Genomic DNA, 227,245 nt, shown 5'->3' on the forward strand with positions numbered 1-227,245 from the left:
CTTCAACAGCGTGGAGAACACGGCGCAGGAACCCTTCGCCGCCCCGATCCGCCGGCCCGAGTTCATCGGAGCCCGCGACTTCACACCGGTGAAGTAGGGGCATACGACGGCCAGGTGGGGCGGGACGCGACAGGCGTCCCGCCCCACCTGTCTGTTTCCGCTCACGTGCCCCGCACCGCCTGGGGACCGGCCGGGACGCGGTGCGCCGCGACCAGGTGCGCGCGGAGCCTGACACGCTCGTCCGTCGCCCTCGAGGGGTCGGCCCGCCGGTCGGCCCGCTTCTCGGCGCACACGAGACGGTCGCACTCGGGACACCCGGGCACGGGCTCCGGAGCCCGCAGAGGGAACGAGACGAACGGGTCGCCGTCCTGACGAGCGAGGCGCGGGTCGACTCCGCTCACAGGAGGCGCCCTTCACTCCGGGCGTTGCATCGTGCGTTCTCCGCACGGAGGCGCTCTATGGGCGTCGCCAGCCGTGCACACGCCGGGTCCACCTCCCATTCGGCCCCGCCCCGGACCGGGCGCAGCGACCAGCGGGGGCCCGCGACTCCTCGGAACTCACCCACCCGGTCATCACGGGCGGTGTCCACGACGAGGGTGCCGGGGGCCGGGGGGCGTGGGGCTTCCTGCCCGCCGCGAAGACCATTCGTTCCAGGCACAGAACAACTCCTCTCTGTAGCTGATCCGCTACGGGGAGGCTTCACCGTGCCCTAGGGTCGACATGTCTTCAACTGGTGGAAGTCGAAGGAAGAGTCAGAGGGACGCCGTTGAACCGCAAGGAGCTCGACCCTGACGTTTCGGCATCCGCAGCGTTCGGCGAACGCCTGCGCAGGTCGAGGGACGGACATGGATACACACAAGACGAACTGGCCAGAGCGATGGGGTACTCCGGAACGCACGTCTCGGCTGTCGAAACCAATCGCAAGCCGCCAACTCTTCGCTTCGCGGAGAGGGCCGACAAGGTGCTCGGTACCGGCGAGTCGTTCGGACGGTTGTTCCGTTCCATGCGCAACGGCGCCTTGCTGGAGGGGTTTCCGGAGTATGTCGGGTTCGAGGGCCGGGCGTCGGAGATCCGCCTGTTCGAGATCGGGGTCATCCCTGGCCTCCTTCAGACACCGGCGTACGCATCAGAACTGGCGGACAGTGCCGTCAAGCGCGGGGCCATCACCCCTGAGCAGGCATATGAGCGGGTGCAGATCATCGAGCAGCGGCAGGCGGCCGTGTCCCGCCCCATCGCACCGATGGTGCTCGCAGTGCTGGACGAGAGCTGCATCCGTCGGCCGATCGGCGAACCGGAGGCCTGGGACGTGCAGTTGGCACGACTGATCGAGTTCGCCGAGCTGCCGAACACCGTGCTTCAGATCGCGCCTTACTCCATGGGAGCACGCCGCACGTTCAACCTGCCTCTGTACGTCCTGACGATGCCGGACCGCTCACTCATGTCCTACGCCGAGTCGGCCCAGCGTGGTCAGCTGGAACGCGAAAGCACGTCTGTCCTGCCCATGCTGACGGCCTACCATCAACTACAGGCCGAATCGATGCCTCAGGCGGCATCCGTTGCCATGATCAGCCAGTTGCGAAAGGGCGTTCCGTGACGACCGACACCCCCCGTTGGACCAAGTCCTCCTACAGCGACAACGGCGGCGCCTGCGTCGAGGTGGCCGCCGACCTCGCCGTCCCGCACGGCGTGGTGCCCGTCCGCGACTCCAAGAACCCGGGCGGCCCCGTACTGAACCTGGCCGCCGCCTCCTTCGCCTCCTTCGTGACGGGCGTCAGGGACGGGGCGTTCGGCGCGGTCTGAGGGGCGGGGCCCTCCCCGCCCCTCAGGGATGCATGACGATCTTTCCCACGTGCACCCTGCGAGCGAGTTCCTCCTGCGCCCGAGCGGCCTGGTCCAGAGGGAAGGTCGCGGCGATGACGGGCTGGATCCCGCCGCGACGAGCCAGGTCCATGAGGAGGGCGAAGTGGGTGGGCGTGTGCATCGCGGAGCCGATCACCTGGGCGTTGTGCAGGTAGAGGCGGCGCACGTCGAAGGTCACGCCGTATCCGCCGAGCGCTCCCGCCACGACCCACCGGCCGCCCTCGCGCAGGAGCGGCAGCCCTTCGCTCAGGAGGTCCCCGGCGACGACGTCGAGGGCGACGTCGATGCCTTCCGGGGCGGCGGCGCGGATCTGGCCGGTGATGTCCCGGGCGCGGTCGAGGACTTCGTGTGCGCCCGCTTCGCGCACCGCACCGGCCTTGGCTCCGCTGCTGATCGCGAGCACCCTCGCGCCGCGCGCACGGGCGATCTGGATCAGCGCGATGCCGACGCCGCCTGACGCTCCCGAGACCAGGGCGGTCTCCCCCGCCTTGAGCCGGCCCCGCTCGATCATGCCCAGCGCCGTGCCGTAGGCGGTCGGCAGCGTCGCGAGCTGGTCGTCGGTGAGGGGGGACTCCGTCACGTCGTGCACCTGCTCCGCCGGCGCCGTCACGTACTCGGCGTAGCCACCGTCGCGTTCGCTCCCCATCAGGCCCACCGGGTTCGCGTCCGGCCCTCCGGTGTCGTAGACCGCCGGGTCGACGACCACCCTGCGGCCGACGAGGCCTCCGTCCACGCCGGCGCCGACCGCCACGACCCGGCCCGCCACGTCGGCGCCCTGGATGCGCGGGAAGTCGACCGGGCCCCGCCATCCCGACCGTGCCTCCGGGTCTCCCGGTCGGCCGTAGGCGCCCTCCCGGGTCCACAGGTCGGTGTTGTTCAGCGCCACCGCGCCGACCCGCACCAGCACCTCCCCCGGCTGCGCGAGAGGCACCGCCACGTCCGTCAGCTCAAGAACCTCCGGCCCGCCGTGCCCGGTGATCCGCACCGCGCGCATGGTCTCGGTCCCACCCATCGCTCGACCTCCTCCATTAGGTATACTGATCTGTGAACATCTTCCACGGTACACCGATCAGTGAAGGAGCGCCGCGTGCAGGAAGCACGGCCCATGACGCCGGCCGGCCGGCGCGTCGTGGCGGCTGCCGAAGAGCTCTTCTACGACCGCGGCATCACGGCGGTCGGCGTGGATCTGATCGCCGAGCGCTCGGGGGTGACCAAGCGGACCCTGTACAACCGGTTCGGCTCCAAGGACCATCTGGTGGCGGCCTACCTCACGGAACGCGACCAGCGCTGGCGCTCACTGGTCCGCGCCACCGTCGACGCCTGCGAGGACGTCGTCGAGGCCGTCACCGGCCCCTTCGAGGCGCTGCGGACGTGGAGCGGGACCAACACCCGTGGATGCGCGTTCATCAACGCGCTCGCCGAACTCCCTGACCCGTCGCACCCCGCCCACCGCGTTGCCGCCGCCCAGAAGCTCTGGCTGATGAACCTGTTCGAGGAACTCGCCACCGCGGCGGGCTGCTCGGCTTCCTCCACTCTCGCCACCCAGCTCCTCGTGCTGCACGAGGGCGTTCTCGCCACCCAGCCGCTCCCGGTCGAGACCCTCCGGGACAGCACTGCTCTGGCACGAGCCGCAGTCCGAGCCGCGCTGCCCGCCGCCGGGGCCGCCTCCGCGCCGGGCGCCTGAGCCCGCCCGGCCGCGCAACTCGCTGGACCCCGGCCCGGGTCAGCGGCGACAGTGGCGCCCATGACTTCGCTCGTACAGCACATCACCGTCGACTGCGCCGACGCCTACAAGCTGGCCGGCTTCTGGGCCGAGGTGCTCGGCTCGCCCGTGTCCGACGACGACGCGCCCGGCGATCCCGAGGCTCTCGTGGAGGCACCGGGGGCCGCGTTGCTCTTCGTCACCGTGCCTGAGTCCAAGAGCACCAAGAACCGGGTCCATCTGGACGTCCGTCCCGAGGACCGCACCCGTGACGAGGAGGTCGAGCGGCTGCTCGCCCTCGGCGCCACTCCGGTCGCCGACCACCGCAAGCCGGACGGCCGGGGCTGGGTGACGCTGGCCGACCCCGAGGGCAACGAGTTCTGCGTGGAGTGCGGCGCGCGGGAACGCGCCGCGCTGACCGGTGCCAGGCTGCCCGTCACCGCCGACGACGTCACGACGGCGGTACGGCTCGCGGTGGACACCCTCGCCACGTCCCCGGCGGACGACTGGCGGATACCGGCGGGGACGCTGGAGTGGGACTGCTGGGAGACCGTGGAGCACCTGAGCGACGACCTCTTCGCGTACGCCGTCCAGCTGGGCGGGCGCACGCCCCCGCAGGACCGCGAGGTGCCGTACCGGTACGCGTCCGCACGTGAGGGCGGTCCGGCGAACTCGGTATTCGCCGACCCGGAGGCGGGAACCGCCGGGCTGCTCCGGACACTGGAGGCGAGCGGCGCCCTTTTGACGGCGATGGTGCGGACGAGCCCCTCGGACGTGCGCTCCCACCACGTGTACGGACTCTCCGACCCGGAGGGTTTCGCCGCGATGGGCATCGTCGAGACCCTGGTGCACACCCACGACGTCGCCGTCGGGCTGTCGCTCCCCTGGACCCCGCCCGGGGACCTCTGCGACCGCGTGCTGGCACGGCTCTTCCCCGACGCCCCGGACGACGACGACCGGTGGACCGTGCTGCTGTGGTGCACCGGCCGCGCCGGCCTGCCGGGCCGCGGCCGTGTGACGTCGTGGAAGTGGCACGGTGCGCCGCTGGACCGGTGACCCACAGGCGAGCCCCCTGAGCTGCGCGCCGGCGACGGATACCGGCCAGGACGTGGCCGGTTGCCACGGTCCGCGGGAGCCTGCCGGGGATGAGCCGGTAGCGTCGCGGCCATGGAGCAGCAGACGCGCACCCCGCTCACCGATCAGGCACCCGCGGACCCGGCGGCCACCGACGACATGCTGGCCACACAGCCCATCGGGTACTGGAGCGGGCTGGCCCACACGGCCGTCACGCGCCGTCTGCGGGACGCCATGGCCAGGATCGACGTCACGCAGCCGCAGTACTGGGTGCTCAACCGGGTGCACGGCGGGGCCGCGGGACCCACCCGCGAGGAGGTCGTCGCACAGCTCGGCCCCCTCGCCGACGGACCGCGGGACATCTCCCGGGTCGTCGACCAGCTGCTCCACCGGGGCTGGCTCGGCCAGGACGGGCAGCGGCTGCGCCTCACGGACGACGGGGAGGCCGCCCGGGTGCGGCTGCGCGAGCTGGTGACCGGTCTCCGCGCCGAGGTCCACCGGGGGATCAGCGACGCGGAGTACGTGGCCGCGCTGAAGGTGCTCCGGACGATGGTGGCCAACGTCGAGGGCCCGCGCACCGTCTGACGCCTCCCACCGCCGGCCGGTCCCGCCGGTCCGGGCCGCCGCGGGCGTCCCGGACCGGCGGAGCCGCCTACCTGTGCGAGAACCAGGCTGCCGCCGGGAGCAGCCTGCCGTTGTAGTCGAAGACGGCCTGGTTCTCCCATGCGTTGCCCGAGGACGGGTCGGCCGGGTCCCAGCCGCTGCCCTTCACGGCGGTCCAGGCGGGCTCCCAGTACACGGCGCCCAGCCCTCGGCCGTTCGGGACGGCCTCGACGACGTTCATGACGTCCCGCAGGTTCGCCGCCTGGCCGGCGGGGGTCGCCGGGTAGCCGCTCACCAGCTGGCCGGCGGTGGCCACGTTGTTCTCCAGGCCGTCGTCGTCGGCGAGTGTGTGGGCGTAGGCCGTCTCGGCGACCAGCACCGGCTTCCCGTAGCGGGCGGCGGCGTCGTCGAGATTGGTCTGGAGCTCGGACAGCGAGCCGTGCCAGTAGCCGTAGTAGGAGAGCGCGATGACGTCGAACGGCACCTTGTGCGCCACGGCGTTGTCGAACCACCAGCGGGTGCCGGCGTTGTCACCGCCCTCGGCGAGGTGCAGGACCACCTTCGTGCCGGAGGACACCGCCTTGGCCGCGTTCGCTCCGGAGGTCAGGAGGCCGGCCAGCTGGGACCAGTTGTCGGTGGATCCCTCGGGCCAGAGCATCCCGGCGTTGGTCTCGTTGCCGATCTGCACCATGTCGGCCGTGGTCCCCTGGGCCTTCAGGGCGTTCAGCACGTCGTAGGTGTGGTTGTGGACGTCGGTCCGCAGCCGGCTGTAGCTGTGTCCCGCCCATGCGGCGGGCTTGATCTGCTTGCCCGGGTCGGCCCAGGCGTCGGAGTAGTGGAAGTCGACGAGGGTCTTCATGCCGAGGGCCTTGGCGCGCCTGGCCATGGCCAGGACGTGGGCCTTGTCGTTGTACCCGTCGGCCGGGTTCACCCAGACCTTGAGGCGTACGTAGTTCATCCCGGAGTTCCGGAGGATGCTCATGGCGTCCCCGGCCCTGCCGCCCGCGTCGCGGTAGGCCGCGCCGTACGCCTCGTTCTTCGGGAGGGTGGAGAGGTCACCTCCCTTCACGCTCAGCCCGGTGCCTCCCCGGCCGAAGGTGAGGTCGTCGAAGTTGGCCCACTCCCCCGCGTGCGCGTCGGAGTTGAGGCTGATGGTGCAGGAACCGCCGGTCACCTCGACCGAGGTGACGAGGCGGATCCAGTCGCCGTCCGCGGTCGGCGGCAGGTCGGTACGCTGCTCGGCCGAGCCGCAGTTCCGCAGGGCGATGTAGGCGGAGTTCTGGCCTCCGCCGGAGCGGACCCAGGCGCTGAGCGTGTACCTGCCGTCGGCGAGGCCGCTCAGGTACTGGTAGGTCTCGACCTTGTACGCCGAGGCCGACCAGTGGCTGAGCCGGGTGCTGCCGCCGTGGCCCCCCGCCTCGGTGAAGGAGGCGGCGTCCTGCCCCCCGGCCGAGTAGGTCGACCAGCCGGTGGCACCCGACTCGAAGCCGGTGTTGACGGGGGCGGTGGCCGCGTGCGCGGCCTGCGCGGGGAGCGCGGCGAGGACGAGGCCCGAGAGTGCGGCCACCGCCCCGGCCGCCTTCGCGCGGGTGTGCGTCGTTCCGTACATCGTCGATGTCCCTTCGACAGTTGTGCGGCTCACGGATGGGCGCCTCAGCCGTCGAGCCGTACGACGCGGACCTCGCCCGCCGGAACGGCGAGCTCGTCCACGGCCGGCTCGCCGGTGAGGAGTTCGGTGCCGGGGGCGTCCAGCGCCACTCCGGCCTCGGTGTCGCTGTGGTTGATCGCGAACAGGTAGGTGCCGCCTCCGCCGGTGCGGCGCACCACCTCGACGTCGTGCGGCAGGCCGGTGCGCGCCTCGACGCCCGCGTCGGTCGCGGCGCGGTCCAGGACGGCGTCCAGGTCCGGGCCGGAGAGCCGGGTGGAGATGTACCAGGCTGTGCCCTCGCCGAGCCGGTTGCGGGTGACGGCGGGGCGGCCTGCCGGGAGGCCGTCGGCGTACGACCAGACGGTCTCCGCGCCGCGCGGGACCACCACGTCCGACCAGAGGTCACCGGTCAGCTCCGGGCCCTCGGGAGCACCTTCGGGGGTGATCAGGCGGACCTTCCCGCCCACCGGGAGCGGGGCGAACTCCTCGATCGTGAGGCCGAGTACGTCCCGGAGGGCACCGGGGTAGGGCCCGGGGTGCACCGCGTCGTCGGTGTCGACGATGCCGGAGAAGTACGAGACGACGAGGGTGCCGCCGTCCTCGACGTACCGGCGCAGGTTGCGGCCGGTCTCCTCGGTGGCCAGGTAGAGGGCGGGCACGACGACCAGGGGGTAGCCGGAGAGGTCGGCGTCCGGGTGGGCGAAGTCCACGGTGAGGTGGCGGTCGTACAGCGAGGCGTAGAAGGTGTCGGCCCGCTCCCGGGCGTCGTGCTCCTCGCTCGGGCGCCACTCCAGGCCCTGTGCCCACCAGGACTGCCAGTCCCAGAGCATCGCCACGTCTGCCACGGTCCGGGTGCCCCGGATGCCCTCCAGCAGGCCGAGCCCGGCTCCGAGCGCGCTCACCTCGCGCCAGATCCGCGAGTCGGTTCCCGCCTGCGGGACCATCGCGGAGTGGAACTTCTCGGCGCCGCGCCGGGACTGCCGCCACTGGAAGAACATGGCGCCCTCGGAGCCCCGGGCGACGTGGGCGAGGCTGTTGCGGGCCATCTCGCCGGGTTGCTTGGCGGGGTTGTGGGGCTGCCAGTTGACGCCGCTGGTGGAGTGTTCCAGGAGCAGCCAGGGCGCGCCGCCCGCGACCGAGCGGGTGAGGTCGGCGGCCATGGCGAGGTTGACGTGGGTGCGGCGGCCGTCGGTGATCAGGTAGTGGTCGTTGGAGACGATGTCGACCTCGCGGCCCCAGGCCCAGTAGTCGACGGATGCGCACTGGCTGAGGGCGGTCATGAAGTTCGTGGTGACCGGGACGCCGGGGGCGAGCCGGTGCAGGATGTCGCGTTCGGCGGTGAAGTTCTCCCGCATGGTGGCGTCGGCGAAACGGGCGTAGTCCAGCTGCTGGGCGGGGTTACCGACGGTCGGGGCGGTGCGGGGCGGGTCGATGTCCTCCAGGCTCCGGTAGCGCTGGCCCCAGAAGGCGGTGCCCCAGGCCTCGTTGACCGCGTCGGCCGAACCGTGCCGGTCCGCGAGCCAGCGGCGGAAGTGCGCGCCGCAGCCGTCGCAGTAGCAGGCGCTGACCGGGACGCCGTACTCGTTGTGGACGTGCCACATCGCGAGGGCGGGGTGCTTCGCGTAGCGGCGGGCGAGCTGCTCGGTGATGCTCGCCGCCGCCGCGCGGTAGGCGGGCGAGCTGTGGCAGATGGCGCCGCGTGCCCCGAAGGCGTAGCGGACCCCGTCGCGGCTGACCGGCAGCGCTTCGGGGTGGGCGCGGTAGAACCAGGCGGGTGGCACGACGGTGGGTGTGCCGAGGTCGGCGCGGATGCCGTTGACGTGCAGCAGGTCCAGGAGGCGGTCGAGCCAGCCGAAGTCGTAGGTGCCCGGCTCGGGTTCCAGCAGCGCCCAGGAGAAGATCCCGACGCTGACCATGGTCACGCCGGCCTCGCGCATCAGGCGGACGTCCTCGTGCCAGACCTCCTCGGGCCACTGCTCGGGGTTGTAGTCCCCGCCGAAGGCCAGCTTGTGCAGGCCGACCGGATAGGCAGTGGATTCTGAGTGCGGCATGGACAGCTCCTGGCTCTTCGGGACAACTTCTGGGAACGTGCACACACGCTCTCGGCGGCGCAGGGTCAACATAACCGCACAGCAACAACCATTGACAAGTGTCGGTTTCGTTTCTCTACTGTGAACGCTCACAGCGCCATACCGGCCAGTCCGCCGATGCGTCTGCTCGTCTCGTCAGGGGAGAAACCATGAAATACCGCACCGTCGCGGTGACCACCGCCGCCGCACTCGCCGCCGGCGCCCTGCTCTCGGGCTGCGGCTCGGACGACGGGGGCGACGAGCCGGCAGCCTCCGGTCCGGCTTCCCTGACCTACTGGGCGTGGGCGCCCGGACTGGACAAGGTCGCGGACATCTGGAACAAGGGCCCGGGCAAGGAGGCCGGCATCACCGTCACGGTGAAGAAGCAGGCCTCGGGTGACGACCTGGTCACCAAGATCATCACGGCGGCGAAGGCGCACAAGGCCCCCGACCTGGTCCAGGCCGAGTACCAGGCGCTCCCCACCCTCGTCTCCAACGACGTGCTCGCCGACATATCCGAGGAGGCGGGTGACGCCGAGGGCGAGTTCGCCGAGGGGATCTGGCAGCAGGCGACGCTCGGTTCGGACGCCCTGTACGCGCTGCCGCAGGACTCGGGCCCGCTGATGTTCTACTACCGCAAGGACCTCTTCGAGCAGTACGGCCTGACCGTGCCCACCACCTGGGACGAGTTCGCCGAGACCGCACGCGCGCTGAAGAAGAAGGCGCCGGACAAGGCCCTCACCACCTTCTCGTCCAACGACTCGGGCCTCTTCGCGGGCCTCGCCCAGCAGGCGGGCGCGAAGTGGTGGACCACCGGCGGCGACAAGTGGAAGGTGGCGATCGACGACCCGGCGACGCAGAAGGTCGCCGACTTCTGGGGCGGACTGGTCAAGGAGGGCGCCGTCGACAACCAGCCGATGTACACCCCGGCCTGGAACAAGGCGCTCAACACGGGCAAGCAGGCCGCCTGGGTCAGCGCCGTCTGGGCGCCGGGCACCCTGACCACTGCCGCACCCGGGACCAAGGGCAAGTGGGCCATGGCGCCGCTCCCCCAGTGGAAGGCCGGTGACAACGTCACCGGAAGCTGGGGCGGTTCCTCCACCGCCGTCACCAACGACTCCAAGAACAAGAAGGCCGCCGCCACCTTCGCGAAGTGGCTGAACACGGACCCCGCCGCACTCGCCGCACTGGTGAAGGAGAGCGGTATCTACCCCGCCGCGACGTCCGCCCAGACCGGCGGCGCCCTGGCGAAGGCTCCGGACTACTTCTCCAACCAGCCCGGCTTCTACACCGAGGCCGCGAGAATCGCCCAGGGCACCGCTCCCGCCGCCTGGGGCCCGAACGTCAACGTCGCGTACAGCGCCTTCAAGGACAACTTCGCCGCCGCCGCGAAGAACAAGTCGGACTTCGGGTCCGCGCTGACCGCCATGCAGGACGCCACCGTCGCGGACCTGAAGAAGCAGGGCTTCGGGGTCTCGGAGTGACACGCGCATCCCGCGGCAAGGCGTACGGGGTCAAGAGCGCCCCGTACGTCTTCCTGATCCCCGCCACCCTGCTCTTCCTGCTCTTCTTCGCCCTGCCCATCGGCTACGCCGTGTACCTCAGCTTCCGCAGGACCGAGGTCAAGGGGCTGGGCCTCGGCAAGGGCGCGCGGGAGGAGATCTGGGCCGGCCTCGCCAACTACACGGACGCGCTCTCCGACTCCGAGCTGCTGCACGGGGCGCTGCGCATCCTGGGCTACGGCGCGATCGTCGTCCCGGTGATGCTCGGTCTCGCCCTGCTCTTCGCCCTGCTGCTGGACACGGACGGGCTTCGCACGCGCGGCTTCAGCAGGCTGGCGATCTTCCTGCCGTACGCGATCCCGGGCGTCATCGCCGCACTGATGTGGGGCTTCCTGTACCTGCCCGACGTCAGCCCCCTCCTGTACGTGCTCGACGCGGTGGGACTCCCGCAGCCCGACCTGCTGGACGGCGGGCCGCTGTACCTCTCCCTGGCCAACATCGCGGTGTGGGGAGGCACGGGCTTCAACATGATCGTGATCTACACGTCGCTGCGGGCGATCCCCGCCGAGATCTTCGAGGCCGCGCGGCTCGACGGCTGCTCGCAGCTGCAGATCGCGCTGCGGATCAAGATCCCGATGGTGGCGCCGTCGCTGATCCTGACCTTCTTCTTCTCGATCATCGCGACGCTCCAGGTCTTCAGCGAGCCCACCACGCTGAAACCGCTGACCAACTCGCTCTCCACCACCTGGAGTCCGCTGATGAAGGTCTACCAGGACGCCTTCGTCAACAACGACGTCCATGCGGCGGCCGCCCAGGCGGTCATCATCGCCCTCGCCACCCTCGGCCTGTCCTTCGGCTTCCTCAAGGCGGCCAACTCCCGTACGAAGCAGGGAGACTCCTGATGAGCACCCAGCCCCTCGCCGCACCCGGCCGCCGGCGGCCGCCGCTGGTCCCGACCGCCGCGCTCCTTCTCGGCGCCGTCTACTGCCTGCTGCCCGTCGCCTGGGTCCTGGTCGCGTCGACGAAGTCCGGCAGCGAGCTGTTCTCCACCTTCACCTTCCTGCCGGGCTCCGGCTTCACCGACAACGTCACCGACCTCACGGCGTACCGCGACGGGGTGTACTGGAGGTGGATGGCCAACTCGGCGTTCTACGCGGGGGCGGGCGCCCTGCTGTCCACCGCGGTGTCCGCGGTCTCGGGGTACGCGCTGGCCGTGTACCGCTTCCGCGGGAAGGAGACCGTCTTCAACATCCTGCTCGCCGGGGTGCTGATGCCTCCGGTGATCCTCGCCGTACCGCAGTACCTGCTGCTGGCCGAGGTGGACATGACCGACTCCTACCTCTCGGTACTGCTGCCGCTGATCCTCTCCCCGTACGGCGTCTACCTGGCCCGGATCTACGCGGCCGCCGCCGTCCCCGCCGACGTGATCGAGGCGGGGCGCATGGACGGCGGCGGCGAGTGGCGGATCTTCCGGACCATCGCGCTGCCGATGATGCTGCCGGGGCTGGTGACGGTGTTCCTGTTCCAGTTCGTGGCGGTCTGGAACAACTTCCTGCTGCCCTACATCATGCTCGGCGACGACGAGAAGTTCCCGGTCACGCTGGGCCTCTACACACTGCTCCAGCAGGGTTCGAACACCCCGGCGCTCTACACGCTGGTCATCACCGGCGCGCTGCTGGCGATCATCCCGCTGATCGCCCTGTTCCTCGCGATCCAGCGGTTCTGGAGCCTCGACCTGCTCTCCGGCGCCGTAAAGTCCTGACTGCTCCTCGACAGGGCGTCCTTTCATGAAAGATCAAGCACCATGAGCCGCACAGAACAGAACGGCGCGGGACGCCGCAGGCCGCCGACGATCCACGACGTCGCCCGGGAGGCCGGGGTCTCCCGGGGCACGGTCTCCCGGGTGCTGAACGGCGGTCACAACGTGAGCTCCGCCGCGCTCGACGCGGTCCAGTCCGCCATCCGCCGTACCGGCTACACCGTGAACCGGCACGCCCGGTCCCTGATCACCGGACGCTCCGACTCGGTGGCGTTCCTGCTGACCGAGCCCCAGGAACGCTTCTTCGAGGACCCGAACTTCAACGTGCTGCTGCGCGGCTGCACCACCGCGCTCGCGGCGCACGACATCCCGCTGCTGCTGATGATCGCGGGCACGGAGGCGGAACGCCGGCGCAACATGCGTTACATCGCCGGGCACGTGGACGGGGTGCTGCTGGTCTCCAGCCACTCCGGCGACCCGGTCGCCGCCCAGCTGCACGAGGCCGGTGTTCCGCTGGTGGCCTGCGGGAAGCCGCTCGGGCAGGGGTCACGGGTCAGCTATGTGGCGGCGGACGACCGCAACGGCGCGCGGGACATGGTGCGTTACCTCCACGAGTCGGGGCGCCGCCGGATCGCCACGGTCACCGGCCCGCTGGACACCCCGGGCGGCGTGGACCGGCTGGCCGGTTACCGCGAGACGCTCACCGAGTGCGGGCTGCCCGTCGACGAGACCCTGATCGTGCCGGGCGACTACAGCCGGGCGGGCGGTGCGGCGGCGGCCGCGCTGCTGCTGGAGCGGGCACCCGACGTGGACGCGGTGTTCGTCGCGTCGGACCTGATGGCGCAGGGCGTCCTGAGCACGCTGGAGCAGGCGGGACGGCAGGTGCCGCGGGACATCGCGGTCGGTGGTTTCGACGACTCGCCCGCGGCACTCGCCGGGCGCCCCGAGCTGACGACGGTCCGCCAGCCGTGGGACCGGATCAGCGCCGAGATGGTGCGCGTGCTGCTGGCGCAGATCGGCGGGGAGGACCCCGCCGCGGTCATCCTCCCCACGGAGCTGGTGCGCCGGGGTTCGGCCTAGACCTCCGCGACACGGCGTGCGGCGGCACCCTGGCGGGCGGGGCACCGCCGCACGTCGTGGGGGGTCAGGCGGTCAGCGCCGCGAGCTCCGCGTCGGCGCGCTCGGTGACCAGGGTGAGGACGCGGCCGGCGGCTGCCAGGTCCTCGGCCGGTATGCCGCCCCAGATGCGGGCGGAGACGGGGGCGGTCTCGGCGGCGACGGCGGCGAGCAGCTCGCGCCCGGCAGCCGTGGGGCGCAGGCAGGCGCCGTCCTCGACGAGCAGCCGCCTGGCCAGCAGCTCGTCCAGGGTGACGCGGATCCCCGCCGGATCGGCCTTGAGGTGGCCCCTGACCTGGGCGATGAGTTGGTCCGCCGTCTGCGGGGCCTCGGCGGTGGCTGCGGCGCGCAGGGTGATCTGCTGCTGGAAGGTGGCGCCGTGCCGGGCCAGGGCGTGCTCCAGGACGCCGCGGGCGGCGTAGTGGGCCAGGCCGAGCACGCGGGCGTCGGCGACGGGTCCGGCGGTGGACGCGGTGGTGGACTCGGTGGTGGTCATGGCGTTGTCCCCTGTGTGCTCTCGTCGTGCGGTACGGATGGAGCGAGAGGTGCGTCGAGCAGGGTCCTCAGCTCGTCGGTGAACGTGCGCGTCCGGGGGGCGTCGAGGCCACCGAGCGGTTCCAGCAACTGCTGGTGCAGCTCCTGGACCACCGTGATCGCCTGCCGTGTGACGACCTCGCCCCGCTCGGTCAGGGCGAGCTGCACGGCACGCGGGTCACGGGGATCGCGCGTCCGCCCGATCAGGCCGGCCGTCTCCAGGGCGCGCGCCAGCTTCGAGACGTACAGCGCCTCCAGGCCGGTGTGGTCGGCGAGGCGCCGCTGACTGGGTCGTTCTCCCGCGCGCTGCATGCCGTACAGCGAGGCGACCAGCGCGTACTGGGCGTGGGTGAGCCCCAGCGGGGCCAGCGCGCGGTCGACCGCGACGCGCCACTTGTTGGCGAGCCGCCACACCAGGAAGCCCGGCGTGGGACCGGGAGGACGCGGACCGTTGCTCATGGGAAACAGAGTACATGGCTACTATGTCCATGGCTACTGTTTTTCTCCCGGCCCGAACGGCCCACCACCCCGCCCCTGCGGGACGCGCCTTCAGACCGCCAGGGCCGGATAGTCGGTGTAACCCTTCGCGCCACCACCGAAGAAGGTGGACGGGTCCGGGGTGTTGAAGGGCCCGCCGGCCTTCAGCCGGGCCGGGAGATCGGGGTTGGCGAGGAACAGCGCGCCGTAGGCGATGATGTCGGCGATGCCGTCGTCGATCACCGTGTGGTGCCCGGGACCGGTCGGCCCCTCGGAGAACACGTTGATGACGAGGGTCCCGGTGAACTGCTTGCGCAGAGCGAGCGTCAACTCGCGGGTCCCGGCCTGTTCCAGCACGTGCAGGTAGGCGAGCCCGAGCGGCTCCAGTTCCGCGACGAGCGCGGTGTAGACGGCGTCCGGCTCGGGCTCCTCGATGCCGTTGTAGGGGTTCCCGGGCGAGATGCGCAACGCGGTGCGCTCGGCGCCGATCTCGGCCACGACCGCCTTGACCACCTCCACGGCGAAGCGGATGCGGGCCTCGTCGGAGCCACCCCACTCGTCGGTGCGCAGATTGGTATTGGGCGCCAGGAACTGCTGGATCAGGTAACCGTTGGCACCGTGCAGCTCGACTCCGTCGAATCCGGCCTCGACCGCGTTGCGGGAGGCCGTGACGAAGTCGGCGATCGTCGCACGGATCTCGGCATCGGTGAGCTCGTGCGGCTCCACGAAGTCCCTGGGCCCGACGTGGGTGTGGACCTGACCGGGCGCCGCGACCGGGGAGGGCGCCACCGGAGTGAGCCCGTCCGGCAGCAGGACGGGGTGGCCGATCCTGCCCGCGTGCATGATCTGGGCGAAGATCCGGCCGCCCGCCGCGTGTACGGAGTCGGTGACCTTGCGCCAGGAGGCGACCTGCTCGGCGCTGTGCAGGCCGGGGGTGGACGGATACCCCTGGCCGACCACGGAGGGCTGGATCCCCTCGGTGATGATCAGCCCCGCCGAGGCGCGCTGGGTGTAGTACTCGACGGTGAGGTCCGTGGCCGTGCCGCCCGCACCGGCCCGGCTGCGGGTCATCGGAGCGAGGGCGATGCGGTTGGAGAGCTGCGTACCGGAGAGGTCGACGGGATCGAACGCGGTGGTCATGTAAGCCTCCGAGGCCATTTATGTGGTCGGCCAAGTAACCGACCGTCGTCACTGTAACCCATTAATTGGCCGACCAAGGTAAAGTTCACGAGGACGTCACGAACCCCGGTTCCGACCGGCCCGCGCCATCGCACCGAGGAGTCCCGATGAAGGCCGACAGCACCGCCCCCGCCGATGCCGCCTGCGTCGGCGGGCCGCCGAGCGCGGCCCTCGGCGGCCCCGTCAGCCACGCCGTCTCCCGAGTCGCCAGGCTGCACAGGATCACGGCCGGCCGACTCCTCAGGGGGCTGGGGCTCTACCCGGGCCAGGAGTTCCTGATGATGCACCTCTGGGACACCGGAGCGGTCCGCCAGGCCGAACTGATCAGGGCCATGGACCTCGACCCGTCCACCGTCACCAAGATGCTCCAGCGTCTCGAACAGGCCGGTCACGTGCGCCGTCGCCCCGACCCGGACGACCGGCGGGCCGTCCTGGTCGAGGCGACGGAGCAGAGCTGCGCACTCCACACCCAGGTGCGTGCCGCATGGGCGGACCTGGAGGAACACACCCTCGTGGGGCTGGGCCCGGCCGAGCGCGCGGAGCTGACCCGGCTGCTCGCCAAGGTGGAGGAGAACCTCTGCCAGGAAAGCGTGGACTGCCCCACGCGATAACCGGGGCCCCGGCTCAGCCGGACAGCACGTCCAGGGCGCGGTCGACGTCCGCCTCGGTGTTGTACAGGTGGAAGGCCGCCCTCAGATTGCCCGCTCGGGCGGAGACCATCACCCCGGCCGACGCCAGGTCGGGTTCCCGGCCGCCCAGGCCGGGTACGGCGACGATCGCGGAGGTGCCGGGCACCGCCTCGTGCCCGATCGACGCCAGCCCTTCCCGGAACCGGGCCGCGAGCGCCGTGGCACGGGCGTACACGGCGTCCACCCCCACCTCGGCCAGCAGACCCAGGGACCGCTCGGCGCCGTGATAGGCGAGGAAGGCGATCGGCTGGTCGAAACGGCGGGCGTCGGCGGCGAGCTTCTCGACCGGCCCGTACGTGCTGCTCCAGGGGTCCTCGGCCGCCACCCAGCCCGCGTAGAGCGTGGGCAGGGTCTGCTGGGCCTCCTCGGTCACGGTCAGGAAGGACGCGCCCCGGGGACACATGAGGAACTTGTACCCGCCGGTGACGGTGTAGTCGTACGCTCCTGCATCCAGCGGCAGCCATCCGGCCGACTGGCTGGCGTCGAGCATCGTCCGGGCCCCGTGCGTGGCCGCGGCCGCCCGGACCGCGTCCAGACCGGCGACCCGGCCGTCGGCGGACTGGACGGCCGAGAAGGCGACGAGCGCGGTCTCCGGCCGTACGGAGCCGGCCAGTTCGGCCAGCGGGACGTAGCGCATCCTCAGATCGCCGCGTACGGCGAACGGGCTGACGACGGAACTGAACTCACCGGTCGGCGCGAGGACTTCGGCACCCGGCGGGAGGGACGCGGCGACGAGTGCGACATGGGCCGCGACGCAGCCGCCGACAGCCACCCGTGCGGGCGTGACACCGGCGAGCCCGGCGAAGGCCGCACGGCTGGAGTCCACCGCGTCGACGTTTCCCGCCCCGCCCCTGACCCCTGCGGCCCCCTCGTCGGCCAGCGCCTTGACGGCGTCGACGGCACGACGGGGCAGCAGCCCGCAGGTGGAGGTGTTCAGATAGGTGGTCTCGCATGCGAATTCGGTGGCCACGGCCTGGTCGATCGCAGAAGTCTCCATGCGGGACAGCCTGACGGCCGCCCAACCTCACGTCAATCACGTGAGTTTGAGCGGCGCGCCCAAGACGTCCTTATACGCGCTGGTCGGACACTTCAGCCCGGGGCGCTTCGCAGGCACCGTCCGCGTCGCAGGCCGCCGCGTCCCCTCCGACCTGGGTCAGGGCGGAGACCTCGCGGTCCTTCCACGCCTGTTCCAGCGCCTGGGTGAAGACCTCGGCGGGCTGCCCTCCGGAGATGCCGTAGCGCCGGTCGAACACGAAGAACGGCACGGCGTCGGCACCCAGCTCGGCGGCCTCGCGCTCGTCGGCCCGCACGTCTTCGGCGTACGCTCCGGGGTCGGACAGCACCGCACGCGCCTCGTCGCCGTCGAGGCCCGCCTCGACGGCGAGGCCGGCCAGCACCGCGTCGTCGAAGACGGAGCGCTCCTCGGCGAAGTTCGCCCGGTAGACGAGGGTGAGGAGCTCGTCCTGACGTCCGCGCGCCTTGGCGAGGTGGAGCAGCCGGTGGATGTCGAAGGTGCTGCCGTGGTCACGCCCCTCGGTGCGGTAGCCGAGCCCTTCGGCCTGCGCGTTCGCCGCGACGTTGGCCTCCATGCCGCGCGCCTCCTCGACGGTGCGCCCGTACTTCTGTGCCAGCATGTCGACGACCTGCTCGATGTCGCCCTTGGCACGTCCGGGGTCGAGCTCGAACGAGCGGTGGACCACCTCGACCCCGTCACGGTGGGCGAAGCCGGCCAGCGCCTTCTCGAACCGCGCTTTTCCGACATAGCACCACGGGCAGGCGATGTCGCTCCATATCTCGACGCGCATGACTCTTCTGTTCTCCAGCTCTGCTGTGTCCGGGGCGGAGGGAGCCTCCGCCGCCGCTTCAACGTACGGATGGAGCAGCTGATTCCCTGGGCGGGCCGGTTCACCCGGGCTGGGTCCCGGCCGGGACGGCCCGGACGGGGCCCACGGCCGCAGCACGTGGGCGCTGGGGCGTCGTGTCGCTCGTCGGCATGATCAAAGCTGTTCGAGATCCCCACCGGTCGCACATGGAAGGCGCCCCCATGACCCGCACCACCCCGCCACGCCCCCTCGACGTGGAAGCGGTGTCTCCCGCCCTGGCAGCCCGTCGGCGCACGACCACCCGGCTGCACCGACCAGTGGGAGTGTGACGGTGCCTCACGCAACTGGCTGCCGGTCGAGGACCGGGACCACGGCAGTGATCCCCACACGATCAACCCGACCGACGTCCACCTCGGCCGGGGCCTGATGCGTGTGCACAGAGAACGAGGGGGGCGTCGGTCTTATGACGCGATCGGCCCCCGATGTCAGGTCACCGTCACCGTGGTGTCAGCCTTCGCGCCCGGGAGTCCTGGCGCGGGCGCGCGTGGCTGAGCGCCGTACAGGTACGGCGGGCGCCCGTGACGCGTGTTCTCCGTGCGGAACAGCGCAAAGCGCCTACCGTGCTGTTCTGGTGCACGTCGTGGAAGGCGGTAGGGCTGCTCGGCCCGGACGTTATGGACCTTGTTCTCCCAGCCCTTGTACGAGCACGGATAGGACTGTCGCGCCCGTGCGGGACGTCGTGTCGGGCATGAAGCCCTGCCACAGGGCCGGGTGGTGACGCCGACGGCGTCACCGGACTTGTTCCGCGCGTCGGGCACCGGCTCGGGCGTCTTCAGCGGTTCCCGCCGTACCGCTGCTCCGGCGCCGGCCGTCCGAGCGGCACGGCTTTCACCGCGATGGGCCCCGCACCTGCCACGGACGGCGCCGCCGCCCAGCTCAGCCACCGAACACCGAGGGAGTGAGATGCGACCGCCGAAGGTCTTTCACTGGATCATCACGCTGCAAGGGGGCTCTGTCGGCCCGCGCACCTTCGAGGGGACCGTTCTGGTCGAATCCGAGGAGACCCGGCAGGAGATCTACCGTCGCGTGGTGGTCTCGACGAGTGAGGAGAGCGGCATCGACGAGCCTGTGGTGGCCTTCTTCGACCTCGAGTCCAACCAGCTCTGAACCGTCCGCGTCGGCATCGTGCCGTCGCGCGGCAGCGCCCTTCCGGCCGCCGGCCACCTCGCCGCCCACGCAGCTGCGGCCCCGGCGACCCGGAGCTCGGGCTCGCTCGACGCGCGGCGAACAGCCCTGCACGCTCTGCGCGAGGCCCGGAAACTGCTCCTCATCACCGTGCGGGACATCACCGACGCACAGCTCACCGAACGGTCCACCGTGAGTGAGCTGACCCTCGGCGGCATCCTGAACCACCTCGCCCGGGGTGAACGGGTCTGGACGCACATCCTCACCGACACGACCGGCCGGACCCCTGACGGGATGTGGGACATGGAGCAGTACCGGTCACCGGAGGGCGCCACGGTCACCGGCCTCCGCACCGCCTACGAGTCGGCCGCCCGCGCCACGGACGAAGCCGCCGCGGAGGCGGACCCGGACACGGAGGCCCGCCTGCCGGAGACGCCCTGGGAGCCCGGGGCCGTGCACCACTGGCCGGTACGCCGGATCCTTCTGCATCTCCTCCAGGAGACCGCCCAGCACGCCGGGCACGCGGACATCATCCGGGAGTCGATCGACGGCGCGAACAGCACCGCGCGGCGGTCGTAGAGCCGACGGGCGTCCCGGGTGCGCGCGTAGCCTCCGGGGACGGACCTGCGACCGGCGGCGTACGCCGTGTCCATCGGGGGCGGGTGCTGCCGGCTCACGCCGTACGACCGGACGGCGTGACGACCTGGACGCTCCTGGGCGCGGCAGGGTGGAGCACGCGGAGGTCCGGGAGGTCGCGGAGACCTGCCGGTCGTCACTGGCCGACGTCGGCCGCCTGGCGCGCAGTGGGCCCGGAACCCGAGCTGTCGGGTCCGGGCCCACCACGTGGGTGCGCGGTGCTTCAGCTGCCGTCGCGCATGTCTCCGGGGCCGGAGGGCCGGAAGGTGATCCGGTCGAACGCCGCCGAGCAGCCGTCGCCCGTCGGCGACTGCACGAGGAAGCCGATGCGGGCGGCCGCCCGCTGCTCCTCCGTGCCGAGGGTGAACAGCCGGACGAAGGTCCACCGCTCGCCGTCCGCCGAGGCGTGGAAGGCGAAGGCGCCACCGGTGCGGCTGAGCCGCAGCCAGCAGCTGTCCCCCTCCACCACGGCGGAGTTCACGTCGTCGGACTGGCCCCGGGTGACCACCGTGCAGACCGTGGGGCGGTCCGGGGAGAGTTCCAGGCAGAGCTTCGCCCATTCCCGCTCCCCGACGTGGAGGTAGAGGACTCCGGCGTCGAAGGCGGCGGCGAAGCCGACGCGCACCCGGGCGATCAGCTGGAAGTCGCCCTCCGGGGCTGCCCCGAGCAGACGCGGCGCGTCACTCGCGGGCTCCTGGGTGTCACCGCCCGGCGGGACGAAACGGTCCTGCTTCGCACCCGCCGAGCCGGTCAGCACACCGCCCTCGTAGGTCCATCCGCCATCCGGCCCGGAGGCATCCAGGGCGAAGGGGAGCTCCGGGAGCCGCAGCGCCGTCACGCGCGGCGCCCGTCGACCCGGCGCGGGAGGTTCTGCGGGTTGTCCTCGCGGAGCTCCGGCGGCAGCAGCTCCTCGGGCGTCGACTGGTAGCTGACCGGGCGCAGCCAGCGCTCGATCGCGGTGGCGCCGACCGACGTGGAGGTGGAGGTCGTGGCCGGGTAGGGGCCACCGTGGTGCTGGGCGGGGGCGACGGCGACGCCGGTCGGCCAGCCGTTGACCAGGACGCGTCCGGCCACCGGGGTGAGCTCGGCCAGCAGACCGGCGGCGCTGCCGTCGGCCTCCTGCGTGGCGATCTGGAGGGTGGCGGTGAGGTTGCCCGGCAGCCGGGAGAGCACGGCGGTGATCTCGTCGGCGGAGTCGTAGCGCGCGACGACGGTGACCGGCCCGAAGCACTCCTCCAGGAGCGCGTCGTGCGGGCCCTCCTGGACGAGCCGCTGCGCCGGCACGGTGAAGAAGCCCGCGGAGACGGTGTGCTCGCTGCCCGGGCCGGGGGTGACGGGGGCCTCCACGTCCGGAAGTGCGGCCCGTTCGGCCACCCCCTGGACGAAGGCGTCGCGCATCCGGTGGTCGAGCATGACCCCGGCCCCCGTACCGCTCACCGTCTCGGTCAGCGACTTCAGCAGCTGGTCACCGGCCTCGCCCGACGGGGCGAACACGAACCCGGGCTTGGTGCAGAACTGTCCGGCCCCCATGGTCATCGAGCCGCCGAGCCCGGCGCCGATCTGCTCACCGCGCTCGGCGGCCGCAGCCTCGGTGACGACGACGGGGTTGAGCGAACCGAGCTCGCCGTGGAAGGGGATGGGGGTGGGGCGGGCGGCAGCGGCGTCGAAGAGGGCGCGGCCGCCGCGGATCGAGCCGGTGAAGCCGGCGGCGGAGACGAGCGGGTGCTTCACCAGCTCGACACCCGCCTCGAACCCGTGGACCACGGTCAGGACGTCCTCGGGCAGGCCGTGCTGCGCCGCCGCCCTGCGCAGGAGCGAGGCGCAGATCTCGGAGGTCGCCGGGTGGTCGGGGTGCGCCTTGACGACGACCGGACAGCCGGCCGCGAGCGCGCTCGCGGTGTCGCCGCCGGGGACGGAGAAGGCGAGCGGGAAGTTGCTGGCGGCGTAGACGGCGACGACACCGAGCGGGATCTTGTAGCGGCGCAGGTCCGGCCAGGGCGGAGTCCTGCTGCCGTCCTCGTGGTCGATGTGGATGTCGAGGTAGGCACCCTCGTCGACGACCTCGGCGAAGGCCCGCAGCTGGGCTGCCGTGCGGGCGAGTTCGCCGGTCAGGCGGGCGGGGCCGAGCGCGGTCTCCGCGTCGGCCGCCTCGATCACGTGTTCCTGGGCCTCGGCGAGCAGGTCGGCCGCGGTCCGCAGGAACGCGGCGCGCACGGTGCGGTCGGCCAGGGCTCCGCGGACGGCGTGCGCCGCCCGGACCGCACGGTCGACCTCCTCCGCTGTAGCCTCCACCGCGACCTGCTCACGCGGGTTCCCCGTTCGGGGGTCGACGCTCCAGACTGGTGCTGCTGCCACCGTATTTCCTTCCGGTCCACTGCCACACAGGAGAAGTTGTTCGGTATTCTGAACAGCGTTCCTGAACGTGAATACACGGGGAACTCTATTTCCGGGCGCTCGTGGTGGCAAGAAGTCGCAGGGTCGTACAAGAAGGCTGGAAGGGGCATCAGGCATGTCGGTAGGCGAGTCCGGTGGGGCACAGGTCAAGTCCGCTGTACGGACGGTGGAACTCCTCGAATACTTCGCGGGGCGCCCCGGCATGCACTCGCTGGCCGCGGTGCAGGAGGCCGTCGGCTACCCCAAGTCCAGCCTCTACATGCTGCTGCGGACCCTGGTGGAGCTCGGCTGGGTGGAGACCGACGCCACGGGCACGCGGTACGGGATCGGTGTGCGCGCCCTGCTCGTCGGGACCTCGTACATCGACGGTGACGAGGTCGTCGCCGCCGCCCGGCCCACCCTGGACCGGCTCTCCGACGACACCACGGAGACCATCCACCTGGCCCGCCTGGACGGGACGAACGTGGTGTACCTCGCCACCCGGCAGTCCCAGCACTACCTGCGCCCCTTCACCCGCGTCGGCCGCCGGCTGCCCGCGCACTCCACCTCGCTCGGCAAGGCCCTGCTGGCGACCCACAGCGACGAGCAGGTCCGCAAGATGCTCCCCGAGACGCTCCCGGCGCTGACCGAGCACACCCTCACCGACCGCGAGAAGCTGATCGAGGAGCTGCACCTCATCCGCGAGCAGGGTTACGCGGTGGACCGCGAGGAGAACACCCTGGGCCTGCGCTGCTTCGGCGTCGCCATCCCCTACCGCACACCGGCGCGCGACGCGATCAGCTGCTCGGTGCCGGTCGCCCGGCTCACCCCGGCTCACGAGCAGATGGTCAAGGACGCCCTGTTCGACGCCCGCGACCGGCTCACCCTCGCGACCCGCAGGCTCTGAGCTCCAGGGGGCCCCGCCCGGCGGTGCGGAGCACCCCGGGCAGCGCACCTGAGAAACCGGTGAGAAGGAACACGGACGGGAACGTCCCCGGCCGTCCCGTTCGTCCCCCAGTGGGATGAACAAGACGATCAGGCGCGCTTCGGTCTTCTGTCTGCTCATGGTGCTCGCCCTGCTGGTGCGGGCGACCTGGGTGCAGGCCTACGAGGCCCGGGCGCTAGCAGACGACGAACACAACCGGCGGAACACGATCGCGCAGTACGCGCAGCCGCTCGGCGACATCATCGTGGCCGGCTCCCCGGTCACCGGTTCGAAGGAGACGGACGGCGACGACCTGCGGTACAAGCGCACCTACACCCAGGGCGAGCTGTACGCGGCGGTCACCGGCTACAGCTCGCAGGCCTACGGCGCCACCCAGCTGGAGGGCATCTACAGCGATGTCCTCGACGGCACCGACGACCGGCTCAAGGACCCGGCGGATCTGTTCACGGGTGAGCGGACGGCCCCCGGCGACGTGCTGACGACCATCGATCCGGACGTGCAGAAGGCGGCCTTCGAGGCGCTCGGGGACGACCGGGGCGCCGCGGTCGCGATGGATCCGGAGTCCGGGCGGATCCTCGGAATGGTCTCCTCCCCCTCGTACGACCCCTCCGACATCAGCGGGACCGGCGACGGAGACGCCTGGCAGGAGCTCCTCGACGACGAGAGCAAGCCCATGGTGAACCGGGCGCTGCGGCAGCCGCTGCCGCCCGGCTCGACGTTCAAGCTGGTGGTGGCCTCGGCGGCCCTGGAGAACGGACTGTACGGTTCGGTCGACGAACCCACGGACAGCCCTGATCCGTACACCCTGCCGAACACGAGCACGGTCCTTTCCAACGAGAACCCCTCGGCCCCGTGCGAGAACGCCACGTTGCGGACCGCGCTCCAGTACTCGTGCAACAACGTCTTCGCGAAGGTGGCGGCGGATCTCGGCCAGGACAGGCTGAAGGCCATGGCGGACGCGTTCGGATTCGGCACCGAGGACCTGGACGTGCCCGTGCGCGCGTCGCAGAGCGTGTACCCGACCGGTATGGACAAGGCACAGACGGCACTGACCGGCATCGGGCAGTTCGAGGTGACCGCGACCCCGATGCAGATGGCCATGGTCTCGGCCGCCCTGGCCGACGGTGGCGAGCTGTCCTCGCCCCACATGGTCTCGAAGGTGACGGGTGGCGACGGCTCCACACTGGAGGAGTTCCCGGACGGGGAGAGCCGGCGGGTCGTGAAGGAGTCGACGGCCGAGCAGCTGCGCAGCGCCATGGTCACCGTCGTGGAGGAGGGGACCGGGAGCAACGCGAGGATCGACGGTGCCGAGGTGGGCGGCAAGACGGGAACCGCGCAGAACGGCGTGGACAACAGCAACACGCCCTACGCCTGGTTCACCTCGTACGCGCGGGACGACTCCACCGGCAAGCAGGTCGCGGTCGCGGTGGTCGTCGAGGACTCAGGAGCGGCGAGGTCCGAGGTCAGCGGCAACGGGCTGGCCGCGCCGATCGCGCAGAAGATGATGAAGGCGGCGCTCGGGCGCTGACCCGTTCCCCCGCCGGACGGACGCTCCGGTCCGCCGGTACGGACGCCGCGGAGTGATGATCGGCTTACCCACTCCATGGAGTGATCAGGAGCATCACATCTTCACTCTGAGTAATCGGATGGATACCTTGGGCGCACAGGGCCCCGACAGGGCGCCCTTCAGCTCAAGGAGAGATCCGTGGAACGAGAAGCGCGGCACGGTGCGGTCACCCAGCCCGAGTCCAGGGCTCAACTGCACCTCGCGGACTGGCAGGCCGCGGGCCTGGAGGCAGGGAAGTTCTTCCCCGGAACGGAAGCCGGCCGCCGGGACCCGTACGCACCGGACGACGTCCTGAACGCGCAGCCCCCCGAGGACGGCCGGATCGCCAGCGCCGGGAAGGACTTCGCCGCCAAGCTCGACGAGCCCGACTCGCAGCAGGGCTGGCAGAAGCACCCGGTGCGCGCGGGCGAGGCCCTGGACATCACCTGGGCCTACCACGCCCCGCACAAGACCCGCCGGTGGAACTACTTCCTCACCAAGGACGGCTGGGACCCGTCGAAGCCGCTGGCCCGGGCCCAGTTCGACCCGGCACCGATCGCGACGTACCAGAACAGCGGCCAGCCGTACTGGTCGGCGGACGACCTCGTCCCGGCCGACCCGACCGTCCACAGCGTCACCCTTCCCGGGGACCGCCGGGGCTACCACGTGCTCCTGTCGGTGTGGGAGGTGGCGGACACGGCGCAGGCGTTCTACCAGGTCATCGACCTCGACATCGAGTAGGCGCGGGGAGCACTCGGCACCGGCCCTGCGCCCGGTCGTCCTCCGACGGCAGGGCGCAGGGCGCAGGGCACACTCGTCGCCGTCACCCCGGCGGTGCGCGACACGGGCTCCAGCGGCACCCGGCCCGGGGGCCCCGGGCGGCGGGAAGCCCGGATCCGACCGGCCTCCGGCGGGTGCGGACGAGGCCACGTCCGCCGCACGGAAGGCCGCCGGACCTCCGGGAGGCCGGGAGGAGCGGAGGCGGGGCGGGGCGACCCGGAGAAGTCCGGGGAACCGCCGCCTGGCGCACGGGGGTTCAGGTTTTCGCCGCGTTACGCCTTACTGGGAGACGCACGCGTCGAAGCGCTTCCGGGCTACGCATTGGTACGCTCCCGCTCCGCGAACGGATGTGGGAACGTACACAACCCGTTCCAGCGCGCAGTGATCCCAGTGCAGAGAAGAGGTACCCGTGGGCACAGTCGTGGATGATGCTGCTGCCGCCGAGTTCCATGCGTTCTTCGAGGCGCACTACGCCGAACTCGCCCGTCTCGCGCACCTGCTGACGGGGGAGGCGGATGCGGCGGACGACCTGGCCGCCGACGCGCTCATGGCGCTGTGGCACCGCTGGGACCGGGTCAGGGACGCCGACCACCCGGCGGCCTACGCGAGGGGGGTCGTCGCCAACCTGGCCCGTACCCGTATCCGCAGCGCGGTGCGTGAACGCCGGAGAGTCGCGTTGTTCTGGGCACCTCGCGGAGCCGGGGACGGTTACGCGGCGGACGGACCTGACGTGTCGGCCGTGGTGGACGTCCAGGGGGCCCTGCGGCGGCTGCCGTTCCGTAAGCGCGCGTGCGTGGTGCTGCGGCACGCCTTCGACCTGTCCGAACGGGACACCGCTCTGGTTCTCGGGGTCTCGGTGGGTACGGTGAAGAGCCAGACCTCGCGCGGTGTGGCGGAGCTCCAGCGGCTGCTCGGACCCGGGACCCCGGCGGCACAGGTACAGGTGGCGGCTGCCGGGCAGCGCACCGGAGGAAGGCACTGATGGACGAGGACCTGCGGGAGCGGCTGCGCACGGCCGCCGCTTCGCACCGCCCGGACCGGGCCCGGATGCTGGCCCGGATCGAGCGGGGCATGGCGGAGGAGCCGCCGGCCCGCCCCGCGCGCGCCCCACGGACGCCGATGCCGTGGCTGCGGGTCGCCGGCGCGACGGTGGCGGTGTGCGGGGTGCTGGCGGCGGTCGCGTTCGCGGTCACGTCGGCGGGTCAGGCGGAGCCGGCGGCCGGGCAGCGGGTGGCGGCCGAGCCCACCTCCCCCGGCCGGGTGGCCCCGTCCCAGGACCGGGGCGGCGCGCTGCCCGCCGGGAAGGGACCGCTGTGGTCGGACGGTTCACTGAATCCGAACAGCAACGACTACTGGGCGCAGAGCGAAGTGACGGTGAGGACGGACCGGCCGCTGTCCGCGCTCACCGTGGAGCTGCGGATAGCGCTGAACGGCGGGGTGAACACCACCGGCTCCTGGCGTTCCCTCCCGGAGCAGGACTTCGCGGCGTCGGCGCGCGAGGAGGACGGTTTCCTCGTCTACCGCTGGAGCCTCAGGCCCGGACGGAGCGTGCCAGCCGGCACGCACACCTTCGCGGGGCAGTACAACCACGCGGAGGGCGCCCGGGACACCGGGCGGGACGACTACACGGCACGCGGGCTCGTGGGGGGCGAACAGGTCTCCGTGGGCGGTGTCTTCACGGACACGCACTGAGCGCGGGGCGCGTGGGCCGGGCGGCTCCCGGCCGTCCCGGGCCACGGCCGGCAGCGGTACGGACCGGTCCGGCGGAGAAAACATGTCCGGAACACGGCAACCCCCTCCCCGGGTGGTGGCGACTGAAGAGCGCGACACCCCCCCCACCCCCTAGGAAACGGGACCAACGAACATGAGCGTACGAGCGCACAAGCACCGGCGCAGGCCCGGCAGGCGCCGCATGGCCGCCGCCCTGACCGCTGCCCTGGGTCTCACCGGCGCCGCTCTGGCCACCAACGTGATGCTGCAGCCCGCGGGCGCGGCGGCGGCCGCGGTGCCCGCCTGGCCCAGCGCCACCGGCACCCAGGCCGTCCCGAAGACCATCGAGGTCTCGGGGACGTACGACGGATCCCTGAAGCGCTTCCACGGAAGCGGCGACCTCGGCGGAGACGGCCAGGACGAGGGCCAGGACCCCCTCTTCAAGCTGGCCGACGGGGCGACGCTCAAGAACGTCATCCTGGGCTCGCCCGCCGCCGACGGCGTCCACTGCTCCGGCACGTGCACGATCCAGAACGTCTGGTGGGAGGACGTCGGCGAGGACGCCGCGTCCTTCAAGGGCACGTCGACCGGCTCCGTCTACACGGTGTACGGCGGTGGCGCCAGGAAGGCCTCCGACAAGGTCTTCCAGTTCAACGGGGCCGGCAAGCTGGTCATCACGAAGTTCCAGGTCGCCAACTTCGGGAAGCTCGTCCGGTCCTGCGGCAACTGCTCCAAGCAGTACAAGCGGGACATCATCGTGAACGACGTCGACATCACGGCGCCGGGCAAGTCCCTGGTCGGCATCAACACCAACTACGGGGACACGGCCGCGCTGCGTTCGGTGCGGATCCACGGCGACAGCGGCAAGAAGATCAAGCCGTGCGTCCGCTACACCGGCAACAACACGGGCGCCGAGCCGAAGGAGACGGGCAGCGGTCCGGACGGCACGTACTGCCGCTACACCGCGTCGGACCTCAGCTACGACTAGGGACCGGCCGGCACGTCCCGCGTGGTCCGCCCCCCGCCCGTCGTACCGGGCCGGCGGGGCGGACCACGCCGTGCGGAGGAGGACCGCCCGCGGCCGCACGGGCCGAGGCCGAGAAGGCGCCGGGCCTCCGCCCGCGCCCCGGCGGCTGTGGCCGCCCGCGCCCCGGCCGGCCGGGGCCTCCCGGCATGCTCGCCCTCTGCTGCGGCTGTGCCGCTCCCCCGGCCCCGCCCCGCTCCCGCACGGGGGCGGGCTCCGCCCGCGCCCCGGCGACCGCCGGCCGTCAGCCCTGCGCCGCTGCCGGCTCCTCCACCCCCGCGGTGTCCTCGCCACCCCCCGGCTTCGCTGCCGCAATCAGGCGGGCGCCGCGCTGCGCGCACATGTCGAGCACACCGAGCACCGGGGGCACGGCGATGCTGGGCATCAGGTGCGTCAGCAGCACCGTCACACGGTCCGGCAGGTCGTCGTAGTCGCTGAGTAGCTGCGACATCTGCTGGAGGCCGGCGAAGGTGCCCACGAACAGCTCAGCCGTCGCCAGCAGATCGATGTGGCAACGGAGTTCACCGCGCTCCTGCGCCTCCTCGAGGATGGTCAGGTTGGCGTCCCGCCAGGCGCGGAACACGCCGCCGCGGTCGATGTCGGTGGCTTGCTGGTCCAGGCTGAGCCGGACACTGGCACGGACCAGCGGGTCGGTGCGCAGGCGTTCGGCGAAGACCATCCCGGAGTCGACGAGCTCCTGGAGCTTGACGGGCTGCGGTCTCAGCGCGTGTTCCTCGGTCTGCTGCTGCTCGGCGAGGATTATCTGGGCCAGGTCGTCCTTGTTCCTGAAATGGAAGTAGATGGCTCCCTTGGTCGTTCCGGCCGCGGTGGCGATCTCGCCGAGGGTGGTTGCCTCGTAGCCGCGCCGGTCGAAGACGATCGCGGCGGCCTCGATGAGTTTCTGCCGGGTTCGAGCAGCCCGGTCCTGTTTTGTCACGTTCATCCCTCGCTCTGTGCTCCGGAAGCGAGAAAAACGTTAACGTACGAATCTTTCGCCGGGAAGGCGATCCCGCGCCTCCCGGAGGCGCACCTTCCAGCCCGCCTGAAGCATTCACGAACCGTAAGATCGCCTCTAGATCACTTTTGACCTGCGCTTATTCGGTTCCTGGCGATGTGATTCGCGTCACACTTCTAGGCGTTGAAAAGAATATCCTGGGGTACGTAACGTTGCGCCACCAACGTTTCCTTGGGGGGATCGTGCTAGACATCACGAACGCCGGCATCCGGAAGCCCGCTTCCGTGCCCATGCAGTGGGCCCACCGCGAGAGACCGCAGGACGTCGTACCGACGCACTGGAAACGCCTCTCCGAGCACCGTTTCCTCGTCGAAGGCAACTGGCCCGAGGAGCACCCGTTCTTCGCGCCGGTCGGCGGATACCACGATCCGCTGTTACTGGTGGAATCCATGCGTCAGAGCACGATTCTGCTCGGTCATGCCGCTTACGACGTCCCACTCGACACGCAGTACCTGATGCGCTCGCTGGACTTCACCTGCCGGCCCCAGCACCTTCTCGTCGGCTACAAGCCGGGCGTCGAGATCGAGGTCGTCTTCGACGAACTCACCTACCGCGGCCGCATGCTGGCCGGTATGCGTGCCACGGTCACGGTCGCCCGCGACGGCCGGGAGGCCGGCACCGGCGTCAGTCACATCAACCTGATCAGCGCCCGCGCCTACCGCCGTGTGCGGGGCGCCGTCGCACAGCAGCCCGTACCCCGCCAGTACGCACCCGACGTGCCGCCCCAACTCGTGGGCAGGCTGCGCTCCGAGGACGTCCTGCTCCTTCCCACCGGCATCTGGGGCCACTGGATCCTCAAGATCGACACCGGTCACCGCACGCTCTACCAGGGGCCCAAGGACCACGTGCCGGGCATGGTCCTCATCGAGGCCGCCCGCCAGGCCGCCCACGCCACCATCGGCCCCTCCGCCTTCGCGCCCTGGACCGGCGACAACACCTTCCACCGGTACGCGGAGTTCTCCCGGCCGCTGCTCATGGAGGTCACCGACGTGTCCCTGTCAGGCGCCGACTGGACGATGAAGGTCACCGGACACCAGGACGGGGAAGCCGTGTTCACCTCGGTCTTCTCGGCGGGGCAGCCCCGGAGACTGCCTTGATCCTGGTCACCGGTGCCACCGGCACGGTGGGGCGGGAGGTGGCGCGGCAGCTCGCGGCGGACCATGCCGTACGGCTGATGAGCCGCTCCCCCGCGCGCCCCGCCGTGTCCGGCCCCCGGGTGGAGACCGCCGTCGCGGACTTCACCCGGCCCGGCTCGCTGGCACGAGCGCTGAGCGGGGTGCGGGCCGCGTTCCTGGTCACCAGCCATCCGGTCGAGCCCCACGACGAGCGCTTCCTGGAAGCCGCCGCCGCCGCGGGTGTCGGCCACGTGGTCAAGCTGTCGGCCGCGGTCGTCGAGGACGACACCGACGACTTCCTCACCCTGCGCCAGAGGGCCATGGAGGACGAGGTGCGCTCCTGCGGGCTCGCCTGGACCCTGCTGCGCCCGCGGGCGTTCATGTCGAACACGCTGTCCTGGGCCGGCTGCATCGAACGGGACGGCACGGTGGGCGCGTTGTACGGCACCACCTGCAACGCTCCGGTGGACCCGCGTGACGTCGCCCGGGTCGCCGTGCGGGCGCTCACGGAGCGAGGGCACACGGGCCGGACCTACACGCTCGTCGGTCCCGAGAGGCTCAGCGCCCGCGAGCAGGCGCACATCCTCGGCGACGTGCTCGGGCGCCCGCTGCGGTTCACCGAGTGGACGGTCCAGGAGGCGCGCGAGCGCTGGGCACACAGGTACCCGCCCCCCGTGGTCGAGGCGCTCCTGACGCGGGCGGCCCTGCAGGCCGGAGGCGGCAAGACGCTGCGCGGCGACGCGCTCGCCCCGCTGACGGGCCGTGCGGCGGGGACGTTCCGCGGCTGGGCCCACGACCACGCGCACTGCTTCCCCTGCGGGCCGGCGGCCCGCCGCCCGGGAGGCGGGACCCGTTCTCCCGGGCCCGCTCCCCCGTGTGGCGGGCGCTCCCCTGTACTGCGTACGCACCGATATGTTTCCGCGGGCCGGACCGAGCGGCGTCGCACCCTGCGGTGCGACGCCGGCCGGCGTTCCGGCATCACCTCAGGCGGACCGGCAGCTCCCGGTGGCCGTTGGTGATGAAGCTCGGCAGCAGCGGCAGATCCTCACCGGGGCGGGCCAGGCGCAGGTCGGGGTAACGGCCGAAGAGGGCCTTCAGGGCCACGGCCGCCTCCATGCGCGCCAGCGGTGCGCCGATGCAGTGGTGGACGCCGTGGCCGAAGGTGAGGTGCTCGCGGCGGGTGGGCCGGGTGATGTCGAACTCCGCCGCGTCGGGTCCGTGCACCCGCGGATCGCGTCCGGCGCCGGCCAGGGACACCAGGATCGGGTCGCCCTTGGCGATGTCCACGCCGCCGAGTTCCATGTCCTCGACGGCGTAACGCAGCGGGACGTGGAAGCCGGAGGACTCGCAGCGCAGGGTCTCCTCCACCACGTCCTCCCAGGTCGCGCGGCCGGAGCGGACGAGTTCCAGCTGGGCGGGGTTGCTCAGCAGGCGGTGGACCGCGTGATCGAGCAGGTTGACCGTGGTCTCGTAACCGGCCGAGATCATCAGCAGCAGGGTGTCGAGGAGCTCCGGCTGGCTGAGGCCGGTTCCGTTCCGTTCGTCGCGTGCGGCGACGAGGCGGGTGATCAGGTCGTCGCCGGGCGTCTCACGTCTGGCGGCGACGAGCGCGGCCAGTACCCCGTACAGCTCGCGGATGTTCTCCTCGTTCGCCGCCGGTCCGACCGAGGTGAGAAAGGTCAGGCCGATCGTCTCCTGCAGGGGTCCGCGCATCTCCTCGGGAATGCCGAGGAGGTCGCAGACGACCTGGACGGGGAGCGGCACGGCGAACCGGGCACGCAGGTCGACCTCGGTGCCCCGGGGTACCTCGTCGAGGCGGTCGAGGAGCCCCCGTGTGATCTCCTCGACGCGAGGCCGGAGCACGCTGACGTTGCGGGCGGTGAAGGCCTGGGCGACGAGCTTGCGCAGCCGGACGTGGTCCTCACCGTATGCGGTGATCATGCTGCGGACGGAGACCCACAGGGCGAGCGGCCAGTCGGCGGGTATGTCGCCGCGCGTCCAGGCCGGCCAGTGCTGTGCCGCGTCCTTGGAGACCCGTGGGTCGGTCATCAGCCGCTTGAGCAGTTCCGTGCTGGTGACGGACCAGGCCAGGACGCCTCCGGGGAGGGCGACCCGGACCACCGGACCCTGTTCGCGGATGCGGGCGATCTCGTCGTGCGGGTCGGCGCCGGAGGCGTCGAGGGTGATCGGGCAGGTCGTGGTCGCCGTGGTTCGCGTGCTCATGGTTCGGAACCTCTCGGTTCGGGGCTCGACCACGGGCCGGGTGCAGGGGTCCCGTGGCGGGCGCGGGGCGGGGTGGGGCGAAGGGAGGAACGCGGCGGGGCGGGTCGGTCCGCGAGTGCCGCGCGTGGACGTACCGGTCCGCCCGCGATGCAGCGCGGCATCGCGCGGCACCGGCCGGCCGGGGTGGCACTGCTGACGTACTGACGTGCGGCTGACCTCACGGCCGCCCCTCGGAGCACGGGTGTCGCCGCTTCCGCGTGGGTGCGGCGGGGACGGCGCGTACGGGTCGGTACGCGCCGTGCCGGCCCGGACCGTCGCGGTGGCTCGGATCCGGGGTGGGGCGTCGGGTCAGTGACCGGCCGGGGTGATGTCCGGAGCCTGAAGGGCGTTTCGACGAGACGGACACCGCTCCACCGGTGCGTGCGCGCGCCCGCGCCCACGAGGAGCCCGGGGCGGTCGGGAGGCGTCCGGCCGTCGTTCCCCCCGGCCTGGGGGGCGGCGGCCGGTGAGGGCCGCGTGGCTCACCGCGGGTGGGGCGTCTGCCGCTGGACTACGGAAACGGCGGCTCGAGTTCGCCGGATCGCGGAACGTACCTGGAAGAACGTTCTGCGCACCGGTCGTGCGCATGCGTCCGGAACACCCACGGAGCGCGTCTCCACAGAATCTCCACAACCGCAGGATACGCGCGGGTCGTCCCCGAGTTCAACTGTCTCCGTCACCGTCCAACTCCAGTGCGCAGCAAGGGAGTACGGCGCGCCAGAAGCCGGTGAGCACCTCAGGGGACAGCCAGACGCGGTTGTCGCGGGCGAGCAGGGCGAAGCCGGTGGTGGCTCCGACCACGGTGTCGGTGAGCTCGCACAGGGGCAGCGCGCCGATCGGCGCCCCCTCCTCCTCGCCGGCCTGGACGAGGAGCCTCTGGACGCAGCTCTGCCACTCCTGATGGATGCTCAGCCGGGTGCGGCCCGACGTCTCGTAGTTGAGCCGGAAGCCGGCCCGGGACACCACGTCCTGGTGCAGCTGGTGAGCCAACGCGTAGGAGAGGGCGCTCAGTTCGGTCAGGGCGTCGGTCTGCTGGCACTGGGCCCGGCGGGCGACGCGGTAGAGGTTGCGGATGGCCGCCTGCTCCACGGCCCCGGCCAGGTCGGCCTTGTTGCGGAAGTGGAAGTGCAGGGCGCCGGTGGTGACTCCGGCCCCCTCGCTCACCTCACTCAGCTTCGTTCGCTCGTATCCGTGGCGCTCGAACCGCTCGGCCGCCGAGTGGACCAGGGCTCTTCGGGTGCGGACGGAACGCTCCTGCTTACGGGTGCGGCAGACCACGGACGGCGGATGCGCAGTCGAGCACCCCTGCGAAGAGGCCTGCGGCTGGGACGAAGACATGGAGCCATTAAATACCCAGGAGAATCAATTTTCACCAGTGAGTTAACTTCGCTGGCCGATATGCCCCCCTTATCCGCGCGTGTCAACATGCCACCGTAAGCGCACTGCTACCACTACGCACCGCTTCGGCATCACAGAGCGCCTCATAACATCCTTAAACTGGGCATCTCATCTTCTGTGAACCCTTTGACAGAAACATCCTTGCAGGTATTGAATTTGATGCGACGTTGAGTCAAAGCCGAGGATCCGAGGGGGGAAGGGCTATGACCGACCCGGCCGGCCTGCTGGCGCGCGGCCTGCACACGCGGGCGCGCCCCGCAGGGCGAGGAAGTGGCGCGATGCGCACGGTCGACGAACCCCGGGGCTGGAACGTACTGGTCGTCCAGAAGGACCCGGCCGACACCGAACTCCTGGTGCGCGGACTGCAGCGCCACGGACATGCCGTGACCAGCGCGGAGACCGGCGTCGCAGCGTTACGTGCCTACGGCGAGGCGGACCTGGTCCTGCTCGACCTCGAACTGCCCGACCTGGACGGCATCGAGGTGTGCCGGGCCATCCGGCAGTTCGACGACACCCCCGTGATCGCGCTGACCGCGCGGGGCTCGGAGCTCGACCGGGTGCTCGGCCTGCAGGCCGGTGCCGACGACTACATGGTCAAGCCGTACGGATTCCCGGAGCTGATGGCGCGCATGGGCGCGGTGATGCGCCGGGTGCGGCCGCGCCTGCCCCGCCAGGAGGGTCATGTGGTGGCGCACGGCGACCTGCTGCTGGACCGCGAGTCGCGCAGGGTCGCCGTGGCGGGGCGCCGGGTGGAGGTGACCGGCAAGGAGTTCGACCTGCTGTATCTGCTGGCGAGCAACCCCGGCGACGTCATCTCCCGCAGCCGCATCATGCAGGAGGTCTGGGGCGGTTCCTGGTCCCGGCGGACCGTGGACACCCATGTGTGCAACCTGCGCAGCAAGCTCGGCTCCAGCGACTGGATCCTGACCGTGCGCAGTGTCGGGTTCCAGATCGGTCTGGGCTGACCGGGCGCCACCGCCCCGCGGCAGCGGGAAGGCCCCGTTCTCGGATCACGAGAACGGGGCCTTCCGGGCGCCGTGGCCCGCCCGCCGGACGGGGGATGCGGAGGCGGTTCGGGCCGTGGTGCGTCCGGAGCCGGGTGGACGCCCCGGACGGGGCCGGAGCGTCCACCCGGGAAGGCGGGCGTCAGCCGGAGCTGGGGCGCTTCGCGGGGAAGGCGTGCCGCCGGCCGAGGACCACGACGAGCAGTACCGGCACCATCAGGGCCAGGACGCTCCAGGGGAAGGACTTGGGGCCGTGCATGTCGAGCAGGATGCCGCCCACGGCGCCCCCTCCTGCCATGAAGGAGTTCCAGGTGGTGACCAGGAGCGCCTGTCCGCGGTCACCGCCCGCGTCCGTGACGGCGGTCTGGAGCAGCGTAGTGACACCGCCCCAGCCCAGGCCCCACAGGATCATCGCGGCGTAGACGACCCACAGGTCGGCGGCGAGGATCACCAGCATGACCGAGGCGACGATGAACAGGCCGGAGCTGGCGACGGTCAGCATCCTCAGCTTGCGGTCCACCAGGGCGCCGGTGACCCAGATGCTGACCACGGAGGCGATGCCGAAGACCAGCAGTACGGTGTCGCGGGAGTCGCCGTGGTCGTACGTGTCGAGGAAGGTGGCGATGTAGGTGTACAGGATGTTGTGCGCGAGCACGTAGGCCGCGACCACGAACAGGACAGCGGCGACGCCGGGCAGCCGCAGGGCCCTCAGGATCGGCTCGCGGGCGCCGGGCTTCTGGCCGGAGGCGTCCGGGACGGTGGCCCAGATCCAGCCGAGCAGGACCACGGAGACGACCGTGACCAGCCCGAAGGTGAGGCGCCAGCCGAACAGGCCGCCCAGGAAGGTACCGACGGGGATGCCGAGCGAGAGCGCGAGTGGTACGCCCGCCATGGTGATGGCGATGGCCCTGCCCTGGAGGTGCGGCGGCGCCAGCCGGCGTGCGTAGCCGACCAGTTCGGCCCAGACGGCCGCTGCGGCGACACCGGCGATCAGCCGGAATCCCATGGTCAGCGCGTAGCTCGAGGACAGTGCGGTGACCGTGTTGGCGACGGCGAAGGTCGTCACGGAGAGCAGCAGGAGCCTCTTGCGGTTCCAGGTGGCGGTGGTGATGGCCAGCGGGATCGCCGACAGACCGGTCGCGATGGCGTAGATCGTCAGCGCCTGGCCCATGGCCGATTCGCTGACGGACATGTCACGGGCCATCTCGGGAAGCACGCCGGCGGGCAGTGCCTCCGTCAGAATGCCCATGAACGCCGCTGTGGCGAGCGCCAGCAGCGGGGACATGGGCAGCTTGCGCTGCCCGGGTGCCGGGGAGGTGTTGTCCAGCAGTTCTGGTGGGGATGTCGACATGGTTGAATCCTCAAACCCTCACATTGATGTGAATGTCAAGTCGGTCGGGTGGACGGGAAGAAGGGAGGGGCGCATGCGCATCGGGGAACTGTCTGAGCGCACCGGGACCCCGCGGAGGTTGCTCCGCTACTACGAGGAGCAGGGCCTGCTGGTACCGGGCCGGACGCCCAACGGTTACCGCGACTACGCGGAGCGCACGGTGGACCGGGTCCTGCAGATCCGCGGCCTGCTGGAGGCCGGACTGCCGACGCGGGCGATCAAGAAGATCCTGCCGTGCATCAGTGATCCGCGGATGATCCACGTGCCGGACGCCGCGCCGGAGACCATCGATCTCCTGGAGCGGGAGCGGGACCGGATGACCGAGCGCATCCGGTGCCTGACCCGCAACCGGGACGCGATCGCCGGTTACCTGGACGCCGTGCGCGACACGGACGGACGCCGTGACGGCGGAAGGTGCGGGCCCTCGGAGTCGGTCGCGGTCTGAGTTCCGTACCGCACGGTGTTGGCGAGGACCACACCGTGGCTGGTGACGTCGAGGACCAGGCGGTCGCCGTCCTCGACGCGGAACCCGGCGTGGTAGGTGGCCTTGTCGGCGCCGAGGAAGGTGTACGTGACCAGCCCGGCCTGGCGCAGCAGGGGGTACGAGAACAGGTGCTCCGCCATGTCCTCGAACCGGTGGTAGATGGAGTCGGCCCCGCAGGAGAACGGTCCCTCCCACGCCGTGGCGCCGTCCCGCTCGACGACGACCCGGCCCGTGACGTCCTGAGGCGGCTCGTCGAGGAACAGCCAGGGGAGCACCGAGGTCTCGCAGAGCTTGGCGTACGGGGTGTACGCCCAGGGGTTCTTGAGGTGCAGGCCGATGTCGTTCAGGTCGTTGCCGAAGGTGTAACCGGCGTAGTGCGGGGTGCCGTCCTCGGCGTTGACGTACACCAGGACCACCTCGGGCTCCTCGATCAGCCAGACCGGGTCGGCGGGGGTGGTCAGCGGCTCGTCGGACACGCGCAGCCAGGAGCCGAAGCCCTTCATGTAGTAGTTCGGTGCCACGAACTCCTCGTCGGGTTCGGGATCGTGGTCGAACTTGGAGCGGTGCGTTCCCATGAAGCCGTTGACCAGCGCGTTGTTGGTGGCGGTGGGCAGCAGCGGTGGGAGCAGCCTCAGTCCGGGGTCGCCGAGGGTCACCGACACGGTCTCGGCACCGCTCGTGGCGGCGGCGAGCGCGGCTTCGGCCCCGCCCGCGAGGAACGCGGCGCTCAGTTGCCCGTCCTCGACGGCGTGCAGGGTGTGGGGCCGGCCGGCTTCGGGGATTCCGGCTCCCGCGTAGCGGCGTCCTCGGTACTCGGCTTCGAAGAGGATGGACATGATGGAAGGAGCCTCCTGGGAGAGAAGAGAGGGGTCGGTGGTGCGCGGCCGGGCCGGCGGGTGGTTCAGCGAGCGGGCGGGGCGACGTGCACCCCGGTGAGGTCGGTCAGGACTTCGGCGACGCGCTCCAGGGACGCGCTGATCCACGGCAGCCTCAGGGGGTCGGCTGCGCGCAGGGCCCGGGTGCGTTCGGTGTCGCTCTCCCCGTACAGGCCGCTGGTGGCCACCCGGACGCGCAGCGGTCCCGGGGCCTCGCCGAACGCGGAGCCGGGCAGCACGCCGACGCCGTAGCGCTCGCCGAGCGTGGCGGCCAGGCCGTCGCCGTCCTGGATCCCGTGGACCCGGGTGAGGTGGTGCCGTGCGGCCTCGAAGTCGGGGTACAGGTAGCTGGTCGCGCGGACCGGCGCCAGTCCGGCGCCCGCCGCGGTGAACAGCGAGCCCACGGCGCGGACCACCGTCCCGTGCAGTCTGCGGCCGGCGGCGACGTGCGCGACGACCTCGGGCGGTTCGGTGAACGCCCAGGCCGCCGCCGCCTGCACGGGTGCCGCGGTGCTCGACCAGATCTGGCTTGCCACACCGAGCAGCCGCCCCTTGACCCGCTCGCCCAGCGGTCCTTCGGGCAGCCGGGCCACCCCCAGGCGCCAGCCGCCGACCGCCAGGCTCTTGGTGAGTCCGGTGGTGACGACCGTGCGCTCGGGAGCGAACACGGCCGGGGAGACCGCCGGCCGGGCGTCTTCGTGGACCAGGTCGCAGTAGATCTCGTCGGAGACGATCACCAGGTCCAGCTCCCTGGCGACCCCGGCGAGTTCCTCGACCGTGGCGGGCGAGGCGATCGTGCCCGTGGGGTTGTCGGGCAGCGTGACCACCACGCAGCGCGGATCGTGCCCGGCCGCCCGGGCGAGGAGTACCGCCTCCCGGACCCGCCCGGGGTCCGGGACGCCGCCCTCACCCGCCCGGGTGGCGACCGGGACCGGACGCAGTCCGCCCAGCCGGGCCTGGGCCGCGTAGCTGACCCAGCTCGGCACCGGAAGCACGACGTCTCCGCCGACGGCCAGCATCAGCGCGAACAGCAGGGGCTTGCTGCCCGGGCCCGCCACCACCGCGTCCGGGGCCGTGGCCAGGCCGCGCCGCTCCCAGTAGCCGGCGGCCGCGGCGCGCAGCGCCGGGCTCCCGGCGACGGGCCCGTAGGCGTTGCGGTCCGCGGCGAGCGCGAGCCGTTCCGCCAGCTCGGGCAGGACCGGCAGGCCGATCTCCCCACTGGCCAGGGACAGGACCTGTTCACCGGCCAGCCGGCGGCGGATCAGCGCCTCGTCGGCGGCGAGTGTCGGCGACATCGTCACCGGCGCTGGATGAGGCATCCGGGGCTCCAACGGGTAGGAAGGGCGGGGGTGAAGGCAGGCGGGCGGTGAGCTCAGGAGTGGGCGTAGAGCTTTCTGAGCTCGATCTTCCGGACCTTGCCCGTGAGCGTCTTGGGCAGCGTGCCGGTCAGTTCCAGGCGGTCCGGAAGGAACCGGTCGTCCTGGTCGGCCCGGCGGAGGTGGGCACGTATCTCCTCCAGCGTCGGGCGGGCACCGTCGACCGGGATGACGACCGCGAGGATCGGGTCGTCGAGCTGGCCGGTGGGTCCGACGACGGACGCCTCGACCACCTTCGGGTGGCGCGAGATGATCGCCTCCAGCTCCGCTATCGGGACGACGATCCCGTCGCGCAGGATCGTGTCCTTGGAGCGGCCCAGGATCCGGATGCCGCCGCGCCCGTCCTCGCGGGCCACGTCCCCGGTGTCGAACCAGCCGTCGTCGGTGAGATCGGCGTCGAACTGCTCCTGCTGCTTGAAGTAGCCCAGCGCCCGCGACGCGCCCCGCACCCGCAGCCGTCCCACCGAGGCCCGCCGGCTGGGGTCGTGGCACACGTCGATCCGGATCTCCATGGAGTCGATCGGCCGTCCGTGGCTGTGCGCGGCCCAGTCCTGGTTGTAGTCCAGGCGGCTGATGGTGACCGGGCCGAATTCGGACATGCCCCACACCGAGTAGGTGCGGGCGCCGAACGTCTCGCGCAGTTCGTCGACCAGCTCCATCAGCACCGGCGCGGCGCCGGTGACCGTGTGGCGCAGGCTGGAGACGTCGTGCGGGTCGGTGTTCTGGGCATGGGCGACGCCGGACAGCGTGGGCGGCGGCCCGTACAGCAGGGTGGCGCGGTACCGCTCGACCAGGTCGAGCAGGCCGGCGTGGTCGGGGCCGTCCTGGAAGGCGATGGTGCCTCCCAGCATCACTCCGGCGAGCACACCCTGGCCGAAGCCGGAGTAGTGCACCAGCGGGGTGGTGACCGCGACCACCAGGTCGTCGCGGAGCAGGAAGGTGTCGACGTACCCCCGCACACCCGAGTGGACGGTGTTCTGGCTGTGTACCACGCCCTTGGAGAACCCGGTCGTGCCGGAGGTGAAGAGCACCACGAACGGCTCGTCGGGGCGGAGCTGGCGGCCCTCCAGGTCGCCCATGAGCTGCTCCTCCCAGTGCTGGGAGACGAAGTGCTCATGGAAGTCGGCCGTGCCCTCGGGGCCCGGCCCGTCGACGACCACGACGTGCTCCAGGGGCAGTTCCCCTGACAGGTCGCAGATGGTCTCGGCGAGCGGGTAGCCCTCCCACTCCGGGAGCGTGACACACACCCTGGCCTCGGTGAGCGCCAGGCGGTGCCGCAGTTCCTCGGCCTGGCAGACGGGCGCGATGGGGCAGATGACCGCGCCGACCGCCATGCAGGCGAACATCAGCGGGACCATCTCCCAGCGGTTGGGCAGCTGCACGGCGACCACGTCACCGCGCCTGACGCCCAGCTCGAGCAGGCCTCCGGCGAACCGGTCGGCCAGCCGGGACAGCTCGGCGTAGTCCAGCGTGTCGGTGCGGGCCTCGTCCAGGCGGCGGCCCGCGATGGCGAGCTTGCGGGGCCGCCGGCGGGCCTGGGCGCGCAGGTCGTCGAGGAACGTCTCGTCGCGCCACCAGCCACGCCGCCGGTACTCCGCCATCCGGTCCGCGGCCGACGCGTTGGCCAGGAAGGCGGCGGTGGTCGACGTCATCGGGCGAGCTCCTCGCGGCGCGTCCCGAGGAGTTCCGGCAGCGGGTTGCCCGCCGTGGCACCGGCGATGTCGAGCAGGTCGCGGGTGTTCCGGCGGACCCGGTCGCCGACCCAGTCGAAGACCCATGCCCTGCGCGCCTCGGCCTCCAGCTCGAAGGGCACCACGCGGGTGACGGCCAGCGCGGCGGACGCGGCACCGCCGATGTTGGCGATGACGCCGGGCACGAGCGGGATCCCGGCGGCGGCCGCCTTGTCCCGGGCCTCGTCGGACGAGCTGATGTTGCCGCCCTCGACGACCAGGCCGGCGCGCAGGCGGTGGACGTTCTCCGCGTTGAGCGCGTACTTCTGGGCGGCGAGGATGAGCAGGTCTGCCTCGACGTCGAGCCAGGCGTCCGCGTCGGTGCGGACGGTGACGCCGGCGGGCAGCCGGGTACGGTCGATGGCGCCGAACTCGTCGGTGACGGCGATCAGATCGTCCACCGGGAGCCGGTCGGCGCTGAGGGTGCCGGCCACGTCGGCGACGGCGACCACCACGTGGCCCCGCGCCTCCAGATAGCGCCCGACCGCGCGGCCGACCGCGCCGAAGCCCTGGATGACGACCCGGGCGGGCCCGGTGCGCCCGCCGGCCTCCAGTGCGGTGACGGCGGCGACGCCGACGCCGTGGCCGGTGCAGTCGATCAGGGGCTCGTAGTACGTGCGCCAGTCGATCGGCATGTCGGGAGCGCCGGGGCGGAACCGCGGGTCGTACCCGGCCTCCTCGAAGAACACCGCCCGGTCGGCGGGGGTGACGCCCATGTCGATGCCGAGGTGGATGCCGCCGTGCAGCAGCGGCTTGACGGTGCGTCCGAAGGTGCGGAACGTCGTCGCGCGGTCGGAGCCGTCGGCGACGATGCCCGCCTTGGCACCGCCGATGCGCAGGCCGGCGAGGGTGAACTTGACGGTCATGTCACGGGCCAGACCGGCCACTTCCGCCTCGGTGACCCCTGGCGTCATCCGGGTGCCGCCCATGGCGAGGCCGTCGACGAGCGAGTCGACGACGACCCAGCCCTTGATGTCGCCGCCCGCGCCGTTCAGGTGAGTGGTCAGGGCGGGCTCGCGTGCTTCCCAGTCAGTCATGTGTCTTCCCCAATGGTGAGCAAGAAGGTGTGGGTGCGTGGAGCGGTACGGGGTGTGCTCAGCGGAACAGGTCGGTGAATCCGCGCAGGATCTCCCGGCCGTCGGACCGGAACTCCAGGTGCGCCTGGGCGCCCAGGATCCGGCCGTCGTCGGAGCTCAGGAACTCCACCGGGGCGTGCTCGGAGCGCCCGATGGCCCGGAAGCCGGGTGGGGCCTGCTGGAGGTAGAGGGTGTGCCGGTGGAAGACCGTCACCGTCGGCTTGACGTACGTGAACAGCGGTTCCTCCTTGTCGACCCGCACCTCGAAGCCGCCGACGCGCTGCGGCCCCTCGGCCAGGACGCCGCCCTGGGAGACGGCGAGGATCTGCATGCCGCCGCAGATGCCGAAGACGGGGACGCCGGAGCCGAGGACCAGGTCGACGAGCGGCTTGTAGTGCTCCTGGTCGTAGGCGCGGACCTTGGTGCCGCTGAGCACGATCGCCTGGTAGCGGCCGCCCAGGCCGGTGGGGAGGCCGGCCACCGTCACCGGGTCGGTGTCGGAGCCCAGCTCCTCCAGCCGGGCACGCAGTTGCTTGAGCGAGAGCGTCCCGTTGTTGACAACGAGCACGCGGGGTTTCGCCACGTCGGTCTCCTCGGGTTCACGTGATGGCGGTTCCGGCACGGCCGGCGAGCAGCTCGCTGACGGGGGCGCTTCCGATGACGACACGTCCGGCCCCGCCCTCGAGCGCCTCGCCCGCGGCGCGCAGCTTCTTGCGCATGCCGCCGGTGGCGCCCTTGTCGCGGAAGGCCGCCGCGGCGCCCGCGGTGATCTCGCGGACCGGCTCCCCGTCGATCAGCAGATGGGCGACGTCGGTGACCAGGACCAGGTCCCGGGCGCCGACGGCCCCGGCGACGGCGGCGGCCGCCCGGTCGCCGTCGGTGTTGACCTCGCGCCCCTGGGCGTCCCTGGCCAGTGGGGTGACCAGGTAGGCGTGGCCGGGCTGGAGGTTCTTCAGGGCGGAGGGGTCCACGCCGGTGATGGGGCCGACGAGGTTCTCCAGCTCGACGAGCTGTTTGTCCTTCCACCAGAAGCGCTCGCCGGGCCCGGCGGTGACCAGGCCGTCGCTTCCCAGGATCCGCTCGGCTGTGATGCCGCGCGCCTCCAGGCGGCCCAGGACGTCCTCGCCGAGCTCGGCGCTGACGGTCTTGATGTCGGCGATGACCTCGGGTGTGGTCCAGCGGCTCTGGTTGCCGTAGCGGTCGCGCAGGATCGCGGACGGCTCCCGGTAGCGGGGGCCGAGCTTTTTGAGCGGCCTGGACCAGCCGTGCACCAGGACCAGGGGCCGGGTCGCGCTGTGTCCGGCGAGGTCGTCCCACCAGCTGCCGGCCAGGTCCTCCAGGCAGCTGCCGCCGAGCTTGACGACGGTGGGGGCGGTTCTGAGGCCGTCGGTGGTCATGTCGGCATCACCGGCTGCATGGTCAGGCCCGTCTCCTCGGGCAGGCCGAAGCGCCGGTTGAGGGCCTGGACCGCCTGCCCGGAGGCTCCCTTGAGCAGGTTGTCCAGGGCGGACAGGACGACGATCCGGCCGCCCTCGGGGTCGTGCAGGACCGTCACGTCGCAGTAGTTGGAGCCGATGACGGCCTGCGGGTCGGGCACCGGGATCAGCGTCTCGGTGTGGCGCCGCACCCGCACGAACCGGTGGCCCCTGTAGAACCGCGTGTACGCGCGCTGCAGCTCGCGTTCGGTGACCTCCGCGTCGGTGAAGACGTACGCGCTGGTCATCAGGCCGCGCACGTGACCGACGCCGTAGGCGGACATGGACAGCGAGCCCACCTCACCGGGCTTGCTGCGCTCCAGGAAGTCGCTCACCTCCGCCGCGTGCCGGTGCCCGGTGGGCGCGTACGGGGCGATGGCGCCGCTGCGCAGCGGGTGCAGGTCCGGCACCCGCAGGTGCAGCCCGCCACCGCTGGAGCCGCTCTTGCCGTCCACGACGACGGTCTTCAGAGGCAGGCCGAGCCCCAGGGTGAGGGGCGCGAGTCCCAGCGTGAGCGCCGTGGCGTAGCAGCCGGGCACGGAGATCAGCGCGGCGTGCTCCAGGCTCTCGCCGATCAGTTCGGGCACCCCGTACACGAAGCGGTCGGCGAGTTCGGTGGTACGCGGCACCCCGGGGTACCAGCGCCGGTGGAGTTCCGGGGTCCGGATCCGGAACGCCCCGCTGAGGTCGATCACGCAGGCGACGCGGTCGGCGAGCTCGGCGGCCAGCCGGGCCGAGACCGCGGCGGGCGTGGACAGGAACACCACGTCGCAGGTCTCGGCGATGCGGTCGGCGTCCACCGCTTCGACGCTGAGCCCGAGGTCGAGGCGCAGCCCGGGGTGCAGCTGGGCGGGGCGGCGGCCCACGCTGGAGTTGCCGCCCAGGTAGGCGAGTTCGAGCTCCGGGTGCTGGAGCACGAGCCGGATGAGTTCACCGCCGGCGAGTCCGGAGGCTCCGACGATTCCCGCTCGGATCATTCGAGGGTCTCCTGTACGTGGCGGATGACGGCGGACGAGATGTCGGTGTCCGTGGTGGAGGCGACCCCGCGCCAGGCGGGCGCGTGGTTGACCTCGTTGACGAGGTGGCCCGAATCGGTGCGGAACAGGTCCACGCCGTAGATGCCGGGGCCGAGCCGGTCCACGACCGCGTCGACGACCTTGGCCACGTCCGGGTCGTGCGCCAGTGAGCGGCTCCGGTTGCCGAGTGCGGCGTTGCTGCGCCAGTCGGCGCCGGCGCTCTCGAACTCGGCCGCCGCGACGATCTCCCGTCCGACCACCAGGCAGCGCACGGAGCCGCCGCCGAGGTAGGGCTCGAGCAGGCAGGCCTGTTCGAAGGCGTGGCCCAGGTCCTCGACGTAGTCGTACACCGAGTGCGCGAGGTCGGCGTCGCGGACCAGGGTGACCCGTTTGCCCATGCCGCCGTAGACGGGCTTGAGCACGGCGGGGGTGCCGAGGTCGGCCAGCGCCCTGGCGTAGTCCTTGCGGGACAGCACGAGGCGGAAGTCCGTTACGGGGACACCCGCTGCCCGCAGGACCGCCCGCAGGACCAGCTTGTTCTCGCAGGCGTGGATGGCGGCGGCGGTGTTCAGGACGGGGGTGCCGTCCGCCTCGGCGAGGGTGGCGATGAGTCCGCCGCGGGTGTAGCTGCGGCTGCGCACCAGGACGGCGTCGTAGCCGGCGAGCGGGGAGGAGCCGGCGGATCCGAGGCTGAGGTCCTCGTCGTTGACCCAGTCGATGTGCAGACCGGCCGGCTGGGCCGCCCGCATCAGCTGGCGTTCCTCCCACCCGACCCGGTCCGCGACGACAGCGACCTTTCCGCCCATCTCACTGGCCCCAGTCGCGCAGGGTGACCTCGACCATCTCGAGGGTCAGCCTGCCGTCGGCTATGGCCTCCACACGCAGCGTCAGCATGCACTCGGGGCAGGACAGGGTCTCGCCGACGAGCATCGGCGGCAGGGTGAGGCCGGTCTCGCACTCCGGGCAGACGCCGGTCAGGGTGGCGGTGGTCATGGGTGGGCTCCTCTACGGGTACGGGGGGTGGCGGTGCGGCTCGTACGGGCGGTGCGGGGACGGCTCAGACGGACCGGAAATCGACCGCGGCCTTGCGGATCGCGTCACGGTCCAGCAGCGGCGCGCCCCCGGCTTCCTGCCGGGCCACGAGCCAGGGGGTGAAGGCGTCGACGTCGACGACGACTCCGGAGTCGTCGAGCGCCCAGCGCACCAGGGCGCCGGTGAGCCGGGTCCTGACCTTCAGCTCGCGTGTGTTCCCGACGAGTTCGGCGGGGAGCGTCTCGTAGGCCTCGGGGTGGAGCAGTTGGCCGGGCAGCTCGTACGCGAAGGCGTGCGGGGTGGTCGGTCCGGACTGGAAGGCCTCGCCCAGGCCCGCGCCGCGCAGGGCGATGCGGGAGAGCTCGGTCAGGTGGGTCAGGTCGAAGCGCCGGTCGTCGTGGATCACGCGCAGCGCGGTGAGCAGCTCGGCGAGCGGCGCGTTGCCGCCGCGCTCGCCTATGCCGCCGACGGTGGCGGAGATCCAGCGGGCGCCGGCGCGTACCGCGGCCAGGGAGTTGGCCACGGCCATGCCCAGCATGTTGTGCGAGTGGATCTCGATCTCGGAGCCGTCGATGACGGTGAGGTCGGAGATGACCTCTTCCATCCGCCACGGCGAGAGGTACGCCACGGTCTCGGCGAGCCGGAACCGGTCCGCGCCGGCCGCGAAGCCGGCCTCGACGTACGGGACCAGCCGTTCCCTGGGTGTGCGCGCACCGTCCTCGCCGCTGAACGTGACGTGGAAGCCGCGGTCCTTGGCCTGGGATATCGCCGACCGCGCCACCACGTGCAGGAACTTGGCGCTGGGCGAGTCCAGCTTGAGCCTGGCGTGCTGCTCCGAGGTGGGGATGGAGTACATGATGTGGCGCACGCCCAGACGTGCGGCCTCGTCGAGGGCGGTGGCCACCTGATGACGGTCGCGGACGACGACGAGCGTCATGCTGCGTTCGGGGCCGATCGCCTCGTGCGTGGCCTCGATCAGGGCGGCGTCCTTGGAGCCGGGGCCCGAGACCATGCCGACCTCGACGAGGTCGATGCCGGTCCTGACGAGAAGGCGGGCGATCTCGGCCGCGTCGCGGGGGGTGAATTCGACGCCCGCCATGTGCGCGGAGTCGCGCAGGGTCGCGTCGGACAGATGGGGTGGTTCGGGAAGTCTTGCGTCTGCGGGGGTGACTGTCATGGCGCGTTCCTCTCTTTCAGGCTGTTCGGAACGGTGTTGTTGCGGACCGTCCCTGGCGTGATGCTGAATCGGCGGCCACCGGAAACCGTGCGGACGATCTCTCCGGAGCGGCACGCCGTGGAGCGCTGAGAAAATGATGCAAGGGTGCGGTGGGCTGGGGCAATGCACGTCGTGTCAAGTCGCGCCAAGGAACGTCAGGTCAGGTCGGCACCTCTCGAACCTGGTTGACGCAGCGTCGAGTTGAGTGAAACTTCGCGCATTCGTCCGATAATTCGGCGCCCGGGCCGGAGAAGCCCGCCGGCACCCGACTATGGTGACCGCATTCCCGGACCGCCCGTTCTCATGACGCGTAGGCATGGAATTCGTCGCCGACCGGGAATGCCACGTACGTGAATTCAAGGACGTCCTTTTCGAAACCCGTGCACGCCGGGGCCGGAAAGGCCCCGTGAACGAGGGGAGATCCAATGGTTCTCGCACAGCCCGGCCTCCGTACGGACCCGGAGGCGGCCACCGGCCCCGGCGCCGGTCCGCTCGAACGCTCCCGGGAGCTGGCCGGCCGGCTCGCCTGGCCGACCACGGCCGAACGCGACCGTGACCGGACCTGGGACCCCGCACTGTTCACCGCACTGGCACGAGCGGAACCCGGCCCGTCCCTGGCCGGCCCCCTGGTGCCCGCGCCCCTGGGCGGCGGCGGCAGCACCGCGGCCGAGGCACTGGCCCTGCTCGAAGGGCTCGCCGAGGGCTCCCGCGATCCCGGGCTGGCCCTGGCCGTGGCCGTCCACGCGGTGCTGGCCACCGTCCCCCTGCGCGCCCACGGCACGCCGCGCCAGCGCGAGCGCTACCTGCCGCGCATGGCCTCCGGCGAGTGGTTCGGCGCGCTGTCGCTGCGCCAGACGCACGGCGGCGCCGTCGCCCCCGCCGTCACCGCGCGCCCCGCACCCACCGGGCGGGGCGGCTGGCTGCTGACCGGCCGCCTGGACCTGGTGGCCGGCGCGCCCGTCGCCCACCATTTCCTGGTGGTCGCCGCACACCAGGGCGGCGGCCGCACCGCCTTCCTGGTGGACAGGGCCACGCCGGGCCTGCTGGTCGCCGAGGGCGGTCCGGCGGCCATGCACACCTGCCCGTGGGGACAGCTCCTGCTCGACGGCGCCCCCGTGGACGACGGGGCGGTCCTGGGCACGGTCGAGGGCGCCGCGACCGAGGTGGAACCACTGCTCGCGGTTCTGGACTGGGTCTACTGCGGCGCACCCTGGCTCGGCCTCATGCGCGCCCTTGCCCGGGACGCCCTGGAGGCCGCGCGCGGCCGGGAGCTGTTCGGCCGTCCGCTCACCCACGACCAGGCCACCCGTTTCACGCTCGCCGACCTCGCCACCCGGGTCGAACTCGCCGAGGGCCTGTTACGCCGGACCGCCTCCCGGCTCGACGACGGCGGCGCCCTCCCGCTCCAGGAGGCGGCCGCGGCACGGCTGTTCGTCGCCGACGCGGCGGACCGGGTCACCCGGGCGGCGGCCGGCCTGGCCGGTCCGCTCGCCGGGACCGGTGACGGTCTCGCCGAGCGGGCGCACCGCGACGCGCTGTTCCTGTCACGCACCGGCGGCGGCGCGCAGGTGCTGCGCCCGGTCGTCGCTGCCTCCATGCTCGGACTCGGCTGAAGGTGAGGACCATGAACGACCGACCCCGCTCCCCGGAGAGCACACCGGCCTTCCCGGGCATCGCGTCCCGGGCCGCGGCCACCGACGCCGAGGGCCGGATACCGGCCGCGAACTGGGACGAACTGGTCGACAGCGGCTATCTGCGACTGTTCCATCCGGTGGAGGCAGGTGGCTCCGACGCCGGCGCCGACGCGCAGTTCGACGCCATGGAGGCCCTGGCCAGGGCCTGTTCCGGCACGTACTGGTCCGCGACGGTGTCCGCACTGCTGTGCGGCAGTCTCATCGCCACGTACGGAAGCCTCCGCGATCACGAGCGGCTGCTGCGCCCGCTGCTGTCCGGCGAGCGGACGGCGTGCTTCGGCATCGTCGAGCCGACCGCCGGCAGTGACGCGAGCACGTACCGCACCACGGTCCGCCCGTCGGGCCGGCCCGGCGGCGGGTACGTCATCCGGGGCGAGAAGTCCCGTATCACCAACGCCCCGACGGCGGACCTGTCCGTGACCCTGGCCCGCCGGGACAAGGGTCCCGGGGACGACGGCCCCGACTGGTGCCTGGCCTTCGTGAACCTGCGCCAGCCGGGGGTGCAGCGCTACGAGACCCCGCACATGGGCCTGCGCGCGATGCCGTGGGGCGGGCTCGTCCTCTCGGACGCGTACGTTCCCGAGGCGGACGTCGTCCCGGTCCCGTTCCAGGCGCTGTCGGACGGCATGACGTGGGGCTGGCTGCTGGTCTCGATCGCGGCGATCGCGACCGCCGAGGCGGCCCTGACCGCTTCGGTGCGCCACGCCCAGGCGCGGGTTTCCTTCGGACGCGCACTGGCGCACATGGAAGGAGTGCAGGCTCAGCTCGCGGACTCACGCGCACAGTTGGACGCCGCCCGGGTACTCGCGCGCCGGGCCCTGCGTGAGCGCGCCGCGGGCAGCCCGGCGCGGCAGCTGATCGGCATGCTGAAGGTGTACGCCACCGAGCTCGCCGTCGAGATCACCCAGCGGGCGGTGCAGATCCACGGCGCGTTCGGCGTGACCCAGGGCCACGAGGTGGAGCGCCACTACCGGGACGCCCAGATGAACGTCATCGGCGCCTTCGCCTCCAACCGCCTGCGCGAGCAGCTGGCCGAGGGCCTGGGGCTGGGCCCGGCGGTCTACCAGCCGTTCGACTGGCTGGCCCCGACGGGGCTGCGCCACCACCCGGTGGGCCTGGACGGCGGGACGCGCGCGGTGCCCACGGTGGCGTGACGGAGAGCTGAGGGAGCCCCGCGCCGGGAGGCGGCCTCCCGGCGCGGGGCCGCGGCCCGGTCCGCGCCCGTGGGAACGGGCGGCGGGCCGGGCTCCCGCCGGTGGACGGCGGGGAGCGGCCCACGGGCGCCCCCCGGGGTCACGCGTGGGGGTGCCAGTCGCCCAGCCAGCCGGCCGCGGTGTGCGCGCGGGCCTCGGACCTGGTCAGCTGCGGACGGTTGGCGGGCACGGTGACCCGCGCGCCGGGACCGCTGTTGCGGTACTCGGCGAAGCGCTGCTCCTGCCAGGGGAAGCCCGAGGACATGGTGCCGTACGGCGTGACCGCGTCGATGCCGGCGCCGAGGTGGCTGTCCCTGACGGTCAGCATCGGGTGGGCGGTGAGGTCCGAGGACGGCACCCAGGGGCGGGCCAGCTTGTAGTACGCGTCGGGGGCGGTGCTGCTGATCCGGGAGCGCAGGACGAGGTAGCCGTGCGGGTTGGCCCCGGCGGTGCTGGGCGCGAAGACGAAGCCGTACGGCGCCGAGGCCAGGTCGGTGCGCGTCAGGGCGCGGAAGTGGCAGCGGTCGTAGACGGCCGTGGCGCGGCCGAAGACGAAGTCGACGTCCCCCTCCACGTAGCAGTCGCGGTAGTACTGGCGGGCGAAGGCGGTGAGGGCGGGGGTGTCGGCGTACAGGGTGTCCTGGTGCCCGAGGAAGCGGCAGCCGTAGAACGCCGAACGGTCGCCCTGCACCTTGATGGCGACGGCCTGGGTGCCGGTGTACCCGGGGTTGTCGGAGCGCAGCCAGCCGTTGGCGAAGGTCACGTCGTGGGCGGTGAACCCGGCGGCCTGGACGGTGACGGTGGCCGAGCCGCTCGTGCCGTAGGTGCCGGAGCCGTCGGGCTTCGGTGTGCCGGCCGCGTTGTCGTACACGATGACCGTGTCGCGGGGGTCACCGCTCGCGCCGATCAGCGTGAGCTCCGTCCGGGCGGCGGTGACGAGGACCGTGCCCCGGTAGGTGCCGGGGGCGAGCACCAGGGTGTGCCCGGCGCCGGATACGGCGTCGACCGCGGACTGTACGTCGGTGTGGTCGCCCCTGCCGTGCGGGTCGACGTACAGCGTCAGGGCGTCGAGCCGCCGGGCCGGCGAACCGTGGCGCCCGAACGGCCGGGAGCGGGCGGGGCGGGCCTGGGCGGCGGGTGTGCCGAGGGCGAGGGCGGCGCCCGCACCCGCGAGGAGGGTCAGCGCGCTGCGTCTGCTGGGCATGGCGGTACTCCTTGCGAAGAGAGGCAGGCCGGAGCGGCGCCTTCCGGGGTGGTGGAAGGGTGCGGTGCCGCTCCGGCCGGTTCGGGGTGGGTCAGCGGACCGACGGCTTGCCGGCGCCCGCGCCCAGGCCCACCAGCAGCGGGACGGCCAGCGGGTGGTTGATCTTCGTACGCAGTTCCGGGGTCCAGCCGGCGCCTTCGGTGAGCTGCTCGGCGGGCACGCCCGCGTTGTGCACGGCGACGAGGTCCGTCTTCCGCCCGTTGACGTAGTTGTTCTCCGCCGTGAGGGAGGACTCGGACCACTTCTTGAGGATGGTGGCCTTGTCGAAGCCCTTGGGCACGGTGAAGGCGTTGTGCTCGGCGACGAGCTTGGACTCGGCGCCGATGCCGTACGTGTAGCCGTAGGCGGCGCCCTTGGTCGCCACGAAGTGGTTGTTGTACGAGTCGACCTGGCCGAAGCGGACGCGGGGCGCCCGCTCCTTCACGTCCTTGAAGAGGTTGTGGTGCAGCGTGACGCGGAGCTTGCCGCGGTCGCTCGCGCCGGCGCCGTCGCTGTTGCCGATGAGCATGGTCTTGTCGTGGTCCTTGAGGACGTTCCACGACACGGTGACCAGGTCGGCTCCGCGCACGATGTCGAAGAGGCCGTCGTGCTGCTGGTAGACCTGCCCGAAGTAGTGGGGCTGGGCGGCGTCGGGGCGGTCGCCGTCGCTGAAGGTGTTGTGGTCGACCCAGACGTGGCGGGACCCGTGGACGACCAGGTTGTCGTACTCGGAGTTCCAGGCGCCGGTGTCACCGTCGGTGGGGTCCCACTGGGGGAAGCAGTCGTAGGTGTCCTCGAAGGAGATGTTGCGGATGATGACGTTCGAGACGTTCCTCACCTGGAGGCTGGCTCCGATGATCGTGGCGTCCCTGCCGGCACCGACGAGCGTGGTGTTGGACGGGACGTTCACGTTGACGGCGGCGGCCTGCAGCTTCGCGGACGCGGCGCGGGCGTCCTCCAGCGGTCCGGAGGGGACCTCCTCGGTGCCCCAGACGGCCGGGTCGTAGGCCGCGAGGTACTTCTCCAGGGTGTAGCCGTCCTGCTGGTAGGCCTCGCAGCCGATCGGGGTGCCTGCGGCGTCGGAGTTGCCGTGGACGGTGCCGGCGATCCTGACGATCTTCGGCGCGTCCCCTGCGTCCTCGAAGGCCGCGATGAGCTCGGCCCTGTTGGTCACGGTGTAGACGTGGTCGGGGGTGGCCCCGGCTCCGCCCGTCGTGGAGCCCTCGGCGGCGGCCCAGCCGTCGCCCGCCGGGAGTACGGAGCGCTCGATGCCTTTGCCGTGGTGCCTGGGGGCTGCCTGGGCGGGCAGGCTCACTGCGAGCGCCAGGGAGGCGCAACCCGTCACCACGGCGGTGGCGCGGACATGTCTCATGCGTGCGGGCATGGCGAATCCTTAGGTGTCGTACGCGAAGGAGTGCGGTGGTCGGCGCGAGGACGCGCGGAGGGAGCGGTGACTCGGGGATCAGGCCTGCGGCCAGGTGATCCACGTACCGGGCACCGGCTCGTCGAGGCGGCGCAGGTCGCGCGGGCTGAGCACGCGCGCGTCCCGCAGGGCGCGTGCGGTGGTCCTGGCCACGTCGACGGCGCCGTCGGGCCGGAAGTGGGTGTTGTCCTGCTTGCCGTCGGGATGGTTCGGCGACTCGCCGGGCTCCAGCCAGTTGAAGTACGCCCGGGTCCCGTCGGGTCCGAGTTCCTGCCAGCGGGCGAGGGAGAGCGCCTGCATGTCGAGCAGGGCCACGTCCTCCTCGGCCGCCAGGGCGCGCATCGCGGCGGGGTACTCCCCGTGGGTGGGCTTCGCCGTGCCGTCCTCGGCGAAGCGGCGGCGCTCCACCGGAGTGATCAGCACGGGTTCCGCCCGCCGGGCGCGGGCGCCCTTGACGTACTGGCGCAGGTACTCCTGGTACGTGGTGTAGGGGTCGGTGCCGCGGGCGGGGTCCTCGGTCTTCTCGTCGTTGTGCCCGAACTGGATGAGCACGAGGTCGCCCGGGCGGACGCCGTCCAGGAGGGCGGCGAGGCGGCCCTCGTCGATGAAGCTCTTCGAACTCCGGCCGTTCATCGCGTGGTTGGCGACGTCGAGGGCACGGCCGAGGAAGAAGGGAAGGGCCATGCCCCAGCCGGTCTCGGGCGCCGCGTCGGCGTACTTCCGGGCCGCCGTCGAGTCGCCCGCGATGTGCAGGGTCCGGGGCCGGGGCCTGCCCCGGCCGCCGCCGTGCGCGAGTGCGGGTGTGGCGCTGAGGGCGAGGGGCAGCGCGAGGAGCGCGGCTGCTGTCCGTCTGCGGGTGAGTGACACGGGATGACTGCCTCTCGGAGGACAAACGTGAGGTGCTGCTCGGGGAGGGGGACCGGCGGCGGGGTGCGACCCGGACCGCCGCCGGCCCCCCGGTCACCGGGGGTGCCGGCCGTGACGGACGGCCGGGTCAGCCGTTGCCCAGTTCCTTCCACTCCTTCTGGGCGGCGTTCAGCTCATCGGCCATCTTGTCCAGGAAGGCCTTGGCCGTGACCTTGCCGAGGAGCAGCTTCTGGAACTCGGGCTCGTTGTCGGCCTTGCTGATGTTGTTCCAGTCGGGCAGGTAGTAGGGCAGGTCGACGATCTTGGTGGAGCCGTCGGTGAGGGCCTTCGCGGCGAGCGAGGTCGGCTCCGACTCGTTGATCCAGGGGTCCTTGGCCGCGTCGGTGTTGGCCGGGATGGCGCCCGCGGACTCGTTCCACTTGCTGTTGGACTCGTGCGACGCCGCGAACTCGATGAACTTCCAGGCCGCGTTCTTGTTCTTGCTGGACCGGAAGAGGCCGAGACCGTCGACGGGGTTCGAGACCTGGACGCGCGTGCCGCCGTCCCCGATGGGGGCGGGTATCCCGGCGAACTTGTCCTCGCCCAGCGCCTTCAGGTGGTCCTGGTAGGAGCCGAGGTTGTGGCTCAGCATCCCGATGGTGCCGGTGTCCCACTGGGCGACCATCTTGGTGAAGTCGTTGTTGACGTCGGCTGCCGGCGTCGTCTTCTTGAAGAGGGCGGCGTACTTCTCCAGTGCCGCGACGTTCTTCGGGTCGTTCAGGGTCGTCTTCTCGCCGTCCCAGAAGTCCGTGATGCCGCTCTGGCCGTAGACCGCGTCGAGGGCCTGCGCGATGGAGCCGGCGCCGCCGCGGATGGTGTAGCCGAACTTGTTGTTCTTCGCGTCGGTGAGCTCGTCGGCGGACTTGTAGAAGTCGGCCCAGGTGGTGGGCGCCTTCAGACCGGCCTGCTGGAACAGGTCGGTGCGGTACCAGAGCACACCGCTGTTGGCGGAGGTCGGCACGGTGTACATGTCGTCGCCGCGGCCGGCCGCGGATCTGACGCTCTGGACCATGCTCTCGACGAGCTTGCCCTTCAGGGGCGACTTCTCCAGCCGGTCGCTGATCGGCTCCAGGGCTTCCTGCGAGACGATGTTGGCCAGGTACGCGGTGCCGACGCCGCCCACGTCCGGGAGCCCGCCACCGGCGATGGCCGTGTCGTACTTGGACTGGACGTCGGCGATCGGGATCGGGACGTACTTGACCTTGATGTCCGGGTTCTTCTTCTCGAAGTCCTTGATGATCTCGGTCCAGATCGCGGTGCGCGGACCACCGTTGTTGTCCCAGAAGGTGATCTCGCCCTTCCCGCTGCCCTCCGTGCCGGCGTCGCTGCCGTCGTCACCACAGGCGGTGGCCCCGAGGGCCAGGACCGCGGTGAGGGACACCGCGGTCGCGGCACGCCCCCGGAGCGTCTTCGAGATGTTCATGTCGGCTCTTCTCTCTCGGATCTTTACGCGTACGTGGGGGGAGGTCAGTGGTGTGTGCGGTGCGGCGCGGCGCCGATGTACTTCTGCGGACCCGCCTGCCGGGTCACGCGCTCGGGTACGTCGGCCGCGCGGTCCAGCGTGTACGGGTAGAAGTCACGCGGTTCGAACGCGGCACCCCAGGCGTCGGTGCGGCCCGTGGTGTTCTCCAGGATCGATCCGCGCTGCACCAGTTCGGCCGTGGCGTCGGCCTGGTACGGATGCTGGACGTCCCGGTAGTAGCTGTTCTCGATGACCATCCTGGTGGCGCCGCGCGCCCAGTTCCCGTACGTCCACAACGGGTCCCCGTCGGCCACCTGGGCGGAGAGGTAGTTGTTGTAGAGGTGGGCGTAGGCGCAGTTGTCGGCGGACGGGTTGCGCTGCTTCGTGCCGCTGAACCAGTTGTGGTCGATCGTGATCTGGGTGGTGACGTTCTCGGTCCAGCCGATGCCGAGCGCCTTGTTGTGGCTGTCGAAGTGGTTGTACGACACGGTGATGTACTGGCTGTCCTTGCGGATGTCGAGCAGTCCGTCACCCATGCGCGTCAGCCGGTTGTGGTCGATCCAGACGTGGTCGGCCGAGTCCATCTGGATCGCGTCGAAGTCGGTGGTCTTCCCGTCCCAGTCACCCTCCACGTAGGAGTCGCGGATCGTGAGGTTGCGGATGATGACGTTGCTGGTGCCGGGGTTCAGGTGGAGTTCGCCGTGGACGATCTCACCGGTGTCGCCGGCCCCGACGATGGTCTTGTCCGACGCCACCTCGATGTCGGCGCCGAAGGGCTCGACGGCGATGGAGCCGGCCACCCGGATGACGTAGGGCTCCTCCGCACCGGCGTACTTCTCCAGGCCCGCCTGGTCGGTGACGGTGACCACCTCGCCGCCCCGGCCCCCGGTGGTGCCGCCCGCCAGCGAGGCGAAGCCGTGCGGGGTGCCGGAGGCGCCTCCGCCGTGGTGCGCGGCGGACTGCGCCCCTGGGGCCGCCGCCGCCCCGCCCGGGGCGGCGGGCAGGAGGAAGGCGGTGGCGAGGGCGAACGCGGTGAACAGCGTTCTCGCTCTGGTGCGCTCGGTACGGAGGTGCGTCATTGCGGCTCCCATACAGCGGTGCGGGGTCAGGTGGTAGGAGGTCTTCCGGTGGCGCGGCGGGCGGTGGTGCGGAACGTGGTGAAGCCGGCTGTTCCCGACGGCGCGTCACCGGCGGGCGCGGTGGCGAAGAGGCCGAGCAGCGCGCCGACCCAGCGCCAGGGGGTGGCGGCGAAGACCTGGCCCGACGCCCTGAAGCCGGTCCCGTCGCCGGTGTCGGCGTAGAAGCGGCAGCGTGCGCCCCGGGTGACCTCGATGCGGACGCGGACGGCGGCGTCCGGCGCGGGGCGGGCGTGTTCGGCGTCCCGCTCGTGCTCGGCCACGGTCTCGGCGTACCGGTGCACGAGCCGGGCCGTCCCGTCGGCCCCGTTCTCCAGGCCGATCCACGAGAACGCGTCCCCGAGCACGGCGAGCCCGGCCTTGGCCCCCGGCTCCCCGGAGTCCAGCGTGATGCCGGTCTCGACGACGAACTCCTCGGCGGGCAGCCGCTGGACCAGGACGTTGGGAAGCGCGCGCAGATCGTGCGCGTACGCGGTCCGTACGCAGCTCAGGCGCAGGCCGTCGCCGCTGTGCCCGACGGTCCAGCCGGGCCGCGGGTTGGCCGTCCACTGCCACTGGCGGCCGTACCGCCCGCCGGGGAAGTCGTCGCTGGAGGCGGGTGCCCCCGCGCTCTGCTCCGGGGCCTCGGGGCGGCGGTGCGCCAGGACGGGTTCGCCGTCGTCGCCGATGACCGGCCAGCCCCCCTCCCAGCGCATCGGCTGGAGGTGCACCACACGGCCGTACGCGCCACGGGCCTGGAAGTGCAGGAACCAGTCCTCGCCGGCGGCGGTCCGGACCCAGCCGCCCTGGTGCGGGCCGTTGACCTCGGTGCTGCCCTGTTCCAGGACGACCCGCTCCTCGTAGGGCCCGGCGAACGTGCGCGAGCGGAAGGCACCCTGCCAGCCGGTCTCCACTCCCCCGGCGGGCGCGAGGATCCAGAACCAGCCGTCGTGCCTGTAGAGCTTGGGGCCTTCCAGGGTGAACCAGCCGGGGATGGTGTCGGCGTCGACGAGGGTGGTGCCCTCGTCGAGGAGCTCGCGTCCGTCGGCGCTCATCCGGTGGCCGGTGAGCCGGTTCTTGATGCCGGAGCGGGACTTCGCCCAGGCGTGCACCAGGTAGGCCTCGCCGGTCTCCTCGTCCCACAGCGGGCAGGCGTCGATCAGGCCCTTGCCCGCCTTCACGAGGTGCGGGGCGCTCCAGGGGCCGCGGATGTCCTCGGCGTTGATCTGCTGGATGCCGTGGTCCGGGTCCCCCCAGAAGATCCAGAAGCGCCCGGCGTGGTGGCGCAGCGAGGGCGCCCAGACCCCGCAGTCGTGGCGGGGGACGGCGAAGTCGGCGTCCGGTCCGAGCCGGTCGAGGGCGTGGCCGACGAGGGTCCAGTTGACGAGGTCGCGGGAGTGCAGCAGGGGCAGGCCGGGGACGCGTCCGAAGCTGGACGCGGTGAGGTAGAAGTCCTCCCCGACGCGCACGACGTCCGGGTCGGACCAGTCGGCGTTCAGGACCGGGTTGCGATAGGTGCCGTCCCCGAGGTCGGCCGTCCAGGGCATCGTCATGCGGTCACCGCCTTGCGGACGTGGGCCGCCGCGGCGTCCCGGTCGAAGCGTCCGTCGGCGACGACGGTGACGACGCGGCGCACGACGGTGGCTCCCGCGGGGACGGGGAGCCTGTGCTCCGCGGCGAGGGAGGAGCCGACCCCCGGGTACTCGGTGGTCCGCACGAACCACGGGTCGCGCCGGGTCTCGTCGGTCGCGCCGGCGAAGACGAGCGTCCAGCCGTCCCCGGCGAGTGCCAGCCAGTCGGCGGTCCTGCCGTGCACGGCGTCCTCACCGTCGAGCGTTCCGCTGAACACGGCGGGTGCCGCGCTCTCCTTGGGGGCGCGCCAGAAGAAGCCGCCGTATCCGGCGCCGGGACGGCCGTTGGTGGCGGGGCTGCCGATGGAGAGGTCCCTGCCGCCGCGGTTGGTGAGGGAGAAGGAGAAGTCCAGCGCCCAGGCCGTGTCGGAGAGTTCGCTCGCGGCGACGGTGCGGTGCTCGCGCAGCAGTTCGGCGCCGTCGGCCTCCCAGCTGAGCTCCTCCACGAAGCCGTCCGGGTCGCGCAGCTTCCAGCCGAGGTGGCGCTGCGTCCCGTGGTTGTCGAGCCAGGTGGGGCCCTGGTCGCGGACGAAGGTCCGTCCGCCCCAGAAGTTGTGTCCGGCCACGTCGGGCACCGCGACGGAGACGCCCAGGTGGTGGATGTGGTCGGCGGGGCGCTCCTCGGTCACGGGAGTGCCGGCGAGGGTGGTGACGGGGTGCAGAAAGGGCCGGCCCGCCGGCCCGGGCCGGTGGCTGTAGCGGCCGACGGGGCGTCCGGCGCAGCTGAGGAGTGCGGTGGTCACGGTGTGCTCACCTCGCTGGGGCGCGCCCAGGACGCGCCTAGTTCGGAGAAGAGGGTGAGGGTGTCGGCGGCGGCGGCGACGGTCCCGTCGATGCCGCGCACGATGCGCCGCACCCCGTCGCCCTTGTCGGCCGGCCGGGTGTGCCAGGCGGTGGCGGGCAGCGCGGTGGGTTCGGGGGCGGTGCGTACGGCCTCCAGGACCCGCATGAACGCGCCGGTCCGTTCCGGCGGTACGAGGAGCGCGGTGCCGTGCTCCAGGTGGTCGACGAGGTTCTCCAGGAGGTCGGTCCGTCCGTGCACTGCCTCGTCGGGGCCGTGCCCGGCCCGCTGGACGAGGACCCGGTCCTGCTTGTACCAGAAGGTGACGCGGCCCCGGTCGCCGTGGACGATCACGTACGGCTCCCCGGCCTCCTCCGCGCAGAGGGTGACGGCGACGGTCACCGGAAGGCCGTCGGTGGTGGTGACGCGGACGCAGCTGGTGTCGTCGGACTCGATGTCGTGGGCCCTGAACAGCTCGGTCTCGATGGATGCCACGTCCTCGGCCGTCCCCCGGCCGGCGAGTTCGAGCGCGGTGGCCACGGCGTGCGCCAGCGGGTTGGTGAGCACCCCGTCGACCACGTCCGTCCCGTCCATCCTGCGGCGCCCGGCCCAGGGCGCCCGCCTGAAGTAGGCGTCGTCGCGGACCCAGGCACCCGCGGCGCCGACGCCCCGGACGGTACCGATGGCCCCGGAGCGTACGAGGTCCTGGATGGCCCGCACGGCGTGCGAGCCGAAGGACTGGAAGCCGATCTGGCAGGCGACGCCCGCCTCCCGCACGCCTTCGGCCATGCGGGCGTAGTCGGCCCACGTCGCGGCGGGCGGCTTCTCCAGGAGGAGGTGGACGCCCCGGGCCGCGGCGGTCAGGGCGAGGGTGGTGTGCGTCGGGATGGGGGTGCAGACGACGGCCGCGCGCGCGCCGGTGGAGTCCAGGAGGGCCCCGAAGTCGGCGGACTGCTCGGGCATCTCCCCGGTGAACATCTCCAGTTCGGCATCGGTGAGCGGGTTCAGTTCACAGATTCCGGCCAGCCTGACCAGGCCCTGGTGCTGGAGCCTGCGGATGTTGGCGAGGTGCCAGCGGCCGTGGCCGCGGGCGCCGGCCAGGACGAGGGGCACGGGGGTGGTGGCGCTCATCGGCCGGCCCTCCCCGCTCCGGCCCCGCGGGCCACGTCGGCGGCGGCGTCCTGGGCACTGTCGACCGGGCCGTGCAGAGTGGGCGTCCAGCCGGTGTCGCTGGCGAGATCGGTCTCGCTGCCCGAGTTGTAGGAGTTGTAGAGGGAGACCAGGTCGACCGGGAACCCGTTGAACACGGTGCCCCGCTGGGTGAGGGCGCTGCCGTTCCAGCTCTTCACCAGGTCGGCGGCCTCGACGTGCCCCGGGGTCTCGAAGGCGTTGTTCTCGGCGACGATCCGGGACTCGGTGGAGACCCCGAGGGAGTAGCGGTGGTCGCCGTCCCCGGGGATGACGTAGCGGTTGTTGTAGAGGTGCACCTGGCCGAACCGGACCCGGGGGGCACGCTGCACGACGGAGTGGAACTCGTTGTGGTGCAGGGTGACGCGGAGCTTGCCCCGGTCGGTGGTCACGCCGTCGCCGTTACCGATCAGCATCGCCTTGTCGTGATCGGCGAACCGGCTCCACGAGACGGTGACGAGGTCGGAGCCGTTGGTGATGTCCAGGAGCCCGTCGTGGCGGAGGTAGTTCCGCCCGAAGTGGGTGGGCTCCCGGTCGTCCGGGTGGCCCTTGTCGCTGGCGGTGACGTGGTCGACCCAGACGTGGGTGGCGCCGCGCAGCCACAGCGTGTCGTAGGCGGTCTTCCAGTCGCCGAGGCCCCCGGTGTTGGGCTGCCAGGCCGGGAAGCAGTCGTAGGCGTCGCGGAGTTCGATGTTGCGGATGATGACGTTGTCCGCGTCCTTGACCTGGAGGCTCGCGCCCTTGAGTACGGCGTTCGCTCCGATGCCGACGATCGTGGTGTTCGACCCGACCGGCAGTTCGACGCGCTCGGCCTGGCGTGCGGCGGACGCCTTGCGGGCGTCCTCCTGCGGTCCGGCCGGCTTGGCGCCGCCCCACGTGCGGGGGTCGTAGGCGGCCAGGTACGCGTCGAGCCGGTAGCCGTCGGTGGCGTAGTCGGCGCAGTCGAGCCGCCGCCCCCGGTCGTCGGTGTTGGCGTCGATCGTGCCCGCCACCCGGATGATCTTGGGGACGGAGCTGCCGCCGTCGAGCGCCGCGACGAGCTGGGCACGGTTGCGCACGGTGAGGACGTGGTCCTCGTCGGCGGCCGAGCCTCCGGTCGTTCCCGTGCCTTCCGCGGCCCAGCCGTCGTTGTCGGCGAGCACCTCCCGGCCGAGGTCACGGCCGGGCGCGGAAGCCTCCGGCGCCGTGCCGGGCGAGGTCGTGGCCGCCCGGGCGCCCGGCTGGAGGGCCAGGCTGCCCAGCAGCAGGGCGAGCGCGGCGGCGGCGCGGCGCGTCGTACGGGGGCGGAGCTTCCAGGTCATCTGCGTCATCCCTTCACGGCGCCGGCGCTGAAGCCGGTGATGAGCCACTTCTGGATGAAGGCGAAGACGATCACCACCGGCACGGCGGCGATCACTCCGCCCGCGGCCAGTGCCCCCAGGTCGACGCTGTCGGCGCCGATCAGGGTGTTGAGGCCGACCGGGATCGTCTGCTTGTCCTGTTCACTGAGGAACATCAGGGCGAACAGGAAGTGGTTCCAGCTGTGGACGAAGGCGAACGATCCGACCGCGATCAGTCCGGGGCGCAGGAGCGGCAGGACGACGGCGCAGAAGGCCTTGAAGCGCGAGCAGCCGTCCACCCAGGCGGCCTCTTCGAGGGAGACCGGGACGTTCTTGATGAAGCCGCTGATCAGGATGATCGACAGGGGCAGCTGGAAGACGGTCTCGGCGATGACGACGCTCCCGAGGGAGTTGATCATCTGGAGGTTCTTGAAGATCTCGAAGAGCGGCACGAGCATCAGGGCGCCCGGGATGAACTGCGAGCAGAGCAGCGCCAGCATGAAGGCGCCCTTGATCTTGAAGTCGAACCGGGCCAGGGCGTATCCGCCGGCCAGCGCGACCAGGGTCGTGGCGATCAGTGTGGCGACGCCGACGATCATGCTGTTCTGGAAGAAGACGGCGAAGCTCCGCTCGTTCCAGACCTTGGAGAAGTGCTCCCCCGTCATGGGCCAGGGCACCAGCGAGGTCGAGCCTGCGGGCCGTACGGCGAAGAGGAGCATCCAGTAGAACGGTATGAGCGTGAAGAGCAGGTAGATGCCGAGGGGCACGTAGATCTGCCAGCGCGGTACGTCGTCGAAGGCACGCTCGCGCTTGGCGCGGCGGTGTGAGGAGGGCGGCGGGGCGGAGTTCCCCCGGGACGGTCCCGGCGTGCGGGCGCCGTTCTTCTCCACGAGTGCGGCAGTCACTTGTTGTCGCCTCCGAACTTGCTCAGGCGCAGATAGACGATCGAGCAGAAGAGGAGGATCACGAAGGCGACGGTGGTGAGCGCGGACGCGTATCCGAAGTCGTGGCCCTCGATGCCTGTGTTGGCTACGTAGAGCGGCAGGGTGGTGGTCTCGCCCGCCGGCCCGCCGCCGGTGAGGGTGTAGAGCAGGTCGACGTTGTTGAACTCCCAGACCCCGCGCAGCAGGGTGGCCAGGATGATCGCGTCGCGCAGGTGCGGGAGCGTGATGTGGAAGAACTGCCGCATCCGGCCCGCGCCGTCCACCGACGCCGCCTCGTACAGCTCCTTGGAGACGGACTGCAGGTCGGCGAGGATGAGGATGGCGAAGAAGGGGACTCCGCGCCACAGTTCGGTGATGGTCGCCGCCCAGAAGACGGTCCCGGTGTCGGAGAGGACCGAGGTGCCGTACTCACCGATCCCGGCGTCCGCGAGGTAGCGGCTGAAGCCGGTCGAGGAGTTGTAGAGCAGGATCCAGATGGTGCTGGTGAGCACCCCGGAGACGGCCCAGGGCGAGAAGACCATGGCGCGGGATATGCCGCGGCCGATGAAGGTCTGGTTGACGATCAGGGCGAGGGCGAGTCCGAGTGCCAGCTGCAGCGTCACCTGGGTGAAGACCCACTGGGCGCTGAAGGTGAGCGTCGGCCAGAACTGCTCGTCCTCGGTGAAGATGCGGGTGAAGTTGTCGAAGCCGGCGAAGCCGTTCCGCCACGGCTTGGTGACGTTGTAGTTCTGCAGGCTGTAGTAGAAGACGCTGATCACCGGGTAGGCGATGAAGCCCAGCATCAGCAGGCCCGCCGGCGCGATCAGCAGATACGGCAGGCGGCGTGGTGTGGCTGAGCGGCGCTTGGACGCCTTCCCCTTGGGGGGCGGTGTGGCCACGGCTGCGGATTGGGCCATGACGCGTCTCCGATCTCTGGAAAGTGCTGGATGTGCCGTTCTTTCGGTGCGTGGTGCAAGCGCTTACCATTTGCCGTTCGGCGACCCGGACGGGGTGGCGCGCGGAATTCTCTTCGCCCGGTTCAGCCCGCGTACGGGTCGGGCACTTCTCCCTGGCGGGCCAGGAACGCGAAGTCGCAGCCGGTGTCGGCCTGGGTGATCTGGTCCTGGTAGAGCGCCCCGTAGCCACGTCCGTAGCGGGCGGGCGGCTCGGTCCACCGCGACCTGCGCAGCTCCAGCTCCTCGTCGGACACGTCGAGGTGGAGCAGCCGCGCCTCGACGTCCAGCGTGATCAGGTCACCGGTGCGGACCAGGGCGAGCGGACCGCCGACGAAGGACTCGGGGGCGACGTGCAGGACGCAGGCGCCGTAGCTGGTGCCGCTCATGCGGGCGTCGGAGATCCGCACCATGTCCCGCACACCCTGCTTCAGCAGGTAGTCCGGGATCGGCAGCATGCCGTACTCGGGCATGCCCGGGCCGCCCTTGGGACCGGCGTTGCGGAGCACCAGCACGTGGTCCGGGGTGAGGGCCAGGGCCGGGTCGTTGATGGTGCTCTGCATCGTCCTGTAGTCGTCGAAGACGACCGCCGGCCCGGTGTGACGCAGCAGGTGCGGTTCGGCGGCGATGTGCTTGATGACCGCGCCGTCCGGGCAGAGGTTGCCGCGCAGGACCGCCACACCGCCCTCCTCCGCCAGCGGGTTGCCACGCTCGCGGATGACGTCGGTGTTGTGGACGAGCGCCCCGTCGAGCTGTTCACGCATCGTGCTGTGCGTGACGGTGGGCCGGTCCAGGTGGAGCACGTCGGTGAGCTGCGCCAGGAAGCCGGGCAGCCCTCCGGCGAAGTGGAAGTCCTCCATCAGGTACTTGCCGCCGGGGCGGAGGTTGGCGAGGACGGGCACGGTGCGGGCGATGCGGTCGAAGTCGTCCAGGGTGAGCTTCACCCCGGAGCGGCCCGCCATCGCGATCAGGTGGATGACGGCGTTGGTGGAGCCTCCGAGGGCGAGGACGGTGGCGACCGCGTCCTCGTAGGCGTCCGCCGTGAGGATGCGCGACAGCTTCAGCTGCTGCCACACCAGTTCGACGATCCGGATCCCGGACTGTGCCGCCATCCGGTCGTGACCGGAGTCCACGGCCGGGATGGACGAGGCACCCGGCACCGTGACCCCCAGCGCCTCGGCGGCGGCCGTCAGGGTCGAGGCGGTGCCCATCGTCATGCAGTGGCCCGGCGAACGGGCCAGCCCGTTCTCCAGCTCGGCCATCTCGCAGTCGCCGATCAGGCCGGCCCGCTTGTCGTCCCAGTACTTCCACATGTCCGTGCCGGAGCCCAGGACCTCGTTGCGCCAGTGGCCCGGCAGCATGGGCCCCGCGGGCACGAAGACCGTCGGCAGGTCGACGGACGCGGCGCCCATGAGCAGCGCGGGTGTGGACTTGTCGCAGCCGCCCAGCAGCACGGCGCCGTCGACGGGGTAGGAGCGCAGCAGCTCCTCCGTCTCCATCGCCAGCATGTTGCGGTAGAGCATCGGGGTCGGCTTCTGGAAGGTCTCCGAGAGCGTGGAGACCGGGAACTCGAGCGGGAAGCCGCCCGCCTGCCAGACGCCCCGCTTGACCGCCTGAGCCCGTTCACGCAGATGGACGTGGCAGGGGTTGATGTCGGACCAGGTGTTGAGGATCGCGATGACCGGCTTGCCCAGGTGCTCCTCGGGGAGGTAGCCGAGCTGCCGGGTGCGGGCGCGGTGGCTGAACGAGCGGAGCCCGTCCGTGCCGTACCACTGGTGACTGCGCAGCTCCTCGGGAGCTGCGCGGCGGCCTGCCGTGCCGGTGTCGCTCATACGGACCACCCGGCGACCAGACCGGCGACCTCGGCGCGCTGGTCCTCGGGCAGTGCCCGGCTCGGCGCGCGTACGTCGCGGCGGCAGAGCCCCAGCGAGGCCAGGGCCTCCTTGACGACCGTCACGTTGTTGGCGGACTGCCGGTCGGCGCGCAGGTCCTCGAAGCGGCGGATCTGTTCCCAGACCTTCATCGCCGCGAGGTAGTCGCCCGCCCGCAGCGCCTCCAGCATGGCCAGCGAGACACCGGGGGCGACGTTGACGAGCCCGGAGGTGAATCCGGTGGCGCCGGTAGCGAAGTAGGACGGGGCGTACAGCTCGGCGAGCCCGGCGACCCACACGAAGCGCTCCAGGCCCGCGTCGCGGGCGAACGCGCCGAAGCGGGCGGCGTCCGGGACGGCGTACTTCACGCCGATGACGTTGGGGCAGCTGTCGGCGAGCTCGGCGAGACGCTCGCCGGCGAGCAGCGGGTTGCGGACGTACGGGACGACCCCGAGCCCGGGTACGGCCTCGGCGATGGCCCGGTGGTAGTCGATCCAGCCGTCCTGCGAGACGTAGGGGTGCACCGGCTGATGGACCATCACCATCTCGGCCCCGGCGTCCCTGGCGTGCTCGGCGGCGGCCACGGCGGTCGGCACGTCATGGCCGACTCCCACCAGGACGGTGGCCCGGCCGCGCACCTCCTCGATGGTGAGCTCGGTGACGGCACGCCGCTCGTCGGGGGTGAGCGCGTAGAACTCACCGGTGTTGCCGTTCGGGGTGACGATGCGGACACCGCCGTCGAGGAGCCGTCGCAGCAGGGCGCGGTGCGCCGGGACGTCGATGCTCCCGTCCTCGGTGAACGGGGTGACAGGGATCGCCACAACGTCTGCGAGGGCCGCCTTCAGCGGGGTGAGGTCCATGCGGACCAGCCTTTCGTCGAGGTGCTGGTGAGCCGTGTCCAGCTGGTGGTTCACGTCGTGTCACCCCCGTCTTCGTCGTCGGGGAAGGCACGGCGTACGAAGGATGCGATGTGGTCGCGCAGAGCGCCTGCGGCGGCTTCCGCGTCGTCGGCGAGGGCGAGCCGCAGGATCTCGCGGTGCTCGGCCGCCTCGCGTTCCCAGGACGGGATCGCCGACCAGGCCACGGTCGACACGAGTGCGGCCTGGTCCCGGACCTCGTCGAGCATCCGGGCGAGCAGCGGGTTGCCGCAGGGCAGGTAGAGGGCCCGGTGGAAGTCGCGGTTGGCGAGCGACCTGTCCGCCTTGTCGATCGCCGAGTCGGACCGCTCCAGGGCCTCCTGGGCCGCCTCGAGCGAGACCTTGCGGGTGATGGAGCGCCGCAGCGCCTCCGGCTCCAGGAGGAGGCGTACGTCGTAGACCTCGCGGGCCATGGCCGCGTCGACGAGCCGCACGGTGGCGCCCTTGTACTGGCTCATGACGACGAGCCCGGTGCCGGCGAGCGTCTTCAGCGCCTCGCGCACGGGCGTCTTCGACACCCCGAACTGTGCGGCGAGCTCCGTCTCCACGAGCGCCTGTCCCGGGGTCAGCTGTGCGGTGAGGATGGCGTGCTTGATCGCCTCCAGCACGTACTGGGTCCTGGACGGAATCGGGGCAGGCGCAAAGGTCATGGGTGAGGAGCTCTCCATCTGGCGTATCGCGTCTCATATATGACGTACGAAGTACGACGCGATGAAGCTAGAGCGGCAGGGATGTTTCGTCAACGCTTCTGACAGAAGAAGTTCGGCGAACATGGAACGCGGGCATCGCGGGGGGCCGCCCCGCACCGTCCGGCGCATCCGGGCCGAAACGGCCGCAGGCCCCCGGCTGCACGCCGGGGACCTGCGGTGACGGGAGGGGAACCGCTCCCGGATCAGCGGGCGCCGAGGGCCGAGAGGGCCTTCGTGACGGCGCTCAGATCCGGATCGGAGGCCAGGCCCGCGTGATACAGGCGCAGTTCGTCCGCGCCGAGCGAGGCCGCGTGCGCGGCGTCCCGTTCCAGCGTGCCGGGGCTGCCGCCCATACCGCTGACCACGTTGAAGTTCGCCGCGAGCACGCCGGACAGCCCCGCGAACGGACCGAGCACGGCCTCCCGTGCCGCGTCGCCGCCGGTGCTGGGCAGCACGACACCGTCCGCGACGGACATGATGTGGGCGGGGTCCGTCCCGACGTTGGCCCCGGTGCGGTAGGAGGCGGGGTCGGCGTGCAGGAGGACCTGGAAGTCCGGTCCCGGCGCGGCGGCCCGCACAGCGGCCACAGCGGCCTCCTGGAGGCCCCGGGCCACCTGCCGGCGCCACCCCAGGGTGGCCTCGGCGAGGCCGGCGCCGAGAAGCTCCTCGACGCCGGCCCAGCCCTGCCCGCCGGACCCGGATCCGGCCCAGACCGGTTCCAGGGCGCGGCGCACGCGGGCGCCCAGTTCGTCGGCGTCCAGCCCCCCGGCGGCGTAGCCGGCCCGGCAGGCGGCGCAGAAGCAGAGCGACATCAGGTACTGCGCCGCGTCCCCGAGAGCGACCCCGGAGGTCTTGTCGTGGGCGTGCAGATGGGCGAAGCCGTACCAGCCGCACGACTCCAGCTCGGTGCCCGACGCCCCGGGGCGCACGGCCGCCTCCGCCGCCAGGTCCACCAGGTACGCGTGGACGGCGGGCTGCGCGATGCACGGCGCCCAGGGGTAGCGGTCGCCGTAGGCGTTGACCACGGAGGTCTCCGGGTGTTCCGCGCCCAGGCGGGAGCTGTGCGCGAGGACCACCCAGGAGTGCACCTGGAGCCCGGCACCCGCCAGGGCCTCGGCCGCCTCAGCGTACGGGTCGTCCCCCGCCACCCAGGACTGGACGTGGGGGCGGAGGCCGCGCCCCGTCCAGCGGGTGGCGTCCGGGGGGTAGAGCACCGCCGCGTGTTCGGCGGTGACGATCCGGCGGCCGGGGTGGCGCGGGGTCAGCGCGCGGGTGGAGTGGTAGGCGGAGGCGAGCGTCACCTGCTGGACGCCCAGGGCGGCCAGGCGGGCGGCGGCGTCCGGGTCCCCGACGACGTCCCAGGGGTAGAGAAAGGCTGAGGCCTTCACTTCGCCTCCCGCACGCGGTACTTCTCCAGCAGCGCGCGGCCGTTCGCGATGATCGAGGTCAGCTCCTCGATGTGCGCGGCCGTCGGCTCGGTGAGCGGGGTGCGGACGGGGCCGACGTCCAGGCCCTCCAGCCGGACGGCGGCCTTCACCAGCGACACCGCGTAGCCCCGGCCCTTGGCCCGCAGCTCGACGAGCGGCCGGTAGAAGTGGTCGAGCAGCGCGTTCACCAGGTCGTCGTCGCCGGAGTCCATGGCCCGGTAGAAGGCGAGGGCGATGTCGGGCGCGAAGGCGAAGACGGCCGAGGAGTAGAGCGTGACACCGACGCCCCGGTAGGCGAGTCCGGTGAGCTCGGCGGTGGGCAGCCCGTTGAAGTAGAGGAAGTCCTCGCCGGGCAGTCCGGTGCGCACGGCGCTGACGATGCGCTGCATCAGGTCGAGGTCGCCGTAGCCGTCCTTGAGGCCGATGATTCCGGGGGTGCGGGCCAGCGCGACGACGGTCTCCGGGGTGAAGACGGCGTTGTCCCGCTGGTAGACGACCGTCTCCAGGGAGGTGGCCCCGGCGAGGGCGGTGTAGTGGGCCAGCAGCCCCTCCTGGCCGGCGACGACGAGGTAGGGCGGCATGGCGAGGAGCCCGTCCGCTCCCGCCTCCTCGGCGAGCTTCGCGTACTGGACCGCGAGCGCCGTTCCGTAGCCGGCGCCGGCGACGACGGGCACCGCTCCCGCGGTCTCCTCGACCGCCGCCCGCACGACGAGCCGGAACTCCTCCGGTGTCAGCGCGTGGAATTCGCCGGTGCCGCAGCAGGCGAAGACGGCTGCCGCACCGGCGTCCACACCCGCGCGCACGTGCGCGCGGAAGACGTCGAGACCGACGGTGCCGTCCGGCCCGTAGGGGGTGACGGGGAAGAAGAGCGGCCCGGCGACATCGGTGAGTCGGGCGGCAAGGGGGGCTGAGGTCACGGGCGCTCCCTGAGCTGGTTCAGGCGTGCACAATTATGATCGGTGTCCATATTTCTGAACGCCGCCACGCTAAGGCAGCTTCGCGGCACCGGTCAAGGCGCGGGTGGCCGACCCCGGACCGACTCTTCGACACCGGTCGGCACTTGACGAGGTCCGCCGCATGTTCTTAGCGTGTCCACGCATGTGAATGCCGTCCACGGATTTGACGGTTTCGGGCGGTTGCGTGACATCTGCGTGCCACGCGTACCTTGCTGTCCGTAGGTCCGGCCCCCCGCAGCACCGCACCGCCCGCGCACACCGCGCCCGCGCCCCGCGCGCCCGCACCGAGGAGAACCCGTATGCCAGCTCCCCGCACCGTCCTTCTCACCGGCGCCGCCGGCGGCCTCGGCACCCTGATGCGGGGACTGCTCCCCGCGTACGGCTACGACCTCAGGCTCTTCGACGTCGCCCCCATCGAGGGCGAACCCGGCGCCGTCACCGCCGACCTCGGCGACAAGGCCGCGCTGCGGGAGGCCGTGCGGGGCGTCGACGCGGTCATCCACCTCGCGGGCATCTCCCTGGAGTCCTCGTTCGACAAGATCCTGCGGTCCAACATCGAGGGCACGTACAACCTCTACGAGGCGGCACGGGAGGAGGGCGTCGGGCGCATCGTGTTCGCCTCCTCCAACCACGCCATCGGCTACACCCCGCGCCCGCTCGACGGGGACCCGCTGATCCCGGTCGACACCCCCCGCCGCCCCGACACCTTCTACGGCCTGTCGAAGTCCTTCGGCGAGGACCTCGCCCAGTTCTACTGGGACAAGCACGGCGTGGAGACCGTCTCCGTGCGCATCGGCTCCTGCTTCATGGAGCCGACGTCGGTGCGGATGCTGTCCGTCTGGATGAGCCCCGGCGACGGCGCCCGCCTCTTCCACGCGGCCCTCACCGCCGAGGACGTGCGGCACACCGTGGTCTACGGCTCGTCCGACAACACCCGCCTGTGGTGGGACCTGACGACCGCCCGGTCCCTCGGCTACGAGCCGCAGGACGACTCCGAGCAGTACGCGGACAAGCTCGTGGCGGAGCAGGGCGAGCTGGACCCCGCGAATCCCGACCACGCCCGCCTCGGCGGCCACTTCGTCACGAACCCGCCGATCTGGCCCTACTGATCCCGGCCGCCGGGCTCGGGCCGCCGGCCGGAAACTCGTGTGACGCGCCGCCGCGGGAGGGACACCATACGAGCATGCCGAAACCTTCCGGATTCCAGTACGAGTCGCACGGCGACGCGAGCGTGACGCTCACCCACCACGGCCGCCCCGCCGGCACCCTGCGCGGCGGCCGTGCGGAGAAGTTCCTGGCCGAGGTGGAGTCCGGGGACGCCCAGCTCGTCATGGCGCGCTGGACGGGCGCGTACAGGCACGGCAACGAGCGCGCCGCCCGCGAGCACCCGCGCAACCGGGCGCGGGGCGGGCGCTGAGCCGTACGGCGCAAGCCCGCGAAGGTAAGGGAACGGCAAAGCCGGGTCGTTCGTTACCCCGTGCATGACCGCAATGACCCCCGGCTCGAACATCCCTCTCTCCGCCGCCCGCGTGGCGGTGGACGTCGCCGCACCCGTGCGGCTCGACGTCTCGGGCCTGCTGCTCACCGCCGACGGCAAGGTGCGCTCCGACGACGACTTCATCTTCTACAACCAGCCCTCGGGCCCCGGCGTGACCTATCGCTCGGGCGGCGGTTCCGCGCCCGACGCGATCGTGGTGGACACCACGGCCGTCCCGCCGGGCATCGAGAAGATCGTCGTCACAGCGAGTCCCGACGCCGCGGGCCAGACCTTCCAGGGCGTCGAGCCCACCGCCACCGTGCGTAACGCGGACGACGGCAGCGCGCTCGCCACCTTCACCCCGCCGCAGCTGGGCGGCGAGACGGCCCTGGTGGTCATCGAGATCTACCTGCGCAACGGCGCCTGGAAGGCCCGCGCGGTCGGCCAGGGCTACGCGAACGGCCTGGCCGGCATCGCCACGGACTTCGGCGTCTCGGTGGAGGAGCCGGCCGCGGCAGCACCGCCCGCGCCTGTCGCCGCACCCGTCGCGCCGCCGGTCGCGCCGCCCGCGGCCGCGCCCGTGGACCCCCGGATCGCCCCGCCGGCACCCCCGGCACCGCCCGCACCGCCCGCCGCCGCGGGTTCCGGCAAGATCAACCTCGACAAGGGCCGGGTCAGCCTCCAGAAGAACCAGACGGTGTCCCTGGTCAAGGGCGGCAGGCCACTGCTCTCGCAGGTGAAGATGGGCCTCGGCTGGGAGCCCGCGTTCCGCGGCAAGGACATCGACCTCGACGCCTCGGTCATCGCCTTCGGCCCCAACCGCAATCACCTGGACAGCTGCTACTTCGGCAAGCTCTCCATCCTCAACGGCGCGATCAAGCACTCCGGCGACAACCTCACGGGTGAGGGCGCGGGCGACGACGAGGTGATCGTCGTGGACCTCGGCCGCATCCCCGCGGACGCGACGGGCCTGGTCTTCACGGTCAACTCCTTCACCGGACAGAAGTTCACCGAGGTCGCCAAGGCCTACTGCCGCCTGATCGACGCGGCCACCGGCGAGGAGCTGGTCCGCTTCGACCTGACCGGCGCCGAGCCGCAGACCGGCGTGATGATGGCCAAGCTGATCAAGCAGTTCTCCGGCGAGTGGGAAATGACCGGAATGGGCGAGTTCGTGAAGTCGCGGACCGTCCGGGGCATGGTGAAGCCGGCCGCGAAGGCCCTGTAGCGCCGCCACCGGCCTGGCCGGAACGGCTTCCGGGGCACCCGACGGGACTTTCCCCTCAGGTGCCCCGGATCCGGAGAGTCTCCGGTGGGACGCTGTGCGTGCTCGTCCGCTCTCTCAGAGCTTGGTCAGCTTGGAATACGGGCTCAGGATCCTCCCCTGTCGCCCCGAGAAGTCGATGAGCACTGCGTCGTTGTCGCCCTCGACAGCGAGGACTCGGCCGAGTCCGAACTGGTCGTGCGACACCCTGTCGCCCACATCGAAGCATTCGACCGGTGGGGCCGCCTGGGCCGGGCGGTTGAAGGGACTGGAAGGCAGGTGACGCCGGGAACCGGCTGACTGTTTCATTACGGTCGAGTATGCGCCCTGTAAGCGCCCGACGCCATGCCCGACCGCTCCGGAGCGGGCAGTAGTGCCGCATTCGTAATCAGCGGTTCCAGGGCCAGTCCGCGCTCCTGCCCGCTTCCAGCAGGGGGACCATGCGGAACGCCGCGTCGGAAAGACCCCCGAAGGTGTGGCGGTTATCGCTTCCCGACGGCGCGTGCCCCGTCCGGTATCCGGCGAGGTTCCAGGTGTAGACGGGTACGGTCAGGGGGATGCCCCCGGTGACGTCGCCGTAGTGCGTGAACGAGGCCTGCTCGTCGGTGACGATCAGCACCCGGTCGTGTGCGCGGTAGTGCTTGCGCACCGCCTGCACGGTGTCGGTGCCCCCCAGATTGCCGAAGCGCCCCAGGATCCTCAGCACCGACTCACCCCTGCGGTACTTCACGGCCGCGCTGCTCGTCCCGAACTCCACCAGATCGGCGTCGGCGGCCCTCACCGCCAGCGCCGCGCCGAAGACGGCCGCCGCGTCGGCCCGGTTCAGCAGGGAGCGGTCCGAGAGCGGCGACCACATCGAGCCGGAGCGGTCGACGAGGATCAGGGTCCGGCCGGGCAGCGCGGGCACATTGCCCAGTGAGTGTCCGAGCGCCTGCTCCAGCGGGTAGGACCACCGCAGCGACGGCGCGTGCTGGTAGGCCGCGAGGTAGCGGAAGGGGAACTGCCGCGAGGCCGCGACGGCCTCCGGGTCGCTGATCCTCGCCGCCACCCCGGCCGCGACCGTGTCCCGGACACCCGCCTCGTCGAAGTTGCGCAGGTTGCGCACGAGCGCCATCGCACCCATCGACGGGATCACGGCCTCCCAGGCCGCGGCGTCCATCGGCCCCTGCAGCCAGCCCGCCAGCGCCTCCCACGTCATGCCCGCCTCGGCCAGCCGGTCCGCGCCGCCGGGGCCGGTGATCAGCGCGCGGCGCTCGGCGACGGGTACCGCCATCAGGGCCTGGTGAGCGGTCAGGGTCCGGTTCGACGCGGGCGCGACCGCGTCCTCGGGATGATGCCTGCGGTCCAGCGCGTACCGGAACAGATCCCCCTGCCAGGGCTTGGCCGGGTCCGGCGCGGCGTGCACCAGGTTGAGGACGTCGCCGAAGCGGTAGCCCTTGGACCCGGTGTCGTACTTCAGCATCGCCCTGCCGCTGTAGAGCCGGCGCACGGCGTCGGCGATCCCTCGCTTGACCGGCTTGGGCACGGAGCGGCCGTACCGCGACGTCCAGTAGCCGAGCAGCTCACCGGGTTCGTCCGCACGCAGCAGCACGGAGTCCACGACCTGCCGGCTGGACGGACCTTCCACCGCCCCGGCGTCGAGCCGCGCCTTCACGTACTCGGCGGCACCGACGACCGACGCCGTGCGCATCTGCCCCTCGCGGCGCAGCCAGCGCAGGAGCCCCGCCGTCCAGTCGGGGTCCTCGACGGCGAGCTTCCGCACCAGCGTGGCGAAGCGGGAGTCGCGTCCCTCACCGTCCTCGTGGAAGGTGTCCTGGGAGACGAGATTGGCGACCGCGAGGAGGAAGAGTTCGGACCGGCTGTCGCGGAGGTGTCCCAGGGCGCCCTGGTGGTTGGGCGCGGTGCGCCCGGTGGACCGCACGGGCGAGGTGACGCGGGGACGCGTGAACCGGGTGTTGAAGCGGGCCATGTGAATTCCCCCGAATTCCATGCAGGGCGGGAGGACACAGCGGGAGAAGGGGTGCCCGAGATCAGGAGTCGGCGGCGGTGCTTATTCCGATGCTCTGCCCATTGAGCTACCGGCCGTGACCGGACGGGACTCGAACCCGCAACCCTCGGATCAGAGAAGTATCCGTCGCCTGCGCACCGGGCACCCCGGCGCTTGTGCCTCCCGAGATCAGGGCGGCTGCGGCGTGTTTCGGGAAAGGAAGTAGCCGCTGCCTTCGCACCGGGAGGTGCATGGCCATGACTCTAGGAGAACAGCTGTGCGGCGCGCGAAGGGATTTCCCTGACGCGCCGCACTCACGGTGTCAGCGCTTGTCCGGCTGGCGCTTCCACGGCCCGGTGATGGCGAGCATGATGCCGGGGCTCTGGATGTTGGCGAACAGCGTCCTGCCGTCCGGGGAGAAGGTGACCCCGGCGATCTCGCTGTAGGAAGGGTCCTCCTCCGTGCCGGCGTTGAGGTCGTTGCGCGCGATGGGGTAGGTCCGGCCGCTGTCGGTGGCGCCGAAGAGGTGCTGGATCCCGTTGCCGTCCTCGGAGATGACGATGCCGCCGTACGGGGACACCGTGATGTTGTCCGGACCGTCGAAGGCGCCGTCCACGGCCGCGTCCGGGTTGACGCCGAGAAGGACCTTGAGGGTGACGGTCCGGCGCTTGGGATCGTAGAACCAGACCTGGCCGTCGTGGGCCACCGGGCTCTCGCCCCGGGCGAACGAGGAGACGAAGTACGCGCCGCCGTCGCCCCACCACATGCCTTCGAGCTTGCGGGCGCGGGTGACCTGGCCGTCGGTGAACTGCTTGCGCACGGAGACGGTCCTCGCGTCGCGGTCGGGCACGTCGACCCAGTCCACGCCGTAGACCGTGCCGATCTCCGTGGCGCGGGACAGGTCGTCGACGAACGCGCCCTTCTTGTCGAAGCACTTCGTGGCCTGGAGGACACCGGCGTCGTCGGCGAGGGTGCGCAGCTTGCCGCGCCCGTGCTTGAAGCCGTGCGGCGGGACCCAGCGGTAGAGCAGGCCGTTCGGGCCCGACGCGTCCTCGGTCAGGTAGGCGTGCCCTCGCTTCGGGTCGATGACCACGGCCTCGTGCGCGAACCGGCCGAAGGCCTTGACGGGGCGGGGGTCACGGTTGGCGCGCTTGTCGTACGGGTCGACCTCGAAGACGTAGCCGTGGTCCTTGAGGAGACCGTTCTTGCCGGCCCTGTCCTCGGTCTCCTCGCAGGTGAGCCAGGTACCCCACTCCGTGCTGCCGCCCGCGCAGTTGGTCGACGTGCCGGCGATGCCGACCCACTCGGCGGTGCGGCCGTCGCGGCGGGTCTCCACGACCGTGCAGCCGCCGGCCGCGACCGGGTCGTAGACGAGGCCCTCGGTGAGCGGTACGGGGTACTCCCAGCCGGCCCGGGTGCCGCTCAGCTCGTGGTTGTTGACCAGGAGGGTGACGCCGCGGGGGCCCTCGAAGGCGGCCGTGCCGTCGTGGTTGGAGGGGGTGAACTCCCCGGTCTCCAGCTTGGTGACACCGCTGTGCGTGACGATCCGGTACGAGAACCCGGCGGGCAGCGCGAGGACACCCTCGGGGTCGTCGATGAGCGGGCCGTAGCCCAACTCCTTGCCGTGCCCGTGCCCGTGGCCGTTCCCGTGGCCCTCGTGGCCGTGCTCGTGCCTGCCGTCCTCGGCGGCCAGCGCGCCGGGGGCGGTCGCCAGTGCCCCGACGGCACCGGTGAGGGCGATGCCCGCGCCGGTGAGCGCGGACGATCTGGTGAATTCCCTGCGGGTGAAGGACATCGAGGACTCCAGGTGCGACATGGCCGAGTGGTTGGCGGGATCACGTTCCCTCCCGCGTACCAACGCCGGATGAACGCCACCCGGCGCGCCGGGGGCCTGTACCTCAACCCGCTCCCCGTACCAGGAGGAACCGGTGCGGAGGACCGGTCGCGACCTGCCGCGACCGGCCGCGATGTGGCCGGAACGAGCCGGTCCCGCAGGGGACGGCCGTGCGAGTGGGGCGCCGGCTGATTCGCACGGCGCGGGCCGACGGGGCGCGGCGGGTGTTCCGCCGTGGCCGCGCCCCGTGCCCGCGTCTCAGCCCTTCTGCCGGGACCGCGCCTTGAAGGCGGCCTTACGGGCTTCCTTCGCGATCTTCCGGTTCCGGTGCAGGCGTCCGACTGCTTCGAGCACCTCCGGCGTGGCGGGGTGCTCCACCCGCCACGCCTGGTCGAAGAAGCCGCTGTGCTGCCCGGAGAGCCCTTCCACCAGCTCCTGGAGCTCGTCCAGGTCGCCGTCGGCGTCCAGTTGCGCGGCGATGGTGTCCACGGCGAGCCAGAAGATCATCGTCTCCGGCGGCGCCGGCACGTCCGCCGCGCCGCGCTCCGCGAGCCAGACCCGCGCCAGCCCTCCGAGTTCGGGGTCGTCGAGCACCGCGCGTACCGCGGGCTCGGCCTCCGGCCCGACCAGGGCGAGGGCCTGCTGGCAGTGGAGCCTGCGCAGCGGGGCGCGCAGGTCGGCGCCGCGGGCGGCGCCCAGGAGTTCCGCCGCGGCGGACTCGGCCCCCTCCGCCTCGCGCCTGCCGAGCCACAGGCCGACCTCGGTGCGTGCGGCCTCCTCGGGGTAGTACGCGATGCCGTCGAGGAGGACGTCGGCCCCCTTGTCGGCCAGGTCGCCCACTGCCGGGGCGTCCACACCGGCCTCCAGCATCCGCTCCCGGACGCCGTAGAGACCGAGCGGGGTCAGCTTCACCATGCCGTAGCGGGTGACGTCGTCGTCGTCCGCGGGCGGGTTCGCCGCCTCGCCCTCCTCGGTCAGCAACGTCTCGTCCACCGGCCGGTATTCGACGATCCCGATGGGTTCGAGGACCCGGAACTGGTCGTCCAGCCTCATCATGACCTCGGAGACCTGTTCCAGGACGTCGTCGGACGGCTCGCCCATGTCCTCGGGCACCACCATGGAGGCGGCGAGGGCGGGCAGGGGTACGGGACCGTCGGCGGGGCCCGCCTCCGACAGGGTCAGCAGGTAGAGGTTGCCGAGCACCCCGTCGAGGAATTCGGCCTCCTCCTCCGGGTCCCAGTCGAGGGCGTCGAAGTCCACGGTGCCGTCCTCGCCGATGAGGTCGGCGAAGTCGTCGAAGGCCGGGGCGGTGGCGTCCGCGTGCACGGCCTCCAGGCCGTCGAGCCAGATCGCGAGGACGTCCTGCGGGGAGCCGGAGGTGAGCAGGGCCAGGTTCTCGCCGACCGTGACGGTCCCCTCGGCGTCGTCGCTCCCGGCGTCGTCGGCGTCCTGCGGGTCCTCGAAGTCCAGGAGGCCCGTGTCGACGGCTAGACGCCAGGCCTCGCCTGCGTACGCCGTGCCGTCCTCGTCGTCTCCGAGGCCGAGGTGCCGGGCGGCCTCGGGCAGCTGGGCTTCGACGAGTTCGCCGCCGGCGCCCACCCGGGTCCCGGGTCCCGCCCAGCGGGCCAGCCGGACTGCGCGGGCGAGCAGCGGAGCGGCCAGCGCGTCCCGTGCCAGCTCGGCCTCGGTGTGCAGCCGCACCGGCGGCAGGGAGGGGCGCTCTGCGGACATCAGGGGGTTCTCCTCGGGGCGTGCGCGGGCTGTGTGCAAGGGGCCGGCCCGACGGGTGACGGGGCCTTGGCCGCGGCCCCAGCGTAGACGCATTTCGTCCCGTGCCGCCCGGTTCTCCTACAGGCCCGGCGCGAGGCTGAGCGCCGGGGCGTAGCGGTGTACGCCGCCGCCGGTCATGCCCGGATAGCTCTGCACCCTCTCCCACTGCGGTGCCGGGCTTCCGACGCCTTCCCCGCCCGACGCGAGCGCGTCGACGTGCGCCTGCGCGGTCTCCCACTCCGCGTAGTTGAGCACACGGTCCCCCGCCGTACCGAGGTGGAAGTGCGCGGTCAGACCGCCGGGCACCGGTTCCGGTTCGCTCTCCAGGGCCTCGAACACCGCGTCGACCCAGTCCCGTTGGCGGGCGGGGTCCGGCCCCGCGAACTCGACGTCGACGATCACGACGCAGCCCGGCTCCCGGGTGCCGCCTCCCAGGGCGCCCGAACGGTACCGCTCGAAGGTGTGCGGCTCCGTCCGCCCGATCCCGGGAACGGCCGCGTCGACCTCCGCGTCGCGCGGGTGACGGCCGCTCCGCGCGAACTGCTCGTACGCCTCCTCACCGGACCACTGCGAGTAGAGGAGCAGCGTCCTGCCGTCCTCACCGGTGTGCACGGTGTGCGAGAGGAGTCCGGGAAGCGGCCAGTCGCGACGCCCCCACGCCTCCCGGACGGCCTCGACCGTCCGCCGCTGGCGTTCCGGGCTCCCGACGTCCCAGGTACCGACCTCGACGAGGCCCGCGTCGGGCCGGGTCAGGTCGGGGCGGGATTCGAACCGTACGGACGGCATGGCGGGATCCTCTCCGGGCGCCCCCCTGCGGCGCACCTCGCTCACCACCCTGATACGTCAAGCCCGCTTGAGGTCAACGGCCGGGTCAGCGGGCCGCGGTGCGCCAGGCCGTCGTGTTCAGCTCGTCCATCAGGCGTAGGTCGTGGCCCTCCAACGGGAAGATCCGCGCCCCCGTGTCGGGGGCGGCGGCGATCTCCAGGGCGTCGCCCTCGATGAGATCGCCCCCCTCCTTGGTGGAGACCCAGGCCAGCGTCGACGTGACGGTCCCGCCGGGCTTCAGCACGACCTCCGCCGGCCCCTCGTCGTTGCCGAACATCGATCCGCCCGCGTTCACCGGGACGGCGATGCGCTCACCGTCGCCGCCCAGCGCGCGCACGGACGGGTAGCCGTGGACGCGGTAGGGCTGTTTCCCGCAGTTGGTGAGCGTGAGCGTGACGGCGCGGTGGAACATCGCCGTCTCGACCGGGCCCATGTCCACCACCACGCCGGAGGCGGGGCAGCCTCCGTCCGACGCCGAGGGGCTCGGGGCGCCCTGGGCGGGCGCGTCCGTCGTGGGCCCGGTCCCCGGCGCGGGCGCGGACGGCACGGGCCGTGCCGTGCCGCTGCGGCTCGGAGCCGGGTCCGGCTCCCCCTCGCCCGCGGGGACGAGGAAGCCGGCGCAGCCGGACAGGGTGAGCGTGGCCGCCGTGGACACGGCCGCCGAGATCATCTTCCGTACGCGCATGCCGTACACCCCACCCCGGAACGGTCCGTCGCCACTCTGTTCGATCATGCCAGACGCCACCGACCGTTCAGCGTCTCTTGCCCGTCACCCCGAGCAGATCTAAGTGGACCCGCGCGGACCGGGCACCGAGACTGCGGAGATGACACCCCACACGGCCAGGCCCTTCGGCCGCGCCCTCTGCGCCATGATCACACCGTTCACCGCGGCGGGTGAGCTGGACCTCGACGCGGCCCGCCGGCACGCGGCCGGTCTCGTCGCGGACGGCTGCGACGGACTCGTGCTCAGCGGCACCACCGGCGAGTCGCCGACCACCACCGACGAGGAGAAGACCGCGCTGCTGCGGGCCGTCCGGGAGGCGGTCGGCACCTCGGTCCCGCTCGTCGCGGGGGTCGGCAGTTCCGACACCCGGCACACCGTCCGGCTCGCGCGGGAGGCGGAGGCCGCGGGCGCCGACGGGCTCCTGGTGGTCACCCCGTACTACAGCCGCCCGCCGCAGGCGGCGGTGGAGGCCCACTTCCTGCGGGTGGCGGAGGCGACGGGCATCGGGCTGATGCTCTACGACATCCCCGGCCGCACCGGCACCAGGATCGAACCGGCGACACTGCTGCGGCTGGCGGGGCACCCGCGCGTCCTGGCGGTCAAGGACTGCTCGTACGACCTGCTCGCGGCCACCGGGGTGATGGCGCGCACCTCGCTGGCGTACTACTCGGGCTGCGAGGAACTGAACCTCCCGTTGTACGCGCTCGGCGCGGCCGGCTACGTCAGTACGGTCGCCAACGCGGCTCCGCGCCAGCTGCGCGCCGTACTGGACGCGTTCGACGCCGGTGACACCGCGGGGGCGGCCCGCCTCAACGGCCTCGTCGCCCCTCTGGTCGAGGCCATGATGGCCGGCGGGCTGCCCGGGACGGTCACGGCGAAGGCGCTGCTGGAGGCGGGACCGGTCCGTGAACCACTGCAGCCCGCCGGCCGTGAGGCGGCCGACGGGCTGCGCGGGGTGTACGAGGAGCTCCTCGCCGCTGCCGGCTAGTTGTGACTGTGCAGGACGTCGTTGAGCCCGCCCCACACCGCGTTGTTCGGGCGGGCCTCGACGGCGCCGGAGACGGAGTTGCGGCGGAAGAGGATGTTCGAGGCGCCGGAGAGCTCACGGGCCTTGACGACCTGGCCGTCCGGCATGGTGACCCGGGTGCCGGCCGTGACGTAGAGCCCGGCCTCCACGACGCACTCGTCGCCGAGCGCGATCCCGACGCCGGCCTCGGCGCCGATCAGGCAGCGCTGCCCGATGGCGATGCGCTCCTTGCCGCCGCCGGAGAGCGTGCCCATGGTGGACGCGCCGCCGCCGATGTCGCTGCCGTCGCCGACGACGACGCCCGCGGAGATGCGGCCCTCGACCATGGAGGTGCCGAGGGTGCCCGCGTTGAAGTTGACGAAGCCCTCGTGCATCACGGTCGTGCCGGACGCCAGGTGGGCCCCGAGCCGTACCCGGTCGGCGTCGGCGATCCGCACGCCCTTGGGGGCGACGTAGTCCGTCATCCGGGGGAACTTGTCCACCGAGGTGACCTGGAGGTGCAGTCCCTCGGCGCGGGCGTTCAGCCGGACCTTCTCCAGGTCGTCGACGGCGACCGGGCCCAGGGAGGTCCAGGCGACGTTGGCGAGGAAGCCGAAGATGCCTTCGAGGTTCTGCCCGTGGGGCCGCACGAGACGGTGGGAGAGCAGGTGCAGCCGCAGGTAGGTGTCGTGCGCGTCGAGCGGCTTGTCGTCGAGCGAGGAGATGACCGTGGACACGGCGACGACCTCCACCCCACGGCGCGCGTCCACACCGATGGCCCTGGCGGCGCCCTCACCGAGACGGTTCACCGCCTCGTCGGGGTTCAGCCGCTGGGTGCCGGCGGGGCCGGGCTCGGCGGCGAGCTCGGGGGCGGGGAACCAGGTGTCGAGGACGGTGCCGTCACCGGCGATGGTGGCGAGGCCGGCGGCGACGGCGCCGGTGGTACGGGCGGGGCCCTGGGAAGTCGTGTCGGTCATGGACAGAAACCTAACCGTCCGGGCCCCGCGCGGGCGAACCGGTCTCAGCTGCCGGAGGCCGTCCGCCGGCCGGCGGACGGCGGACGGTGGACGGCGGCGGGGGCGGCTGAGCCGGTGGCGGGTGCGGCGGGACCGGAGGGTGGGCGAGGCGTGGTACACCGTCACGGACGTGGGGGGCGACCGCGTGTGCCGCTCCGGCGGCCCCGCCGGAACCGTCCGACCGGCTCAGCGGCCGGCCCCGTCCACGACCCTCGCCAGCATCTCCCGGGTGTACTCGGGGTCGAAGGCGCTCCCGGTGAGCAGCACCTGGAGGCTGATCCCGTCCAGCAGGGCCGTGAGCGCCCGGGCGGTGGCCCGGTCGGTGCGGTCGGCGATCAGGACGGCCAGGGCGTCGGCCCACTCGGCGGCGACCGGCCGCAGGGCGGGCCGGCGCAGGGCCGCGAGGTACAACTCGTACTCCAGCGCGAGCGGCCCGCGTCCCGCCGCGAACCACTCCCCCATCAGCCGGGTCAGCTCGTCGGCGAGCGGGACGGCGGGATCGGAGAAGTAGGGGCTCTCGCGCACCGTCCGCGAGAAGCTCTCGTTGCACCGGCGCAGCGCGGCGACCAGGAGTTCGTCCAGCGAGGCGAAGTGATACGTCGTCGAGCCGAGCGGCACGTCGGCCTCGGCGGCCACGGACCGGTGGCTGAGCCCTCCGATGCCCCGGTCCGCGACGACGCGGATGGCCGCGTCGATGATGCGCTCGCGACGTTCGGGGTCGTACCGCCGGACCATCAGTGGGCTCCGCCGAGGTTGAGGACGACGACCCCCGCGATGATCAGCGCGATGCCGGCCAGCTTGACGAGGCCCGCGGACTCGCCCATCCAGAGAATGCCGATGGCGGCGACCGCCGCGGTGCCCGCCCCCGCCCAGATGGCATAGGCGGTACCTACCGAGAGCGTCTTGAGGGTCTGGGCCAGCAGTGCGAAGGCCAGCACGTAGCCCACGACCGTGATCAGCGAGGGCCACATCCGGGTGAACCCCTCGCTGTACTTCATGGCCGTCGTCCCGGCCACCTCCGCCGCGATGGCCGCGGCCAGCATTCCGTATCCCATGCGTACTAGCGTACACATCGTTGCGTACGGGTGTACGCAACGCGTGGGCGCCCCTGGAGTACGGGCCGGCACGGGATTCGGACGCCTTCCGGGACGCTACGGTGTCCGCACCGGTAGGACCGGATGACAACCGGACGATACGAACACACGGAGCAGTGGTGGCGCAGGACGCAGGGTGGGGCGGGGGCGCCTACGGGGGCGCGCCGTACGGCGGAAGTCCGTACGGGGGGCCGCCGGGTTGGGGCGGCTGGGCCCCGCCCCCGAAGCCAGGGGTGATACCGCTCGCCCCGCTGGGGCTGGGGGACGTGCTGGGCGGGGCGTTCTCGACGATGGGCAGGTACTGGAAGCAGCTGTTCGGCATGGCCGCCGTCCTCTATGGCGGCGCCGCGCTCCTGATGGGGGCGGCGGTCGCCGTCGCCTACTCCGCCGTCTCCGACCACCTGGAGCGGGTGGTCTCCCTGGACTACGACGAATCGGCCTCGTCCGCGGACGTCGTTCCGCTGGTGACGGCGGGCTGTGTCCTGGCGTTGCTGGGCATCGCCACCATGGCGATCGTCTCCGGCCTGATGTACGCGGCGGTCCCGGCCGTGCTGCAGGAGGCGGTCCTGGGCAGGCCTGTCGCCTTCGCGACGGTGTGGAGCAGGGCCTGGTCCCGTGTCGCCCCCGTCGTCGGCACCCTGATCCTCACCGGCCTGGTCGCGGTCGTACCCGTGCTGCTCCTCATGGCGGCCTTCGCGGGGGCGATCATCGGCCTGCTGACCATGGACAGCGGTGGCGGGACCGCCACCGCCGTCACGCTGGGCGTCGTCGGCGCCCTGGCGACCGGGCCGCTGGCGGTCTGGCTCTGGATAAAGGTCTGCCTGGCCCCCGCGGTCGTGGTCTTCGAAGGCCAGGGCCCCGTGGCCGCGCTGCGCCGCTCGTCCCAGCTGGTGCGCGGCGACTGGTGGCGGATCTTCGGCATCACCCTGCTCGCCGGCCTGATGGCGGCCGTGGCCGGTTATGTCGTCCAGATGCCGTTCTCGGTCCTGGGCGTCTTTCCCGGCATGATCGGGACCGCGTCGCTGGACGAGGACCCGAGTCCGGCGGCGGTGCTGGTCGCGATGAGCGGATATCTGATCGCGACCCTGCTGGGACAGCTGGTCAGCCAGATCATCTCGACGACGTTCCCTCAGCTGGCGACCGGCCTGCTCTACGTCGACCGGCGGATACGGACGGAGAACCTCGGCCCGGTACTGGCCGAGGCCGCCGGCGTCCCCGCCCAGGGCCCCTACGCGCCCCCGCCGTACACGGGCGGCGCACCACGGTGGTGACCGGGCCGCGTGCCACGGACCCGGGACACCGGCCGCGGTCCCGGCGGGGCGCGCCGGACCGCCGGAGGAACGGGGCACCCTGCCGGAGGTGACGGGCATCGACGCCGAACGGCCGTGCCCGCCGGAGCACCGGCGGGCACGGCCGTTCGAAGCGTGAGAATCGGATCAGACGTTGAAGCCGAGCGCGCGGAGCTGCTCACGACCGTCGTCGGTGATCTTGTCCGGGCCCCACGGCGGCATCCAGACCCAGTTGATCCGCAGCTCGCTGACGATGCCGTCGGTCGCCGACTTCGCCTGGTCCTCGATGACGTCGGTCAGCGGACAGGCCGCGGACGTCAGCGTCATGTCGAGCGTCGCGATGTTCGCGTCGTCGATGTGGATGCCGTAGATCAGGCCGAGGTTGACGACGTCGATCCCCAGCTCGGGGTCGACCACGTCGTACAGCGCCTCGCGGACCTCCTCCTCGGAGGCCGGCTTGGTCGTGAGGGTCTCGTTCTCGCTCATGCCGTCTTCCCTTCGGACAGCGCCTGCGCCGTCGCGTCTTTCCACGCCATCCAGCTCAGCAGTGCGCACTTGACCCGGGCCGGGTACTTGGAGACACCGGCGAACGCGACCGCGTCCTCCAGCACCTCCTCCATCGCGTCGTCCGGCTCCAGCTGGCCCTTGGACTGCATCAGTTCCAGGAAGGTCTCCTGGATCCTCTGCGCCTGACCGAGCTCCTTGCCGACGAGCAGCTCGTTGAGCACCGAGGCGCTGGCCTGACTGATGGAGCAGCCCTGGCCCTCGTAACTGACGTCGGCGATGGTCTCGCCGTCGTATTTCACGCGGAGCGTGATCTCGTCGCCGCACGTCGGGTTGACGTGGTGCACCTCGGCGTCGCCGTCCCGCAGGCCACGCCCGTGGGGGTGCTTGTAGTGGTCCAGGATCACTTCCTGGTACATGGAATCAAGCTTCACCAGTCAACCCTCTGCCGTCTAACCGAAAAAGTTCCGCACGTGCTCCAGGCCGTCCACCAGGGCGTCGACCTCGGCGGGCGTGGAGTACAGGTAGAACGACGCTCGCGTCGTCGCAGGAATTCCGTACCTCAGGCAGACCGGTCGTGCGCAGTGGTGTCCGACCCGGACGGCGATGCCCTGCTCGTCGAGCACCTGGCCCACGTCGTGGGGGTGGATGTCGCCGAGCGTGAAGGAGATGGTCGCACCGCGGTCCTCGGCCGTCGCCGGACCGATGATCCGCAGGTCGGGGACCTCCAGGAGCCGCTTCACCGCGTACGCGGTGATGGCCTGCTCATGGCGGTGGATGTTCTCCATACCGATCGAGGAGAGGTAGTCCACGGCCGCGCCGAGGCCCACGGCCTGCGCGATCGGGGGCGTTCCCGCCTCGAACTTGTGCGGAGCGGGGGCGTACGTCGAGGAGTGCATCGACACCGTCTCGATCATCTCGCCGCCGCCGAGGAACGGCGGCAGGTCCTCCAGGAGCTCCTGCCGTCCCCAGAGCACACCGATTCCCGTCGGGCCGACCATCTTGTGGCCGGTGAAGGCCACGAAGTCGGCCTGCAGCGCCTGCACGTCGAGCACCATGTGCGGGGCGGCCTGCGAGGCGTCGATGCAGACCAGCGCGCCGACCTGCTGGGCGCGGCGGATGATCTTCTCGACCGGGTTGACCGTGCCCATGATGTTCGAGACCAGGGTGAAGGAGACGATCTTCGTCTTCTCCGTGATGATCTCGTCGATGTCGGACAGGTCCAGCCGGCCGTCGTCCGTGATGCCGAACCACTTCAGCTTCGCGCCGGTGCGCTGCGAGAGCAGCTGCCACGGCACGATGTTGGAGTGGTGCTCCATCTCCGTGGTGACGATCTCGGTGTCGCTGTCGACCCGGTAGGGCTCATCCGCCCAGCCGAGCATGTTGGCGACGAGGTTGAGCGACTCCGAGGCGTTCTTGGTGAAGATCACCTCGTTGCGGCTGGGTGCGTTGATGAAGGCCGCGACCTTGTCGCGAGCGCCTTCGTACAGCGCGGTGGCCTCCTCGGCGATCGTGTACACACCGCGGTGCACATTGGCGTTGTGCCGCTCGTAGTACTGGTTGAGCGCGTCGAGGACCTGGCGCGGCTTCTGCGAGGTCGCCGCACTGTCCAGGTAAACGATCTTCTTGCCGTCGTGGACCGTGCGGTCCAGGATCGGGAAGTCCTTGCGGATCGCCTCGGTGTCGAGGAGGCCGGAGAGCCCCTGTCGGGCGTCAGTCACGCGGAAGCGCCACCCTTCGTGTAGGCCTCGTAGCCCTCGTTCTCCAGCTGGTCGGCGAGCTCGGCGCCACCGGAGGCGGCGATCCGGCCGTTGGCGAAGACGTGCACGTAGTCGGGCTTGATGTACTTGAGGATGCGTGTGTAGTGCGTGATCAGCAGGGTGCCGACCTCACCGGTCTCGCGCACCCGGTTGACGCCTTCGGAGACGGTCTTCAGCGCGTCGACGTCCAGACCGGAGTCGGTCTCGTCGAGGACCGCGATCTTCGGCTTGAGGAGCTCCAGCTGCAGGATCTCGTGGCGCTTCTTCTCACCGCCGGAGAAGCCCTCGTTGACGTTGCGCTCGGCGAAGGCCGGGTCCATCTGGAGCTGGGCCATCGTCTCCTTGACCTCCTTCACCCACGTCCGCAGCTTGGGGGCCTCACCGCGGACGGCGGTGGCGGAGGTGCGCAGGAAGTTGGAGACCGAGACGCCGGGGATCTCGACGGGGTACTGCATGGCGAGGAACAGGCCGGCGCGGGCCCGCTCGTCCACGGACATCTCCAGGACGTCCTCGCCGTCCAGGGTCACCGTGCCACTCGTGATCGTGTACTTGGGGTGACCCGCGAGCGAGTAGGCGAGGGTGGACTTGCCGGACCCGTTGGGGCCCATGATGGCGTGGGTCTCGCCCTGCTTCACGGTCAGGTCGACGCCCTTGAGGATCTCCTTCGTGGCGTTGTCGGCCTCGACGGAGACGTGCAGGTCGCGGATTTCAAGCGTTGCCATGGGTGACTCAGGACTCCTGGGTGACGGAGACGAGCACATCGTCCCCTTCGATCTTTACGGGGTATACGGGGACGGGGCGCGTCGCGGGAAGGCCGGAGGGCTTGCCGGTGCGGAGGTCGAAGCTCGATCCGTGCAGCCAGCACTCGATCGCGCAGTCCTCCACCTCGCCCTCCGACAGCGAGACGTTCGCGTGCGAACAGACGTCGTTGATCGCGAACACCTCGCCCTCGGTGCGGACGACGGTCACCGGAGTGCCGTCGAGCTCCACCCTCTTGGGGGTGTCGTCCTCCAGCTCACTCAGCGCACAGGCTTTGACGAAGGCCATCTCAGACCGAAGCCTTCAGCTCGGCCTCGATCTTGTCGAGGAGCCTCTCCTCGACGTCCGGCAGGCCGATCTGCTGGACCAGCTCGGCGAAGAAGCCGCGCACGACGAGCCGGCGGGCCTCCTCGGCCGGGATGCCACGGGACTGCAGGTAGAACAGCTGCTCGTCGTCGAAACGGCCGGTCGCCGAGGCGTGGCCGGCTCCGACGATCTCACCGGTCTCGATCTCCAGGTTCGGCACGGAGTCGACCCGGGCACCGTCGGTGAGAACCAGGTTGCGGTTCATCTCGTAGGTGTCGGTGCCCTCGGCGGCGGCCTGGATGAGGACGTCACCGATCCACACGGCGTGGGCGCCGTCGCCCTGGAGCGCGCCCTTGTACACCGCGTTGGACTTGCAGTGCGGGGTGTTGTGGTCGACCAGGAGCCGGTGCTCCTGGTGCTGGCCCTTGTCGGTGAAGTACAGGCCGAAGAGCTCCGCCTCGCCGCCGGGGGCGGCGTAGGCGACGCGCGGGTGGAGACGGACGAGGTCCCCGCCGAACGTCACGATGATCGACTTGAAGGACGCGTCGCGGCCGACCAGCGCGTTGTGCTGGCCGACGTGCACGGCGGTGTCGTCCCAGTCCTGGACGGAGACGACGGTGAGCTTCGCACCGTCGCCCAGGACGTACTCGACGTTGGCCGCGAGCACGGCGTCACCGGTGTGGTCGATGACGACGACGGCCTCGGCGAAGGCGCCCAGCTCGATGACCTGGTGGCCGTAGGCCACACCGCCCTCGCCGTGCACAGTGATCCGGACCGGCTCGCTGAGCACGGCCTCCTTCGCGACCGTGACGACCGAGGCCTGCTGGAAGGACGAGTAGGCCTGTGCGGCGACCCGGTCCACCGGGGTGCCCGCCCTGCCGAGCCGCGCGTCGTCGCGGCCGACGGTCTCGACCGTCACGCCCGAGGGCGCCTCGACGACGACCTTGACGCCGTCACCGGTGGCGACGGCGGTGCCGTCGTGCAGGCCGCGCAGCCGCTCCAGCGGCGTGAACCGCCACTCCTCCTCGCGGCCGTGCGGGACCGGGAAGTCCGCGACGTCGAAGGACGGGGGCGCGCTCATGCGCGTGGCGACGGTGGACTCGGCCGCCACCGCGATGGAACCGGCGGTGGTGGAGCCCGCCGGGATGTTCTGAGCCTCAGCCATGGCTGTCGTAGTGCTCGCTTTCTCAGTCAAGAACTCTCGGGGGATCCGGTCGGCGGAAGGCGCGCGGCCCTCCTAGCCGACCGAACCCTCCATCTGCAGCTCGATCAGCCGGTTGAGCTCCAGGGCGTACTCCATGGGCAGCTCCTTGGCGATCGGCTCGACGAAGCCGCGCACGATCATCGCCATGGCCTCGAACTCGGTGAGTCCACGGCTCATGAGGTAGAAGAGCTGGTCCTCGGAGACCTTGGAGACGGTCGCCTCGTGCCCCATCGACACGTCGTCCTCGCGGACGTCGACGTACGGGTACGTGTCGGAGCGGGAGATCGTGTCCACGAGCAGCGCGTCGCACAGCACGTTGGACTTGGCGCCCGGCGCACCCTCACCGATCTCGATGAGACCGCGGTAGGAGGTGCGGCCACCGCCTCGCGCCACCGACTTGGAGACGATGTTGGAGGAGGTGTTCGGCGCCATGTGGACCATCTTGGCGCCGGCGTCCTGGTGCTGGCCCTCGCCCGCGAAGGCGATGGACAGCGTCTCGCCCTTGGCGTGCTCGCCCATCAGGTAGACGGCCGGGTACTTCATCGTGACCTTGGAGCCGATGTTGCCGTCGACCCACTCCATGGTCGCGCCCTCGTACGCCACGGCACGCTTGGTGACCAGGTTGTAGACGTTGTTCGACCAGTTCTGGATGGTCGTGTAGCGGCAGCGGCCGCCCTTCTTCACGATGATCTCGACGACCGCGGAGTGCAGCGAGTCCGAGGAGTAGATCGGAGCGGTGCAGCCCTCGACGTAGTGGACGTAGGCGTCCTCGTCGACGATGATCAGCGTCCGCTCGAACTGGCCCATGTTCTCCGTGTTGATACGGAAGTAGGCCTGGAGCGGGATCTCGACGTGCACACCCTTCGGCACGTAGATGAAGGAGCCGCCGGACCACACGGCGGAGTTCAGCGAGGCGAACTTGTTGTCACCGACGGGGATGACGGTGCCGAAGTACTCCTTGAAGAGCTCCGGGTGCTCCTTCAGCGCGGTGTCGGTGTCCATGAAGATGACACCCTGCGCCTCCAGCTCCTCGTTGATCTGGTGGTAGACGACCTCGGACTCGTACTGCGCGGCGACACCGGCGACCAGGCGCTGCTTCTCCGCCTCCGGGATGCCGAGCTTGTCGTACGTGTTCTTGATGTCCTCGGGCAGGTCCTCCCAGGACTCCGCCTGCTTCTCCGTGGACCGCACGAAGTACTTGATGTTGTCGAAGTCGATGCCCGACAGGTCCGAGCCCCAGTTCGGCATGGGCTTCTTGCCGAACAGCTTCAGGCCCTTGAGCCGGAGCTTCAGCATCCACTCCGGCTCGTTCTTCTTCTCCGAGATGTCGCGGACGACAGCTTCGGACAGGCCGCGCTTCGCCGCCGCGCCTGCCGCGTCGGAGTCGGCCCAGCCGAATTCGTACGTGCCCAGGCCCTCGAGCTCAGGGTGGGCAGTCTCCGTGGGGAGCGTCATGCGGGGTTCCTCCCGGCCGTACTTGCAGATACTGAATGGGTGGTCTGTGAAGCCTGTGGTGCCGTGGGGCTGCCGCGCGGAACGTACGTCGTGCACACCCCGTCGCCGTGGGCGAGGGTGGCGAGACGCTGCACATGGGTCCCGAGCAGACTGGAGAAGAATTCCGTCTCCGCCTCGCACAGCTGCGGGAACTGCTCGGCTACGTGCGCGACCGGGCAGTGGTGCTGGCAGAGCTGTTCGCCCTGCTGGGGGCCCGGCGCGCTGCGCGCCGTAGCAGCGTACCCGTCGGCCGACAAGGCCTTGGCCAAGGCCTCCGTGCGCGCCTCGGGCGGCGCGGCCTCGACCACCGCGCGGTACGTCTCGGACTGGGCGGCCATCCGGGCGCGGGCGAAGGCGATCAGCGCCTCGTCCCCCGCCGTGTCGGCGATCCAGCGCAGGGCGTCGGCCGCGAGCTTGTCGTAGGACTGGTCGAAGGCGTCCCGGCCGCAGTCGGTGAGGGCGAAGACCTTGGCCGGACGGCCCCGGGTCCGCGCCCCGTAGACCCGCTGCTCCCGGGCCTCGACCACCTCGTCGGAGACGAGGGCGTCGAGATGGCGGCGCACGGCCGCCTGGGTCAGGCCTACGCGCTTCGCGAGATCGGCGACGGTGGACGGGCCGTGGTCCAGGATGGAGCGCGCGACCCGGTTGCGCGTCGAGCGCTCACCGGTCGCGAGTTCCTCCTGAGGAGCTCCGCCAACGTATTTCACAACGCCATTGTTGCGTAATTCCTCCGGGCGTGACAACCCGCCCCGGGCCCGGGCACGGTGCCCTACATCACTTAGGCGAACCTAAGTTGACCTGCGGAAACGGGCGATCGCCGCAGGCCGTCGCAGGTGGGCGACGCGCGGGCCGGACCGCTGACGGGCCGCCGGGAACGCTCCGGGAAGCCGGGGGAACCCGGCGCGCCGGGCCCCTCACCTGCCAGCCTAGACTTGCCCGTCATGAGCAGCGAGCCCGTCGTACAGGCCAGGGGCCTTGTCAAGCGGTACGGCACCAGAAGGGCGGTCGACGGCCTCGGCCTGGAGGTCACGGCGGGCGCGGTGACCGCGGTCCTCGGCCCCAACGGCGCCGGCAAGACCACGACGATCGAGATCTGTGAGGGGTACCGCCGGCCGGACGGGGGGACCGTACGGGTCCTGGGCCTCGACCCGGTCGCGGACGCCGCCGCGCTCCGCCCCCGTATCGGCGTGATGCTGCAGTCCGGCGGCGTCTACTCCGGCGCCCGCGCCGAGGAGATGCTGCGCCACATGGCGAAGCTCCACGCCCATCCGCTGGACGTCGACGCCCTCGTCGAACGTCTGGGACTCGGCGGCTGCGGCAGGACCACCTACCGCCGGCTCTCCGGCGGCCAGCAGCAGCGCCTCGCGCTGGCGATGGCCGTGGTCGGCCGTCCCGAGCTCGTCTTCCTCGACGAACCGACCGCGGGCCTCGACCCGCAGGCCCGCCGCTCGACGTGGGACCTGATCCGGGAACTGCGCGCCGACGGGGTGTCGGTCGTCCTCACCACCCACTTCATGGACGAGGCCGAACAGCTCGCCGACGACGTCGCCGTCATCGACGCGGGGCGGGTCATCGCGCAGGGCAGCCCGGAGGAACTGTGCCGCGGCGGCGCGGAGAACACCCTGCGCTTCACCGGCCGCCCCGGCCTGGACCTCGGCTCCCTGCTGAAGGCCCTGCCCGACGGCAGCCGGGCGGTCGAGCTGGCCACCGGCGCCTACCGCATCACCGGGCGGATCGACCCGGAACTGCTGGCGACCGTGACCTCCTGGTGCGCCCAGCACGGCGTGATGCCGGACGGCATCGCGGTGGAGCGGCACACCCTCGAGGACGTCTTCCTGGAACTGACCGGCAAGGAGCTGCGCGCATGAGCGCCGGTACGTACACCCCGCGCCCCGGCGCGGCCTCCCTGCCCCGCATGATCGCCGCGCAGGCCGCCCTGGAGACGCGGATGCTCCTGCGCAACGGCGAGCAGCTGCTGCTGACGGTGGTCATCCCGACGCTGCTGCTCGTGCTGTTCAGCGCGGTCGACGTCGTCGACACGGGCGCGGGCGATCCGGTCGACTTCCTCGCGCCCGGCATCCTCGCCCTCGCGGTGATGTCCACGGCCTTCACGGGCCAGGCCATCGCGACCGGCTTCGAACGACGCTACGGCGTGCTCAAGCGGCTGGGCGCCTCACCACTGCCCCGCTGGGGCCTGATGACGGCGAAGACCCTCTCGGTGCTGGTCACCGAGGTCCTGCAGATCGTCCTGCTGACGGTGATCGCCTACGCCCTGGGCTGGTCGCCCGAGGGCAACCCGGCGGCCGTGCTGCTGCTCCTCGTCCTGGGCACCACGGCCTTCTCCGGGCTCGGCCTGCTGATGGCGGGGACGCTGAAGGCCGAGGCGACGCTGGCGGCGGCCAACCTGGTCTTCCTGCTTCTGCTGGTCGGCGGCGGGGTGGTCGTGCCGCTGGACAGGTTCCCGGAGGCGGCGCAGCCGGTCCTGGGCCTGCTTCCGATCGCCGCGCTCTCCGGCGGCCTCCGCGACGTACTCCAGCACGGCGCGGCGATGCCCTGGGGCGACGCGGCGGTACTGGCCGTCTGGGCGATCCTGGGGCTGGGCGCCGCGGCGAGGTTCTTCCGCTGGGAGTGAGCGGCCGGGGACGTCCCATGGATGTCCGGTCCGGGCGGAACGCCCACCCCTCGTGAAAACTTGCACAAGCCGTTCCTTACAGTAGGACGCGTGGAAACCCCCCTCTCCTACATCGCCAAGCGCTGGACACCGTCCGTGAAGACGGCCAAGCGCGCCGCACTCTCCGCGGTGGTGATGACCGTGTTCATCATCATCACGGGCGGCGCGGTGCGGCTGACCGGTTCCGGCCTGGGCTGCGACACGTGGCCCAAGTGCACCGACGACAGTTTGTTCGCCACGCCGGCGCAAGGTCTGCACGGTGCCATCGAGTTCGGCAACCGCATGCTGACCTACGTCCTGTCGGCCGCCGTCGGCTGGGCGATCATCGCGGCGCGCTCCCTCAAGCCCCGTCGACGCGGCCTCACCCGTCTGGCGTGGGTCCAGTTCTGGCTGGTGATGGGCAACGCGGTCATCGGCGGCATCACCGTCTGGGCGGGCCTCAACCCGTGGTCGGTGGCCGGACACTTCCTGCTCGCCAACTGCCTGCTCACGGTGGCCGTGATCACCTGGGTGCGGATCGGCGAGGGTGACGGCGCGCCGCGCCCGCGCGCCCCGCGCCCGGTCCGGCAGTTGTCCTGGGCCGTCGTCGGGACCACGGCCGTCCTGATCGTGCTCGGCACCACCGTGACCGGCTCCGGCAAGCACGCCGGTGACAGCAGCGACGTGCCGCGCATGCCGTGGGACTGGAGCGCCGCCGCCCATGTCCACGCCATCGCCGCCTGGGTCGTCTGCGCCCTGGCCGTCGCGATGTGGTTCGCCCTGCGCGTCGTCGACGCCCCCACCGACACCCGGGCTCGTGCCCGTGACCTGCTGGTCGTGCTGCTGGCGCAGGGCGCCATCGGATACGTCCAGTACTTCAGCGACGTGCCCGAGATCCTGGTCGGCATCCACATGTTCGGCTCGGCACTGCTGTGGATCGCGGTGCTGCGCCTGTGGCTGTCGCTGCGGGAGCGCCCGGTGGCCGGGGCCGGCCTCCCGGCGCCGGCGGCCGCGGATCTGCCGGAGCACGCCGCCGCCCGCTGAGCGGGAGCGCCACCGCGGCCCGGCCCGCCCGGGTGCGGCCGCTCCCCCGTGACGTCTCCGCCCCGCCCTCCCCCGGTCCGGTCACCGACCGCGTACGTTCCGGGGGAGGGCGGGGCGGACGTGCGTCCGCTCCGCGCCCGGGGGACGACCGGGGACCGCCGGGCAGGCGTGCTGCCGCACGCCGCAGCCTCCCGTGACGTGCTCCTGCGCACGGGGTGCGGGGGCCTGGGCGCGCGGGACCGCCGGGGCTTCAGGCGTTGTCGTTGGACGGGCCGCCGACCTGGATGCCGGCCATGCGGGACCACTCGTAGGGCCCGGTGCGGACCTTGGCCGCGAACTCGCCGTCGAAGTCCTCGTGGACGGTGATGCCCGCCTTCCGCGTGGCGCTCTCGGCGACGGCGTACGACGGCGCGACGAGGTCGCCCCAGCCGCCGTCCTGGCCGACGAGGACGATGCGGGTACCCGTCTGGCCGAGATAGGCGAGCTGCCCCTCGGCGCCGCCGTGCGCCTTGGCGAAGGCGCCGATCTGCTTGGCGAGCTTCGCGGCCCTGCGCTCCGCGCGGGCCGCGTGCCTGCTGTCGTCCGTCTGCTGCGTCTGGGGCTCTGCCGTCTCTGCCATGAACAGGATGCTACCGACGGGTAGATCAACTGGCGACGGGCGGGGGGCGTGGCGTCGGCCACGTCCCCCGCCCGTCGGCGGAGCTCCGGTGCGTGCGGGACTACCTCAGGAAGGGGTCCACCGCGACGGCGACGAAGAGGAGCGAGACGTAGGTGATGGACCAGTGGAACAGCCGCATCTCCTTCAGCTTCGCGCCCGTGACGCCGGACTTGGCCCGGTTCTGCAGGCCGTGCGCCTCCCAGAGCCAGAAGCCCCCGGTCAGCAAGGCCACGAGGGTGTAGAACCACCCGGTGTAGCCCAGAGGGGTGAGCAGCAGCGAGACGCCGACCATCACCCAGCTGTAGAGGACGATCTGGCGGGCCACCACCCGGTTGGAGGCGACGACCGGGAGCATGGGGACTCCGACCCGGGCGTAGTCCTCCTTGACCTTCATCGACAGCGGCCAGTAGTGCGGCGGCGTCCAGAAGAAGATGACGGCGAAAAGGATGACCGCGGCCCAGCTCATCGAATCGGTCACGGCGGACCAGCCGATGAGCACCGGCATGCAGCCGGCGATTCCGCCCCAGACGATGTTCTGCGAGGTGCGGCGCTTGAGCAGCATCGTGTAGACGACGACATAGAACAGAAGTGCGCCGAGCGCGAGAGCGGCGGACAGCCAGTTGACGAGCAGGCCGAACCAGACCGTGGAAATCACCCCGAGGGCGATTCCGAAGGCAAGGCACTCCCGTGGGCTCACCATGCCGGTGACCAGCGGACGCTGCGACGTGCGGTCCATCAGCGCGTCGATGTCACGGTCGATATACATGTTGAGCGCATTGGCACCGCCCGCGGAGAGATATCCGCCGATGGTGGTGGTAACTACGAGCCAAAGATCGGGCACGCCCTGAGCGGCGAGGAACATCACCGGAACGGTGGTGATCAGAAGCAGCTCGATGATGCGCGGCTTGGTAAGAGCCACGAATGCCTTGATGCGGGCCCCGAACGGGCGATGGCCCCCTGGGCTCGGAGTCAAGGCGACCCCTGCGGGTCGGGACTCGACGGCCGTCACGCACACCCCTGACAGAGAAATCCCAGCAAGCTCCGGGCAGGAAGGCCCGGTAAAGACTTGCGCGAACCAGACCACTGTAGACGTTGGGCATACGCCGCTCTTCGCGGGGGTGGGGTCGTGTTGGGGTGGCGCAGAAGTGAACGGGAGCGCTCATACGGGAGGCGAACTCCGCAGGTCGCCCGCACTGTGGAAAGGGCAGAAGTACGGCCTTCCGACGGGGGTAGGCTCGACAATGCCCGGTGCGGTAACCAGTCACCGGTTTACGAACAGTGGAGAGGAGCCCTGACTCAGGGTGAGCACCAAGCCGACCACCACAGACCTCCAGTGGACCGAATTGGACCAGCGGGCCGTGGACACCGTCCGCGTCCTCGCAGCGGACGCCGTACAGAAGGTCGGAAACGGCCACCCGGGTACGGCGATGAGCCTTGCTCCTGCCGCGTACACCCTCTTCCAGAAGGTGATGCGCCACGACCCGGCGGACGCGGACTGGACCGGCCGCGACCGGTTCGTACTGTCCGCGGGCCACTCCAGCCTGACGCTGTACATCCAGCTCTACCTCGCCGGGTACGGCCTGGAGCTGGACGACCTCAAGGCCTTCCGCACCTGGGGCTCCAAGACGCCGGGCCATCCGGAGTACGGCCACACCACGGGTGTCGAGACGACGACCGGCCCGCTGGGCCAGGGCGTCGCGAACGCCGTGGGCATGGCGATGGCCGCACGCTACGAGCGCGGCCTCTTCGACCCGCAGGCGGCCCCCGGCACCTCCCCGTTCGACCACACCGTCTGGGTCATCGCCGGTGACGGCTGCCTCCAGGAGGGCATCTCCGCCGAGGCGTCCTCGCTGGCCGGTCACCAGAAGCTCGGCAACCTGGTGCTGCTGTGGGACGACAACCACATCTCCATCGAGGGCGACACGGAGACCGCGGTCTCCGAGGACACGCTGAAGCGCTACGAGTCCTACGGCTGGCACGTCCAGCGCGTGGACCAGCTGCCCAGCGGCGACCTGGACCCCGAAGGCCTCTACCGCGCGCTGCAGGCCGCCAAGGCCGAGACGGAGCGCCCGTCGTTCATCGCGGCCCGCTCGATCATCGCCTGGCCCGCCCCGAACGCCCAGAACACCGAGGCCGCGCACGGCTCGGCGCTCGGCGACGACGAGATCGCGGCCACCAAGCGGGTCCTCGGCTTCGACCCGGAGAAGACCTTCGAGGTCTCCGACGAGGTCATCGCGCACACCCGTGAGGCGCTGGACCGCGGCCGCGAGGCCAAGGCCGAGTGGGAGAAGGGCTTCGCCGCCTGGCGCACCGCCAACCCGGAGCGCGCCGCCGACTTCGACCGCATCTCCGCGGGCGAGCTGCCCGCCGGCTGGGAGGAGAAGCTCCCCGTCTTCGAGGCGGGCCACGGGGTCGCCACGCGTGCCGCCTCGGGCAAGGTCCTGCAGGCGCTCGGCGGGGTCATCCCCGAGCTGTGGGGCGGTTCCGCGGACCTGGCGGGCTCGAACAACACCACGATCGACAAGACGTCGTCGTTCCTCCCGGCCGGCAACCCGCTGCCCGAGGCCGACCCGTACGGCCGGACGATCCACTTCGGCATCCGCGAGCACTCCATGGCCGCGGCCATGAACGGCATCGCCCTGCACGGCAACACCCGGATCTACGGCGGCACCTTCCTGGTGTTCTCCGACTACATGCGCAACGCGGTTCGCCTGTCCGCGCTGATGCACCTGCCGGTGACGTACGTGTGGACGCACGACTCGATCGGCCTCGGCGAGGACGGTCCGACCCACCAGCCGGTCGAGCACCTGGCCTCGCTGCGTGCCATCCCGGGTCTGAACGTCGTCCGCCCGGCCGACGCCAACGAGACCGCCATCGCCTGGCGCGAGATCCTCAAGCGCGGCAAGAAGGACTTCGGCAAAAGCGCCCCGCACGGTCTGGCGCTGTCCCGGCAGGGGCTGCCCACCTACGCGGCGAACGAGAACGCCGCCAAGGGCGGTTACGTGCTCTTCGACGCCGAGGGCGGCGAGGCGCAGGCCGTTCTGATCGCCACGGGCTCCGAGGTCCAGCTGGCCGTCGAGGCCCGCGACGAGCTCCAGGCGGCCGGTGTGCCGACCCGTGTGGTCTCGATGCCGTGTGTCGAGTGGTTCGAGGAGCAGGACCAGGCGTACAAGGACAGCGTGCTGCCGCCGTCCGTACGGGCCCGGGTCGCCGTCGAGGCGGGCATCGGCCTGACCTGGCACCGGTACGTGGGCGACGCGGGCCGCATCGTCTCGCTGGAGCACTTCGGCGCGTCCGCCGACGCCAAGGTCCTCTTCCGCGAGTTCGGCTTCACCGCCGCGCACGTGGCGGAAGCCGCCCGGGAATCTCTCGCCTCCGCTGCGCGCTGACGCGGCTATACACGACTAGTAGGAGATGCATTTCTCATGACAGACGCACTCAAGCGCCTCTCCGACGAGGGCGTGGCGATCTGGCTGGACGACCTGTCCCGTAAGCGGATCACGTCCGGCAACCTGGCCGAGCTGATCGACCAGAGCCACGTCGTGGGCGTCACGACCAACCCGTCGATCTTCCAGAAGGCCATCTCCTCGGGTGACGGCTACGAGCAGCAGCTCACCGACCTGGCCGCCCGCAAGGTCACCGTCGAGGAAGCCATCCGCATGATCACGACGGCGGACGTCCGTGACGCCGCCGACATCCTGCGTCCGGTCTTCGACGCGACGGACGGCCAGGACGGCCGGGTCTCCATCGAGGTCGACCCGCGACTGGCCCACAACACGCTGGCCACGGTCGCCGAGGCCAAGCAGCTGGCGTGGCTCGTGGACCGGCCGAACACGCTCATCAAGATCCCGGCGACGAAGGCCGGCCTGCCGGCCATCACCGAGACCATCGGGCGGGGCATCAGTGTCAACGTGACCCTGATCTTCTCGCTGGAGCGCTACCGCGAGGTCATGGACGCCTACCTGGCGGGCCTGGAGAAGGCGAAGTCCGCGGGCCTGGACCTCTCCAAGATCCACTCCGTGGCGTCGTTCTTCGTGTCGCGTGTGGACACCGAGATCGACAAGCGGCTGGACGCGGTCGGCACCGACGAGGCCAAGGCCGCGAAGGGCAAGTCGGCCCTGGCCAACGCGCGTCTGGCCTACGAGGCGTACGAGGAGGTCTTCGCGGGCGACCGCTGGGCCGCCCTCGACAAGGCGCACGCGAACAAGCAGCGTCCGCTCTGGGCCTCCACCGGCGTCAAGGACCCGTCCCTCAAGGACACCCTGTACGTCGACGACCTCGTCGCCCCGAACACGGTCAACACCATGCCGGAGGCGACGCTGGAGGCCGTGGCGGACCACGGCGACATCACCGGCAACACCGTCGCCGGTGGCTACGACCAGGCGCGCGCCGACCTCGACGCGATCAAGAGGCTCGGGGTCAGCTACGACGACGTCGTCCAGCTCCTCGAGGACGAGGGCGTCGAGAAGTTCGAGTCCGCCTGGAACGACCTGCTCAACTCGACCGAGGCCGAGCTCAAGCGCCTCGCTCCTTCGGAGGGCTGACCACCTTGTCTGGTGTTCCCGGAGCCAACCCGCTCCGTGACGCCCAGGACCGACGGCTCCCGCGTATCGCGGGGCCGTCGGGCCTGGTGATCTTTGGCGTCACGGGCGATTTGTCCCGTAAAAAGCTGATGCCCGCCGTCTACGACCTGGCCAACCGCGGCCTGCTGCCACCGGGCTTCTCGCTCATCGGCTTCGCCCGCCGCGACTGGGAGGACGAGGACTTCGCCCAGGTCGTCCACGACGCCGTCAAAGAGCATTCCCGCACCCCGTTCCGCGAAGAGGTCTGGCAGCAGCTCAGCCAGGGCATGCGCTTCGTCCAGGGCAACTTCGACGACGACGCGGCCTTCGAGACGCTCAAGTCCACGATCGAGGAACTCGACAAGGCGCAGGGCACGGGCGGCAACTTCGCCTTCTACCTGTCGGTGCCGCCGAAGTTCTTCCCCAAGGTCGTCCAGCAGCTCAAGAAGCACGGGCTGGCCGACCAGAAGGAAGGCAGCTGGCGGCGGGCCGTCATCGAGAAGCCGTTCGGTCACGACCTGGGGAGCGCGCAGGAGCTGAACCAGCTCGTGCACGACGTCTTCCCGCCGAACGAGGTCTTCCGGATCGACCACTACCTCGGCAAGGAGACGGTCCAGAACATCCTGGCGCTGCGCTTCGCCAACACGATGTGGGAGCCGATCTGGAACAGGTCGTACGTCGACCACGTCCAGATCACGATGGCCGAGGACATCGGCATCGGCGGCCGGGCCGGTTACTACGACGGCATCGGCGCCGCCCGTGACGTCATCCAGAACCACCTGCTCCAGCTGCTCGCGCTGACGGCGATGGAGGAGCCCGGCTCCTTCCACCCGAAGGCCCTGGTCGCGGAGAAGCTGAAGGTCCTCACGGCGGTGGAGCTGCCGGAGGACCTGGGCAAGCACACGGTGCGCGGGCAGTACACGCACGCGTGGCAGGGTGGTCAGGAGGTGCCCGGCTACCTCGAGGAAGACGGCATCGACCCCAAGTCGAAGACCGACACCTACGCGGCGATCAAGCTGACGATCAACAACCGGCGCTGGGCCGGGGTGCCGTTCTACCTCCGCACCGGCAAGCGCCTCGGCCGCCGGGTCACGGAGATCGCGGTCGTCTTCAAGCGCGCCCCGTATCTGCCCTTCGAGTCCGGTGCGACGGAGGAGCTCGGCGGCAACGCCCTGGTCATCCGGGTGCAGCCGGACGAGGGGGTCACGGTCCGGTTCGGCTCCAAGGTGCCCGGCACCTCCATGGAGGTGCGGGACGTCACGATGGACTTCGCCTACGGCGAGTCCTTCACGGAGTCCAGCCCGGAGGCGTACGAACGGCTCATCCTCGATGTCCTGCTCGGCGACGCCAACCTCTTCCCGCGCCACCAGGAGGTCGAGCTCTCCTGGAACATCCTCGACCCGATCGAGGCGTACTGGGACAAGCACGGCAAGCCCGCCCGGTACGCGGCCGGCACCTGGGGTCCGGCCGAGGCCGACGACATGCTCGCACGCGACGGACGGAGCTGGCGCCGGCCATGAAGATCGATCTCACGGAAACCACGTCCAGCAAGATCAACCAGGCCCTCATCTCGGCCCGCCGGTCCATCGGCTCGCCGGCCGTCGGCATGGTGCTCACGCTCGTCATCGTCACGGACGAGGAGAACGCCTACGACGCGCTCAAGGCGGCGAACGACTCCTCGCGCGAGCACCCCTCGCGGATCATCGTGGTGATCAAGAGGGTCAGCCGTTCGCCGCGTGCGCGCCGCGACGCCCGTCTCGACGCCGAGATCCGGGTCGGTTCCGACGCCGGCTCGGGCGAGACGGTCGTCCTGCGTCTGCACGGCGAGCTGGCCAACCACGCCCAGTCGGTCGTCCTGCCGCTGCTGCTGCCGGACGCCCCGGTCGTCGTGTGGTGGCCCGAGGACGCTCCGGCGGACCCGGCCAAGGACCCGCTGGGCGCGCTCGCCCAGCGCCGTATCACCGACACCTACTCCGCCGAGCACCCGCTCGACGAGCTGTCGGTGCGCGCGGCGACGTACCGGCCCGGGGACACCGACCTGGCCTGGACGCGCATCACGCCGTGGCGTTCGATGCTGGCGGCGGCGCTCGACCAGCAGCCCGCCCAGGTCGTCTCGGCGACGGTCGAGGGTGAGTCCGACAACCCGAGCTGCGAGCTGCTGGCCATGTGGCTGGCCGACCGGCTCGGCGTCCCGGTGGAGCGCACGCTCTCCGGGGGCCCCGGTCTGACGGCCGTGCGGCTGGAGACCAAGAACGGCGTGATCGTCCTCGACCGGCCCGACGGCTCCCTCGCGACGCTCTGCATGGCCGGCCAGCCGGACCGCGCGGTCGCGCTGAAGCGGCGGGAGACCGCCGAGCTCCTCGCGGAGGAGCTGCGCCGTCTCGACCCGGACAACGTCTACGAGGCCACGGTGAAGTTCGGCGTGGAGCGCCTCGGCGGGCCGACCGAGCCGTCGTCGGTGGGCGCGGGGCAGAAGCGGCAGGACCCGGCGGGTTCCGCCGCCCCGGCCGCGAAGAAGACGGCGGCCAGGAAGGCGGCGTCGAAGTGAGTGTCCCGCAGCTCGTCGTGCACCGCGACAAGGAGCTGATGGCCCAGGCCGCGGCGGCCAGGCTGATCACGAAGATCGTGGACGCCCAGGCCGCTCGCGGTTCCGCCTCGGTGGTCCTCACCGGCGGGCGCAACGGCAACGGTCTGCTGGCGGCGCTCGGCGCCTCGCCCGCACGGGACGCGATCGACTGGTCGCGGCTCGATCTGTGGTGGGGCGACGAGCGGTTCCTCCCCGAGGGGGATCCCGAGCGCAACGTCACGCAGGCGCGCGAGGCCCTGCTGGACAAGGTGGCGCTGGACCCCTCCCGGGTCCACGCGATGCCCGCGTCCGACGGACCGTACGGTGGCGACGCCGACGCGGCGGCCGCGGGGTACGCGGCGGAACTCGCCGCAGCGGCGGGCCCTGAGGACCACGGGTCCGTGCCGACGTTCGACGTACTGATGCTGGGCGTCGGCCCGGACACGCACGTCGCGTCGCTCTTCCCCGAGCTGCCCGCGGTGCGGGAGACCGAGCGCACCGTCGTCGGCGTGCACGGCGCCCCCAAACCGCCGCCCACCCGTGTCTCGCTCACCCTGCCCGCCATCCGGGCGGCGCGTGAGGTGTGGCTGCTGGCCGCGGGTGAGGACAAGGCGGAGGCGGCGGCGATCGCGCTGTCCGGGGCCGGGGAGATCCAGGCACCGGCGGCGGGAGCCCAGGGCCGCAGCCGCACGCTGTGGCTGCTGGACGCCGCGGCGGCCTCGAAGCTGCCGCGCGCCCTGTATCCGCCGGCGTCGGCGTAGCGGAACAACCCCGGGAGGCCCGGTCCCGCTCCGTGGAGCGGGGCCGGGCCTCTCCGCGTCCGGGCCACGTGGCCGGCGGCGAGACGCGCTGCTCGCCCCGCGCCCCGGCCGACGGGCCACCCGCCGAGATCCCGGGCGGCCCGTCCGCTCAGCCGCGCTCCAGGAAGGGCTCGAGCAGCCCCGGAACGGCTTCGGCGGCGAAGGCGAGGCCTTCGGACGCGTCGGTGTCGTGCGCCGTGTAGGCGCCTCCTCCCGCCGCCGTCGTGGCGGTGACGCTCAACAGGCCCGCCCGGCGCTGGAACCAGGACTGCTTCACCGTCCAGCCGATCACTCCTGACCGCTGCAGGGCCGCGGTGGAACGCCGGACACTGCCGGAGCGGGTCACCAGGTAGCCGCCGCTGAGGGCGTGGCCCAGTGACCGGTAGGCATCGAGGGCCAGGAGCGCGGCGGCGGGCACGGCCACCACCGCGCAGGCGAGGGCGGTCCACAGCAGTACGGGCGTCACCAGGACGCCGAGGAGCGCCTGGACCACTACCGGTGCCAGCGCCACGGCCAGGGCGCGGCGCAGGCGCCGCCCGCGGGCGGCGGGGGGATGGGCGGTGAGCGGGGCACCGGTCGGGGAGGACGGCTCGCGCAGGACCCCGGCGGCGATCGTGCCGGCCAGCGCGCGGGGCGCCGCCGGCAGCAGGGTGTTGTGGTCGGCGGCCCGCGACTCCTCGTCCTTGGCCAGCCCCGTGGTGATCGCGTCCACCCTGGCGGCGCCCGCCAGCCGTACGCCCAGCGGCTCCACCAGGTCCACCCCGCGCAGCCGCCGCTCCTCGACGGACAGGGAACGCGAGGTCAGTAGTCCGCGTGTCACCCGCAGGGTGCCGCCGGGTTCACGCTCCAGCCGGTAGTTCCACCACATCTCGGCCCACAGCCCGAGTGCTCCGACGACACCGGCGGCCAGCGCCGCCACCACGAGGACGGCGACGGCCCAGACCAGCGGGGTGTCCCGGAAGCGGTCGGCGACCCAGTCGATCACCTCACCCTGCGCACCCACCCATTCGCTGATCTGCAGCACCCCGCCGACGGCCGCGCCGCCGAGCATGGGCGCCACGAAGGAAACGGGCGCGTAGCGGATCCAGCGGAGGTCCAGTGAGGCCACCACGCCGTCGCTGTGCGTTCCGGCGGCCCCGGGGACGGCGCGGTCGAGGAGGTCACGGCGCAACCGCTCGCCCTCGGCGCGCGAGAGGGGGTCGAGCTCCAGCGTGGAGTCACCGCCGGTCTGCTCCCCGGTGCCGATGCGGACGGAGACCAGCCCCAGGATCCGCAGGAGCGGGTGGGCCGTCAGATCGACGCTGCGGATCCGCTCGCGCGCCAGCGAACGGCGCTTCACCAGGAGGAGGCCGGTGTGCAGATCCACGCGCTCGGCGCCCACCCGGTAGCGGGTGCGCCGCCACCGCACGTAGTCGGCGCCGGCCCCGCAGCCGGTCAGCAGGGCCGCTCCGGCCAGCACCCAGCCGATGGCCGCCGCGTACCCGAGGCGGCCGGACAGGGCGACCGTGACCGGCACCGCGGCGCCCGCCGCGACCCCCGCCATGACGAGCGCGCTGACCAGGACCGTGCGGGGGTGGAGCCGCCGCCAGTCGGAGCCGTGACCGGCGGCCGTGCTCACGTGGCGTCCCCCGGTGTGTCCTGGGTGATGCGGGTCAGCCGCTCGGCGAGTCCGGCGGCCGCCTCGTGCGCCAGCCCCTCGATCCGGACGGCGCCCTTGGCCGACGCCGTGGTGACGGTGACCGTGGCCAGTCCGAAGAGCTGCTCCAGTGGCCCGCGCACGGTGTCCACCGTCTGGATGCGGGACATCGGCGCGATCCGCCACTCCCGCAGGAGGACCCCCGTGCTCACGTAGACCGCCTCGTCGGTGACCTCCCAGCGGTGGGTGCGGAACCACCAGAGGGGGAAGAGGACCGCGCACAGCAGGCCGGCGACCGCGAGGACCGCGGCGGGCGTCAGCAGCCAGAACCTCGCCGGAGCGACGAGCGCGCCCAGGAGGCCGAGCACCGCCACCGGCGCCGCCGTCAGCAGCACCCACTGGGTACGCCACCAGCCGACGGCCCGGGGATCCAGTCTGTTGCGCGGCGGCCTGAGCCGTATAGTCCCCTCCCCCTCCGTCATGGGCTCAGCGCCCCCGCAGCGAGCGGTACGTCGAGACGAGCGCCGCGGTGGAGCTGTCCAGCTGTTCGCCGCCGGTGCCCTCGGTCAGGACCGGTTCGATCTTCTTGGCGAGCACCTTGCCCAGTTCGACGCCCCACTGGTCGAAGGAGTCGATGTTCCAGACGGCACCCTGGACGAAGACCTTGTGCTCGTACAGCGCGATCAGCTGGCCGAGTACCGAGGGGGTCAGCCGCTCGGCGAGGATCGTGGTGGTCGGGTGGTTGCCCCGGAACGTCTTGTGCGGCACCAGTTCCTCCGCGACGCCTTCGGCACGCACCTCGTCGGGCGTCTTGCCGAAGGCGAGGGCCTGGGTCTGGGCGAAGAAGTTGGCCATCAGCAGGTCGTGCTGGCCGATCAGTCCGGGCAGCAGGTCCTGGACCGGGGAGGCGAAGCCGATGAAGTCGGCCGGGATGACCTTCGTGCCCTGATGGATGAGCTGGTAGTAGGCGTGCTGCCCGTTGGTCCCCGGTGTGCCCCAGACGACCGGTCCGGTCTGCCATTCGACCGGATCGCCGTCACGGTCCACGGACTTGCCGTTCGACTCCATGTCCAGCTGCTGCAGGTACGCGGTGAACTTGGACAGGTAGTGGCTGTAGGGCAGGACCGCGTGGGACTGCGCGTCGAAGAACTGGCCGTACCAGACGCCCAGGAGGCCCAGCAGAAGCGGGGCGTTCTCCTCCGCGGGAGCGGTGCGGAAGTGCTCGTCGACGAGGTGGAAGCCGTCGAGCATCTCGCGGAAGCGCTCCGGGCCGATGGCGATCATCAGCGAGAGGCCGATCGCCGAGTCGTAGGAGTAACGGCCGCCGACCCAGTCCCAGAACTCGAACATGTTGGCCGTGTCGATGCCGAAGTCCGTGACCTTGTCCGCGTTGGTCGACAGCGCCACGAAGTGCTTGGCCACAGCCTCCTGACCGGCCTTCAGCCCCGTGAGGAGCCAGTCGCGGGCGGAGGTGGCGTTGGTGATGGTCTCGATCGTGGTGAAGGTCTTGGACGCCACGATGAACAGCGTCTCGGCCGGGTCGAGGTCACGGACGGCCTCGTGGAGGTCGGCACCGTCGACGTTCGACACGAAGCGGACGGTGAGCGAGCGGTCCGTGAAGGAGCGCAGTACCTCGTAGGCCATCGCCGGCCCGAGGTCGGAGCCGCCGATGCCGATGTTGACGATGTTCTTGACCGGCTTGCCGGTGTGACCGGTCCACTCCCCTGCCCTGACCCGGTCGGAGAAGGCGGCCATCCGGTCGAGGACGGCGTGCACGGCCGGCACCACGTTCTCACCGTCGACCTCGATCACGGCGTCGCGCGGGGCGCGCAGCGCGGTGTGCAGGACGGCGCGGTCCTCGGTGGTGTTGATCTTCTCGCCGCGGAACATCGCGTCCCGCAGCCGGGCCACTCCCGTGGTGTCGGCGAGGTCCCGCAGCAGACGGAGCGTCTCGCCGGTCACCAGGTTCTTGGAGTAGTCGATGTGGAGGTCGCCGACCCTGAGGGTGTATGCGGCCCCGCGGTCCGGCGCGTCCGCGAACAGCCGGCGCAGATGGGTGTCGCCGAACTCCTCACGGTGCTTGCCGAGGGCCGCCCACTCGGGCGTCTGGCTGAGCTTGGTTCGGCCTTGTGCGTTCATCCCGGAAATCGCCCACTTCTTCTCGTACCTGCAACCTTCCCCGCTGCCCCTCCAACCTAATTGATCTGGAGGGTGCGGCGGGGCAACGGCGGGCTACGGGACGGCATACGGATTCCGGCCGGGCACCCAGGGGGTGACCGGCCGGTGAACGACTTCTAGATCTCGCCGCGGAGTTTCGCTAGGGCTTCGGCGAGGATGGCTTCGCCGTCGGCGTCGCTGCGCCGCTCACGCACGTACGCCAGGTGCGTCTTGTACGGCTCGGTGCGCGGGGGGGCCGGCGGACTGTCCCGGTCCTGTCCGGCCGGGAAGCCGCAGCGCGGGCAGTCCCAGGTCTCCGGTACCTGCGCGTCATGGGCGAAGCTCGGCTGCGTCTCGTGCCCGTTCGAGCACCAGAAGGAGATGCGGAGGCGGGGCGCGGACTCGCCTCGCTCGGCCTCCCCCATCGGCCCCGCTCCGACCCGGCTTCCCCGGATCGCGTTGCCACTTGCCACGGTCGTAACTCCCTGCGTGATGGTGCTCGAAGATGCCCCAGTCTACGTAAGGCCCAACGCGCGTCCAGTGAAAGGAGTTACACCCTCACCGGGATTCGCGGACGACGGGTCAGCTGTCCAGCTTGATGAGCAGAGCCAGGACGACGATGCACGCGAACCAGGCAAGTCCGACCACGACGGTGATGCGGTCGAGGTTCCGCTCGGCGACAGACGAGCCACCCACGGAGGACTGCATTCCGCCACCGAACATGTCGGAAAGACCGCCGCCCTTCCCCTTGTGCATCAGCACCAGCAGCATCAGCAGCAGGCTGAAGACGATCAGGGCGATCTCGAACGCCAAAACCACGGCTGGTCCCTACTTTCCGGAATTCCTAGGACTGCATGTACGAACAGCGGGGGCCCGGAGGGTACACCCCCCTCGGCCCCCGCAAGGGTACGACGGATCCGCGCTACCGCCTACTCACCGGTTCGCGGAAGCGGACGATCCTACTGGTCGCGGAAGCGGACGATCTTGACGAACTCGTCGGCGTCGAGCGCGGCACCACCGATCAGGGCGCCGTCCACGTCGGGCTGCGCCATGATGGCCGCGACGTTGCCGGACTTCACCGAGCCGCCGTACTGGATGCGGACGGCGTCGGTCAGCTCCTGCGAGTACAGCTCGGCGAGCCGGCGGCGGATCGCGCCGCAGACCTCCTGGGCGTCCTCGGGGGTGGCGACCTCTCCGGTGCCGATGGCCCAGACCGGCTCGTAGGCGATCACGATGGACTCGGCCTGCTCGGCCGGGATGTCCTTCAGCGCGCCGTCGAGCTGCGCCAGCGTGTAGGACACCTGGTCACCCGCCTTGCGGATGTCCAGGCCCTCGCCGACGCAGAGGATCGGGGTCAGGCCGTGCTTGTACGCGGCCTTCACCTTGGCGTTGCAGATCTCGTCGTTCTCGCCGTGGTACTGGCGGCGCTCGCTGTGACCGACGGCGACGAAGGTGCACTTCAGCTTGGCGAGCATGGGGCCGGAGATCTCACCGGTGTACGCGCCGGAGTCCTGCGCCGAGATGTCCTGGGCGCCGTACTTGATCTTCAGCTTGTCGCCGTCGACCAGCGTCTGTACGGAGCGCAGGTCGGTGAAGGGCGGCAGGACGGCGACCTCGACCGCGTCGTAGTCCTTGTCGGCCAGGGCGAAGGCGAGCTTCTGGACGTGCGCGATGGCCTCGAGGTGGTTGAGGTTCATCTTCCAGTTGCCCGCCATGAGCGGGGTGCGGGTGGTCATTGAGGGTCAGTCCTCCAGTGCGGCGAGTCCGGGAAGCGTCTTGCCTTCGAGGTATTCGAGGCTGGCGCCGCCACCGGTCGAGATATGGCCGAAAGCGTTCTCGTCGAAGCCCAGGATGCGGACCGCGGCGGCGGAGTCCCCGCCGCCGACGACGCTGAAGGCCCGGGAGTCGACGAGTGCCTGGGCCACCGCCTTGGTGCCCTCGGCGTAGTCGGGGTGCTCGAAGACGCCCATCGGGCCGTTCCAGAAGACGGTGGCCGCGTCGGCGAGCTTCGCTGCGTACAGCTTGCGGGTCTCGGGACCGATGTCCAGACCCTCCTGGTCGGCCGGGATGGCGTCGGCTGCGACCGTGGTGGGGTTCGCCGGCGCCTTGGTCTTCAGGTCCGGGAACTCGCGCGCGACCAGGACGTCGACGGGGAGGACGAACTCCACACCGAGCTCCTCGGCCCGCTTGAGGTACCCCTGGACGGCCGGGACCTGGTCCTCCTGGAGCAGCGACATGCCCACCTCGTGGCCCTTGGCCTTGAGGAAGGTGTACGCCATGCCTCCGCCGATCAGGATGCGGTCGGCCTTCTCCAGCAGGTGGTCGATGACCCCGAGCTTGTCGGAGACCTTGGCTCCGCCGAGGACCACGGCGTACGGGCGCGCGACGTCCTCGGTGAGCTTCTTGAGGACGCCGACCTCGGTGGCGATGAGGCCGCCGGCCGCGTGCGGCAGCCTGGCGGGCAGGTCGTAGACCGACGCGTGCTTGCGGTGGACGGCACCGAAGCCGTCACCCACGTACACGTCGGCGAGCTCGGCGAGCCGGTCGGCGAAGGCGCCGCGCTCGGCGTCGTCCTTGGACGTCTCACCGGCGTTGAAGCGGAGGTTCTCGATGACGGCCACCCGGCCGTCGGCGAGGGCGGCGACCGTCGCGCGGGCGGACTCACCGACGGTGTCGGTGGCGAAGGCGACCTCGGTGCCGAGCAGCTCACCCAGACGCGCGGCGGCGGGCGCCAGCGAGAAGGCCGGGTCCGGGGCGCCCTTCGGGCGGCCGAGGTGCGAGGCGACGACGACCCGGGCCCCCGCTGCCGCGAGCCGGGCGACCGTGGGCTCGACGGCACGGATGCGGCCGTCGTCGGTGATCGTGGTGCCGTCCAGCGGCACGTTGAGGTCGGCACGGACGAATACCCGCTTGCCCGCGACCCCTTCGGCGAGAAGTTCGTCGATCGTCTTCATCTGTTCCCATACTCCTTGGACGGACGGATGAGCATGCGAGGGGGCTCGAACGGCGCCGCGTCGCGCCGTCCGAGCCCCTCACATCACACCTGAATGCCTGCCGATCCTAGGATCAGAGCTGGCCGCCGACGAAGACGGTCAGGTCGACGAGGCGGTTGGAGTAACCCCACTCGTTGTCGTACCAGCCGAGGATCTTCACCGAGTTGCCCTCCTGGACCATGGTCAGGGAGGAGTCGAAGGTGCAGGACGACGGGTCGCCGACGATGTCCGAGGACACGATCGGGTCCTCGGTGTAGGTCAGGAAGCCCTTGAGGTCGCCGTCGTCGGAGGCCTTCTTGAACGCGGCGTTGACCTCGTCCTTGGTGACCTCGCGCTGGAGGGTCACGACGAGGTCGGTGGCGGAACCGGTCGGGACCGGGACACGCATCGCGATGCCGTCGAGCTTGCCCTTGAGCTGCGGGAGGACCAGGGCGGTCGCCTTGGCGGCGCCCGTCGTGGTCGGGATGATGTTCTCGGCGGCGGCGCGGGCGCGACGCAGGTCCGAGTGCGGGAAGTCCAGGATGCGCTGGTCGTTCGTGTACGCGTGGACCGTCGTCATCAGGCCCTTGACGATGCCGAAGTTCTCGTCGAGGACCTTGGCCATCGGCGCCACGCAGTTGGTGGTGCAGGAGGCGTTGGAGATGACGTGGTGGTTGGCCGCGTCGTACTTGTCCTGGTTGACGCCCATCACGATGGTGATGTCCTCGTCCTTGGCCGGAGCCGAGATGAGGACCTTCTTGGCGCCGCCGGCGATGTGCTTCTCGGCGTCGGCCTTCTTGGTGAAGATGCCGGTCGACTCGATGACGATGTCGACGCCCAGCTGACCCCAGGGGATGTCGGCCGGGTTGCGCTCGGAGAGCACCTTGATGGTGTGGCCGTCGACGGTGATGGTGTCGGCGGTGTGGCTGACCTCTGCCTTGAGACGACCCAGGATGGTGTCGTACTTCAGCAGGTGAGCCGTGGTCGCAGTGTCACCCAGGTCGTTGACAGCCACGATCTCGATGTCCGCACCCTGCTCCAGCAGCGCGCGGAAGTAGTTACGACCGATGCGGCCAAAGCCGTTGATGCCTACGCGGATCGTCACGAACCGATCTCCTCGTTAGGAACGCCGGTTTCGATGCCGGCGAGTTTTATAGGGATGTCCCCGACCGCCTCCGACCCTACCTCTCCCCGGCCTCCGAAGTGACATCGAGAGCGCCGGTACGAAGGGGGATCCGCTTACTGCCGAGTAGGAGAACGGGATTCCGGCCACCCGGGGCGGCGGAGCCGACGGCGGAGGCCCTCCCCGCCCGCCGCGCGGTCACCGAGCGTCAACGACCGCCCGGGCCCGGCCCCTTGCGGTCGCGCGGCGGGCGCCCACCCGGCGTCACGGGGAGTCACCGGCTCGGGCTCGGCGGTCGCGGCCCGTCTGCCGCCGACGACGGCGAGGGAGCCGCGGCGGCGCGTTTCCGGTACGCCGCGACGGGCCGCGAGTTCCACGCTCAACTGGGCGGCCCGACACTCAATCGATAATGCCCGCCGGGCCGGCTGCGCGTTTTCGAGGGTGCACGGGCCGGAACTGCGGAAGTCCACACCGCTCAATCGTGCGGGGCCGCACTCGGAAGTATTGCGGAAATGCCGTCCGCCTCATTCGGAATGGCTGACTCGCACCGCCGGGGAAATGCCGCCGCCCGCCGTCAGCGGTGGGCCCACGGCGGGCGATCCGGCCGCTCCCGACGGCGCGGCCGGTACTCTCCTGCCGTTCTCAGCCCACGAGGCCGTCGGCCAGCTCCTCGCTGAGGGTCGACTCCGTGCCCGGGATACCGAGGTCCTGCGCCCGCTTGTCGGCCATGGCCAGCAGGCGCCTGATCCGTCCGGCGACCGCGTCCTTGGTCAGCGGCGGGTCGGCGAGCGCTCCCAGCTCCTCCAGGGAGGCCTGCTTGTGCTCCATGCGCAGCCGCCCCGCCGCCGCGAGGTGCTCCGGGACCTCTTCGCCCAGGATCTCCAGCGCGCGCCCCACACGGGCGCCCGCGGCGACCGCGGCGCGGGCGGAGCGGCGCAGGTTGGCGTCGTCGAAGTTGGCGAGCCGGTTGGCCGTGGCGCGGACCTCACGCCTCATCCGGCGCTCCTCCCAGGCCAGGACCGATTCGTGGGCACCGAGACGGGTCAGCAGGGCCCCGATCGCGTCACCGTCGCGGACGACGACACGGTCGACCCCGCGCACCTCCCGGGCCTTGGCCGCGATGGAGAGCCTGCGGGCGGCGCCCACGAGGGCGAGCGCGGCCTCCGGGCCGGGGCAGGTCACCTCCAGCGAGGAGGACCTGCCCGGCTCGGTGAGCGAACCGTGGGCCAGGAAGGCGCCGCGCCAGGCCGCCTCGGCGTCGCAGGTGGCCCCCGAGACCACCTGCGGGGGCAGGCCGCGGATGGGGCGGCCACGGCCGTCCACCAGGCCGGTCTGACGCGCCAGCTGGTCGCCGCCGGCCACCACCCGTACGACGTAGCGGGAGCCCCGGCGCAGTCCGCCGGGGGCCATCACGATCAGCTCCGAGCTGTGCCCGAAGATCTCCAGGATGTCCCGCTTGAGCCGGCGCGCGGCCATCGCCGTGTCCAGTTCGGCCTCGATCACGATCCGGCCGCTCACCAGGTGCAGCCCGCCCGCGAACCGAAGAATCGCCGAGACCTCCGCCTTTCTGCAGCAGGTCCGGGTCACGGGAAGCCGGGAGACTTCGTCCTTCACCGCTGGCGTCATCGCCATGGGCCGATCCTTCCATGCATCCGAAAAATACGGTCGTACGCGGCGGCCAACAGCTCCGGATCATGAATCGGAACGCCGTCGGGTGAGGCCACGGGGGCCAGCTCGACCGCGGCTCCGAGCCGCTGTGCGGCGTCGGCGAGGGACTCGCGGTCGGGCACGGCGGCCTCGTCGGCCAGCACCACGTCCATGGCGAGTTTAGGGGCGTGTCGTCCCAAAACCTCCAAATGACGCTGCGGTGAGAAGCCTTCTGTTTCACCGGGCTGCGGTGCGAGGTTCAGCGAGAGGACCTTACGGGCCTTCGTGGTCACCAGCGCGTCGAGCAGTTCGGGCACCAGCAGGTGCGGGATCACGGACGAGAACCAGGACCCGGGGCCGAGCACCACCCAGTCGGCGTCCAGGACCGCGGCCACCGCCTCGGGGACCGCCGGCGGGTCGGCCGGCACGACGTGGACGGACTGCACCTCGCCGGGGGTCAGCGCCACCGTCGCCTGCCCGCGCACGACGACCGTGTCGTCGGGACTCTCCGGGTCGTGGCCCCGGACGAGCGCCTGGAGCTCCAGGGGGACGGCGGACATCGGCAGCACCCGGCCGTGTGCTCCGAGGAGCTTGCCGACCAGGTCGAGGGCCTGGACGTGGTCGCCCAGCTGCTCCCAGAGGGCGACGATGAGCAGGTTGCCCACCGCGTGCTCGTGCAGATCGCCCTTGGACTCGAAGCGGTGCTGGATGACCTGGGCCCAGGTCTGTCCCCACTCGTCGTCCCCGCAGAGCGCGGCGAGCGCCTTGCGCAGGTCGCCCGGGGGAAGGACGCCGAGCTCCTCCCGGAGCCGGCCGCTGGAACCGCCGTCGTCGGCGACGGTCACCACGGCCGTGAGGTCGCCGGTGATCCGGCGGAGCGCCGTGAGCGAGGCCGACAGCCCCATGCCGCCGCCGAGGGCGACGACCTTGGGCTGCGCGCCGCGCTTTCGGCCGGAGAGCGCGGCAGTGGCCCTGCTCAGCCGGCGCTGACGCAGATGGCGACTGGTCACTCGCGCCCCATGTCCCGGTGGACGAGGACGGTCTCGATCCCCTCGGTGGCCAGCCGGGAGGCCAGCTTCTCGGACATCGCGACGGAACGGTGCTTGCCGCCCGTGCAGCCGACCGCGATGGTCACGTAGCGCTTGCCCTCGCGCCGGTAACCGGCGGCGATGAGCTGCAGCAGCTCCGTGTACTGGTTGAGGAACTCCTTGGCGCCCGGCTGGTCGAAGACGTAGCCGGACACCTCCTCGTTGAGCCCGGTGAAGGGGCGGAGCTCCGGGACCCAGTGCGGGTTCGGGAGGAAGCGGCAGTCGACGACCAGGTCCGCGTCGACGGGAAGCCCGTACTTGAAGCCGAACGACATCACCGTCGCCCGGAGCTCGGGCTCCTCGTCGCCGGCGAACTGCGCGTCCATCTTGGCCCGCAGTTCGTGCACGTTCAGGCTGGAGGTGTCGATGACGAGGTCGGCGTCGCCCCGCAGCTCACGCAGCAGGTCGCGTTCGGCCGCGATGCCGTCGACGATGCGGCCGTCGCCCTGGAGCGGGTGCGGGCGGCGGACCGATTCGAACCGGCGCACGAGGGCGTCGTCGGAGGACTCCAGGAAGACGATCCGCCGGGTGACGTGCTTGGCCTCCAGGTCGGCGAGGGACTCCCTGAGGTTGTCGAAGAACCGACGGCCCCGGACGTCGACGACGACCGCGATGCGCGCGACGTTGCCCTGGGACCGGGCGCCGAGCTCCACCATCGTGGGGATCAGCGCGGGCGGCAGGTTGTCGACGACGAACCAGCCGAGGTCCTCCAGACACTTGGCGGCGGTGCTGCGCCCCGCGCCCGACATACCCGAGATGATCACCAGCTCGGGGATGGCGGGCGTGGTGACCTCGGCCTTCTCCGTGGTGCTTCCCGTACTCACGTGTGCTGCTCCGTCTGCTCGGCCGCGTGCGTCCTGGCGTTCATGTGCCTGCTCGGTCATGTCCTGCTGCCCCCGTCGTCCTCTTCGATGATCTCTCCTGTGGCGGTGTTCACGGCGGGCGCGGCCGGGGCGGCCGCCGCGAAGGCGGCGGCCACCGATTCCGCGGTCCTGCGCCCTATCCCCGGCACCTCGCAGATCTCGTCGATTGTCGCCTGCCGAAGCTTCTTGACGGAGCCGAAGTGCTTGATCAGCGCGTGCTTGCGGGTCTCGCCGAGGCCCGGCACGTCGTCCAGGGGGCTGCTGCGGATGCGTTTGGCACGCTTGGCCCGCTGATAGGTGATGGCGAAGCGGTGGGCCTCGTCCCGGATGCGCTGGAGCAGGTAGAGCCCTTCGCTGGAGCGCGGCAGGACCACCGGGTCGTCGTCATCGGGCAGCCAGACCTCCTCGAGGCGCTTGGCGAGGCCGCAGACGGCGATGTCGTCGATGCCCAGCTCGTCCAGGGCCCGCTTGGCGGCGGCGACCTGGGGCTGCCCTCCGTCGACGACGACGAGCTGCGGCGGATAGGCGAACCGCTTGGGTCGTCCGTCGTCCTCGCGGGGCTCCTCCCGGACGGCGGGGTCCTCGGACGCCGCACCCGCCGCGCCGGGTACGGGCCCAGCCGGTGCGGGTGCCGCGGGGAAGGGGGCCGTGGGCCCGGCGGAAGCGGGACCCACGGACGCGGGGGCGCGGTCCGCCGTCCCGGCGGGGACGGGTCCCGTGGGCGCCGGGGTCTCCTCCCACTCCCCCGTGCGCTCCTTCTCCTGGAGGTAGCGCCTGAAACGGCGGCCGATGACCTCGTGCATCGACCGCACGTCGTCCTGGCCTTCGAAGCCCTTGATCTGGAAGCGGCGGTATTCGCTCTTGCGGGCGAGGCCGTCCTCGAAGACCACCATGGACGCGACCACGTCGTCGCCCTGGAGGTGCGAGATGTCGAAGCATTCGACGCGCAGCGGAGCGGTGTCCAGACCGAGCGCCTCGGCGATCTCCTCGAGTGCGCGGGAGCGCGTCGTGAGATCGGACGCGCGCTTGGTCTTGTGCAGCCCGAGCGCCTGCTGGGCGTTGCGCTGGACCGTGACCATCAGGTCCTTCTTGTCACCCCGCTGGGGGATCCGCAGGCTGACCTGCGACCCCCTGCGGCCCGCGAGCCACTCGGACACGGCGTCCGGGTCCTCGGGGAGCGCCGGGACCAGGACCTCCTTGGGAACCGAGTCGCCGGCCTCCTCCCCGTACAGCTGCTGGAGCGCGTGCTCCACCAGGCCGGCCGTGTCGACGGCCTCGACCTTGTCGGTGACCCAGCCGCGCTGGCCCCGCACCCGTCCGCCGCGCACGTGGAAGATCTGGACCGCCGCCTCGAGCTCGTCCTCGGCGACCGCGATCAGGTCGGCGTCGGTGGCGTCGGCGAGGACGACGGCGCTCTTCTCCATGGCGCGCTTCAGCGCCCCCGCGTCGTCGCGCAGCCGGGCCGCCCGCTCGTACTCCATGTCCTCGGCCGCCTGCATCATGTCCTTCTCGAGGCGGCGGATGTACGTGCCGGTGCGGCCTGCCATGAAGTCGCAGAAGTCCTCGGCCAGGTCCCGGTGTTCCTCGGGGGTGACACGGCCGACGCACGGGGCGGAGCACTTGCCGATGTAGCCGAGGAGGCAGGGGCGGCCGGTCCGTTCGGCGTTCTTGAAGACACCGGCGGAGCAGGTGCGCACGGGGAAGACCCGGAGCATCAGGTCGACGGTCTCGCGGATCGCCCACGCGTGCCCGTACGGGCCGAAGTAGCGCACGCCCTTCTTCTTGGCGCCACGCATGACCTGGACGCGGGGGAAGTCCTCGTTGAGCGTGACCGCGAGATAGGGGTAGCTCTTGTCGTCGCGGTACTTGACGTTGAACCGGGGATCGAACTCCTTGATCCAGGAGTACTCCAGCTGGAGCGCCTCGACCTCGGTGGAGACCACGGTCCATTCCACGGAGGCGGCCGTCGTCACCATCGTGCGGGTGCGCGGGTGCAGGCCGGCCAGGTCCTGGAAGTAGCTGGCCAGGCGCTGACGGAGGTTCTTGGCCTTCCCGACGTAGATCACACGGCGGTGCTCGTCGCGGAATTTGTAGACCCCCGGGGAGTCGGGGATCTGTCCCGGCTTGGGGCGGTAGCTGGAGGGGTCTGCCATGTCCTACACCCTACTGGCGGGCAGTGACAGAGCGGCATTTCCGGGTCCCGGGGGCCGGGGAGCGAGGGCCTGTCAGACCCCGGGACCCGCGACGAGCTTTCCGCCCTCGAGCCGCACGGGGACGGAGGGCAGCGGCACCGTGGCCGGCCCCTGCAGCGCCTTGCCGGTGGTCATGTCGAAGCGACTGCCGTGACAGGGGCAGTTGCCCTCGTTTCCCTCGACCTTGTCCAGGAGGCAGCCCGCGTGGGTGCACTGCGCGCTGAAGGCCTTGTACTGGCCGGCCGCCGGGCAGCTCACGACGACCCGCTGCTCCCGGTAGAGCTTCGCCCCGCCGACCGGGACCTCGTCCGCGGCACCGAGCTCCACGGGCGCGGTGGGCGTCGGTGTCTGCGCGTGGCCGAGCTTCGAGTCGGTCGAACAGGCTGCCGCTCCCAGCCCGGCGGCACCGGCGAGCGCGGCGCCCTTCAGTACGGTACGGCGGGCGGCGGGCAGGCCGGACATGCGGTCTCCACTGGTCGGGGGGACAGAGAGCCGCCGTCACCGTCCGGGGCACCGGGTGCCACGGAGACCGGGCACGGGCCGCACCTGAGGGCACGGGCGACAGACCCGACGATACCGGCGGAGAACGCCGGCCCTGCGACCGGCCCCTGAGGAGCCCGGCGGCTGGGGCGGGCACGGCGGGACAGGGCGGCCCCTGTGCGGGGTACCGCCCTGTCCCGGCGCGGGTCAGGCCTTCCGCGCGCGGGCGGCCTTCTTCTCGGGCGCGGGCTGCACGGCCGTCGCCTTCGCGGCCGTCCTCGCCGTGGCGGTCCTGCGGGCAGTGGACGCCTTCGCGGCGACGGCCTTCTTGGCGGGGGCCTTGCGGGCCCTGCGGGCCGCCGGCACAGCGGCCTCACCGATCCGCTCCGCCCCCAGGACCTCCTGGAGGAACTTCCCGGTGTGACTGGCCGGTACGGAGGCGATCTGCTCCGGGGTGCCCTCGGCGACGACCAGACCGCCGCCGTTGCCGCCCTCGGGGCCCATGTCGACGACCCAGTCGGCGGTCTTGATGACATCGAGGTTGTGCTCGATGACGATCACCGTGTTGCCCTTGTCGACCAGGCCCGAGAGGACCGAGATGAGCTTGCTGATGTCCTCGAAGTGCAGACCGGTCGTCGGCTCGTCCAGGACGTAGACCGTGCGGCCCGTGGAGCGCTTCTGCAGCTCGCTGGCCAGCTTCACCCGCTGCGCCTCACCGCCGGAGAGCGTCGGGGCGGACTGGCCGAGCCTCACATAGCCGAGGCCCACCTCGTTGAGCGTGCGCAGGTGCCGGGCGATCGTCGGGACGGCCTCGAAGAACTCGAGGCCCTCCTCGATCGGCATGTCCAGTACCTCGGCGATGGACTTGCCCTTGTAGTGGACCTCCAGCGTCTCCCGGTTGTAGCGCGCACCGTGACAGACCTCGCACGGGACGTACACGTCCGGCAGGAAGTTCATCTCGATCTTGATCGTGCCGTCGCCCGAGCAGTTCTCGCAGCGCCCGCCCTTGACGTTGAACGAGAAGCGGCCCGGCAGGTAGCCGCGCACCTTCGCCTCCATCGTCTCCGCGAACAGCCTGCGGACATGGTCGAAGACCCCGGTGTACGTGGCCGGGTTCGACCGGGGCGTACGGCCGATCGGCGACTGGTCGACATGGACGACCTTGTCGACGAGGTCGTCGCCGTCGACCCTGGTGTGCCGTCCGGGGACCGACTTCGCGCCGTTGAGCTCGCGTGCGAGGTGGGTGTAGAGGATGTCGTTGACCAGGGTCGACTTGCCCGATCCGGACACGCCGGTGACGGCTGTGAGCACACCGAGCGGGAAGGAGACGTCGATGTCCTGGAGGTTGTTCTCCCGGGCGCCGTGCACCGTGAGCGTGCGCTTCGGGTCGACGGGACGCCGGACGTCCGGCATCTCGATCGCCCTCTTGCCCGAGAGGTACTGGCCGGTGATCGACTCCTTGTTGGCCAGCAGCTCCTCGAGCGAGCCGGAGTGGACGACCTTGCCACCGTGCTCACCCGCGCCGGGGCCGATGTCGACGACCCAGTCGGCGACCTTGATGGTGTCCTCGTCGTGCTCGACGACGATGAGCGTGTTGCCCATGTCCCGGAGCCGGACCAGGGTCTCGATCAGCCGGTGGTTGTCCCGCTGGTGGAGGCCGATGGACGGCTCGTCCAGCACGTACAGCACGCCGACGAGCCCCGAACCGATCTGGGTCGCGAGCCGGATGCGCTGGGCCTCGCCGCCGGACAGGGTGCCGGCCGCGCGGTTGAGCGAGAGGTAGTCGAGGCCGACGTCGACGAGGAACTTCAGCCGCTCGTTGACCTCCTTGAGGACCCGCTCGGCGATCTTCTTGTCGCGTGCGGTCAGCTTGAGGCGTCCGAGGAATTCGGCGCACTCGCTGATCGACATCGCGGCGACCTCGGCGATGGACCTCTCCATCACCGTCACCGCGAGGACCAGCGGCTTGAGCCGGGTGCCCTCACAGGTCGGGCAGGCGACCTCGCGCATGTAGCCCTCGAAGCGCTCCCGGCTGGAGTCGCTCTCGGCCTCGGAGTGCCGCCGCTTGACGTACTGGACCGCGCCCTCGAAGCGGGGCGTGGTGTAGGCGCGCTCGCGCCCGTACCTGTTGCGGTAGCGGACCTCGGTCTGGATCTTGTGGCCGTGCAGGAGGGCCTTCCTGGCGCGCTGCGGGAGCCCGGCCCAGGGGATGTCCGTGCGGAAGCCGAGGGCGTCGGCCAGAGCGGTGATCTGGCGCCCGAAGTACTCCTTGGTGTGGCCGTGCGACCAGGGGTGGATCGCGCCCTCGTCCAGGGACTTGTCCTCGTCCGGGACGATCAGCTCCGGGTCCACCTCCATCCGCGTGCCGATGCCCGTGCAGTCCGGGCAGGCGCCGAAGGGGGAGTTGAAGGAGAAGGAGCGGGGCTCGAGCTCCTCGAAGGAGAGGTCGTCGTACGGGCAGTAGAGGTGCTCGGAGTACATCCGCTCACGCTCGGGGTCGTCCGCCTCGAGGTCGACGAAGTCGAGCACGACCATGCCGCCGGACAGCCCCAGGGCCGTCTCGACGGAGTCGGTCAGCCGGCGCTTGGCGCTCTCCTTCACCGTCAGGCGGTCGATGACCACCTCGATGGTGTGCTTCTCCTGCTTCTTCAGCTTGGGCGGCTCGGAGAGCTGGACCGTCTCGCCGTCGACCCGGGCCCTGCTGTACCCCTTGGTCTGGAGATCGGCGAACAGGTCGACGAACTCCCCCTTGCGCTCGCGCACCAGCGGGGAGAGGACCTGGAACCGGCTGCCCTCGGGCAGGCCGAGCACCTTGTCGACGATCGCCTGCGGTGACTGGCGCGCGATGGGCCTGGCGCACTCGGGACAGTGCGGCTTGCCGATCCTGGCGAAGAGCAGCCGGAGGTAGTCGTAGACCTCGGTGATGGTGCCGACCGTGGAGCGCGGGTTGCGCGAGGTCGACTTCTGGTCGATGGAGACGGCGGGCGAGAGGCCTTCGATGAAGTCCACGTCCGGCTTGTCCATCTGGCCGAGGAACTGCCGGGCGTACGAGGAGAGGGACTCCACGTAGCGCCGCTGGCCCTCGGCGAAGATCGTGTCGAACGCGAGCGAGGACTTGCCCGACCCGGAGAGCCCGGTGAAGACGATGAGGGAGTCACGGGGGAGATCGAGCGAGACGTTCTTCAGGTTGTGCTCGCGCGCGCCACGGACGATGAGACGGTCGGCCACGCCGGTCCGCACCTTTCTGGAGAGAAGTGGGGGAACTGAGCCCCTGTCCCAGGGTATGGGGGGCGCCACAGCGATGTACGAAGCTTTCGACTCCGAGCGTATAGCACGCGCATTCGATTTACGGACGACCGAAGACTCCTTCACCCGAATGAGTGGCGGGGTCTACGCTCGGCGTCATGACTGATCATGCGCGCGACCTGGAAGCTGTACGTGAAGCGACCGATCGGCTGCTCAGCGCCACGGACAAGATGGACCACGGCGCCGTCGCCGAGCCGTCGCGTCTGCCCGGCTGGAGCCGCGGCCATGTTCTTGCCCACCTGTCACGTAACGCCGACGCCCTCCTGAATGTTCTCCAAGGGCGCCCGATGTACGCGAACAGCGAAACCCGGGACGCCGACATCGAGCGGGGCGCGCACCGGCCTCCGGCCGAGCAGCTCTCCGACCTGCGCGCGAGCGGCGCCGCCTTCCTGGCGGCGGCCGAGGCGCCGGCCGACTGGTCACGGAGGGTCACCCTGCGCAACGGTGTGACGGACTCGGCCTCCCGGGTCCCCTTCCGCCGCTTGGCGGAGGTCGAGCTGCACCACGTCGACCTGGGGGTGGGCTACGAGCTGGAGGACCTGCCGGAGGAGTTCGTCATCCGGGAGAACGACTTCCTGGCCGAGCGTTTCGCCGGGCACCGCGACGTCGTCCCCACGACGGCGGTCACCGCGGACGGCCACCTGTGGACCACGGGCGGCGGGGCCGACGGCGATCCGGTCACGGTCCGGGGCACGGCCCCCGACATCCTCGGCTGGCTCAGCGGGCGTCGTGACGGCTCCGCACTCACCGTGACGGGCGGCAGCCTTCCCGCGCTGCCGCCGCTATAGGCTGCGTCACATGACGTACAGCGGAACGGTCAAGGTCGGCGGACCTGCGGATGTGCACGAGCTGACGGATCTGATGATCTCCAAGGTCGCCGTCGGCCCGATGAACAACAACGCGTATCTGCTGCGCTGCCGGGCCACCGGTGAGCAGCTCCTGATCGACGCGGCCGACGAGGCCGGCACCCTGCTGCGGCTGATCGGCGAGGACGGCATCGCGTCCGTCGTCACGACGCACCGCCACGGTGACCACTGGCAGGCGCTCGGGGAGGTGGTGGCGGCCACCGGGGCGCGGACCTACGCCGGGGAGTTCGACGCCGAGGGCATCCCGGTTCCGACCGACGTGCCCGTCGCGGACGACGACACGGTCCGGGTGGGCAGGGTCACACTGACCGCCAGGCATCTGACCGGCCACACCCCCGGGTCCATCGCCCTGGTCTACGACGACCCGCACGGGGCGCCGCACGTGTTCACCGGCGACTGCCTCTTCCCCGGCGGCCTGGGCAACACCCACGAGGACCCGGAGGCGTTCGCGAGCCTGCTCCACGACGTGGAGACCAAGCTCTTCGACCGCCTGCCGGACGAGACGTGGATCTACCCCGGCCACGGTCACGACACCACGCTCGGCGCGGAGCGCCCGCAGCTGCCGCAGTGGCGCGAACGCGGCTGGTGAACCGGTGAACGCCCGACGGCCGGGGCCCCTGGGGCCCCGGCCGTCGGTGTGTCCGTCAGGCGTTACTGCTCCGCGCCGACGTTCTCGCTGTCGTCCTTCTTCTCGTCCTTCTCCGCGGCTTCCTGCTTCTTGGAGGCGATGAGGCTGGTGATCGTGGTGATCACCAGGACACCGCAGATGACGGAGAGGGAGAACGGGATGGAGATCTCCGGGACGTGCACCCCGGACTCGTGCAGGGCGTGCAGCACCAGCTTGACGCCGATGAACCCGAGGATCACCGAGAGCCCGTAGCTGAGGTGGACCAGCTTCTTCAGCAGACCGCCGATCAGGAAGTACAGCTGACGCAGGCCCATCAGGGCGAAGGCGTTGGCGGTGAAGACGATGTACGGGTCCTGGGTCAGGCCGAAGATCGCCGGGATGGAGTCGAGCGCGAACAGCACGTCGGTGGTGCCGATGGCGAGCATGACCACCATGAGGGGGGTCATGACGCGCTTGCCGTTGTTCCGGATGAAGAGCTTGGTGCCGTGGTACCTGTCGGCGACGCCGAAGCGGTGCTCGATCGACTTCAGGAGACGGTTCTCCTCGAACTCGTCCTCCTCGTCGTCGGCCCGCGCCTCCTGGATCAGCTTCCAGGCGGTGTAGATCAGGAACGCGCCGAAGATGTAGAAGACCCACGAGAAGTTGGCGATGACCGCGGCACCGGCGGCGATGAAGATCGCACGCAGCACCAGGGCGATCAGCACACCGATGAGCAGAACCCGCTGCTGCAAGTGGGAGGGCACCGAGAACTTCGCCATGATCAGGACGAAGACGAAGAGGTTGTCGACACTGAGCGACTTCTCGGTGATGAAGCCGGCGAAGAACTCGCCCGAGGCCTGGCTCTCCCCGAAGACCAGCAGACCCAGTCCGAAGAGGGCGGCCAGAGCGATCCAGACGACGGTCCAGATTCCGGCTTCCTTGGTCGACACGTCATGGGGCTTGCGCCCGATGAAGAAGTCGACGGCGATGAGGGCGCACAGACCAAAGATGGTCAGCGCCCAGAGGGTCCATGAAACGTCCACTGCGCCTCCGGCAGTTTGCTACGGGCTATAGATCAGCGTCGTCGCTGCCGGAGGTCTCTTCCACCCGGGAGCGCGGGATGCGCGCCGGGCCGACGCCCCGGGACCGGTCACAGTCCGTACTGACGGGAACGCCGCGATCGGGAGTACTCCCCTCCGCACCAAGAACAGTACATGAAGCACCAAGAAACGGTAAAGTCCGCACCAAGCGGCTTCCAAAAGGCCAGTTCAGAGGCGTTGCGGTCGCTTCTGACCCGCCGTCACCCCGGCCCGCGATAACCGGTGCGGCGCGCTTCGGCCACCAGGGAGAGCACCTGCTCGATGACGCGGCTGCCCTGGGGCGCCCTCAGCGGCTCGTACGTCCACGCGTGGCCCACCCACGGGTCGGCGAGGTGGTCGTCGGCCACGGGGGTGATCCGCAGCAGGGACCGCCACAACGGGTCGAGCACCGGGCCGTAGGCGCGCGCGTCCTCCCGGTCGGCCACCATCAGCAGATGGACACCCACCGAGGGCCCCTCGTCGGCCAGATAGCGCAGCTGGGTGACCGCCCTGTCGTCGAAGCCGTGCGGGAAGTCGTTGACGACGAGCAGCTGCTCGCCCGTGTCGAGGTCCGCGGGCAGCGCGTCCGCCGCACCGGCCCTGACCGCCATCTGCACCAGGTCGACGCGCCGGGTGAGGTGGGCGAGGACCGAGGACACCCCCTCCGCCCCCGCCGCCGGCGGTCCGGCGAGAACCCCTGAGCGGACCAGGGGTGAGAGCGGTCCCGCGGCGGAACCCGCCGGGTCGATCACGTGCACGGAGAACTCGTCCGCCGGGTAGACCGCGAGCAGGCGTGCGGCCAGCGCGACCGCGGTCTCCATGGCCAGCACGCGCAGCTGGTCCCCGGACGTCGTGGCGGCGGCCTCCGAGGCCGTACGCCCGCTGTCGATCCAGATCCCGCGCTCCAACGGGAGCCGTACCAGCAGCGGGATGCGCAGGTCGCCGCCCTCGGGCAGCCGGAGGTCGCCGATGCGCAGGGCCATCGGGATCTCCATCGGGACGCGGTGGCCGTGCCAGACGGGGTTTCCCCAGCCCGCGTACGCGGCCGGGAGGGCCGGCTCGACCACGGCGGACTCGGCGGCGAGCTGTGCGAGGTCACGGTCGAGCGCCTCGCGTGCCCGGCCGGTGAGTTCGTCGCGCCTGGCCCGTGCTTCCTCGCGGGCGCGGTCACCGGAGCCGCCGATGCGGCTCCGGGGGTCGGAGAGGGTGCGTTCGAGCTCCTGGTCCATCCGGGACTCGGCGAAGTCCACGGCGCTGCGGTAGGCGGCGACGGCCCGGGCGAGGTCCTCGAACATGCCCCAGACCTGGTTGTAGAGGCGCTCGTCCATGGACCATCCGGTGGCGTCACCGGCGACGGGCTGCGCGGGCTGTCCGGGCGCGGCCGGCGGAGCCGCCGGGGGCGGCGGGGGCGGGGCCGAGGTCTGACGCCGCGGGTGCGCGTAGTCGATGGGACCGCCGGGAGTGTCCGTGGGTGAGGACGCGGGGTCCGCCAGTGGTTCGGGTGCCTGCGCCGGGGCGGGCGGCCTGTCGTCCTCCCCGGACGCCGTGGTGCCCGCGGGATGGCGCACCCGCTCGCCGTCGGGCGTCCGGGGCGGGGGCGTCACGGAGCGGGCGAGGCCGGAGGCCACGGCCTCGTGGATGGAGGCGGCCAGCTCCGCCGCCCCTGCCACCCCCTGGTCGGCGAGCATCTCGGCGAGCCCGGCGGCGTACCCCTGGCCGACGGCGCGGACCTTCCAGACGCCCTGGCGGCGGTAGAGCTCCAGCGCCGACACGGCCGACTCGGTGTCCAGGCCGGTGAGGGTGAACGTGGCTATCTCGGCGCCGTCCAGTCCGGTGACGGCGACGAAGGGAGCGGCGACCGCGCCGAATCTGCTCGGCCGTCCGGGCCCCGTCGGCAGGGCGAGGAGCACCGTGACGCGGTGCACCTCGTCCGGCAGGGCGTCCAGGTCCACGGCCAGCCGGTGGTCGGCGGCCGCCTGCCTGGACACCTCCAGTCCGTGCACCCGGTGCGACGCCGGGTGGGCGATCCACTCGGCGCCGCGGACCGTGCCCCGCTCGTCGCCGAGCGTGGCCCCGGCCACGACCGGTGAGGCCGCCGACACCCTGATCTCCAGACGGGTCTGGGGCAAGGTGTGGTTCTGCCCCCGGACCAGCTCGGCCGTCATCGCCCTGTCCCCTCGACGTTCGTGTGGTGCCCTGCCATGGGCGCAGCCCCCGGCGGCGTGCGCCTCCGGGAGCTGCTCGTACCGCCTGCCGGGGGCCAGGGTCGCCCGTGCCCCGGCCGCGCCTACAGGTGCGGCAGGATCGCCGGCATCAGGTCCTGGAAGGTCCGGCCGTTGGCCGGGTTGCCGAGGGCGGTCATCTGCCATCCGCCGCCCGCGCGGTGCACCTTGGCCATGATCTGCGCCGTGTACTGGCCGCCGCCGTCCAGCGTGTAGCGGGCCAGTTCCTGGCCGTTGGTCTCGTCGACGATGCGGCAGAAGGCGTGGCGCACCTCCTGGAACGTCTGGCCGGTGAACGAGTTCACCGTGAAGACGATCTGGTCGATGTGGACCGGGACCCGCTGCAGGTCGACCAGGATCGCCTCGTCGTCACCGCCCGAGCCCGCGCCGCCGACCAGGTTGTCACCGGTGTGCTTGACCGATCCGTCGTCGCTGACGAGGTGGCGGAAGAACACGACGTCCACGGGCTGCTTGTCCGCGAACAGCACCGCGGAGGCGTCCAGGTCGATCTCCCGGGTGCGCGAGCCGAACAGCCCGCGTCGCGGGGCCGCCTGCCAGCCGAGCCCCATCCGTACCGCGGTCAGGGTCCCCCCGTCGCTCTTCTGCAGGCTGATGGCCTGGCCCTTGGTCATGTTGACCGTCACGCGCTGTCCCCTCTCCGCTTGCCCCGCAACCCTCGGTGTGCGGTTCCCCCGCACCCTACGCAGTCCCCCGACGCGGGAAGGAGTGATGGGCCGTTTTTGTGTCGGTCCTGCAACATCGCGGGCCCCACGGCGTCAGGCCAGCCCCGCCTCCCTCATCTGGCGCAGCTCCTTCTTCAGCTCGCCCACCTCGTCGCGCAGCCGGGCGGCCACCTCGAACTGCAGGTCGGCGGCTGCCGCCCGCATGCGGTCCGTCATCTCCTCGATGATCCCCGCGAGCTCCGCGGCCGGCCGGTCGGTGACCACCGCGCCGTCCTTCTTCGCCTTGCCCCCCGCGGCCGCCTTGCCACCCAGCGAGGGGACAGGGGCCTTGGTCTCCTTGCCCTGCCGGTAGCCGGTGCCGAGCAGCTGCTCGGTGTCGACCTCCTCGCGGGCGATGGACGCGACGATGTCGTTGATCTTCTTGCGGAGCGGCTGCGGATCGACCCCGCGCTCGGTGTTGTAGGCGATCTGCTTCTCACGCCGGCGGTTGGTCTCGTCGATGGCCTGCGCCATCGCCGGGGTGATCTTGTCCGCGTACATGTGGACCTGCCCCGAGACGTTACGGGCCGCGCGTCCGATGGTCTGGATCAGGGAGGTGCCGGAGCGCAGGAACCCCTGCTTGTCCGCGTCGAGGATGGCCACGAGCGAGACCTCCGGGAGGTCGAGGCCCTCGCGCAGGAGGTTGATGCCGACCAGGACGTCGTACTCGCCGGACCGCAGTTCGCGCAGCAGCTCGATGCGGCGCAGCGTGTCGACGTCGCTGTGGAGGTAGCGGACCTGGATGCCCAGTTCGAGGAAGTAGTCCGTGAGGTCCTCGGACATCTTCTTGGTGAGGGTCGTGACCAGGACGCGCTCGTCCTGCTCGGTCCGCTTGCGGATCTCGTGCACCAGGTCGTCGATCTGGCCCTCCGTGGGCTTGACGACGACCTCGGGGTCGACGAGCCCGGTGGGCCTGATGATCTGCTCGACGAAACCGTCGCCCCGGGACAGCTCGTACTTGCCGGGTGTGGCGGAGAGGTAGACCGTCTGGTTGATGCGGCCCAGGAACTCCTCCCATTTCAGCGGGCGGTTGTCCAGGGCGGAGGGCAGCCTGAAGCCGTGGTCGACGAGGGTCCGCTTCCGGGAGGCGTCGCCCTCGTACATCGCGCCGATCTGCGGCACGGTGACGTGCGACTCGTCCAGGACCAGGAGGAAGTCCTCGGGGAAGTAGTCGAGGAGGGTGTTGGGGGCGGTGCCGGGAGCGCGGCCGTCGAAGTGCATCGAGTAGTTCTCGACGCCCGAGCAGGTGCCGATCTGGCGGAGCATCTCGATGTCGTACGTGGTGCGCATGCGCAGGCGCTGGGCCTCCAGCATCTTGCCCTGCTTCTCCAGCTCGGCGAGGCGCTGCTCCAGCTCCCGTTCGATGCCGCCGACCGCCTTCTCCATGCGCTCGGGGCCCGCGACGTAGTGGCTGGCGGGGAAGACGTGGAGGGCGGAGTCCTCGCTGATGACCTCGCCGGTGAGGGGGTGGAGGGTCGAGAGCGCCTCGATCTCGTCGCCGAACATCTCGATGCGGACGGCGAGCTCCTCGTACACCGGGAAGATCTCGATCGTGTCGCCGCGCACCCGGAAGGTGCCGCGGGTGAACGCCAGGTCGTTGCGGGTGTACTGGATCTCGACGAAGCGGCGCAGCAACTGGTCGCGGTCGATCTCCTCGCCGACCTTGAGCTGGACCATCCGGTCCACGTACTCCTGCGGGGTGCCGAGGCCGTAGATGCAGGAGACGGAGGCGACCACCACGACGTCGCGCCGGGTGAGCAGCGAGTTCGTGGCGGAGTGCCGCAGCCGCTCGACCTCCTCGTTGATCGAGGAGTCCTTCTCGATGTAGGTGTCCGACTGCGGGACGTACGCCTCGGGCTGGTAGTAGTCGTAGTACGAGACGAAGTACTCCACGGCGTTGTTCGGGAGGAGCTCGCGGAACTCGTTGGCCAGCTGGGCGGCGAGGGTCTTGTTCGGCGCCATCACCAGGGTGGGGCGCTGCAGCTTCTCGATCATCCAGGCGGTCGTCGCCGACTTGCCCGTGCCGGTCGCGCCGAGCAGGACGACGTCCTTCTCACCTGCGCGGACGCGCCTGTCCAGCTCGGCGATGGCCGCGGGCTGGTCACCGCTGGGCTGGTAGGGACTGACGACCTCGAAAGGCGCCACCGAACGTTCGATCTTCGAGACTGGCCGCATGCAACCACCGTACGACCCCGCACTGACAACGGCGGGGGATCACCGGTTCCGCGGCTGCCGGAAGGCCCTGCGTGAGGCGGTCTCGTACGGCCGCGCGGGGCGGCGCTGGACGGGGATCGAGGTCATCGGACCGCCGGGCCGGTGGGTGTGGCCCGGCGGACGGGCGGCTGCCCGGGGGCCGCCGGAGACCACCAGGGGGTCGATCATCACGACCACCGCGGCGAGCAGCAGGAAGCAGCCCGGTCCGATCATCATCGGCAGGAGCAGCGAGGTGGGGGTCTCCCCGGGCCCCGACGCTGCCGCGCCGGGGTGGAGGTGGACCTGGAGCGCGGCCATACCCGTGTAGTGCATCCCGCTCACCGCGACTCCCATGACGACGCTGGCGCCGAGGCTGGGCAGGAAGCCGTGGATGGAGACCGCCGCCCACAGCGAGGCGGTGGAGGCCACCACGGCGATGACGACGGAGAGGGAGACGGTGAGCGTGTCGTACTCGAACGTCCCGTCGAAGTTCATCCCGGCCATGCCGAGGTAGTGCATGGACGCGACCCCGAGACCGGTGATCGTCCCGCCGGTCACCAGTGCCATGCGGGTGGCGCCCCGGTAACCGACGAGGAAGATGCCGATCCCGACCATCACGACCGCCACGGCCAGACTGGCGAAGGTGAGGGGCCTGTCGTAGCTGACCGGGGCTTCCCGGACGGTGAAGCCCAGCATCGCGATGAAGTGCATCGTCCAGATGCCGGACCCGATGGAGGTCGCGCCGAGGGCGAGCCAGCCGGCTCTGGACGCGCCCCGTGTGCGCAGGGAGCGCGTGGTGCACCGAAGACCGAGCGCGGCGCCGAGGCACGCCATGAGGAACGCCGTGACCGGCGTCACGAGGCCGTAGGTGAATCCGTCAACTGTGCCCTGCATGCTGGTACGCCCTTCGCGGTGTGCCCGGGTTCGGGGGTGACCCTAAAGGGCAAGGTCCGGCAAGCAAACATAAGAACGGCATTTTATCCGCCTCCGAGCCTCCGGGGACGCGCTGTCCGGCGGCTTGTTCACAACATGGCCACCATCGTCCTCCCCGCCGTTGCGGAACGGATGCGACTCTCTCCCTGTCCGCATCCCGACGCGAGGAGTACACGTGTCCGTACGCACAGCAACCGCCTCCGCCGCCGTCGCCGCCCTGATCGGCGGCTGCGTCCTGCTTCCCGCCACCCAGGCGCAGGCCTCCGGTTCCCATGACGCCCCGGCCGTGTACGCCCACCGGGGCGCTTCCGCCTACGCCCCGGAGAACACGCTGGCGGCTGTGGACGCGGCCCGGGACCTGGGCATCGCCTGGGTGGAGAACGACGTGCAGCTCACCAGGGACGGTGTGGCGGTCGTCGTGCACGACACCACTCTGAGCAGGACCACCGACGCCGAGGAGGTCTTCCCCGGCCGCGCGCCGTGGGCGGTCAGGGACTTCACCGCGGCGGAGATCGCGGAGCTGGACGCGGGCAGCTGGTTCGGTGCCCGCTTCGCGGGGGCCCGGGTCCCGACACTCGCGCAGTACCTGCGCCGCGTCGAGCGCAACCGCCAGAAGCTGCTCCTGGAGATCAAGAGCCCGGAGGCGTACCCCGGGATCGAGAGGGAGACCCTGCGCGTACTGCGCGAGGAGGGCTGGCTCGACCGTGAGCACGTCGGGCACAGGCTGGTCGTCCAGAGCTTCGGTGCAGAGAGTGTGAAAAATGTTCATGTTCAGCGTCCGGACGTCGTCACGGGGTTCCTGGGCACCCCGGCGGTCGCCGATCTGCCGGCGTACGCGGCGTTCACCGACCAGATCAACCCGTCGTACACCACCATCGACTCCGGTTACGTCGCCGCGGTGCAGAGGCTGAAGGGCGCCCACGGCAAGCCGCTCCGCGTGAACACCTGGACGGTGAACGACGCGGCGACGGCGGCCGAGGTGGCCGGGTTCGGCGTGGACGGCATCATCAGCGACGCCCCCGACACGGTGCGGGACGCCGTCCGCTAGGGATCTCCGCGCGGCCTCCGGCACCGCGACGGGCGGCGTTGTCGGAGGCCGGTCGTACGGTGGGCGGTATGGAGAGCAGCGAGCAGGTCGTGGAGTGGTCCGTGGTGCCGAGCGGCATCGGCCCCCTCCTGCTCGCCGCGACCCGCGCGGGTCTGGTGACCGTGGTCCTCCACGCGCGTCCCGCGGTCCGGGACGGAGCACTCGGGGAACTGCGGGCACGGCTGGGCGCGGAGCCGGTGGAGGCGCCGGCCTCCGCGCTGCTGGCCGAGCCGGTGCGCCAGTTCGCGGCGTACTTCGCCGGAGCGCTGCGGGAGTTCTCGCTCGGTCTGGACTGGTCGCTGAGCTCCGGCTTCCAGCGCGAGGTGCTCCGCGAGCTGGAGGCGGGCGTGCCCTACGGCAAGGTCGTGGGCTACGGGGACCTGGCGCGCAGGGTCGGTCAGCCGGGCGCCGCCCAGGCGGTGGGGGCGGCCATGGGGTCCAACCCGCTGCCGGTGGTGGTCCCGTGCCACCGGGTGGTGGAGAGCGGCGGAGGGCTCGGCGGGTTCGGCGGCGGGCTGGAGACGAAGCGGCAGCTCCTGGCGCTCGAGGGGATACTCCCCCAGCCGCTGTTCTGAGCACCGGCTCCCCGGCAGCGTGCGGGCGGACCACGCGAGCCCCGCCGCCCCGCACCGCACTGTGCCGATCCGGTGCCGTACAGCCGTACGAGCTGGCACACTGCGGCGGTGAAACCAGCATCCCCCGCACCCCGGATCACCCCGGCCGAACTGCCGGCCCTGCGGCGGCGGACATCCGCCGTGCTCGTCGCCAGCCAGATACTCGGCGGCCTGGGCGTGGCCGTCGGTATCGCCCTCGCCCCGGTCCTGGCGGCCGAGGTCGGTGGGTCCGAAGCCGTGTCCGGACTCGCTCCGACCGCCTCCGTGGCGGGCACGGCGCTGCTGTCGCTCCCGCTGGCCGCCCTGATGACCTCGCGCGGCAGGCGCGCCGGACTCGTCCTGGCCTACCTGATCGGTGCCCTCGGCGCCTTCCTGGTGGTGACCGCCTCCGTGGTGGGCAGTTTCCCCCTGCTGCTGCTCGGTATGGCCGGATTCGGTGCGGGCTCGTCGGCCAATCTCCAGGCGCGGTTCGCGGCGGCCGATCTCGCGGAGCCGGAGCGGCGTGGACGGGCGATCTCCACCGTCATCTGGGCCACCACGATCGGTTCGGTGCTCGGCCCGAACATCGCCGCCCCCGCGAGCCGTGTGTTCCGGGGGACCGTCGTCCCCGAGACCGCGGGGCCGTTCGCCTGGGCCGTCGTCATCTTTCTGCTCACCGGGGCCGTGGTCGCCGTGCTGCTGCGCCCCGACCCGCTGCTGACGGCTCGTGCGCTGGCCTCCGAGGAGCCGACGGCCGCCGCGAGCCGCTCGTTGAGGGCGGGGATCGCGGTGGTGCGGGCGACCCCGATGGCCCGGCTGGCGCTCGTGACGGTCGCCGTGTCCCACACCGTGATGGTCTCCATCATGGTCATGACCCCGGTCCACCTGGGACACCACGGAGCGGACATCCAGCTGATCGGCCTGGTCATCAGCGGGCACATCGCGGGCATGTACGCGTTGTCCCCCGTCATGGGCTGGCTCTCGGACCGCGTCGGCCGGCTCCCCGTCATCGGGCTGGCCGCCGGACTGCTGTGCTGCGCGGCCGTGCTGGCCGGTACGTCGGGCGGCGGCCACGCGCGGACGGCCGCGGGCCTGTTCGTCCTGGGCCTCGGCTGGTCGGCGGGCCTGGTCGCCGGATCGGCGCTGCTCACCGACTCCGTGCCGCAGGCAGCGCGCGCCGCCGTCCAGGGGCTCTCCGACCTCACGATGAACACCGCCGCCGGTGTCGGCGGCGCCGTCGCCGGGGTGGTCGTCTCCCGGCTGGGCTACGGCTGGCTCAACGCCGTCGCCGCCTGCCTCCTGCTGCCGATGGCCGCGCTCGCGCTGCGCAGGGCGGTGGCCCGCCCGGCCCCGGACCCCGCGAAGGCCTGACCGCGCCCACCCGGATGCCGGCTGGACGCCACGGCGGTCGCTGGTGCGCGGCGCCCGTGCCGCGAGGGGACGGGGCACGTCTGACGGCGCTCGTCGATGGTGCGGACACGCCGTGCTCGACGGGCCCGCCGGTGAGGACCGGACGGCGCTTCGCACGGGCTTCCCGTCCCCCTGGCCTGTCGCACGGGGCCGGGAAACGGTCATGCCCCCCGGAGGCCACCGGCGGGCGGACGCGCGGAGGCGCTCAGTCGCGGTCCTGACGGCCGAGTCCCGTCCACGCGGGGTGGTGCGGGTCGTCGGCCCGTACGACCACGTCCGCGCGTCCGGCCGGAGCGACCTCGTCCTCGTACCGCGCGAAGGCGGGCAGCGTCCACCGTTCGCTCTCCTCCGTGCGCCGTCGCAGCGCGCCCGGCGAGAGCCTCAGGTGGATGCCGAGCTCGAAGGGGAACCAGTGCCCGAGAAGCAGCGGCCCGTGCAGGATCAGTGCTCCGCCCTCGGGGAGCACCTGGTACGGGCTGCGGGTCGCCCGGTCTGTCGCCGGGTTCCACAGATCGGGCAGGACCCGCCCGCTGCCGCCCGGCTCCAGCGGGCGGAACACCTCGCGCCACAGCGCCCCGGTGTCGAACCAGCTGTCGGCGTACGAGTCCGGGTCCTCCTTGCCGTACTCGTAGCGCAGGCTGGCCGGACGCAGGAAGCCGCCGGTGGAGACGGTGAGCACCGGGCGCCCCCGGGCCCGCAGTGCCTCGGCGAGGTGCCGGGCGGCGTCCTCGGGCCGGGCGGCGGGAGCCCCGTCGACGCCGATCCTCAGCCAGGAGCCGCCGTCGGCCGGTTCCAGTCCGTCGGCGTGGGTGGCGAGGGCGCGGGCCAGCCGTTCCCAGGTCACGGGTTCATAGTGCACGCGTCCATCATGGCCCTCCCGCACCACTCCCCGTACGGGAGGGCGCCGGCACCCGGCGACCGGCTCTCCCGGCGCGCTGGGGCGGAAGTGGGGCGGGTGGGCCCCGGTCAGGTGCACGGGAGCCGGCCACGCCTCCGCCGGACCCCGTCGGCCACGCACCGGCAGCCACCGACCGGCACGCCGGCTCGTGGGCCGGGCGGCCGGAAGCCGTCAGGGCGCGGCGCGCCGGCCGCCGCGGAGTTCACCGGCGAGGGGACCCTCGCCGAGCACCTCCGCCCGGCCTTCCCCGACCGCCTCCGCGAGGGTGCACTCACCGCGTCCGAGCTCCAGGACGACGTCCGCACCCAGTACGAGGACGGCGTCCGGGCGGTCGGCGGGGCCGAATCCGTAGGCCGCCCCCTTCTCCGCGTCCGGGCCGGTACGGAGGTGGAACTCGCCCTCTGCCAGCCGGACTTCGACGACTCCGCCCTGGGACAGGCCGTCGAGCGCCCGCAGCAGCGGCAGCGCGAACCAGTGGGCCCTGACCGCGTCGGTGGGACGGCGCTCACCGAGCGCGGGCGCGCCCCACCGGGCGAGCGCGGTCAGGACCGGGAGCAGTCCCCGGCCGTGCTCGGTCAGTTCGTAGACCGCTGCGGCCGCGGGGGGCGGCAGGCGGCGGCGCACGGCCAGACCGCCCTGTTCCATGTCCTTCAGCCGGGAGGCCAGCACGTCCGTGCTGACTCCGGGCAGGTCGGCGTGCAGATCCGTGTAACGGCGCGGACCGGCCAGCAGTTCGCGGACGATCAGCAGGGTCCACCGGTCGCCGACGGAGTCGAGGGCACGGGCGGTGGCGCAGAACTGGTCGTAGCTGCGGCGACGGGCGGGGCGTGCGGGCTGCTGCTGACGTGGCATGCGACGCAGTCTAGACATGTTGTTGGACTTTCCAAGCCCGAGCTTGGTAAAACCAAGTATCGCACTTCGGGGTCGGGGAGGCACCGCATGGAGTTCCGGCAGTCCAGCAAGCTCAACGAGGTCTGTTACGAGATCCGGGGGCCCGTCATCGAGCAGGCCAACGCCCTGGAGGAGGCGGGTCACAGCGTGCTCCGCCTCAACACGGGCAACCCGGCGCTCTTCGGCTTCGAGGCACCGGAGGAGATCGTCCAGGACATGATCCGGATGCTCCCCCAGGCACACGGCTACACCGACTCGCGCGGCATCCTGTCCGCCCGCCGCGCCGTCGCCCAGCGCTATCAGGCGATCGGGCTGACCGACGTCGACGTGGACGACGTCTACCTCGGCAACGGTGTCTCCGAGCTGATCTCCATGGCGGTGCAGGGGCTCCTGGAGAACGGCGACGAGGTACTGATCCCGAGCCCCGACTATCCGCTGTGGACCGCCGTCACCACGCTCGCGGGCGGGAGGGCGGTGCATTACGCCTGCGACGAGGGGGCCGACTGGAATCCGGACCTCGCCGACATGGCTTCGAGGATCACCGACCGCACCCGGGCGATGGTGATCATCAACCCGAACAACCCGACGGGTGCGGTCTACTCCCGTGAGGTCCTCGACGGCATGCTCGACCTGGCCCGCAGGCACGGGCTGATGGTCTTCGCGGACGAGATCTACGACCAGATCCTCTACGACGACGCCGAGCACCACAGCGTGGCGGTGCTCGCGCCGGATCTGCTCTGTCTCACCTTCAGCGGCCTGTCCAAGACGTACCGGGTCGCGGGTTTCCGCTCGGGCTGGATGGTGGTGTCGGGCCCCCGGCAGCACGCCCGCAGCTACCTGGAGGGCCTCACCATGCTCGCCTCCATGCGGTTGTGCCCCAACGCCCCCGCGCAGTACGCGATCCAGGCCGCGCTCGGCGGCCGCCAGTCGATCCGCGAACTCACCGCCCCGGGCGGCAGGCTCCACGTGCAACGCGACCGGGCCTGGGAGCGGCTGAACGAGATCCCCGGGGTGTCGTGCGTGAAGCCCAGGGGCGCCCTGTACGCCTTCCCGCGCATCGATCCCAAGGTCCACCCCATCGTCGACGACGAGCGTTTCGTCCTGGATCTGCTGCTGCGCGAGAAGATCCAGGTGGTGCAGGGAACCGGCTTCAACTGGCCGCGCCCCGACCACTTCCGCATCCTCACCCTGCCGCACGCCGACGACCTGGACGCGGCGATCAGCCGCATCGGCCGCTTCCTGAACGGGTACCGGCAGTGATCTGCCGGGCCTGCGGCACCCCTGCCCGCGTCGGGCCGGCCGGGCGGACGCCCCGGGGCCCGGCCGCCCGGCCGGACGAGCGCACCCGAGTCGGCTGGTGACGCCCGGACACGCTGCCGACCGGACGCGGGCGCGTCAGCCGCGCAGGGCGGTGAGGGCGGCGACCGGGTCGGGGTCCGGCGTGGCGCGGGGCCACCAGTCGTCCTCCCCCGGGTCGGATTCGTAGCCGTACCAGCGGTTGTCGTGCCCGAAGCGGAGCTGGAGCGTGCCCCCGGCGTTGGTCAGCTGGTTGCGCCAGGGCTGGAAACGCGGGAAGTCGGCGGCGGCGAGAGCGGGCCTCGCCCGGTCGAACGGGCCGGCGGGCGGATCCCACGGGGTCTCCAGAACCTCCAGTCCCTCCGCTCCGCCCTGCCGCCACGCGGCGACGGCCCGGGCCAGGTCCGTCGTGCTGCGTCCGGTCGCGAAGGCCAGCTCGCGGTAGAGCGCCCGGGTCGTGGCGGTGAGCCCGGCGGTGGGGCGCGACGCCGCGATGCGTACGGCGTCCTGCCAGGTGCTCAGCCCTGCGAGCGGGTCGTTTCCGGTGGTGAGGAGCGCGTGGGCGCGGGCCGCCGCGTCCGTGGCGAGGTGGTCGAGGCCGAGCGGGTCACGGGCACCGGGCAGCTCCGGGTAGGACGGGGGCTCGCCGGGGTACGGCGGCACCGGCAGTGGGGCGGGCAGCGGCGGCAGGAAACGGTCGGCCAGCGCGTCGCCCGCCGCGATCGAGGGCACGGCGGGGGCCTCGGGGCGCTCACGCGCGGAGTGTTCGGCGTTGCGGCGGCCCAGCTCTTCGAGGAGCTCCCGCTCCCCCCTGCCGCGCATCAGCAGGAGGACGAACGGATCGCTGTCCAGGAGCCGGGCCGTCTGGAAGCAGAGTGCCGCTACGTGCTTGCAGGGCCAGCCCCGGTCCGGGCACGAGCAGTCGGGGTCCAGATCACCGGCGGCGGGCAGCAGACGGATGCCGGCCTCGCCCGCCGTGTCGACGAGGGAGTGCGGCATCTCCTTGTCGAGGAGCGCGGACAGATGCCCCGGCCGGGCCGCGACGGCGTCCAGGAACGTCTCCCAGTCGGACGCCGGCAGCGTACGCAGGCGCAGTTCCGCCCGGTAGGGACGCGGGCGGCTGCCGTGGACGTAGGCGATGACACGGCCGGGGGTGACGGTGATCGCGGCGACGTGGCCTCCGTCGGCATACGTACGGCCGCGGTCCAGGCGCCCCTCGTCCATCGACAGGGATTCCAGGGCGTCCACCCAGGCACGGCCCCACCAGCTGTCCGCGAAGGGGCCGCCGGCGTCGGACGTACGGGCGGGCACCGCTTCGAAGGTACGCCGCAGATCATCGGGGCCGGGGCGTACCGCGGGGCTCCCACCGGGTCTCATGGCGTCCTCCGGAGCGACACGAGGTCGGCCAGGTCCCGGTCGCTGAGCTCGGTCAGCGCGGCCTCGCCGGTACCGAGCACCGCGTCGGCGAGTGCCCGCTTGGACTCCAGCAGTTCGCTGATCCGGTCCTCGACGGTGCCTTCGGCGATGAGCCGGTGCACCTGCACGGGCTGCGTCTGGCCGATGCGGTACGCACGGTCGGTGGCCTGTTCCTCGACCGCCGGGTTCCACCACCGGTCGTAGTGGATGACGTGGGCGGCCCGGGTGAGATTGAGTCCGGTGCCCGCCGCCTTGAGGGAGAGCAGGAAGACGGGGACCTCGCCGGACTGGAAGCCGTCCACCATGCGCTCCCGCTCGGGCACGGGCGTACCGCCGTGCAGCAGCTGGGAGGGAATCGCGCGGGAGGCGAGGTGGGCGGAGAGGAGGCGGGCCATCGACACGTACTGGGTGAAGATCAGGACGGAGCCGTCCTCGGACAGGATGGTGTCGAGGAGCTCGTCGAGCAGGGCGAGCTTGCCGGAGCGTCCCGCGAGCCGGGTCGGCTCCTCCTTCAGATACTGCGCCGGGTGGTTGCAGATCTGCTTGAGGGAGCCCAGCAGCTTCATGATCAGCCCGCGCCGCGCGATGCCCTCCGACTGCTCGATGAACGCCATGGTCTCGCGGACGGCCGCCTCGTAGAGCGTGGCCTGTTCGCGGGTGAGGAAGACCGGGTGGTCGGTCTCGGTCTTCGGCGGGAGCTCGGGCGCGATGCCGGGGTCGGACTTCTTGCGGCGCAGCAGGAAGGGGCGGACCAGCCGGGAGAGCCGTTCCACCGCCTCCTCGTTGCCCAGGCCGGCCGCGGTGCCGGTGTTCTCGACGATCCTGGCGTGCCGGGAACGGAACGCCTTGAGAGGGCCGAGCAGGCCGGGGGTGGTCCAGTCGAGGAGCGCCCACAGCTCGGAGAGGTTGTTCTCGACGGGGGTGCCGGTCAGGGCGACGCGGGCGGGGGCGGGGATGGTCCGCAGCGCCTTGGCCGTGGAGGAGTGCGGATTCTTCACGTGCTGTGCCTCGTCGGCGACGACCAGCCCCCAGGTGTGCCCGGCGAGCTGCTCCGCGCTGGAGCGCATCGTGCCGTAGGTCGTGAGGACGAAGCCGCCGTCCTGGCCGCCGAGGTCGCGGTCGGTGCCGTGGAAGCGGCGCACGGGGACACCGGGTGCGAAGCGGTTGATCTCGCGGTGCCAGTTGCCCAGGAGGGAGGCGGGACAGACGACCAGGGTGGGGGCGGCACGGTCGCGGTGCAGATGGAGCGCGATGACGGTGATGGTCTTGCCCAGGCCCATGTCGTCGGCGAGGCAGCCACCGAGACCGAGCGAGGTCATGCGGTCGAGCCAGGCCAGGCCGCGGAGCTGGTAGTCGCGAAGGGTGGCTTCGAGGCCGGGGGGCGCCGGAAGGGTGGCGTCCTCGTCGAGGATGCGGGAGCGGAGCGCGGCGAGGGCTCCGGCCGGCACGGCGTCGACCTGTTCACCGTCGACCTCCGCGCTGCCGGTGAGCGCGATGGCGAGCGCGTCCACCGGATCCAGCAGACCGAGCTCCCGTTTGCGTGCCTTGCGCACGAGCGAGGGGTCCACGACGACCCATCGGTCGCGCAGGCGCACCACCGGCCGGTGCGCCTCGGCGAGGGTGTCCATCTCCGCCTCGCTGAGCCGGTCGCCCCCCAGGGAGAGCTGCCAGTTGAAGGCGAAGAGCTGCTCGGCGTCGAAGAACGAGGTGCCGTCGGTGGCCGAACCCGGTGCCGGCCGGACGACTGCCGCCGCGGTGAGCGAGCGGGCGAGTTCCCTGGGCCAGTGGAGCGCCACCCCCGCCGAGGCGAGCCGCGCCCCGGCCGCGCCGATCAGCTCGTAGAGCTCGTCCTCGGTGACGGCGAGCACGTCGGGGACGGGCTGGTCGAGGAGCCGCTCCAGCGGCGGCCAGACGCGGGCGGCGCGGCGCAGTGCGAGCACGGCGTCGATCCGGGCCCTCGGCCCGAAGGGCTCGCCCGCCCCGCCGCTCCACAGCGTGGCCGCGTCGGTGACGTACGTCGGATCGGCCAGGCTGTGCACCTGGGTGACGGCTGCGGCGGCGTGGCGCGCGGCGGCCGGGGCGGGCCGCGCGTCCTCGCCCGGGGAGTCCACCCGGGGCCCGCCCTCGTCCGCCGCCTGCCCGGCCGCTCCCGAGTCCGCCGCTCCCCCGGCGTCGTCGGAGGAGTCGAAGAGGTCGAAGGCGGAGAGGTCGAGCCGGAGTGAGACGCGCACGCCCGCGTCGAATCCGGCGGCCACCTCCACGGCCCACGCCCGGGCGTGCGGGAGGTGCTGTGCCTCGCGGGCGGCGAACGGCGCTCCCATGGCGTGTGCCGCGGCGGGCGTCCGGGGCAGGGTGTCGGCGACGGCGTCCATGAAGGCGCCGAGCAGCGCGCGGGGTTCGGGGACGCGCAGGGGGGTGCCCTCCAGCGGGACGGCGTGTCCCTCGGGCGGCATCGAGGCGGCGACCGCCCTGAGGTGGGCCACGTCCTCCGCGTCACGCGGACCGGCCCGCCACGCGTCCTCGTCGCCGGCCGTCAGTCCGGGCAGGAGCCTGCCGCGCGCCACCAGGGTGAGGGCGTGCAGGGCGGCCGCTCCCCACGCACGGGTCGCGGGGTGGGCCACGGCACGGTGCCGGGCGCGCGCGAGCAGGGGCACCGCGTCCGCGACGGGGAGCTCCACGGCGGGTACGGTGCGGGCGCGGACACCGTCCGTGCCGTGCCGTCCCACGACCGTGAGCTCGGTGAGGGTGAGGTCCGGCCCGACGGCGCGGAGCACCGCGTCGAAGCCTGCCGGGGTGAGCGTTTCCTCCGGGTCCCAGAAGGCGATCCGGCCGTCCCGTGGCAGCGCCGCGGGCAGGAAGACCGCGGCACAGCGCAGCAGCCGGTCGACGGTGACGTCCTGCGTCTGCCGCGTCATGTCCACCGCCCCTCCCGCCTCGCACGTCCCGGTCCTCCTGTCCTTGCGAGTCTAGGCGGGGGGTGTGACAGCGCCCGCCCCGGCCGTGTTTCCACAGGTGGAGCGGGGGGCGGTGACGGTCTCAGTGGCGGCTGAAGGGGCTGCCGCGGAACCGTTCGGACGGCTGTGGCGGACCGGGCTCCGGAAGCACGTCCGGGCCGGGCTCCGGGACGTCCTGCCCGGGGAGCCCGTCCGGCTCCGGCGCCCCGCCGACGAGCGGCGCGTCCGGCAGCGGCCGGTCGGTGAAGGTCTGCTCCGTGACCGCGTCCAGAAGGGACGGGTCCACGACGGACGGGCCGGCCACGGACGGATCGGCTGCGGACGGGTCCACCACGGACGGATCGGCTGCGGTCGCGGCCCCGGCGGAGGGATCCACGGCGGACGGGTCCACCGCCGACGTGACCCCGTCGGACGGATTCCCGGACTGCCGGCCCGGCTCCCGCTGCCCGGGCGCGTCCTGCGCCCGCACGGCACCGACGGGGGGCGGCTGCGGCGGCTCCCCCTGCTGCGCGCGTTCCAGGAAGCGGAGCAGCTCCACCGGGAAGGGGAGGACCAGTGTCGAGTTCTTCTCGGCCGCGACCGCGACCACCGTCTGCAGCAGCCGCAGCTGCAACGCCGCGGGCTGCGTCGACATCTGCCGCGCCGCCTGGGCGAGCTTCTTCGACGCCTGGAGCTCCGCGTCGGCGTTGATGACCCTCGCCCGCCGCTCACGGTCGGCCTCGGCCTGCCGGGCCATGGACCGCTTCATCGTCTCCGGCAGTGAGACGTCCTTGATCTCCACCCGGTCGATCTGCACGCCCCAGCCGACCGCGGGACTGTCGATCATCAGTTCCAGTCCCTGGTTCAGCTTCTCGCGGTCGGACAGCAGGTCGTCCAGATCGCTCTTACCGATGATCGAGCGCAGCGAGGTCTGCGCCATCTGGGAGACCGCGAACCGGTAGTCCTCCACCTGGATCACCGCGCTCGCCGGGTCCACGACCTTGAAGTAGATGACGGCGTCCACCCGGACCGTGACGTTGTCACGCGTGATCCCGTCCTGCGCCGGAACGGGCATCGTCACGATCTGCATGTTCACCTTGCGGAGGCGGTCGATGCCCGGGACGATCATGGTGAACCCCGGGGGGCGCACCGCGTCGTGGAGCCTGCCGAGCCGGAGGACCACACCCCGCTCGTACTGTTTGACCACCCGGGCCGCGGCCATGGCGTACACCAGGCCGCCCGAGAGCACCGCCACGAGAACGATCAACAGCTCCTGGACCATCACGGCCCCCTGCCTCCGGGGGTGCGTCCGCGCACCCGCCCTTCTCATCTGACCCTATTAACACGATATGCCCGATCTGTACATGTTCGAACCTCCGTCCGGGTGCGAGTGGCCCCGGCCGGCCGCACCCCGGGTGCCGGCACTCCGGGGAGCGGGCAGGGTGGCCAGCGCCAGCACGTCCCCGGGACGTACCGATGAGCCGGACGAGCAGACGAGGACCCGCCCATGTCCGTCACCGCGCACCCCACCGTTCTCCGTCGACGCGCCTCGATCGCCGCCGGAGCGGTCCTGCTCACCCTGGCCGTCTCCGGCTGCTCCGGTCTCGGGCGTACGGCGGTGGGGTCGGTCACCTACACCACCGGACCGGAGAAGGTCGTCACCGTGCACAGCCCTTCGGTGAGGGGCTGCCACAAGCTGGCCCCCGCCGGTGCGGAGAAGGTCGAGAACCGGACCCTGGTCGACATCGTCCTGTACGCCACCCGCGACTGCACCGGCCGCCAGGGCGCCTATGTGGCCACCTCCTTGACCGACACGAACGCGCCGCGCGCCCTGCCCTGGCGCAGCTACCGGTTCGTTCACTGACCGTCGCGGGGCGCACGCCCGCGTCCGAGGAGCCACGCGAACAGCTCCCGGGTCCGCTCCCGCCGGTCCCGTGCGATGAGGACGACCAGGGCGACGAGCAGGGCGGGCATGACCGCGTTCGGCGGATCCAGCAGGGTCAGCTGGACGATGGACGCACCGGCGAGCAGCCCGGCCAGGGCGATGGCCGCCACTCCCGCGAGCAACGGGATCAGCAGGGCCAGCGCACCGGCCAGTTCCAGGCCGCCGATGGCGTACATGGCGCCGCTGCCCCAGCCCATCCGGTCGAACGACTCGACGGCTGACGTGTGGGCGACGAGCTTGGCCACCGCGCTGAACCCGAGGAAGAGCGCGAGGACGACCCGGGCCCCGGTCAGGGCACCCGAGGCCGTGCGTCGGCGCGACGCGGAGGGGGCGTCCGGCACGGTGGGCGAAGCGGGGGCGACGGCTTCGGACATGGAGGTCTCCTCGGAGTGCGTCGTGGGTGACGTGCGCCGGGGCGGGCGGCGGTTCCCCTGCCGCCACGCTTTCCGGCGCTTACGGAGAGGTAGACCGGGCGGGGCTCCGGAACTCATCGCCTCCCGGGGCCTCGGCACCCGTCGCCTCCCAAGGTCTCGACCTCCACGCCGGCCGGGCCCTCACGGTCCGTCGCGCGCCGTCGGCTTCCGTACGCCGCTCGGTGGGGGCAAGCTGGAGATGAGGCGATGGTGATGCGTACCGGAAGTGAACCGTCCACCGCACGGAGCCCGTTGCGGATGCGACTCTGGCTGAGCCTGTGGGGCATCGCCTGGGCCGTGTCCGGTCTGGTGGCCTTCGTGGCGACCGGACGCGCCGGCTGGGCGACGGCCTGCGGCGTGCTGCTCGCGGTCATGGTCACGGACCTCTGCCTCGTCGTCCGCCACCTGCGGCAGGGCCCGCACTATCAGCCGGGCCGGGACATCCCGCCGTACGAGCCCGACCGGGGCGGGCAGGGGCCCCACGGTCCCTGAGTGCTGCCGTGGCGGGCTCCGCGTGGACGCGTCCGCCGGTGAGGTCAGCGCTGCGGAAGCGCCCGACGCGCGCACGCAGCGTGGGCGGGCGCCGGCGTGCTCAGGCCCGGTCGTCGAAGCGGGCGGCCTGCAGGTACTCCGGCTTCGGGTCGAGCGCGGCGGCCAGCCGGAAGTGCCGGGTGGCCTGTTCGGGCCGGCCGGCACGCTGGAAGGTGCGGGCCAGGGCGAAGTGCGCGAAGGCGTTGTCCGGCTCGCGCTCCAGGACCAGCTCGAACTCCAGCTCGGCGGGGCGCAGTTGCGCCGCGGCGAAGAACGCCCGAGCGCGCAGCAGCCGGGCCGCGGTGTTCTCCGGGTGTGCGGCTATCACCGAGTCGAGCAGCTTGACCGCGCCGCGCGGGTCCCGCGCCGCGAGCAGCTGCTCCGCCGCTCGGAAGTCGATGACATGCGTTTCCGGGTTGTTCTCGGGCACGACCCTGTCCTTCCCCTCGCCTGCCGCTTGTCAACATCCGGCCGGACGGGCGTATTCCGTGGCGCGTTCCGGCCGGACGCCGGTTCAGCCCTCGGCGGCCCGCGCGGTGAGTTCCGACCAGACCGCGCGGACCTGGGGTTCCAGGTCCTCCAGCGGACCGTCGTTGTGCACGACGAGATCGGCGACGGCCAGCCGCTCCTCACGCGTGGCCTGCGCCGCCATCCGCGCGCGGGCATCGGCCTCCGTCATCCCGCGCAGCCGTACGAGCCGGTCCAGCTGGGTCGCCGGGTCGGCGTCGACGACCACGACCAGGTCGTGGAGCGGGGCGAGGCCGTTCTCGGTGAGCAGCGGTACGTCGTGGACGACGATCGCGCCCTGCCCGGCGGCCCGCTCCAGCTCTGCGGACCGGGCTCCGACCAGCGGGTGGACGATGGCGTTGAGCGTGGCCAGGCGCTCGGGGTCGGAGAAGACGATCGATCCCAGTGCCGGCCGGTTCAGGGAGCCGTCGGCCGCGAGCACGCCGGGACCGAACGCCTCGACGACGGCCGTCAGCCCGGGGGTGCCGGGCTCGACCACCTCGCGGGCGATCCGGTCGGCGTCGATCAGCACGGCTCCGTAACGTGCGAGAAGCCGTGCCACTTCGCTCTTGCCGGCGCCGATCCCGCCGGTCAGGCCCACTTTCAGCATGGGCCGAGCCTAGCCTCCGGCCCGGCGGTGGCCGGGGTCCCCCTCAGGAATCTCCTTCACGTTCCGCGAGGAAGCGCTCGAACTCGCGGCCGATCTCGTCCGCCGACGGCAGATCGACCGGTTCCGCGACGAGGTTGCCCCGGGTCTCGGATCCCGCCACCGCGTCGTACTGGTGCTCAAGCCCTTCGACGAGCGAGACGAGCTCCTCGTCCCCCTGGCGCACCTGGCGGTCGATCTCGTTCTGGGTGCGGTGCGCCTCTGTGCGCAGCGTGTGCGCGACGCCCGGCAGGACCAGGCCGGTCGCCGCGGTGACCGCCTCCAGGGCGGTGAGCGCGGCGTCCGGGTAGGCGGACCTCGCGACGTAGTGCGGCACGTGGGCGGCGACACCGAGGACGTCATGGCCGGCCTGCATCAGCCGGTACTCCACGAGCGCCTCGGCGGAACCGGGCACCTGCGCCTCGTCGAAGGGGCTGCGGTGGCCGGGCATCAGGTCGGTGCGGTTGCCGTGCGGGGTGAGGCCGACGGGGCGGGTGTGCGGGACGCCCATGGGGATGCCGTGGAAGCTGACCGCGAGGCGGACACCGAGCCGCTCCACGACCTGTTCCACGGCGGCGGCGAACCGCTCCCATTCGACGTCGGGCTCGGGTCCCGAGAGGAGCAGGAACGGTGCGCCCGTGGCGTCCTGGACGACCTTCACGTCCAGGGTGGGCGACTCGAACCCGGTGTACCGGTCGCGCTTGAACGTCAGCAGCGGGCGGCGCGCCCGGTAGTCGACGAGCCGGTCGTGGTCGAAGCGGACCACGGTCTGGTGCGGCAGCGTCTCGAGCAGGCCGTCGACGATCTGCTCGCCGGCCTCGCCCGCGTCGATGTACCCGTCGAAGTGGTAGAGCATGACCAGACCGGCCGACTCCTGGGCGAGCGCCATGTCGACGACGGCCAGGCCCTTCGGCTCCCATTCGTACAAACTCTGCGGATCAGGCACGGTTACCGCTCCTCCTCGTGTTCCTGGACAAGAACACCCCGCCCGGCCACCGCATTCCCGCCCGCGCCGCCCCGTTCACCCCTGGTCGTGCCACGGCACGGCCGCACAGCGCCGTCCGTGCTCCCCGCGCGGGAAGAAGGACCTCGCCGGCGAAGACCACGGCGGGTACGCCGAGTTCGCGGCCCGCCGAGGCGCCGCCTCGGGGCGCCGAAGCGGAGTTCCCTGACGGCCCGTCATCACCTCGTGGCGCCCGGAGGGCCCCTCCCCTGGCACCAGAGGCGCGGATTGGTCCAGACCTTGACAGGTTCACGCCCCGGATTTACCGTCGCGGGCAGCTTCAGCGACTCGCCCTCCGTTCACGTACGGGAACATCCGAGCCCTTCGACGGGAAGGCCCCCCATGCGCACCCGCACGCTGTTCCCCGCCCTGCTGACCGCGGCCCTCGCCGTCTGCGTCCTTCCGCCGGCCGCCGCCGGCACCGCGCGGGCGGCCACGGCCGTCGACGTGAGCACCGCGGCCCAGCTCAAGGCGGCGCTCGCCGCCGCCACCCCGGGCGACACCATCCGGCTCGCGGACGGGACGTACACCGGCAACTTCAAGGCGACCGTGCCGGCCACCTCCGCCGCGCGCGTCACGCTCACCGGATCGTCGGCTGCGGTCCTGACCGCGGGTGGCGGCTACGGACTGCACCTGAACGGCGCGTCGTACTGGACGGTGCGGGGCGTCACGGTCACGGGCGGCCAGAAGGGCATCGTGACCGACGCGGCGGCCGGTGTCGTCATCGACTCGGTGACCGTGCACGATCTCGACATGGAGGGCGTCCACTTCCGCACGTCCAGCCGGGGCGGCGTCCTGAAGAACTCCCGGATTTACGACACCGGGCACGACGGCCGCGGCATGGGCGAGGGGGTGTACGTCGGGTCGGCGGGCGATCTCACGGACCGGAGCGACGACGTGCAGATCCTCGGCAACACGATCGGCCCGGGAGTCGGCGGCGAGAACATAGACATCAAGGAAGGCACCACCGGAGCGAGGATCATCGGCAACACCTTCGACGGCAGCGGACTGACCGGCGCCAACTACGACGACTCCTGGGTCGACGTGAAGGGCAACAACGTGCTGGTCGAGAACAACAGGGGCGTCCGGACCACGAACAACGGTTACGAGACGCACACCCAGCGAAGCGGCTGGGGCTGCGGCACGGTCTTCCGCGGCAACACCTCGGACCTCACCGGGGCCACCGGAAGCGGGCGGCTCGCCGTCGACGTCACCAACCAGAGCGCCGCCTGCCGTACCACCGTGTACGCCAGCAACACGGTCACCGGGGGCAAGGGGCTGACGAACATCGCCGTGACGCCCTGAAACGTGTCCGGACCCGGGACCGCGGCCCGGCGACCGGACACGGGTGAGGCCCGCCCCCGAAAGGGGACGGGCCTCACCTACAGCTCTACAGCTACTGCAGCCGATGAGCGGCTGGGGTCAGAGCGTCAGCTCTGGCCGCCGGCCAGCTTCTCGCGCAGGGCAGCCAGGGCCTCGTCCGACGCCAGGGCGCCGGAGTTGTCCGCGGACTCCGAGGAGTACGAGCCGCCGCCACCGCTGCCGCCGGAGGCAGCCGGGGCAGCGCCGGCCGGGGCGGCAGCGCCCTCGGCAGCGGCAGCCTCGTCGGCCTCGCGGGACTTGATGACCTGGGCCTGGTGCTGCTCGAAGCGCTGCTGCGCCTCGGCGTACTGCGTCTCCCAGACCTCGCGCTGCGCCTCGAAGCCCTCGAGCCAGTCGTTGGTCTCGGGGTCGAAGCCCTCGGGGTAGATGTAGTTGCCCTGGTCGTCGTACGACGCGGCCATGCCGTACAGCGTCGGGTCGAACTCGACCGAGGCCGGGTCGCCGCCGAACGCCTCGTTGGCCTGCTTCAGCGAGAGGCTGATGCGACGGCGCTCGAGGTCGATGTCGATGACCTTGACGAAGATCTCGTCGTTGACCTGGACGACCTGCTCCGGGATCTCCACGTGGCGCTCGGCCAGCTCGGAGATGTGGACCAGGCCCTCGATGCCCTCGTCGACGCGCACGAACGCACCGAACGGAACGAGCTTGGTGACCTTACCGGGAACGACCTGCCCGATCTGGTGCGTGCGGGCGAACTGCTGCCACGGGTCTTCCTGCGTCGCCTTGAGCGACAGCGAGACGCGCTCGCGGTCCATGTCGACGTCGAGGACCTCGACGGTGACTTCCTGACCGACCTCGACGACCTCGGAGGGGTGGTCGATGTGCTTCCAGGACAGCTCGGAGACGTGCACGAGACCGTCGACGCCACCCAGGTCCACGAAGGCACCGAAGTTGACGATCGAGGAGACGACGCCGGAGCGGACCTGACCCTTCTGCAGGGTCGTGAGGAACGTCTGGCGGACCTCGGACTGGGTCTGCTCGAGCCAGGCACGGCGGGACAGGACCACGTTGTTGCGGTTCTTGTCCAGCTCGATGATCTTGGCCTCGAGCTCCTTGCCCACGTAGGGCTGGAGGTCGCGGACGCGACGCATCTCGACGAGCGACGCCGGGAGGAAGCCACGGAGGCCGATGTCGAGGATGAGACCACCCTTGACGACCTCGATGACGGTACCGGTGACGATGCCGTCTTCTTCCTTGATCTTCTCGATGGTGCCCCAGGCACGCTCGTACTGAGCGCGCTTCTTCGAGAGGATCAGGCGGCCTTCCTTGTCCTCCTTCTGGAGGACCAGGGCCTCGATCTCGTCGCCGACCTTGACGACCTCGTTCGGGTCGACGTCGTGCTTGATCGAGAGCTCGCGGCTCGGGATGACGCCTTCGGTCTTGTAACCGATGTCGAGGAGAACCTCGTCCCGGTCAACCTTGACGATGACACCGTCAACGATGTCGCCGTCGTTGAAGTACTTGATCGTCTCGTCGATCGCCGCGAGGAACGCGTCCGCGTCGCCGATGTCGTTGACCGCAACCTGCGGAGTGGTGGCGGTGGTCTCGGTGCTGCTCGTCATGTGGGAAAGGGCTCCGGTACGGACAGTGAGTCGTAGGTACTGCTACGCCGAAAGCCCGTATCGCCTCTGCAGAAGCCGGACAGCCTGGAAAGCACCGATCCGATGATCCGGAAGGCGCCTCGACAACCGAGGGGACATGCAACAGACGCGAGCGCGGCCTGCTAGGTCTGAAGCGCGCAGGCTCGCAGCGCAACTTGTAGCATACGGGGGCAGCCGGACAGGGTCAATGCGCGAAGGCGCACACCCGGGGCACACCGCCCCAATTCCGGCACAACTCGCGTTCGCCGAGGCCACATCGGTCACAGCGGTGCGTCGCGCGCACATGGCCGTACTCACCCGTACGGCCCGTGGAGGCACCCGCGCGAGGCGGGTGAAGGAAAACTACAACGACGGGCACGATGAGCCAAGAGATCCACGGGTCCGAACCCGAAGCGACCCGGCGCGCCGCCGGTGGCACGGAGAGCAGCCGGGCGAGCCGCGGCTGGTGGGACCGCAACGCCGACGAGTACCAGAGCGACCACGGGGCCTTCCTCGGGGACGACCGTTTCGTCTGGGGGCCCGAGGGGCTGGACGAGGCCGAGGCCGGCCTGCTGGGCCCGGCGGCGGGGCTGAGGGGCCTGGACGTCCTGGAGATCGGGGCGGGTGCCGCCCAGTGCTCGCGCTGGCTCGCCGCCAGGGGCGCCCGCCCGGTGGCACTCGACCTCTCCCACCGCCAGCTCCAGCACGCCCTGCGCATCGGCGGCGGCGTCCCCCTCGTGGAGGCCGACGCCGGACGGCTCCCCTTCCGGGACGGCTCCTTCGACCTGGCCTGCTCCGCGTACGGCGCGGTCCCGTTCGTCGCCGACCCGGTCCAGGTCTTCCGCGAGGTGCACCGGGTGCTGCGCCCGGGGGGCCGCTGGGTCTTCTCGGTGACGCACCCGATCCGCTGGGCGTTCCCCGACGAGCCGGGGCCCGAGGGCCTGTCCGTCTCCGCCTCCTACTTCGACCGCGTTCCCTACGTGGAGCAGGACGAGAACGGTGACGCGGTGTACGTCGAGCACCACAGGACACTGGGTGACCGGGTACGGGACGTCGTGGCGGGCGGCTTCCGGCTGGTCGACCTCGTGGAACCGGAGTGGCCGGACTGGAACGGCCAGGAATGGGGCGGCTGGTCCCCGCTGCGCGGCCACCTGATCCCCGGCACCGCGATCTTCGTCTGCGAACGGGACCACCGCCCCGCCTGAGGGACCGGCGTACGAGACTGGGGGCGTGATCCGTACCGACGCCCTGGACCAGTTGCCCGTACGTACCGCTGTGCCCGCCCTGGAGCGGGCACTCGACGAGCGGGGTGCGGCGGTGCTCTGCGCACCGCCCGGTACCGGCAAGACGACACTCGTACCGCTGGTGCTCGCCGGGCTGACCGGGGGCGGCCCCCCGCGCCGGGTCCTCGTCGCCGAGCCACGGCGGATCGCCGCCCGGGCCGCCGCGCGCCGGATGGCGTGGCTGCTCGGCGAGCGGACCGGCGGCCGGGTCGGCTTCACGGTGCGTGGCGAGCGGGCGGTGGGTCCGGACACGGTGGTGGAGGTCGTGACCACGGGGGTGCTGCTCCAGCGGCTGCAACGCGACCAGGAACTGGCCGGCGTGGACGTGGTGATCATCGACGAGTGCCACGAACGTCATCTGGACGCCGACACGGCCGCCGCGTTCCTGCTCGACGTCCGGGGGACGCTCAGGCCCGATCTGCGCCTGGTGGCGGCGTCGGCGACGACGGACGCCGCGGGCTGGGCGCGGCTGCTCGGTGACGCTCCCGTGGTCGAGGCGCGGGGCGTCTCCCATCCGGTCGAGGTCGTGTGGGCGCCGCCCGCCGGCCCGGTCCGTCCTCCGCACGGGATGCGGGTGGATCCCGCCCTCCTGTCGCACGTGGCGGCGGTGGTGCGCAGGGCGCTCGCCGAGCGCGACGGTGACGTCCTGTGCTTCCTGCCCGGTGTCGGCGAGATCGGCCGGGTGGCCGGACAGCTCGCGGGCGTGGGCGCCGAGGTGCTCCAGGTCCACGGGCGCGCCCCGGCGGCCGTGCAGGACGCGGTGCTGGCCGGACCGTCGGGCGGGCGCCGGGTCGTGCTGGCGACGTCCGTCGCCGAGTCGTCCCTGACGGTGCCCGGCGTGCGGGTCGTCGTGGACTGCGGCCTTGCCAGGGAGCCGCGCACCGACCACGCGCGAGGGCTCGGCGCCCTGACGACCGTACGCGCGTCCCGGGCGGCGGGACGCCAGCGGGCGGGCCGCGCGGGGCGCGAGGCCCCCGGCACGGTCTACCGCTGCTGGGAGGAGGCGGAGGACGGGCGGCTGGCCCCGTTCCCCTCGCCCGAGATCAAGGTGGCCGACCTCACGGCGTTCGCGCTGCAGGCGGCGTGCTGGGGCGACCCGGACGCCACCGGGCTCGCCCTGCTGGACCCGCCGCCCGCAGGCGCCATGGGCGCGGCGCGGGAGGTACTGGCGGCGGTGGGCGCGGTGGACGCCACGGGACGCGCGACGAGCCGGGGGGTGCGGATGTCCCGGCTCGGTCTGCACCCCCGGCTGGCCCGGGCCCTCCTGGACGGGGCGCAGGAGGTGGGCGGGCGCCGCGCCGCCGAGGTCGTGGCGCTGCTCAGTGAGGAGCCGCCACGGGAGTACGGCGACGACCTGGCGCACGCGCTGCGCACGGCACGGCGCGGCGGGGACGGTTACGCGGCACGCTGGCGGCAGGAGGTGCGGCGGCTCTCGCAGTCCCTCGGCGCCTCCGGGGACGCGGGCGCGGGTCCGGATGACGCGGCCGTGGGGCTGGTGGCGGCGCTGGCGTTCCCCGAGCGGGTGGCACGGGCCCGCGGCGAGGGGGCGTTCCTCATGGTGTCGGGCACGGGTGCGGAGCTCGGGGACGGCTCGCGGCTGCGCAGTGCCCCGTGGCTGTCGGTCGCGGTGGCCGACCGGCCCGCCCACGCCGCCTCCGCCCGGGTACGGCTCGCCGCCGTCATCGACGAGGGCACGGCGCGCCTGGCCGCCGGCCACCTGCGGTTCTCCGGCGAGGAGGTCCGCTGGACGGGCGGCGACGTGGTGGCGCGGTCCGTGGAACGCCTCGGGGCGGTCGAGCTGTCGGTACGGGGTCTGCGGCGGCCGGCTCCGGAGCTGGTGCGCGGGGCGCTGCTGGAGGGGCTGCGACGTGAGGGGCCGGGGCTGCTGCGGTGGACCCGGGACAGCGAGCAGCTGCGGCTGCGGCTCGCGTTCCTGCACCGCGTGCTGGGGGCCCCGTGGCCCGATGTGTCGGACGGCGCGCTGCTGGCACGTGCCGGTGAGTGGCTGGAGCCCGAGCTGTCACGGGCCGCCCGACGGGCGGATCTGGCGCGGATCGACGCGGGGCAGGCGTTGCGGCGGCTGCTGCCGTGGGCGACGGGCGACGCCGCCCGGCTCGACGAGCTCGCCCCGGAGCGGATCGAGGTGCCGAGCGGCTCCCGGATCCGGGTGGAGTACGGCGGCGAGCAGCCGGTGCTCGCGGTGAAGCTCCAGGAACTGTTCGGGCTGAGCGAGACGCCCCGGGTGGCGGGCGTGCCCGTCCTGGTCCACCTGTTGTCCCCGGCGGGCCGGCCCGCGGCGGTGACGGCGGACCTGGCGTCCTTCTGGCAGGAGGGGTACAGGGGCGTGCGCGCGGAACTGCGCGGCCGCTATCCCAAGCACCCGTGGCCCGAGGATCCCGCGACGGTGGAGGCGACCCGTTTCACCTCGGCGCGGCTGCGCCGGGACTAGGGGCCAGGAGGCGCCCCGGCCGACGCTGCCGCGCCGGGACCCGGGGCGTCCCGGCCGACGCGGGGACCCGGGGGGCGTCCCGGCCCCGTGCGGCAGCCGGTCGCCCCCGCTCCGTACGGGTCAGGCCGCGGGGGCCTCGATCTTCAGCTCGATGCTCAGCGTGGCACCGCTCGCCGTGGTGAGCCGCAGCGTGTAGGTGCCCGCCGTGTCGTCGGCGTAGATCTTCGGGAGCGTCAGGACCCCGTCGGCGCCGGTCTTCAGGTCCAGGGTGCGGAGCGGTTCGCCGTCCGCGCCCTCGAAGTACGGGCCCTTGTCGTTCTCGGCGGGCGTCTCCGCGTCGGTGACCATCGTGGCGGTGACGGCGGTGTCCGCCACTCCCGTGCCCTTGTACGTCGTCCTGACCTCGATCCCTTCGGCGAACTCCGTGCCGGGGGCCGCCGTCAGGGCCTTGTCGTCGGTGCGGGTGATGGTGTCCGCCACCCGGGCGGTGACCTTCCCGGTGTAGGTGAGGGTGCGCGGCCGGGCGGTGCCGGCGACGGCCGTCACCTTGAAGACGCCTGCCTTCTCACCGGCCGTCAGGACGGGGGCGGTGACGGTGCCGTCGGCTCGGGTGGTCAAGGTGACGGTGCTCCTGCCGTCGGCGAAGCGGGTACCGGTGTCGCCCACGACGGCGAAGGTGACCGGGGTCCTGGCGAGCGGGGCGCCGAGCATGTTCCTCGCGCGGACCCTGACGCGCTCGGCGAACGCCTCACCGGCGGTGGCGGTGAGGGGGCCGGTGCCGGCGTTCTCGAGGCTGCCGAAGGTCTCGGCGGGCGACGGGGTGGCGGGCGGAGGCGTGGTCGGGGGCGGTGTGACCGGCGGAGGTGTGGTGGCCGGAGGCGCCGGCGTGGTGGGCGGGGGCGTCGTCGCCGGGGGCGTCGGCGTGGTGGCCGGCGGGGAGGTGGCCGGCGGAGTGGTCCCGGTGGAGGGCGCCGGGGACGGGGAGGCCGTCCCGGGGGCCGGGTTCGCCGGGAGGACGCCCGTACCGTCGGGGACCTCGTGGGTGCCGCGCTTGTAGTAGTCGAACCAGGAGCGCACCGTGCGCAGGTACTCCGTCGAGTGGTTGTAGCTCAGCACCGCCCTGTCGAGGTCGGTGGCGAGCGACAGGTCCCGGGTGCCCGCGCAGAGGTAGCGCCCGGCGGCGAGGGCCGCGTCGTAGATGTTGTTGGGGTCCTTGCGTCCGTCGCTGTTGCCGTCCTGGGCCCAGGTGGCCCAGGTGGACGGGATGAACTGCATCGGGCCGACCGCGCGGTCGTGGGTCGAGTCCCCGTCGTACGCCCCGCCGTCGGTGTCCTTGATGAGTGCGAAGCCCTGGCCGTTGAGTGCCGGGCCGAGGATCGGGGAGAAGGTGGTGCCGTTCGCGTCGACCTTGCCTCCGCGGGCCTGGCCGGACTCCACCTTGCCGATCGCGGCGAGGAGCTGCCACGGCAGCCGGCACGCGGCGTCGGTGCCAGCGACCTCCTGCTCGGCCTTCTTGTACGCGGCCAGGACCGAGGCGGGTATGCCCGCCTCGGCGCTGCCGGTCACGGGCAGGTTCACGGACGCGCCGGGCTTGTTGGGCGTGTTGAGCGGCGGAAGGTCGGTGTAGTAGGGCGAGTTGCCCGTGGCCGCGCTGCCGCCGGGCGGTGTCGCCCCGGCCGCCGCCTGGTCACCGGCTCCGCCGGGGTGCGGAGCGGCGGGCGCCTGCGACGCGGAGAGGGCGGCCACGGCGGCGGCGGCCACCGCCGTGGTGGTGGCTCCCCTGCGCAGTCTGCGGCCGAATTGCGCTGCCATACGATCTGGCCCTCCCCGTCGACGGCTGTCCGCGCTCCCCGCGCGAGAACTCAGGCGACCCTACGACAACTCCCGGCGCCCGCACACCGGTCGCCGGCCGGTTCTTACCGATTTCTCAGCTTGCCTGCCGTCAAGTCCCGGGGCCTTCCGGGCCCTGACGCGGGCTCACGCATACTTGCCGCCATGCCCTTCACGCTCAGCCACGCCGCAGCCGTGCTCCCGGGAATCCGCAGGTCCGGCACGGGCCGTGGCCCTCTCGTCGCCTCCGCGCTCGTCGCCGGGTCGTTCGCTCCCGACGTCACCTACTACGCGGACACCGCCGTCCCCGGGGCGATGGAGTTCGGCGAGGTGACACACGCCGTGTGGGGAGTGTTCACCGTGGACGTCCTCGTCACGGGGGCACTGGTGGCCCTCTGGCTGATGCTGCGCGAACCGCTCGTCGCCTTGCTGCCCGGGGCGGCGCGGGGGCGCGTGTACGGCTTCGTGCGGGGCAGGCGCCGGGGGCCCGGCGCCCCGTCCCCGGCGGAGGCGGCGTGGTTCGTCGTGTCCGCGGTCATCGGCTCGGGCACGCACGTCGTGTGGGACGCCTTCACCCATCACGACCGGTGGGGCACGGAGCTGGTCCCCGTACTCGACCGGAGCGTGGGCGGACACCCCGTGTTCCAGGTCGTCCAGTACGGCAGTTCGGCAGTGGCCCTGGCCGTCCTGGTGTGGTTCGGGTACACGGGTCTGCGGCGCACCGGGCCCGTCCCCGCACCGGAGTCCGTGCCGGTGCTCGGCCGGACCGAACGCCGGTGGACCCTCTCGCTCCTCGCGCTGTGCGTCCTGCTGGGAGTCGTCCACCGCTGTGTCCGCTGGTACGCCTACTTCGGGCGCGTCGACACGCCCCTCGACATCATCCCGACCGCCTGCTTCGGCGCCGGGGCGGGCCTGGCGGCCGGCCTCGTGGTGTACGGGGTGTGGATGCGGCTGCTGAGGAAACCCGGCGGGCCCCGGCCGCCGGCCGTGGCCCCTTCCGGACCCTCACGGCCCCGTCCGGCCGGCCGGGACGCCGGCTGAGGTGCGACCCGGCCGGACGGAGGCCATGGAGGACGCCCCCGGCTAGTGCGCGGCCGTCTCCCAGTCCGTGCCGACACCGACCGAGACGTCCAGGGGTGCGCGGAGTTCGACCGCCGTGGACATCTCGCGGCGCAGGATCTCCTCGACCTGCTCCCGCTCGCCCTTCGCGATCTCCAGGACGATTTCGTCGTGGACCTGGAGCAGCATCCGCGAGGTCAGTCCCGCCTCGGTGAGCGCCCGGTCCACATGCAGCATCGCGACCTTCACGATGTCGGCGGCCGTGCCCTGGATCGGCGCGTTGAGCGCCATGCGTTCGGCCGTCTCGCGCCGCTGGCGGTTGTCGCTGTTCAGATCCGGGAGGTAGCGGCGCCGCCCGAAGACGGTCTCGGTGTAACCCGTGGACCTGGCTTCCTCCACGACCCGGCGCAGATAGTCACGCACCCCGCCGAACCGCAGGAAGTAGGTGTCCATCAGGCCACGCGCCTCGCCGGCCTCGATGTTCAGCTGCTGGGAGAGGCCGAACGCGGAGAGTCCGTAGGCCAGCCCGTACGACATGGCCTTGATCTTGCGGCGCATCTCCGCGTCGACGGCCGACTTCTCGACGCCGAAGACCTGCGAGGCGACCGTCGTGTGCAGGTCCTCCCCCGAGGTGAACGCCTCGATCAGACCGGCGTCCTCGGAGAGGTGGGCCATCACCCGAAGCTCGATCTGGCTGTAGTCGGCCGTCATCAGCGTCTCGAAGCCCTCGCCGACGACGAAGCCCCGGCGGATCGCCCGCCCCTCGTCCGTGCGGACGGGGATGTTCTGCAGGTTGGGGTCGGTGGAGGAGAGCCGGCCCGTCGCCGCGACGGTCTGGTTGAACGTGGTGTGGATACGGCCGTCCGCACCGATCGTCTTGATCAGGCCCTCGACGGTGACCCGCAGCTTGGCCTGCTCCCGGTGGCGCAGCATGATGACCGGCAGCTCGTGCTCCGTCTGCGCGGCCAGCCAGGCCAGCGCGTCCGCGTCGGTCGTGTAGCCCGTCTTCGTCTTCTTCGTCTTCGGAAGGGCCAGTTCACCGAAGAGCACTTCCTGGAGCTGCTTGGGCGAACCGAGGTTGAACTCGCGGCCCACCGCGGCGTGCGCCTCCTTCACCGCCTGCTGCACGGCACCGGCGAACTGCTGCTCCATGCCTTCCAGGTGTGCCCGGTCGGCGGCGATGCCGTGCCGCTCCAGACGGGCCAGCATGATCGATGTGGGCAGCTCCATGTCGTGCAGCAGCCCGGTGGCACCGACCTCCTCCAGGCGCGTCGTGAACGCGTCACCGAGGTCCAGCACCGCGCGGGCCTGCGCCATCAGGGCGTCGGCCTCCGCGCGGTCGTCCGCGCCGAAGGCCAGCTGCCCGTCGGACGCGGGGGCCGGGGCCAGCTCGCGGCCGAGGTACTCCACGGCCAGTGCGTCCAGCGCGAAGGAACGGCGGCCGGGCTTGACGAGATAGGCGGCGAGCGCGGTGTCCATGGTGATGCCGTCCAGCCGCCAGCCCTGCTCGGGGAAGACCCGCAGGGCGTTCTTGGCGTTGTGCAGGACCTTGGGACGGGCGGGGTCCGCGAGCCAGGCGGCGAGGGTCTGCTCGTCGGCCTCGTCGAGCTCGGCGGGGTCCAGCCAGGCGGCGGCCCCGTCGGCTGCGGCGAGCGCGATCTCCGTGACCGTGCCGGCGCCCAGCGACCAGGTGTCGACGGTCATGACGCCGAGCGGCTGCCCGCCGTGGGCCTCCAGCCACGGGGCGACCTCGCCCTGACCCAGCACCGCGCCGTCCAGCGCGATCCCGGCCGCGGGCTCCGGCGGGCCGGCGTCCTCCGCGCCCGGGTCGACGGCGAGCAGCCGCTCGCGCAGGCTCGGGTTGCGGATCTCCAGGATGTCCAGGACACCGGTGACGGCCGTGCGGTCGTACGGGGCGCGCTCGAGGTCGGCCGGGACCTTCGGCAGCTCCACGTCACGGACCATCTCGGTCAGCACACGGTTCATCCGCACCGCGTCCAGATGGTCCCGGAAGTTCTGGCCGGCCTTGCCCTTGACCTCGTCGGCCCGCTCGACGAGCTCCGCGAACGAACCGAACTGGTTGATCCACTTCGCGGCCGTCTTCTCCCCCACACCGGGGATGCCCGGAAGGTTGTCCGAGGGGTCGCCGCGCAGCGCCGCGAAGTCCGGGTACTGCGCAGGCGTGAGCCCGTACTTCTCCTGGACCTTCTCCGGGGTGAAACGCGTCAGCTCCGAGACGCCCTTCGTCGGGTACAGCACCGTCACGTTGTCCGTGATCAGCTGGAACGAGTCCCGGTCGCCCGTGACGATCAGCACCTCGAAGCCGGCCGCCTCGGCCTGGGTGGCCAGCGTCGCGATGACGTCGTCCGCCTCGAAGCCGTCCACCGCGAACCGGTCCGCGCGCATCGCGTCCAGGAGCTCACCGATGAGCTCGACCTGCCCCTTGAACTCGTCGGGGGTCTTGGAACGATTCGCCTTGTACTCCGGGAACTCCCGCGCACGCCACGTCTTGCGGGACACGTCGAACGCCACCGCGAAGTGCGTGGGCGCCTCGTCACGCAGGGTGTTCGCCAGCATCGACATGAAGCCGTACACGGCATTCGTCGGCTGCCCCGTCGCCGTCGTGAAATTCTCCGCGGGCAGGGCGAAGAACGCCCGGTACGCCAGGGAGTGCCCGTCCATCAGGAGCAGGCGCGGTCGGTTGTCTGCCGTGTTCTTCGATGCCGTCTCAGCCACGCCCCCGATCCTGCCACGGACCGCTGACAATCCGGACCGGACCGCTGCCCGCCCGCCCGCCACCCCCCGCGCACCGGCCTCCCCCGCTTCCCCTGGGAGCGGTCCGCCACCCGTGCGTGACAGGATCGAAGGACTGTGAAGGCGTAGGAAGAAGCGACAGGACGCCACGACACGCACGGACGACCCCCGCGCGCGCACGCGCCCGGGAGCGGCCGAAGGCTCGAAGGGGAGCACCATGGCCACGAAGCCCCCGACCGGTGACCCGGTCCAGGACGCGCCGCGGATCGACGCGGTCCAGCACGCCGCCGCCGGCCTGCCCGCCGTCGCCCACACCCTGCGCGCCGCCCAGCGGCAGATGGGCGTGAAGCGCACCGCGCAGACCCTCCTCAAGGTCAACCAGAAGGACGGCTTCGACTGCCCGGGCTGCGCCTGGCCCGAGGGCGACAAGCGCCACACCGCCGAGTTCTGCGAGAACGGCGCCAAGGCCGTCGCGGAGGAAGCGACCCTGCGCCGCGTCACCCCCGAGTTCCTCGCCGCCCACCCCGTCGCCGATCTGGCCACCCGCAGCGGCTACTGGCTCGGCCAGCAGGGGCGCATCACGCAGCCCGTGTACCTGCCCGCGGGCGGCGACCACTACGAGGCCGTGACCTGGGAGCGCGCCTTCGAGATCATCGCGGGCGAGCTGACCGCGCTCTCCTCCCCCGACGAGGCGCTCTTCTACACCTCCGGGCGCACCAGCAACGAGGCCGCGTTCCTCCTCCAGCTCTTCGCCCGCGAATTCGGCACCAACAACCTGCCCGACTGCTCCAACATGTGCCACGAGTCCTCCGGCTCCGCCCTCACCGAGACCATCGGCGTCGGAAAGGGGAGCGTCAGCCTGGAGGACCTCCACCAAGCCGACCTCGTCATCGTGGCCGGACAGAACCCCGGCACGAACCACCCACGGATGCTCTCCGCCCTCGAACAGGCCAAGGCCGCCGGAGCGAAGATCATCTCGGTGAACCCGCTGCCCGAAGCCGGCCTCGAACGGTTCAAGAACCCGCAGACCGCCCGGGGCATGCTCAAGGGCGCCGCCCTCACCGACCTCTTCCTCCAGATCCGCATCGGCGGCGACCAGGCTCTCTTCCGCCTCCTCAACAAAATGATCATCGAGGCCGACGGGGCCGTGGACACCGAATTCGTCGCGGCGCACACCCACGGCTACGAGGAATTCGCCGAGGCCGCCCGCGCGGCCGACTGGGACGAGACCCTCGCCGCCACCGGCCTCGACCGCGACGCCATCGAGCAGGCGCTCACGATGATCCTCGCCTCCCAGCGCACCATCGTCTGCTGGGCCATGGGCCTCACCCAGCACAAGCACTCCGTGCCGACCATCCGCGAAGTGGTCAACCTGCTCCTCCTGCGCGGCAACATCGGCAGGCCCGGCGCCGGCGTCTGCCCCGTCCGGGGCCACTCCAACGTCCAGGGCGACCGCACCATGGGCATCTTCGAACGCCCCTCCACCGCCTTCCTGGACGCCCTCGACCGGGAATTCGGCATCACCTCGCCACGCCACCACGGCTACGACGTCGTACGGTCCATCCAGGCACTCCGCGACGGCGAGGCCAAGGTCTTCTTCGCCATGGGCGGCAACTTCGTCGCCGCCACCCCCGACACCGCCGTCACCGAAGCCGCCATGCGCCGCGCCCGGCTCACCGTCCACGTCTCGACCAAACTCAACCGCTCGCACGCCGTCACCGGCACCCGCGCCCTGATCCTGCCCACCCTGGGCCGCACCGACAAGGACGTCCAGGCCGGCCGCAAGCAGTTCGTCACCGTCGAGGACTCCATGGGCAAGGTCCACTCCTCACGCGGCAACCTCACCCCCGCGAGCCCCCACCTGCTCTCCGAACCCGCGATCGTCGCCCGCATGGCCCGCGCCACCCTCGGACCGGACTCCGCCACCCCCTGGGAGGACTTCGAGAAGGACTACGGCACCATCCGCGACCGCATCTCCCGCGTCGTCCCGGGCTTCGAGGACTTCAACGCCCGCGTCGCCCACCCCGACGGCTTCACACTCCCCCACGCCCCCCGCGACGAACGCCGCTTCCCCACCACCACGGGAAAGGCCAACTTCACCGCCGCACCCGTCGAACACCCCGCCCTCCCCGAAGGCCGGCTGCTGCTCCAGACCCTGCGCTCCCACGACCAGTACAACACCACGATCTACGGACTCGACGACCGCTACCGCGGCATCAGGGGCGGCCGCCGCGTCGTCATGGTCAACCCCGAGGACGCCCGCGCCCTCGGCCTCGCCGACGGCGCCTACACCGACCTCGTCAGCGAGTGGAAGGACGGCGTCGAGCGCCGCGCCCCCGGCTTCCGCGTCGTGCACTACCCCACCGCCCGCGGCTGTGCCGCCGCGTACTACCCGGAGACGAACGTCCTCGTCCCCCTGGACGCCACCGCCGACACGAGCAACACCCCGGCCAGCAAATCGATCGTCGTCCGTTTCGAGACGGCCTGAGCCCCCACAGCCCTAAGCGCTCGCTCAGCCGTCTGATAAGAACAGTGCACACAGCAACGAACGACCGCACACGATCGGAGCCGGACCCCATGGGCGAGCACACCGCACCCACGTTCCCGCAGGAGATCATCGACGAGTACGCGGCACTCGGCGTCGACCTCCCCGCACTCTTCTCCGCCGGCCACCTCGGTGAGCGCATGGGCGTCACGATCGTCGAAGCCTCCGCCGAACGCGTCGTGGGCACCATGCCGGTCGAGGGCAACACCCAGCCCTACGGACTGCTCCACGGCGGCGCCTCAGCCGTCCTCGCCGAGACCCTCGGTTCCATCGGCAGCATGCTCCACGGCGGCGCGTCCAGGATCGCCGTCGGCGTCGACCTGAACTGCACCCACCACCGCGGCGCCCGGAGCGGCCTCGTCACGGGCACCGCCACCCCCGTCCACCGCGGCCGCTCCACGGCCACGTACGAGATCGTCATCACCGACGAGCACGACAAGCGCGTCTGCACCGCCCGCCTGACCTGCCTGCTCCGCGACGCGCCCAGCACCACCGCGGGCTGACCCACCCGCGTCAACACCCCACTGCCCGGCCGGAAAGCACACCGCATTCCGGACCGGGCAGACCCATATCCGAAGCGGTGGCGGCACGTTGGCGGACACTCTGGGTCAACACCCTTGACCGCCAGTCCCGTTCCATGAGCCACTTCAGCAGCAACGCCAGCGCGCGACACCTTCCACAGATCCCACACATGTAACACTGCGTAACATGTGTGCAATACACGAAAAAGGTCGCGCACCCCACCCCCCGCACACCCCCCGGGCCACCCCCGTGCCCCTTGCGCCCCGATTCGCGCGACAGCAGCAAGATCACCCCAAGCCCCTTAGCAGAGCTGCGGGTTCTCACGATGCGGTCACTTCACCGCCCCGGGCAAAAGCCGTACACCTCCACACTGCGACCAACAAGCCTTCCCCACGGCATAACAAGACAGTCACATCATCACCGGACCCATCCCGCACCCCCCCACCTGCCCTTAGAGTCACGGCCAGTCACCGCGCCGCCGGGCGCGTCTGCTGCACGGCCCTGTAACGACCAGTACGGCCCGGCGATCGTCACGGCACCTCAGCAGAGGAGGCCGCGCCAGGGAAAGGACCTTTCGTGCGACACCGTTCTTTGCTCATCCTCACCACAGTGCTCACCACAGGCGCACTGACTCTCACCGCCTGCGGATCGCGCGACGACGACTCCAAGAGCAGCGGCGGCGGCGGCGACACCCAGACCGTCGTCATCGGTGTCGACGCACCCCTGACCGGCGACCTCTCCGCCCTCGGCCTCGGCATCAAGAACTCCGCCGACCTCGCCGTCAAGACCGCCAACAAGGACAAGACCGTCCCCGGCGTCAAATTCGAACTCCAGGCACTCGACGACCAGGCCCAGCCCTCCGTCGGCCAGCAGAACGCCCAGAAGTTCATCGGCAACAAGGACCTCCTCGGCGTCGTCGGCCCGCTGAACTCCGGCGTCGCCCAGTCGATGCAGAAGCCCTTCACCGACGCCAAGCTCACCCAGGTCTCCCCCGCCAACACCGGCACCGAGCTGACCCAGGGCAACAACTGGAAGACCGGCGACAAGAAGCGCCCCTACGCGGCCTACTTCCGCACCGCCACCACCGACGCCATCCAGGGCGCCTTCGCCGCCAAGTACCTCTTCGAGCACGCCAAGGTCAAGGACGTCTACCTCATCGACGACCAGAAGCCCTACGGCGCGGGCCTCGCCGCCTCCTTCAAGACGACCTTCACCGGACTCGGCGGAAAGATCGTCGGCACCGACCACATCAACCCCGACGACCGCGACTTCAACTCCGTCGTCACCAAGGTCAAGAGCTCCGGCGCCAAGGCCGTCTACTACGGCGGCGAATACCCCGCCGGCGCCCCCCTGAGCCAGCAGCTCAAGGACAGCGTCCAGATCCCCCTCATGGGCGGCGACGGCATGTACAGCGCCGACTTCATCAAGCTCAACAAGAAGGCCGAAGGCGACATCGCCACCTCCGTCGGCAAGCCCGTCGAAGAACTCGCCTCCGCGAAGAAGTTCATCGCCGACTACAAGACCGCCGGCTACAAGGACGCCTACGAGGCCTACGGCGGCGGCACCTACGACGCCACCTGGTCCATCATCGAGGCCGTCAAGGCAGTCGTCGCCGACAACGACGGCAAGCTGCCCGACGACGCCCGCGCCAAGGTCCTCGACGCCATGAGCAAGGTCAGCTTCGAAGGCGTCACCGGCCCCGTCTCCTTCGACGAGTACGGCGACACCACCAACACCCTGATGACCGCCTACCAGGTCACCGGCGGCAAGTGGACCTCCAAGCTCTCCGAGGCCGTCAAGTAGGTCCGTCCCCCAAGGACCGGCCCACCGCCCCACCACAACGCACACAAGACCGCGCGGGAGCGCTACGAGCACTCCCGCGCGGTGCCATATCCGAACCACTCCACGGAGGCCCTGCGGTGAACGAACTGCCGCAACAGCTGGCCAATGGACTCATCCTCGGCGCGATGTACGGTCTCATCGCGATCGGATACACGATGGTCTACGGAATCATCCAGCTCATCAACTTCGCACACGGCGAGATCTTCATGATCGGGGGCTTCGGAGCCCTCACGGTCTACCTCGGGCTTCCGTCCGGACTCTCCCTGCTCGCTGCGATACCCCTCATGATCGCCGGCGGAGTCATCTGCTCCGTCGCCGTCAGCGTCGCCGCCGAACGCTTCGCCTACCGGCCACTGCGCACCGCGCCACGCCTAGCCCCCCTCATCACCGCCATCGGCCTCTCCCTCGCACTCCAGCAGGCCGTATGGATGTGGTACCCCGACGCCACCAAGGACCGCTCCTTCCCCCAGTTCAAGGGCGAAGCGATCGACATCTTCGGCGCCCACATCCAGCGCGGCGACCTCTTCGTCCTCATCGCCGCCCCCCTCTGCATGCTCGCCCTCGGCCTCTTCGTCTCCAAGACCCGCGCCGGCCGCGGCATGCAAGCCACCTCGCAGGACCCCGACACCGCCAAGCTCATGGGCATCAACACCGACCGCATCATCGTCATGGCCTTCGCCATCGGTGCCGCGTTCGCCGCCGTCGCCGCCGTCGCCTACGGGCTCAAGAACGGCCAGATCGGCTTCCGCATGGGCTTCATCATGGGCCTCAAGGCCTTCACCGCAGCCGTCCTCGGCGGCATCGGCAACATCTACGGCGCCATGCTCGGCGGAGTCGTCCTCGGCGTCGCCGAAGCCCTCGCCACCGGCTACATGAGCGAAGTCCCCGGCATGGAACTCTTCGGAGGCGGCGCCTGGAAGGACGTATGGGCCTTCGCCCTCCTCATCCTCGTCCTCCTCATACGCCCGCAAGGCCTGCTGGGCGAACGCGTCGCGGACAGGGCGTGATGACCATGACGACCACCACCCCCGCCACGCACCACGCCCTGCTCCCCCTGCCCACCACAGCAGCCCGCGCCGCCACCACCACCGGCGCCGCACTCGCCCTCACCGGCACCTTCCTCGCCTGGACCTACACCGACACCTTCCCCGGCGACCTCACCGTCACCGGATACCCCGGCGGCCTCCAGGTCCTCACCCTCATCAGCGCAGCACTCACCCTGCTCTTCGCCATCTCCGGATACGGCACCAAGGGCCTGCGCTGGCTCACACCCGGCGGCACCAACAGCCCCACCCGGCTCCTCGCCCTCGGCACCCTCATCACCACCGCCTACACCGTCATCGCCGTCATCCTCACCAAGGACGACAACGGCAACCTCCTCGGCGCGATCGAACTCGAACCCGGAGCCTGGGTCAGCCTCACCGGCGCACTCATCGCCACCGTCGCCTCCCTCGGACTCCCCGACGACCAGCCCCAGGACGACACCACCACCCCCAGCGCACTCAAGCGCTTCCTCGGCAGCCTCCGCGCACCGGCACCCGCCCGCGCCAAGGCACTCCCCTCCTGGGCCGAGATCCTCATCATCGCCGCGGCCTTCGGCGTCGCACTCGAAGTCTTCACCTACGGCATCGACACCGAATACGCCGAACTCTTCATCGGCTACGTCATCGCCGTCGCCTTCGGCTTCACCGCACTCACCCGGGCCGGACTCATCGCCCGCATCACCGCGCTGACAGCCAAACACCGCAACGTCACCCTGTGCGCCGCACTCGTCGCAGCGTTCTGCTTCCCCTTCACCCAGCAGAACGAGGAATACGCCCTCATCGGCGCCAACATCCTCATCTTCGCGACCGTCGCACTCGGCCTGAACGTCGTCGTCGGCCTCGCCGGCCTCCTCGACCTCGGATACGTCGCCTTCCTCGGCGTCGGCGCCTACGCCGCGGCACTCGTCTCCGGCAGCCCCCTCTCCCCCGTCGGCGTCCAGTTCCCCTTCTGGGCCGCCGTCCTCACCGGAGCCGCCGCATCCCTCGTCTTCGGCGTCGTCATCGGCGCCCCGACACTCCGGCTCCGCGGCGACTACCTCGCCATCGTCACCCTCGGATTCGGTGAGATCTTCCGCCTCACCGTCAACGCCCTCAACGGCGTCAGCGGCCCCGACCTCACCAACGGCTCCCAGGGCATCCCCAGCATCCCCGACCTCAAGCTCCTCGGCTTCGACTTCGGACTCAGCCACGACATCGGCGGCATCACCCTCGGCAGGTCCGCCAACTACTACCTGCTGATGCTCCTCTTCACCGCCGTCGTCGTCCTCGTCTTCCGACGCTCCGGAGAATCCCGCATCGGCCGCGCCTGGGTCGCCATCCGCGAGGACGAGACCGCAGCCACCGCCATGGGCATCAACGCCTTCCGGCTCAAGCTGCTCGCCTTCGCCCTCGGCGCCACCCTCGCCGGACTCGCCGGAACCGTGCAGGCACACGTCTCCTACACGGTCACCCCCGAGCAGTACCAGTTCGCCGGATCCGTACCACCCAACTCCGCGTTCCTCCTCGCCGCCGTCATCCTCGGCGGCATGGGAACCCTCAGCGGCCCCCTCGTCGGCGCCGCACTGCTCTACCTCATCCCGGCCAAACTCCAGTTCATGCAGGACTACCAGCTCTTCCTCTTCGGAATCGCACTCATCCTCCTGATGCGCTTCCGCCCCGAAGGCCTCGTCGCCGACCGCAGGAAGCAGCTCGAGTTCCACGAGACCGGCCAACTCGACGTACCACCGGACACACCACTCACCGACACAGCCGCCGGCACCACGAAGGCGGGGGCGTGACCACCATGACCAAGACAGCCACACCCACCGGCACCACCGTCCTCGACGCCAGCGGCGTCACCATGCGCTTCGGCGGCCTCACCGCCGTCCGCAACGTCGACCTCACCGTCAACACAGGCGAGATCGTCGGCCTCATCGGACCCAACGGCGCCGGAAAAACCACCTTCTTCAACTGCCTCACCGGCCTCTACGTCCCCACCGAGGGCAAGGTCAGCTACAAAGGCACCGTCCTGCCACCCAAGCCCCACCTCGTCACCCAGGCAGGCATCGCCCGCACCTTCCAGAACATCCGCCTCTTCGCCAACATGACCGTCCTGGAGAACGTCCTCGTCGGACGCCACACCAGGACCAAAGAAGGCCTCTGGTCCGCCCTCCTGCGCCTCCCCGGCTACAAGAAGGCAGAAAACGCCAGCCGCGAACGCTGCATGGAACTCCTCGAGTTCATCGGCCTCGCCGACAAGGCCGACCACCTCGCGCGCAACCTCCCCTACGGAGACCAGCGCAAGCTCGAAATCGCCCGAGCCCTCGCCAGCGACCCCGGCCTCCTCCTCCTGGACGAGCCCACCGCCGGCATGAACCCCCAGGAAACCCGCGTCACCGAAGAACTCATCTTCGCCATCCGGGACCAGGGCATCGCCGTACTCGTCATCGAGCACGACATGCGGTTCATCTTCAACCTCTGCGACCGCGTCGCCGTCCTCGTCCAGGGCGAAAAACTCGTCGAGGGCACCGCCCCCGTTGTCCAGAGCGACGAACGCGTCGTCGCCGCCTACCTCGGCACCCCCTTCGAAGGCGCCCCCGGCGCCGAGGAAGCCGCCGAAGTCGAAGCCGCCGAAGCCACGGCAGCCGCCGGCACGGACACACCCGCCACCACCACCGAGGAGGAGGACACCCGATGACCGCACTGCTCCAGGTCGAAGACCTCCGCGTCGCCTACGGCAAGATCGAAGCCGTCAAGGGGATCTCCTTCACCGTCGAAGCCGGCCAGGTGGTCACCCTCATCGGCACCAACGGCGCCGGGAAGACCACCACCCTGCGCACCCTCTCCGGCCTCCTCAAGCCCGCCGGCGGCCGCATCCTCTTCGAGGGCAGACCACTCACCGACATCCCCGCACACAAGATCGTCTCCCTGGGCATCGCCCACTCCCCCGAGGGACGCCACATCTTCCCCCGGCTGACGATCACCGAGAACCTCCTCCTCGGCGCCTACCTCCGCAACGACAAGGCAGGCATCGAGAAGGACGTCCAGCGCGCCTACGACCTCTTCCCCATCCTCGGGGAACGACGAAAGCAAGCAGCCGGAACCCTCTCGGGAGGCGAGCAGCAGATGCTCGCCATGGGACGCGCACTCATGTCCCAGCCCAAACTGCTCATGCTCGACGAACCCTCCATGGGCCTCTCCCCGATCATGATGCAGAAGATCATGGAGACCATCGTCGAGCTCAAGGCGTCGGGCACCACGATCCTGCTCGTCGAGCAGAACGCCCAGGCCGCCCTCTCCCTCGCGGACCAGGGCCACGTCATGGAGGTCGGCAAGGTCGTCCTCTCCGGCACCGGCGCCGACCTCCTCCACGACGAGTCGGTCCGCAAGGCCTACCTCGGCGAGGACTGAACAACCCCGCACACGAGAAGGGCGCGCCCCCGGACCTCCGGGAGCGCGCCCTTCCCCGTACACACGTACGTGACTACTCAGCCGACTTCTTCTTCTCCTCGGCGTCCTCGATCAACGCCTCCGCGAGCTGCTGCATCGACATCCGGCGGTCCATCGACGTCTTCTGGATCCAGCGGAACGCCGCCGGCTCCGAGAGCCCGTAATCCGTCTGCAGGATGCTCTTCGCCCGGTCCACCAGCTTCCGGGTCTCCAGCCGCTGCGACAGGTCCGCGATCTCGCTCTCCAGCGCCTTCAGCTCCGCGAACCTGGACACGGCCATCTCGATGGCCGGGACCACGTCGCTCTTGCTGAACGGCTTCACCAGATACGCCATCGCACCGGCGTCCCTGGCCCGCTCGACCAGATCCCGCTGCGAGAACGCAGTCAGCATCAGCACCGGGGCGATGGACTCCTCGGTGATCTTCTCGGCGGCCGAGATCCCGTCGAGGACCGGCATCTTCACATCGAGGATCACGAGGTCGGGGCGGTGCTCCCGCGCCAGCTCGACGGCCTGCTGCCCGTCCCCGGCCTCACCGACGACGGAGTAGCCCTCCTCCTCCAGCATCTCCTTGAGGTCGAGGCGGATCAGCGCCTCGTCCTCGGCGATGACGACGCGGGTCGTCAGCGGCGGGACGTGCGACTTGTCGTCGTCGACGGCGTCTACGGGCTGGGGCGACTCGGGGGTGGTCACGGGGGCTCCTTGTTCCAGGGCAGGTACAGCTCCCACGAGCCTACCTAGCTACGATATGGTGACACCACGCAGGGCAGGTGATGCCCTTGCTTTCTAAGGCCCCAGTACTCCAACTGGTTAGAGAGGCCGCTCTCAAACAGCGGACAGTGTGGGTTCGAATCCCACCTGGGGCACTTTTCCCTACTTTCCAAGGCTGCAGCGAATTGGTCTCAATCCACGAGATCGTGTGACCACCCTCCACAGTTCCGTCTCCGCGCCAGTTCCGTGCGTCAAGGTCGACATCGTGTACGACCTCGATACGCGCAAGCACGCTTTGGCGCTCGTCGCTCAAGGTTTCAGCCAGAACTCCGTGAGCAAGCAGACCGGGATCTCCCGAGCTGCCATCCGTTCCTGGCTGCAACGAATAGAACCGCTCGGTTATGGCCGGGGCGCCGAATGTCCTCGGTGCAGCAGTTCCCCGAGCCTTCCCGATGACCCTGGCGCGTACTCATACCTGCTCGGCCTCTATCTCGGTGACGGCTGCATCAGTTCCGCCAAGCGGGGCGTCTACTCCCTCCGCATCGCGTGCGCCGACGCATGGCCAGGACTCATCGACGCCTGCGTCGAGGCCGTGCAACGCGCGCGGCCGGCCAACAAAGTCTGCCGAGTGCAGAGACAGGGCTGCCAGTACGTCACGAGCTCCAGCAAGCACTGGCCCTGCTTCTTCCCTCAGCACGGGCCGGGCAAGAAGCACAACCGCGCGATCGGGCTCGAACCGTGGCAACAACAGATCGTGGACGCCCACCCTTGGGAATTCATTCGCGGTCTCGTCCACTCCGACGGCTGCCGACTCATCAACTGGACCACCCGCCTCGTCCGTGGCGAGCGGAAACGGTACGAATACCCTCGGTACTTCTTCACCAACAAGTCCGACGACATCCGCAAGCTCTTCAGCGACACGCTCTCCGCCGTAGGCGTCGAGTGGACGCACTGCACCCGCGCGGGCAAGGAGTACAACATCTCCGTAGCCCGACGGGCGTCCGTGGCCCTCATGGACGCTCACGTCGGGCCGAAGTACTGACGACCGTCACTCCGGGCTGTCGTCCTCGCCGATGCGGTGCACGCGTACCAGGTTCGTCGAGCCCGCGACTCCCGGCGGGGACCCGGCCGTGATGACCACGACGTCGCCCTTCCGGCAGCGGCCGATCCGCAGCAGTTCCTCGTCCACCTGCGCCACCATCGCGTCCGTCGACTCCACGTGCGGCCCGAGGAACGTCTCGACGCCCCACGTCAGGTTCAGCTGCGCGCGGGTGGCCGGGTCCGGGGTGAAGGCGAGGAGCGGGATCGGGGAGCGGTAGCGGGAGAGCCGCTTGACCGTGTCGCCGCTCTGGGTGAAGGCCACCAGGAACTTGGCGCCGAGGAAGTCGCCCATCTCGGCTGCGGCGCGGGCGACCGCGCCGCCCTGGGTGCGGGGCTTGTTGCGGTCGGTGAGCGGCGGGAGGCCCTTGGCGAGGATGTCCTCCTCGGCCGCTTCGACGATGCGGGCCATGGTGCGGACGGTTTCGACGGGGTATTTGCCGACGCTGGTCTCGCCGGACAGCATGACGGCGTCCGTGCCGTCGATGACGGCGTTGGCGACGTCGGAGGCTTCGGCGCGGGTGGGGCGTGAGTTGTCGATCATCGAGTCGAGCATCTGGGTGGCGACGATGACCGGCTTGGCGTTGCGTCTGGCGAGTTTGACGGCGCGCTTCTGGACGATCGGGACCTGTTCCAGGGGCATTTCGACGCCGAGGTCGCCGCGGGCGACCATGATGCCGTCGAAGGCGGCGACGATGTCGTCGATGTTGTCGACGGCTTGGGGTTTCTCGACCTTGGCGATGACGGGGAGGCGGCGGTCCTCCTCGTCCATGATGCGGTGGACGTCGTCGATGTCGCGTCCGGTGCGTACGAAGGAGAGGGCGATGACGTCGGCGCCGGTGCGGATGGCCCAGCGGAGGTCGTCGATGTCCTTGTCGGAGAGTGCGGGGACGGAGACGGCGACGCCGGGGAGGTTGAGTCCCTTGTGGTCGGAGACCATGCCGCCTTCGATGACGGTGGTGTGGACGCGGGGTCCGTCGACGTCGGTGACTTCGAGGGTGACGCGGCCGTCGTCGATGAGGATGCGTTCGCCGGTGGTGACGTCGGCGGCGAGGCCGTCGTAGGTGGTGCCGCAGGTGGTGCGGTCGCCTTCCATGGGTTCGACGGTGATGGTGAAGTCGTCGCCGCGTTCAAGGAGTACGGGGCCTTCGGCGAAGCGGCCGAGGCGGATCTTCGGGCCTTGAAGGTCGGCGAGGATTCCTACGCTGCGGCCGGTTTCCTCGGAGGCTTTGCGTACGTGGTGGTAGCGCTCTTCGTGTTCGGCGTAGGTGCCGTGGCTGAGGTTGAGGCGGGCGATGTCCATTCCCGCTTCGACGAGTGCCTTGATCTGCTCGTACGTGTCGGTTGCGGGTCCCAGGGTACAAACGATTTTTGCTCGGCGCATGGTGCGAGCCTAGACCTTACCTGCGGGTAGGTAATTGTCCCTGCATGACTGTCCAACAGCCTTTCGGTGAAAGGTTATTGACAAGTGTTGAATTGTGCGGCGGGCCGCTCCGATGAGCGTCCGGGGGTGCGCGCCGAGGGGGTGGCGGGTGCGGGGGTGGGGCCGCCGGTCACCGGATCGCAACCTGTCGGGGGTGTTGCGCGGCGTGGTGCCTGGGCCAGAATCTACGCGCGTTGTTCGCTCGGACGAGGAGTCAGGTATGCCGTTGAACCGTAGGACGTTGCTGGGCCGTTCGGCTGTGGCCGGTGCGGGTGTGGCACTGGCGGGAGGGGTCGGTGCGGGGTCTGCGTCGGCGTCGGAGTCGAGGGGGCGCGGTCATGGGCGTCCGCCGGAGCGGTACTCGTTCACGGTGATGGGGACGACGGATCTGCACGGCAATGTCTTCAACTGGGACTACTTCACGGACAGGGAGTTCGACGACAAGGCGCACAACGATGTGGGACTGGCGAAGATCTCGACGCTGGTGGACCGGATCCGTGAGGACCGTGGCCGTCGGAACACGTTGTTGATCGATGCGGGTGACACGATTCAGGGCACTCAGTTGTCGTATTACTACGCGAAGGTCGATCCGATCACGGCGAGGCGTGGTCCGGTGCATCCGATGGCGCAGGCGATGAACAAGATCGGTTATGACGCGGCGGCGCTCGGGAATCATGAGTTCAACTACGGTATTCCGGTGTTGCGGAAGTTCGAGGAGCAGTGTGATTTTCCGCTGTTGGGTGCGAACGCGCTGGATGCGAAGACGTTGAGGCCGGCGTTCGCTCCGTATGTGATCAAGAGGTTGCGTACGCCGCACGGTCGTGATGTGCGGGTGGCGGTGCTGGGGTTGACGAATCCTGGTATCGCGATCTGGGACAAGGCGAATGTGGGCGGGAAGATGGTGTTCCCGGGTCTTGAGGAGCAGGCGGCGAAGTGGGTGCCGAAGTTGCGTTCGATGGGTGCGGATGTGGTGGTCGTGTCCGCGCACTCGGGGTCGTCGGGTACGTCGTCGTACGGGGATCAGTTGCCGTATGTGGAGAATGCGGCGGGTCTGGTGGCGGAGCAGGTGCCGGGGATCGACGCGATTCTGGTGGGTCACGCGCACTCGGAGATTCCTGAGTACTTCGTGACGAACAAGGAGACGGGGAAGCGGGTCGTTCTGTCGGAGCCGTTGAAGTGGGGGCAGCGGTTGACGCTGTTCGACTTCGGTCTGGTGTGGGAGAGGGGCCGTTGGGTGGTCGAGGAGGTCGGTGCTTCGGTGCTGAACTCGAACTCGGTGGTGGAGGATCCGCGGATCACGTCGTTGCTCGGTGATGAGCACGCGAAGGTGGTGGCGTATGTGAACCAGGTGATCGGTACGTCGGTGGCGGCGATGTCGACGGCGGATGCGCCGTGGAGGGACGAGCCGGTCATCGATCTGATCAATCTGGTGCAGGCGGAGACGGTGAAGGGGGCGCTGGCGGGTGGGGAGTACGCGGCGTTGCCGGTGTTGTCGCAGGCTGCGTGTTTCTCGCGTACGGCGGCGATTCCTGCGGGTGAGGTGACGATCAGGGATGCGGCGGGGTTGTATCCGTTCGAGAACACGCTGGAGGCGCGGCTTCTGACGGGTGCGCAGTTGAAGGACTATCTGGAGTTCTCGGCGAGGTACTACGTGCGGACGGCGGCCGGGGCGCCGGTGGACACGTCGGAGTTGACGAATGCGGAGGGTATTCCGGATTACAACTACGACGTGGTGTCGGGGGTGACGTACGACATCGATATCGCGAGGCCGGCGGGTTCGCGGATCGTGGGGTTGTCGTTCGAGGGGGCGCCGGTGGATCCGGCGGCGCGGTTCGTGTTCGCGGTGAACAATTATCGGGCCAGTGGTGGCGGTAACTTCCCGCATGTGCCGGGTGCGAAGCAGTTGTGGGCGAATTCGGATGAGATCCGGAACACGATCATCGGGTGGGTGCAGGCGAAGGGTTCGGTGGATCCGGCGGAGTTCGCGTCGGTCGGCTGGCGTCTGACGCGGGATGGTGTGCCGGTGTTCTAGTCGGCTGGTGTGTGGGGCGGCCGTTCTCCTCGGGAGGGCGGCCGCTTCGGTGTGGTCAGTGGCCGTGGTTGAGGGGGGTGCGTGTGGGGGTTTGTCGGGGGACGGCCGGGGTGGGGTGGGGGGTGAGGCCGAAGGTGGTGAAGGCGGTGCGTTGTGGGAGGGGGTAGGGGGTGGTTCCGGTGAGGTTGTTGAGGATGGTGGCGCTGCGCCAGGCGGCGAGGCCGAGGTCGGGTGCGCCGACTCCGTGGGTGTGGCGTTCGGCGTTCTGGACGTAGATGTTGCCGGTGAGGGCGGGGTCGAGGTCGAGGCGGAAGTCGGTGTGGATGCGGGGGCGTCCTTGGGTGTCTCGGCGGATGTGGGGGGCGATGCCGGTGAGGAGGGTGTCGAGGGGGCGTTCGCGGTAGCCGGTGGCGAGGACGACGGCGTCGGTGGTGAGGCGGCTTCGGGTGGCTTGCTGGGTGTGTTCGAGGTGGAGTTCGATGCGGGTTCCGCTGCCGGAGAGGCGGCCTGCGGTGCGGACGCTGACGCCGGGGGTGAGGGTGGCGTCGGGCCAGCCGCCGTGGAGGGTGCGTCGGTAGAGCTCGTCGTGGATGGCGGCGATGGTGTCGGTGTCGATGCCTTTGTGGAGTTGCCATTGCTGGGGGACGAGGGTGTCGCGTACGTGTTCGGGGAGTGCGTGGAAGTAGTGGGTGTAGTCGGGGGTGAAGTGTTCGAGGCCGAGTTTTGAGTACTCCATGGGTGCGAAGGCCTGGGTGCGGGCGAGCCAGTGGATCTTCTCGATGCCGACGGGGCGGGCGCGGAGGAGGTCGAGGAAGATTTCGGCGCCTGACTGGCCGGAGCCGATGACGGTGATGTGGTCGGCGCGGAGGAGTTCTTCGCGGTGGTGGAGGTAGTCGGCGGAGTGGATGACGGGGGTGCCGGGGGCTTCTGCGAGGGGGCGTAGGGGTTCGGGGATGAAGGGTGCGGTGCCGACGCCGAGGGCGATGTGGCGGGTGTGGGTGCGGCCGAGTGCGCGGGTTTCGCCGTCGGGGCCGAGGCGGGTGTGGTCGACCTCGTAGTGGGCGTGGTCGGTGTTCCAGCGGATGGCGTCGACCTGGTGGTTGAAGTGGATGGTGGGGAGTTGTTCGCTGACCCATCGGCAGTAGGCGTCGTATTCGGCGCGGTGGATGTGGAATTGCTCGGCGAAGTAGAAGGGGTAGAGGCGGTCGCGGGTGCGGAGGTAGTTGAGGAAGGTCCAGGGGCTGGTGGGGTCGGCGAGGGTGGTGAGGTCGGCGAGGAAGGGGACTTGGAGGGTGGCCCCGTCGATGAGGAGGCCGGGGTGCCAGTGGAACGCGGGGCGTTGTTCGTAGAAGGCGGTGGTGAGGGGGTGGCTGCCGGGGGTGGTGGGGATGCCGTGGGCGAGGGCGGCGAGGGAGAGGTTGAAGGGGCCGAGGCCGATGCCGATGAGGTCGTGGGTCCGGTCGCCTGCGGGGGTGGTCCGGTCGGTCATCGGGGGGTGCTGCCTTCCATGGTGGCGTCGGTGTGGGTGTGGGTGACGAGGGTGAGGAGCTGCTGGAGGTGGTCGGGGGTGGTGTGGGGGTTGAGGAGGGTGGCCTTGAGCCAGAGGCGGTTGTGGGCTCGGGCGCGCCCTAGTACGGCGTGTCCTCGGTCGAGGAGGGTTCGGCGGATGGTGGCGACGGTGGTGTCGTCCGTGTGTGTGGGGCGGAAGAGGACGGTGCTGATGGTGGGGCGGGCGTAGAGCTCGAGTGCGGGGTGGTCGTCGATGAGGTCGGCGAGGTGGTGGGCGGTGTCGATGGTTCGGTCGATGAGGTGGGCGAGTCCGTCGCGGCCGAGTGCTTGGAGGGTGACGGCGATTTTCAGGGCGTCGGGTCGGCGGGTGGTGCGCAGGGAGCGGCCGAGGAGGTCGGGGAGGCCTGCGTCGGTGTCGTCGTCGGCGTTGAGGTAGGGGGCGTGGTGGTGGAGGGGGGTGAGGTCGTGGCGGTGGGGGACGGCGAGGATGCCGGCTGAGGCGGGTTGCCAGCCGAGTTTGTGCAGGTCGAGGGTGACGCTGTGGGCGCGGTGGAGGCTGCGGAGGGTGTGGCGGTGGGTGGGGCTGAAGAGGAGGGGGCCGCCGTACGCGGCGTCGATGTGGAGGTCGGCGCCGTGGGTGGTGGTGAGGTCGGCGATGTCGGTGAGGGGGTCGATCTGGCCTGTGTCGGTGGTGCCTGCGGTGGCGGTGACGAGGAGTGGGCCTGGGTGGCGGGTGAGGGTTTCGTGGAGTGCGGTGAGGTCCATGACGCCGGTGGGGGCGGGGATGACGATGGGTCGGGGGAGGCCGAGGAGCCAGGCGGCGCGGGTGATGCTGTGGTGGGCGTTGGCGGCGCAGATGGTCTGTACGGGGCCGTGGCGTTCGCGGGCGAGGAGCAGGGCGAGTTGGTTGGCTTCGGTGCCGCCGGTGGTGACGAGGGCGTCGGGGCTCGGCTGGTTGGGGTAGATCTCGGTGGCGAGTGCGGTGGTGAGGGTCTGTTCGAGGGCGGAGGCCGCGGGGGCCTGGTCCCAGGAGTCCATGGAGGGGTTGAGGGCTGAGGCGGCGAGGTCGGCTGCTGCGGCGAGGGCGAGGGGTGGGGTGTGGAGGTGGGCGGCGCAGTGGGGGTGTGCGGGGTCTGCGGCGCCTTCGGTGAGTGCGGTGACGAGGGTGCGGAGGGCGTGGTGGGCGCCGGTGCCGTGGTCGGGGATGAGGGGGCCGGTGGCGTGGTGGAGGTGGTGGGTGACGGTGGCGGGGCCGCCTGCGGGGAGGGGGCCGTTGCGCCGGGTGGCGCCGTCGTGGAGTGCGGCGAGGACGGTGTCGATGAGGGGGCGCAGGTGGGCGGGGCCTGCGGTGCCTCCGGCGAGGGGCGGGGTGGGCATGGGTGGTGTGGTCCTTCGGGTGCGCGGGGGCGGTGGTGCCAGCTTCTCCGGGTTGCGGAGGGGGCGGCCGAAGAGCCCAACGATCTGAACCCGAAAGGGGTACTGGGGCCGGGTGCGGGGGTGTGGGGGGCTTCGGGGCTGGTATAGGCGTTCGTTGTTCGCATGACTGTGCCCGGCCCTTCGGTGAGGGGCCGGGCACAGGGGCGGGTGGGGCCGCCGGGTGTTGTTTTCGCGGGTGTGGGAGCCGGTCAGTGGGCGTTGCGTACGGCGAGGGCGCGGCGGAGGTCGTCGAGCTGGTCGGTGAGTTTGCGGCGCAGGGCGGGGGTGAGTGCGGGGTTGCCGAGGGCCTTTTCGCCGAGGTGGATGCTCTCGGGGTCGATGGCGTGGGCGGGGAAGGCGTGGCGTCCGGCTGCTTCGGCGATGGCGGGGCCGCGGCGGGCGGCGAGCGCGATGGCGTCGGGGTAGTAGCGGGCGACGTAGGGGTGGAGGAGGTCGTGCTGTCCGGGTTGCCAGAAGCCTTGGGCAGTGGCGGTGAAGAGGTAGTTGGACAGGGTGTCGTCGGTGAACATGGCCTGCCAGGCGGCTGCTTTGGCCTCGGGGGTGGGGAGGGCGGCGCGGCAGCGGGCGGCGCCTTCCTGTCCGGTGGCGCTGGGGTCCTTGTCGAGTTCGCGGGCGATGGCGGTCTCGTCGGTGGCGCCGAGGACGGCGAGGCGGGTGAGGATGCGCCAGCGGAGTTCGGGGTCGAGTTCGGGTCCGCCGGGGACGGTGCCTTCGCGGAGCCAGTCCTGGATGGTGTCGGGCTGGGTGGCGGCTTCGATGAAGTGGCGTACGGCGGTGAGGCGGAGGCCGGGGTCGGGGCTGCCGGGTGTGGGGGTGCCGGAGCCTTGTTCCCAGTCCTTGGCGGTGAGTCCTTCGGTGCGGCGCAGGAGGTCGCGGCAGAGGGAGGTGAGGGTGGCCAGGGCGGTCGGCCGGTTCTCGGGTGTGAGGTAGCGGTCGGTGATGTGGGTGGCGGCGAAGCCGAGGACGCCCTGGACGAGGGCGAGGTCGGTTTCGTAGGGGAGGTGGGTGCGGGCGGCGGTGAGGTGGACGGTGGGGTGGAGTCGGCCGTCGCGGACCATGTCGCGGGCGGTGTTCCAGAGGAGGGCGCGGGTGAGGGCGTCGGGGATGCCGGAGAGGTGGGTGAGGGCGGTGTCCCAGGAGTCGGTGTCGAGGCGGATCTTGGCGTAGGTGAGGTCGTTGTCGTTGAGGACGACGAGGTCGGGGCGTCGGCCGGGCCGGGTGGTGGGGGCGTGGTTCTGGGGGATGTCGAGTTCGAAGCGGTCGCGCAGGGTGAGCTGTTCGGTGCCGGTGTGGGTGTCGAGGCTATGGTCGTAGGCGCCGACGGTGATGCGGTGGGGGCGGCTGCCCGTGTGGTCGACGGTGAGGTTCCAGCTGTTGCCGGTGTTCTCGACGTGGGCGGTGAGGGTGTCGATGCCGGTGGTGCGGAGCCAGGTGGCGGCCCAGGTGTGGACGTCGCGGTCGGTGGCGTCGGCCAGGTTGTCGATGAAGTCGGCGAGGGTGGCGTTGGCGAACTTGTGGCGGGCGAAGTGGGTGTTGATGCCGGTGAGGAAGTCCTTCTCGCCGAGCCAGGCGACGAGCTGGCGGAGTGCGGAGGCGCCCTTGGCGTAGGAGATGCCGTCGAAGTTGAGGAGGGCGGAGGCGGTGTCGGGTACGGCGTCGGGGTCGGGTGCGACGGGGTGGGTGGTGGGGCGTTGGTCCGCGTCGTAGCCCCATCCCTTGCGGGAGACGCCGAATTCGACCCAGGTGTCGGGGTAGGGGGTCTCCCCTGCTCGAGCGGGGTTGAGAGCTCGGGGAAGGGTCACTTCGGTGAGGGTCTGGTAGCCCATGTACTCGGCGAAGGACTCGTTGAGCCAGATGTCGTCCCACCAGGTGAGGGTGACGAGGTCGCCGAACCACATGTGGGCCATCTCGTGGGCGATGACCATGGCCCGGGTCTGGCGTTCGGTGTCGGTGACGGCGGAGCGGTAGAGGAATTCGTCGCGGAAGGTGACGAGTCCGGGGTTCTCCATGGCGCCGGCGTTGAATTCGGGGACGAAGGCCTGGTCGTAGGAGTCGAAGGGGTAGGGCTCGTCGAATTTCTCGTGGTAGCGGTCGAAGCAGGCGCGGGTGATGCCGAGGATCTCGTCGGCGTCGTTGTCGAGGTGGGGGGCGAGGGAGCGGCGGCAGTGGATTCCGAAGGGGAGGCCGGCGTGGTGGGTGGTGACGGAGTGCCAGGGGCCCGCGGCGACGGCGACGAGGTAGGTGGAGATGGGTGGGGTGGGGGCGATGGTCCAGCGGCCTTCGGTGTCCTGGGTGGTGGTGCCGTTGCCGAGGACGGTCCAGCCGGTGGGCGCGGTGACGGTGAGGTCGAACACGGATTTGAGGTCGGGCTGGTCGAAGGCGGCGAAGACGCGCTGGACGTCGTCCAGGAAGAGCTGGGTGTAGACGTAGGTCTCGCCGTCGGCGGGGTCGGTGAAGCGGTGCATGCCCTCGCCGGTGCGTGAGTAGCGCAGGGTGGCGTCGACGGTGAGTTCGTGGGGGCCGGCGGTGAGGCGGTCGAGGGGGTAGCGGTTGCCGTCGAGGCGTTCGGGGTCGAGGGGTTGTCCGTCGAGGCTGAGTGAGCGCAGGTGTTCCGGCTTGATCTCGACGAAGGTGTCTCCGGCCGTCCGGGCGGTGAACCGGATGGCGGTCCTGGAGTCGAAGGTCTCCTCGCCCGTGGTGAGGTCGAGGGCGACCGTGTACCGGTGTACGTCGAGGAGCTGGGCGCGGGTCTGCGCTTCGTTGCGCGTCAGTACGGACATGGCGCCCATGCTGCCGTACCGGTCCGTGGCTGTGCAGCGGGGTTCTCGCAGGGCTGACGGGGGCGCCGGGGGCTCGCGGGTGGCTCCCCGGCCCCCGGCCGGGGGCGGGGGCCGGGCGGCGGGTCAGGCGTCGGGGGTGGCGGATTCCTCGGCGATGCGCTCGTGGTGGCGGATGACCTCGGCCACGATGAAGTTCAGCAGCTTCTCGGCGAAGGCGGGGTCCAGTTTGGCGCTCTCGGCGAGCTGCCGCAGCCGGGTGATCTGGCGGGCCTCGCGGGCGGGGTCGGCGGGCGGCAGGTGGTGCTCGGCCTTGAGGTGGCCCACCTGCTGGGTGGCTTTGAACCGCTCCGCGAGCATGTGGACGACTGCGGCATCGATGTTGTCGATGCTCTCGCGGAGCCGGTTCAGTTCGGCGGTGACGTACTCGTCGATGTCGCTCGTGGTCATGGTCAGCGAGCTTAGACGCACGGGTCGTGGGCCGGCCGGGGGCGGGGTGCGGGCCGTGTCCTGTCGTGGGCCGTCGCACGCCGGGGTGTGGAGCAGGATGGTTCCGGATGAGGGGATGGACCGGCGGGTGGCGGGCGGCGATGCTGGGAGCCGTTCGTTGATCTCGCACTCGGGAGCGTAGGAGCACGATGACTGACTTCGGTGTGGGGGACGACCACTTCCTGCTCGACGGGAAGCCGGTGCGTCTGCTGTCGGGGGCGCTGCACTACTTCCGGGTGCATGAGGCGCAGTGGGAGCACCGGTTGTCGATGATGCGGGCGATGGGTCTCACCTGTGTGGAGACGTATGTGCCGTGGAATCTGCATGAGCCGCGGCCCGGTGTGTTCCGGGACGTGGGTGCGCTGGGCCGGTTCCTGGACGCGGTGCACGGGGCGGGGCTTCTGGCGATCGTGCGTCCGGGGCCTTACATCTGCGCCGAGTGGGAGAACGGTGGGTTGCCGGCCTGGGTGACGGGGCGGTTCGGGCGGCGGGTGCGGACCAGGGACGCGGGGTACGGGGAGGCGGTGGAGCGCTGGTTCGGTGAGCTGCTGCCGCAGGTGGTGCGGCGGCAGGTCTCCGGGGGCGGCCCGGTGATCATGGTGCAGGTGGAGAACGAGTACGGGAGTTACGGCTCGGACCGGGTGCATCTGGAGGAGCTGGCGGGGGTGTTGCGCCGGTGCGGGGTGACGGTGCCGCTGTTCACCTCGGACGGGCCCGAGGACCACATGCTGACGGGTGGTTCGGTGCCGGGGCTGCTCGCCACGGCGAACTTCGGTGCGGGAGCCCGTGAGGCGTTCGGGGTGGTGCGGCGTCATCAGCCGGAGGGGCCGCTGATGTGTATGGAGTTCTGGTGCGGCTGGTTCGGCCGGTGGGGCGGCGAGCCCGTGGTGCGTGATCCGGCGGAGACTGCGGAGGCGCTGCGGGAGATCCTGGAGTGCGGCGCTTCGGTGAATGTGTACATGGCTCATGGGGGGACGAACTTCGCGGGGTGGTCGGGGGCCAACCGTTCGGGTCCGCTGCAGGATCAGGGGCTGGTGCCGACGGTGACGTCGTACGACTACGACGCGCCCATCGACGAGTACGGGAGGCCCACGGAGAAGTTCTGGCTGATGCGGAAGGTGTTCGAGGAGTACCGGGACGGGCCGCTGCCCGCGCTGCCTCCGGAGCCGGTGGGACTGCGGCGGCCGGTGCGGGTGGCGTTGACGCAGGGGGCGCCGCTGGCGGGTGTGCTGGAGGCGCTGGGTGATCCGGAGACGGCGGAGTCGGGGGTGCCGCCGACCTTCGAGGAGCTGGGTGTGGATCGTGGCCTGGTGCGTTACCGGGTGGGTGTGCCGGGGCCGCGGCAGGCGTATCCGCTGGGTGCGGCGGGGTTGCGGGACCGTGCGGTGGTGTACGTGGACGGGGTGCGGGCGGGGGTGCTGACGGAGGAGGACCACACGCTGGCGGAGCCGGTGGCGGGTCCGGCCGAGGTGGAGTTGTGGGTGGAGTCGCTGGGCCGGGTGAACTACGGGCCGCGGCTGGGTGAGCCGAAGGGCATCACGGGTGGGGTTCTGCACGAACGGCAGTTCCTGCACGGGGTGCGGGCGCGGGCGTTGCGTCTGGACGCGTTCGACGAGCCGGGTGCGGTGGGCCGGGTGCGGTTCGGGGATGCCGGGGAGGCGGGGCGGACCGGCCTGTTCCGGGGCTTCTTCGAGGTGGAGGATGCGGCGGGGACGGACCACGCGGGTCTGGAACTGCCGGGCTGGGAGCGCGGGTTCGTCTGGGTGAACGGTTTCTGTCTGGGCCGCTACTGGTCGGTGGGTCCCGGGCGGACGCTCCATGTCCCGGGGCCCGTGCTCCGTGAGGGCGCCAACGAGGTGTGGGTGCTGGAGCTGGAGGACGCCGGCGAGCCGTTCGTGGAGCTGGGCCCGGGGGCGCCCGTCAGGACGGGCGCCCCCGGGGGTGTGGCGGGGTGAGGCTGCTGGTCAGAGGGTGGCGGCGGCCGAGGCGATGGCGGAGGCGAAGGTCGACACCTGGGTGTATACCCCGGGGTAGCCGGGCCGTGCGCAGCCCTCGCCCCAGCTGACGATGCCTACCTGGATCCAGGCTCCGGCGTTGTCCTTGCGGAACATCGGGCCGCCGGAGTCGCCCTGGCAGGTGTCCACGCCGCCGGCGCTGACGTATCCGGCGCAGATCTCCTGGCTGGGTACGAGGTCGCTGCCGTAGGCCTGTTGGCAGGTGGCGTCGGAGACGTAGGGGACGTCGGCCTTGAGGAGGTAGCGCTGCTGGCCGCCGCCCTCGGTGGCGGCGCCCCAGCCCGCGACGGTGAAGGTGCCTGTGTCGTAGGCGGTGGTGGTGGTGATCTTCAGGGTGGGCTGGTTGATGGGCTGGGCGAGTTTGATCAGCGCCCAGTCCTTGCCCACGCCGTTGTAGCCGGGGGCCTGGAGGACCTTGGTGGAGCGGACCTTGACGGCGGAGGACGACCGGAGGTCGACGACTCCGGCGGTGGCCGTGATGGAGGTGTTGTTGCCGGATCCGCTGACGCAGTGGGCGGCGGTGAGCACGATGGTCGGGCTGTAGAGGGCGCCGCCGCAGCCCATGGAGAGCCGGACCATGAACGGGAATTCGCCCTGGGCGGCACGGGTGCCGCCGACGACCGGCGCGGGTGCGGCGGAGGAGCTCGACGGCTGGAGGCTGAGGGTGGCGAGGGCCACCGCGGCGATGACGGAGCATCTCTTGAGGGTGCGCAGGAGTTGTTTCACGGTGTGTGCCTGCTTCCTGTGGGGGCGAGGTGGGGGGTGCTGTGCAGGCGTGCGGGCGTGCGTGTCCTGGTCAGGGGCACAGGCCGGCCATTCTCGGCATGCCCTCGACAAGAACGATCCGATTATCGGGAAGCGATCACCGCTGTCACAAGGCAGGGTTTTTGGCCAAGATCTCTCGCGCTCCTCGGCCGGTTTCTGCGGGACCGGCCTAGAGTGGGGCCTGTGGAGCGCCATCGACGGGGGTTCTGACGTGAGCGACGGCAGCAGCGGGGGCGGCGGTCCGGTCGTCCACGGGTTCCCGCACCTCGACGCGGTCAGGTCCGCGATCACCGCTCTCTACCGGCGGGTCTCCCCCGACGGTGTGCGCGCCTACGACACGAGCCTCGCCCCGGCCGACGCCGCCTTCTCCGACGCCGACGACCTGTACCTCGGCGCGCAGCGGGTGGCGGCCGCCCTGGTGCGGCACCTGCGTCTGCCGCAGGCCCGTGTCGTCGTCGGATTCCGCCGGATGGAACATGCCGCGAGCGTCGAACTCACCTCGGGGCCCGAGTACTTCATCGAGCTGAACGACCGCTTCCGTACCCACCGCAGGGACATCGGGGCGGCACTGGCGCACGAGATCACGCACGTGCTGCTGCACCGGCTCGGCCTGGAACTCCCCGGCACCCGTGACAACGAGATCCTCACCGACACGGTGACCGCCTACCTCGGTGCCGGCTGGCTCCTGCTGGACGCCTTCCGCCAGGACGCGGTCTCCAGCCAGAAGCTCGGCTACCTCACGCCCGAGGAGTTCGGCTACGTGCTCGCCAAGCGCGCGCTGGTCTTCGGCGAGGACCCCTCCGTGTGGTTCACCAGCCCTCAGGCGTACACGGCGTACACCAGGGGCCGGGCGCAGGCCCTGCGCGACCTGAGCCGGCCGCCCCTGACGGCCGCGGGGTGGGCGGGCAGGCGCCGTTACGCCAAGGACCGCCGCGAGGCCGGGGGCGGACCGGGCACCGCGCCGGACCCGTCCGTTCCCTACGAATTCGAGGGCGGGGCCGACGGGCTACGGGTCTCGTTCGCCTGTCCCACCTGCCACCAGCGCGTACGTGTTCCGGTCCGGGGGCGGACACGTGCCCGGTGCGGACTGTGCCGCACGGTGCTGGAGTGCGACACCTGAAAGATCGTCCGGGACCGGAATGGCCGTAGGGTCGGTGTATGACAAATGGTCCGGTCGGGGGTGCGAGCAGCCTTTTCGAGGCGCTGTACGACGATGAGGACGCCGTCGTGCGGGCGCTCCGAGCGGGAGCGTCCGCCGAGTCGCGCGACGAGGAGGGCACGACCGCGCTGTATCTGGCGTCGGTGCAGGACCTGCCGGGCGCCGTACGGCTGCTCCTGGCCGCGGGGGCGGATCCGAACAGGGCGAGCGGCCCCGAGGCGGGCGACCTGCCGCTGTGCGGGGCGGCGTGCGGAGGGCATACCGAGGTCGTCGGCGCGCTCCTGGCCGGAGGGGCGGAGCCGGACCTGGCCGAGGAGTTCGGCTTCACCGCGCTGCGCTGGGCGGCGGGCCTCGGTCACGCGGGGGTGGCGGAGATGCTCCTCGCCCACGGCGCGGACCCTGACCTGCCCGGGCCGCAGGGTGAGGTCCCGCTGGTGGTCGCGGCCCGGCGGGGATCGGTGCCCACCGTGCGGGCCCTGCTCCGGCACGGCGCCCGCGCCCTGTCCCCCGCGCTGGAGGAAGCCCGGCGCATGCTCACCCTGGACGTGGAGCGGGAGCTGCGTGACGCGCTGCGGCGCGCGTACGGGGACCACCCGAGTGCGGTGCGCCGCGCCCGGGTGGACGGCGCGGAGACCGTCACGGTCGAACTGCTGCGGGACGGGGAGCCGTTCGCGTCCCAGGACCTGCAGACAGGCCACGGGGCGGTCGCGACGCTCCTGGAGAACGAACTGGGCCTGCGGGCCCCGTTCGAGGAGCTGGCCGCCCGGGCGCTGCGGGGCGGCGGCCCCGGACTGGACAACTGGCTGGTCGCGGTCGGGACGCTGTGGCTGCGCGGCGACGAGGAGACGTTCCGTGCGGCGGCCGCCTGGTCGGCGAGCGAGGACCCGCTGCGGCAGGCGTTCGGTGCGGAGGTGCTGGCGCGGCTCGGATTCCACGACGGCGGCCGGCCGTCCGCCGCGCGGGCGGTGCCGGTGCTGCGGGAGCCGGCCGGGGCCGGCGACCCGGCGCCGGACGAGCTGCCGACGCGGGTGCTCGACCGGCGTGAGGGCGCGCCCGAGGAGTGAGACGGACACACGGTGACCCGGCCGGAACGGCCGGACCCCTGATGCTCCCGGTGTGAGGCCGGGCGAGGGGCGCGGTGACCGGTGGGATCCGGTCACCGCGCCCCGGGGTCACGCCGCCCTGCGGCCACGACCAGGTGCGCTGCCGCGCCCCGCGCCACCGGCCCGGCCGGCACCGGCGCCCCGGGCGGATCCGCCGGCACCGCCTGCGCCACCGCGAGCCGCACCGCCGCCGGCGCCGCCACGCGCGCCGCCGCGGGCAGCGCCACCGGCGCCGCCCTGGCCCGCGCCCGTCGCGCCGCGCCGGCCGCGGCCCCGGCTGCCCGAGCGGACCGATCCGCCGGCCGCCGCACCCGTACCGGTGCCACGGGTACGCGGCTTGGGCTGCGTCGGCTGCGGCACCTCGATGACGATCGCGACGCCGGACGGCTCGCGGGCGCCCGTGATCCGGGTGAGCTCCTCGTCACCGGACTTGACCCGGGTGGTGCGCGGGGCGATGCCCGCGTCCTGCATCAGCCGGGTCATGTCGCGCTTCTCGTCGGGAAGCACGAGCGTCACGACGCTGCCGGACTCCCCTGCGCGCGCGGTGCGCCCGCCACGGTGGAGGTAGTCCTTGTGATCGGTCGGCGGGTCGACGTTGACGACCAGGTCCAGGTCGTCGATGTGGATGCCCCGTGCCGCCACGTTCGTCGCGACGAGTGCGGTGACCTGGCCGTTCTTGAACTGGTCCAGTGTCCGGTTGCGCTGCGGCTGGGACCGGCCGCCGTGCAGGGCCGCGGCGCGCACACCGCTGGCGAGGAGGCGCTTGGCGAAGCGGTCCGCAGCCCTCTTGGTGTCCACGAACATGATGACCCGGCCCTCGCGGGCGGCGATCCGGGTGGCGACCGCCTTCTTGTCCGTCTCGTCCAGCACGTGGAGCACGTGGTGCTCCATGGTGGTGACGGCACCGGCCGACGGGTCGACCGAGTGGACGACCGGGTCGGTGAGGAACATCTTCACCAGCCGGTCGATGTTCTTGTCGAGGGTCGCGGAGAACAGCATGCGCTGCCCCCCTTCCTCGACCTGCTTGAGCAGCGCGACGACCTGCGGCATGAAGCCCATGTCGGCCATCTGGTCGGCCTCGTCCAGGACGGTGATCGCGACCTGGTCGAGCCGGCAGTCGCCGCGCTCGATGAGGTCCTTCAGCCGGCCGGGCGTGGCGACGAGCACCTCGGCGCCGCGGCGCAGCGCGCCGGACTGCCTGCTGATCGACATGCCGCCCACGACGGTGGCGACGCGCAGGTTCACGGAGGTGGCGTACGGGGTCAGCGCGTCGGTCACCTGCTGGGCGAGTTCCCGGGTGGGGACCAGGACGAGCGCCAGCGGGGCGTGCGGCTCGGAACGGCGGCCCGCGGTGCGGGCGAGCAGGGCGAGGCCGAAGGCCAGGGTCTTGCCGGAGCCGGTGCGGCCACGGCCGAGGATGTCCCGGCCGGCCAGCGAGTTCGGCAGGGTGGCGCCCTGGATGGGGAAGGGGTCGGTCACGCCCTGTGCGGCGAGGGTCTTCAGCAGCGCGGCGGGCATGTCCAGCTCGGCGAACGCGTCGACGGCGGGCAGCGCGGGGGTCAGCGTCTCCGGCACGGCGAACTCGCCGCCCTGGGCGGGCGCGGTCCTGCGGCGGGCCGGTGCCCTGCCGGATCCTCGGGTGTTCGCCTGTGCCCGGTCCGGGCCGCGCCCCTTTATCGGGCGGTTGCGGGTCGGTCGGTCCTGGCGTTCGGAGCGGGTCATACGGAATTGCCCTCCTGGGGGATTCCTGGGGTTACTGCCGACTGCTGCGGACTGCTTGATGTGCGCCCCAGGATGCAAGCACAGAGCAGATGTCCCGGTTGCGGAACCGAACCGGGAAAGGACGAGTCGTAAACAGCACAAACCGGGGCCCGCACCTTCACGGTGCGGGCCCCGGCTGCGAGGTACGCGTCCGGCGATTAGGCCGGGACGATGTTCTCCGCCTGCGGGCCCTTCTGGCCCTGCGTGACGTCGAAGGAGACCTTCTGGCCCTCCTGGAGCTCACGGAAGCCCTGGGTGGCGATGTTCGAGTAGTGGGCGAAGACGTCGGCGCCGCCGCCGTCCTGCTCGATGAAGCCGAAGCCCTTTTCCGAGTTGAACCACTTCACGGTTCCAGTAGCCATGTCATTCTCCTAAAAGAGGTGCAGTGCCGGAAATCCGCACTTTACGAATTCCAAGTCGCCGCATTGAGCCCCATCCGGAGAAAGCCGGAAAACAATAAAGCGCCTGAGGAGGGTTCCCGTCAGGCGCACATAAAGTTCATGGGTACCAAAACTGCAACTCGGCAACCGTAGCACGTTCTGTCGGCGAGCGGCAGATCAACCTGCTCCGGCGCGCCGGGGATCCGGCCCGCCGGAGCGTCGGCGGGAAGCGTTCACGGCGGAGTCCGACGTCGTTCGGGAAGACTTCCCGCCCTGTTCCCCCAAGGGCCGCGGGCCCTGCGCGAGGCAGCGGAGCCAATGGTTCCACATGTGGCCCTGAGCGGTGCGGATCTTTCGGACGCCTGCCGGCCGCCCGTGCCGCGGGAGGCCGGTTCACCCGGATGCCGTAACCGCGCGTGTCCGGGCCTCGCTCGCGGGCAGCCGGACGCGTGGCAGGCCCTGCGCCGGACGGGCACCACCGGGCGAGGGGGGGGCGGTTCCGGGCGGCCGGGGAGCGGGCCCCGGTGCCCAGGGGCGCCGGGCGGTCCTGGGCACCGGATGCCCTGCGTACCTGACCGTCCGGCGGCGTCAGAGGGTCACGACTCGCGGACGGGACTGTCGTCGGCCCTCCTGCGCAGGGTGCGCAGCGGGTGGCCGGGGCGCCAGACCTGTACGACGAGGTCGTCGCCGTCGAGCCCGGTGCGCACCACTTCGGCGAGCTCGGCGCGGAAGAGGAGGAAGGGTTCCGGCGGGGTCACCTCCTCGACGAAGCGGGCCCGTACGGCCGGGTCGGTGACCTCCACCGCGCGTCCGGAGACGCGGACGTCCCCGTCGGCCATCTCCGCGTCGGGCCCCGGGTTGGCCTGGACGGCGAAGCGCGGGTCGCGCCGCAGGTCGAGCGCCTTGCGGGAGTTCGGCATCATGCCGAACCACAGCGCGTCCATCCTGAACTCCACCTCCAGACCGGTGACCCGGGGCGAGCCGTCCGTCCTCAGGGTCGCGAGGACATGGTGCTTGTACTGCTGGAAACGCTCCCTGACGGCGTCGGCGAAGGCCGGCTCCGCCGCGTGGAAGTCCTGCCACGGACTCGGTGTCGCGCTCGATGTCATGGGCGCCATCAAACCCCGTCAACCGGACATCCCCTGTCGTGTTTCGCCGTGCCTCACCGGATCGGACGCCCCTCGGCGGCACCTGCCGTGCGCACGGGACCGGCGTGGGCTTCCGCCCCGGGGACCGCGGGAGTTGCGGGTGTGCGGAACCCCGGCACCCAGGTGCGCCGCCGCTCACCGGCGTTCGCTATCTTGAGCGCCGCCGCCCCCTGCGGCCCTCCGTCCACGACTGAAGGAGCCGGCCATGGAGGCCGCCGCCACCACGTGCTACCGCCACCCGTCGTACGAGACGTATGTGCGCTGCACGCGCTGCGACCGGTACATCTGCCCCGACTGCATGCGTGAGGCGTCCGTGGGGCACCACTGCGTGGAGTGCGTGAAGGAGGGGCAGCGGTCGGTCCGCCAGGCCCGTTCGCTGTTCGGCGGCGCGGTGTCGAGCGCGGCGGCGCCTCTCGTGACGTACGTGCTCATGGTGCTCAACGTCGTGGCGTACGTCGTCGAGGTGGCCCGGGACGGGACGGTGGACCGGTTCGGGATGCTCGGCGCGGTGCTGGTCGATCCGGCGGGCGGGCAGTACTACTACAAAGGCGAGACCTACCCCGGCTTCGAGCTGACCGGGGTGGCCGACGGGGAGTGGTACCGGCTGCTGACGGGCGCCTTCCTGCACCTTCCGCCCGACGCCTCGTTCGGTGTGATGCACCTGGTCTTCAACATGCTCGCGCTGTGGAATCTGGGCCGGGTGGTGGAGGGGCAGCTGGGCAGGGCCCGGTATCTGGCGCTGTACCTGCTGTCCGCGCTGGGCGGTTCGGTGCTGGTGTACCTGGTGTCGCCGGAGACGACCGCCGTGGGTGCCTCCGGCGCGATCTTCGGCCTGGCGGCGTCCTTCTACGTGATCAGCCGCCGCCTGGGCCGGGACATGCGGGCGGTCAACCGCTTCATGGCGGGGTTCCTGCTGTGGATGGTCATCTCCGCCGCGTTCACCTCGTGGGAGGGGCACCTGGGCGGTCTGCTGACCGGCGGTCTGGTGACCTACGGCCTCGCCTACGCGCCGGCGAGGCTGCGGACGTCCGCGACGCAGCTGGCCGGCGGTGCGGTCCTCGTCCTCCTGCTGGCCGCGGTGGTGGCCGTGCGGACGGCCGCCCTGACGGGGGCGTGACGGGGGCCTGACGGGGCTCCGGCGGCCGGGTCCCGCCCGCGCGGGACCTCGCCCGCCTTCTGGGACCATCGTCCCATGGTGGGAGAGGTGACGAGGGGACGGTCCGAGGGCGTGGACGCCGGGGACGGCGAGCCCGGCGGGGGCCTGCGCGGGGTGGTCCGGCGGCTGCATCCGCTCGACTGGCTCGCGGGCGCCCTGCTGGTCCTGGGACTCCTCGCGGTGGTGACCGGGGCGCTGCCCCGGGGCCCGGCCGCGGACGAGATGCGACGCGTCGGGCCGTTGGTGGTGTTCCTGGGCACGGTGATCGTGATGGCCGAACTGACGGGCCGCGCTCAGGTCTTCGATGTGGTGGCGGCGTGGGTGGCACGGGCCGGGCGGGGCCGCTATCCGCTGCTCTTCGCGCTGTGCGTGCTGTTCGCCTCGCTCACCACGATCACGCTGAACCTCGACACCACGGCGGTGCTGCTCACCCCGGTCATGCTGGCGCTGGCCACCCGGCTGGGGATCCCGGCGGTGCCCCTGGCGATGACGACGGTGTGGCTGGCCAACACGGCGAGCCTGCTGCTGCCGGTCTCGAACCTGACGAACCTGCTGGCGGCGGACCGGGTGGCGCTGTCACCGTCCGGTCTGGCCGCGGTGATGTGGCTGCCCCAGCTGGCGTCGATCGCCGTGACGGCGGCATGCCTGTGGGTCTTCTACTGGCGGCGTGGGTGCCGCGGCGAGGGCCAGGACCGGTACGTCCCGCCCGCGGCGCCGGTGGCACGGGATCCCGTCCTGCTGCGGATCTGCTCGGTGGCGTGTGCGGGCTTCCTGCTGGCCATCCTGGTGGCGGACGTGCCGCTGTGGTCGGCCTCGCTGGCCGCGATGGTGGTGGTCGTGGCGGCGTTCGCCGCACGGCGCAGGCAGGAGCTGCGGCTGTCGCTGGTGCCGTGGCGGCTGCTGGTCCTGGTGCCCGGGATGTTCCTGGTGGTGCAGACGGTCGGCGCGCACGGCCTGCACGGTCTGCTGGAGTCCGCGCTCGGATCGGACGACGGTTTCCCGGGGATGCTGCGGTCGGCGGCGGTCGGAGCGGGGCTGTCGAACGTCGTGAACAACCTGCCCGCCTACCTGGCGGGTGAGGCGGCGGTCCCGGCGGCGAACCACGAGCAGTTGCTGGCGCTGCTGATCGGCGTCAATGTGGGGCCGCTCGTCACCCCATGGGCGTCGCTGGCGACGCTGCTGTGGTTCGAGCGGTGCCGTTGGCACGGGACCCGGATCGGGCTGGGCCGCTTCCTCGGTACCGGTCTGGTGCTGTCGGTGGCCGGCACCCTGGCCGCCGTGTCGGCGCTGGCGCTCGCCGGCTGACCGTCGCCGCGCGGTGGCACCGGGACGCGCCGCGGCGCCTGCCCTTGTCCGGTCGGGGACGGGGCAGGCGCCGCGTTCAGTTCCGTACGCCGTTGTACGGGACGTCTGTGTGCCGTGTCAGACCGTCAGGGAACGGTCCGTCGGGCGGATCGGGGCGTGCAGGGCACTGCTGCCGGTCAGGAAGCGGTCCACTCCGCGTGCGGCGGAACGGCCCTCGGCGATGGCCCAGACGATGAGGGACTGGCCGCGGCCGGCGTCGCCGGCGACGTAGACGCCGTCGACGTTGGTCGCGTAGTTCTCGTCGCGCGCGACGTTGCCGCGCTCGTCGAGCTCCAGGCCGAACTGCTGGACGAGGCCGTTGGCCTGGTCGGTTCCGGTGAAGCCCATGGCCAGGGTGACGAGCTGGGCCGGGATGACGCGCTCGGTGCCGGCCTTCTGCTCCAGCTTGCCGTCCTTGAACTCCACCTCGATGAGGTGCAGGGACTGGACGTTGCCGTCCTCGTCGCCCTCGAAGTGGGTGGTCGAGACGGAGTAGAGCCGCTCGCCGCCCTCCTCGTGCGCGGAGGTGACCTTGTAGAGCATCGGGAAGGTGGGCCAGGGCTGGTTGGCGTTCCGCTCCGCGCCCGGCTGCGGCATGATCTCCAGCTGGGTGACGGAGGCCGCGCCCTGCCGGTGGGCGGTGCCGACGCAGTCGGCGCCGGTGTCGCCGCCGCCGATGACGACGACGTGCTTGCCCTCGGCGGTGATCGGGGAGACCGTCAGGTCGCCCTCCTGCACCTTGTTGGCGAGCGGGAGGTACTCCATCGCGAAGTGGATGCCCTTGAGGTCGCGGCCCGGGACGGGCAGGTCGCGGGAGACCGTGGCGCCGGCCGCGATGACGACGGCGTCGTAGCGGCGGCGGAGCTTGGCGGCGTCGATGTCCTTGCCGATCTCCACCTCCGTGCGGAACTTGGTGCCCTCGGCGCGCATCTGCTCGATGCGGCGGTTGATGTGCGACTTCTCCATCTTGAACTCGGGGATGCCGTAGCGGAGGAGTCCTCCGATGCGGTCCGCGCGCTCGAAGACGGCGACGGTGTGGCCGGCCCGGGTCAGCTGCTGGGCTGCGGCGAGTCCCGCGGGGCCCGAGCCGACGACGGCGACGGTCTTGCCGGAGAGGCGCTCGGGCGGCTGCGGGGTGACGTCGCCGCTGTCCCACGCCTTGTCGATGATGCTGACTTCGACGTTCTTGATGGTGACGGCCGGCTGGTTGATGCCGAGGACACACGCAGACTCGCACGGAGCGGGGCACAGCCGGCCCGTGAACTCCGGGAAGTTGTTCGTGGCGTGCAGGCGCTCGGACGCCGCCGACCAGTCCTCACGGTAGGCGTAGTCGTTCCACTCGGGGATGAGGTTTCCGAGCGGACAGCCGTTGTGGCAGAACGGGATGCCGCAGTCCATGCAGCGGCCGGCCTGCTTGCTGATGATCGGGAGCAGCGATCCCGGAACGTAGACCTCGTTCCAGTCCTTGACACGCTCGCCGACGGGGCGGGTCTCGGCGACCTCGCGTCCGGTGGTCAGGAAGCCCTTGGGGTCAGCCATTGGTCGCCGCCTCCATCATCTTCTCGGTGGTCTCCTGCTCGGAGAGACCGGCGAGCTCAGCGGCGTCCTTGGCGGCGAGCACTGCCTTGTAGGTGGACGGGATGATCTTGCTGAAGCGGGCGGCGGCGGAGTCCCAGTCGGCCAGCAGCTTCTCGGCGACCGTGGATCCGGTCTCCTCCTGGTGGCGGCGCACGACGTCGTGCAGCCACTGCCTGTCGGTGTCGTCGAGCAGCTCGACGGCACCGATGTTGCCCGTGTTGACGTTGTCGAGGTCGAGGTCGATGACGTACGCGATGCCGCCGGACATGCCCGCGGCGAAGTTGCGTCCGGTCTCCCCGAGGACGACCGCGTGGCCGCCGGTCATGTACTCGCAGCCGTGGTCGCCCACGCCTTCCGAGACGACCGTGGCACCGGAGTTGCGGACGCAGAAGCGCTCGCCGGTCCGGCCGCGGAGGAACAGCTCGCCGCCGGTCGCACCGTAGCCGATGGTGTTGCCGGCGATGGTGGAGTACTCGGCGAGGTGGTCGGCGCCGCGGTCGGGGCGGACGATGACGCGTCCGCCGGAGAGGCCCTTGCCGACGTAGTCGTTGGCGTCGCCCTCCAGGCGCAGCGTCACGCCGCGCGGGACGAAGGCGCCGAAGGACTGGCCGGCGGAGCCGGTGAAGGTGATGTCGATGGTGTCGTCGGGCAGGCCCGCACCACCGAACTTCTTGGTGACCTCGTGTCCGAGCATCGTGCCGACGGTGCGGTTGATGTTGCGGATCGCGATCTGCGCGCGGACGGGCTGGGCGGCCTCGGGGGTGTCGGCGCCGAGGGCGTCGGCGGCGAGCTTGATCAGCTCGTTGTCGAGGGCCTTGGCCAGGCCGTGGTCCTGCTCGGCGATCTGGTGGCGCACCGCGCCCTCGGGCAGCTCGGGCACGTGGAAGAGGGGCTCGAGGTCGAGGCCCTGGGCCTTCCAGTGGGTGACGGCCCGATCGGTGTCGAGGAGTTCGGCGTGGCCGACGGCTTCCTCGATCGTGCGGAAGCCGAGTTCGGCGAGGATCTCGCGGACCTCTTCGGCGATGAACTCGAAGAAGTTGACGATGTACTCGGCCTTGCCGGAGAACCGGTCGCGCAGGACGGGGTTCTGGGTGGCGATGCCGACCGGGCAGGTGTCGAGGTGGCAGACGCGCATCATGACGCAGCCGGAGACGACGAGCGGCGCGGTCGCGAAACCGAACTCCTCGGCGCCCAGCAGCGCGGCGATGACGACGTCGCGGCCGGTCTTGAGCTGGCCGTCGGTCTGGACGACGATGCGGTCGCGCAGGCCGTTGAGCAGCAGCGTCTGCTGGGTCTCGGCGAGGCCGAGCTCCCAGGGGCCGCCCGCGTGCTTGAGCGAGGTGAGCGGCGAGGCGCCCGTGCCGCCGTCGTGGCCGGAGATGAGGACGACGTCCGCGTGGGCCTTGGAGACACCCGCGGCGACCGTTCCGACGCCGACCTCGGAGACCAGCTTCACGTGGATGCGGGCCGCCGGGTTGGCGTTCTTGAGGTCGTGGATCAGCTGAGCCAGGTCCTCGATGGAGTAGATGTCGTGGTGCGGCGGGGGCGAGATCAGGCCGACGCCCGGGGTGGAGTGCCGGGTCTTGGCGACCCACGGGTAGACCTTGTGGCCGGGCAGCTGGCCGCCCTCGCCGGGCTTGGCGCCCTGCGCCATCTTGATCTGGATGTCGTCCGCGTTGACCAGGTACTCGCTGGTGACTCCGAAGCGGCCGGAGGCGACCTGCTTGATGGAGGAACGGCGCGCCGGGTCGTAGAGGCGCTCGGCGTCCTCACCGCCCTCACCGGTGTTGGACTTGCCGCCCAGCTGGTTCATGGCGATGGCGAGGGTCTCGTGCGCCTCCTGGGAGATGGAGCCGTACGACATGGCGCCGGTGGAGAAGCGCTTGACGATCTCGGCGGCGGACTCGACCTCGTCGATGGAGATCGGCTCGCGGCCGCTCTTGAAGCCGAACAGGCCGCGGAGCGTCATGAGGCGCTCGGACTGCTCGTTGACCCGGCCGGTGTACTTCTTGAAGATGTCGTACCGGCGGTTGCGCGTGGCGTGCTGGAGGCGGAAGACCGTCTCCGGGTCGAACAGGTGCGGCTCGCCCTCGCGGCGCCACTGGTACTCGCCGCCGATCTCCAGCGCACGGTGCGAGGCGGAGATGCCGGAGGCCGGGTACGCCTTGGTGTGCCGGGCGGCGACCTCCTTGGCGACGACGTCGAGTCCGGCGCCGCCGATCTTGGTGGCGGTGCCGTTGAAGTACTGGGCGACGAAGGCCTCGTCGAGGCCGACGGCCTCGAAGACCTGGGCGCCGCGGTAGGAGGCGACGGTCGAGATGCCCATCTTGGACATGACCTTCAGGACGCCCTTGCCGAGGGCGTAGATCAGGTTGCGGATGGCCAGCTCGGGCTCGATGCCCTCGATGAACGTACCGGCGCGGACGAGGTCCTCGACGGACTCCATCGCGAGGTACGGGTTGACGGCTGCGGCGCCGTAACCGATGAGCAGTGCGACGTGGTGGACCTCGCGGACGTCGCCGGCCTCGACCAGCAGGCCCACCTGGGTGCGCTGCTTGGTGCGGATGAGGTGGTGGTGGACGGCCGAGGTGAGCAGCAGCGACGGGATCGGCGCGTGCTCGGCGTCGGAGTGCCGGTCGGACAGCACGATGAGGCGGGCGCCGTCCTCTATGGCGGCGTCGACCTCGGCGGTGATCTGCTCGATGCGGGCGGCGAGTGCGTCGCCGCCGCCGCTGACGCGGTAGAGGCCGGACAGGGTCGCGGCCTTCATGCCCGGCATGTCGCCGTCGGCGTTGATGTGTATGAGCTTGGCCAGCTCGTCGTTGTCGATCACCGGGAAGGGCAGTGTGACCGCCCGGCACGCCGCGGCGGTCGGCTCCAGGATGTTCCCCTGGGGGCCGAGCGTGGAGCGCAGCGAGGTGACGAGCTCCTCGCGGATGGCGTCCAGCGGCGGGTTGGTGACCTGCGCGAACAGCTGGGTGAAGTAGTCGAAGAGCAGCCGGGGGCGCTCGGAGAGCGCGGCGATCGGCGAGTCGGTGCCCATGGAGCCGAGGGGCTCGCCGGCGGTGCGGGCCATCGGGGCCAGGAGGACGCGGAGCTCTTCCTCGGTGTAGCCGAAGGTCTGCTGGCGGCGGGTGACCGAGGCGTGGGTGTGGACGATGTGCTCGCGCTCGGGGAGGTCCTCGAGCTCGATCTCGCCGGTCTCCAGCCACTCCTGGTACGGGTTCTCGGCGGCCAGGGACGCCTTGATCTCGTCGTCCTCGATGATGCGGTGCTCGGCGGTGTCGACGAGGAACATCTTGCCGGGCTGGAGGCGGCCCTTGCGGACGACCTTGGCCGGGTCGATGTCCAGGACGCCGACCTCGGAGGAGAGGACGACGAGGCCGTCGTCGGTGACCCAGTAGCGGCCGGGGCGCAGGCCGTTGCGGTCGAGGACCGCGCCGACCTGGGTGCCGTCGGTGAAGGTGACGCAGGCCGGGCCGTCCCAGGGCTCCATCATCGTGGAGTGGTACTGGTAGAAGGCGCGGCGGGCCGGGTCCATGGACGTGTGGTTCTCCCACGCCTCGGGGACCATCATCAGCACGGAGTGCGGCAGCGAGCGGCCGCCGAGGTGGAGCAGCTCCAGGACCTCGTCGAAGGAGGCGGAGTCGGAGGCGTCCGGGGTGCAGACGGGGAAGATGCGGTCGAGCTGCGCCTCGCCGAAGAGGCTGGAGGCGAGCTGGGACTCGCGGGCCTTCATCCAGTTGCGGTTGCCCTTGACCGTGTTGATCTCGCCGTTGTGCGCGACGAAGCGGTACGGGTGGGCGAGCGGCCAGCTCGGGAAGGTGTTCGTGGAGAAGCGGGAGTGGACCAGCGCGACCGTGGTGGCGAAGCGGCGGTCGGAGAGGTCCGGGAAGAACGGCTCCAGCTGCCCGGTGGTGAGCATTCCCTTGTAGACGATCGTGCGTGCGGAGAGCGAGGGGAAGTACACCCCGGCCTCACGCTCGGCGCGCTTGCGCAGGACGAACGCCTTGCGGTCCAGCGCGATGCCGGTGCTCGTGCCGTCGGCGACGATCAGCTGGCGGAATTCGGGCATCGTGGCCCGGGCGCCGTTGCCGAGGATGTCCGGCGTGACCGGGACCTGGCGCCAGCCGAGGACGTCGAGGCCCTCTTCGGCGGCGATCTTCTCGATCTGCTTGACGCCGTCGGTGGACTCGTCCGCCGGCAGGAAGGCGATGCCGACGGCGTAGGAGCCGGCCTCGGGGAGGTCGAACGTGACCTCTTCGCGGAGGAAGGCGTCCGGGACCTGAAGAAGAATGCCGGCGCCGTCACCCGAGTCGGGCTCGGATCCTGTGGCGCCGCGGTGTTCGAGGTTGCGCAATACGGTCAGCGCCTGCTCGACCAGCTCATGGCTGGCCACACCGGTCAGAGTGGCCACGAACCCGACGCCACAGGCGTCGTGCTCGTTACGGGGGTCGTACATCCCCTGCTGGACAGGGCGACCGTCCATGGGCGACCAGGCGTCGGAACGCATCGGCTCTCCCGTCGTCGTCGTGGCATGTGCTGTGCCGAGGGACGACGTTGGCCCTCTGCGAAATTTCGTGCAGGTTACATGATGGAACGCTTCTCAAAAAGCGGAAAGACTGTTCCAGCATGCGGACACCACGGACTCGTGGCGGCGGGGGTCCTGGGCGGACGATCCGGTGATTCACGTCCGGGAGACCGCAGAGAGCAGGCGTCGTTGCCTGCGGTGTCTACGGCTCTTTCCCAGCGGTCACAGAATTGAAACCGCCGAGTAATGGCTACTTATGTGTAGCGCTGCATAGGGTCTCATTTTAAGGCCGCGCGGCCTCATCCGCCCAGAGGTGTGCGCCACGACATACGTCACACCGGTCACCCCCGAGGACGCCGACGGGGCCTCGGGGGCCACAGCGGGGAGCCTCGACAGGAGGCCGAGAGGGCCGCCTCCCCACCTCCGCGCACGGCCGAAGCGACGTGAAACCGCTGGTGAGGCCCCGGCACCCCCTGTTAACTTCAAGGTCGTTCGTCCATACGACCGGGGGGATATGCATGCGTAAAACCAAGATCATCGGCATGGGGCTCATACCCGTGCTGATGTGCGGGACGATCGGCGCCGGCATGACGGCAGCGCTCGTCCTGACGGCTCCGGCGGCATCGGCCACCGACCGGGCGTGGGGGCCGCCCACAGCCCTGACCAGCACGAGCACCGCGAACACCAGCCCGGGCGTGCAGGTGACGCCGGACGGCACCGCCGTGACCGTGTGGACCCGTGGTACCGCGGACGGTCCGCAGGAACTCTGGGGGGCGACCCGACCGGCCGAAGCCACCTCATGGAGTGCCCCGGTCCGTATCGCTTCCGACCAGCACTACGTGCGCGACGTGCACCTGGTCACCGAGGCGGACGGCTCGGTGACGGCAGGCTGGGGGCACTCCAGGACGGACGACTCCGGCCCGTACAGCACGTCGAGGCTCGCGGCCGGAGCGGCGGCGTGGACGGCCCCCGCACCCTTCACACCCGCCGCCTACGTGTACGACCTCGTACTGGTGAGTGGACCCGGTGGCCGCCTCACCGCTGTCTGGAACGGCGAACCGACTCCAGGGGGGGACCAGCAGGAGGACGGACTGTACGCCTCCGACCTGGCCGCACCAGGAGGCACATGGTCCGAGGGGGTGCCGATCGGCAGCGGTTATTCCTACGAACTGAAGGCGGCGTCGGCGGCCGACGGTGCGGTGACCGTCGCCTGGCACGCGGACCTCGACGGGTCGGAGCAGGTGCGGGTGGCGAGCCGGGCGGCCGGCTCGGCCGGCTGGAGCACCCCCGAGGCGCTGAAGACCGGTGACTCCCTGCTCGAACTGGACGTGCGAGCGGCTGCCGGTGGCGCGTCCCTGGTCAGCTGGTGGGGGGCCGGCCTCACCCGCTCGCTCGTCTACCGCCCGGCGGGCAGCACGACGTGGGGTGGCACGGAAGACCTGCCCGCGGACCCGCACCCGGGTACCACCTCGCCGCCGCAACTCGAACCCGACGGCCGGGTGACCGCGATGTGGTCCAGTGACAGCACCCTGCTGCGGACGGCCACCCGTGCGCTGGACGGCACGTGGTCACAGCCCCGCACCGTCGCCGGGGCGGAGGTGTTCAAGCTCTGGGGCCCGGCCATGGGCCGCGACGGCTCGCTCACCGCCATGTGGACGACGCTCGAGGGCGAACTGTGGGCCGTGGTGCGCTCGGACGGTGTCTGGGGCCCGGCCGTGCACGTGGGTCAGGTCAACCTCCACGCGCAGGGCTCCGTGGCCACCGGCACGGACGGCCGTGCCGTGGCCGTGTGGAACAAGCAGCTCGGCCTGACGCCCGACTACCACCCCATCGAGCAGGTCTGGACGACGGCCACGGGCGCCGCGAAGCCGGCCGCCCCGCCCTCGCACCGGGACCACGTCGGTGACGACGGCTTCCCCGACCTGTTCGCGCGCGGGACCAACGGCTCGCTGCTCGTGTACCAGGGCAACGCGTCCGGAAGGGTGTCGGTGACCGCCGACGGCGGTACCTGGCCCACGACGTCCACGCTCATACCCTTCGGCGACCTCGACGGCGACGGAGCGAACGACACCCTGGTCACCGACGCGACGGGCTCTCTTCACCGTTACAGCCCGCCGCGGGGCACCGTCGTCACTCCTCGGTCCCCGTCGGTGCGGTTGAACAGCAGCTGGTCGGGCTTCAACGGTCTGACCTACTCCGGCGACTTCACCTCGGACGGCCTGCCCGACCTGGTGGCCCGCGAGACCGCGACCGGCGACCTGCGCCTGTTCGCGGGCACCAGCGGCGGGGTCCTCACCCCCGCCGGCCGGATCGGTACCAGCTGGAACGGCCTGACCATCGTCGGCGCCGGTGACCTCAACGGTGACAAGCACGCGGACCTTGTCGCCCGCACCGCCAACGGCGACCTGTACCGCTACAACGGCACCGGCAAGGGGACCATCTCCTCCGGCGTGAAGATCGGCTCCGGCTGGGGCGGCATGGCCGACTTCGTCGGCATCGGCGACCTCACCGGCGACGGCAGGGACGACATCCTCGGCCGCACCAACACCGGTGACCTGTACCGCTACGCAGGCAACGGCACCGGAGGCATCGGCTCCGGTGTCAAGATCGGCACCGGCTGGAAGAGCTTCGCCGGTATCCACTAGCGCGGCGCGGCGGGAAGCGGCGAAGGCAGGTCCCCTGACCGGGGGGCCTGCCCTCGCCGTACGCAGGTGCGTGAGCCGCGCGGCCCGTCAGCCGGCCGCCACGCCGAAGAGCGTGCCCAGACCGTAGGTGACCGCCGCGGCGGCCCCGCCGAGCAGGAGCTGGCGCAGTCCGCTGAACCACCAGGTCCGCGCCGTCACCCTGGCCACCACCGCGCCGCAGCCGAAGAGACCGGCCAGGGCGAGCAGGACGGCGGGCCACATCTGCGAAGCGCCCAGCAGGTAGGGCAGTACGGGCAGCAGGGCCCCCAGGGCGAAGGCGCCGAAGGAGGACACGGCCGCGACGAGCGGCGAGGGCAGGTCGCCCGGGTCGATCCCCAGCTCCTCGCGGGCGTGTATCTCCAGAGCCTGTTCCGGATCCCGGGAGAGCTGCCGCGCGACCTCCTGGGCGAGTGCCGGCTCGACTCCGCGTGACTCGTAGAGCGCGGCGAGCTCCCGCATCTCGTCCTTGGGGTGCTTGCGGAGCTCGCGCCGTTCGACGGCCAGCTCGGCCTCGACGAGCTCACGCTGCGAGGCGACGGAGGTGTACTCCCCCGCCGCCATCGAGAACGCGCCGGCGGCGAGCCCGGCCAGACCCGTGATGACGATGGTCTGCTGGGAGACGGCCCCTCCGGCGACGCCCGTCATCAGGGCGAGGTTGGAGACGAGACCGTCCATCGCGCCGAACACCGCGGGCCGCAGCCAGCCGCCGTTGACGTCGCGGTGGGTGTGGTTGTCCCGGTGCGCCTCGTGCAGTACGGCGTCGGTCTCGATGATGGACACAGCTCTCCCCTTCTCCGTGAGCGGACCCCGTGTACTGCTCCCGCTCCACACCGTCGAAAGTACGCACGAAAAAGGGCTCCCGCCAGCAAGGAAGGCCGAACTTACCTACCCTCGGAACGTCACCCATGCGGTCGATTTGTACGAAATCGCGCCTCGCTCGGGTGTGGGCGGGGAAACCTCGCGTATCCGGTTGTTCCGGGTGCGAGCGAAGGGTCGGCACGATGGAGCTCATGGCGGACGGTCCGGCGGCGGGCACGGGCGACCGGGCGCGGGGGGCCTTGCTGGGGCTCGCGGTGGGGGACGCGCTCGGTGCCCCGGCGGAGAACATGCGCCCGTCCGAGATCCGCCGCCGCTGGGGCCGTATCGAGGGCTTCGTCAGTGACGACCCGGCCGGGACCGACGACACGGAGTACGCCATCTTCTCCGGGCTCCTGCTGGCGAGGCACGGTTCCGCGCTCACCGTCGCGCATGTCGAGAGGGCCTGGCACCACTGGATCGCCGACCTGGACGAGGGTCCGTTCCGGGGTGCGGGGTTCAGCGAGCGCGGGACGCTGGAGAACCTGCGGCGCGGTCTCGCCGCCCCGATCTCGGCCCAGCACCGGCACGCGTGGAGTGACGGTCTCGCCATGCGGGCGGCGCCGTTCGGGGTGTTCGCCGCCGGCCGGCCGGCCGAGGCCGCCCGCCTGGTGGCCGTGGACGGGCAGGTCAGCCACGACGGGGAGGGCATCTACGGCGGGCAGGCGGTCGCGGCGGGGGTGGCCGCCGCCATGGTGGGAGCGGGGCTCGCCTCGGTGATCGCCGCGGCGCTCTCGGTGGTGCCGATGGACTCCTGGACGGCCCGCTCGCTGCGCCGGGCGGTCACGGCCGCGCAGCGCACGTACCCGGACCGGCTGACCGGGGAACGCGCGGTGCGCTCGGCGGTCGTGATCGGCGGTTACCCGTGGACGGACCTGGCGCCGGAGGCGGTGGGCCTGGCCTTCGGCGCGTTCACGGCGGCGCGGGGTGACTTCCGTACGGCGGTCCTCACGGCCGTGAACATGGGCCGGGACGCCGACACCACGGCCGCCGTGGCGGGAGCACTCGCGGGCGCCCTGCACGGGATGTCGGCGATCCCCCCGGACTGGGCGGCGGCGATCGGCCCGGTGCGGGGCAGCTGCCTGCCCTCGATGCGCGGCTACCACGTCCTGGACATCGCGGAACTGCTGACCCCGGACGACGGGGAGGACCACCGGCCGGAGGCCCCGCGGGCCCGGGACCGGGAGCCCGGGACGGACCACCGGCCCGCTCCGGACCACACCCCCTCAGCGCTCCGCCGTCCCGCCCCGGACCACGCGCCCCCGGCACACCGCGAGCCGGCCCCCGGCTGCCCGGCCGCCCTCGAACACGGGCCCGCCGCGCCGTCCGCCGGCCGGTCGCCCGTTCCCGCGTGGTACAGGCCCGTACGCGTACGGCCGGGCGCTCCGGCCTCCGGCGCCCGGTGGGACGCCGGATGACCGCCGCCCGCTCCACCCGGCGGGGCACGCCCACCGCGTCGCCGGAGTCCGCCCCGCAGGTGGCCGTCCGGATCGCGGCCGGGCCTGCGGCCCCCAGCGGCGTTCCGGACGGCCGCGGCTCCCCGGCCAGGCTGTCCAGGATCGAGGGGCTGCTGCTCGGACTGGCCGCCGGTGACGCCGCCGGGTGGCCTGCCGCGCGGCACCGGGCGGCACGGATGCCGGAGTGGACGAGGCGGCTCACCCGGGAGCTGGACACCTTCGCGGAGCAGAACGCGACGACGACGCTCCCCGTGCCCATCGCCCTCAACCAGCCGCCCGAACCGCTGCGGCTCGGTCCGTCGGACGACGCCGAATGGGCCGCGTTCGCCGCCCGGACCGTGCTGGCCGCCGCCGCCGACCACACTCCGGACCTCTCCCCCGGCCACCGCATGCGGGACGCGGTCGACCGGGCGTGGAACGCGCTGGCGGCGAAGGTCGCCGCCGCGAGCGCCCGGGCGCCGGAGGTCGAGTCCGCCGTGCTGCCGCTGCGGGCCCGGATCTCCGTACGGGCCGGGCTGGGCAACCTGGCCGCCGGGCTGCGCCCGCCCGCCACCGGTCACGACAACCCGCACTACTTCGACGACGCCGCGTGCGTGCGCGCCGCCGTACTCGCCCTCGTGCACCCGGGTGATCCGGCGGCGGCGGCGGAGCTCGCCGAGTTCGACGCGCGGTACACCCAGGACGGCGACGGGGTGCACGGCGCGCGCGCCGTCGCCGCCGCGATCGCCGAGGCCCTCGCGGGAGCGGATGTCGACACGGTGGTGAACGCCGCGCTGGACCAGCTTCCCGAGGGCACCGAGATCGCCCGCAACGCCGTCCACGCCGTGCGGCTGGCCCGGGAGTTCGCGGACGAGGCGGCGGGCGCCTTCGCTCTCGTCCCCGTGCTGGAGCACCAGATCGTGGACCACGTCTACAGCTACGGGATCGCCGCGGCCGAGACCGTGCCGGTCGCGCTCGCGCTGACGACCGCGGCCCGGGGCGAGTTCGCCCAGGCCGTGCCCGCCGCGGCCTGCCTGTCCCGGGTCGCCGACTCGGCCCCCGCGCTCGCCGGGGCCCTGACCGGGGCGCTGGGCGGGGCGGCGACCGTGCCCTCGGGCTGGCGGGAGGCGTGCCGGACGCTGGCCGGGTGCGCGCTGCCCCTGCTGGCAGGCACGGATCTCATCGAACTCGCCGGGCTGCTGGCAGCCACGGAACCGGCCACCACGGGTGGACAATTCCGACATGGCACACAAAGCATCCGAACCGCTCGCGGCCGGCACGACCACCACGACGCTCACCCTGGATGAACGCATCACCGGAGCCCTCGTCGGCGCGGCCGTCGGCGACGCGCTCGGCGGCCCCGTCGAGGGCTGGACGCCCGAGCAGATCGCGGAGCGCCACGGCGGCCGGGTGACCGGCGTCGTCGGACCCTGGTACGGCGACGACTGGCGCACCGCGCGCCCCATCGCCCCCTACCACAAGGGCGACGGACACGTCACCGACGACACCCTGATGACGCACGCGCTGATCCGGGTGTACGAGACGGTGCGGGACCATCTCGACGCGTACGCCGTCGCCGACCACCTCGTACCGGACCTGATGTCACGTCCCCGCTGGATCCCGGAGCTCGAGGCCGAGGCGCTTCCCCTCCAGCGGATCTTCCTCGCCGAGAAGTGGATCGTCACGCGGCTGCACTACGGGCACGCCGACCCCCGTGAAGCCGGCTCCGGGAACATCGTCAACTGCGGGGCGGCGATGTACATGGCGCCGGTCGGTCTGGTCAACGCGGCCCACCCGGAGGCCGCGTACGCGGAGGCACTCGATGTCGCGGGCGCCCACCAGTCCTCCTACGGCCGGGAGGCGGCCGGGGTGCTGGCCGCCTCCGTCGCCGCCGCGTGCGCCCCGGACGCGAGTCCCGTCTCCGTCGTCGAGACCGCTCTGGCCCTCGCCAAGGACGGCACCCGGGCGGCGATCGAGTCGGTGTGCGAAGTGGCTTCCCGTCACACGGACTTCGAGTCGGCGCTGATGCCGCTGCGCGCCGCCGTCGCCCCCTTCGACACGGTCGGCCCTCACTACCGCGATCCCTCGCTCGGCGCCCGGCGGCCCTCCCGGCTGCACTCCGTCGAGGAACTGCCGGTCGCACTCGGCATGCTGCTCGTCGGCGACGGCGACTACCGTCGCACGGTGCTCGGCTCGGTCAACTACGGCCGCGACTGCGACTCGATCGCCACGATGAGCGGCGCGCTCGCGGGCGCCCTCCACGGCGAGCAGTCGATCCCCGCGACGTGGGTGAAGACGGTCTCGGAGGCCAGCCGCCTCGATCTGCAGGCGCCGGCACGGGCGCTGGCGGAGGTGGCCCGGGAGATCTTCGCCCGGGACACGAAGCGGCGCCGGGCGCACGAGGCGGCCTTCGCCGCGCTGACGGCCGGTGTCCGGTGACCGTACGTCTGACATGGGTCCAGCCCGAGGACCTGGTGGGCCACGAACTGCGCCAGGCCCGGCAGGACGGCCGGGACGCCGGGGACGTCGAGCAGCGCTGGCTCGCGGCGGGCGGTGCGCCGGCCCCGGAGCGCGCGGGGGCCTCGGAAGTCTCCGCGCCACGCCGGCTGCGCGCGCTCGCCGGGCGGCTGCTGGACGAACTCGCCCTGCTGGAGTGCCCGACCGCCGCCGACGAGCCGACCGGCCTGGCCGGGATCCGGGCCGCCTGCCCTCGCTGGCCCGCCCCCCGCACCCGCCCGGTGTCCCTGGAGCCCGACCGCCTGCACGCGGCCTGGCTGGGCCGGGCCGCGGGCTGCCTGCTGGGCAAACCGGTCGAGAAGCTGCCGTTGGCGGGTATCCGCGCCCTGGCGCGCGCCGCGGGCAACTGGCCGCTCACCACCTGGTTCACCGCCCGGGGGGTGCCCCGTGAACTGACCGCGGCCCACCCGTGGAACCGCCGGTCGGCGGCCACCTCCCTGGCGGAGAACATCGACGGGATGCCCGAGGACGACGATCTCGACCATCCCCTGCTGACCGTGCTGCTGCTGCGGAGGTACGGACGCGGGTTCAGCACGTCCGATCTCGCCCGGCTGTGGCTCGACGAACTCCCGGCCGGCCGGGTCTTCACCGCCGAGCGCGTCGCCTACCGCAATCTGCTCGACGGCATCGAGCCACCGGACACCGCACGTCACCGCAACCCGTTCCGCGAGTGGATCGGCGCCCGGATCCGGGCCGACGTGCACGGCTGGACCAACCCCGGCGATCCGGGAGCAGCCGCCGAGCAGGCCCACCGGGACGCGGTCCTCACGCACACGGCCAACGGTGTGTACGGGGCGATGTTCACCGCCGCCGCCCTGGCGGAGGCGGCCGGCGGCGAGACGGACGTGCACGGCTGTCTGGCGGCGGGCCTGCGCGTGGTGCCGCCCCGGTCCCGGTACGCGCACGCGGTACGCCTCGGCATCCGGACGGCCCGCGCCGAACAGGACTTCGACACGGTCGTGGACCGCCTCCACGACGCCTACGGGCCCACCCACCACTGGGTGCACGTCCTGCCCAACACGGCACTGCTCGCCGCCGCCCTCACCCACGCGGACGGGGACTTCGGCCGCTCCATCGGCTGCGCGGTGTCCGGCGGCTGGGACACCGACTCGAACGGGGCGACGGCCGGCTCGCTCGCCGGCCTGCTGGCGGGACGGGCCGCCGCCCTGCCCGACCACTGGACCGCCCCGCTGAAGAACCGCCTCGCCACGTCCGTGTCCGGATTCGGCTCCGTCGGCTTCGACACCCTCGCGCACATGACCTGTCAGGAGGTACGCCGCCCATGACGACGATCGTGGTGCTCGGCAGCACCAGCATGGACCTGGTCGCCCACGTCGCCCGGGCACCCGGGCGCGGGGAGACCGTCACCGGACGGCAGTTCCGGACCGTCCCCGGCGGCGCGGGGGCCGGCCAGGCGGTCGCCGCGGCCCGCGCGGGAGGGGACGTGGTGATGATCGGCGCGGTCGGGACCGACGAGTACGGCTCGCTGCTCCGCGCGCGTCTGGAGCACGCCGGCGTGGACACGGAGCTGCTGCACACCGTGGCGGGGCCCAGCGGCACCGCGCACGTGGTCCTCGACGACGAGGGACCCGGGGCGACCGTCGTGGTCCCCGGCGCGAACGGCTCGGTGACCGGGCTCGGTCCGGGCGGGGAGGCGGCCGTCGCGACGGCGGGCCTGCTGCTCCTGGAACTCGGACTCCCGGCGGCCGTCGTGACCGAGGCGGCGCGCACGGCCAAGGCCCACGGGGTGCGGACGGTCCTCACCCCCTCCCCCGTGGAGACCCTGCCGTCCGGTCTCCTGGACGCCGTCGACCTGCTGGTCCCCGACGAGCGGGAGGCAGCGGCCCTGACCGGACACGAGGAGCCGCACGCGGCTGCGCGGATCCTGCTCCGGGACGTTCCCGAGGTCGTCATCACCCTCGGCCGCAGGGGATGCCTGTACGCGGCCCGGGGCAGCGAAGCGGTCCTCTTCCCCGCCCCAGAGGCCGCCGCCGCCGACACATCCGGCGACAGGGCCGCCTTCGTCGGCACGCTCGCCGTGGCGCTCGGCGAGGGCCTGCCCGTGTCCGAAGCCGTGGCCCGCGCCTCCTCGGCCCCGGCGCCCCGTGTCCCAGGGCCCGGCGCCTCGACGTCCGTGCCCGGTCGCAGAGAGAGCGATGCCGCATGACCACTGCCGCACCCACGACGCCGCCGCTCGCAGGCCTGCGGGTCCTTGACCTCGCCACGTTGTTCGCCGGGCCGCTCGCGGCCACCATGCTGGGGGACTTCGGGGCCGAGGTCATCAAGGTCGAGCACCCCCGGAAACCCGACCCGTCACGCGGTCACGGCCCCGCGAAGGACGGGATCGGCCTGTGGTGGAAACTGCTCGGCCGCAACAAGCGCACGCTGACCCTCGATCTGTCCGCCCCGGGCGGCCGGGACGTGCTGCTGCGGCTGGCCGCGGACACCGACGTGATCATCGAGAACTTCCGCCCGGGCACCCTGGAACGCTGGGGCCTGGGCTGGGAGGAACTGCGCGCGGTCAACCCGCGCCTGGTGCTGGCCAGGGTCACGGGCTTCGGGCAGAAGGGCCCGTACGCCCACCGGCCCGGTTTCGGCACTCTCGCCGAGGCGATGAGCGGCTTCGCCGCCGTCACCGGGGAGCCGGACGGGCCGCCGACCCTGCCGCCGTTCGGGCTCGCCGACTCGATCGCCGCTCTCGCCACGGCGTACGCGGTGATGACGGCCCTGGCCGGCCGTGACCGCACCGGAGCCGGCCAGGTGGTGGACATGGCGATCATCGAACCGATCCTGACCGTGCTGGGGCCGCAGCCACTCTGGTACGACCAGCTCGGCTACGTCCAGCCGCGCACCGGCAACCGCTCCCGCAACAATGCCCCGCGCAACACCTACCGCACCGCCGACGGCCACTGGGTCGCCGTCTCGACCTCCGCCCAGTCGGTGGCGGAGCGCGTGATGCGTCTGGTGGGGCGCCCCGAACTGATCGGGGAGCCGTGGTTCTCCGCGGGGAGCACGCGTGCCGAGCACGCCGACGAACTCGACGAGGCGGTGGGCCACTGGATCGCCCGGCGCACCAGGGAGGAGGCGGTGGACGCCTTCGAGAAGGCCGAGGCCGCGATCGCGCCGATCCACGACGTGCGGGACGTGATGGAGGACCCCCAGTACCGGGCGCTCGGCACGATCACGGAGGTCGACGATCCCGAGCTGGGGCCACTGCGGATGCAGAACGTGCTGTTCCGGCTCTCGGAGACCCCGGGGGCGATCCGCTGGGCGGGCCGGCCGCACGGAGCGGACACGGAGGAGATCCTCGCGGAGGCCGGTCTCTCCGCGGCCGCTGTCGCGGCCCTGCGGGACGAGGGGGCGCTGTGAGCGGCCCGGCGGTGGCCCTGACCTGGCTGTACGTGCCCGGGGACCGGCCGGAGGTGGTCCGCAAGGCGCTCGGATCGGGAGCGGACGTCGTGATCGTCGACCTGGAGGACGCGGTCGCCCCGGGCCGCAAGGAGTACGCGCGGAAGGCGACGGCGGAACTCCTCTCGGACCCGGTCACGGTGGACCCGATGGCGGTGCCGGTCCACGTCCGGGTGCACGGCGAGGACGACGTGACGGCGCTGGCGGGGCTGCCGGGGCTGTCAGGGATGCGACTTCCCAAGATCACGCACGCCGCTTCCGTGCACCACGTGGCGGCTCTGGCGCGGGGTGTGCCGCTGTATCCGCTGCTGGAGTCGGCCCTGGCCATCGAGCACGCGTACTCGATCGCCGGGGCGCACCCCTCCGTGGGCGGCATCGCGCTGGGCGAGGCGGACCTCCGGGCCGACCTGGGGGTGCGGGACGACGGCGGCCTCGACTGGCCGCGCAGCCGCGTGGTGATCGCCGCCCGGGCCGCCGGGCTCGACCCGCCCGTGATGTCGGTGTACCCCGATGTCCGGGACCTCTCCGGGCTGCGGGCGTCCTGCGCGCACGGACGGGGTCTCGGTCTGCTCGGCCGGGCCGCGATCCACCCACGGCAGCTGCCGGTCATCGAGCGGGCCTTCCGGCCCACGGCCAGGGAGGTCGAGGCCGCGGAGCAGATCCTGGAGGCGTCACGGACCGAGGCGGGGGCCCAGGCCCTGCCGGACGGGAGGTTCGTCGACGCGGCGGTGGTGGCGTCAGCGGAACGCACGCTCTCGTTGGCGCGACGGCGTTGAGGCCGTGGGACGCGCGAAGGGGCCGCCGGACCTGTACAGGTCCGGCGGCCCCTTCCACGGTCTGCGAGCGTCAGCTCCTGTCGGCCTTCTGCGGTGACTCGTCGGCCTCCGTGTCCGTCGCCTGGTCCCCGGGGGCGTCGGCGGTGGCCTCCGAGGAGTCGGAGGGCGCGTCCTGCGCGGAGCCGGCGTCGGTGGCCTTCCCGGCGTCCTTGGTGAGGTCCACGGCGGCGGGCTCGACGACCTCCTCGCGGCCGGGGCGCACCTTCGCCGAGAGCACGATGTAGGTGACGGCGAGCACGAAGACGATGATGGCGGTCCACACGTTGAGCCGGAGGCCCAGCACGTGGTGTGCCTCGTCGACGCGCATGTACTCGATCCAGGCGCGTCCCGCGCAGTACGCCGCGACGTACAGCGCGAAGGCCCGGCCGTGTCCGAGCGTGAAGCGGCGGTCCGCCCAGATCACCAGGAGTGCCACGCCGACGCACCAGAGCGACTCGTAGAGGAACGTCGGGTGGTAGGTGCCGGCGACCCGGTTCGCGCCCTCGCTGATCTCCAGCGCCCAGGGGACGTCCGTCGGCTTGCCGTACAGCTCCTGGTTGAACCAGTTGCCCCAGCGGCCGATCGCCTGGGCGAGCGCGATGCCGGGGGCCAGCGCGTCCGCCCAGGCCGGGAGCGGGATCCCACGCCGGCGGCAGCCGATCCAGGCACCGACCGCGCCGAGCGCGATCGCGCCCCAGATACCGAGGCCGCCCTCCCAGATCTTGAAGGCGTCCACCCAGTTCTCACCGTCGCTGAAGTACAGCTGGTAGTCGGTGATCACGTGGTAGAGCCTGCCGCCGACCAGGCCGAAGGGCACGGCCCAGACGGCGATGTCGGCGACGGTGCCGGCTTTGCCGCCCCTGGCGATCCAGCGCTTGTTGCCGAACCAGACGGCGACGAAGACACCGATGATGATGCAGAACGCGTAGCCGCGGAGCGGGATCGGGCCGAGCTCGATCACGCCGGTCGACGGGCTGGGAATGAAGGCAAGGTTCATGACGGGGTCGACGCTACCCTGCCGGACGGGACGTACGGCAAGCCGTCCGGCAACTTCTGGGTAACGGGGCCCCCGGCGGAGTATCCGCCGGAGCGCCCCCCGGGCCTACGGCGTGGTCCCGGTGGTGGCCGGTTCCTTGCCCTTGTTCGCCTCTTCGACCCACTTCTTGAGGTTGGCCACGGAGATCTGCTCGTCCCCCTTCTTCGGGAAGACCGACTCGCCGTTGAGCAGGGCGGTCGGCGTGCCCTCGAATCCTCCCTCGGTGAACGCCTTGTTGGACTTCTCCACCCAGCTGTCGTGGGTGCCGTCCTCCACACAGCTGCGGAAGGCGGGGGTGTCCAGGCCGTCGACCTTGCCGGCCAGCTCGATCAGCTTGCCGTTGTCGCCGAAGGCGTCGTCGGTCTCCGCGGGCTGATTGCGGTAGAGGACGTCGTGGTACGGGGCGAACTTGCCGACGTCCTGGGCGCAGGCGGCCGCGTTGGCCGCGCGCAGCGAGCCGCTGCCGCCGAGATTTCCGTCGATGATCGTGGCCAGGTGGTACTCCACCTTCAGTCGGCCGCTGTCCGTGAGCTCCGTGATCGTGTCACGGAAGGCGTTCTCGAACTGGGCGCAGACCGGACAGCGGAAGTCCTCCCAGATCGTGAGCGTGGACGGCGCGTCGTCGGCCCCGACCTGGAGGGCGAGTCCGTCCTCGCCCATGGCCCCGGAGGGGGTGACGGCGGGCCCCGCCTCGCTGTCCTTGTCGTTCTTGCCGGCGTTGGCGGCGATCACGCCGATCACGGCGGCCAGCGCGAGCACCCCCACCACGGCGGTGGAGACGATCAGCGTGCGGCGGCGGCGCTCCCGTGCCCGGTCCTGCTCACGCTGCTGGACGAGCCGGTCACGCGCGGCTCTTCTTCGGTCTTGGTTCTTCTCGCTCACACGCCGTGAACGAACCGGGGAGGCACGTCAGCGCCTCCCCGGTCCCAGGTCCACCCGTACGGATGACGGGGCGGTCAGCGCTGTCGAACGCCCTCCGCCAGCTCGCCGGCCAGCGCCCGGACGGCGGCGAGGCCCGCGGCCTCGTCGGGGGCGTCCAGCATCCGCTTGACGAAGGCCGAGCCGACGATCACCCCGTCGGCGAAGCCGGCCACCTGCCGGGCGTGCTCGGCGGTGGACACGCCGATGCCCACGCAGACCGGCAGGTCGGTGGTGGCGCGGGTGCGCCTCACCAGGTCCTGGGCCTGCTCGCCGACCGATGCGCGGGTGCCGGTGACCCCCATCAGGGAGGAGGCGTACACGAAGCCCGAGCCCGCCGCCGTGATGGTGGCGAGGCGCGCGTCCTTGCTGCTCGGGGCGACGACGAAGACGGTGGCGAGACCGTGCTTCTCGGCGTGCTCCCTCCACAGTCCGGACTCCTGGACCGGCAGGTCGGGCAGGATGCACCCGGCGCCGCCCGCGTCGGCGAGCTCGGCGGTGAAGCGCTCCACGCCGTAGCGGTCGATCGGGTTCCAGTACGTCATGACGAGGATCGGCGCGCCGGTCGCCTCGTGCGCCTCACGGACCGTGCGCATGATGTCGGCGATCCTCACCCCGCCGCGCAGCGCGATGTCGTCGGCGGTCTGGATGACGGGTCCGTCGAGGACGGGGTCGCTGTGCGGGAGGCCCACCTCGATGACGTCGGCGCCGCCCGCCACGGCGGCCTTGACGGCCGCGATACCGCCGTCGACGGTCGGGAAGCCGCCGGGCAGGTAGGCGATGAGTGCCGCTCGGCCCTCGGACGCCGCCCCGGCCAGCGTCGCTTCGAGTAGCTCTCGGTTGCCGCTCACTTGGTGACCTCTTCCTCTCCGTCGGCCACGTCGGCCTCGACGACCGCGTCGGCACCGTCGTACAGCCCGAAGTACCGCGCCGCGGTGTCCATGTCCTTGTCTCCGCGGCCTGACAGGTTGATCAGGATCAGCCCGTCCTCGCCGAGCTCCCGTCCGACCTCCAGGGCCCCGGCCAGCGCGTGCGCGCTCTCGATGGCCGGGATGATGCCCTCGGTGCGGGAGAGGAGGCGCAGCGCCCGCATGGCGGCGTCGTCGGTCACCGCCCGGTACTCACCGCGGCCGACGTCCTTGAGGTAGGCGTGCTCGGGGCCGATGCCCGGGTAGTCGAGCCCTGCCGAGATCGAGTAGGGCTCGGTGATCTGGCCTTCCTCGTCCTGGAGGACGTAACTGCGTGAGCCGTGCAGGATGCCGGGCTCGCCGGCGGTCAGGGTCGCCGCGTGCTCACCGGTCTCCACCCCGTGTCCGGCGGGTTCGCAGCCGATCAGCCGGACGTCCGCGTCCGGGATGAAGGCGTGGAAGAGGCCGATGGCGTTGGAACCGCCGCCGACGCAGGCGACGGCGGCGTCCGGCAGGCGTCCGGTGCGCTCGAGGATCTGGCGGCGGGCCTCGACCCCGATGACCCGGTGGAAGTCGCGGACCATCGCCGGGAAGGGGTGCGGCCCGGCCACGGTGCCGAAGAGGTAGTGCGTGCGGTCCACGTTGGCGACCCAGTCGCGGAACGCCTCGTTGATGGCGTCCTTGAGGGTCCTGGACCCGGACTTCACCGCGACGACCTCGGCGCCCAGCATCCTCATCCGCGCCACGTTCAGCGCCTGCCGCTCGGTGTCGATCTCACCCATGTAGATGGTGCACTCGAGCCCGAAGAGGGCGCAGGCGGTCGCGGTGGCGACGCCGTGCTGGCCGGCTCCGGTCTCCGCGATGACCCGCGTCTTGCCCATGCGCTTGGTCAGCAGGGCCTGGCCGAGCACGTTGTTGATCTTGTGTGAGCCGGTGTGGTTGAGGTCCTCCCGCTTGAGGAACACGCGGGCACCTCCGGCGTGCTCGGCGAAGCGTGAGACCTCGGTCAGGGCACTGGGCCTGCCCGTGTAGTCGACCATGAGCTGGTTGAGCTCGGCGGCGAAGGCGGGGTCCGCCTTGGCCTTGTCGTATTCGACGGCCACCTCGTCGACGGCGGCGACCAGCGCCTCCGGGATGAACTTGCCACCGAACGCGCCGAAGTAGCCTTCTGCGCTGGGGATCAGACCCTCGGGGTCCGGGATGAAGAAGTCGGACGACATGCGACGTGCTCCTCGAATCGCAACGGATGGTGTCACCGTATGCGTCATGAGCGAGCGCCACACCGGCAGTTGCAAGGTCGGTGCGGTCAGGCGTGCGATTCCCTGGAGAAGGGCGACGGCCGGGGGCTCGCTACGGCGCGGACCCCGTGCGCCATCGCATGCCGTTGACCTGTCCCGGTTCGTCGCCGATCACGTAACGCACCCGCCTGCCGTGCACACGCCGTGCCGGCGCGCGGCAGCCGCGGGGGCGGCAGCCGCGTGCCAGCGGCGCGTGCGGCTGCCGGGCGCTCGCCCCGGCGGGGCGCAGGCCCGGCCGGATGCGGGCGGCGGGACGGTCGGCGGGCACGGGGCGGGTCAGCCCCGTCCGTGCCGGAGTGCGGGGTGGGCCCCGGCGGCGACCAGGTCGGCGACGGCGGCCCGGGGGTCGCGGCCGGTGACCAGCGACTCGCCGACGAGTACCGCGTCCGCGCCGGCGTTGGCGTAGGCGATGAGGTCGTGCGGGCCCCGGACGCCGGACTCGGCGACCTTGACGATGTGGTCGGGGATCTCGGGGGCGACGCGTTCGAAGGTGGAACGGTCGACCTTGAGGTCCTTGAGGTTGCGCGCGTTGACACCGATGATCCTGGCCCCGGCGTCCACGGCGCGCTCCGCCTCCTCCTCGTCGTGCGCCTCGACGATCGGCGTCAGGCCGATCGACTCGGCGCGCTCGATCAGGGAGACGAGGGCCTCCTGGTCGAGGGCGGCGACGATCAGCAGGGCGAGGTCGGCCCCGTAGGCCCGTGCCTCCCACAGCTGGTACGAGGTGACGATGAAGTCCTTGCGCAGGACCGGGATGTCGACCTTGGCGCGGACGGCCTCCAGGTCGGCGAGGGAGCCGCCGAAGCGGCGCTCCTCGGTGAGGACCGAGATGACGGACGCCCCGCCGGCCTCGTAGTCCGCGGCGAGCGCGGCCGGGTCGGCGATGGCGGCAAGGGCGCCCTTGGAGGGGCTGGAGCGCTTGACCTCGCAGATGACGGTCACACCCTCGCCGCGCAGGGCGGCGACTCCGTCCTTGGCCCGGGGGGCGCGCGCGGCGCGTTCCTTGAGCTCGTCGAGGCTGACACGCGCCTGCCGCTCCGCGAGGTCGGCGCGAACGCCGTCGATGATCTCGTCGAGCACACTCACGCGAGCGGCCCCCTTCCGAAGCGGTGATAGGTACAGGATCAGCCATCTCGATGGTATCCGCAGGACGGCTCAGGGCCCGCATCCGGCAGTCCGGCGTCCCACTACCTGGTACTCACGGGGCGAGCGCCGAGCCGAAGGGCAGGTTCCTGACCACGGAGAACACCAGGAACACGGCGCCGACGCCCCACCAGTAGCGGGGCGCAAGACCGATCCGCAGGGGCCGGCCCCGGCTCGCGCGGACCGTCCAGAGCAGCCAGACCACGGCGAGGACGGCGTAGCCGACGACGGCCAGGGCGTTGGCGCCGAAGGCGGCGGCGAGGTCGCCGTGCGCGAAGGCGTGGGCGCTGCGCAGCCCTCCGCAGCCGGGACAGAACACTCCGGTGAAGCGGAGCAGGGGGCAGACCGGGTAGTGGCCGGGTTCGTTGGGGTCGACCGCGGCGACGTAGCCGAAGGCCCCGACGACGGCGGCCATGGCCCCCACCGGAGCGGCGAGCCGCCGGAGCCGGGAGGCGGGTGGGGGCACGGGGGCGGCCGGGTGGCCCGGACCGGGCACGGGGGCCGGGTCGGGGGCGGCGGCTGCGGGAGAGGCTGAGGCGTCCACGCGCCGATTGTCCCCGCTGACGCGGAGAGGCGCAGCCCGGTCCGGGCTGCGCCTCGCGTCGTGTCCGGGTCCGGCGTCCGCCGGTGGACGGGTGCTAGGCCGGGATCTGCGCCCGGGCGGCACGGGCCCTGGCGGCCGCCATCTCGGGCGACTCCTTCGGCATCCCGAGGCCGGCCATCTTCATGGCGAGACCGACGACCCCGCCGAGGATGGCGACAGCGACACCGGCCCAGAAGCCGAGGGTGTTCGCCGCGACCATGAAGAGGCCCGCGATGCAGAAGCCGATGAAGGAGATGATGACACCGGTCCAGGCGGCCGGGGTGTGTCCGTGGCTGCTGCCCGCCATGAGTTGCTCCTTGTTGGTGGTGCGCTGAAGGTGATCGCCGCTGTGAAGGCTCGCTGCCATTGTCCCGCACGTGCCGGTGGACGTGAGGCTGGGGGTCATGCCTCGCGCGTCGGGTCCTCGCCGCGGTCCAGGGCCTTCCACAGTTCCTCGGGCCGGTCGGGGTCCGGTGCGGTGCGCGCGGCCTTGCGGGGGCGGGGGGTGCCGTCGCGTTCGTAGCGTCCCGACATCGCCGGCCAGCGGTTGCCGTAGCGCAGTGCGAGCAGTCCGGCCAGCAGGATGAGCAGCCCGCCGACGGCGGTGACGTAGGGCCAGGCGGTGTGGCCGAGCGCGTGGACGGTGGCCGCGGTGTCGCCCGTCGTCTGCGCGGCCCGCTCGTCCAGGGCGGCGCTGTCGGAGGCCCCGGCACAGGCGCTCAGTGCGGCGCCGAGGCCGCTGAGGGCGAGGAGCCCGGCGACCAGCAGCCGGCCGGCGCCGCGGACCGCGAAGACGGCGACGAGCGCGGCCAGGCCGACGACGGCCAGGGCCGCGGGGACGCCGGTGACGTCCTGGCCGTCGGCGCTGAGCGGCAGGGCGCCGCCGCCGACGGCTGCCTCACCCTCGGCCCAGGTCTGTCCCGAGGCGAGGAGTACGACGGTGGCGCCGGCCGCTCCGAGGAGCAGACCGGCGGCCAGGCTCCGGCGGCTTCCCGCGCTGTCGGGCGCGGAGGCGGCTCGGGCACGGGGCTGGGGTACGGGGACAGCACTCACGTACTCCACTATCCCCTACCGGTTCACTCGGTCCCGAGCCGGTTCGCCGTGTGCACGGCGCGCAGGACCGCGGCGGCCTTGTTGCGGCACTCCGTGTCCTCGGCGGCGGGGTCGGAGTCCGCGACGACGCCCGCGCCGGCCTGGACGTACGCGGTGCCGTCACGGAGCAGGGCGGTCCGGATGGCGATCGCCGTGTCGGAGTCCCCGGCGAAGTCGAGGTAGCCGACGCAGCCCCCGTACAGCCCCCGGCGGGTCGGTTCGAGCTCCTCGATGATCTGCAGGGCGCGGGGCTTGGGCGCGCCGGAGAGGGTGCCCGCGGGGAAGCACGCGGTGAGGACGTCGAAGGCGGTGCGGCCCTCGGCGACGCGCCCGGTGACGGTGGAGACGATGTGCATCACGTGGGAGTACCGCTCGACGGACATGAAGTCCACGACCTCGACGCTGCCGGGGGCGCAGACCCGCCCCAGGTCGTTGCGGCCGAGGTCGACGAGCATCAGGTGCTCGGCGCGCTCCTTCGGGTCGGCGAGGAGCTCGTCGGCGAGCGCCTGGTCCTCCTGAGGTGTGGCACCGCGGTGCCTGGTCCCGGCGATCGGGTGCACCATCGCCCGGCCGTCCTCGACCTTGACGAGCGCCTCGGGGCTGGAGCCGACGACGTCGAACCCGTCGAAGCGGAAGAGGTACATGTACGGGGACGGGTTGGTGGCACGCAGGACCCGGTAGACGTCCAGCGCGCTCGCGGTGCACGGCGTCTCGAAGCGCTGGGAGGGGACGACCTGGAAGGCCTCACCGGCCCTGATGCGCTCCTTGACGTCCTCCACGGCGTCCATGAAGGCCTGGCCGCCCCAGAGGGCGGTGTAGGGCGGGAGCTCGGAGGGCGGCAGGGCGGCGGGGGCGTTCTCCACGGGCCGGGACAGGTCGCGCTCCATGGCGTCGAGCCGGGCGACCGCGTCCGCGTACGCCTCGTCGACCCCGGTGGCCAGGTCGTTGTGGTTGATCGCGTTGGCGATCAGCAGGACCGTGCCGTCCCCGTGGTCGAGCACGGCGAGGTCCGAGGTGAGCAGCATCGTGAGCTCGGGGAGCTTCAGGTCGTCGCCGCCGTGCTCGGTGATCCGCTCCAGCCGGCGTACGACGTCGTAGCCGAGGTAGCCGACCATGCCGCCGGTGAAGGGCGGCAGTCCCTTCCCTTGGTCGCCGACCAGGTCACGCGGGGTGTGCAGGGTCTCCACCGTGGCCCGCAGTGCCTGCAGCGGGTCCCCGTCGAGGGGGACGCCGACGGGCGGGGTACCGAGCCACCGCGCCTGTCCGTCACGGGCGGTCAGGGTGGCGGCGCTGCGTACCCCGATGAAGGAGTAGCGGGACCAGGTCCGGCCGTTCTCCGCGGATTCGAGGAGGAACGTGCCGGTGCGCTCGGCCGCGAGCTTGCGGTAGAGCCCGACCGGGGTGTCACCGTCCGCGAGGAGCCGACGGCTGACAGGGATGACACGCCGCTCGACGGCGAGCTTGCGGAAGGTCTCGAGATCCATGGCCGGTCACCTTATCGGGGCGCGGTGAGCGGAAGGACGTCCTTGTCGAAACAGGTGCGGTCACCGGTGTGGCAGGCGGCTCCCGTCTGGTCGACCTTCACCAGGACGGTGTCCGCGTCGCAGTCGAGCGCGACGGACACGACCCGCTGGGTGTGGCCGGAGGTGTCGCCCTTGACCCAGTACTCCTGGCGGCTGCGGGACCAGTAGGTGCAGCGGCCCGTGGTGAGGGTGCGGTGCAGCGCCTCGTCGTCCATCCAGCCGAGCATGAGCACCTCGCCCGTGTCGTGCTGCTGGGCGATGGCCGGGACGAGTCCGTCGGGGCCGCGCTTGAGGCGGGCGGCGACGGCCGGGTCGAGGTTGCTGGCGGGCGCGGAGCCGGGCGTGCTGGTCATGCGCCCCATTGTGCCGCGCCGTGCGGGGCGTCCGGCCGTGCGTCCACTGGGCGGACCACGGGCGGCGGTCGTACGCTGGCGGGCATGTCGACCCATGCGAAGCGTGAACGTCTTCTGCTCGCCGACCTGTTGGAAGCGGCGGGTCCCGAGGCCCAGACCCTGTGCGACGGCTGGAGGACCCGTGATCTGGCCGCCCACGTCGTGGTGCGTGAGCGCCGTGCGGACGCCGCCGGCGGAATACTGCTGGGCGCTCTGAAGAACCGGCTGGAGCGGGTCCAGGCCGAGTTCGCCGCCAAGCCGTACGAGGAACTGATCCAGCTCATCCGTACGGGCCCGCCCCGTATGTCGCCCTTCGGCCTCAAGCAGCTGGACGAGGCGGCCAACACGGTCGAGTTCTACATCCACGCGGAGGATGTGCGCCGGGCCCAGCCGGACTGGTCCCAGCGGGACCTCGATCCGGTCTTCGCCGACGTGCTGTGGTCGCGCACCGAGAGGACGGCCCGGATGCTCGGCCGCCGGGCCCCGGTGGGTCTGGTGCTGCGGCGCCCGGACGGCCAGACGGCGGTCGCCCACAGGGGCACCCCGGTGGTGACGGTCACCGGGGAGCCGGGTGAACTGCTGCTGTTCGCGGCGGGGCGCCAGGACGCGGCACGGGTGGAGCTGGAAGGCGACAAGGACGCGCTGGCCCGGTTGCACACGGCCGAGCTCGGTCTGTAGCCCCGCGCCGGTCCGCCGGTGTGCCCCGCCGCCCGTACCGGCCGTCAGGCACCGTCACGGGCGCGCGGGGGCAACCGCCGGGGCCGGCGGCGGTGCCGCTCGTCCTGCGCGGCGCCCGGGTCCCGGCCCGACCCCAGCAGCCCGAGGAGGAATCCCGCCGGGATGGAGACCAGGCCGGGGGTCTGGAGCGGGAAGACGTCGAAGTCCCACTCCGGGAAGAGCGCGACGGGGGTGCCGGAGAACGCCGGTGACAGGACCATGAGGACCCCGATCAGCGGGAGTGTCCCGTAGACGGTCCACCGCACCCCGCGGGCGTCGAAACGCGGCCGGAACAGGGCGTAGAGCAGGACGGGCGGCAGGACCGAGGCCGCCGCCGCGAACGACAGGGAGAGGAGCACCTGGGGGTTGCGGTCGTGGGTGTACGCCGAGAGGAGCACCGCGAGCGCCCCGATCCCGACGACGGCCCAGCGGGCGCGCCGGATCTCCCTGCCGGACGCCTTGCCCTCACCCTGCGCGCCCGACTTCACCGTGAAGTCCCGGGCCAGCGAGGAGGCCGCGGCCAGGGTGATCCCGGCGACCGCGGCCAGTGTGGTGGCGAACGCGGCGCAGGCCACGAGTGCGAACAGCGGGCTGTCGCGGGGCCCGGCCGCACCGGGGTCGAGGGCGCTGGTCACCATGAGCAGGGCGGTGCCGCCGGCCGGGTCGGCGGCGTGCAGCAGGTCCCGTCCGATCAGCGCGGAGGCCCCGAGTCCGACGATGACGATGCCCACGCACAGCAGGGCGACGGGGCCCACGGCCCAGATCCCCGCCCGGCGTGCCGTCCAGGCGTCACGGATCGGGTGGAGCCGCATCATGATGTGCGGCATACAGGCGGCGCCGAGCACGAGGGTGGCCTGGAAGCCGATCAGGTCGAGTCCTCCCGCGAGTCCGTGGCCGAACTGGAGCCCGGGGCGCGCGTAGTCGCCTCCCGCCTTGCTGCCCGCCTGCGCGGCGTCGAAGAGGGCGAACGGGGACCAGTCGAAGCGGGCGAGGACGAGGCCCGCGAGCAGGGTGACCGCGCCCAGGACGACGGCCACCTTGAGGATCTGGATGTACCCGGTGCCCCTCATCCCGCCGAACGCCGAGTAGCAGACCATGAGCGCGCCGCTGGCGACGGTGCAGCCGGTGAGGGCGCCTTCGGGCAGACCGAACATGGAGGTCATGACGCGGCCGGCGGTGGTGAGCTGCACGAGCAGCAGTGGGGCCAGCACGACGAGGGTGGCCACGCCGAGCGCACGGCGTACGGAGCCGTCGCCGAGCCGGTCCGCGAGGAAGTCGCCCATGGTGAACACGCCCTGGCGGCGCAGACGTTCCGCGAAGAGGCGCATGACCAGGGCGAGTGAGGCGACCGTCGCCAGGGCGAACAGCAGACCGTCGAAGCCGGCGAGCGCGACGGAGCCGGTGGTGGAGAGCAGCGTGGCCGCGGAGACGTAGTCCCCGGCGATGGCCAGCCCGGCGCCGACGGGGCCGAGGGTGGCGCCGCCCGCGTAGAAGTGTTCCGGGTCGTCCTGGTCGGCCGCGGCGAGCCCGCACAGCAGCAGGGACACGGCGACGAAGCCGAGGAAGATGACCACGGCCAGGGACCGGGCGTCGATCGCGCCGCTCACCGGATTCGCTCCGCCGGTACGGCTCTGTAAGGGGCAGCTGAGGACATGCGCGTCATGGCACCAGCCGGGAGGCGGGTGGCACAGGGGGCGCAGGCAGGGCGCGGCGCCGGTACAGCCCGCCCGGCGCGGGGCTGTGCCGGCGCACAACCGCCGGGCCGGGGCGGCTCGTTCGCGGCCGGCAGGCGCTCCGCGAGCCGCTGGGCGCCCGGACGGGGTCCGGGAGGGACCGGGACCGGCGGCCGCCGCCGCGCCGCCCCCGCGCGGCGGCTGTCCCCGGGGCCCGGCGCCCTCCGCCGGGCCCGCCCCGGTCAGTGCGCCAGCAGCCGCCGCGCCGCCAGCGCCAGGGACACCTCGACCGCGTCCGAGGGCCGCGTCAGACAGCGTCCCGTCAGCTGCTCGAAGCGCCGCAGCCGGTTCAGCACGGTGTTGCGGTGGCAGTAGAGCTTGGCGCCCGCCCGCTGGGCCGAGCCGTCCGAGTCGAGCCATGCGGTCAGGGTCTCGATGATCACGTCCCGGTCCGCCGGGTCGAGCCGGTCCAGCGGGCCGAGGACCCGGTCGGCGAGCGCCGTTCCGAGGCCGGGTGAGGACACGACGAGTGCGGCGGGCAGGTGCTCGTCGAGCAGGACGGTCCCGCCGGACGCCGGGCAGGCCCGCAGCGCCGTCTCGGCGAGTCGCCGCGCGTCGCCCACGGAGGCGAGCCCGGTGACCACGGAGCTGATGCCGACGCGGGTGCCCGGAGGCACCGTCATGCCCTCCGCGAGTGCGGCGAGTCCACCGTCGGACACCGGAGCGGGACCCGGGGCGGGCGCGTCCTCGGCGTCGTCGTCGGACCGTGGTTCCGCCTCGGCCGCCGCCGGGACGGTCCCCAGCGGCAGGACGGCCAGCTCCACGTCCCCCGCCGGGTGCCAGAGCGCGGGCGTGTCCTGGGGCAGGGTCAGCGGCGGGCGCCCGGTGCCGTGCGGGGCGCGGCGGGCCCCGGTGACCGCGAGCACCGCGTACCTGCCCTGCACCGGGAGCCCCAGCATCGCCGCGGCGTCCGGCAGGTCGGCGATCCGGGCGGTGCCGTCCAGCAGGGCCGCCGTCATCAGGCGCTGCTGGTTCTCGCGGCGCCACGAGAGCCGCCGTTCGGCCTGCCGGTACGCCTCGGCCACCACACCGCAGTGCTCGTCGACGAAGTTCCACACGTCGGCGGCGACGTGGACGAGCAGCCGGGTGTCCTCGGGGTGGCGGCGGGCCGTGTCGTCGACGAGGTCCTGCCAGACCATGGCGCCGCCCATCCGGAAGGCGTGCATGACCGCGTCGAGCGGTACGCCCTGCTCGGCCCGGCTCTCGCCGATCCACCGGGAGGTGCGGTGGGCGGCCTCCCGGAACTCCCGGGGCTGGATGAGCGAGGCGACGTTGTGCCGCAGCGAGTGGTGGACCTCCTGCCAGATCTCGGACGGCTCGGTCTCCATCGCGGCGCGGTAGGCGGGCTCCTGCTCCCGCAGCGCCTCCACCAGCCGGTCCGTGAGCTCCGGCAGCGCGTCCAGGAGCGCACGGGCCGCCCGGTGGAGCACCGCTACGGCCTCCCGGTCGGCCAGGGAGCGGGCGCGGTGCGGCAACGGTGTGACGGGGGGCGGTCCGTGCAGCGCCCTGATCCGTGAACGTACGACCTGTGGCATGGCGGCCTCCACCGGGAATCGGCCGGCTGCGGTGCGGCCGGCCCCGGTGCGCGCCCTGCCCGGATTGGGCGGGCGCACACCGATCGATCCTGACGACCGCAGAATGGCATACCGCCCGGTCGGTACCTAGAGGTCTGCGCGGTTCTTCTCATCACGGTCCTGCAACCCCGCGCCGCCCCCGCGGTCCAGCAGCCTCGCCAGCTCGGTCCTCGACCGGACGCCGAGCGCGGCGAAGACGTTGCGGAGATGGTGGTCGACGGTCCTCGGGCTCACCGAGAGCCGCACCGCGACCTCACGGTTGGTGGCCCCCTCCGCCACGCAGCGGGCGATCCTCTGCTGCTGCGGGGTGAGTCCGGCCAGGGGGCCTGGGCCGCTCTGGTCCGGCACGTCCACCGCCTCCCCGGCGGCCCGCAGCTCGCCCCCCGCGCGTTCGGCCCAGACACGGGCGGAGCAGCGTTCGAACGCCACCAGGGCGTCCCGCAGCGGGCCGCGGGCCTCGCGGGTGCGGCGCAGCCGGCGCAGCAGCTGGCCGTGGAGCAGCTGGGTACGGGCGCGCTCGAAGTCACCACCCGCACGGTCGTGGTGGACGAGCGCCTCCTCGTACCGGGCGGCGGCCTCCTCGGGCGGTGCCAGCAGGGCGCGGCAGCGGGCCAGCTGGGCGGGGACCTGGGGGTCGGTCGTCCGGGCGGTCCACAGGGCGAACTCCTCGACCGCCGTCGCGAGTTCGCCGGCACCTTCGTCCGCGCGGCCGGAGAGCGCCATCGCCTCGACGTAGCACGGCACGGCCAGCATCCGGGTGGCGAAGTGTCCCGTGCCGGGACCCGGCCTGACGAGCGGACGGAGCCGGGCCGCCGCCTCGCCGGGCCGGCCGGCCGCCAGGTCCGCACGGGCGACCGCCCAGGTGGCGAGCATGGCGGCCTGGGCGAGGCCGTGCGGTCCCGCCCCGGTCAGTGCCGCGTCGGCGTGGGCGGCGCACGCCTCCGCGGGGCCCTCCACCGAGGCCGCGAGCGCGAGCACGGCGTGCAGATGGGTGGCGGAGTTCTGCTGCCCGGTACGCCGGGCGGCGTGCAGCCCCTCCAGTGCGTGGGCCCGGGCCCTGGCGTGCTGTCCGGCGCGCAGTTCCGCGTAGGCGAGCTGTTCCAGGGCGTGCGGCAGCAGGGCTTCGGGGCCCCGGGTGCGTACGACGGCGAGGGCGCGGGCCCCTGCCCGGCAGGCCGCGTCGACCTCGCCGAGGACCAGGGCCGAGGCTCCCGCCCGCAGGAGTTCGCCGGCGTCCTCGGCCCGGTCGGCACAGTCCAGGCAGCACCGCAGGAGGGCGTGGCCCCGGTCGGAGTGGCCGGCGAGCACGGCGCACATGCCGGCGCGGTACTGCGCCATGGACCGGTCGGCGGCCTCGACGGGAACGCGGTTCATGGCGTCCAGGTACGCGATGGCGTCGCCCATGTCCCATGCCGCCTCGGCGGCGCCGAAGAGGGCGTCGAGGGTGCGGCCCGGATCGTGGGGGGCGAGCAGCTCCGCCGCCGTGAGGAGCGCCTCCCGGGCGTCGGCGGCCGGACCGTCCCGCAGGGCGAGCATGCCGCGCACGTAGGGCGCGGCGCCTCCCGCGAGATGCGGGCCGACGCGGGCCAGCATGGCGCGGGCCCTGCCGGTGTCGCCGGCCAGCCGGGCCTGTTCGGCGGCCTCGGTGAACCGTGCGGCGCGCTGGGCCTCGTCGGCGGAGAGGGCGGCGGCCCGGGCCAGTGCGGCCGACCGTTCCCCGTGCGGGCGCGGCGCCACCGCCGCCGCCTCCAGCCGCCCGGCGAGGGCCGCGTCCGGGCCGGATGCCGCGCACGCCTGCTGGACGAGCGCGGGCAGCGGGGCCGGGCCGGAGCCGCTGAGCAGTCCGGCGAGGAGCTCGTGCACGGCCCGGCGGCGGCCCGGGGGCGCCCGGTGCAGGACCGCGCGGCGCAGCAGCGGGTGGCTGAAGTGCACGCGGCTGCCGGCTCGCTGGAGGGCCCCGGCGGTGCCCGCGGGCGCGAAGAGCACCCGGTCGAGGTGTGCGGTGGCGAGCCCGGCACGGGCGCCGGCCCGCAGGAGCAGGGCCGCGTCGGCACCGGCCCCGTCCGGCTCGTGTTCCTCCGCGGCCGCGGCCAGCAGGAGCAGGGTGTGGGTGTCGGGGGACAGACCGTCCAGATGCCCGGCGTGGGCGTCGAGGACGCTCTCGGCCCCCGGGAGCGGGTACGGCAGCGCGATGCGCCCGGCCAGCTGTCCCGGGGTGAGGCGGCCGGCCAGCCCGGCCAGCAGCCGCGGGTTTCCGGCCGCCTCGCGCAGCAGTTCGCTGCGCACGACGGGGTCGACGTCGGCGGTGCCTTCCGTGAGCCGGTCCAGGAGCGCGGTCGCCGCGTCGTCGTCGAGCGGGCCGAGGCGCAGGGCGGGCAGACCGGCGAAGGCGGTCTCGTCGGCCGCGCCGATCACCACCGCGACCCGGCTGCCCGCGCCGAGTCTGCGGGCGGCGAAGCCGAGCGCGGCGCGGGAGTCGGGGTCCCAGGCGTGCGCGTCGTCCACGCAGACCAGCAGGGGCTGTTCGGCCCCCAGGCCGCGCAGCAGGCCGAGCAGTGCGTCCGGGGTGATCCCGGAGCGCAGGATCGCGTCGGGGGCGACGGGCAGCGGGCCGTGGGCGGAGCAGAGGAGGGCGTGCAGCCCGCTGAAGCGCAGTCGCTGTTCGGTGGGGGCCGCGGCGGCGAACAGCACCGGTCCGCCGTACCCTCCGAGGTAGTGGGCGGCGGCCTGCCGCACCAGGGCGGTGCGGCCGAGGCCGGGTGGCGAGGTCAGCACGAGCGCTCCGCCGTCCCCTGCCCGCAGCCGCGCCAACAAGGTTTCCATGATGGCCAGTTCACCGCTGCGGCCGTACAGCCGGAGCGGACTGTGCACGGTCGTCGATGGGGTCACGCTCTCACGTTACTTCCGCGTAAACAGCGTCGGAAGATGCGCGTCCGCTCCCTGTTCCCGGCCGGCGCCGAGCGGTGCGGGCTCCCAACGCGAGGGCGCCCGCGCTGTGCGAGGGCACAGTCCCGGCCCGTTCCGCGGCGGCCGCCCGTAACGTCGGTGGATGACTCATGAATTGCGTACACACGACGGTTTGACCCTGCGTTACTGGTCGTGGTCGAGGGACCCGGACGGCACCCTGCCCCCGGTCGTGCTGCTGCACGGCTTCGCCGCGCACGCCCGGTTGAACTGGGAGGGCCCCGGTGTCGTCGAGGCGCTGGTGGCAGGGGGCCGGCGGGTGTACGCGCTGGACGCGCGCGGTCACGGCGAGTCCGACCGGCCGCATGACGACACCCACTACGGCGAGTCGCTGATGGCCCGTGACGTGTGTCTGCTCGTCGACCGTCTCGGCGCGGACCACGTCCACGTCGCGGGTTATTCCATGGGTGCCGTGGTCGCGCTCCTGGCCGCGGCGCAGGACACCCGGATCAGGCGCCTGGTGGTGGGCGGGATAGGCGCCGGCGCGGTGGAGGTGGGAGGCCTGGACACCCGGGCGATGCCACCGGAGCTGGTCTCGGCCGCGCTGACGGCCGACGACGCGGCGGACGTGCCCGAGCGGGCCCGGGGATTCAGACTGCTGGCCGAGGCCTCCGGCGCCGACCGTCACGCCCTGGCCGCGCAGATCCGGGCGGTGCACCGGGACGCACTGCCGCTGGACCGGATCACCGTACCCACGATGGTGCTGGCCGGCGAGAGCGATCCCCTGGCCGTGCGGCCCCGCGTCCTGGCCGACGCGATCACGGGCGCGGAGCTGGTGGTGGTGCCCGGGGACCACCTGACGGCCGTGCGCGACCCGGGCTTCGCCGGGTCCCTCACCCGGTTCCTGGCCGAGGGTTGAACGGCCCGGGCAGCACGGAGGGGCCGGACCGCGGTACGCGCGGTCCGGCCCCGGTCGCCCCCCGGATCAGTGCGGGCAGTTGCCCCGGTACTCCGCGATCGTCAGGCTCGCCGACGGGATCGGGCAGAGGAACTGCTCGTAGCGGGTGTCGTTGTCGATGAAGCGCTTCAGCCACGAGATGCTGTACTTCGCGATCGTCGTGTTCGACGTGTTCGGAGTGAAGTGCGACGCACCCCGCAGCTCCAGGTACGCCTTGTCCAGCGAGCTCGGCAGCGAGTTGTAGAACGGCTCCGAGTGCGAGGCGACGGAGGCGACCGTGTCACCGTCCGCGCCGACGATCAGCGTGGGCGTCCTCACCTCCGGCCACGTCTTGTCGAGGTTCCAGCCGGTCAGCGGGATCGCCGCCTTCAGCGAGGGACGGTCCTTGGCGGCCTCGAGCGTGCCGCCGCCACCCATGGAGTGGCCCATCACACCGAGGCGGGAGGAGTCGACCCGGCTCCGCACCGAGCTGTCCTCGGTGAGGTAGTCCAGCGCGGCCAGCAACTGGTCACCACGGCTGGCCGGCTGGTCCAGCGTGGTGTTGGTGTCGATGGTGAACACCACGAAACCCTGCGAGGCCAGACGCGGCCCCAGCCAGGCGATGCTCGACTCGTAGGCGGTGAAGCCGGGCGAGATCACGACCGCGCCGAACGTCCCGTCCGAGGTGGACGTCGGGTAGTAGATCGTCCCGCCGCCGAAGCCTCTGACGAGCAGCGAGGACACGGACGTCTGGGACGTCGCGTACGAGCCGCGGCTCGCCTCGATGCTCGAGTTGCTCGGCGCAGGGCCACGCTCGTACGGATTGTCGGCGGCCTGGGCTCCGCCGGGGACGAGCGCGGTGAGCAGACCGGCGGTCGCCACCGCGGCGGCCAGGGCGCCCTTGAAGGTACGGGAGCGGCTCTTCGGCATCCGGTCGCGGCGCGGGGAGATGTCGCCGGAGGGGAGGTGCTGCTGCACGGGGGTTCCTCTCGGTTGTGGCGGAACGGCACCGCGGCAGCCGGCGGCCCCGTCGTCCGGGGGCCTTCGGGGGGTGCACCGCGTCGGTTGCGCCGTCGTTCGTTGCCTGCCGTCACTTTCGCGGTGCTCCCCCCGTGCGGGCATCGGCGAGATCGCCGGTCTTCGCTCCGGAACCACGACCGGTCCGGGGCCGGCCGGTCCACGTCAGCCCGAGGGGCCGGACCGAGGCAGCACGAAGGGCCGGACCGCGTGCACGCGGTCCGGCCCCTGGTCCTGTCGGTCAGGAGGTGTGCGGGCAGTTGCCCCGGTACTCCGCGATCGTCAGGCTCGCCGACGGGATCGGGCAGAGGAACTGCTCGTAGCGGGTGTCGTTGTCGATGAAGCGCTTCAGCCACGAGATGCTGTACTTCGCGATCATCGTGTTCGACGTGTTCGGAGTGAAGTGCGACGCGCCCCGCAGCTCCAGGTACGCCTTGTCCAGCGAGCTCGGCAGCGAGTTGTAGAACGGCTCCGAGTGCGAGGTGACGGAGGCGACCGTGTCACCGTCCGCGCCGACGACCAGGGTGGGGGTCTTGACCTCGGGCCAGGACTTGTCGAGGTTCCAGCCGGTCAGCGGGATCGCCGCCTGCAACGACGGCCGGTCCTTGGCGGCTTCGAGCGTGCCGCCGCCACCCATGGAGTGGCCCATCACGCCGAGGCGGGAGGAGTCGATCCGGTTGCGGACCGAGCTGTCCTCGGTGAGGTAGTCCAGCGCGGCCAGCAACTGGTCGCCACGGCTGGCCGGCTGGTCCGACGTGGTGTTGGTGTCGATGGTGAACACCACGAAACCCTGCGAGGCCAGACGCGGCCCCAGCCAGGCGATGCTCGACTGGTAGGCGGTGAAGCCGGGCGAGATGGCGACCGCGCCGAACGTCCCGTCCGAGGTGGACGTCGGGTAGTAGATCGTCCCGCCGCCGAAGCCACGGACACTCAGTGAGGAGACAGTCGTCTGGGACGTCGCGTACGAGCCACGGCTCGCCTCGATGCTCGAGTTGCTCGGCGCAGGGCCGCGCTCGTACGGATTCTCGGCGGCCTGGGCGCCCGGTATCAGCGCGGTGACGAGGCCGGCCGTCGCGGCGGCCGCGGCGACGGCGAGCTTGAGACCGCGGGAACGGCTCTTCGACATCCGGTGGCGGGGGGAGGTGTCGCCGGAGGGGAGGTGCTGCTGCACGAGGGGGGATCCTCTCGGTTGTGCCACACCACACCGCGGCAGCCGGGGCCCGTCGTCCTGGGGCCTTCGGGGGAGCACCGCGTGGGAGGGCGCCGTCATTTTTCGTTGACGGCGCCACTCTGGCGGCGCGCCCACCGGGCGGACATCGGCGAGATCGCCGGTCTTGGCGACCGGCGGTCTCCCCGGCCGGGATCAGCGAACGGGGTGCCCGGCCTCGCGCAGAGCACCCTTGACCTCGGAGATCCGCAGGTCACCGAAGTGGAAGACGGACGCGGCGAGAACCGCGTCGGCGCCCGCACCGATGGCCGGGGAGAAGTCCGCGAGCCTGCCCGCACCGCCGGAGGCGATGACGGGGACGGTGACGTGAGCCCGGACCGCCTTGATCATCTCGGTGTCGTAGCCGTCCTTCGTGCCGTCGGCGTCCATCGAGTTGAGCAGGATCTCACCCGCTCCGAGCTCGGCGGCCCGGTGCGCCCACTCGACGGCGTCGATGCCGGTGCCTTTGCGGCCGCCGTGGGTCGTCACCTCGAAGGTGCCCTCGGGGGTGCGCCGGGCGTCGACGGAGAGCACGAGCACCTGCCGGCCGAACCGCTCGGCGATCTCGCGGATGAGGTCGGGGCGGGCGATCGCGGCGGTGTTGACCCCGACCTTGTCGGCACCGGCGCGCAGCAGCTTGTCGACGTCGTCGGGGGTGCGGACCCCTCCCCCGACGGTGAGCGGGATGAAGACCTGCTCGGCGGTGCGGCGCACCACGTCGTACGTCGTCTCACGGTCACCGCTGGAGGCGGTGATGTCGAGGAAGGTCAGCTCGTCGGCGCCCTCGGCGTCGTAGAGCTTCGCCATCTCGACGGGGTCGCCCGCGTCGCGCAGGTTCTGGAAGTTGACGCCCTTGACGACGCGGCCCTTGTCGACGTCCAGGCACGGGATGACCCGTACGGCGAGAGTCATCGCTCACCTGCCCGGTAGGCCTCGACCTCGACCTCGACGACCAGGGAGGGGTCGACGAAACCGGACACGATGAGCATCGACGCGGCGGGGCGGACGGCGTCGAACAGCTCCTTGTGGGCGCGGCCCACCTCGTCGACGTCCCGGGCGTGCGTGAGGTACATCCGGGTGCGGACGACGTCCTCGCGGCCGAGTCCGAGCTGCTTCAGTGCGTCGAACGCGACCTGGAAGGAGGCGACGGCCTGCTCGTACGGACTGCCCGCGAAGACCTGGCCGTCGACCACCGAGGTGCAGCCGGAGACCAGGACGAGCCCGCCCGGGAGCTCCACCGCGCGGGAGTAGCCGAACTTCTCCTCCCACGGGGCGTCCGAGGAGACGCGGCGTACGGAGTCCGTCATCCCGCGACCGCCTTGAGTGCCTCTTCGAGGGTGAACGCCTTCGCGTACAGCGCCTTTCCTACGATGGCTCCCTCGACGCCTTCCGGGACGAGCAGGGAGATCGCGCGCAGGTCCGCGAGGGAGGAGACCCCGCCGGACGCGACGACGGGCTTGTCGGTGGCGGCGCAGACGTCCCGCAGGAGGGCCAGGTTGGGGCCCTCGAGCGTGCCGTCCTTGGCGATGTCGGTCACGACGTAGCGGGCGCAGCCCTCGGAGTCGAGGCGGGCGAGCGTCTCGTAGAGGTCGCCGCCGTCGCGGGTCCAGCCGCGGCCCCGCAGGGTCGTACCCCGGACGTCGAGGCCGACGGCGATCTTGTCGCCGTGCTCCGCGATGACCTTGGCGACCCACTCGGGGGTCTCCAGGGCGGCGGTGCCGAGGTTGACCCGGCGGCAGCCGGTGGCGAGGGCGGCGGCGAGCGAGGCGTCGTCGCGGATGCCGCCGGAGAGCTCCACCTTGATGTCCATGGCGCCGGCCACCTCGGCGATCAGCGCGCGGTTGTCGCCGGTGCCGAAGGCGGCGTCCAGGTCGACGAGGTGCAGCCACTCGGCGCCGGAGCTCTGCCAGGCGAGCGCCGCCTCGAGCGGGGAGCCGTAGGAGGTCTCGGAGCCGGATTCGCCGTGCACGAGGCGGACGGCCTGTCCGTCGCGTACGTCTACGGCGGGGAGCAGTTCAAGCTTCGGCATTACAGCGTCTCGATCCAGTTGGTCAGCAGCTGGGCGCCGGCATCGCCGGACTTCTCGGGGTGGAACTGGGTGGCCCACAGCGCGCCGTTCTCGACGGCGGCCACGAACCGCTCTCCGTGCGTGGCCCAGGTGACCCTGGGGGCACGGATCTTGTCGTTGGTCACTTCGAGGGACCAGTCGTGCGCCGCGTAGGAGTGCACGAAGTAGTAGCGGGCCTCGGAGTCCAGGCCCGCGAACAGCTGGGAGTCCTCGGGGGCTTCGACGGTGTTCCAGCCCATGTGCGGGACGACGTCCGCCTTCAGCGGGCCGACGGTGCCGGGCCACTCGTCGAGGCCGTCCGTCTCGACGCCGTGCTCGATGCCGCGCTCGAACAGGATCTGCATGCCGACGCAGATGCCCATGACGGGACGGCCTCCGGCCAGCCTGCGGCCGACGATCCACTCACCGCGCGCCTTCTTCAGACCGGCCATGCAGGCCGAGAAGGCGCCGACGCCGGGGACGAGCAGCCCGTCGGCGTTCATCGCGGTGTCGAAGTCGCGGGTGATCTCCACGTCTCCGCCGACGTGGGCGAGGGCCCGCTCGGCGGAGCGGACGTTGCCGAAGCCGTAGTCGAAGACGACGATCTTCTTTTTGTCACTCACAGTGCTACCTCAGTCCCAGAGTCCCTGGATCCGCATGATGCCCGCCACCAGGCACATCACGGAGCCGATCCCCAGGAGCACGACGACGCCCTTGGGCATGCCCTGCTTCCAGAAGGAGTAGACGCCGCCGGCCAGGAAGAGGCCGACGATGATCAGAACGGTGTTGAGGCCGGTCACAGGGCGCCCTTCGTGGACGGAAGGATTCCGGCTGCGCGCGGGTCGTGCTCGCTGGCGTAGCGCAGGGCGCGGGCCAGCGCCTTGAACTGGCACTCCACGATGTGGTGGGCGTTGCGGCCGTACGGGACGTGGACGTGCAGGGCGATCTGCGCCTGGGCGACGAAGGACTCCAGGATGTGCCGGGTCATCGTCGTGTCGTACTCACCGATCATCGGCGCCATCTTCTCCGGCTCGGTGTGCACCAGGTAGGGGCGGCCGGAGAGGTCGACGGTGACCTGGGCGAGCGACTCGTCCAGCGGGACGGTGCAGTTGCCGAAGCGGTAGATGCCGACCTTGTCGCCGAGTGCCTGCCTGAAGGCGGCGCCGAGCGCGAGGGCGGTGTCCTCGATGGTGTGGTGGGAGTCGATGTGCAGGTCGCCCTCGGTCTTGACCGTGAGGTCGAAGAGCCCGTGCCGGCCGAGCTGGTCGAGCATGTGGTCGTAGAAGCCGACCCCGGTCGCGACATCGACCTTGCCGGTGCCGTCGAGGTCGATCTCGACGAGCACGGAGGTTTCCTTGGTGGTCCGCTCCACCCTGCCTACGCGGCTCATGCGTGGTGCTCCTTCTTCAGTTCGCGCACCGCATCGAGGAACGCGTCGTTCTCTGCCGGGGTTCCCGCGGTGACCCGCAGCCACCCCGGTACGCCGTTGTCCCGGACCAGGACGCCCCGGTCGAGGATCTCCTGCCAGGCGGCGTGGCTGTCGGCGAAGCGGCCGAACTGGACGAAGTTGGCGTCCGAGTCGGTGACGGCGAAGCCGAGCTCCCGCAGTCCGTCGACCAGCCGGTCGCGCTCGTCCTTGAGCTGCGCGACGTACCCGAGAAGGGTATCGGTGTGCTCCAGGGCGGCGAGCGCGGTGGCCTGGGTGATGGAGGACAGGTGGTAGGGCAGGCGCA

The 227,245-nt window shown here is 71.6% G+C and carries 200 protein-coding genes, 1 tRNA gene and 2 pseudogenes (1 of these 203 cut by a window edge); 75 read left to right on the forward strand and 128 right to left on the reverse strand.

What is annotated here, in order from left to right:
* A pseudogene (locus ACHFIV_RS22055) lies at window positions 1–97 on the forward strand (ectoine hydroxylase); the annotation flags it as partial.
* 64 nt (window positions 98–161) lie between these two features.
* Here the strand turns inward: ACHFIV_RS22055 and ACHFIV_RS22060 are convergent.
* A complete protein-coding gene (locus ACHFIV_RS22060; protein ID WP_398971706.1) occupies window positions 162–401 on the reverse strand; it encodes a hypothetical protein in 240 nt (79 codons plus the stop codon).
* A complete protein-coding gene (locus ACHFIV_RS22065) occupies window positions 398–658 on the reverse strand; it encodes a hypothetical protein (RefSeq protein ID WP_398971708.1) in 261 nt (86 codons plus the stop codon). Before ACHFIV_RS22065 ends, ACHFIV_RS22060 begins: the two co-directional genes overlap by 4 nt.
* A 108-nt stretch (window positions 659–766) precedes the next feature.
* Between ACHFIV_RS22065 and ACHFIV_RS22070 the strand changes: the two genes are divergently transcribed.
* The gene (locus ACHFIV_RS22070; RefSeq protein ID WP_398971710.1) at window positions 767–1,594 is read left to right on the forward strand and encodes a helix-turn-helix domain-containing protein; all 828 of its coding nucleotides are present in this window, start codon (window positions 767–769) and stop codon (window positions 1,592–1,594) included.
* Window positions 1,591–1,800 carry a DUF397 domain-containing protein gene (locus ACHFIV_RS22075; RefSeq protein WP_398971713.1) on the forward strand — a complete coding sequence of 70 codons (210 nt, stop codon included), beginning with the start codon at window positions 1,591–1,593 and terminating at the stop codon, window positions 1,798–1,800. The genes ACHFIV_RS22070 and ACHFIV_RS22075 overlap by 4 nt, the downstream gene beginning before the upstream one ends.
* A 22-nt stretch (window positions 1,801–1,822) precedes the next feature.
* Here the strand turns inward: ACHFIV_RS22075 and ACHFIV_RS22080 are convergent, their stop codons facing one another.
* Window positions 1,823–2,872, reverse strand: a complete 1,050-nt coding sequence (locus ACHFIV_RS22080; RefSeq protein ID WP_398971716.1) for a zinc-binding dehydrogenase — start codon at window positions 2,870–2,872, stop codon at window positions 1,823–1,825.
* A gap of 93 nt (window positions 2,873–2,965) precedes the next feature.
* On the opposite strand from ACHFIV_RS22080, the gene ACHFIV_RS22085 reads away from it, so the two are divergent.
* From ACHFIV_RS22085 to ACHFIV_RS22095, 3 genes are all read left to right on the forward strand, one after another.
* Window positions 2,966–3,544 (forward strand): TetR/AcrR family transcriptional regulator, encoded by a 579-nt coding sequence (locus ACHFIV_RS22085; protein WP_398972544.1) that lies wholly within the window; start codon window positions 2,966–2,968, stop codon window positions 3,542–3,544.
* A 60-nt stretch (window positions 3,545–3,604) separates the two neighbouring features.
* Window positions 3,605–4,618, forward strand: coding sequence for a VOC family protein (locus ACHFIV_RS22090; RefSeq protein ID WP_398971718.1), 1,014 nt, complete (start codon window positions 3,605–3,607; stop codon window positions 4,616–4,618).
* 111 nt (window positions 4,619–4,729) lie between these two features.
* A complete protein-coding gene (locus ACHFIV_RS22095; protein WP_398971722.1) occupies window positions 4,730–5,221 on the forward strand; it encodes a MarR family winged helix-turn-helix transcriptional regulator in 492 nt (163 codons plus the stop codon).
* Between the two features lie 67 nt (window positions 5,222–5,288).
* On the opposite strand, the gene ACHFIV_RS22100 is transcribed toward ACHFIV_RS22095, so the two are convergent.
* Together ACHFIV_RS22100 and ACHFIV_RS22105 are read right to left on the reverse strand one after the other, a co-directional pair.
* The gene (locus tag ACHFIV_RS22100; RefSeq protein ID WP_398972547.1) at window positions 5,289–6,848 is read right to left on the reverse strand and encodes an arabinogalactan endo-beta-1,4-galactanase; all 1,560 of its coding nucleotides are present in this window, start codon (window positions 6,846–6,848) and stop codon (window positions 5,289–5,291) included.
* Window positions 6,849–6,892: 44 nt separating this feature from the next.
* Complete coding sequence (locus ACHFIV_RS22105; protein ID WP_398971725.1) at window positions 6,893–8,938, reverse strand: beta-galactosidase; 2,046 nt, start codon at window positions 8,936–8,938, stop codon at window positions 6,893–6,895.
* A 188-nt stretch (window positions 8,939–9,126) separates the two neighbouring features.
* On the opposite strand from ACHFIV_RS22105, the gene ACHFIV_RS22110 reads away from it, so the two are divergent.
* The 4 genes from ACHFIV_RS22110 to ACHFIV_RS22125 are packed head-to-tail and all read left to right on the forward strand — an operon-like array spanning window position 9,127 to window position 13,297.
* The gene (locus tag ACHFIV_RS22110) at window positions 9,127–10,440 is read left to right on the forward strand and encodes an extracellular solute-binding protein (protein WP_398971728.1); all 1,314 of its coding nucleotides are present in this window, start codon (window positions 9,127–9,129) and stop codon (window positions 10,438–10,440) included.
* Complete coding sequence (locus tag ACHFIV_RS22115) at window positions 10,437–11,360, forward strand: carbohydrate ABC transporter permease (protein WP_398971732.1); 924 nt, start codon at window positions 10,437–10,439, stop codon at window positions 11,358–11,360. The genes ACHFIV_RS22110 and ACHFIV_RS22115 overlap by 4 nt, the downstream gene beginning before the upstream one ends.
* Window positions 11,360–12,220 carry a carbohydrate ABC transporter permease gene (locus tag ACHFIV_RS22120; protein WP_398971736.1) on the forward strand — a complete coding sequence of 287 codons (861 nt, stop codon included), beginning with the start codon at window positions 11,360–11,362 and terminating at the stop codon, window positions 12,218–12,220. The genes ACHFIV_RS22115 and ACHFIV_RS22120 overlap by 1 nt, the downstream gene beginning before the upstream one ends.
* Window positions 12,221–12,262: 42 nt before the next feature.
* On the forward strand, window positions 12,263–13,297 hold the full coding sequence (locus ACHFIV_RS22125) for a LacI family DNA-binding transcriptional regulator (RefSeq protein WP_398971739.1): 1,035 nt from the start codon (window positions 12,263–12,265) through the stop codon (window positions 13,295–13,297).
* A gap of 64 nt (window positions 13,298–13,361) precedes the next feature.
* Here the strand turns inward: ACHFIV_RS22125 and ACHFIV_RS22130 are convergent, their stop codons facing one another.
* The 3 genes from ACHFIV_RS22130 to ACHFIV_RS22140 form a co-directional block, all read right to left on the reverse strand.
* Window positions 13,362–13,829: a MarR family transcriptional regulator gene (locus ACHFIV_RS22130; protein WP_398971742.1), complete on the reverse strand. Its 468-nt coding sequence runs from the start codon at window positions 13,827–13,829 to the stop codon at window positions 13,362–13,364.
* Window positions 13,826–14,326, reverse strand: a complete 501-nt coding sequence (locus ACHFIV_RS22135) for a MarR family winged helix-turn-helix transcriptional regulator (RefSeq protein WP_398971744.1) — start codon at window positions 14,324–14,326, stop codon at window positions 13,826–13,828. The genes ACHFIV_RS22130 and ACHFIV_RS22135 overlap by 4 nt, the downstream gene beginning before the upstream one ends.
* 90 nt (window positions 14,327–14,416) lie before the next feature.
* The gene (locus ACHFIV_RS22140; RefSeq protein ID WP_398971747.1) at window positions 14,417–15,484 is read right to left on the reverse strand and encodes an alkene reductase; all 1,068 of its coding nucleotides are present in this window, start codon (window positions 15,482–15,484) and stop codon (window positions 14,417–14,419) included.
* A gap of 146 nt (window positions 15,485–15,630) precedes the next feature.
* Between ACHFIV_RS22140 and ACHFIV_RS22145 the strand changes: the two genes are divergently transcribed.
* A complete protein-coding gene (locus tag ACHFIV_RS22145) occupies window positions 15,631–16,134 on the forward strand; it encodes a MarR family winged helix-turn-helix transcriptional regulator (RefSeq protein WP_398971749.1) in 504 nt (167 codons plus the stop codon).
* Window positions 16,135–16,147: 13 nt separating this feature from the next.
* Here the strand turns inward: ACHFIV_RS22145 and ACHFIV_RS22150 are convergent, their stop codons facing one another.
* Together ACHFIV_RS22150 and ACHFIV_RS22155 are read right to left on the reverse strand one after the other, a co-directional pair.
* Window positions 16,148–17,209, reverse strand: a complete 1,062-nt coding sequence (locus ACHFIV_RS22150; protein ID WP_398971752.1) for an aminotransferase class V-fold PLP-dependent enzyme — start codon at window positions 17,207–17,209, stop codon at window positions 16,148–16,150.
* Window positions 17,210–17,279: 70 nt separating this feature from the next.
* The gene (locus ACHFIV_RS22155) at window positions 17,280–18,017 is read right to left on the reverse strand and encodes a DsbA family oxidoreductase (protein WP_398971754.1); all 738 of its coding nucleotides are present in this window, start codon (window positions 18,015–18,017) and stop codon (window positions 17,280–17,282) included.
* 981 nt (window positions 18,018–18,998) lie between these two features.
* On the opposite strand from ACHFIV_RS22155, the gene ACHFIV_RS22160 reads away from it, so the two are divergent.
* Together ACHFIV_RS22160 and ACHFIV_RS22165 are read left to right on the forward strand one after the other, a co-directional pair.
* Window positions 18,999–19,202: a hypothetical protein gene (locus tag ACHFIV_RS22160; protein WP_398971757.1), complete on the forward strand. Its 204-nt coding sequence runs from the start codon at window positions 18,999–19,001 to the stop codon at window positions 19,200–19,202.
* An 18-nt stretch (window positions 19,203–19,220) separates the two neighbouring features.
* Window positions 19,221–19,799, forward strand: coding sequence for a DinB family protein (locus ACHFIV_RS22165; RefSeq protein WP_398971760.1), 579 nt, complete (start codon window positions 19,221–19,223; stop codon window positions 19,797–19,799).
* A gap of 280 nt (window positions 19,800–20,079) precedes the next feature.
* On the opposite strand, the gene ACHFIV_RS22170 is transcribed toward ACHFIV_RS22165, so the two are convergent.
* Both ACHFIV_RS22170 and ACHFIV_RS22175 read right to left on the reverse strand, forming a co-directional pair.
* Window positions 20,080–20,685, reverse strand: coding sequence for a DUF1349 domain-containing protein (locus tag ACHFIV_RS22170; protein ID WP_398972549.1), 606 nt, complete (start codon window positions 20,683–20,685; stop codon window positions 20,080–20,082).
* A gap of 5 nt (window positions 20,686–20,690) precedes the next feature.
* Window positions 20,691–22,211 (reverse strand): aldehyde dehydrogenase (NADP(+)), encoded by a 1,521-nt coding sequence (locus tag ACHFIV_RS22175; RefSeq protein ID WP_398971763.1) that lies wholly within the window; start codon window positions 22,209–22,211, stop codon window positions 20,691–20,693.
* 154 nt (window positions 22,212–22,365) lie between these two features.
* Between ACHFIV_RS22175 and ACHFIV_RS22180 the strand changes: the two genes are divergently transcribed.
* The 6 genes from ACHFIV_RS22180 (at window position 22,366) to ACHFIV_RS22205 (ending at window position 28,199) form a co-directional block, all read left to right on the forward strand.
* A complete protein-coding gene (locus tag ACHFIV_RS22180; protein ID WP_033305764.1) occupies window positions 22,366–23,136 on the forward strand; it encodes an IclR family transcriptional regulator in 771 nt (256 codons plus the stop codon).
* A gap of 115 nt (window positions 23,137–23,251) precedes the next feature.
* Complete coding sequence (locus tag ACHFIV_RS22185; RefSeq protein ID WP_398971767.1) at window positions 23,252–24,703, forward strand: peptidoglycan D,D-transpeptidase FtsI family protein; 1,452 nt, start codon at window positions 23,252–23,254, stop codon at window positions 24,701–24,703.
* Window positions 24,704–24,880: 177 nt separating this feature from the next.
* Entirely contained in the window at window positions 24,881–25,462 is a 582-nt protein-coding gene (locus tag ACHFIV_RS22190; RefSeq protein ID WP_398971770.1) for a lytic polysaccharide monooxygenase auxiliary activity family 9 protein, read from the forward strand.
* Between the two features lie 448 nt (window positions 25,463–25,910).
* Window positions 25,911–26,483: a SigE family RNA polymerase sigma factor gene (locus ACHFIV_RS22195; RefSeq protein ID WP_398971773.1), complete on the forward strand. Its 573-nt coding sequence runs from the start codon at window positions 25,911–25,913 to the stop codon at window positions 26,481–26,483.
* Complete coding sequence (locus ACHFIV_RS22200) at window positions 26,483–27,193, forward strand: hypothetical protein (RefSeq protein ID WP_398971775.1); 711 nt, start codon at window positions 26,483–26,485, stop codon at window positions 27,191–27,193. Before ACHFIV_RS22195 ends, ACHFIV_RS22200 begins: the two co-directional genes overlap by 1 nt.
* 172 nt (window positions 27,194–27,365) lie before the next feature.
* Complete coding sequence (locus ACHFIV_RS22205) at window positions 27,366–28,199, forward strand: pectate lyase (protein ID WP_398971777.1); 834 nt, start codon at window positions 27,366–27,368, stop codon at window positions 28,197–28,199.
* Window positions 28,200–28,479: 280 nt separating this feature from the next.
* Here the strand turns inward: ACHFIV_RS22205 and ACHFIV_RS22210 are convergent, their stop codons facing one another.
* Window positions 28,480–29,178, reverse strand: coding sequence for a ScbR family autoregulator-binding transcription factor (locus tag ACHFIV_RS22210; protein WP_398971781.1), 699 nt, complete (start codon window positions 29,176–29,178; stop codon window positions 28,480–28,482).
* 254 nt (window positions 29,179–29,432) lie between these two features.
* On the opposite strand from ACHFIV_RS22210, the gene ACHFIV_RS22215 reads away from it, so the two are divergent.
* Complete coding sequence (locus ACHFIV_RS22215) at window positions 29,433–30,347, forward strand: ScbA/BarX family gamma-butyrolactone biosynthesis protein (protein ID WP_398971784.1); 915 nt, start codon at window positions 29,433–29,435, stop codon at window positions 30,345–30,347.
* Window positions 30,344–31,384, forward strand: coding sequence for an NAD(P)H-binding protein (locus ACHFIV_RS22220; RefSeq protein ID WP_398971787.1), 1,041 nt, complete (start codon window positions 30,344–30,346; stop codon window positions 31,382–31,384). Before ACHFIV_RS22215 ends, ACHFIV_RS22220 begins: the two co-directional genes overlap by 4 nt.
* On the opposite strand, the gene ACHFIV_RS22225 is transcribed toward ACHFIV_RS22220, so the two are convergent.
* Both ACHFIV_RS22225 and ACHFIV_RS22230 read right to left on the reverse strand, forming a co-directional pair.
* A complete protein-coding gene (locus ACHFIV_RS22225; RefSeq protein WP_398971789.1) occupies window positions 31,344–32,588 on the reverse strand; it encodes a cytochrome P450 in 1,245 nt (414 codons plus the stop codon). The genes ACHFIV_RS22220 and ACHFIV_RS22225 overlap by 41 nt on opposite strands.
* A 702-nt stretch (window positions 32,589–33,290) precedes the next feature.
* Window positions 33,291–33,965, reverse strand: a complete 675-nt coding sequence (locus ACHFIV_RS22230) for a ScbR family autoregulator-binding transcription factor (protein ID WP_398971792.1) — start codon at window positions 33,963–33,965, stop codon at window positions 33,291–33,293.
* Between the two features lie 263 nt (window positions 33,966–34,228).
* On the opposite strand from ACHFIV_RS22230, the gene ACHFIV_RS22235 reads away from it, so the two are divergent.
* Window positions 34,229–34,990, forward strand: coding sequence for a response regulator transcription factor (locus ACHFIV_RS22235; RefSeq protein WP_398971796.1), 762 nt, complete (start codon window positions 34,229–34,231; stop codon window positions 34,988–34,990).
* Between the two features lie 181 nt (window positions 34,991–35,171).
* On the opposite strand, the gene ACHFIV_RS22240 is transcribed toward ACHFIV_RS22235, so the two are convergent.
* Window positions 35,172–36,380: an MFS transporter gene (locus ACHFIV_RS22240; RefSeq protein WP_398971799.1), complete on the reverse strand. Its 1,209-nt coding sequence runs from the start codon at window positions 36,378–36,380 to the stop codon at window positions 35,172–35,174.
* A 73-nt stretch (window positions 36,381–36,453) separates the two neighbouring features.
* On the opposite strand from ACHFIV_RS22240, the gene ACHFIV_RS22245 reads away from it, so the two are divergent.
* The gene (locus ACHFIV_RS22245) at window positions 36,454–36,864 is read left to right on the forward strand and encodes a MerR family transcriptional regulator (protein WP_398971801.1); all 411 of its coding nucleotides are present in this window, start codon (window positions 36,454–36,456) and stop codon (window positions 36,862–36,864) included.
* On the opposite strand, the gene ACHFIV_RS22250 is transcribed toward ACHFIV_RS22245, so the two are convergent.
* The 10 genes from ACHFIV_RS22250 to ACHFIV_RS22295 form a co-directional block, all read right to left on the reverse strand.
* Complete coding sequence (locus tag ACHFIV_RS22250) at window positions 36,786–37,739, reverse strand: fumarylacetoacetate (FAA) hydrolase (protein WP_398971804.1); 954 nt, start codon at window positions 37,737–37,739, stop codon at window positions 36,786–36,788. The two genes, ACHFIV_RS22245 and ACHFIV_RS22250, sit on opposite strands and share 79 nt — an antisense overlap.
* A 65-nt stretch (window positions 37,740–37,804) precedes the next feature.
* Window positions 37,805–39,097 (reverse strand): pyridoxal phosphate-dependent aminotransferase, encoded by a 1,293-nt coding sequence (locus ACHFIV_RS22255; RefSeq protein WP_398971806.1) that lies wholly within the window; start codon window positions 39,095–39,097, stop codon window positions 37,805–37,807.
* Window positions 39,098–39,150: 53 nt separating this feature from the next.
* Entirely contained in the window at window positions 39,151–40,806 is a 1,656-nt protein-coding gene (locus ACHFIV_RS22260) for an AMP-binding protein (RefSeq protein WP_398971809.1), read from the reverse strand.
* Entirely contained in the window at window positions 40,803–41,921 is a 1,119-nt protein-coding gene (locus ACHFIV_RS22265) for a Glu/Leu/Phe/Val dehydrogenase dimerization domain-containing protein (protein ID WP_398971812.1), read from the reverse strand. Before ACHFIV_RS22265 ends, ACHFIV_RS22260 begins: the two co-directional genes overlap by 4 nt.
* 58 nt (window positions 41,922–41,979) lie before the next feature.
* Window positions 41,980–42,543: a type 1 glutamine amidotransferase gene (locus tag ACHFIV_RS22270; RefSeq protein WP_398971815.1), complete on the reverse strand. Its 564-nt coding sequence runs from the start codon at window positions 42,541–42,543 to the stop codon at window positions 41,980–41,982.
* Between the two features lie 16 nt (window positions 42,544–42,559).
* Entirely contained in the window at window positions 42,560–43,357 is a 798-nt protein-coding gene (locus ACHFIV_RS22275; RefSeq protein ID WP_398971818.1) for an amino acid kinase family protein, read from the reverse strand.
* Window positions 43,354–44,412 carry an N-acetyl-gamma-glutamyl-phosphate reductase gene (gene argC, locus ACHFIV_RS22280; protein ID WP_398971821.1) on the reverse strand — a complete coding sequence of 353 codons (1,059 nt, stop codon included), beginning with the start codon at window positions 44,410–44,412 and terminating at the stop codon, window positions 43,354–43,356. Before argC ends, ACHFIV_RS22275 begins: the two co-directional genes overlap by 4 nt.
* A complete protein-coding gene (locus ACHFIV_RS22285) occupies window positions 44,409–45,257 on the reverse strand; it encodes a RimK family alpha-L-glutamate ligase (RefSeq protein ID WP_398971825.1) in 849 nt (282 codons plus the stop codon). Before ACHFIV_RS22285 ends, argC begins: the two co-directional genes overlap by 4 nt.
* A 1-nt stretch (window position 45,258) precedes the next feature.
* Entirely contained in the window at window positions 45,259–45,444 is a 186-nt protein-coding gene (locus ACHFIV_RS22290) for a lysine biosynthesis protein LysW (RefSeq protein ID WP_398971828.1), read from the reverse strand.
* A 64-nt stretch (window positions 45,445–45,508) separates the two neighbouring features.
* Window positions 45,509–46,660, reverse strand: coding sequence for an isopropylmalate synthase (locus ACHFIV_RS22295; protein ID WP_398971830.1), 1,152 nt, complete (start codon window positions 46,658–46,660; stop codon window positions 45,509–45,511).
* Between the two features lie 464 nt (window positions 46,661–47,124).
* Here ACHFIV_RS22295 and ACHFIV_RS22300 point away from each other — a divergent pair, with 464 nt between their 5' ends.
* Both ACHFIV_RS22300 and ACHFIV_RS22305 read left to right on the forward strand, forming a co-directional pair.
* Entirely contained in the window at window positions 47,125–48,312 is a 1,188-nt protein-coding gene (locus tag ACHFIV_RS22300; RefSeq protein WP_398971833.1) for an acyl-CoA dehydrogenase family protein, read from the forward strand.
* A gap of 11 nt (window positions 48,313–48,323) precedes the next feature.
* A complete protein-coding gene (locus tag ACHFIV_RS22305; RefSeq protein ID WP_398971836.1) occupies window positions 48,324–49,547 on the forward strand; it encodes an acyl-CoA dehydrogenase family protein in 1,224 nt (407 codons plus the stop codon).
* A gap of 139 nt (window positions 49,548–49,686) precedes the next feature.
* Here ACHFIV_RS22305 and ACHFIV_RS22310 read toward each other — a convergent pair whose 3' ends face one another.
* The 16 genes and pseudogenes from ACHFIV_RS22310 to ACHFIV_RS22385 form a co-directional block, all read right to left on the reverse strand.
* The gene (locus tag ACHFIV_RS22310) at window positions 49,687–50,790 is read right to left on the reverse strand and encodes a pectinesterase family protein (RefSeq protein WP_398971839.1); all 1,104 of its coding nucleotides are present in this window, start codon (window positions 50,788–50,790) and stop codon (window positions 49,687–49,689) included.
* Window positions 50,791–50,881: 91 nt separating this feature from the next.
* Window positions 50,882–52,213 (reverse strand): polysaccharide lyase family 1 protein, encoded by a 1,332-nt coding sequence (locus ACHFIV_RS22315; protein WP_398971842.1) that lies wholly within the window; start codon window positions 52,211–52,213, stop codon window positions 50,882–50,884.
* 78 nt (window positions 52,214–52,291) lie between these two features.
* Entirely contained in the window at window positions 52,292–53,119 is an 828-nt protein-coding gene (locus tag ACHFIV_RS22320; RefSeq protein ID WP_398971845.1) for a rhamnogalacturonan acetylesterase, read from the reverse strand.
* 127 nt (window positions 53,120–53,246) lie between these two features.
* Window positions 53,247–54,581 (reverse strand): ABC transporter substrate-binding protein, encoded by a 1,335-nt coding sequence (locus tag ACHFIV_RS22325; protein WP_398971848.1) that lies wholly within the window; start codon window positions 54,579–54,581, stop codon window positions 53,247–53,249.
* Window positions 54,582–54,652: 71 nt separating this feature from the next.
* Window positions 54,653–55,699 (reverse strand): annotated as a pseudogene (locus tag ACHFIV_RS22330) (pectate lyase family protein); the annotation flags it as partial.
* A gap of 26 nt (window positions 55,700–55,725) precedes the next feature.
* Window positions 55,726–57,288 carry a glycoside hydrolase family 43 protein gene (locus tag ACHFIV_RS22335; RefSeq protein ID WP_398971852.1) on the reverse strand — a complete coding sequence of 521 codons (1,563 nt, stop codon included), beginning with the start codon at window positions 57,286–57,288 and terminating at the stop codon, window positions 55,726–55,728.
* On the reverse strand, window positions 57,285–58,109 hold the full coding sequence (locus ACHFIV_RS22340) for a PmoA family protein (RefSeq protein ID WP_398971855.1): 825 nt from the start codon (window positions 58,107–58,109) through the stop codon (window positions 57,285–57,287). The genes ACHFIV_RS22335 and ACHFIV_RS22340 overlap by 4 nt, the downstream gene beginning before the upstream one ends.
* Window positions 58,106–59,278 (reverse strand): Gfo/Idh/MocA family protein, encoded by a 1,173-nt coding sequence (locus tag ACHFIV_RS22345; protein WP_398971858.1) that lies wholly within the window; start codon window positions 59,276–59,278, stop codon window positions 58,106–58,108. The genes ACHFIV_RS22340 and ACHFIV_RS22345 overlap by 4 nt, the downstream gene beginning before the upstream one ends.
* Complete coding sequence (locus tag ACHFIV_RS22350; protein WP_398971861.1) at window positions 59,275–60,636, reverse strand: polysaccharide lyase family 1 protein; 1,362 nt, start codon at window positions 60,634–60,636, stop codon at window positions 59,275–59,277. Before ACHFIV_RS22350 ends, ACHFIV_RS22345 begins: the two co-directional genes overlap by 4 nt.
* A 5-nt stretch (window positions 60,637–60,641) precedes the next feature.
* Entirely contained in the window at window positions 60,642–61,559 is a 918-nt protein-coding gene (locus ACHFIV_RS22355) for a carbohydrate ABC transporter permease (protein ID WP_398971864.1), read from the reverse strand.
* Window positions 61,556–62,494, reverse strand: coding sequence for a carbohydrate ABC transporter permease (locus ACHFIV_RS22360; protein ID WP_398971865.1), 939 nt, complete (start codon window positions 62,492–62,494; stop codon window positions 61,556–61,558). The genes ACHFIV_RS22355 and ACHFIV_RS22360 overlap by 4 nt, the downstream gene beginning before the upstream one ends.
* Window positions 62,495–62,616: 122 nt before the next feature.
* Window positions 62,617–64,362, reverse strand: coding sequence for an L-arabinonate dehydratase (gene araD, locus ACHFIV_RS22365; protein ID WP_398971867.1), 1,746 nt, complete (start codon window positions 64,360–64,362; stop codon window positions 62,617–62,619).
* Complete coding sequence (locus ACHFIV_RS22370) at window positions 64,359–65,261, reverse strand: dihydrodipicolinate synthase family protein (protein ID WP_398972552.1); 903 nt, start codon at window positions 65,259–65,261, stop codon at window positions 64,359–64,361. Before ACHFIV_RS22370 ends, araD begins: the two co-directional genes overlap by 4 nt.
* A gap of 50 nt (window positions 65,262–65,311) precedes the next feature.
* Window positions 65,312–65,968, reverse strand: coding sequence for a GntR family transcriptional regulator (locus tag ACHFIV_RS22375; RefSeq protein WP_398971870.1), 657 nt, complete (start codon window positions 65,966–65,968; stop codon window positions 65,312–65,314).
* 242 nt (window positions 65,969–66,210) lie between these two features.
* Window positions 66,211–67,395, reverse strand: a complete 1,185-nt coding sequence (locus tag ACHFIV_RS22380; RefSeq protein ID WP_398971873.1) for a hypothetical protein — start codon at window positions 67,393–67,395, stop codon at window positions 66,211–66,213.
* Window positions 67,392–68,351, reverse strand: coding sequence for a 5-dehydro-4-deoxyglucarate dehydratase (locus tag ACHFIV_RS22385; protein WP_398971876.1), 960 nt, complete (start codon window positions 68,349–68,351; stop codon window positions 67,392–67,394). The genes ACHFIV_RS22380 and ACHFIV_RS22385 overlap by 4 nt, the downstream gene beginning before the upstream one ends.
* A 338-nt stretch (window positions 68,352–68,689) precedes the next feature.
* Between ACHFIV_RS22385 and ACHFIV_RS22390 the strand changes: the two genes are divergently transcribed.
* From ACHFIV_RS22390 to ACHFIV_RS22400, 3 genes are all read left to right on the forward strand, one after another.
* Window positions 68,690–69,499, forward strand: coding sequence for an NAD-dependent epimerase/dehydratase family protein (locus ACHFIV_RS22390; protein WP_398971878.1), 810 nt, complete (start codon window positions 68,690–68,692; stop codon window positions 69,497–69,499).
* Between the two features lie 74 nt (window positions 69,500–69,573).
* Window positions 69,574–69,807, forward strand: a complete 234-nt coding sequence (locus ACHFIV_RS22395; RefSeq protein WP_398971881.1) for a hypothetical protein — start codon at window positions 69,574–69,576, stop codon at window positions 69,805–69,807.
* 64 nt (window positions 69,808–69,871) lie between these two features.
* The gene (locus ACHFIV_RS22400; RefSeq protein WP_398971883.1) at window positions 69,872–71,092 is read left to right on the forward strand and encodes a TerD family protein; all 1,221 of its coding nucleotides are present in this window, start codon (window positions 69,872–69,874) and stop codon (window positions 71,090–71,092) included.
* Window positions 71,093–71,206: 114 nt separating this feature from the next.
* Here ACHFIV_RS22400 and ACHFIV_RS22405 read toward each other — a convergent pair whose 3' ends face one another.
* The 6 genes from ACHFIV_RS22405 to ACHFIV_RS22430 form a co-directional block, all read right to left on the reverse strand.
* Window positions 71,207–71,437, reverse strand: coding sequence for a hypothetical protein (locus tag ACHFIV_RS22405; protein WP_014156926.1), 231 nt, complete (start codon window positions 71,435–71,437; stop codon window positions 71,207–71,209).
* 79 nt (window positions 71,438–71,516) lie between these two features.
* Window positions 71,517–73,097 (reverse strand): TROVE domain-containing protein, encoded by a 1,581-nt coding sequence (locus ACHFIV_RS22410; RefSeq protein ID WP_398971886.1) that lies wholly within the window; start codon window positions 73,095–73,097, stop codon window positions 71,517–71,519.
* A 340-nt stretch (window positions 73,098–73,437) separates the two neighbouring features.
* On the reverse strand, window positions 73,438–74,910 hold the full coding sequence (locus tag ACHFIV_RS22415; protein WP_398972554.1) for an alkaline phosphatase PhoX: 1,473 nt from the start codon (window positions 74,908–74,910) through the stop codon (window positions 73,438–73,440).
* Window positions 74,911–75,207: 297 nt separating this feature from the next.
* Window positions 75,208–76,680, reverse strand: coding sequence for a hypothetical protein (locus ACHFIV_RS22420; protein WP_398971889.1), 1,473 nt, complete (start codon window positions 76,678–76,680; stop codon window positions 75,208–75,210).
* Window positions 76,681–76,797: 117 nt separating this feature from the next.
* The gene (locus ACHFIV_RS22425; protein ID WP_398971891.1) at window positions 76,798–77,505 is read right to left on the reverse strand and encodes an antibiotic biosynthesis monooxygenase; all 708 of its coding nucleotides are present in this window, start codon (window positions 77,503–77,505) and stop codon (window positions 76,798–76,800) included.
* 85 nt (window positions 77,506–77,590) lie between these two features.
* Entirely contained in the window at window positions 77,591–78,229 is a 639-nt protein-coding gene (locus tag ACHFIV_RS22430; protein WP_398972557.1) for a DUF4232 domain-containing protein, read from the reverse strand.
* 139 nt (window positions 78,230–78,368) lie between these two features.
* On the opposite strand from ACHFIV_RS22430, the gene dapA reads away from it, so the two are divergent.
* Complete coding sequence (dapA, locus tag ACHFIV_RS22435; RefSeq protein WP_398971894.1) at window positions 78,369–79,256, forward strand: 4-hydroxy-tetrahydrodipicolinate synthase; 888 nt, start codon at window positions 78,369–78,371, stop codon at window positions 79,254–79,256.
* On the opposite strand, the gene dapD is transcribed toward dapA, so the two are convergent.
* The 3 genes from dapD to ACHFIV_RS22450 form a co-directional block, all read right to left on the reverse strand.
* Window positions 79,253–80,251, reverse strand: coding sequence for a 2,3,4,5-tetrahydropyridine-2,6-dicarboxylate N-succinyltransferase (gene dapD / locus ACHFIV_RS22440; protein ID WP_398971896.1), 999 nt, complete (start codon window positions 80,249–80,251; stop codon window positions 79,253–79,255). The two genes, dapA and dapD, sit on opposite strands and share 4 nt — an antisense overlap.
* Window positions 80,252–80,476: 225 nt before the next feature.
* Entirely contained in the window at window positions 80,477–81,025 is a 549-nt protein-coding gene (locus tag ACHFIV_RS22445) for a TetR/AcrR family transcriptional regulator (RefSeq protein ID WP_398971899.1), read from the reverse strand.
* On the reverse strand, window positions 81,025–81,345 hold the full coding sequence (locus tag ACHFIV_RS22450) for a DMT family transporter (protein ID WP_398971901.1): 321 nt from the start codon (window positions 81,343–81,345) through the stop codon (window positions 81,025–81,027). Before ACHFIV_RS22450 ends, ACHFIV_RS22445 begins: the two co-directional genes overlap by 1 nt.
* 158 nt (window positions 81,346–81,503) lie before the next feature.
* Here ACHFIV_RS22450 and ACHFIV_RS22455 point away from each other — a divergent pair, with 158 nt between their 5' ends.
* On the forward strand, window positions 81,504–82,655 hold the full coding sequence (locus ACHFIV_RS22455) for a hypothetical protein (protein WP_398971904.1): 1,152 nt from the start codon (window positions 81,504–81,506) through the stop codon (window positions 82,653–82,655).
* Between the two features lie 165 nt (window positions 82,656–82,820).
* Here ACHFIV_RS22455 and ACHFIV_RS22460 read toward each other — a convergent pair whose 3' ends face one another.
* From ACHFIV_RS22460 to ACHFIV_RS22495, 8 genes are all read right to left on the reverse strand, one after another.
* Window positions 82,821–83,159 (reverse strand): metal-sulfur cluster assembly factor, encoded by a 339-nt coding sequence (locus tag ACHFIV_RS22460; protein WP_145802444.1) that lies wholly within the window; start codon window positions 83,157–83,159, stop codon window positions 82,821–82,823.
* The gene (gene sufU / locus ACHFIV_RS22465; protein WP_398971907.1) at window positions 83,156–83,611 is read right to left on the reverse strand and encodes a Fe-S cluster assembly sulfur transfer protein SufU; all 456 of its coding nucleotides are present in this window, start codon (window positions 83,609–83,611) and stop codon (window positions 83,156–83,158) included. Before sufU ends, ACHFIV_RS22460 begins: the two co-directional genes overlap by 4 nt.
* A gap of 18 nt (window positions 83,612–83,629) precedes the next feature.
* On the reverse strand, window positions 83,630–84,898 hold the full coding sequence (locus ACHFIV_RS22470) for a cysteine desulfurase (RefSeq protein WP_398971910.1): 1,269 nt from the start codon (window positions 84,896–84,898) through the stop codon (window positions 83,630–83,632).
* On the reverse strand, window positions 84,895–85,659 hold the full coding sequence (gene sufC / locus ACHFIV_RS22475; protein ID WP_393755325.1) for a Fe-S cluster assembly ATPase SufC: 765 nt from the start codon (window positions 85,657–85,659) through the stop codon (window positions 84,895–84,897). Before sufC ends, ACHFIV_RS22470 begins: the two co-directional genes overlap by 4 nt.
* A gap of 7 nt (window positions 85,660–85,666) precedes the next feature.
* On the reverse strand, window positions 85,667–85,984 hold the full coding sequence (locus ACHFIV_RS22480; protein ID WP_398971913.1) for a bifunctional 3-phenylpropionate/cinnamic acid dioxygenase ferredoxin subunit: 318 nt from the start codon (window positions 85,982–85,984) through the stop codon (window positions 85,667–85,669).
* Between the two features lies 1 nt (window position 85,985).
* Window positions 85,986–87,167, reverse strand: coding sequence for a Fe-S cluster assembly protein SufD (sufD, locus tag ACHFIV_RS22485; RefSeq protein WP_398971915.1), 1,182 nt, complete (start codon window positions 87,165–87,167; stop codon window positions 85,986–85,988).
* Between the two features lie 72 nt (window positions 87,168–87,239).
* Complete coding sequence (sufB, locus tag ACHFIV_RS22490; RefSeq protein ID WP_069172184.1) at window positions 87,240–88,661, reverse strand: Fe-S cluster assembly protein SufB; 1,422 nt, start codon at window positions 88,659–88,661, stop codon at window positions 87,240–87,242.
* The gene (locus tag ACHFIV_RS22495; protein WP_398971919.1) at window positions 88,658–89,407 is read right to left on the reverse strand and encodes a helix-turn-helix transcriptional regulator; all 750 of its coding nucleotides are present in this window, start codon (window positions 89,405–89,407) and stop codon (window positions 88,658–88,660) included. Before ACHFIV_RS22495 ends, sufB begins: the two co-directional genes overlap by 4 nt.
* 234 nt (window positions 89,408–89,641) lie before the next feature.
* Between ACHFIV_RS22495 and ACHFIV_RS22500 the strand changes: the two genes are divergently transcribed.
* From ACHFIV_RS22500 to ACHFIV_RS22510, 3 genes are all read left to right on the forward strand, one after another.
* A complete protein-coding gene (locus ACHFIV_RS22500; protein ID WP_398971921.1) occupies window positions 89,642–90,568 on the forward strand; it encodes an ABC transporter ATP-binding protein in 927 nt (308 codons plus the stop codon).
* Entirely contained in the window at window positions 90,565–91,332 is a 768-nt protein-coding gene (locus ACHFIV_RS22505; protein ID WP_398971924.1) for an ABC transporter permease, read from the forward strand. The genes ACHFIV_RS22500 and ACHFIV_RS22505 overlap by 4 nt, the downstream gene beginning before the upstream one ends.
* Before the next feature lie 90 nt (window positions 91,333–91,422).
* On the forward strand, window positions 91,423–92,394 hold the full coding sequence (locus ACHFIV_RS22510) for a heme A synthase (RefSeq protein ID WP_398971927.1): 972 nt from the start codon (window positions 91,423–91,425) through the stop codon (window positions 92,392–92,394).
* A 250-nt stretch (window positions 92,395–92,644) separates the two neighbouring features.
* Here ACHFIV_RS22510 and ACHFIV_RS22515 read toward each other — a convergent pair whose 3' ends face one another.
* Both ACHFIV_RS22515 and ACHFIV_RS22520 read right to left on the reverse strand, forming a co-directional pair.
* Complete coding sequence (locus ACHFIV_RS22515) at window positions 92,645–93,013, reverse strand: hypothetical protein (RefSeq protein ID WP_398971930.1); 369 nt, start codon at window positions 93,011–93,013, stop codon at window positions 92,645–92,647.
* A gap of 100 nt (window positions 93,014–93,113) precedes the next feature.
* The gene (locus tag ACHFIV_RS22520) at window positions 93,114–94,067 is read right to left on the reverse strand and encodes a heme o synthase (RefSeq protein ID WP_398971933.1); all 954 of its coding nucleotides are present in this window, start codon (window positions 94,065–94,067) and stop codon (window positions 93,114–93,116) included.
* Between the two features lie 286 nt (window positions 94,068–94,353).
* Here ACHFIV_RS22520 and tkt point away from each other — a divergent pair, with 286 nt between their 5' ends.
* From tkt to pgl, 5 genes are read left to right on the forward strand one after another with little or no spacing between them, the layout of a single operon-like run.
* Window positions 94,354–96,441, forward strand: coding sequence for a transketolase (gene tkt / locus ACHFIV_RS22525; protein ID WP_398971935.1), 2,088 nt, complete (start codon window positions 94,354–94,356; stop codon window positions 96,439–96,441).
* A gap of 36 nt (window positions 96,442–96,477) precedes the next feature.
* Window positions 96,478–97,596: a transaldolase gene (tal, locus tag ACHFIV_RS22530; RefSeq protein WP_398971937.1), complete on the forward strand. Its 1,119-nt coding sequence runs from the start codon at window positions 96,478–96,480 to the stop codon at window positions 97,594–97,596.
* A gap of 5 nt (window positions 97,597–97,601) precedes the next feature.
* The gene (zwf, locus tag ACHFIV_RS22535) at window positions 97,602–99,134 is read left to right on the forward strand and encodes a glucose-6-phosphate dehydrogenase (protein ID WP_398971940.1); all 1,533 of its coding nucleotides are present in this window, start codon (window positions 97,602–97,604) and stop codon (window positions 99,132–99,134) included.
* The gene (opcA, locus tag ACHFIV_RS22540; protein ID WP_398971942.1) at window positions 99,131–100,162 is read left to right on the forward strand and encodes a glucose-6-phosphate dehydrogenase assembly protein OpcA; all 1,032 of its coding nucleotides are present in this window, start codon (window positions 99,131–99,133) and stop codon (window positions 100,160–100,162) included. Before zwf ends, opcA begins: the two co-directional genes overlap by 4 nt.
* Window positions 100,159–100,941 (forward strand): 6-phosphogluconolactonase, encoded by a 783-nt coding sequence (gene pgl, locus ACHFIV_RS22545; protein ID WP_398971944.1) that lies wholly within the window; start codon window positions 100,159–100,161, stop codon window positions 100,939–100,941. Before opcA ends, pgl begins: the two co-directional genes overlap by 4 nt.
* Before the next feature lie 148 nt (window positions 100,942–101,089).
* Here pgl and ACHFIV_RS22550 read toward each other — a convergent pair whose 3' ends face one another.
* The 14 genes from ACHFIV_RS22550 to uvrA all read right to left on the reverse strand — a co-directional run bounded on the left by ACHFIV_RS22550 (window position 101,090) and on the right by uvrA (window position 118,366).
* Window positions 101,090–102,598: a PH domain-containing protein gene (locus ACHFIV_RS22550; RefSeq protein ID WP_398971947.1), complete on the reverse strand. Its 1,509-nt coding sequence runs from the start codon at window positions 102,596–102,598 to the stop codon at window positions 101,090–101,092.
* A complete protein-coding gene (locus ACHFIV_RS22555; protein ID WP_398971950.1) occupies window positions 102,595–103,098 on the reverse strand; it encodes a PH domain-containing protein in 504 nt (167 codons plus the stop codon). Before ACHFIV_RS22555 ends, ACHFIV_RS22550 begins: the two co-directional genes overlap by 4 nt.
* A 4-nt stretch (window positions 103,099–103,102) precedes the next feature.
* Window positions 103,103–104,755: a glucose-6-phosphate isomerase gene (gene pgi, locus ACHFIV_RS22560; RefSeq protein ID WP_398971951.1), complete on the reverse strand. Its 1,653-nt coding sequence runs from the start codon at window positions 104,753–104,755 to the stop codon at window positions 103,103–103,105.
* Between the two features lie 155 nt (window positions 104,756–104,910).
* Window positions 104,911–105,246 (reverse strand): RNA polymerase-binding protein RbpA, encoded by a 336-nt coding sequence (locus tag ACHFIV_RS22565; RefSeq protein ID WP_078598194.1) that lies wholly within the window; start codon window positions 105,244–105,246, stop codon window positions 104,911–104,913.
* Between the two features lie 109 nt (window positions 105,247–105,355).
* Window positions 105,356–105,592: a preprotein translocase subunit SecG gene (gene secG, locus ACHFIV_RS22570; RefSeq protein ID WP_014156893.1), complete on the reverse strand. Its 237-nt coding sequence runs from the start codon at window positions 105,590–105,592 to the stop codon at window positions 105,356–105,358.
* Window positions 105,593–105,732: 140 nt separating this feature from the next.
* Window positions 105,733–106,509 carry a triose-phosphate isomerase gene (gene tpiA, locus ACHFIV_RS22575; RefSeq protein WP_398971956.1) on the reverse strand — a complete coding sequence of 259 codons (777 nt, stop codon included), beginning with the start codon at window positions 106,507–106,509 and terminating at the stop codon, window positions 105,733–105,735.
* 6 nt (window positions 106,510–106,515) lie between these two features.
* Entirely contained in the window at window positions 106,516–107,727 is a 1,212-nt protein-coding gene (locus tag ACHFIV_RS22580; RefSeq protein WP_398971959.1) for a phosphoglycerate kinase, read from the reverse strand.
* 112 nt (window positions 107,728–107,839) lie between these two features.
* The gene (gene gap, locus ACHFIV_RS22585) at window positions 107,840–108,850 is read right to left on the reverse strand and encodes a type I glyceraldehyde-3-phosphate dehydrogenase (protein WP_104789935.1); all 1,011 of its coding nucleotides are present in this window, start codon (window positions 108,848–108,850) and stop codon (window positions 107,840–107,842) included.
* A gap of 660 nt (window positions 108,851–109,510) precedes the next feature.
* On the reverse strand, window positions 109,511–110,500 hold the full coding sequence (whiA, locus tag ACHFIV_RS22590) for a DNA-binding protein WhiA (RefSeq protein ID WP_018104603.1): 990 nt from the start codon (window positions 110,498–110,500) through the stop codon (window positions 109,511–109,513).
* On the reverse strand, window positions 110,491–111,525 hold the full coding sequence (locus ACHFIV_RS22595; protein WP_398971963.1) for a uridine diphosphate-N-acetylglucosamine-binding protein YvcK: 1,035 nt from the start codon (window positions 111,523–111,525) through the stop codon (window positions 110,491–110,493). Before ACHFIV_RS22595 ends, whiA begins: the two co-directional genes overlap by 10 nt.
* Entirely contained in the window at window positions 111,522–112,427 is a 906-nt protein-coding gene (rapZ, locus tag ACHFIV_RS22600) for an RNase adapter RapZ (RefSeq protein WP_398971966.1), read from the reverse strand. The genes ACHFIV_RS22595 and rapZ overlap by 4 nt, the downstream gene beginning before the upstream one ends.
* Window positions 112,428–112,483: 56 nt before the next feature.
* Window positions 112,484–114,619, reverse strand: coding sequence for an excinuclease ABC subunit UvrC (gene uvrC / locus ACHFIV_RS22605; protein WP_398971969.1), 2,136 nt, complete (start codon window positions 114,617–114,619; stop codon window positions 112,484–112,486).
* Between the two features lie 72 nt (window positions 114,620–114,691).
* A complete protein-coding gene (locus ACHFIV_RS22610) occupies window positions 114,692–115,120 on the reverse strand; it encodes a Rieske (2Fe-2S) protein (RefSeq protein WP_398971971.1) in 429 nt (142 codons plus the stop codon).
* Between the two features lie 225 nt (window positions 115,121–115,345).
* The gene (gene uvrA / locus ACHFIV_RS22615; RefSeq protein ID WP_398971974.1) at window positions 115,346–118,366 is read right to left on the reverse strand and encodes an excinuclease ABC subunit UvrA; all 3,021 of its coding nucleotides are present in this window, start codon (window positions 118,364–118,366) and stop codon (window positions 115,346–115,348) included.
* Window positions 118,367–118,542: 176 nt separating this feature from the next.
* On the opposite strand from uvrA, the gene ACHFIV_RS22620 reads away from it, so the two are divergent.
* Together ACHFIV_RS22620 and ACHFIV_RS22625 are read left to right on the forward strand one after the other, a co-directional pair.
* Entirely contained in the window at window positions 118,543–119,232 is a 690-nt protein-coding gene (locus ACHFIV_RS22620) for a maleylpyruvate isomerase family mycothiol-dependent enzyme (protein ID WP_398971977.1), read from the forward strand.
* 10 nt (window positions 119,233–119,242) lie between these two features.
* Window positions 119,243–119,899 (forward strand): MBL fold metallo-hydrolase, encoded by a 657-nt coding sequence (locus ACHFIV_RS22625; RefSeq protein WP_398971979.1) that lies wholly within the window; start codon window positions 119,243–119,245, stop codon window positions 119,897–119,899.
* A 62-nt stretch (window positions 119,900–119,961) separates the two neighbouring features.
* On the opposite strand, the gene ACHFIV_RS22630 is transcribed toward ACHFIV_RS22625, so the two are convergent.
* From ACHFIV_RS22630 to ACHFIV_RS22650, 5 genes are all read right to left on the reverse strand, one after another.
* Window positions 119,962–120,960 carry a TerC family protein gene (locus tag ACHFIV_RS22630; protein WP_398971982.1) on the reverse strand — a complete coding sequence of 333 codons (999 nt, stop codon included), beginning with the start codon at window positions 120,958–120,960 and terminating at the stop codon, window positions 119,962–119,964.
* A 257-nt stretch (window positions 120,961–121,217) separates the two neighbouring features.
* Complete coding sequence (locus tag ACHFIV_RS22635) at window positions 121,218–123,161, reverse strand: TerD family protein (RefSeq protein ID WP_398971985.1); 1,944 nt, start codon at window positions 123,159–123,161, stop codon at window positions 121,218–121,220.
* 122 nt (window positions 123,162–123,283) lie between these two features.
* Window positions 123,284–123,862 carry a TerD family protein gene (locus ACHFIV_RS22640; protein WP_098011860.1) on the reverse strand — a complete coding sequence of 193 codons (579 nt, stop codon included), beginning with the start codon at window positions 123,860–123,862 and terminating at the stop codon, window positions 123,284–123,286.
* Window positions 123,863–123,994: 132 nt separating this feature from the next.
* The gene (gene uvrB / locus ACHFIV_RS22645) at window positions 123,995–126,115 is read right to left on the reverse strand and encodes an excinuclease ABC subunit UvrB (protein WP_398971988.1); all 2,121 of its coding nucleotides are present in this window, start codon (window positions 126,113–126,115) and stop codon (window positions 123,995–123,997) included.
* Window positions 126,116–126,154: 39 nt separating this feature from the next.
* Entirely contained in the window at window positions 126,155–127,027 is an 873-nt protein-coding gene (locus ACHFIV_RS22650; protein WP_398971990.1) for an MHYT domain-containing protein, read from the reverse strand.
* 214 nt (window positions 127,028–127,241) lie between these two features.
* Between ACHFIV_RS22650 and ACHFIV_RS22655 the strand changes: the two genes are divergently transcribed.
* From ACHFIV_RS22655 to ACHFIV_RS22665, 3 genes are all read left to right on the forward strand, one after another.
* Complete coding sequence (locus ACHFIV_RS22655; protein ID WP_398971993.1) at window positions 127,242–128,114, forward strand: glycerophosphodiester phosphodiesterase; 873 nt, start codon at window positions 127,242–127,244, stop codon at window positions 128,112–128,114.
* Between the two features lie 68 nt (window positions 128,115–128,182).
* Window positions 128,183–128,728: a methylated-DNA--[protein]-cysteine S-methyltransferase gene (locus tag ACHFIV_RS22660; RefSeq protein ID WP_398971996.1), complete on the forward strand. Its 546-nt coding sequence runs from the start codon at window positions 128,183–128,185 to the stop codon at window positions 128,726–128,728.
* Between the two features lie 108 nt (window positions 128,729–128,836).
* On the forward strand, window positions 128,837–130,117 hold the full coding sequence (locus ACHFIV_RS22665; RefSeq protein WP_398971998.1) for an MFS transporter: 1,281 nt from the start codon (window positions 128,837–128,839) through the stop codon (window positions 130,115–130,117).
* A 244-nt stretch (window positions 130,118–130,361) separates the two neighbouring features.
* Here ACHFIV_RS22665 and ACHFIV_RS22670 read toward each other — a convergent pair whose 3' ends face one another.
* Both ACHFIV_RS22670 and ACHFIV_RS22675 read right to left on the reverse strand, forming a co-directional pair.
* A complete protein-coding gene (locus ACHFIV_RS22670) occupies window positions 130,362–131,015 on the reverse strand; it encodes a uridine kinase (protein WP_398972000.1) in 654 nt (217 codons plus the stop codon).
* A 210-nt stretch (window positions 131,016–131,225) separates the two neighbouring features.
* On the reverse strand, window positions 131,226–131,924 hold the full coding sequence (locus ACHFIV_RS22675; protein ID WP_398972003.1) for a winged helix-turn-helix transcriptional regulator: 699 nt from the start codon (window positions 131,922–131,924) through the stop codon (window positions 131,226–131,228).
* A 69-nt stretch (window positions 131,925–131,993) separates the two neighbouring features.
* Here ACHFIV_RS22675 and ACHFIV_RS22680 point away from each other — a divergent pair, with 69 nt between their 5' ends.
* The gene (locus ACHFIV_RS22680) at window positions 131,994–133,205 is read left to right on the forward strand and encodes a pyridoxal phosphate-dependent aminotransferase (RefSeq protein ID WP_398972006.1); all 1,212 of its coding nucleotides are present in this window, start codon (window positions 131,994–131,996) and stop codon (window positions 133,203–133,205) included.
* Window positions 133,206–133,340: 135 nt separating this feature from the next.
* On the opposite strand, the gene ACHFIV_RS22685 is transcribed toward ACHFIV_RS22680, so the two are convergent.
* The 3 genes from ACHFIV_RS22685 to ACHFIV_RS22695 form a co-directional block, all read right to left on the reverse strand.
* Window positions 133,341–134,618 carry an SWIM zinc finger family protein gene (locus tag ACHFIV_RS22685; protein WP_398972008.1) on the reverse strand — a complete coding sequence of 426 codons (1,278 nt, stop codon included), beginning with the start codon at window positions 134,616–134,618 and terminating at the stop codon, window positions 133,341–133,343.
* Window positions 134,615–137,572 (reverse strand): DEAD/DEAH box helicase, encoded by a 2,958-nt coding sequence (locus ACHFIV_RS22690; protein WP_398972010.1) that lies wholly within the window; start codon window positions 137,570–137,572, stop codon window positions 134,615–134,617. The genes ACHFIV_RS22685 and ACHFIV_RS22690 overlap by 4 nt, the downstream gene beginning before the upstream one ends.
* 121 nt (window positions 137,573–137,693) lie before the next feature.
* On the reverse strand, window positions 137,694–138,872 hold the full coding sequence (locus ACHFIV_RS22695) for a slipin family protein (RefSeq protein ID WP_398972013.1): 1,179 nt from the start codon (window positions 138,870–138,872) through the stop codon (window positions 137,694–137,696).
* Window positions 138,873–139,097: 225 nt separating this feature from the next.
* On the opposite strand from ACHFIV_RS22695, the gene ACHFIV_RS22700 reads away from it, so the two are divergent.
* Window positions 139,098–139,454, forward strand: coding sequence for a hypothetical protein (locus ACHFIV_RS22700; protein WP_398972015.1), 357 nt, complete (start codon window positions 139,098–139,100; stop codon window positions 139,452–139,454).
* Here ACHFIV_RS22700 and ACHFIV_RS22705 read toward each other — a convergent pair.
* The gene (locus ACHFIV_RS22705) at window positions 139,448–139,909 is read right to left on the reverse strand and encodes a DoxX family protein (protein WP_398972017.1); all 462 of its coding nucleotides are present in this window, start codon (window positions 139,907–139,909) and stop codon (window positions 139,448–139,450) included. The genes ACHFIV_RS22700 and ACHFIV_RS22705 overlap by 7 nt on opposite strands.
* Window positions 139,910–140,161: 252 nt before the next feature.
* Here ACHFIV_RS22705 and ACHFIV_RS22710 point away from each other — a divergent pair, with 252 nt between their 5' ends.
* The gene (locus ACHFIV_RS22710; RefSeq protein ID WP_398972020.1) at window positions 140,162–140,440 is read left to right on the forward strand and encodes a DUF6343 family protein; all 279 of its coding nucleotides are present in this window, start codon (window positions 140,162–140,164) and stop codon (window positions 140,438–140,440) included.
* A gap of 100 nt (window positions 140,441–140,540) precedes the next feature.
* Here ACHFIV_RS22710 and ACHFIV_RS22715 read toward each other — a convergent pair whose 3' ends face one another.
* From ACHFIV_RS22715 to ACHFIV_RS22725, 3 genes are all read right to left on the reverse strand, one after another.
* Complete coding sequence (locus ACHFIV_RS22715) at window positions 140,541–140,909, reverse strand: tetratricopeptide repeat protein (RefSeq protein ID WP_203185588.1); 369 nt, start codon at window positions 140,907–140,909, stop codon at window positions 140,541–140,543.
* A gap of 84 nt (window positions 140,910–140,993) precedes the next feature.
* Window positions 140,994–141,596: a dephospho-CoA kinase gene (gene coaE / locus ACHFIV_RS22720; RefSeq protein ID WP_398972023.1), complete on the reverse strand. Its 603-nt coding sequence runs from the start codon at window positions 141,594–141,596 to the stop codon at window positions 140,994–140,996.
* A 43-nt stretch (window positions 141,597–141,639) separates the two neighbouring features.
* The gene (locus ACHFIV_RS22725) at window positions 141,640–142,578 is read right to left on the reverse strand and encodes a PAC2 family protein (RefSeq protein ID WP_398972026.1); all 939 of its coding nucleotides are present in this window, start codon (window positions 142,576–142,578) and stop codon (window positions 141,640–141,642) included.
* A 399-nt stretch (window positions 142,579–142,977) separates the two neighbouring features.
* Here ACHFIV_RS22725 and ACHFIV_RS22730 point away from each other — a divergent pair, with 399 nt between their 5' ends.
* Window positions 142,978–143,940, forward strand: coding sequence for a right-handed parallel beta-helix repeat-containing protein (locus tag ACHFIV_RS22730; protein WP_398972029.1), 963 nt, complete (start codon window positions 142,978–142,980; stop codon window positions 143,938–143,940).
* Window positions 143,941–144,065: 125 nt separating this feature from the next.
* On the opposite strand, the gene rpsA is transcribed toward ACHFIV_RS22730, so the two are convergent.
* Window positions 144,066–145,580 carry a 30S ribosomal protein S1 gene (rpsA, locus tag ACHFIV_RS22735; RefSeq protein WP_104789902.1) on the reverse strand — a complete coding sequence of 505 codons (1,515 nt, stop codon included), beginning with the start codon at window positions 145,578–145,580 and terminating at the stop codon, window positions 144,066–144,068.
* Between the two features lie 398 nt (window positions 145,581–145,978).
* Here rpsA and ACHFIV_RS22740 point away from each other — a divergent pair, with 398 nt between their 5' ends.
* Both ACHFIV_RS22740 and hrpB read left to right on the forward strand, forming a co-directional pair.
* Window positions 145,979–146,803, forward strand: a complete 825-nt coding sequence (locus ACHFIV_RS22740) for a class I SAM-dependent methyltransferase (RefSeq protein WP_398972033.1) — start codon at window positions 145,979–145,981, stop codon at window positions 146,801–146,803.
* A 25-nt stretch (window positions 146,804–146,828) separates the two neighbouring features.
* Entirely contained in the window at window positions 146,829–149,330 is a 2,502-nt protein-coding gene (gene hrpB, locus ACHFIV_RS22745; protein ID WP_398972037.1) for an ATP-dependent helicase HrpB, read from the forward strand.
* 120 nt (window positions 149,331–149,450) lie between these two features.
* Here the strand turns inward: hrpB and ACHFIV_RS22750 are convergent, their stop codons facing one another.
* Window positions 149,451–151,142 carry a lytic transglycosylase domain-containing protein gene (locus ACHFIV_RS22750; RefSeq protein ID WP_398972040.1) on the reverse strand — a complete coding sequence of 564 codons (1,692 nt, stop codon included), beginning with the start codon at window positions 151,140–151,142 and terminating at the stop codon, window positions 149,451–149,453.
* Between the two features lie 183 nt (window positions 151,143–151,325).
* Here ACHFIV_RS22750 and ACHFIV_RS22755 point away from each other — a divergent pair, with 183 nt between their 5' ends.
* Window positions 151,326–152,201 (forward strand): DUF4184 family protein, encoded by an 876-nt coding sequence (locus ACHFIV_RS22755; protein ID WP_398972043.1) that lies wholly within the window; start codon window positions 151,326–151,328, stop codon window positions 152,199–152,201.
* Window positions 152,202–152,243: 42 nt separating this feature from the next.
* Here the strand turns inward: ACHFIV_RS22755 and polA are convergent, their stop codons facing one another.
* A complete protein-coding gene (gene polA, locus ACHFIV_RS22760; RefSeq protein WP_398972046.1) occupies window positions 152,244–154,955 on the reverse strand; it encodes a DNA polymerase I in 2,712 nt (903 codons plus the stop codon).
* 235 nt (window positions 154,956–155,190) lie between these two features.
* On the opposite strand from polA, the gene ACHFIV_RS22765 reads away from it, so the two are divergent.
* The 7 genes from ACHFIV_RS22765 (at window position 155,191) to ACHFIV_RS22795 (ending at window position 164,315) form a co-directional block, all read left to right on the forward strand.
* Window positions 155,191–157,461, forward strand: a complete 2,271-nt coding sequence (locus tag ACHFIV_RS22765) for an FdhF/YdeP family oxidoreductase (protein ID WP_398972048.1) — start codon at window positions 155,191–155,193, stop codon at window positions 157,459–157,461.
* Between the two features lie 89 nt (window positions 157,462–157,550).
* Window positions 157,551–158,021: a PaaI family thioesterase gene (locus ACHFIV_RS22770; protein ID WP_398972050.1), complete on the forward strand. Its 471-nt coding sequence runs from the start codon at window positions 157,551–157,553 to the stop codon at window positions 158,019–158,021.
* Between the two features lie 610 nt (window positions 158,022–158,631).
* Window positions 158,632–159,843: a branched-chain amino acid ABC transporter substrate-binding protein gene (locus tag ACHFIV_RS22775; RefSeq protein WP_398972559.1), complete on the forward strand. Its 1,212-nt coding sequence runs from the start codon at window positions 158,632–158,634 to the stop codon at window positions 159,841–159,843.
* A 116-nt stretch (window positions 159,844–159,959) separates the two neighbouring features.
* Window positions 159,960–160,889 carry a branched-chain amino acid ABC transporter permease gene (locus ACHFIV_RS22780; RefSeq protein ID WP_398972053.1) on the forward strand — a complete coding sequence of 310 codons (930 nt, stop codon included), beginning with the start codon at window positions 159,960–159,962 and terminating at the stop codon, window positions 160,887–160,889.
* Window positions 160,889–162,703 (forward strand): branched-chain amino acid ABC transporter permease, encoded by a 1,815-nt coding sequence (locus ACHFIV_RS22785; protein WP_398972056.1) that lies wholly within the window; start codon window positions 160,889–160,891, stop codon window positions 162,701–162,703. The genes ACHFIV_RS22780 and ACHFIV_RS22785 overlap by 1 nt, the downstream gene beginning before the upstream one ends.
* 5 nt (window positions 162,704–162,708) lie before the next feature.
* Complete coding sequence (locus ACHFIV_RS22790) at window positions 162,709–163,602, forward strand: ABC transporter ATP-binding protein (RefSeq protein ID WP_398972058.1); 894 nt, start codon at window positions 162,709–162,711, stop codon at window positions 163,600–163,602.
* Window positions 163,599–164,315 carry an ABC transporter ATP-binding protein gene (locus ACHFIV_RS22795; protein WP_398972061.1) on the forward strand — a complete coding sequence of 239 codons (717 nt, stop codon included), beginning with the start codon at window positions 163,599–163,601 and terminating at the stop codon, window positions 164,313–164,315. Before ACHFIV_RS22790 ends, ACHFIV_RS22795 begins: the two co-directional genes overlap by 4 nt.
* A gap of 73 nt (window positions 164,316–164,388) precedes the next feature.
* Here ACHFIV_RS22795 and ACHFIV_RS22800 read toward each other — a convergent pair whose 3' ends face one another.
* Window positions 164,389–165,045 (reverse strand): ANTAR domain-containing response regulator, encoded by a 657-nt coding sequence (locus tag ACHFIV_RS22800; protein WP_351280279.1) that lies wholly within the window; start codon window positions 165,043–165,045, stop codon window positions 164,389–164,391.
* Between the two features lie 98 nt (window positions 165,046–165,143).
* On the opposite strand from ACHFIV_RS22800, the gene ACHFIV_RS22805 reads away from it, so the two are divergent.
* Both ACHFIV_RS22805 and ACHFIV_RS22810 read left to right on the forward strand, forming a co-directional pair.
* Window positions 165,144–165,218, forward strand: a tRNA-Leu gene (locus tag ACHFIV_RS22805).
* 110 nt (window positions 165,219–165,328) lie between these two features.
* The gene (locus tag ACHFIV_RS22810) at window positions 165,329–166,105 is read left to right on the forward strand and encodes a helix-turn-helix domain-containing protein (RefSeq protein WP_398972064.1); all 777 of its coding nucleotides are present in this window, start codon (window positions 165,329–165,331) and stop codon (window positions 166,103–166,105) included.
* A gap of 6 nt (window positions 166,106–166,111) precedes the next feature.
* Here the strand turns inward: ACHFIV_RS22810 and pyk are convergent, their stop codons facing one another.
* Complete coding sequence (pyk, locus tag ACHFIV_RS22815; RefSeq protein WP_398972067.1) at window positions 166,112–167,545, reverse strand: pyruvate kinase; 1,434 nt, start codon at window positions 167,543–167,545, stop codon at window positions 166,112–166,114.
* 259 nt (window positions 167,546–167,804) lie between these two features.
* Between pyk and ACHFIV_RS22820 the strand changes: the two genes are divergently transcribed.
* Window positions 167,805–169,616 (forward strand): bifunctional metallophosphatase/5'-nucleotidase, encoded by a 1,812-nt coding sequence (locus tag ACHFIV_RS22820; RefSeq protein ID WP_398972069.1) that lies wholly within the window; start codon window positions 167,805–167,807, stop codon window positions 169,614–169,616.
* Window positions 169,617–169,671: 55 nt separating this feature from the next.
* Here ACHFIV_RS22820 and ACHFIV_RS22825 read toward each other — a convergent pair whose 3' ends face one another.
* From ACHFIV_RS22825 to ACHFIV_RS22840, 4 genes are all read right to left on the reverse strand, one after another.
* Complete coding sequence (locus ACHFIV_RS22825) at window positions 169,672–171,105, reverse strand: lysine N(6)-hydroxylase/L-ornithine N(5)-oxygenase family protein (RefSeq protein WP_398972072.1); 1,434 nt, start codon at window positions 171,103–171,105, stop codon at window positions 169,672–169,674.
* Window positions 171,102–172,502: a pyridoxal phosphate-dependent decarboxylase family protein gene (locus tag ACHFIV_RS22830; protein WP_398972075.1), complete on the reverse strand. Its 1,401-nt coding sequence runs from the start codon at window positions 172,500–172,502 to the stop codon at window positions 171,102–171,104. Before ACHFIV_RS22830 ends, ACHFIV_RS22825 begins: the two co-directional genes overlap by 4 nt.
* Window positions 172,503–172,750: 248 nt before the next feature.
* Window positions 172,751–175,342 carry an aminopeptidase N gene (gene pepN / locus ACHFIV_RS22835; RefSeq protein WP_398972078.1) on the reverse strand — a complete coding sequence of 864 codons (2,592 nt, stop codon included), beginning with the start codon at window positions 175,340–175,342 and terminating at the stop codon, window positions 172,751–172,753.
* 123 nt (window positions 175,343–175,465) lie between these two features.
* The gene (locus ACHFIV_RS22840) at window positions 175,466–175,789 is read right to left on the reverse strand and encodes a chorismate mutase (RefSeq protein WP_398972080.1); all 324 of its coding nucleotides are present in this window, start codon (window positions 175,787–175,789) and stop codon (window positions 175,466–175,468) included.
* Window positions 175,790–175,977: 188 nt separating this feature from the next.
* Here ACHFIV_RS22840 and ACHFIV_RS22845 point away from each other — a divergent pair, with 188 nt between their 5' ends.
* Window positions 175,978–177,783, forward strand: coding sequence for a beta-galactosidase family protein (locus ACHFIV_RS22845; RefSeq protein ID WP_398972083.1), 1,806 nt, complete (start codon window positions 175,978–175,980; stop codon window positions 177,781–177,783).
* 9 nt (window positions 177,784–177,792) lie between these two features.
* Here ACHFIV_RS22845 and ACHFIV_RS22850 read toward each other — a convergent pair whose 3' ends face one another.
* A complete protein-coding gene (locus ACHFIV_RS22850; protein ID WP_398972086.1) occupies window positions 177,793–178,569 on the reverse strand; it encodes a S1 family peptidase in 777 nt (258 codons plus the stop codon).
* A 250-nt stretch (window positions 178,570–178,819) separates the two neighbouring features.
* Here ACHFIV_RS22850 and ACHFIV_RS22855 point away from each other — a divergent pair, with 250 nt between their 5' ends.
* Window positions 178,820–179,728, forward strand: coding sequence for a hypothetical protein (locus tag ACHFIV_RS22855; protein ID WP_398972089.1), 909 nt, complete (start codon window positions 178,820–178,822; stop codon window positions 179,726–179,728).
* A gap of 38 nt (window positions 179,729–179,766) precedes the next feature.
* Window positions 179,767–180,831, forward strand: coding sequence for an ankyrin repeat domain-containing protein (locus tag ACHFIV_RS22860; RefSeq protein WP_398972091.1), 1,065 nt, complete (start codon window positions 179,767–179,769; stop codon window positions 180,829–180,831).
* A 108-nt stretch (window positions 180,832–180,939) separates the two neighbouring features.
* On the opposite strand, the gene ACHFIV_RS22865 is transcribed toward ACHFIV_RS22860, so the two are convergent.
* The 3 genes from ACHFIV_RS22865 to ACHFIV_RS22875 form a co-directional block, all read right to left on the reverse strand.
* The gene (locus tag ACHFIV_RS22865; protein WP_398972094.1) at window positions 180,940–182,592 is read right to left on the reverse strand and encodes a DEAD/DEAH box helicase; all 1,653 of its coding nucleotides are present in this window, start codon (window positions 182,590–182,592) and stop codon (window positions 180,940–180,942) included.
* 197 nt (window positions 182,593–182,789) lie between these two features.
* Entirely contained in the window at window positions 182,790–182,993 is a 204-nt protein-coding gene (locus tag ACHFIV_RS22870; protein WP_015607926.1) for a cold-shock protein, read from the reverse strand.
* Window positions 182,994–183,607: 614 nt separating this feature from the next.
* On the reverse strand, window positions 183,608–184,129 hold the full coding sequence (locus ACHFIV_RS22875; protein WP_398972097.1) for a pyridoxamine 5'-phosphate oxidase family protein: 522 nt from the start codon (window positions 184,127–184,129) through the stop codon (window positions 183,608–183,610).
* Window positions 184,130–184,364: 235 nt separating this feature from the next.
* Between ACHFIV_RS22875 and ACHFIV_RS22880 the strand changes: the two genes are divergently transcribed.
* Together ACHFIV_RS22880 and ACHFIV_RS22885 are read left to right on the forward strand one after the other, a co-directional pair.
* The gene (locus ACHFIV_RS22880) at window positions 184,365–185,276 is read left to right on the forward strand and encodes a rhomboid family intramembrane serine protease (RefSeq protein ID WP_398972100.1); all 912 of its coding nucleotides are present in this window, start codon (window positions 184,365–184,367) and stop codon (window positions 185,274–185,276) included.
* A gap of 75 nt (window positions 185,277–185,351) precedes the next feature.
* Window positions 185,352–186,620 (forward strand): SLC13 family permease, encoded by a 1,269-nt coding sequence (locus ACHFIV_RS22885; RefSeq protein ID WP_398972103.1) that lies wholly within the window; start codon window positions 185,352–185,354, stop codon window positions 186,618–186,620.
* Window positions 186,621–186,737: 117 nt separating this feature from the next.
* On the opposite strand, the gene ACHFIV_RS22890 is transcribed toward ACHFIV_RS22885, so the two are convergent.
* Together ACHFIV_RS22890 and gltB are read right to left on the reverse strand one after the other, a co-directional pair.
* On the reverse strand, window positions 186,738–188,198 hold the full coding sequence (locus ACHFIV_RS22890; protein ID WP_398972106.1) for a glutamate synthase subunit beta: 1,461 nt from the start codon (window positions 188,196–188,198) through the stop codon (window positions 186,738–186,740).
* Entirely contained in the window at window positions 188,191–192,750 is a 4,560-nt protein-coding gene (gene gltB, locus ACHFIV_RS22895) for a glutamate synthase large subunit (protein WP_398972109.1), read from the reverse strand. Before gltB ends, ACHFIV_RS22890 begins: the two co-directional genes overlap by 8 nt.
* Before the next feature lie 536 nt (window positions 192,751–193,286).
* Here gltB and ACHFIV_RS22900 point away from each other — a divergent pair.
* Window positions 193,287–195,413, forward strand: a complete 2,127-nt coding sequence (locus ACHFIV_RS22900; protein WP_398972112.1) for an FG-GAP repeat domain-containing protein — start codon at window positions 193,287–193,289, stop codon at window positions 195,411–195,413.
* An 87-nt stretch (window positions 195,414–195,500) separates the two neighbouring features.
* Here ACHFIV_RS22900 and ACHFIV_RS22905 read toward each other — a convergent pair whose 3' ends face one another.
* Window positions 195,501–196,232 (reverse strand): VIT1/CCC1 transporter family protein, encoded by a 732-nt coding sequence (locus ACHFIV_RS22905; RefSeq protein ID WP_398972116.1) that lies wholly within the window; start codon window positions 196,230–196,232, stop codon window positions 195,501–195,503.
* Window positions 196,233–196,462: 230 nt separating this feature from the next.
* Here ACHFIV_RS22905 and ACHFIV_RS22910 point away from each other — a divergent pair, with 230 nt between their 5' ends.
* From ACHFIV_RS22910 to ACHFIV_RS22940, 7 genes are read left to right on the forward strand one after another with little or no spacing between them, the layout of a single operon-like run.
* The gene (locus tag ACHFIV_RS22910; protein ID WP_458575933.1) at window positions 196,463–197,725 is read left to right on the forward strand and encodes an ADP-ribosylglycohydrolase family protein; all 1,263 of its coding nucleotides are present in this window, start codon (window positions 196,463–196,465) and stop codon (window positions 197,723–197,725) included.
* Entirely contained in the window at window positions 197,722–199,050 is a 1,329-nt protein-coding gene (locus ACHFIV_RS22915) for an ADP-ribosylglycohydrolase family protein (protein ID WP_398972121.1), read from the forward strand. The genes ACHFIV_RS22910 and ACHFIV_RS22915 overlap by 4 nt, the downstream gene beginning before the upstream one ends.
* A complete protein-coding gene (locus tag ACHFIV_RS22920; RefSeq protein ID WP_398972124.1) occupies window positions 198,986–200,182 on the forward strand; it encodes an ADP-ribosylglycohydrolase family protein in 1,197 nt (398 codons plus the stop codon). Before ACHFIV_RS22915 ends, ACHFIV_RS22920 begins: the two co-directional genes overlap by 65 nt.
* Entirely contained in the window at window positions 200,179–201,546 is a 1,368-nt protein-coding gene (locus ACHFIV_RS22925; protein WP_398972128.1) for an ADP-ribosylglycohydrolase family protein, read from the forward strand. The genes ACHFIV_RS22920 and ACHFIV_RS22925 overlap by 4 nt, the downstream gene beginning before the upstream one ends.
* Window positions 201,543–202,427: a PfkB family carbohydrate kinase gene (locus ACHFIV_RS22930; RefSeq protein WP_398972130.1), complete on the forward strand. Its 885-nt coding sequence runs from the start codon at window positions 201,543–201,545 to the stop codon at window positions 202,425–202,427. Before ACHFIV_RS22925 ends, ACHFIV_RS22930 begins: the two co-directional genes overlap by 4 nt.
* On the forward strand, window positions 202,424–203,629 hold the full coding sequence (locus tag ACHFIV_RS22935) for a CaiB/BaiF CoA transferase family protein (RefSeq protein WP_398972133.1): 1,206 nt from the start codon (window positions 202,424–202,426) through the stop codon (window positions 203,627–203,629). The genes ACHFIV_RS22930 and ACHFIV_RS22935 overlap by 4 nt, the downstream gene beginning before the upstream one ends.
* Window positions 203,626–204,444: an HpcH/HpaI aldolase/citrate lyase family protein gene (locus ACHFIV_RS22940; RefSeq protein ID WP_398972136.1), complete on the forward strand. Its 819-nt coding sequence runs from the start codon at window positions 203,626–203,628 to the stop codon at window positions 204,442–204,444. The genes ACHFIV_RS22935 and ACHFIV_RS22940 overlap by 4 nt, the downstream gene beginning before the upstream one ends.
* Window positions 204,445–204,514: 70 nt before the next feature.
* Here the strand turns inward: ACHFIV_RS22940 and lgt are convergent, their stop codons facing one another.
* From lgt to hisI, 11 genes are all read right to left on the reverse strand, one after another.
* Window positions 204,515–205,480 carry a prolipoprotein diacylglyceryl transferase gene (lgt, locus tag ACHFIV_RS22945; protein ID WP_398972139.1) on the reverse strand — a complete coding sequence of 322 codons (966 nt, stop codon included), beginning with the start codon at window positions 205,478–205,480 and terminating at the stop codon, window positions 204,515–204,517.
* Window positions 205,481–205,585: 105 nt separating this feature from the next.
* On the reverse strand, window positions 205,586–206,401 hold the full coding sequence (locus ACHFIV_RS22950; protein ID WP_398972141.1) for a DsbA family protein: 816 nt from the start codon (window positions 206,399–206,401) through the stop codon (window positions 205,586–205,588).
* A 74-nt stretch (window positions 206,402–206,475) separates the two neighbouring features.
* Complete coding sequence (gene trpA / locus ACHFIV_RS22955; RefSeq protein WP_398972144.1) at window positions 206,476–207,288, reverse strand: tryptophan synthase subunit alpha; 813 nt, start codon at window positions 207,286–207,288, stop codon at window positions 206,476–206,478.
* Entirely contained in the window at window positions 207,285–208,565 is a 1,281-nt protein-coding gene (trpB, locus tag ACHFIV_RS22960; protein WP_398972146.1) for a tryptophan synthase subunit beta, read from the reverse strand. Before trpB ends, trpA begins: the two co-directional genes overlap by 4 nt.
* Before the next feature lie 130 nt (window positions 208,566–208,695).
* A complete protein-coding gene (gene trpM, locus ACHFIV_RS22965) occupies window positions 208,696–208,872 on the reverse strand; it encodes a tryptophan biosynthesis modulator TrpM (protein WP_398972562.1) in 177 nt (58 codons plus the stop codon).
* A gap of 47 nt (window positions 208,873–208,919) precedes the next feature.
* Window positions 208,920–209,729 carry an indole-3-glycerol phosphate synthase TrpC gene (gene trpC / locus ACHFIV_RS22970; protein ID WP_398972149.1) on the reverse strand — a complete coding sequence of 270 codons (810 nt, stop codon included), beginning with the start codon at window positions 209,727–209,729 and terminating at the stop codon, window positions 208,920–208,922.
* A 112-nt stretch (window positions 209,730–209,841) separates the two neighbouring features.
* The gene (locus ACHFIV_RS22975; RefSeq protein ID WP_398972152.1) at window positions 209,842–210,330 is read right to left on the reverse strand and encodes a DUF2752 domain-containing protein; all 489 of its coding nucleotides are present in this window, start codon (window positions 210,328–210,330) and stop codon (window positions 209,842–209,844) included.
* Between the two features lie 94 nt (window positions 210,331–210,424).
* The gene (locus tag ACHFIV_RS22980; protein WP_398972154.1) at window positions 210,425–210,676 is read right to left on the reverse strand and encodes an HGxxPAAW family protein; all 252 of its coding nucleotides are present in this window, start codon (window positions 210,674–210,676) and stop codon (window positions 210,425–210,427) included.
* Window positions 210,677–210,771: 95 nt separating this feature from the next.
* Complete coding sequence (locus ACHFIV_RS22985) at window positions 210,772–211,431, reverse strand: TIGR02234 family membrane protein (protein WP_398972157.1); 660 nt, start codon at window positions 211,429–211,431, stop codon at window positions 210,772–210,774.
* A 14-nt stretch (window positions 211,432–211,445) separates the two neighbouring features.
* The gene (locus ACHFIV_RS22990; protein WP_398972160.1) at window positions 211,446–212,945 is read right to left on the reverse strand and encodes an anthranilate synthase component I; all 1,500 of its coding nucleotides are present in this window, start codon (window positions 212,943–212,945) and stop codon (window positions 211,446–211,448) included.
* Between the two features lie 11 nt (window positions 212,946–212,956).
* Window positions 212,957–213,337, reverse strand: coding sequence for a phosphoribosyl-AMP cyclohydrolase (gene hisI / locus ACHFIV_RS22995; protein ID WP_398972161.1), 381 nt, complete (start codon window positions 213,335–213,337; stop codon window positions 212,957–212,959).
* Between the two features lie 84 nt (window positions 213,338–213,421).
* On the opposite strand from hisI, the gene ACHFIV_RS23000 reads away from it, so the two are divergent.
* On the forward strand, window positions 213,422–214,054 hold the full coding sequence (locus tag ACHFIV_RS23000; RefSeq protein ID WP_398972164.1) for a TIGR03085 family metal-binding protein: 633 nt from the start codon (window positions 213,422–213,424) through the stop codon (window positions 214,052–214,054).
* Window positions 214,055–214,098: 44 nt separating this feature from the next.
* On the opposite strand, the gene ACHFIV_RS23005 is transcribed toward ACHFIV_RS23000, so the two are convergent.
* The 3 genes from ACHFIV_RS23005 to ACHFIV_RS23015 all read right to left on the reverse strand — a co-directional run bounded on the left by ACHFIV_RS23005 (window position 214,099) and on the right by ACHFIV_RS23015 (window position 220,289).
* On the reverse strand, window positions 214,099–215,700 hold the full coding sequence (locus tag ACHFIV_RS23005; RefSeq protein ID WP_398972167.1) for a cation acetate symporter: 1,602 nt from the start codon (window positions 215,698–215,700) through the stop codon (window positions 214,099–214,101).
* 308 nt (window positions 215,701–216,008) lie between these two features.
* Complete coding sequence (locus tag ACHFIV_RS23010) at window positions 216,009–217,361, reverse strand: PucR family transcriptional regulator (RefSeq protein ID WP_398972170.1); 1,353 nt, start codon at window positions 217,359–217,361, stop codon at window positions 216,009–216,011.
* A 126-nt stretch (window positions 217,362–217,487) separates the two neighbouring features.
* Complete coding sequence (locus ACHFIV_RS23015; protein WP_398972172.1) at window positions 217,488–220,289, reverse strand: helix-turn-helix transcriptional regulator; 2,802 nt, start codon at window positions 220,287–220,289, stop codon at window positions 217,488–217,490.
* Window positions 220,290–220,449: 160 nt separating this feature from the next.
* Here ACHFIV_RS23015 and ACHFIV_RS23020 point away from each other — a divergent pair, with 160 nt between their 5' ends.
* On the forward strand, window positions 220,450–221,223 hold the full coding sequence (locus ACHFIV_RS23020) for an alpha/beta fold hydrolase (protein ID WP_398972175.1): 774 nt from the start codon (window positions 220,450–220,452) through the stop codon (window positions 221,221–221,223).
* Window positions 221,224–221,289: 66 nt separating this feature from the next.
* On the opposite strand, the gene bdeA (ACHFIV_RS23025) is transcribed toward ACHFIV_RS23020, so the two are convergent.
* From bdeA (ACHFIV_RS23025) to ACHFIV_RS23065, 9 genes are all read right to left on the reverse strand, one after another.
* Window positions 221,290–222,219, reverse strand: a complete 930-nt coding sequence (gene bdeA / locus ACHFIV_RS23025; RefSeq protein ID WP_398972178.1) for a bis(hydroxyethyl) terephthalate hydrolase — start codon at window positions 222,217–222,219, stop codon at window positions 221,290–221,292.
* Between the two features lie 280 nt (window positions 222,220–222,499).
* Complete coding sequence (gene bdeA / locus ACHFIV_RS23030) at window positions 222,500–223,429, reverse strand: bis(hydroxyethyl) terephthalate hydrolase (RefSeq protein ID WP_398972181.1); 930 nt, start codon at window positions 223,427–223,429, stop codon at window positions 222,500–222,502.
* 192 nt (window positions 223,430–223,621) lie between these two features.
* A complete protein-coding gene (hisF, locus tag ACHFIV_RS23035) occupies window positions 223,622–224,377 on the reverse strand; it encodes an imidazole glycerol phosphate synthase subunit HisF (protein WP_398972183.1) in 756 nt (251 codons plus the stop codon).
* Entirely contained in the window at window positions 224,374–224,772 is a 399-nt protein-coding gene (locus ACHFIV_RS23040) for a RidA family protein (RefSeq protein ID WP_398972186.1), read from the reverse strand. Before ACHFIV_RS23040 ends, hisF begins: the two co-directional genes overlap by 4 nt.
* Window positions 224,769–225,494, reverse strand: a complete 726-nt coding sequence (gene priA, locus ACHFIV_RS23045; RefSeq protein ID WP_398972189.1) for a bifunctional 1-(5-phosphoribosyl)-5-((5-phosphoribosylamino)methylideneamino)imidazole-4-carboxamide isomerase/phosphoribosylanthranilate isomerase PriA — start codon at window positions 225,492–225,494, stop codon at window positions 224,769–224,771. Before priA ends, ACHFIV_RS23040 begins: the two co-directional genes overlap by 4 nt.
* The gene (gene hisH / locus ACHFIV_RS23050) at window positions 225,494–226,135 is read right to left on the reverse strand and encodes an imidazole glycerol phosphate synthase subunit HisH (RefSeq protein ID WP_398972193.1); all 642 of its coding nucleotides are present in this window, start codon (window positions 226,133–226,135) and stop codon (window positions 225,494–225,496) included. The genes priA and hisH overlap by 1 nt, the downstream gene beginning before the upstream one ends.
* A 9-nt stretch (window positions 226,136–226,144) precedes the next feature.
* Complete coding sequence (locus ACHFIV_RS23055; RefSeq protein WP_164493711.1) at window positions 226,145–226,312, reverse strand: hypothetical protein; 168 nt, start codon at window positions 226,310–226,312, stop codon at window positions 226,145–226,147.
* The gene (gene hisB, locus ACHFIV_RS23060) at window positions 226,309–226,902 is read right to left on the reverse strand and encodes an imidazoleglycerol-phosphate dehydratase HisB (RefSeq protein WP_205019586.1); all 594 of its coding nucleotides are present in this window, start codon (window positions 226,900–226,902) and stop codon (window positions 226,309–226,311) included. The genes ACHFIV_RS23055 and hisB overlap by 4 nt, the downstream gene beginning before the upstream one ends.
* Window positions 226,899–227,245 carry the 3' end of a histidinol-phosphate transaminase gene (locus tag ACHFIV_RS23065; RefSeq protein WP_398972196.1) on the reverse strand. The gene runs 781 nt beyond the window's last position, so 347 of the gene's 1,128 nt are visible here — the last part of the coding sequence; its start codon lies beyond the right edge, outside the window — the gene reads right to left on this strand; its stop codon occupies window positions 226,899–226,901. The genes hisB and ACHFIV_RS23065 overlap by 4 nt, the downstream gene beginning before the upstream one ends.

The sequence above is a fragment of the Streptomyces sp. ALB3 genome, from assembly GCF_044385685.1.
GTDB lineage: Bacteria > Actinomycetota > Actinomycetes > Streptomycetales > Streptomycetaceae > Streptomyces.

Bases quoted from the DNA above. Each gene is read 5' to 3' on its own strand.
- ACHFIV_RS22155 (WP_398971754.1), bottom strand. From the start codon at position 18,017: ATGCGCGTCGAGATATGGAGCGACATCGCCTGCCCGTGGTGCTATGTC.
- ACHFIV_RS22185 (WP_398971767.1), top strand. From the start codon at position 23,252: ATGAACAAGACGATCAGGCGCGCTTCGGTCTTCTGTCTGCTCATGGTG.
- ACHFIV_RS22765 (WP_398972048.1), top strand. From the start codon at position 155,191: ATGGCCACGAAGCCCCCGACCGGTGACCCGGTCCAGGACGCGCCGCGG.
- ACHFIV_RS22345 (WP_398971858.1), bottom strand. From the start codon at position 59,278: ATGAGCGCCACCACCCCCGTGCCCCTCGTCCTGGCCGGCGCCCGCGGC.
- ACHFIV_RS22690 (WP_398972010.1), bottom strand. From the start codon at position 137,572: ATGACGCGGCAGACGCAGGACGTCACCGTCGACCGGCTGCTGCGCTGT.
- ACHFIV_RS22430 (WP_398972557.1), bottom strand. From the start codon at position 78,229: ATGCGCGTACGGAAGATGATCTCGGCGGCCGTGTCCACGGCGGCCACG.
- ACHFIV_RS22360 (WP_398971865.1), bottom strand. From the start codon at position 62,494: ATGGCCCAATCCGCAGCCGTGGCCACACCGCCCCCCAAGGGGAAGGCG.
- ACHFIV_RS22315 (WP_398971842.1), bottom strand. From the start codon at position 52,213: ATGCCCGCACGCATGAGACATGTCCGCGCCACCGCCGTGGTGACGGGT.
- ACHFIV_RS22285 (WP_398971825.1), bottom strand. From the start codon at position 45,257: ATGGGCGGAAAGGTCGCTGTCGTCGCGGACCGGGTCGGGTGGGAGGAA.
- ACHFIV_RS22080 (WP_398971716.1), bottom strand. From the start codon at position 2,872: ATGGGTGGGACCGAGACCATGCGCGCGGTGCGGATCACCGGGCACGGC.
- ACHFIV_RS22375 (WP_398971870.1), bottom strand. From the start codon at position 65,968: ATGACCTTTGCGCCTGCCCCGATTCCGTCCAGGACCCAGTACGTGCTG.
- ACHFIV_RS22240 (WP_398971799.1), bottom strand. From the start codon at position 36,380: ATGTCGACATCCCCACCAGAACTGCTGGACAACACCTCCCCGGCACCC.
- ACHFIV_RS22445 (WP_398971899.1), bottom strand. From the start codon at position 81,025: ATGGTCCGGCGGTACGACCCCGAACGTCGCGAGCGCATCATCGACGCG.
- ACHFIV_RS22610 (WP_398971971.1), bottom strand. From the start codon at position 115,120: ATGTCCGGCCTGCCCGCCGCCCGCCGTACCGTACTGAAGGGCGCCGCG.
- sufB (WP_069172184.1), bottom strand. From the start codon at position 88,661: ATGACGCTCCCCACGGAGACTGCCCACCCTGAGCTCGAGGGCCTGGGC.
- ACHFIV_RS22990 (WP_398972160.1), bottom strand. From the start codon at position 212,945: ATGGATCTCGAGACCTTCCGCAAGCTCGCCGTCGAGCGGCGTGTCATC.
- gltB (WP_398972109.1), bottom strand. From the start codon at position 192,750: ATGCGTTCCGACGCCTGGTCGCCCATGGACGGTCGCCCTGTCCAGCAG.
- ACHFIV_RS22460 (WP_145802444.1), bottom strand. From the start codon at position 83,159: ATGAGCGAGAACGAGACCCTCACGACCAAGCCGGCCTCCGAGGAGGAG.
- ACHFIV_RS22770 (WP_398972050.1), top strand. From the start codon at position 157,551: ATGGGCGAGCACACCGCACCCACGTTCCCGCAGGAGATCATCGACGAG.
- ACHFIV_RS22785 (WP_398972056.1), top strand. From the start codon at position 160,889: ATGACCATGACGACCACCACCCCCGCCACGCACCACGCCCTGCTCCCC.
- ACHFIV_RS22230 (WP_398971792.1), bottom strand. From the start codon at position 33,965: ATGTCTTCGTCCCAGCCGCAGGCCTCTTCGCAGGGGTGCTCGACTGCG.
- ACHFIV_RS22920 (WP_398972124.1), top strand. From the start codon at position 198,986: ATGGCACACAAAGCATCCGAACCGCTCGCGGCCGGCACGACCACCACG.
- ACHFIV_RS22100 (WP_398972547.1), bottom strand. From the start codon at position 6,848: ATGTACGGAACGACGCACACCCGCGCGAAGGCGGCCGGGGCGGTGGCC.
- ACHFIV_RS23000 (WP_398972164.1), top strand. From the start codon at position 213,422: ATGTCGACCCATGCGAAGCGTGAACGTCTTCTGCTCGCCGACCTGTTG.
- trpB (WP_398972146.1), bottom strand. From the start codon at position 208,565: ATGTCGTCCGACTTCTTCATCCCGGACCCCGAGGGTCTGATCCCCAGC.
- uvrC (WP_398971969.1), bottom strand. From the start codon at position 114,619: ATGGCAGACCCCTCCAGCTACCGCCCCAAGCCGGGACAGATCCCCGAC.
- ACHFIV_RS22090 (WP_398971718.1), top strand. From the start codon at position 3,605: ATGACTTCGCTCGTACAGCACATCACCGTCGACTGCGCCGACGCCTAC.
- opcA (WP_398971942.1), top strand. From the start codon at position 99,131: ATGAAGATCGATCTCACGGAAACCACGTCCAGCAAGATCAACCAGGCC.
- ACHFIV_RS22450 (WP_398971901.1), bottom strand. From the start codon at position 81,345: ATGGGATACGGAATGCTGGCCGCGGCCATCGCGGCGGAGGTGGCCGGG.
- hisB (WP_205019586.1), bottom strand. From the start codon at position 226,902: ATGAGCCGCGTAGGCAGGGTGGAGCGGACCACCAAGGAAACCTCCGTG.
- ACHFIV_RS22910 (WP_458575933.1), top strand. From the start codon at position 196,463: ATGGCGGACGGTCCGGCGGCGGGCACGGGCGACCGGGCGCGGGGGGCC.
- ACHFIV_RS22870 (WP_015607926.1), bottom strand. From the start codon at position 182,993: ATGGCTACTGGAACCGTGAAGTGGTTCAACTCGGAAAAGGGCTTCGGC.
- ACHFIV_RS22480 (WP_398971913.1), bottom strand. From the start codon at position 85,984: ATGGCCTTCGTCAAAGCCTGTGCGCTGAGTGAGCTGGAGGACGACACC.
- ACHFIV_RS22095 (WP_398971722.1), top strand. From the start codon at position 4,730: ATGGAGCAGCAGACGCGCACCCCGCTCACCGATCAGGCACCCGCGGAC.
- ACHFIV_RS22425 (WP_398971891.1), bottom strand. From the start codon at position 77,505: ATGCCGTCCGTACGGTTCGAATCCCGCCCCGACCTGACCCGGCCCGAC.
- ACHFIV_RS22675 (WP_398972003.1), bottom strand. From the start codon at position 131,924: ATGTCTAGACTGCGTCGCATGCCACGTCAGCAGCAGCCCGCACGCCCC.
- ACHFIV_RS22305 (WP_398971836.1), top strand. From the start codon at position 48,324: ATGAACGACCGACCCCGCTCCCCGGAGAGCACACCGGCCTTCCCGGGC.
- ACHFIV_RS22840 (WP_398972080.1), bottom strand. From the start codon at position 175,789: ATGACCACGAGCGACATCGACGAGTACGTCACCGCCGAACTGAACCGG.
- tal (WP_398971937.1), top strand. From the start codon at position 96,478: ATGACAGACGCACTCAAGCGCCTCTCCGACGAGGGCGTGGCGATCTGG.
- ACHFIV_RS22265 (WP_398971812.1), bottom strand. From the start codon at position 41,921: ATGACTGACTGGGAAGCACGCGAGCCCGCCCTGACCACTCACCTGAAC.
- ACHFIV_RS22875 (WP_398972097.1), bottom strand. From the start codon at position 184,129: ATGGCGCCCATGACATCGAGCGCGACACCGAGTCCGTGGCAGGACTTC.
- ACHFIV_RS22915 (WP_398972121.1), top strand. From the start codon at position 197,722: ATGACCGCCGCCCGCTCCACCCGGCGGGGCACGCCCACCGCGTCGCCG.
- ACHFIV_RS22500 (WP_398971921.1), top strand. From the start codon at position 89,642: ATGAGCAGCGAGCCCGTCGTACAGGCCAGGGGCCTTGTCAAGCGGTAC.
- ACHFIV_RS22130 (WP_398971742.1), bottom strand. From the start codon at position 13,829: ATGACCACCACCGAGTCCACCACCGCGTCCACCGCCGGACCCGTCGCC.
- argC (WP_398971821.1), bottom strand. From the start codon at position 44,412: ATGATCCGAGCGGGAATCGTCGGAGCCTCCGGACTCGCCGGCGGTGAA.
- sufD (WP_398971915.1), bottom strand. From the start codon at position 87,167: ATGGCTGAGGCTCAGAACATCCCGGCGGGCTCCACCACCGCCGGTTCC.
- ACHFIV_RS22350 (WP_398971861.1), bottom strand. From the start codon at position 60,636: ATGACCTGGAAGCTCCGCCCCCGTACGACGCGCCGCGCCGCCGCCGCG.
- uvrB (WP_398971988.1), bottom strand. From the start codon at position 126,115: ATGCGGCCAGTCTCGAAGATCGAACGTTCGGTGGCGCCTTTCGAGGTC.
- sufC (WP_393755325.1), bottom strand. From the start codon at position 85,659: ATGGCAACGCTTGAAATCCGCGACCTGCACGTCTCCGTCGAGGCCGAC.
- tpiA (WP_398971956.1), bottom strand. From the start codon at position 106,509: ATGACCACCCGCACCCCGCTCATGGCGGGCAACTGGAAGATGAACCTC.
- ACHFIV_RS22180 (WP_033305764.1), top strand. From the start codon at position 22,366: ATGTCGGTAGGCGAGTCCGGTGGGGCACAGGTCAAGTCCGCTGTACGG.
- ACHFIV_RS22125 (WP_398971739.1), top strand. From the start codon at position 12,263: ATGAGCCGCACAGAACAGAACGGCGCGGGACGCCGCAGGCCGCCGACG.
- ACHFIV_RS22120 (WP_398971736.1), top strand. From the start codon at position 11,360: ATGAGCACCCAGCCCCTCGCCGCACCCGGCCGCCGGCGGCCGCCGCTG.
- ACHFIV_RS22930 (WP_398972130.1), top strand. From the start codon at position 201,543: ATGACGACGATCGTGGTGCTCGGCAGCACCAGCATGGACCTGGTCGCC.
- dapA (WP_398971894.1), top strand. From the start codon at position 78,369: ATGACACCCCACACGGCCAGGCCCTTCGGCCGCGCCCTCTGCGCCATG.
- ACHFIV_RS22625 (WP_398971979.1), top strand. From the start codon at position 119,243: ATGACGTACAGCGGAACGGTCAAGGTCGGCGGACCTGCGGATGTGCAC.
- ACHFIV_RS22700 (WP_398972015.1), top strand. From the start codon at position 139,098: ATGTCCGTCACCGCGCACCCCACCGTTCTCCGTCGACGCGCCTCGATC.
- pepN (WP_398972078.1), bottom strand. From the start codon at position 175,342: ATGTCCGTACTGACGCGCAACGAAGCGCAGACCCGCGCCCAGCTCCTC.
- ACHFIV_RS22580 (WP_398971959.1), bottom strand. From the start codon at position 107,727: ATGAAGACGATCGACGAACTTCTCGCCGAAGGGGTCGCGGGCAAGCGG.
- ACHFIV_RS22845 (WP_398972083.1), top strand. From the start codon at position 175,978: ATGACTGACTTCGGTGTGGGGGACGACCACTTCCTGCTCGACGGGAAG.
- ACHFIV_RS22980 (WP_398972154.1), bottom strand. From the start codon at position 210,676: ATGGCGGGCAGCAGCCACGGACACACCCCGGCCGCCTGGACCGGTGTC.
- lgt (WP_398972139.1), bottom strand. From the start codon at position 205,480: ATGAACCTTGCCTTCATTCCCAGCCCGTCGACCGGCGTGATCGAGCTC.
- ACHFIV_RS22110 (WP_398971728.1), top strand. From the start codon at position 9,127: ATGAAATACCGCACCGTCGCGGTGACCACCGCCGCCGCACTCGCCGCC.
- ACHFIV_RS22235 (WP_398971796.1), top strand. From the start codon at position 34,229: ATGACCGACCCGGCCGGCCTGCTGGCGCGCGGCCTGCACACGCGGGCG.
- ACHFIV_RS22415 (WP_398972554.1), bottom strand. From the start codon at position 74,910: ATGTCCTTCACCCGCAGGGAATTCACCAGATCGTCCGCGCTCACCGGC.
- ACHFIV_RS22680 (WP_398972006.1), top strand. From the start codon at position 131,994: ATGGAGTTCCGGCAGTCCAGCAAGCTCAACGAGGTCTGTTACGAGATC.
- ACHFIV_RS22105 (WP_398971725.1), bottom strand. From the start codon at position 8,938: ATGCCGCACTCAGAATCCACTGCCTATCCGGTCGGCCTGCACAAGCTG.
- ACHFIV_RS22860 (WP_398972091.1), top strand. From the start codon at position 179,767: ATGACAAATGGTCCGGTCGGGGGTGCGAGCAGCCTTTTCGAGGCGCTG.
- ACHFIV_RS22290 (WP_398971828.1), bottom strand. From the start codon at position 45,444: ATGACCACCGCCACCCTGACCGGCGTCTGCCCGGAGTGCGAGACCGGC.
- ACHFIV_RS22255 (WP_398971806.1), bottom strand. From the start codon at position 39,097: ATGCCTCATCCAGCGCCGGTGACGATGTCGCCGACACTCGCCGCCGAC.
- whiA (WP_018104603.1), bottom strand. From the start codon at position 110,500: ATGGCGATGACGCCAGCGGTGAAGGACGAAGTCTCCCGGCTTCCCGTG.
- ACHFIV_RS23020 (WP_398972175.1), top strand. From the start codon at position 220,450: ATGACTCATGAATTGCGTACACACGACGGTTTGACCCTGCGTTACTGG.
- ACHFIV_RS22890 (WP_398972106.1), bottom strand. From the start codon at position 188,198: ATGGCTGACCCCAAGGGCTTCCTGACCACCGGACGCGAGGTCGCCGAG.
- ACHFIV_RS22145 (WP_398971749.1), top strand. From the start codon at position 15,631: ATGAAGGCCGACAGCACCGCCCCCGCCGATGCCGCCTGCGTCGGCGGG.
- ACHFIV_RS22830 (WP_398972075.1), bottom strand. From the start codon at position 172,502: ATGCCCACCCCGCCCCTCGCCGGAGGCACCGCAGGCCCCGCCCACCTG.
- hisI (WP_398972161.1), bottom strand. From the start codon at position 213,337: ATGACCAGCACGCCCGGCTCCGCGCCCGCCAGCAACCTCGACCCGGCC.
- ACHFIV_RS22140 (WP_398971747.1), bottom strand. From the start codon at position 15,484: ATGACCACCGCGTTCGATCCCGTCGACCTCTCCGGTACGCAGCTCTCC.
- ACHFIV_RS22405 (WP_014156926.1), bottom strand. From the start codon at position 71,437: ATGAAACAGTCAGCCGGTTCCCGGCGTCACCTGCCTTCCAGTCCCTTC.
- ACHFIV_RS23010 (WP_398972170.1), bottom strand. From the start codon at position 217,361: ATGCCACAGGTCGTACGTTCACGGATCAGGGCGCTGCACGGACCGCCC.
- ACHFIV_RS22335 (WP_398971852.1), bottom strand. From the start codon at position 57,288: ATGACGATGCCCTGGACGGCCGACCTCGGGGACGGCACCTATCGCAAC.
- ACHFIV_RS22310 (WP_398971839.1), bottom strand. From the start codon at position 50,790: ATGCCCAGCAGACGCAGCGCGCTGACCCTCCTCGCGGGTGCGGGCGCC.
- ACHFIV_RS22275 (WP_398971818.1), bottom strand. From the start codon at position 43,357: ATGACCACCGACGGCCTCAGAACCGCCCCCACCGTCGTCAAGCTCGGC.
- ACHFIV_RS22635 (WP_398971985.1), bottom strand. From the start codon at position 123,161: ATGACGGCCGAGCTGGTCCGGGGGCAGAACCACACCTTGCCCCAGACC.
- ACHFIV_RS22135 (WP_398971744.1), bottom strand. From the start codon at position 14,326: ATGAGCAACGGTCCGCGTCCTCCCGGTCCCACGCCGGGCTTCCTGGTG.
- ACHFIV_RS22790 (WP_398972058.1), top strand. From the start codon at position 162,709: ATGACCAAGACAGCCACACCCACCGGCACCACCGTCCTCGACGCCAGC.
- pyk (WP_398972067.1), bottom strand. From the start codon at position 167,545: ATGCGCCGAGCAAAAATCGTTTGTACCCTGGGACCCGCAACCGACACG.
- priA (WP_398972189.1), bottom strand. From the start codon at position 225,494: ATGCCGAAGCTTGAACTGCTCCCCGCCGTAGACGTACGCGACGGACAG.
- ACHFIV_RS22515 (WP_398971930.1), bottom strand. From the start codon at position 93,013: ATGGCAGAGACGGCAGAGCCCCAGACGCAGCAGACGGACGACAGCAGG.
- ACHFIV_RS22200 (WP_398971775.1), top strand. From the start codon at position 26,483: ATGGACGAGGACCTGCGGGAGCGGCTGCGCACGGCCGCCGCTTCGCAC.
- ACHFIV_RS22740 (WP_398972033.1), top strand. From the start codon at position 145,979: ATGAGCCAAGAGATCCACGGGTCCGAACCCGAAGCGACCCGGCGCGCC.
- ACHFIV_RS22400 (WP_398971883.1), top strand. From the start codon at position 69,872: ATGACCGCAATGACCCCCGGCTCGAACATCCCTCTCTCCGCCGCCCGC.
- ACHFIV_RS22300 (WP_398971833.1), top strand. From the start codon at position 47,125: ATGGTTCTCGCACAGCCCGGCCTCCGTACGGACCCGGAGGCGGCCACC.
- ACHFIV_RS22935 (WP_398972133.1), top strand. From the start codon at position 202,424: ATGACCACTGCCGCACCCACGACGCCGCCGCTCGCAGGCCTGCGGGTC.
- coaE (WP_398972023.1), bottom strand. From the start codon at position 141,596: ATGCTGAAAGTGGGCCTGACCGGCGGGATCGGCGCCGGCAAGAGCGAA.
- ACHFIV_RS22620 (WP_398971977.1), top strand. From the start codon at position 118,543: ATGACTGATCATGCGCGCGACCTGGAAGCTGTACGTGAAGCGACCGAT.
- ACHFIV_RS22885 (WP_398972103.1), top strand. From the start codon at position 185,352: ATGGTGGGAGAGGTGACGAGGGGACGGTCCGAGGGCGTGGACGCCGGG.
- ACHFIV_RS22880 (WP_398972100.1), top strand. From the start codon at position 184,365: ATGGAGGCCGCCGCCACCACGTGCTACCGCCACCCGTCGTACGAGACG.
- dapD (WP_398971896.1), bottom strand. From the start codon at position 80,251: ATGACCGACACGACTTCCCAGGGCCCCGCCCGTACCACCGGCGCCGTC.
- ACHFIV_RS22295 (WP_398971830.1), bottom strand. From the start codon at position 46,660: ATGACAGTCACCCCCGCAGACGCAAGACTTCCCGAACCACCCCATCTG.
- ACHFIV_RS22205 (WP_398971777.1), top strand. From the start codon at position 27,366: ATGAGCGTACGAGCGCACAAGCACCGGCGCAGGCCCGGCAGGCGCCGC.
- ACHFIV_RS22210 (WP_398971781.1), bottom strand. From the start codon at position 29,178: ATGAACGTGACAAAACAGGACCGGGCTGCTCGAACCCGGCAGAAACTC.
- ACHFIV_RS23040 (WP_398972186.1), bottom strand. From the start codon at position 224,772: ATGACGGACTCCGTACGCCGCGTCTCCTCGGACGCCCCGTGGGAGGAG.
- ACHFIV_RS22900 (WP_398972112.1), top strand. From the start codon at position 193,287: ATGCGTAAAACCAAGATCATCGGCATGGGGCTCATACCCGTGCTGATG.
- ACHFIV_RS22410 (WP_398971886.1), bottom strand. From the start codon at position 73,097: ATGGCCCGCTTCAACACCCGGTTCACGCGTCCCCGCGTCACCTCGCCC.
- ACHFIV_RS22505 (WP_398971924.1), top strand. From the start codon at position 90,565: ATGAGCGCCGGTACGTACACCCCGCGCCCCGGCGCGGCCTCCCTGCCC.
- ACHFIV_RS22650 (WP_398971990.1), bottom strand. From the start codon at position 127,027: ATGCAGGGCACAGTTGACGGATTCACCTACGGCCTCGTGACGCCGGTC.
- ACHFIV_RS22420 (WP_398971889.1), bottom strand. From the start codon at position 76,680: ATGTCCGCAGAGCGCCCCTCCCTGCCGCCGGTGCGGCTGCACACCGAG.
- ACHFIV_RS22820 (WP_398972069.1), top strand. From the start codon at position 167,805: ATGCCGTTGAACCGTAGGACGTTGCTGGGCCGTTCGGCTGTGGCCGGT.
- ACHFIV_RS22695 (WP_398972013.1), bottom strand. From the start codon at position 138,872: ATGGTCCAGGAGCTGTTGATCGTTCTCGTGGCGGTGCTCTCGGGCGGC.
- ACHFIV_RS22390 (WP_398971878.1), top strand. From the start codon at position 68,690: ATGCCAGCTCCCCGCACCGTCCTTCTCACCGGCGCCGCCGGCGGCCTC.
- ACHFIV_RS22245 (WP_398971801.1), top strand. From the start codon at position 36,454: ATGCGCATCGGGGAACTGTCTGAGCGCACCGGGACCCCGCGGAGGTTG.
- ACHFIV_RS22250 (WP_398971804.1), bottom strand. From the start codon at position 37,739: ATGTCCATCCTCTTCGAAGCCGAGTACCGAGGACGCCGCTACGCGGGA.
- ACHFIV_RS22325 (WP_398971848.1), bottom strand. From the start codon at position 54,581: ATGAACATCTCGAAGACGCTCCGGGGGCGTGCCGCGACCGCGGTGTCC.
- ACHFIV_RS22685 (WP_398972008.1), bottom strand. From the start codon at position 134,618: ATGAGACCCGGTGGGAGCCCCGCGGTACGCCCCGGCCCCGATGATCTG.
- ACHFIV_RS22160 (WP_398971757.1), top strand. From the start codon at position 18,999: ATGCGACCGCCGAAGGTCTTTCACTGGATCATCACGCTGCAAGGGGGC.
- ACHFIV_RS22755 (WP_398972043.1), top strand. From the start codon at position 151,326: ATGCCCTTCACGCTCAGCCACGCCGCAGCCGTGCTCCCGGGAATCCGC.
- ACHFIV_RS22370 (WP_398972552.1), bottom strand. From the start codon at position 65,261: ATGGACCTCACCCCGCTGAAGGCGGCCCTCGCAGACGTTGTGGCGATC.
- ACHFIV_RS22660 (WP_398971996.1), top strand. From the start codon at position 128,183: ATGGAGAGCAGCGAGCAGGTCGTGGAGTGGTCCGTGGTGCCGAGCGGC.
- ACHFIV_RS22825 (WP_398972072.1), bottom strand. From the start codon at position 171,105: ATGACCGACCGGACCACCCCCGCAGGCGACCGGACCCACGACCTCATC.
- ACHFIV_RS22730 (WP_398972029.1), top strand. From the start codon at position 142,978: ATGCGCACCCGCACGCTGTTCCCCGCCCTGCTGACCGCGGCCCTCGCC.
- ACHFIV_RS22260 (WP_398971809.1), bottom strand. From the start codon at position 40,806: ATGACGTCGACCACCGCCGCCTTCCTGGCCAACGCGTCGGCCGCGGAC.
- ACHFIV_RS22865 (WP_398972094.1), bottom strand. From the start codon at position 182,592: ATGACCCGCTCCGAACGCCAGGACCGACCGACCCGCAACCGCCCGATA.
- pgi (WP_398971951.1), bottom strand. From the start codon at position 104,755: ATGAACGCACAAGGCCGAACCAAGCTCAGCCAGACGCCCGAGTGGGCG.
- araD (WP_398971867.1), bottom strand. From the start codon at position 64,362: ATGAGCGACACCGGCACGGCAGGCCGCCGCGCAGCTCCCGAGGAGCTG.
- ACHFIV_RS22150 (WP_398971752.1), bottom strand. From the start codon at position 17,209: ATGGAGACTTCTGCGATCGACCAGGCCGTGGCCACCGAATTCGCATGC.
- ACHFIV_RS22555 (WP_398971950.1), bottom strand. From the start codon at position 103,098: ATGACGGAGGGGGAGGGGACTATACGGCTCAGGCCGCCGCGCAACAGA.
- rpsA (WP_104789902.1), bottom strand. From the start codon at position 145,580: ATGACGAGCAGCACCGAGACCACCGCCACCACTCCGCAGGTTGCGGTC.
- ACHFIV_RS22750 (WP_398972040.1), bottom strand. From the start codon at position 151,142: ATGGCAGCGCAATTCGGCCGCAGACTGCGCAGGGGAGCCACCACCACG.
- ACHFIV_RS22225 (WP_398971789.1), bottom strand. From the start codon at position 32,588: ATGAGCACGCGAACCACGGCGACCACGACCTGCCCGATCACCCTCGAC.
- ACHFIV_RS22795 (WP_398972061.1), top strand. From the start codon at position 163,599: ATGACCGCACTGCTCCAGGTCGAAGACCTCCGCGTCGCCTACGGCAAG.
- hisF (WP_398972183.1), bottom strand. From the start codon at position 224,377: ATGACTCTCGCCGTACGGGTCATCCCGTGCCTGGACGTCGACAAGGGC.
- ACHFIV_RS22085 (WP_398972544.1), top strand. From the start codon at position 2,966: ATGACGCCGGCCGGCCGGCGCGTCGTGGCGGCTGCCGAAGAGCTCTTC.
- ACHFIV_RS22705 (WP_398972017.1), bottom strand. From the start codon at position 139,909: ATGTCCGAAGCCGTCGCCCCCGCTTCGCCCACCGTGCCGGACGCCCCC.
- ACHFIV_RS22395 (WP_398971881.1), top strand. From the start codon at position 69,574: ATGCCGAAACCTTCCGGATTCCAGTACGAGTCGCACGGCGACGCGAGC.
- ACHFIV_RS22710 (WP_398972020.1), top strand. From the start codon at position 140,162: ATGCGTACCGGAAGTGAACCGTCCACCGCACGGAGCCCGTTGCGGATG.